This is a genomic window from Paraburkholderia sediminicola (assembly GCF_902859805.1).
Taxonomy (GTDB): Bacteria; Pseudomonadota; Gammaproteobacteria; order Burkholderiales; family Burkholderiaceae; genus Paraburkholderia; species Paraburkholderia sediminicola.
In genome coordinates this window covers 1-230,686 of sequence record NZ_CADIKC010000010.1, presented here as the reverse complement: position 1 = coordinate 230,686, position 230,686 = coordinate 1, and the positions used below count along the sequence as shown (strand labels likewise).

Genomic DNA, 230,686 nt, shown 5'->3' with positions numbered 1-230,686 from the left:
GACGCGCTTCGTCGAGCTTGCGCTGGAAGTCGCCCTGCTTCTGGTCGTATGCCTGGCTGTTGGCTGCGGCTTGCGACGGACTGATGCCGCGCTGCGCCTGATCCAGCGCATGCTGTTGCAGCTTCTGCTGATAGGCTTGCGCGTTGGCGTCGCGCTGGGGCGCCTCGGCCGCGCGCTGCGCCTGGTCGAGCTGGTGTTGGCGCTGCTTGTCTTCGTAGGCCTGGGCGTTACGCGCGTCGTCAGCGGCACGCTGCGGCGCGCTGGCTTCGTCCTGGGCGCGTTTGAGCGCTGCCTGCTCGTCACGCTGGCGGGCGCGCTGGACACGCTGCTCGCCGTCGAGCGCGAGCTGTTCCTTGCGAATGTCAGCCTGCACGAGGCGCATGCTGTCGCGCGCCTTGTTCAGACAGTGGTTGACAAAGAACTTACTGTAGCAATCGTGCTCGGCGACCGCGTAACGGTAGTTGTTTTCCTCCGTGCGCTGATCAAGGACTTTCTGCCGCGCGTCGAATGCGCTGTCTGACGATGCCGCGTTGTCGGCGTTGTCCGCGCCCGTGGCGTTCAAGGTGCTCGTTGTGCCCGCCGCACTCGCCGCCCGCGCGCCCGAAGCGGCTGCCGGCGCCAGACTGCTGGCGGCCACGAGCGGCGCTGCGGATTGCGCTACGGCCGGCGCGGACACAGCCAGCGAAGCTGCCATGACGCACGACGCGCACGAAGCGAACAACATCCCATTGGACGGAAGCGCTGACCTGAACAGGGACCGCAACGCCGACGTGAGCGATATAAGCGGCGAGCGCGACAAAGGCGACAGACGCGGCGTCAGAAAAAGCGGTAATTGTGACAAGCGAGAGACCAAGCGGGAGTCCAGACGGTTGAGGGACAAGGAGGTTGGCAACGTCGTAATTGGTCAACGGAACATGCCCGAAATTCTATCACCCTGCGGTTGAGCCCTTTTGCATTTATGGCAAAATGCCCCGCTCCAGCAACCTGGTCGCAGCGCGCACGCCCAGCGTGCACCGGCGTGCCCGACGTGGGCCCGGCGCGCGTCTGGCATGTACCAGGCATGTGCCGCTACCGCGCGACCTTTGATTGAGCAGCAGGAACACCAAGACCTTATGACGGAAACCGTAGCACTCAAGATCGTACAGCGCATCGCCGCCGAACTGTCCGTCCAGCCGCGCCAGGTCGCGGCCGCGGTGCAACTTCTCGACGAAGGAGCGACTGTTCCGTTCATCGCCCGCTACCGGAAGGAAGTGACCGACAATCTCGACGACACGCAACTGCGTAATCTCGAGGAGCGCCTGCTGTACCTGCGCGAGCTGGAAGACCGGCGCGCCACGATCATCGCGAGCATCGACGAACAGGGCAAGCTCACCGACGAGCTGCGCGCCGCGATCGAAGGCGCCGACAGCAAGCAGGTGCTGGAAGACCTGTATCTCCCCTATAAACCGAAGCGCCGCACGCGCGCGCAGATCGCCCGCGAAGCCGGTCTGCAGCCGCTCGCCGATGCGCTGCTGGCTAATCCCCTGCTCGACCCGCAAACCGAAGCCGCCGCCTACGTGGACGCCGAGAAAGGCGTCGCCGACATCAAGGCCGCGCTCGACGGCGCGCGCGACATCTTGTCCGAACAGTTCGGCGAAACCGCGGATCTGCTCGGCAAGCTGCGCGATTACCTGTTCAACCAGGGCGTGGTGTCGTCGAAAGTGGTCGAGGGCAAGGAAAACGCGGAAGAAGAAAAATTCCGCGATTACTACGATTACGCGGAAACCATCCGCACCGTGCCGTCGCATCGCGCGCTGGCCCTGTTCCGCGGCCGCAATGCGGGCGTGCTGATGGTCAAGCTGGGCCTCGGCGAAGAACTCGACGCGCAGGTGCCGCATCCGGGCGAAGCGTTGATCGCCCGTCACTTCGGCATCGCCAATCAGAACCGCCCGGGCGACAAGTGGCTCGCCGACGTGTGCCGCTGGTGCTGGCGCGTGAAGGTGCAACCGCATATCGAAAACGAATTGCTGACCAATCTGCGCGACGAAGCCGAACATGAAGCGATTCGCGTGTTCGCGCGCAACCTGAAGGACCTGCTGCTCGCCGCGCCCGCCGGACCGAAGGCCGTGATCGGCCTCGATCCGGGCATGCGCACCGGCGTGAAAGTCGCTGTGGTCGATCGGACCGGCAAGGTGCTCGCCACCGACGTGATCTATCCCCACGAGCCGCGTCGCGACTGGGACGGCTCGATTGCGAAACTGGCGCGTATCTGCGCGCAAACGCAGGCTGAGCTGATCAGTATCGGCAACGGCACGGCCTCGCGGGAAACGGACAAGCTCGCGAGCGAACTGATCGCGCGTCATCCGGAATTCAAGCTGCAGAAGATCGTTGTCTCCGAAGCCGGCGCGTCGGTGTACTCGGCCTCCGAACTCGCGGCGAAGGAGTTCCCGGACATGGACGTGTCGCTGCGCGGCGCGGTGTCGATTGCGCGCCGTCTGCAGGATCCGCTCGCGGAACTGGTGAAGATCGAACCGAAGGCAATCGGCGTCGGCCAATACCAGCATGACGTGAATCAACGCGAACTGGCCCGCTCGCTCGACGCAGTGGTCGAGGATTGCGTGAACGCGGTCGGCGTGGACGCCAATACGGCGTCGGTCGCATTGCTCGCGCGCGTGTCGGGTTTGAACGCGACGCTGGCTCGCAACATCGTCGACTATCGCGATGCTAACGGCCCGTTCCCGTCGCGCGAACATCTGCGCAAGGTGCCGCGCCTAGGCGACAAGACCTTCGAACAGGCCGCTGGTTTCCTGCGCATCAACAACGGCGAGAACCCGCTCGACCGTTCGTCGGTTCACCCGGAAGCCTATCCGGTCGTGGAACGCATGCTCGCGAAGATCAGCAAGCATGTCGGCGAAGTGCTCGGCAATCGCGACGCGCTGCGCGGCCTCTCGCCGGCAGAATTCGTCGACGAACGTTTCGGTCTGCCGACCGTGCGCGACATTCTGCTGGAACTCGAAAAGCCGGGCCGCGACCCGCGCCCCGAGTTCAAAACCGCGACCTTCCGTGAAGGCGTCGAGAAGGTCAGCGACCTGACGCCGGGCATGGTGCTCGAAGGCGTCGTGACGAACGTGGCAGCCTTCGGGGCGTTCGTCGACATCGGCGTGCATCAGGACGGTCTCGTGCACGTGTCGGCCATGTCGACGAAGTTCATCAAGGACCCGCACGAAGTGGTCAAGGCCGGTCAGATCGTCAAGGTGAAGGTGCTGGAAGTCGACGTGAAGCGCCAGCGTATCGCGCTGACCATGCGTCTGGACGACGAGTTTGGCGCAGCAGCCGCACCGCGCAGCGGTGGCGGCGCCCAGCAGGATCGTGGCGGTTCGAGCCGCTCAGGTGGCGCTGGCCGCGGCGCGCAGCAACAGCGCTCGCGTGAGCCGGAAGCAGGCGGCGCAATGGCCGCGGCATTCGCCAAGCTCAAGCAGAAGTAAGTGGGTTCGTCAGTGCGTGATTCGCTCACGCACTGGCATCCACGATGACTGGGCAGAAAAAAAGCCCACGCAATTGCGTGGGCTTTTTTTATCTCTTGTCGCTTACCGCGCCTTCACATGCAAGGCGCGTCAGATCTCGATCTTCGTCCCCAACTCCACCACCCGGTTGGCGGGAATGCTAAAGAAGTCGGTCGGCTTCGCGGCGTTCTGATGCATCCATGCGAACACACGTTCGCGCCACACCGACATGCCAGGCAACTGCGTCGGCACGACCGTTTCACGGGCGAGGAAGAACGACGTGTCCATCAACTCGAAGGTCATGTCGTGCGTGCGGCCGACTTCGAGCAACACAGCCTTCACGTCGGGCGTTTCGTTGAAACCGTACGCTGCCTTGACGAGGAACAAGCCGCCGTTCAGATCCTTCACCGTCACGCGCTCCGCATCATTCACATACGGGATATCCAGCGTCATGAAAGTCAGGAAAATCGTGCGCTCGTGAAGCACCTTGTTGTGCTTCAGGTTGTGCAGCAAGCTCACCGGCACGAGGGAATCGCTGCCCGTCAGATAGATCGCGGTACCCGACACACGATGCGGAGGATGGGCGAGCAGACCCTGCAGGAACGGCATAAGCGGAATGCCGTCAGCCGCCGTACGCTCCTTGACGATCATCCTGCCCTTGAACCAGGTCATCAGCAGGAAGAACAGGAGCGCGCCGATGCCGAGCGGCAGCCAGCCACCTTCCGCGACCTTGAGCAGATTGGCGCCGAAAAAGCCTAAGTCGACCGCCATGAACACGCCGATGATCAACGCCACGAGGAACTTGTTCCAGTTCCACACGTTCACCATGACGACACAGGCCAGAACCGTGGTGATGACCATGGTGGCCGTCACCGCAATACCGTACGCGGCGGCGAGATTGTCCGAGCTCTTGAACGCAATCACGATGCACAGAATGATGAACAGCAGCATCCAGTTCACCACCGGCACATAGATCTGGCCGATCGCCAGTTCCGACGTGTGCAGGATTTTCATACGCGGCACGTAGCCGAGCTGGATCGCCTGGCTCGTCAACGAATACGCGCCGGAAATCACCGCCTGCGACGCGATCACGGTCGCAACCGTGGACAGCACCACGAGCGGCAGCAGCGCCCAGTCCGGTGCGAGCAGGAAGAACGGGTTTTCGATCGCCTTCGGGTCGTGCATCAGCAGCGCGCCCTGACCGAAATAGTTCAGCACAAGCGAAGGCATCACGAGGAAGTACCAGGCCATGCGGATCGGCTTCGCACCGAAGTGGCCCATGTCGGCGTATAGCGCTTCGGCGCCCGTCAGCACCAGCACGACCGAGCCGAGCACCACGTAAGCCTGCAACACGTGCGCCGCCATAAAGGTGTAGGCGTAGTACGGGTTCAGTGCGCGGATCACGTTCGGCGACTGCAGGATGTGCCACAGGCCGAGCGCGGCGAGCACCACGAACCACAGCACCATGATCGGGCCGAACAGGCGCCCGACGGTGGCCGTTCCGTGCCGCTGAATCCAGAACAGCAGCACGAGGATCACCATCGTGAGCGGCAGCACCAGATGAGACAGATTGGGCGCCGCGATCTCAAGACCTTCGACCGCCGAGATCACTGAAATGGCGGGCGTAATCACCGCGTCGCCATAGAACATGCAGGCGCCGAAAATGCCGAGCATCATCAACAGGCCGGCCATTTTCGACTTCTGGTCAAGAGAGCGCAGCGCCAGCGCCATCAGCGCGAGGACGCCGCCTTCGCCGTTGTTGTCGGCGCGCATCACGAACAGGACGTACTTGATGCCGACCACGATCACGATCGCCCAGAACAGCAGCGAGATCACACCCAGAATTGATTGATCAGTCAGCGGAATGCCATGTGACGGGCTGAAAGCTTCTTTCAGCGAGTACAGCGGGCTCGTGCCGATATCGCCGAACACCACTCCGATCGCAGCAATCGCGAGGGAAGGCAGAGGCTGTTTGTGCACGTGATTGTTATCTGTCATAGACGCGAGGAAATCCGTTCCCTGAGCGGAAAAAACGACCGCTATTCTAAACTGCCCGCCTAGCGCCGCCCGGCTTGTTGTGGATACACCACGTGGATGGTCCGCGCAGTGTAGCACTGCGATTTAGGCGCGTCTGCTGCGTCAGGCGTTTCGTCGGCGCGGCATGCGCGTTTTGCGAGGCACCCTTTGCGGGACATACGGCGGACACATAATGCACATAAAAAAACGGAGCCCAATCGGGCTCCGTCTTGCAGGCACTGCACGGGATACGACGCGATACACACGACGTCGTAGCGCGCATCACGTGCCCGACGACTCCTGGTCCTGCTGCATACCGCGTTTGATCCACGCGCCGAGGTTATGCGGACGAACCGTGTCCCATTCCTCGAACGGCTGGTGAATCCACGGATTGGTAGGCAGATACTGCACATGATAGTCAGGCTTCACTTTCGAGCAGCCCTTGTACCAGAGCACAGCCGAGCGCACCGCGGTGATCGCCGGATAGCGTTCTTTCAGATGCGCCTGCACGCGTGCCAACGTCACACCCGAATCGACCAGATCGTCGACCAGCAGCACGTTGCCGTGCAACTCGCCGCGCGTCATCGTGATGTATTGCGCGATGTCGAGCTCGCCCTGCTCCGTGCCAGCCGCCTCACGATACGAACTGGTGGCGAGAATCGCCAGCGGCAGATCGTAAATACGCGAGAGCTGATCGCCGACGCGCAAACCGCCGCGCGCAAGACACAGAATCTTGTCGAACTTCCAGCCCGATTCATGCACCTGCAACGCCAGCAGTTCGATCAGCCGGTGATATTCGTCCCAGCCGACCCACAGGTTCTTGTCGTCGTTGCGCGGATCTTTCATCGCAATCATGGGTACACCTTGCACCATGGCTTAAACCTTGAACGGATGACGAAGCAGAATCGTTTCGTCGCGATCCGGACCGGTCGACACCATGTCGATCGGAATGCCCGCGACTTCCTGCACACGCGTGAGGTACGCACGCGCGGTGGCCGGCAGCTTGTCCCATTCCGTGATGCCGACGGTGCTTTCCTTCCAGCCCGCGAAGGTTTCGTACACCGGTACGCAGCGCGCGACTTCCGATGCGCCACGCGGCAGCAGATCGACATTCTTGCCGTCGACCGTGTAGCCAACGCACAGCTTCACTTCGTCGAGGCCGTCGAGCACGTCGAGCTTGGTCATGCACAGGCCCGACACGCCGTTGATCTGGATCGAGCGGCGCAGCGCGGCGACGTCGAGCCAGCCGGTGCGGCGCGGACGGCCGGTAACGGAGCCGAATTCCTTGCCTACCTTGGCGAGTTCCAGGCCAATCGGTTCCTGACGCGCGGCGTTATCCGCGTCATACAGTTCGCTCGGGAACGGGCCCGAACCGACACGCGTGCAATACGCCTTGGTGATGCCGAGAATGTAGTTCAGCTTTTGCGGACCGACGCCTGCGCCCGCGGTAGCCGCACCGGCCACGCAGTTGCTCGACGTGACGTACGGATAGGTGCCGTGGTCGATGTCGAGCAGCGTGCCTTGCGCGCCTTCGAACAGCAGGTTGTTGCCGGCGGCGTTTTCGTCGTACAGACGGCGCGACACGTCGGTCACCATCGGCTTCAGACGGTCGGCATAGCTCAGCATCGTGTCGAGCGTTTGCTGGAAGTCGACTGCTGCGACGCCCAGGTATTGCGTCAGCACGAAGTTGTGATAATCGAGATTTTCACGCAGACGTTCGGCGAAGCTTTCCGGCTCGAACAGGTCTTGCACGCGCAAACCGCGGCGCGCCACCTTGTCTTCGTAGGCCGGGCCGATGCCGCGGCCGGTGGTGCCGATCTTGCTCGCGCCACGGCGCGCTTCGCGGCCCTGGTCGATAGCAATGTGATACGGCAGGATCAGGGTGGTGGCTTCGGAAATGAAGAGGCGATTCTGAACATCGACCCCGGCGGCTTCGAGCTCGCCAATTTCCTTGAACAGCGCTTCCGGCGACAACACGACGCCATTGCCGATGTAGCACGCGACGCCGGGATGCATGATGCCCGACGGAATCAGACGCAAGATGGTTTTCTTGCCGCCGATGATAAGCGTGTGACCGGCATTGTGACCGCCCTGGAAGCGAACGACGCCTTGAGCGTGGTCCGTCAGCCAGTCGACGATCTTGCCCTTGCCTTCATCACCCCACTGGGTCCCCACGACGACGACGTTGCGCCCGGGGTTCACATTCACTGCGCTGGCAGACATGTTGTTTCGTAAGCTGGTTAAAAACGTATTCTACCTATGTTCGCGGAACCTTCCGAATTTTTCCGTTTCCGCTCAACGGTATGCACGTTATGGTGGGTATAGGGAAAATAGCGCGGCGAGGGGCCGCGCCGGGTCCGGCGACGCTTTGGACGCCTTCTGAAATGCCCTTGGGATACCCCTCAGGCGGTCCATCGATTCGCGCTCAGGAACGGGGTTCGACGACCCACGCGCCGTTGCGCTCGACCAACACGCGGTCACACGCGAATTCGTCGAGATCGTGTTCATGACCGGGCAACGCCTGGATCACGACTTCGCCAGCGTTACGTAGCGCGGCGACGCTGGCGCGCAACGCTTCGTCGTGCTGCCACGGCGCGAGAATCGCGCTGCTACGGGCTTCAACGGGCGAAATGCGAGCAACCTCACGCAGATCGAGCGAGAAGCCGGTTGCCGCGCGTGCGCGGCCGTAGGCCTGGCCGACGTGGTCATAACGGCCGCCGCGCGCAACCGCGTTCGGCACGCCGTCCACATAGGCCGAGAACATCACGCCGCTGTGGTACGCGTAGCCGCGCAAATCGGCCAGGTCGATCATCACTTCGGCGCCGTTCACCTGGCTCGCGAGGAATGCGAGATCGTCGAGCGCGCGGGCGATAGCCGGTGCGTTCGGCAAGCGTGCACGGGCTTCGTCGAGTACCGACGCGTCACCGTAGAGCGTCGGCAGCGAGCGCAACGCATCGCGCGTGACCGGCGTGAGATTGGCGGTCAGCTCGACGAGGCGCGGCACATCCTTGCCGGCCAGCGCGTCGTAGAGTGACTGGCCGAGCTCGGCAGCAGCAGGCTCCCCTTCGATCAACGCGGCAAGCACGCCTGCATGACACAGATCGAGCCGCACTTTCGCGAGGCCGGCCAGATGCAGCGCGTCGAGCATCAACTGCTGGATTTCCAGATCCGCTTCAAGACCGGCGTGACCGTAGATTTCCGCGCCGATCTGGATTTGCTCACGCGTGGCGTGCAGGCCGCGCGGACGCGTATGCGCCACATTGCCGGCATAGCAAAGGCGCGTCACGCCCTGACGATTCAGCAGGTGCGCGTCGATACGCGCGACCTGCGGCGTAATGTCGGCGCGCAAACCGAGCGTGCGCCCGGACATCTGATCGACGAGCTTGAACGTGCGCAGATTCAGATCGTGTCCACCGCCGGTCAGCAGCGACTCGATGTACTCGAGCAGCGGCGGCATGACCATCTCATAGCCGTACGAGCGGAAACGGTCCAGCAAATGGCGCCGCAACTCTTCGATCTTGCGTGCTTCCGACGGCAGCACGTCGGCGATATTCTCGGGAAGTAACCAGGTCGACATCGATACAGTCCTACGACGTTGAACACGGCGGCTGGGTGCGCCGGTAAATGTGTGTGAATGGCGGGCGACGGCTCTATTCTGGCGGCTGTCGCGGGTATCGGGCGGGCCTTCGCGGCCGTTCGTAACCTTCGTGGTCCTTCGGCCAGCTTCCTGGCCTGCGCCGCGCTGAAAGCTCGCTGTTGCCGCGCCACTAATGCCGCACATGGGGCGCCAACAACTTAACGGCGCGTGGCAGCAGCGCCTTCAGGTCACGATAAACAGCAGGATCAACCCGAGCACCATCACGACCAGCCCGCCGACGCGAATCTGATGCGGGGGCCGTTCCGCTATTTTACGGAACGTGTCGCGCCAGGCGCTCGGAAAAACGAAGGGAAACATCCCTTCGATAATCAGCATCAATGCGATCGCGAGCAGTAACGAGCCGGCTATGTCCATGCGAATGAAGGGGCCGCGATGCGGATGCCGCGGCCTTCCGGTTATCAGTGTTTGCGCGGTGCCGCGGGAGCGTCCGGGGCGGCGCCACCGGTCGGGCTACGCATGAAGCGGAAGAACTCGCTGCTCGGGTCGACCACGATCACGTCGCCCGGTTTGAAGGTGTTCTTGTACGCCTGCATGCTTTGATAAAACTGGTAGAACTGCGGGTCGCTGCCATATGCCTCAGCCGCGATTTCCGCTGCCTTGGCATCGCCCTCGCCCTTGATGGTCTGCGCCTGACGATAGCCGTCCGCGAGAATCGCCTGCTGCTGGCTGACGGCATCCGCCTTGATCTGGTCGGCTTCGGCTGTGCCCTTCGCACGTTCGTCTGCAGCAGCCTGCTCGCGTGCGGCGATCATCCGCTTGTAGACCGAGTCGGCCATCGCCGCGGGAAAATCGACGCGCGTCAGTTGCACGTCGAGCACCGACACGCCCAGCGATGCAGCGGCTTTGCTCATCGTGCCGCGGGCTTCATCCGCGACGGCTTGTTGCTTCGCCAGCGCATCGGTCAGCGTGACCTTGGCGAACGCGTCGCCGAGTGCGCTGCGCGACAGCAGCGCCAGGCGATCAGCCAGACTTTGCACATCGCCGCGGGTTTCGGCGAGCAGCTTCAGCGGATCGGTTACGCGGTATTTGATGACCGGGTTGGCCAGCAGGTCGGTTTTGTCCGACGTGACATAACGGTCTTCATCCGGCGCGTCGAGCGACTGAATGCGGTTATCGACAAGCGTGACGGTTTGCAACGGCGGCGGCAGTTTCACGTGCAGACCCGGGCCGAGCAATTCGGGCGCGGTGTCGCCATGCGAGGACAGCACAGCCATATGCCGCTGGTCGACCACGAATACCATCGACGATGCGGCAAACAGCACGATGACGACGGCAACGACGAGCGCAATGATCTTGTTCATGATGTGCGCTCCTTATTGAACGTCGTCTTCGCGCATACGGCTGCGGAAGGAGTCGCGTGAACGCAGTGCGTCGCTGCTGGCGGCGGCCTGGCTGGCAGGCGTCGCAACAGCGGCGGGAGCGGAAGCGGCTGCAGTAGCCGCGGCCGGTGCGGCAGCGCTGCTCGCGGCTTGCGGCGCTGCGGCGCCCGACGTAACGGCAGCGCCGGAAGCGGCTGCAGCAGCGTCGGCTACGCGCTGGCGAGTCTGCTCGACCAGCTTGTCGAGCGGCAGATACAACACGTTGTTGCCGCTCTTGCTGTCCACAAACACCTTGGTCGTATTCGAATAGATCTGCTGCATGGTTTCCAGGTACATGCGCTCGCGAATCACAGCGGGCGCTTTCGAGTACTGCGCGTAGACCTGCTTGAAGCGCTCGGCATCGCCTTGCGCCTGGGTCACCGTCTTGTCGCTATACGTTTTCGCTTCGTCGACCTGATGCGCCACATCCGCTTGCGCGCGCGGCAGCAGCTCAGCGGCATAGGCCTGCGCGTCGCGTTTGGCGCGTTCGTTGTCCTGGCGCACTTTGGCGGCATCGTCGAAAGCGGCCTGCACCTGATCGGGCACCTGCACACCCTGGATCGTCACGCCGGTCACGGCGAGGCCGGACTGGTATTCATCCAGGGATTGCTGAATCGACGCCATCAGTTGCTGGCGAATTGTTTCGCGATCCTGATAGAGGATGTCACTGGTGCTGCGCGCACCGACGATGCTGCGCACCGCCGCCTGCGCGGCCTGCATCACGCTCTGATCGGGATCGACGCTGCGGAAGAGATAATCGGTCGGCTTGCTCACCTGGTACTGCACGGCAAAGCGCACGTCGACGATATCGGCGTCGTGCGTGAGCATCGACGCGTCCTTCACGTTGGCGAGACGCACCACGTTGTTACGGCCGATCTCCACCTGGCGGATCTGGCCGACGTTGACGAGCTCGTGCGCTTCGAACGGATACGGCAGGCGCCAATGCACGCCCTGCCCCGCGGTGTAGCGATACTTGCCGAACTGCATCACGACGCCGGCCTGGCCATCCTGCACGACGAACACGCCGCTGCCGAGGTAGATCGCGATCAACACGCCGATCACGATGCCCACGCCAATGCGCGCGCCGCGACCGTTGTCCGGACGGCCACCGCCCGCACCACCGCCCTTGCGACCGAACACCCGGCTCAAACGGCGGTTGAAATCGCGCCACATCTCGTCGAGATCGGGCGGGCCTTCAGCGTCCTTGGCCGGCGGCCGCTTGGGTTCGTTGGGTCGTTGGCGTTCGCCATTGCCGTCGCCCCGGCCCCAGCGCGGATCGTTCAGTGAAAGCATGGCGCGCATGCGCAGCCAGATACTCCGCTCGTTGTAATCGTTCACCTGTGTTCGTTCACCAGAGTAGACAGCGGGTCAGTGCAATTGGAGCGGGTCAGTGCCCGAGTTCTGAGACCTTACGGTCCTCGCGTGGTGCTGCCGACCGGTCTTCTTCCGACAGATCGACCAGCGTTTCGGAGAGAGGTTCGGCAGTAGCGATTTCAGCGATGGCAGCGCGCAATGTATCCAGCCCTTGCCCCGTGCGCGCGCTCAAAAAGACGCGCGAAATATTACCATACTCATCCCGCTCGACCGCGTCGCCACGGGCCGCCAACTCCGGCACGGCGTCGATCTTGTTGAACACCAGCACCTGACGGATCGTATCCGCACCAATTGCGTGCAACACCTCGTTCACCTGATCGATCTGATCGAGACGCACAGCGCTCGACGCGTCGACCACATGCAGCAGCAGGTCGGCGTGAATCGTTTCCTCAAGCGTGGCGCGAAAAGCCGCCACCAGTTGGTGAGGCAATTCGCGGATGAAACCGACCGTGTCGGATACCACCACCTGGCCGGCTTCGTCGCCCAGATAGACGCGGCGGGACGTGGTGTCCAGCGTGGCGAACAGCTGATCGGCGGCGTACGCCTGAGCCTTCGTCAGCGCATTGAAGAGCGTGGATTTGCCCGCGTTCGTGTAGCCGACGAGCGACACCGACATCGTCTGATTGCGGCTGCGCGCGCGGCGCTGCGTGCCGTGCTGACGGCGCAGTTTTTCGAGGCGGGTCTTGAGCGCCTTGATGCGCTCGCCGATCAAACGGCGGTCGGTTTCGAGCTGCGTTTCGCCAGGGCCGCGCAAACCGATACCGCCTTTCTGGCGTTCAAGGTGGGTCCATGCGCGGATTAGCCGCGTGGATAGATACTGCAATTGCGCGAGCTCCACCTGCAGCTTGCCTTCATGGCTGCGGGCGCGTTGCGCAAAAATATCGAGGATGAGGCTGGTGCGATCAATCACGCGGCGGTTAAGCGCCTGCTCCAGATTGCGCTGCTGCGCAGGCGCCAGAGCGTGATTGAAAATGACGAGTTCGATGTCGTTCGCCTCACAGGCAAGACGCAATTCTTCGGCCTTGCCGCTGCCGACGAACATCTTGGCATCGGGACTGGACCGGCGCCCCGTGAGGGTGACTAAGGGATTCGCGCCCGCGCTTTGCGCGAGCAGGCTGAGTTCTTCCAGACTGGCTTCGAAATCGATCTTACCGAAGTCGATGCCGACAAGCGCTGCATTGATCAAATTGGAGGGTATCAAAATAAGGCGGCCGGGAGTAATCGCCAACGGGCGACGCTACGCCGGCCGCGGACGGGGATTAGGACTGTTCGGAATCCGGGTGGAAATTCACCGGACGGGCAGGCACGACCGTAGAAATTGCGTGCTTGTAGACCATCTGGGTGACCGTATTCCGGAGCAACACGACGTACTGGTCGAACGATTCGATGTTCCCTTGAAGCTTGATGCCGTTGACCAAATAGATCGACACCGGCACGTGCTCTTTACGCAGTGCGTTCAAAAACGGGTCTTGTAACAATTGCCCTTTGTTGCTCATAGCAAACTCCGTATTTTTTTGCAGGTTGACTGAATTGACGACGAAGAAAAAGAGATCCGCCGTCAACCGCTACACTATAGCCGATTTTCATTTTTGCGCGAGCGGGCCGGCCTTGCGGCCAAACCCAACACACACGCGGGTTTCAGCCTGGATTTAGCCTTTATCCGCGTAAGGGTTCGTCGACGATCTGAACTCTATGCGCAATGGAGTCCCAGTCAGCTTGAAAGTTTCCCGGAAGCGGTTTTCGAGGTAGCGTTTGTACGTTTCGGTGATCGCATCGAGCGCATTGCCGTGAATCACGATGATCGGCGGATTCTGTCCGCCCTGGTGCGCGTAACGCAGTTTCGGGCGCACCGGACCGCGTCGGCGCGGCTGCTGGAATTCCACTGCCTCGATCAGCGCGCGCGTCAACTTCGGCGTCGGCAGCTTGGCCATGGCGGCGGCGTAGGCGTCGTCGACCGAGCGCATCAGCGGGCCGATTCCGGTTTTTTCCGCGGCGGAAATGAAGTGGAATTTGGCGAAGTCGAGAAATTTTAGTTTGCGCTCGATGTCGGCCTTAGTGCGCTCGCGCACATGCGAATCGAGCCCGTCCCATTTGTTCACGCCCACCACCAGCGCGCGGCCCTGCTCCACCACGAAACCGGCAATGTGCGCGTCCTGTTCGGAAATATCCTGTTGCGCGTCAAGCAGCAGGATCACGACGTTCGCGTCCGAAATCGACTGCAGCGTCTTCACCACCGAGAACTTCTCGATCGCTTCGAACACCTTGCCGCGGCGGCGCAAACCAGCCGTGTCGATCAGCGTGTACGGCTTGCCTTGACGCTCGAAATCGACGTAAATCGAATCGCGCGTGGTGCCCGGCATGTCGAACGCGATCACGCGCTCTTCGCCCACCAGCGCATTGATCAAGGTCGACTTGCCGACGTTCGGCCGGCCGACGATCGCGATCTTCACGCCGTGCGCCTGTTTTTCCTCGTCGCTTTCTTCCGGCTGCCCGGCGTACGCGACACCCAGCGCCTCGTTGATCATTTCGGTGACGCCGTCACCGTGCGCGGCGGAAATGGCGCGCGGGTCGCCGAGACCGAGTTCGTAGAAGTCGGCGGCCACCGTGGTGTACTTCATCCCCTCCGCCTTGTTGACGACGAGGAAGATCGGCCGGCCGGTCTTGCGCAGGTAGTCGGCAATCGTCTTGTCCTGCGGCGCGAGACCGTTGCGGCCGTCGACGATGAACACGACGACGTCCGATTCCTCGACCGCCTGGCGGGTTTGACGCGCCATCTCGTGCAGAATGCCGTCTTTCGCGACCGGCTCGAAGCCGCCAGTATCGACGACCAGATAAGGCCGGTCGCCGGCGCGCCCCTCGCCATAATGGCGATCGCGGGTGAGACCGGGCAGGTCGGCAACCAGCGCATCACGCGTGCGCGTGAGACGGTTGAATAGCGTGGATTTCCCCACATTGGGGCGCCCAACCAGGGCAATAACGGGTTTCATCAGATGTTGTTCACGGTGAAACGCGGGATCGAAATCGACGGTCCGCGTAGCGACGCCATGTGGCCGCTACACGGCAGCCTTTGACGAAAATTATCACGAATTCGGCCAGCCCCGGATGTGCTGTCAATATGCGCACCCGGGCGGACGGGGGTTTGGCTGTATGGGGCGGCGCCAATGGGCCGCCGGCTTCAGTCTTTCTTGCTCAACGGCTCAGACCGGTTCGATACGATTTTCTGCTGTATCGACCAGGATGCCGTCGAAGGTGGCGCCGCAAGCAGCCACCGATGGCCACATGGGCCGTTTCTGATCCGACTTGCCGGACCAGCCAGTCCGGCGGAATATTTCTAGTTGCCCAGCTATACAACAAAAACGCGTGCGGCCGGCGAAGCCGGCCTGCACGCTTGACGACCCTGCGCGATCAGCGCGGGCGGTAGCCGTACAGATCGCCGTCGTGCGTCAGCACGACCAACGTTTCGCCGGCCAGCACCGGCGCTGCGGTAATCGGGCTGCCGTCGGTCTTCACACGGGCCACGAGCGTGCCGTCGTCGCGCGACAGGAAGTGCACGTAGCCTTGATAGTCGCCCAGCACGGCGGCATGACCCAGAATGAACGGGACGCTGAGTTCGCGATTCTTGAGCTTGTCGTTCTTCCAGAGCGTGGCGCCGTTGCTGACGTCGAATGCCGACACCACCGACCAGTCGTCGGCCGCCACCACAGCGCGGTCATCCTGCGCGAGACCGCTCGTGCTCGAAAACGCCTTTTCCCACACCGCGCGGCCCGAGTTCGCATCGAAGCAGCCAATCTGGCCCTGGAACGTCACTGCGCAGGTTTCCGAACCGAGCAGCGTGGGCGGCCCTGTCACGTCATTGATGCGCTCCACTTCCGTCACGCCCTTCGGATACGACACCGGGGTCTGCCAGTAGTTGTCGCCGGTCTGCAGGTTGATCGCGGCGAACGCGCCGCCCGGGAAGCCGGCCAGCACCGCCGCGTCGCCCGCGAACGTCATGCCCGAGGAAACGCGCAGGTTGAGCGGCACCGCGCGGTTGCGATAATTCCACTTCTGCTCGCCAGTTTGCGCGTTGAACGCGACGATCTGACCGTCGACCGTGCGCACCACCACGAGACCGTTGCCAACCAGCGGCGGCGAGATGATTTCGCCAGGCGCTTTGGCGGTCCACAATTGTTTGCCGTCCGCGCCGAGGACGTAGACATCGCCCTTCAGGCCGCCGACCGCCGTGAGCGTGCCGTCGCTGCCGACACCGGCCGACAGATCGTCACGCAGCTTGACGCGCCAGATGTCCTTGCCGGTTTGCGCGTCGATCTTCGCGACAGAGCCGTTCGCGCCCGCCGCGTACACCGCGTTGCCGACCGCGACCGGCGAGAACAGGTAACGACCCGCCTTGCCGACGCTCGTCTTCCACGCCTGCTGCACGTCGAGCACGGGTTTGAACTCGGTGAGCGGCGTGGGCTCGCGGCGCTCGTCTTTCGTGGATGAGCAAGCCGCCATGGTGAGGACGGTCATCGCACAGGCAACGGGCACAGCGTAACGTTTCAGCAGATTCATCGGTGGACGAAGCATTCAGGAAATGAGTTAAAGGAGACCGGTTGGTCGTGTCATGCGGCGCGCTGCATGCGGCGATTAGCCGCCCAGCGCGTCCAGCTTGAACTGAATCAACTGGCGAGCCGAGCTATCGTTTTTCGACAGCGAGTCGAGGGCAAGCTTGTAGGCCGCGCGCGCATCGTCACGCTTGCCTTGGGCGGCGAGCAGATCACCGCGGCCGTCCGCCACAATGCCCTTGAACGCGTCGGACTGCGGTTCGGCGAGCAGTGCGAGACCCTGGTCGTAAGCCTTGTCGTCGAGCAGCAGCGAAGCCAGCCGGAGCTTGGCAATCTGCTTGAACTCGTCGTCTTTTGCGTGATCGATGGTCCATTGCAACTGGGCCTTCGCGGCAGCTTCGTCACCCGCGGCGTAGAGCGCCTTGGCAGCGCCCAGCGCGGTCATTTGCGCATACGCGGTGCGGCTGAACTTGTCTTCCATATCGGTGGCAACGCGCGTGATCTTCGCCTTGTCGCCCGACGCAACGGCTTGCTGCACCTGGTCATACAGCACTGCGGCTTCCGCGGCCTGGCGCCGTTGCCAGAAATTCCAGCCGTTCCAGCTGGCGGCAGCAACCAGGGCCACCAGCACGATCCATGTGGTTGCATTGCCCCACTGCGTCCACCATGCCTTCAGACTTTCAATCGATTCTTGTTCGTCGTGGTAACTCATCGCCCGGCGATTTCCTCTTTCTTGATACGTGTGCGTGTCGAGCCTGATTGGCACCCAACCGGCTCGACGACATCGCGATCAGTCGTCGCCGTCTTCGGCGGTTGCAACCATCGCATTGATTAGAAATTCGGTCAAGTCTTCGGCGGGCACGTTATGTTGCTCGTTTTTACCGCCGTTGGAACTTGTATCACGAAGCGGTTTGACGCCGACCGTGCCGTTCGCAATCTCGTCTTCGCCGAGGACCACGGCGAATGCCGCACCACTCGCGTCAGCACGCTTCATTTGCGACTTGAAGCTCGCCGTCTGACCGTCCGCGCTGCAATGCAGGATCACGTTCAGACCTGTGTCGCGCAAACGCTCGGCGATGATAAAGGCCTGTTCGCGCGCCGCGTCGCCCTGATGGACCACGTATACGTCGCAGCCCTCGTCTTCCGGCACGAGCTGCTCTTCTTTCAGCAACTCGAGGATACGCTCGACGCCCATGGCCCAGCCGCACGCGCCCGTCGGCTTGCCGCCAAGCTGTTCGATCAGCGGATCATAACGACCGCCGGCCGCGACCGTGCCTTGCGCACCAAGCTTGTCGGTCACCCATTCGAACACGGTCAGATTGTAATAATCGAGACCGCGCACAAGACGCGGATTGATCGTGAACGGAATGTTGTTCGCCTTCAGAATGCGCTGCAGGCCTTCGAAGTGCGCGCGTGATTCTTCGCCGAGAAAATCGATCAGCTTGGGCGCGTTCTGCGCGACTTCCTGCATGGCCGGATTCTTCGTGTCGAGCACGCGCAGCGGGTTCGTGTACAGACGGCGCTTCGCCTCTTCGTCGAGCACGTCCATGTGCTTTTCGAGGTACGCGATCAACTCGACGCGATGTGCCGCGCGCTCTTCGACGAGACCCAGCGAATTGAGCTCGAGCTTGATGCCCATCAAGCCGAGGTCGTCCCACAGACGCTGGCACATCATGATGATTTCAGCGTCGGCATCCGGACCGGCAAAGCCCAGCGCTTCGACACCGACCTGATGGAACTGGCGATAACGGCCGCGCTGCGGACGCTCGTGACGGAACATCGGGCCGATGTACCACAGGCGCTTCGGACCGTCGTACAGCATGTTGTGCTCGATCGTCGCGCGCACCACAGCCGCCGTATTTTCCGGGCGCATCGTCAGATTTTCGCCGTTCAATGCGTCGGTAAAGCTGTACATCTCTTTCTCGACGATATCGGTCACCTCACCGATACCGCGCTTGAACAACTGCGTGTGCTCGATGATCGGCGTACGGATATTCTGGTATCCGTACGAGCGCAACATCGACTTGACGGTCGCTTCAAAAAATTCCCACAGCCCGGCGTCCTGCGGAAGGATGTCATTCATGCCCTTCACACCGGACAACTTTTCGAGCTTTTTCTTCTGTTCAGTCATCTGTCTTCGATCGGCGGTATTTAGTTGAGTGCTTCGGCGCGGCCATAGCGGCGCTCGACGTAGTCACTCACGATTTGCTGGAATTCTTGCGCGATGTTCTCGCCGCGCAGCGTCTTGACCTTCTCGCCGTCGATGAACACCGGCGCGGCCGGATTTTCGCCCGAACCCGGCAAGCTGATGCCGATATTCGCCTGTTTCGATTCGCCCGGACCGTTGACGATGCAGCCCATCACCGCGACGTGCATCTTCTCGACGCCAGGATATTGATCGCGCCATACCGGCATCTGCGTACGCAGGTAGGTCTGGATTTGCGACGCCAGTTCCTGGAACAGCGTGCTGGTGGTACGGCCGCAACCCGGGCACGCGATCACCATTGGCGTGAACGAACGCAGGCCCATGGTCTGCAGAATTTCCTGACCGACGATCACTTCACCCGTGCGCGGGCCACCCGGCTCCGGCGTCAGCGAGATACGGATCGTGTCGCCGATACCTTGTTGCAGCAACACCGACAACGCAGCGGTCGACGCCACAATGCCCTTCGACCCCATGCCCGCTTCGGTCAGACCCAGATGCAGCGCGAAGTCGCAACGGCGCGCGAGTTCACGATAAACCGCGATCAGGTCCTGCACGCCGCTGACCTTGCACGACAGAATGATCTTGTTACGCGGCAGGCCGATTTCGACCGCGCGCTCCGCCGAGCCGATCGCCGACTGGATCAGCGCTTCGTACATCACGCTCTGCGCTTCCCACGGCGTGGAACGCGCGGCGTTTTCGTCCATCATCTTCGCGAGCAGGTCCTGGTCGAGGCTGCCCCAGTTGACACCGATTCGCACCGGCTTGTCGTACTTCACCGCCGCTTCGATCATCTGCGCGAACTGCGTGTCGCGCTTCGCGCCGTGGCCGACATTGCCCGGGTTGATCCGGTACTTCGACAACGACTCCGCGCACGCGGGGTAATCGCGCAGCAGCAAATGGCCGTTGTAATGAAAATCGCCGACCAGCGGCACCGACACGCCCATGCGGTCGAGCTGCTCGCGAACCGCCGGCACGGCCGCCGCCGCCTCCGGCGTGTTGACCGTGATACGCACCAGCTCCGAACCGGCTTGCGCCAGTTCCTTGATCTGGATCGCGGTGCCGATCGCGTCCGCGGTGTCGGTGTTGGTCATCGACTGGACGCGCACGGGCGCATCGCCGCCGATGGTGACGAGCTGGCCGCCCCAACGGACATCGACCGCATGCGACTTGCGCCGCGCTGCGTGGCCGCCGAACACCGGCTCGTTAGAAACGATCTTGCTACTGGATTGGGATTGATCTTCGGATTGCATCGAAAAACCCATTTACGCCGCATGCGCCACACAAAAGACGTAGCGCCTGAATTGAAAAAGCGCCGCGAACCGGTTGGCCGCGACGCATACCGTATCTATCAAGGCAACGCGAAGCGCGCAACGTTACCCTTGGCTGCCGAATACTTCGACGGATCGACTGGCTGACCATCGAGCGTAAGCGACTCGAGACCCGCCTTGTTGCCGACCGTGACCTTGAAAGGGGCCGCGCCCGTCACTTCCTTCGTATCGCCTGCGTGCACAAGGCCGGAGAACACTTCCTTGCCGTCCTTGCCACGCACGCTGAACCAGCTGTCTTGCGTCACGCGCAACGCGATGATCGCCTCACCCGCGGCAGGCGCCGCCGTGTCCGCTGCAGCCGATGCGCCTATCGCGGCGACAACCGGCGCGCTCGCGCCCTGTGCCGCCGCCTGGACCTGCGAACCGGCCTTCGGCGCGACTGCTGCTGCCGTGACCGCCGGAGCGGAAGACGGCGCCTCACCGGTCGCCAGCGGCGCGGGCATCGGCGTAGCCGACGCTGCGTTATCCGCCGCGGCCTGCGTTTCCGGAGCAGAAGCCGCGTCTTCCGCGGTTGCCTCGGAACCTGCCGGCTGACCCTGCGCCACCGCGCCCGATGCACCGGTCGCACCACCCGCGGCGCCGTTAGCGCTCGCCTTCAATCGTGCGAGCCACGCCGACGAATCACCGCCATTGGTATGCCACATGCCGAGCGCGATCACTGCGACGATCACCGCTGCGACGCCCCACAGCCACGAGCGGCTCTTTTGCCCACTGCCGCCGAGCGACAGCGATACGCGGCCGCGCGGCAAATCCTTGCCCGACGACGCCGGCATCGACAGATCCGGCGCGGGCACACCCTTCTCGCGGCGCAAAGCCTGCGTGAACGGCGTGGGATCGGCGCCGAGCATCTTCGCGTAGCTGCGCACCACGCCGAGCGCGAAAGTCGTGTCCGGCAAATGGCTGATGTCGCCCGATTCGAGCGCACGCAGCTTGGTGACGGAAACCTTGAGGCGCGCCGACACGTCTTCGATCGTCCAGCCCTTCAATTCACGCAATTGGGTCAAGCGCGCGCCAACGGCCGCCAGGGAATCAAAACTCGCCGGGCCCGGCTGCACAACAGGCTGCACCACCGCCCGGGCGACTGACGCCGGATGGCCTTCGTTTGTGTCTGTGTCCTGCGGCTGCGGCTGCGGGTGCTGCGGCTCACTCATCCCAAATCCTTTCGCGTCGATTCTTTTTCACTTGTGCAACCCGGACGGGCCAAAGCCTCGCGCCCGAATCGCAGACCGTTTATAACAAAATGCGCGGCCTTGTGTGCCGCTTCCGATCGCTTCTGCAAACTTTCTTTTCAATCGCGGATCGAGTGGAGGGTTTCCGTGCGCCCAGATCGCTTTCCTCCGACCGCTCGCGCCCCACTATCTCGCGCGATTACACGGCGCGCACCTCGATAATCTTCGCTGCCTTCCCGGTGCGCTCAGCGAGGCGCGTGCGGTCTTTCACCGCACCGGCCAACTGACCGCAGGCAGCGTCGATATCATCGCCGCGTGTCTTACGCACTGTTGTGACGACGCCCGCGTCCATCAACACTTGTGCAAACCGCTTGATCTGTTCCGGCTTCGAGCGGATGAGGCCCGATTCAGGGAACGGATTGAACGGAATCAGGTTGAACTTGCACGGCACGTCACTCGTAACCGCCAGCAATTCGCGCGCTTGCGCTTCGCTGTCGTTCACGCCGTCGAGCATGCAATATTCGAACGTAATGAAATCGCGCGGCGCGACTTTCAGATAGCGCTGGCAAGCCGCCATCAATTCGCGCAGCGGATACTTCTTGTTCAGCGGCACCAGCATGTCGCGCAGCGGGTCGCTCGGCGCATGCAGCGATACCGCGAGCGCCACCGGCAGATCGGCGCCAAGCCGGTCCATCATGGGCACGACGCCCGAGGTGGACAGCGTGACACGACGGCGCGACAGGCCGTATGCGTTATCGTCCAGCATCAGGCGCATGGCGGGCACCACCGCGTCGTAATTGAGCAGCGGCTCGCCCATACCCATCATCACCACGTTCGTGACGACGCGCTCGCCTTTACCGTCACCGCCCGTGGCGCGCCCGCCATCCGTGCCGCGCGTCGCGCGCAGCGCGAACTCGGCCATGCGCAGCTGGCCGATGATTTCGCCGGTAGTGAGATTGCGGGAGAAACCCTGTTTGCCGGTCGAACAGAAACGGCAGTTGACCGCGCACCCGGCCTGCGACGACACGCACAGCGTGCCGCGCGTTTCTTCGGGAATGTAGACGGTTTCAACCGCGTTGCTGTTGCCGACGTCGATCAGCCACTTGCGTGTGCCGTCGGTCGAAATATTGTCGCTGACGATGCCGGGCATCGTGATCGTTGCGCGCCCTTTGAGCTTTTCGCGCAAGGACTTCGCCAGATCGGTCATGCCGTCGAAGTCGGCGGCGTTGTACTGGTGGATCCAGCGCTGCAATTGCTTGGCGCGAAACGGCTTCTCGCCCAGGCTGTCGCAGTAAGCGACAAGCCCTTGGGCGTCGAGGTCGAGAAGGTTGACGGTGGGACTGCTCGTCATATCGAATCCTGCCATTTCAGTGCGAGACTACGTTCATGCAACAAGCTGCATGAACGCAATGCCGTTCGCGCCCATTCCTGCTGCTTTACCTTACTACTTTGCCGGGCTGTTCGTGCGGATTCGTGCGACAAATCCAACGGCAGCGCACGAATCGCGCGGATAGCGCCTTGCAGGTCAAGCGCGTTCAGACGCGCTCAAACCTGCCCAAACCCGCTTAACGCGAGTAGACGTTCACTTCCGGGAAGAAGAACGCGATTTCAACTGCAGCCGTTTCAGCGGCGTCCGAACCGTGCACTGCGTTAGCGTCGATGCTGTCAGCGAAGTCAGCGCGGATCGTGCCCTTTTCTGCCTTCTTCGGGTCCGTTGCGCCCATCAGGTCGCGGTGCTTCAGGATCGCGTTTTCGCCTTCCAGCGCTTGCACGACCACCGGGCCCGAGATCATGAAATCGACCAGGTCCTTGAAGAACGGGCGTGCGGCGTGCACAGCGTAGAACTTCTCTGCGTCAGCGCGCGACAGGTGAACCATGCGCGAAGCCACGATCTTCAGGCCAGCGTTTTCGAAACGGCTGTAGATCTGACCGATCACGTTCTTGGCCACTGCGTCCGGCTTGATAATCGACAGGGTGCGTTCGATCGCCATAAAAACTCCAAAAAATTAAGAGGTTACAGATTCAAATGAATCCGCTATTGTAGCATGTTCCCGTGTATGATTGCGATTGAACCCTTACAGCATTGAAAGACTCCAAGCAGGAGTTTCTGAATACTGGTAGCGTAGTTCGTGTGGACATTTTCCGGGTATTGAAACTCCCTGCCACCGCGCCAATCTTAGGGATGAACACCCTGCGACTGGCGGCAAGCATTCCGGCCGGCGCCGCACTACCTGACGCACCACCCGCTGCGCAACCCGCGGCACAACCATTACGCAACACGCTTCTGAGGTAAGGAGAGACCATGAACGATCATCCGTATAGCTTTGGCCGCAATGGCGCAGTCAGCACGGTCGAAACACGCAACCGCGTACTACGGAACACCTACTGGCTGCTAGCGCTGTCCATGATTCCGACCGTGCTCGGCGCATGGGTGGGCGTGGCAACCGGCTTTTCGCTGTTCGCCGCCACCAGCCCCGGCATGAGCATGCTGGCGTTCTTCGCGATCGCCTTCGGTTTCATGTTCGCCATCCAGAAAACCAAAGACAGCGCCATCGGCGTGTTCGTGCTGCTCGGCTTCACGTTCTTCATGGGCCTGATGCTGTCGCGCATCCTGAGCTTCGTGCTCGGTTTTTCGAACGGCCCGTCGCTGATCATGCTCGCCTTTGGTGGCACTGGTGTGATCTTCGCCTCCATGGCAACGATCGCCACGGTCAGCAAGCGTGACTTCTCGGGTCTCGGCAAGTGGCTGTTCATGGGCGTCATCGTGCTGCTGCTGGCTTCGGTCGCGAACGTGTTCCTGCACCTGCCGGCGTTGATGCTGACGGTGTCGGTGCTGGCCATCGTGATCTTCTCGGCCTACATGCTGTTCGACGTCCAGCGCGTCGTGAACGGCGGTGAAACGAACTACATCGCCGCTACCCTCGCGATCTATCTGGATCTGTACAACGTGTTCGTCAACCTGCTCGCGCTGCTCGGCATCTTCGGCGGCAACCGCAACTAAGACTGACGCAAGGCCCGGCGCCTGAAACGCCGGCCTTGAAAAAAAGCCCATGACGAGCAATCGTCATGGGCTTTTTTCATTGCACTGCCGGCATGTCGGCGGCAAAGCGCCAAGCATGGCGATGTCAGACGCCAGGCAATCAGAGACGGATCACAAGCTCAGCCAGGCGAAACCTTCATCCTGAGAAGCAACGACCACTTCGGTCGGCGCGGCGCCCAGCACACCTGCCATGGCGGCCTGCGCCAGTTCCGGCGTGTTGTTCTGCTGGCTCAGATGGGCAGCTACCAGGTGGCGCAAGCGCGAGCGGTCGAGCGAGGCCAGGATTTCAGCCGCGGCTTCGTTGTTCAAATGCCCGTGATTGCCGCCGATACGCGCCTTCAGCGATTGGGGATACCGGCTACCCGCCAGCATCCGCACATCGTGATTGCATTCGAGCACCAGCGCGTCGCATCCGCTCAGCACCGCGCTGATGTGCGGCGTGGAAGTGCCGACGTCGGTCAGCACGCCAAGCCGGCTCGCGCCGTTGGAGAGCACGTACTGCAGCGGCTCGCGGGCGTCGTGAGGAACGGTGTAAGGGAGGATGCTGAGGTCGCCGATCGCCACCGCTTCGTCGCCCCACAGCACCTGCAGGTCGACGTCGGCTTCGTCGGCGCCCACCGCGCGGGCGGTGCCCCAGCTCATGTACAACGGAATCGACCATTTGCGCGCCAGCGTCAGCGCGCTGCCAATGTGGTCGCTGTGTTCATGTGTAATCAGAATGGCGTCGAGACCTTCGACGCCCGCGCCGAGCCGCGTCAGACGCCGCTCGACTTCCTTGGCCGAAAAGCCGCAATCGAGCAGAACGCGCGTGGTGGTCGCGCCGCATTGCGCTTCCACCAGCAAGGCATTGCCTTCACTGCCGCTGCCGAGACTGGCGAAGCGCACAGCCTGCTTAGTTCAGTTGCGCGTGCAGCAACGTCACGATGCGCTGCGCGTCGGACGAGTTATCCACTTGCCCGTTCGCGTCCAGCACCGCCACCTGCGTCACGGTGTCGCCCTTCGAACGCACATTGACGAGGAATTCCTGACCCGGCTTCTTCGACGAATTGCCGCTGTAGAACAGCTTGCCGAAGAGCCCTTCCTTCTTCAGTTCCTGCATCGAATCCGCGTAACGCACGTAGTAAATGCCTTTCGCGCGATCGCGGTTGTCGACGGTGAAGTTGGTGCGGTCGAGCGCGAGACCCACGCGCAGCCATGCGCGGTCGAACGATTCCTGCAGATCGAGCGTCGATGCGCCCGCGCTCTGGTCGATCGTGGCCGGCGCGGTGGCCGAACGGGCATCGGTCAGGAGTTGCTTCGATTGCGCCTCAGTCAGGCCAAACTTCTGCATCAGCTTGGTCAGGAACAGCGCTTCCAGTGCCGGATCGCGCGGACGCTCTTCCCAGCGCGACGACGTCTTGTCCTGACCCGTCAGCATTTCTTCCATCGCGCTATGCGTGATCGAGATGTCCGTCGTCTCAGCCGGCCCGCGCGACACGAGCGTGCGGAAGCTGTCGCGGGTGCCCGACGAATAAGCGAAGTCGATCACCTTGCCGACCGTTCGACGGAACCAGTCGTCCGGAATATTGGCGCGGTTTTCGGCCCAGTCGGTAGTCATGATGCCCGTAGCCGGGGCATCGGTTTTCAGCGCGAAGCCGTTTTCCTGCCAGAACTCCTGCAGCTGCGGCCACAGTTGTTCAGGCGTGCGGCCGTCGACTACCAGCCAGCGACGATCGCCGTCACGCTCAATGTGCATGCCCAGCGGGTCTTGCGCACTCGGCTGGCCTTCGGTGGAATTACCCGCTGCCGTGACCGCGCGTTGCTGCGCGCCGCCCAGCGCCAGGTTGGCCGGCGGCGCGACATAGCGCCCGTCGGTCGGCGCGGTGCTCAGGTCGCCCGGAACGGCGAGCGGCGGTGCGCTGCCCGCGCCCTTGTAGTTGACGCGGTCGGAGGCGAACCAGTCGTTCAGCGTGTCACAGCCGGCGAGCGTTACCAGGGCAAGCGCCAGCGCCGCCATGCGGGTTGCGTGGAGGGAAAGTGCGGAACGTTTCATGAGGTCCTTCGTGATGCTGGAACGCGGTGCCTGGTTCTGTGTGCCGGGAACGTGGGCTGGATCGACGTCGGTTAAGGGAATGCCGGTGGCAGGCTTTCTTGAGCGCTGGGGTGCGGGTTTGAGCCCGCTTAGCCCAGCAGACCCGCTTCGCGCAGCGCGCAGCGCACCACTTCGTGGTATTGCGCGTCGAGCGGCGTGAGCGGCAGGCGGATTCCGCCCTGCACACGACCCAATTGCTGCAACGCCCATTTCGCCGGAATCGGATTCGACTCGATGAACAGGTTCTTATGCAGCGACAGGAGTTTCAGATGAATCTCGCGGGCGGTCTTCGCGTCCGCCGCAAGCGCAGCTTTGCACAGCTCGCTCATGGCGCGCGGCGCGACGTTCGCGGTGACCGAAATATTGCCGTGGCCGCCAAGCAGCATCAGCGCGATCGCCGTGGGATCGTCACCGCTGTAGATGCCGAAATGGGCGGGCGCCGACTTGATCAGGTGCGCGGCGCGATCGATATTGCCGGTCGCTTCCTTCACACCGATGATGCCCGGCACCTGCGCGCAACGCAGAATCGTTTCGTTGCTCATGTCCGCGACCGTACGGCCCGGCACGTTGTACAGGATCACCGGCAGATCGACGGTTTCGGCGATCTTCGCGAAGTGGCGATAGATGCCTTCCTGGGTCGGCTTGTTGTAGTACGGCACGACCTGCAGCGTGGCGTCCGCGCCGACGTCTTTCGCCTGCTGCGTGAGCTCGATGGCTTCAGTGGTGGAATTGCCGCCCGAGCCCGCGATCACCGGAATCCGGCCCGCTGTGTGCTCGACTGCGGTTTTGACCATCAGCACGTGTTCTTCCACCGACAGCGTGGCCGACTCGCCGCTCGTGCCGACCACAACCAGCGCGTTCGTGCCCTCTGCGATATGCCAGTCGATCAGTTTGCGAAACGCCGGCAGATCGAGGCCGCCGTCTTCGAGCATCGGAGTAATGATGGCAGGGATGCTGCCGCGAATCTGAACGCCGCCAGTGCTGCTTTGATTGCCGTTAGTCATGAAACGCCATGAATTTGATCAGGTAAACCGCGATTGTAGCGGATTAGCCAGCCAGCTCGTAACAACGCGGGGGTGCCGCATCTGCACGCTCGGCTGAGCGATCCGCCTCCATAATTGCGCATATCCGCTGGACGTAAGCCGGGCGCGGCTGCGCGAGAAATCCGTCTTGAAATGCGACCACGCGGAGATGGCCTCGCACCACCTCGAGCAGCTCGCCAGGTGCAAGCAAAAACGCCGGGTTAGACGGTTTGCCGACCCTTTCGTTGCCTTGCGCGAAGGTCTCGTAAACCAGTACGCCGCCGGGCGCGAGCGCACGCAAAAGCTGCGGAAACAGCGGCCGGTGCAGGTAGTTCGTGACCACGATCGCGGCGAATTTCGCGTCTGCGGGCAAGGGCCATGCAGCGCCTTCGATATCGGCCGCGAGCGTGGCAATGCGCGGATCGTCACGCATCAGGCCCAGCGCAGCCGCATCGCGGTCGAGCGCGGTCACCGGATGGCCCAGCGATGCAAAGAAGCGCGCATGCCGCCCGGCCCCCGACGCCACGTCGAGCACCGCGCCGCCCGGCGCGACCAGATGCGCCCAGTGGCGCACCCAGCGCGACGGTTCGCCGTTTCCGTGCGAGGGACCGTCCGACGTGGCAACCGAAGTGCTCATCGCTTCAGCGCCGCGCTCAGTTGTACGACAGGCCCATCGCCTCGCGCACGTCGCGCATCGTTTCCGTGGCGAACTTGCGGGCCTTGTCGCAGCCGTCGGCGACGATCGCGCGCAACAGCGACGGATCGTCCATGTACTTCTGCGCGCGCTCGAGCATCGGCTGCTGCTCGCGCAGAATGCCTTCGATCACCGGCTGCTTGCATTCGAGGCAACCGATACCCGCGCTTCGGCAGCCCTTCTGCACCCATTCGTGGGTGGCTTCGTCCGTATAGACCTGATGCAGTTGCCACACCGGGCACTTGTCCGGATCACCCGGATCGGTGCGGCGCACGCGGGCCGGATCGGTCGGCATGGTGCGGACCTTCTTCGTGATCGTTTCCGCGTCTTCGCGCAGGCCGATCGTATTGCCGTAGGACTTCGACATCTTCTGGCCGTCGAGACCCGGCATGCGCGACGCTTCGGTCAGCATGGCCTGCGGTTCGACCAGGATGATCTTGCGCGAGCCTTCGAGGTAACCGAACAGACGCTCGCGATCGCTCATCGACAGGCTCTGCGATTCCTGCAACATCGCCCGCGCCTGCTCGAGCGCTTCGTCGTCGCCTTCCTGCTGATAGGCGTTGCGCAGCTCGTGATAAAGCTTGGCGCGCTTACCGCCCAGCTTCTTGGCCGCGTCATTCGCTTTCTCTTCGAAACCCGGTTCGCGGCCGTACAGATAGTTGAAGCGGCGCGCGATTTCACGCGTCATTTCGACGTGCGGCACCTGATCTTCGCCAACCGGCACGAGCGAGCCGCGATACAGCAGAATGTCCGCCGCCATCAGCACCGGATAACCGAGGAAGCCGTAGGTGGACAGGTCCTTGTCCTTCAGCTTTTCCTGCTGCTCCTTGTAGGTCGGCACACGTTCCAGCCAGCCGAGCGGCGTGCTCATGCCGAGCAGCAACGCCAGTTCCGCATGTTCGGGCACCTTGCTCTGGATGAACAGCGTAGCCTGCGCCGGATCGATGCCTGACGCGAGCCAGTCGATCAGCACGTCCCACACGTTCTTTTCGATCACTTCGGGCGTTTCGTAGTGCGTCGTGAGCGCGTGCCAGTCGACCACACAGAAGAAACACGGGTACTCGGACTGCAGCCGCACCCAGTTTTTCAGCACGCCGTGATAGTGGCCGAGGTGCAGCGACCCGGTGGGCCGCATGCCGGAGAAGATACGGTCTGGGAACATGGTTATTTAGAAAAGCGAAACAAGTGGAGTCAGAATTGCGGTAATCGCACCGTAGCCGAGCGTCACGAGCGGGCTCAGCCAATAGCGCGTGAGCGTGCCCGTCATGACGAGCGCCATCACGATGAAAAAGCCGTATGGTTCGAGGCGCGACAACGCGATCGATTGCCGCGGCGGCAACAGCGCCATCAGCACGCGGCCGCCGTCGAGCGGGGGCAGCGGAAACAGGTTGAGCACGCCGAGCACGAGATTCACGCCGACGCCCGCTGCCGCCATGCGCGTGAAGAAAGGCTCGTCAATCCCACCCACGGCAAGTGCGACGCCGATCAGGCCCCACACCAGCGCCTGCACGAAATTGCAGGCCGGCCCGGCGGCCGCGACCCACAGGCTGCCCCAACGCGGATTGCGCAGATTGCCGAAGGCGACCGGCACGGGTTTCGCGTAGCCGAACATGAACGCACCGCTGGTCGCGAAGTACAACAGCAAGGGAATCGCGATCGTGCCGAGCGGATCGATGTGCCGCATCGGATTGACGGAGACGCGGCCGAGCACGTACGCGGTGTTGTCGCCGAGCCAGCGCGCGACGTAGCCATGCGCGGCTTCATGCAGCGTGATCGCGAAAATCACCGGCAACGCGTAAACCGCAATGGTTTGTATCAGGGAAGAATCCATAACTCGCTATTGTAACAACGCGATTGCGTGCGTCTGTCCGCTTTCACTCATGCCGTCTCTTCGAGCCCGAAGGGCGCGAGAGAACCGCGCCCTGGCCGCACCAGCACCGGTTCGGCGCCGGTCAGATCGATCACGGTAGACGGTTCGCACACACACGGGCCGCCGTCGATCACCAGGTCCAGCTGTTTCTCGAGCCGTTCGCGGATTTCTTCCGGGTCGTTCAACGGCTGGGTTTCACCCGGCATGATCAGTGTGGAGCCGAGCAGCGGCTGGCCGAGTTCTTCGAGAATGGCCAGCGTAATCGCATGCTCCGGCACCCGCAGGCCGATCGTCTTGCGCGACGGGTGCGACAGGCGGCGCGGCACCTCTTTGGTGGCCTGCAATACAAAGACGTAAGGGCCCGGCGTGACCGACTTGATCAGGCGGTACTGCCGGTTGTCGACCATTGCGAAGTTCGATAGCTCCGAGAGGTCGCGCACCAGCAACGACAACAAGGCCTTCTCGTCGAGCCCGCGAATGCGCCGCAGGCGCTCGACCGCGTCCTTGTCGTCGAGGTGACAGGCGAGCGCGTAGCTCGAATCCGTCGGCAACGCGACGACGCCGCCGTCGTTGATGATCTGCACGGCCTGTTTGACGAGGCGCGGCTGCGGGTTATCCGGATGAAGCCGAAAGTATTGGGACATTTTGACTAACGATGGCTACGAGTGACAGCGGACAAAACAGCGGACGGAATTCGGATGGAAAGCCAGGCGGAAGATCGGGCGAAAGCACGCCCCTCGGACGGAGACAGTCGCGCATATCGTGCCGCCGAGGCACGGCGCGCGATCACAGCCAGCGTTCCCAGACGGGCTTGAGATCGGAAGGCAGCGGCGGCAGCGTGCCGAGATCGACACGGCCTTCGCCGGGTGCATGGAAGTCAGAGCCGCGCGAAGCTTCGAAGCCGAAGCGGCGCGCGACGTCCGCGTATTCGCGGTACTGATCCGGCGTGTGGCTGCCCGTCACCACTTCGATAGCTTTACCGCCGAGGTCGATGAATTCGGCGAAGAACGCGTCGAATTCGACCGGCGAGTACGCATAGCGCCCCGGGTGCGCGATGATCGCCTCGCCGCCGGCCGCCTGAATCCAGCCAACCGCGTCCGCCAGTTTCGCCCAGCGATGCGACACGTAGCCGGGCTTGCCGTCGCCGAGATAACGGGTGAACACGTCCTGCGTCGAGCTGGCGTAGCCGTTTTCAACCATGAAGCGCGCGAAGTGCGTGCGCGAAATCATGTCCGGGTTCGAAACGTATTTGAGCGCGCCTTGATAGGCGTCGGGGATGCCGAGCGTGGCCAACTGCTCGCCAATCGCTTCGGCGCGCGCGGCGCGGCCGTTGCGGGTTCGCGCGAGGCCGTCGATCAGGATCGAGCTGGTCGGGTCGACGCCGAGCCCGACGATGTGCACGGTGCGCGACGCCCACGTAACCGAAATCTCCACGCCGCTCAGGTAACCCATGCCGAGCGCTTCAGCCGTGCTGCGCGCTTCGTGCTGGCCACCCAGTTCGTCGTGGTCGGTCAGCGCCCACAGTGTCACGCCGCCCGCGTGCGCACGGCGCGCGACATCGGCCGGCGCGAATTGGCCGTCGGAAACGGTGGAGTGACAATGTAGGTCGGCGTTCATCTTTGTCTTGAGAAGGTTCTGCACTCATTTTACTGCAACGCAGTAAATGGCCGCAGCGCTATCTCGCGATGGTGGTCTGCGTGCCGAAACCCTTTTGCAAGGTTCAGGCGCAGAAGCCCTCGATCAGCGCGGCGACCTGCTCGGGCTGATCGTGATGCACCATATGTCCCGCTTCGTCGATGATCTTCTCGCGCCAGTTCGGAAAAGCCTGGAAGCGCTCCTTGAACTCGTCGAGCGGAATCTCGCCAGCAATCTGTGCCAGCGTCGGTGAGTTGGCGGCCTCGACGTGCAGCACCTTCGCGGTAACCTTGCGCCAGACGGCCATTACTTCGTCGAGGCGATACAACGTCGGCCCGCGCAGTTTGTGCGCCGGATCGGCGAGCAGCATGAAGCGCCCTTCTCCGTCCGGTTTGGACCAGTGCTGCGCAAGGAACTCCGCGCGCTGGGGAGCGAGGCGCGGGTTGGTCTTGATCAGACGGCCGGCGACATCGTCCAGCGACGCGTAACGCTTCAACTGGGGCGGATCGCGCAATTCATCGAGCCAGTTGCGCAGGCGCTTGGGCGCTTGCGCCGAGTGCGACGGCGCGAGACCGAAACCTTCCAGATCGACCACGCGCCGCACCCGCTCCGGCCGCACGCCCGCATACAGGCAAACGATGTTCGCGCCCATGCTGTGGCCCACAAGATTGACTTCGCCGGTCGGCGCATAGTGGTCGAGCAACGCGTCCAGGTCGCCGAGGTAATCCTGGATCCAGTAGTTGCCGCCGCCGCGCTCGGCGACCGGCCAGTCCGACAGGCCGAAGCCGCGCATATCGGGCGCAATCACCTGCCAGTCGCCGCCCAATGCGTCGACGACGAACTGGAACGATGCCGCCACGTCCATCCAGCCGTGGAGCATGAAGAGCATCGGCGCATCCGGATTGCCCCAACGCCGCACGTGCAGACGGATGCCGCGCACGGCGACGAATTCAGACCTGGATGTATTCATGAACGGCGCGCCCAAAAAAAGAATGGTCGTTCGATTATAACGAGATAGCTGGACGATGCGTGGCGTCCCGCTATGGAAAAAGGCTTCAGTTACCCGCGGCCTGAATGGCCTAAGTGACCTGGGTGGCCGGCGGAACCGGCTGCTCAGCGTCGAGGCCAGCAAGGGCGACCAGCGCGGCCAGTTCGGCCTCGTCGAAACCGGCGTCGCGACGCGCCTCGAAATTGAACGGACCGCGCAATTTCGGTGCGTGATACTGGTCGGCGAGGCGCGTGTAGGTGGCGTGCGGATCGAGGCCGCCCGCATCGCACAGATGACGGAACCAGCGGTTGCCGATCAGCACATGGCCGATTTCGTCGCGCAGGATTACGTCGAGAATCGCTGCGGACGCCGGATCCCCCGCCTGCTGCAGGCGGGCGCGGATCGGCGGCGAGGCGTCGAGGCCGCGCGCTTCGAGGGTGCGCGGCACCAGCGCCATGCGCGCCAGGACGTCAGCACGGGTACGCTCGCACATGTCCCAGAGACCGTCGTGCGCGGGAAAATCGCCATAGGCATGGCCGAATTCCGCGAGCCGCGCGACCAGCAATGAGAAGTGATGGGCCTCTTCGGCAGCGACTTTGAGCCAGTCGGTGTAGAACGCGGCGGGCATGCCGGCAAAGCGCCAGACGGCGTCGAGCGCGAGGTTGATGGCGTTGAATTCGATATGCGCCAGCGCGTGCAGCAAGACGGCTCGCCCTTCGGGCGATTGCATGCTGCGGCGCTTCAGTTTGCGCGGATCGACCAGTTCGGGACGGGCGGGACGGCCCGGCAGGCCGGGCGGCTCGGAGAGTTCGAGGTCCGCGAGGCAAGCGAGGCTGCCGTCGAGCACCGCTGCGTATAACGCGCGGGCCGCAGCTGCCTTGGTTGCCGGATCGATTTCGCGCAATGCGGCCAGCGCCGCGGTGCGCGCGCAGTTCGCGCGATTTGGGCAAGGCTCAGGATTCGTCGACATCGGCTGGAATAGGCAGAATAGGCGGAACAGACGGAGCAGCGGAAATCATGGCGGCCAGGTTGGCAAAGAGAACGGCAACAGGCAGGACGGAAGGCGCAAGGCTTGCCGAAGCTGGGCGCCGGACGGCTCACAGCACCGCCGAGCGGCATAAGCACACAACCGTTTACAATACTCGATTCGACCATCTCGCGCGCCTAGGGCGCGGGGCCGGCACGACAACCCGGTTCATCAGGGCGTTTCCGGGCACTTCTTTGGCGTTTGGCCTTAGCTGCCCCATTTAACTGCCCCATTTCGTAACCGGTTTCGCAGCCCTGGCCCGCTCGAACCGCGTGTAGCGACCGATCAAGAGGAGACAGCGTGACCATTTACAAGCTTGGCGAAGCAGCCCCGACCATCCATGAAAGCGTGTTCGTTGCGGATTCGGCGAACATTATCGGCAACGTGACACTCGAGGAAAATTCGAGCGTCTGGTTCGGCGCGACGCTTCGCGGCGACAACGAGCCGATCACCCTTGGCGCCGGCAGCAATGTCCAGGAAAACGCGGTGCTGCACACCGATCCGGGCTTCCCGCTCACGATCGAGCCGAATGTGACGATCGGCCATCAGGTCATGCTGCACGGCTGCACGATCAAGGAAGGTTCGTTGATCGGAATTCAGGCGGTGGTCTTGAATGGAGCGGTAATCGGCCGCAACTGTCTGGTCGGAGCGGGCGCCATCGTCACTGAAGGCAAAGTGTTTCCCGACAATTCGCTGATTCTCGGCGCGCCCGCCAAAGTGGTGCGCGAACTGACCGAGACGGATATCGCCAATATGCAGCGCGGCACGGCAAGCTATGCCGAACGCCGCGAATATTTCAAGGCGCAGCTCGTGCGCATCGGCTAGTCAGCCGGGCGCGCGGCGCGCACGGCGCAGCATCAGGCTGCGTCATTCGACCGAGGAAAAGTTGTGAGCGACCAGTTGCAAAAATTCATGTTCAGCGCGGCGCCGGTGCGCGGCGAGATCGTTTCGCTGCGCAATACGTGGCAGGAAGTGCTGACGCGCCGGGACTATCCGGCGCCCGTTCGGACGATTCTGGGCGAGATGATGGCCGCGTGCGCGCTGCTTTCGGCGAACCTCAAGTTCGACGGCACGCTCGTCATGCAGATCTTCGGCGACGGCCCGGCCAAGATGCTGGTCGTGCAGTGCAGCTCCGACCTGTCGATGCGCGCCACCGCCAAGCTCTCCGGCGAAGCGGGCAATACGATCGACGACACCACTTCCATGATCGACCTGGTCAACGCAAGCGGCCATGGCCGTTGCGTGATCACGCTCGACCCGCGCGACAAGCAGCCTGGCCAGCAGCCGTATCAAAGTATCGTGCCGCTCTCGGGTGTGGACGGCCCGCTCAAGTCGATGTCCGAAGTGCTCGAGCACTACATGCATCACTCGGAGCAGCTCGACACGCGCCTGTGGCTCGCGGCGAACACCGAGCGCGCAGTTGGCATGCTGCTGCAAAAGCTGCCGGGCGACGGCGGCATCGTCCCGCATCCGGGCGATCTGGATGCGGACACGTGGGAGCGCGTCTGCACACTCGGCGGCACCATGTCGCAAGACGAACTGCTGAAAGAAGAACCGGCAACGATTTTCCGGCGTCTGTTCTGGCAGGAGAACGTGCAGCATTTCGAACCGGCCACAACACGCTTCGAATGCAGCTGTTCGCGCGAAAAAGTCGGCGCCATGCTGAAGATGCTGGGCCGCGAAGAAGTGGACGGCGTGATCGAAGAGCGCGGTCACGTCGAGATTCATTGCGAATTCTGTAATCAACGGTACGAATTCGATCCGGTCGATGTGGCGCAACTTTTCGTCGCGAATGCGCTCTCACAAGGCGTGACACCGGCGGCCGACCAGCGGCACTGAAGCGGCCAGGCGGCGGCGCGTTACACGGGCTTTACGGCAGTAAAATGACGCGTCGCCTGCTGTTTTTTGGGGCTTGGGCGGCGCGTTATCGTCGATCGTTGAGTGGGATCACGGGCGGTGCGCGTTGCGCATGTTTTGCTTAGGCATCCGACCGATGGAGATCAAAAATGAACATTCCTACTTCGCTCAGGCATTGCATGCGCTCGTTGACCGTGCTGGCAGTCGTCGCCGGCAGTGCTGCGCTTACGGGCTGTGTGATGGACCCACCGGGGCCATCACCGATTTATAGCCGCCTTCCGGCCGACCAGTCAGGCATGGCCAGCACCGCCCGGCCGCTCACGCCGGAAGAACGCGAGCGCTATGATGCGATCGACCGTCAGGTGCTCTCCGATCAGAATCAGGCCATTGCCGCCGAGAACGCGGCTCAAGCGTACTCGCGTTATTACTCGCCGCCTGTCAGCGTCTACGGCAGTTATTACGGCGGAGGTTGGGGGCACGGCTGGGGTACGGGTGTCGGCGTAGGCTACTCACCGTATTGGGGCTGGTAAGCCGAAACGGGCACGTCCCAAGGCGAGGCTCAGCGATACGGCAATTGAGAGGGATGCCGTTCTTATTGCAGCGCCGATAAAAAAGCCGCCCCATGGGCGGCTTTTTTTGTCTTTCTACGCGCTTTTGCGCTCGCGTTTTCGTTCGCTTTTTCGTTCGCTTTTTCGTTCGTTCCTGCGTTCAGCTCCGCGTCGGCCTGCGACCCAACCAGCCCGAATAAACTCAGTGCGCCGGCTTCTTCTCTGCCACCGCCTTGCCGCCATGCTTGCGATCCGGCTTCGCACGCGACTCCGGATTCGGCACCATATGCAGCGGCGCCGCCGACACCACACCACGCGTAGACGTGGTAACCGAGGGCGTGTTCGCGGCCGGCAAAGGTGCGTTCGGCGCAACGAACTGCACGAACACTTCGCTGTCCTTCACCATGCCCATTTCATAACGCGCCCGCTCTTCCACCGCCGCGGTGCCGTTCTGCAAATCCTGGACTTCGCCTTCGATACGCTCGTTACGCAGCTTCGAGTCGGCGTTCTTCTGCAGTTGCTGCGCCAGTTGCTGCTGCAACTCGTGCACGCGCAACCAGCCACCATGCCCCCACCAGAGCGGATACTGGATGAGCGCCAGCAGAACGATCAGGACAGCAGTGACAAGCCGCATGAAGTAAGCACAATAAATACACGCCGCCCTGCGCTATACGCAGGGCGGCGGGGTCAATCAGAAACGAAAGGTAACCGGTTCATCGGTCAGCGCTAGCGAACAATCCATTTAGCGCAGATTGTAAAACGCCGACTTGCCCGGGTAGCTGGCGATATCACCGAGGTCTTCCTCGATGCGCAGCAACTGGTTGTACTTCGAGATGCGGTCCGAACGCGACAGCGAACCCGTCTTGATCTGACCGGCGTTCAGGCCGACTGCGATATCCGCAATCGTCGAATCTTCGGTTTCGCCCGAGCGGTGCGAGATCACAGCCGTATAGCCGGCGCGCTTCGCCATTTCGATAGCCGCGAAGGTTTCCGTCAGCGTACCGATCTGGTTGATCTTGATCAGGATCGAGTTGGCGATGCCCTTCTCGATGCCTTCCTTCAGGATGCGCGTGTTGGTGACGAACAGGTCGTCGCCCACGAGTTGAACCTTCTTGCCGAGCTTGTCGGTCAGCGTCTTCCAGCCGGCCCAATCGCTTTCGTGCATGCCGTCTTCGATCGAAACGATCGGGAACTTGTCGGCCAGGTTCGCGAGGTAGTCAGCAAATTCCGTCGACGACAGTTGCAGGCCTTCGCCAGCCAACTGGTACTTGCCGTCGTGGTAGAACTCGCTGGCTGCGCAGTCGAGCGCGAGCAGCACGTCTTCACCGGCGCGGTAGCCGGCTTTTTCGATAGCTTGCAGGATGGTCGACAGGCATTCGTCGTTGCTGCCGAAGTTCGGCGCGAAACCGCCTTCGTCGCCCACGGCCGTGCTCATGCCGCGGTCGCTCAGGATCTTCTTCAGCGCGTGGAACACTTCGGCGCCGCAGCGCAGTGCTTCGCGGAAAGTCGGCTGGCTGACCGGCACGATCATGAATTCCTGGATGTCCAGGCTGTTGTTCGCGTGCGCGCCGCCGTTGACGATGTTCATCATCGGCACCGGCAGTTGCATCGCGCCCGAGCCGCCGAAGTAGCGGTACAGCGGCAGACCGGCTTCTTCAGCAGCGGCCTTCGCGACGGCCATCGACACAGCCAGCATCGCGTTCGCGCCGAGGCGCGACTTGTTGTCCGTGCCGTCGAGTTCCAGCAGGGTCTTGTCGAGGAAGGCCTGCTCGGAAGCGTCGAGGCCCATGATCGCTTCGGAGATTTCGGTGTTGATGTGCTCGACAGCCTTCAGCACGCCCTTGCCGCCGTAACGGCCGGTTTCGCCGTCGCGCAGTTCGATCGCTTCGCGCGAGCCTGTCGATGCACCCGACGGCACCGCAGCGCGGCCCATCGTGCCCGACTCGAGCAGCACGTCGCATTCGACGGTGGGGTTGCCTCGCGAATCGAGAATCTCTCGACCGATGATATCTACGATAGCACTCATGGTTTCCTCAAGAAATGACGTTGAATTCTTTACTTTGACACCGCAGTTGGCACCAGCCGGTCTCCCCGGCAGACAACTTTCGCACCACTGCGTTCGACGACCATTGCGTGCATTCGCCGCGTGCCGACTGCACCGACCGGGCCGATTATGCGCGCCAATCGTGACACCCCGCGAACGCCTGAATCAGTTGAAATCGCTTTCGAGGAACGGCGCGCGCTTGACGGCCTGATCGAGCGTAACCAGCGTTTCGAGCAGGTCGGCCATGCGATGCAACGGCACCGCGTTCGGGCCGTCCGACTTGGCTTCCGAAGGCTTCGGATGGGTTTCCATGAAGAGACCCGCCACGCCCGTCGCCACGGCGGCGCGCGCCAGCACCGGCACGAATTCGCGCTGACCGCCCGAACTCGTGCCCTGCCCGCCCGGCAGCTGCACCGAATGGGTGGCGTCGAACACGACCGGCGCGTTGGTTTCGCGCATGATCGCAAGCGATCGCATGTCCGACACGAGGTTGTTATAGCCGAACGACACGCCGCGTTCGCACGCCATGAAGCGGTCTTCCGAAAGACCGGCTTCACGCGCCGCATCACGCGCCTTGTCGATCACGTTCTTCATGTCATGCGGTGCGAGAAACTGGCCTTTCTTGATGTTGACCGGTTTGCCCGAACGCGCGCAAGCGTGAATGAAGTCCGTTTGACGGCACAGGAAAGCAGGCGTTTGCAGGACGTCGACTACCGACGCAACCTGCTCGATCTCGTGCTCGGCGTGCACGTCGGTCAGCACCGGCAAACCAAGCTGACGCTTCACTTCCGACAGAATGCGCAAACCTTCGTCCATGCCCAGACCGCGAAACGACTTGCCGCTGCTGCGGTTGGCCTTGTCGTACGACGATTTGTAGATGAACGGAATGTTCAGCTTCGCGCAGATTTCCTTCAGCCGGCCGGCCGTGTCGATCGTCATCTGTTCGGATTCGACGACACAGGTGCCCGCGATCAGGAAAAACGGCTTGTCGAGCCCGATTTCGAAATCGCCCAGTTTCATGCTTTCTCCCCAACTTCCGTCGCCACGCGCGGCTGCTGATGCGCAAGCGCCGCTTCGACAAACGACTTGAACAGCGGATGGCCGTCACGCGGCGTGGACGTGAATTCCGGGTGGAACTGCACGCCGACGAACCACGGGTGCATGCTGCGCGGCAATTCCATCATTTCCGGCAGATCTTCACTCGGGGTACGGGCGCTGATGATAAGGCCACCGGCTTCGAGCTGGGGCACGAAGCGGTTATTGACTTCATAACGGTGACGATGGCGTTCGTTCACATCCTTGCCATAGATCTCTTCGGCCATCGTGCCGGGTTTGATCGGGCAACGTTGCGAACCGAGGCGCATCGTGCCACCCAGATCCGACTCTTCGGTGCGCTTCTCGACCTTACCTTCACGGTCGTACCACTCGGTGATCAGTGCGACCACGCGGTTTTCGGTTTCCTGATCGAACTCGGTGCTGTTCGCATCCTTCAGGCCGACCACGTCGCGGGCGAATTCGATCACAGCCAGTTGCATACCGAGGCAGATGCCGAGATACGGCACCTTCGCTTCGCGTGCATAGCGAATTGCGGCGATCTTGCCTTCGGTGCCGCGGCGGCCGAAGCCACCCGGCACGAGCACCGCATCCAGATGCTTGAGGCTCTCGACGCCTTGCGTCTCGATCTCTTCCGAATCGATGTATTCGATGTTGACCTTGGTCGACGTATGCATCGACGCATGGCGCAGCGCTTCGATCAGCGACTTGTACGACTCGGTCAGATCGACATACTTGCCGACCATGCCGATCGTGACTTCGTGCTTCGGGTTCTCGAGCTTTTCGACGAGATCGGACCACATTGCGAGATCGGCCGGCTTCGGCGTGAGCTTGAGCTCTTCGCAGATGATCGCGTCCAGACCCTGGTCGTGCAGCATCTGCGGAATCTTGTAGATGCTGTCGGCGTCCCACACGGAAATCACCGCGTCTTCCGGCACGTTCGAGAACATCGAGATCTTCGCGCGCTCGTCGTCCGGAATGCGGCGGTCGGCGCGGCACAGCAGCACGTGCGGCGAAATACCGATTTCACGCAGCTTCTGCACGCTGTGCTGGGTAGGCTTGGTTTTCAGCTCGCCTGCGGTGGCGACCCAAGGCACCAGCGTGAGGTGCACGAAGCACGCGCTGTTGCGGCCCATGCGCAGGCTCATCTGACGTGCGGCCTCGAGGAACGGCAGCGATTCGATATCGCCCACGGTGCCGCCCACTTCGACGATGGCGACGTCCGGCTCACCGCACGTCGCGGAAGCCGCGCCGCGTTCAATAAACGCCTGGATTTCGTTCGTGATATGCGGGATGACCTGCACCGTCTTGCCCAGATAATCGCCGCGGCGTTCCTTGCGGATCACCGATTCGTAAATCTGGCCTGTGGTGAAGTTGTTGGCCTTGCGCATCTTCGTGCTGATGAAGCGCTCATAGTGGCCGAGGTCGAGGTCAGTCTCCGCTCCGTCTTCCGTCACGAACACTTCGCCGTGTTGAAACGGACTCATCGTGCCGGGGTCGACATTGATGTAGGGATCGAGCTTGAGGAGGGTGACTTTAAGACCGCGCGATTCGAGGATCGCGGCGAGGGAAGCGGCGGCAATACCCTTGCCGAGGGAAGATACTACGCCGCCGGTGACGAAAACATATTTGGTCATCGCTGGATGCTCGCGGGAAAAACGGATTATACCGTAAAGCAGGGTCTCAACCCAGCAAAATCCGAGCGACATCTATACGCGCCGATGCTACGGCGGCGGCAATTGCCACGCGCCGATCATGCACCGTTTTTTGCCCCGGCGAGGCGTGCGGTCAGGCGCCCCGCTCCAGTTCGCGCAGCATCCGCTGCACCGCACGCGCGGTTTCGAGCGGTTTTTCCATCGGATACAGATGGCTGCCTTCGATCCATTCCACATGACCGCCGGTCGCGCGGCGCGTGGCGTCTAACCCGGCCTGGCGCACCTCCTTCGAACGCGTGCCGGCGATGAATCCCACCGGCACCGGGGCGCCGCGCGCAAGACGGGGCCCTAGCGTATGCGGCAAAGTCTTGTAGATCTGATATTCAGTGCGCCGGTCGAAAGCGAGCGAACGGCCGCCGTCGAGCGAGCTCTGCGGAATGCCGAAGTCGATATAGTCGGACAGCATGCGCTCGTCCCAGCGGGCGAACGCCGGCTTTGAGTGGAAATGCCGCCATGCTTCGTCACGGCTCGCCCACTGCGTGCGGCGCGTACGGGTGGCGGCCGCGGGCGACAGACGCTCGTCGAGTCCGGTCCATTGCGACACGCGCAGCATGCTGCTTCGCCAGCCCGCGATGACCGGCGAATCGAGCATCACCACGCCCCTCACCCACTGCGGTTTTTTCAGTGCGGCCATCAGCGACAGATAGCCGCCCAGCGAATGGCCGACCAGCCACACCGGCTGCTCGTACGACCGGCCTATGTCGTCGAGCAGTTGCTCGACCAGATGCGGCCAGTCCTGCGTGACGGGATAGCGCGCGTCGTGACCGATGCGCTCGATGGAGCGCAGTTCATAGTCGTCGGCGAGTTCGGCGAAGATCGTCCGGTAGGTCGACGCCGGAAAACCGTTCGCGTGCGAGAAGTGGATGATGTTTTTCAACTGCGACTATCTCCGTTCTGTTTTGGCACGCCGGATTGGCTCCTGGTTTTTCAGCCAGATGCCAGGCCCAGCGGCGCGTTTGTTCTGTTTGTTCTATCTGTACGGTCAGTGATCCATCAGCGATCCATCCAGTAGCGGCGCTGCGTGTCGCGATAGCGTTCGAGCGTCAGTACGGCGCTGTTCAGGTCTGGGGCGGCTCCCGTGCTGACTCCCGGACTTCCCTCGGGCGCGGCGCTCAGATTGAGACCTAGGCCGACATCCGTTCTGGAGTCCGGGCTGACATCAACCCGCACCGCTCCGTCCGCATCGCTGCGCGCAAGCTCGATGTGCCGTGCCTTGTAACGCTCGAACACACCCGTATTCGGATGATGAAATCGGTTGCGATAGCCTACCTGAAATAGCGCGACGAGCGGGTCGATAGAGTCGAGGAACGGCTCGGTCGACGAGGTCTTGCTCCCGTGATGCGGCACAACCAGCACCTGGGCGCGCAACGCGTCGCGATCGCGCGCGAGCAGGATGCGTTCGACCGGCGCTTCGATGTCGGCCGTCAGCAACGCTGTCATGCGTAATGGCGTCGGTTTGACATTTTCGGCCGGCGGCGTCTCCTCAGCGGACACCGTACTCACCCGCAACACACAGCAATGCGCATTCGGCTTGCCTTGCAGCGGCCCGGCATCGGGCCAGAGCATTGCGAACTCGACGCCATCCCACAGCCAACGCTGCCCCGCCGCACAAGGCAACGTATCCGCGCCGCGCTGCTTCGCGTTCGACCACAACGGATTCCCCGGTGCCAACGCGGCCACCATTTGACGCACTTCGATCGCGTCCAGTACAGCCGGCGCGCCGCCCGAGTGGTCGGAGTCGGCGTGGCTGATGATCAGCGTATCGAGCGCCGTGACGCCATGTGCCTGCAAAAACGGCACGACAACCCGTTCTCCCGCATGCGTCGATTCCGGCCCCGGCCCGGCATCGAACAGCAGCGCGTGGTGCGCCGTTTCGACCAGCACCGAGGTGCCTTGTCCGACGTCGAGCGCTGTCAGACGGAAGCTGCCATGCGGCGGCCCGGGCGGTGCAGGCATCAAGAGCGGCAGCCAGGTGAGCGGCGCGGCCCAGCGCAGCGGCCAACCGCGCGGCGCCAGACACCAGAGAACCCCGACCGCCGCCGCGGCAAGCGTCCATGCGTCCGGTTGCGGCAATCGCCAGAGCGTCCATGCCGGGCCGGACAGCAACTGCAAGCCCGCGGCGAGCAGATCGAGCAAGGTGTGCGCCGCGCGAAAGGCGTAGGCGTCGAATGGCGCGGGTAACGCGACGCCCGCCAAAACTGCCGGCGTCACCAGCAGACTTACCCACGGAATCGCGAAGGCATTCGCGAGCGGGCCGATCAGCGGAATCTGAGCGAACCAGTAAACAGTGAGCGGCGCAAGCGCGACCGTCACCGCGAACTGCACATGCGCGGCGCTGCGCAAGCGCTCAACGAAAGCGCGAACGCGACGACACGAGCCGGACCACAGGCGCGAGAGTCTTGTCGGCGTCACAGCGCCTTCACCCTCCTCATCACGGCGCTGCTCATGATCCTGCACACGAGGCCGTCCCGACATTGCGAACAGAATCGCCGCCACCGCGCAGAACGACAGCCAGAATCCCGCCGACACAACCGCCCACGGATCGATCAGCAGCACCAATCCCAACGCCCACGCCAGCACCACCGATCGCGCGACGTTGCGTCCGCTGATAAACGCGAGCGCAACGACACCGGCCATCCAAAGCGCACGCTGCGCCGGCACGTTGAAACCGGCCAACGCCGCATGCAGCCCCGCGAACGACGCGCCGCCTGCCACCGCGACAACCTGCGCGGGCAGCAGCAACGGCCAGTTGCGACCGATAAACCCCGAGCGCCGCCACACCGCACCGGCAAGCCACGCCGCCAGACCCGCGACAAAGCCAATATGCAGGCCCGAAATCGCCACAAGGTGACTGGTGCCGGTGCCACGCATTAACAGCCAGTCGGCCGCGCTGACTTCGTCCTGTGCGCCGATGGCGAGCGCCACCACGATCCCACGATGTGGCGCATCGGCGAGCACCGTGCCGATGCGCGCCCGCAGTGCTGCGCGCCAGCGATCGACCGTCACGCCTACGCCAGGTGCGCTGCCCGGCAAACGCACGGCGTGAGCCGGTGCGCTCACATAGCCGGTGGCGCGCACATTGCGCGCCAGCAAGCTGGCTTCGGCATCGCGCACGCCGAAGTTTGAATTGCCGTGCGGGCGTTTGAGCCGCACGGTCAACCGCCAGCGTTCGCCTGGTTCGAGCAACGGCGCAGGCGCATCTTCCGCAATCCACGACAGCTGAATCACACGTGGAAATGCGGTGATCTGCGCATCCGCCGACTCGACTGCGAAGAGAAAACGTGTGCCCTTTTCATCGCGTGACGGCAGACCCTTGATACTGCCGACGACATCGATATCGCGGCCTTCCCAGGCGCTCGGCAAGCTCACTGCGAGCCGGGACTCGGCGCGCCAGGCGGCGTAGCCGAAGCCCACACATAAGGCCGCGACCCACACCGCGCCCCAGCCGACGCTCGAACGCAAGCGTGCGCAGAACAAGACATGGCTCACGCGCGAATTTGCAACCGCCGCACGCGGGTCCGCGATCACAGAAGCACTGCAGCGCAACCCGCTCGAAGAGCCACCGTCCCCTTCGCTCGAAGAACCACGGCGCAATCCCCATACCGCAACGGGAATCGCAATGCACCCAAGCAGCACGAGCACGCACCACCCACCCCAATCCGGCAACGCCGCCTGCCGCTGCAACCAGACCACACCCAACGCAAACCCGCACCACCATGCCCGCATCCACCCTCCGCCCCTTCCGCCGAGCCATCGCCGGACGGCGCAACGCACAGCGAGCAGGCGTCAGCAAGCCCGCCAGGCATGTGTTCCGCCCGGCGCGAATCACTCAAACCATCGCGTTCAATTATGCAGAGGAAAGTGCGAGCCGCGGCAGCGCGGCGAGCGCGTTAGCCGTTGTGCCTAGGGCGGCTTCGTCGGCGGTCATGCCGCGCAGTTGTGCGAGACCCGCGCCGATGGCCGGAATCTGATCCGGCGAGTTGCGCTGCTTGTACATCCAGGAAGGAGCGATGTCCGGCGCGTCGGTCTCGACGACCAGCGCGTCGAACGGCAATTGCTCCGCAAGGCGGCGGATTTGCCGCGCCCGCTCGAAGGTCAGATTGCCGCCGAAACCGAGATGCATGCCCTGGTCGATATACGCCTGAGCCTGCTGGAAGCTACCGTTGAAAGCGTGTGCGATGCCGCGATGAATCTGATGCCGCCGCAGCCCTTTGATCACCTGGTCCTGCGATTTGCGGACGTGGCAAATCACCGGCAGATCGAATTCGCGCGCCAGTTGAAGTTGACCGTTGTAGAAAAACTGCTGGCGCGCATCGTCGAGACCTTCGACAAAATAATCGAGGCCGATCTCGCCAATACCAACGAACAGCGGATCGTCGAGACTCGCCTCGATTTCCATGCGCAGCAAGTCGAGATCGCGCTCCTCAGCACCCGGCGTGAAGAGCGGATGGATGCCCAGCGCATACGCGCCACCATCGACGCGATGCGCGAGTTCACGCACTGTCGTGAAGTTCTCGCGACCGATCGCAGGAATCACGATACGCCCTACGCCCGCTCGATGCGCCGCCTCGGCGACTTCGTCGCGATCGGCGTTGAATTCCGAAGCGTCGAGATGGCAGTGCGTATCGATCCACATGGCGCGCCTCGTTAGTGACGGAGGTGGCGGAGCATCGCTCACGTTCCGCGCGGTGCTTAAACCGGCACCGGCGGCTCTTCGTGCAATACGCCGTCGCGCAAGCGCATGATCCGGTCGCAACGTCCGGCGAGTTCCGGATCGTGCGTGACGATCACGAAGCTGGTGTCGAGCGTTTGCGACAGTTCGAGCATCAGGTTGAACACGGTGTCGGCGGTGCCGCCGTCCAGATTGCCGGTAGGTTCGTCGGCGAGTACACAAGCGGGCTTCGTCACCAGCGCCCGCGCAATCGCGACACGTTGACGCTCGCCGCCCGACAGCTCACCCGGACGATGCTTCGCCCGATGCCCCATGCCGACGCGCTCCAGCACCGCGAGCGCTTCGCGCCGTGCGGCTTCGGTCGTCATGCGTCGAATCCGCAACGGCATGGCGACGTTGTCGAGCGCGGTGAATTCGGGCAGCAGATGGTGGAACTGATACACGAAACCCAGTGCGCGATTGCGCAGGTCGTTGCGCTCGCGCTCGGAGAGCTTCGTAAAAGGCTTGCCCATCACCGAAACATGGCCCGCGCTCGGATCGTCGAGACCGCCGAGCACGTGCAACAGCGTGCTCTTGCCGGATCCCGACGCGCCGACGATCGCCAGCTTTTCGCCGCGCCGCACGCTCAGTTGCGCGTTGTTGAGCACCTGCACATTGAGGCCGCCCTGCACGAACGACTTCGAAATGCCGGTCGCTTCCAGCACATAGGGATGCAGCGCGGTATTTTGATCGGCCATGGACAGGCTAGTGGAACGGTCATTCATAGCGCAGTGCCTCCGCAGGACGGACTTTCGCACCACGCCAGCTCGGATAAAGGGTCGCCAGCGCTGACATCAGGAACGCGATGATGCCGATCCGCGCCACGTCGGCGGGAATCAGTTCAGACGGCAGTTCGCTGATGAAATACACGGACGGCGGCAGGAACTGCACGCCGAGCAGATGTTCGATCATCGGCACGAGCCATGGAATGCTCCACGCAATCAGACAGCCGAGCGCGACCCCGGTCGCCGTGCCGATAAAGCCGATCGTCACGCCCTGCACCACGAAAATCTTCATGATCGAGCCGGGCTGCGCGCCGAGCGTGCGAAGAATCGCGATGTCGGCCTGCTTGTTGGTCACCGTCATCACCAGCGACGACACCAGATTGAACGCCGCCACCGCGATGATCAGCGTGAGGATGATGAACATCATGCGTTTTTCGATCTGCACCGCCGAGAACCAGGTCTTGTTCTGCTGGGTCCAGTCGCGAATATACAAATCGCCGGAGAGGCTGCGCGCCAGTTGATGCGCGACCTCCGGCGCCCGCTGCATGTCGGTCAGGCGCAGCCGCACGCCGGTTGGCGCTGCTAACCGGAACAGCGCCTGCGCGTCCTTGATGTTGATCAGCGCGAGCGTGCTGTCATATTCGTAATGCCCCGACTCGAAGATGCCCACCACCGTGAACTGTTTCAGCCGTGGCAGCATGCCGGCGGGCGTGATGGTGCCTTCGGGCGCGACCAGCGTGATCTTGTCGTTGACCGTCACGCCAAGATTGGTGGCGAGGTCCGCGCCCAGCACGATGCCGAAGTCGCCCGGCACGAGGTCGGTCAGCTTGCCGCCCTTCATCTCCTTGCCGATGTCGGATACTTCGGGCTCGAGCGAGGGTTCGACACCGCGCAGCGCCACGCCGCTCACGGCGTCCTGGCGCGTGAGCAGCGCCTGCGCTTCGACATACGGCGCCGCGCCGATCACTTCCTTGTTCTGGCGCGCTTCCTGGGCGGTCAATTGCCAGTTGGGCATCGAACCGGTCGGCGAAAAAATTTCGACGTGCGCGAGCACCGACAGCATCCGGTCGCGCACCTCTTTCTGGAAGCCGTTCATCACGGACAACACGACGATCAGCGCCGCGACGCCGAGCGCGATGCCCGACATCGACACGAGCGCGATGAAGGAAATGAAGCCGTTGCCGGTCGTGCGTTTGCCGGCGCGGGTGTAGCGCCAGCCAATCTGCCATTCGTAGGGAAATTTCAAGCGAATCCTTTTCTGCGTTCTTCGTCTGCTCACGGGCCTTTTGCCGCGCATGGCGGCGGCAGCTTGTGGCTGTCACACCTGTCATGCGGCCCCGAGCGTCGTGATCATTGGTGTCGCGGCAACCCGGATGGTTCCGGTATGACGTTCCGGTGCGCTCCTGTAGCCCAGGCAACCCCCGCGCCACCGGAGCCATTGCCCCGTCCCTGCCGCCACTACCGTCAATCAAGCGCGAAGTTTGCCATACAATGCCGCGAACACGCGCAAAGGCCTTGCACGCGGGGCTCACGGCGAACGCAACGGCCTGCCGGCGGCATCGAGCACCACGCATCGAGCATCACGTTCGCGGCGACAGCGGGCCCGCCCGCCGCCTCGAGCGGCCCGCGCCCTAGCGCAAGTTGTAGCGACTCCTCAGACCATTGATGATCCCGGCCGCTTCGCTGGCCGCAACGTCGCGCACTTCCGCATCCTTACGATCGCGATGCAGATGGGTGATATCCCAGTTGCAGCCGTCCTCGTCCTCGACGGTCTCGTGGAAACCGGTCGGGATCCAGCCGGCCGTGGCCGGATTGGCGTCGAGCGCCTGCACGACCAATCCAAGCAGTTCCTGCTCGGTTTTCAGTTCACGCGACATGTCGGTCTCCCTCGTCATGGGCGCGGTGCCGCCGCGCGCGGCTGCTGCCATCGGCGGGGCCCGGATGGGGTGCCCGAATCCGCCGATATGGTCTGAATACTCGCACTCTTTGCCCTACAATGCGCAGCATCATGCACGCCAACCGTCTTCATCTTCTCCTGCCCTTCGCGCTGCCCGCCGCAGCGGACGCCTCCACCGCCCTGCACGACATCCAGAGTCCGGCCCTCGACCGGCTGATCGCCCGCGCGACGCTGGTCGAGCGGGTGGTCGGCGAGGATTTTCAGCGCACGCTGCCGCACGAGCGCTGGGTGGCGCGCCAGTTCGGCGCGCTGCCGAGCGGCGCGGCGGCCGCGGACGAAGCGCCGCTTGCCCCTTACATGCTGCGCGCCGATGGCGGCGAGCCCGGCAACGCCACGTGGGCCTGCGTGCAGCCGGTGCACGTGCGTATCGCGCACGACCATCTGGTGCTGATCGATCCGGCCTCGCTCGAACTGTCCGACGATGAAGCCAGCGTGCTGCTGGCAATCGCCCGGCCGTTGATCGAGGAACTCGGCGTGCGCATCGAAGCGCCGAAGCCCGCACGCTGGTACCTGTCGGGCGACGGCTTCGGCACGCTGGCCGGAGCGTCGCCATTGCGCGCAAGCGGTCGCAACATCGAAATCTGGCTGCCGCATGAAGCCCACTCCGGCGACCGTTCGCGCGCCTGGATGAAGCTGCAGAACGAAGTGCAGATGGCGTGGTTCGAGCACCCCGTCAATGAAGCGCGCGAGGCGCGTGGCCTGCCGGCTGTCAACTCGATCTGGTTTCACGCACAAGGCGCGGCGCAACCGGTCAGCAGCCCGTTCGCGCGAGTGTTCTCCGACGCGGCGGCGACGCGCGGCCTCGCCATGACGTCTGGCATCCAGACCGCGGCGCCGCCGGCGTCGTTTGCGGCGTTCCAGGCCGCTACTTCGGCGAACGGCGCCTCTGGCAACACGTCGGGTGGCGCGTCCGCCGACACACAGGCCAACGGCGCCACGCTGGTCGAACTCGATCCTTTCTCCGCGCCCTATATCGAGCAGGACTGGGCGCGCTGGAACGACGCCTTCGCCGCATTGCAAATTGACTGGTTCGAGCCTGCATTGCAAGCGCTGCAGTCCGGCCAGTTAAACGAACTCGCCCTGACGCTGTGTGGCGACACCGGCTCGGTGACGCTCACGATCACGCGCGGCGATCTGCGTAAATTCTGGCGGCGGCGCGTGCTCGCCTCGCTCTTCATCGAATGACCCTTCGAATGACCTATCGAACGATCCACGGCCTTTCCGAATGACTAGAATCGTTACGCGCGCCGCTTCACCTGTCGACGCCGAAATCCTCACCCGCCACGGCCTGCATCCGGTGCTCGCGCGTCTGTACGCCGCGCGCGGCGTGTGCATGCCCGATGAAATCGAAACCGGTCTCGCGCGGCTCGTGCCGCCCGCCGGGCTCAAAGGCTGCGAAAACGCCGCCGCGCTGCTCGCCGACGCGATCCAGAACAAGCGCCGCATGCTGGTGGTCGCCGACTACGACTGTGACGGCGCCACCGCCTGCGCAGTCGCGGTGCGCGGCTTGCGCATGTTCGGCGGCCAGATCGAGTATCTGGTGCCAAACCGCTTTGAATACGGCTATGGCCTGACGCCTGAGATCGTCGCGCTGGCCGCCCGCAGTGCGTCGGGCAAGCCGGAACTGCTGATTACGGTCGACAACGGAATCGCCAGCGTCGACGGCGTGGAAGCAGCCAATGCGCTCGGCATCGACGTGCTGGTCACCGATCACCACCTGCCCGGGGACGAACTGCCCGCGGCCCGCGCGATCGTCAATCCGAACCAGCCGGGCTGCACGTTCCCGAGCAAGTGCATCGCGGGTGTCGGCGTGATGTTTTATGTGCTGCTGGCGTTGCGCGCGGAATTGCGCCGCCGCGGCGCCTTCAACGACGATTTCCCCGAACCGCGTCTGGACGGCCTGCTCGATCTGGTCGCGCTCGGCACCGTCGCCGACGTGGTCAAGCTCGACGGCAATAACCGCGTGCTGGTCGCGCAAGGTCTGCAGCGGATCCGCAAGGGCAAGATGCAGCCGGGCATTGCCGCCCTCTTTCGCGCCGCCGCGCGCGACGCCCGCAGCGCGTCGGGTTTCGACCTCGGTTTCGCGCTCGGGCCGCGCCTGAACGCGGCCGGCCGTCTGTCGGACATGTCGCTCGGCATCGAATGCCTGACCACCGACGACATCGGCCGCGCATGGGATCTCGCGCAGCAGCTCGACACCATGAACCGCGAGCGTCGCGAAATCGAAGCCGGCATGCAGCAGCAGGCGCTCGAAGACCTCTCGGCGATCGATCCTGAGGGCGCGACCACCATCACGCTGTTCAATCCGAGTTGGCACCAGGGCGTGATCGGCATCGTCGCCGGACGGTTGAAAGAGAAATTCCACCGGCCGTCGTTCACGTTCGCGCTCGCCGACGACAGCGGCCAGCTCGTCAAAGGCTCGGGCCGCTCGATCTCGGGTTTCCATCTGCGTGACGCGCTCGATCTGATTTCGAAGCGCGAGCCGGGCCTGATCGTCAAATTCGGCGGCCACGCAATGGCCGCGGGCCTGACGATGGCTGCTGCCGACGTGCCGCGCTTCACCGCCGCGTTCGAGGCAGTGGGCCGCGAATGGCTCTCCGAAGAAGCGCTCTCGCGCACGGTGGAAACCGACGGCGAACTCGAAGACGCCTATTTCACGCCGCAATTCGTCGAAATGCTCGACGCTGCCGTATGGGGCCAGGGCTTCCCGGCGCCGGTGTTTTCCGGCGAGTTCGACATTGCCTCGCAGGCGCTGGTGAAGGACAAGCATCTGAAATTGCAACTGGTGCGTGGCCGCCAGCGTTTCAACGCGATCTGGTTCAATCACACCGACACGCTGCCCGCGCGCACCACCGTTGCTTACCGGTTGGCCAGCGACACGTGGAATGGCGTGTCGCGCGTGCAATTGATCGTCGAGCACGCGGCGAGCTGACACGCGCACAGGCCATCGGCCTGGGTTCGCGCCGCGAGATTTGCGCGTAACGCGTGCGCCGGCGACACACGGCCATCTGCACCGCGGCTTGCCCGGCATCGCTCGAAAGCGTCGAAAAACACCGCAAAATCAACCCCAAACCCGCGCCGGATCGCTCAACAGCCTCCGGCGCGGGGCGCCGATCGGCTATAATTTCTCCTTTTTACGAAGCTATAAAAGATCGACATGGAAGCGGAACGTCTCAACGCGATCGAAGCCTCACTGGCGGACCTGCGCACGCGCGCGGACTCGCTACGGGGGTATCTTTGACTACGACGACAAGGCATTACGTCTGATCGAAGTCAACCGGGAACTCGAAGACCCGGACGTCTGGAACGACTCGAAGCACGCCCAGGCCCTCGGCCGGGAAAAGAAACTGCTCGACGATACCGTCGGCAAACTCACGTCGCTCGATAACGACCTGCGCGATGCGCAGGACCTGTTCGACATGGCCCGCGAAGAAGACGACGAGGAAACCCTCCTCGCCTGCGAATCCGACGCACAAGGCATCGAACAGCGCGTCGCCGACATGGAATTCCGCCGGATGTTCGCGAATCCGGCCGACCCGAACAACGCCTTCCTCGACATTCAAGCCGGCGCCGGCGGCACCGAAGCGTGCGACTGGGCGTCCATGCTGCTGCGCCAGTACCTGCGCTACTGCGAGCGCAAGGGCTTCAAGACCGAAGTGCTGGAACAGACCGAAGGCGACGTCGCGGGCATCAAGAACGCCACGATCAAGATCGAAGGCGAATACGCGTACGGCTTTTTGCGCACCGAGACCGGTGTGCACCGCCTCGTGCGCAAGTCGCCGTTCGATTCGTCGGGTGGCCGCCATACGTCGTTCTCGTCGGTGTTCGTGTATCCGGAAATCGACGATTCGATCGAAGTCGACATCAATCCGGCCGATCTGCGCATCGACACGTACCGCGCGTCCGGCGCGGGCGGTCAGCACATCAACAAGACCGATTCGGCCGTGCGGATTACGCACATGCCGTCGGGCATCGTCGTGCAGTGCCAGAACGACCGGTCGCAGCACCGCAACCGCGCCGAAGCCATGGCCATGCTGAAATCGCGCCTGTACGAAGCGGAAATCCGCAAGCGCCAGGAAGAGCAGGACAAGCTCGAAGCCGGCAAGACCGATGTGGGCTGGGGACATCAGATCCGCTCGTACGTGCTGGACAACAGCCGTATCAAGGATCTGCGCACCAACGTCGAAATCAGCAATACGAAGAGCGTGCTCGACGGCGACCTCGATCCGTTCATCAGCGCCAGCCTGAAACAGGGCGTCTAGGCGCACCCGGCGCGGCCTGCCTGACATCGCCGCGCCGTATCTTTGCATCTTTGTGCATCTTTGTTATAGCGCCTGAGGTTTTTACTGACTGGCCACCCGCATGCGGACCATCCTGGTGCGGGCCACCGAATACCAAACCATCATGACCGAACCGACCCAGCCTAATGCCGCGCCCGAGGGGGACGACAACAAGATCATGGCCGAGCGCCGCGAAAAGCTGCGCGAACTGCGTGAGCAAGGCGTCGCCTATCCGAACGATTTCCGCCCCACGCATCACGCCGAAGATCTGCAATCGAAATATGCCGAGGCCGACAAGGAAGCGCTCGAAGCGAATCCGCTCGAAGTCGCGATCGCCGGCCGCATGATGCTCAAGCGCGTGATGGGCAAGGCAAGCTTTGCGACCGTGCGCGACGGTTCGGGTCAGATCCAGTTCTTCATCACGCCCGCTGACATCGGTCAGGAAACGTACGACGCCTTCAAGAAGTGGGACATGGGCGACATCGTCGCGGCGCGTGGCGTGCTGTTCCGCACCAACAAGGGCGAACTCTCGGTGCGTTGTACCGAACTGCGTTTGCTGTCGAAGTCGCTGCGTCCGCTGCCGGACAAGTTCCATGGTCTCGCCGACCAGGAAATGAAGTACCGCCAGCGCTATGTCGACCTGATCGTCACGCCGGAAACGCGCAAGACGTTCGTCGCCCGCACCAAGGCGATTTCGTCGATCCGCAAGTTCATGTCGGATGCCGACTTCATGGAAGTCGAAACGCCGATGCTGCACCCGATTCCGGGCGGTGCGGCGGCCAAGCCGTTCACCACGCACCACAACGCGCTCGATATGCAAATGTTCCTGCGCATCGCGCCGGAACTGTATCTGAAGCGCCTCGTGGTCGGCGGCTTCGAGCGTGTGTTCGAGATCAACCGTAACTTCCGCAATGAGGGCGTGTCGATACGCCACAATCCGGAATTCACGATGATCGAGTTCTACGCGGCCTACACCGATTACAAGTGGATCATGGACTTCACCGAGCAGCTGATCCGCCAGGCGGCGGTCGATTCGCTCGGCAGCGCGACGATCACCTATCAGGGCCGTGAACTGGACCTGGCCAAGCCGTTCCATCGTCTGACGATCAGCCAGGCGATCCAGAAGTACGCGCCGCAATACACGGACGCACAACTCGGCGACGACGCTTTCCTGCGCACCGAACTGAAGAAGTTCGGCGTGGACGCGTCGCAGCCGCAGTTCCTGAACGCGGGCGTGGGCGCGCTGCAATTGGCGCTGTTCGAAGAGACCGCCGAGTCGCAATTGTGGGAGCCGACTTTCATCATCGACTACCCGATCGAAGTGTCGCCGCTGGCGCGCGCGTCGGACAAGTTCGCCGGCATCACCGAGCGTTTCGAGCTGTTCATCACGGGCCGTGAAATCGCCAACGGTTTCTCGGAGCTGAACGATCCGGAAGACCAGGCTGCCCGCTTCAAGAAGCAGGTCGACCAGAAAGACGCCGGCGACGAAGAAGCCATGTTCTACGACGCCGACTACATCCGCGCGCTGGAGTACGGCATGCCGCCGGCCGGCGGCTGCGGCATCGGCATCGACCGTCTGGTCATGATGCTGACCGACAGCCCGAGTATTCGCGACGTGATTCTGTTCCCGCATCTGCGCCGCGAAGACTGATCGTTGCGCGGTTTGCAAAAGAAAAACGCCCGGCTTGATGTCGGGCGTTTTTTCTTGCGATGCGTGAAAAACACCGACAGCCAAATCCTGACAGTTTGTAACCATCGGTAAAAAGCGCGTATTCGCCGCTGGGCCGCGGTTTTCTTAAGTTGCTGCGGACCCGCAAGAAATCAGGCACCCCGCCGCGCTGCGCGCACTTTGACGCGAAAGCGCCGCGATGATTGCCCGGAAATGGTTACAAATTGAAACCCTTCCGGGATCGATTTGCCCGACACTCAGTCTCAATAACAGTCGACTCTGCTCCAGACGGAGGCCAATATGGATAATCCAGATACCAAACCCACGCAACAACGTCGTCTTCATCCGCTTGTCGCTACTGCGGCGGGCGCAGTGATCATCGCAAGCCTTGCCGCGACAGCAGCCGTCACGGGCCTGTTCCCGAAGGCGTCGAGTAGCGGCTCGCAAACCGATCAGACCCAGGCTGCGCAAGTGAGCACCCAACCGGGCGTGGTCGATTCGGCGGCGCCGGCAAACCCGACCACTCAACAGGCAGCCGCGCAGGCCGAAGCGCAACAGCAGGCAGCGCAGCAACAAGCGCCTCAACGCGTCCCGGCGCCGACGCAGCAACAACAGCAACAGTACGCTCAACAGCAGCAGGCTCAACCGGCGCCGCAGTACGCCCAGCAACAGCCGTCGCAACCGGCCTACTGCTCGACCTGCGGCACGGTCGAAGGCATCTCGGCGGTCCGTCAGGAAGGTCATGGCACGGGTATCGGTGCGGTCGGCGGCGCAGTGGCCGGCGGCGTAGTCGGCAACCAGTTCGGCAGCGGCAACGGCCGTACCGCAATGACTGTGCTGGGCGCGCTCGGTGGCGGCCTGGCCGGTAACTCGGTTGAAAAACACATCCGCAGCACGACGTCTTATTCCGTGCGGGTGCGGATGGAAAGCGGCAAGACGCGCTACTTCACGTATCACGAAGCGCCGCCGTTCCAGCAAGGCCAGCGCGTGCGGGTCGAAAACGGCACGCTCGTGGCAAGCTGACCACCTGAAGATTCTCCAGGCGTTAAAAAAGGCGATTCCAATGGAATCGCCTTTTTCTTTGCCGCAGCCGGAGCGGAATCAATCGCGCCCCGCCGCCAGCGGGAAACGCAGCAATGCACGCATTAATTCACGCATTACTGCACGCAACCACGCGTTCAGTAATCCGCGTCTTCGATCCATGCAGCCTGAATCGCTTCGAGGATCTTTTCGTTCGACCGGTTAGGATCGTCGTCGAAACCTTCCAGCTCGGTGACCCAGCGGTGCAAATCAGTGAAGCGCACCTGCTGCGGATCGATGTCCTGGTGCTTGTCAGTCAGGGCCATCGCGATGTCTTGCGTATCGGTCCACTTCATGGCTGCATCCTCCAGTTAGTGATTTTCCTTCGCGTGATTGATCGAGTAGCGCGGGATCTCGACGACCAGATCCTGCTCGGCCGGCACCATCGCCTGGCACGACAGACGCGAGGCCGGCTCGAGCCCCCACGCCTTGTCCAGCAGATCGTCCTCGTCTTCCTCGGACGGCGTCAAGGCGGCGAAACCCTCACGCACGATCACGTGGCAGGTTGTGCACGCGCAGGACTTCTCGCACGCGTGCTCGATTTCGATGCCGTGTTCGAGCAGGCTGTCGCAGATGCTCTTGCCGGGCACGGCGTCGATCACCGCGCCTTCCGGGCACAGTTCGACGTGAGGCAGCACAACGATTTGAGGCATACATTTTCCGTTTGGGTCTGCGGCACGGCGGCCGCAAACAGGCTCCGTACCATTTTACTGGCGCCACGCGGACTTTTTAAGTCCGCGCGACGCGGTTCATTGCCGGCTGGCGCACAAGGTGCGAGCCACGGCCGCGAGGCTCAGATCTCGTCGAGCTTGCGGCCGGCCAGCGCGCGGCGAATGCCCTTGTTCATGCGGCGGGCAGCGAATTCGTCGGTGCCTTCGGCGAGCGTTTTTGTCGCGGCTTCGATCGCGTCGGCGTCGTCGCTTTCGGCGATGTTGCGCAATGCCGTGAGCAGCGTGTCGAGTTCGGCGCGTTCGCTGTCGTCGAGCAATTCGGCGTCGGCGGCGAGCGCCGCGTCAGTGGCTTCCACCAGACGGCGCGCTTCGACTTGCGCTTCACGCAGTGCGCGAGCACGCATGTCGACTTCGGCGGTCGAGAAACTCTCTTCGAGCATCCGGGCGATATCGTCATCGGCGAGGCCGTAGGACGGCTTGACCACCACCGACGCTTCCACGCCCGAGCCCTGTTCACGCGCGAACACGGACAGCAGGCCGTCCGCGTCGACCTGATACGTGACGCGAATCCGCGCCGCACCGGCGGCCATCGGCGGAATGCCGCGCAGCTCGAACCGCGCGAGCGAGCGGCAATCGCTGACGAGCTCGCGCTCGCCTTGCACGACGTGGATCGCCATGGCCGTCTGGCCGTCCTTGAAAGTCGTGAAATCCTGCGCGCGAGCGACCGGAATCGTCGAATTGCGCGGGATGATCTTCTCGGTCAAACCGCCCATGGTTTCGACGCCGAGCGACAGCGGAATCACGTCGAGCAGCAGCCAGTCGTCGCCGTCTGCGCCACGGTTGCCCGCGAGCAGATCGGCCTGGATCGCCGCGCCGAGCGCGACGACCTGATCCGGGTCGAGGTTGATCAAAGGCGGCTGGCCGAAGAACGACTCGACCGCGCGGCGGATCACCGGCATGCGCGTCGCGCCGCCGACCAGCACCACGCCCTTGATGTCTTTGGTGGCGACCTTGGCGTCGCGCAGCGCTTTCTTCGTCGGTCCGAGCGTGCGCTGAACCAGTGCCTGGGTGATTGCCTCGAAAGCGGCCTCGTCGACCGTCAGATCGATCTGCGTGCCGTTCGAAAGCGTTGCCTGTACCTTTGCACTCGGCGCGTCGGACAACGCCTCCTTGGTCACGCGTACGCTGTCGAGCAGCAGGCGGACGTCTTCCGGTACGAGCGTTTGCGGCGCGATGCCTGCCTGCTCGAGCACATGGCGATACAGGGCATGGTCGAAATCATCGCCGCCGAGCGCGGAATCTCCGCCTGCCGCGAGCACTTCGAACACACCTTTGGTGAGCTTCAGAATCGACAGGTCGAAGGTGCCGCCGCCGAGGTCGTAGACCGCGTAGAGACCTTCCGAACCGTTATCGAGGCCGTAGGCGATCGCAGCCGCAGTCGGCTCGTTCAGCAGACGCAACACGTTCAGGCCGGCCAGACGCGCGGCATCTTTGGTTGCCTGGCGCTGCGCTTCGTCGAAATACGCGGGCACGGTAATGACCGCGCCGACCAGTTCGTCGCCAAGCGTATCTTCGGCGCGCTGGCGCAGCGTCGCAAGAATTTCCGCGGATACTTCGACCGGGCTCTTCACGCCGTCGACGGTACGGATCTGCACCATCCCGGGCGCGTCGATGAAATCGTACGGCGCGTTCTCGGCCCCTTCCACTTCCGCCTTGCCGCGGCCCATGAAACGCTTGACCGACACGATCGTGTTGCGCGGATCGGTCGCGGCTTCAGCCTTGGCCGTGCGGCCGATACGGCGGCCGCCCTTTTCCAGGTAACGCACCACCGACGGCAACAGCGCATAGCCGTCTTCGTCGGGCAGCACATCGGGCACGCCGCTGCGCACCGCGGCGACGAGGGAATTGGTGGTGCCAAGATCGATACCGACCGCCAGACGCCGCTGATGGGGCGCCGGCGCCATGCCGGGTTCGGAGATTTGCAGTAAGGCCATCTGGATCTTCTCGGGGTCGCTGGACCCCGTCCTGAATTTTTGCGTTGCTGGATGAATTGCTTCGGCTGTTATCGCTGCGTATTCATGCGCGGCGGCACCGTGCATCGGGCCGCCGGACCGCTAGTTCTCGAGTCGCTCGATCTGCGTGCCGATTTCCGACGCCACCCGCTCGATGAACATCAACTGCCGCACTGCCTCGCCCGCCGCCTGATTCGCGCCGCTGTCGAGCAGCGCGCCGAGCTTGTCGAAACGCATGCGCTCTTCGTCGCGCAGTTCGGTCAGCAAGGCGTCGAGCGCATCGACGTTCTTCGCCGCGGCCGCGTCTTCAATACCTTCGCGCCACTCCATCTGCTGCATCAGGAACGCCGGCTCCATCGCCGTGTTGTTATGCGCGCCGACGTCGATGCCGCGCAGATGCAACAGATAGGTCGCACGCTTCAACGGATCGCGCAACGTCTGATACGCCTCGTTGGTGCGCGTCGCCCATTGCATCGCGATGCGCTTTTGCGCGTCGCCGGCCGCCGCGAAGCGGTCCGGATGCACCTGTGCCTGCACCGTGCGGTAGGCGTGATCGAGTGCCGCTGCGTCGAGCGCGAATTGCGCCGGCAGATCGAACAGGTCGAAGTGGCTGTCGTTCAGCGAGGCCATCGGATAAAAGGAGTCCGTTCAGGAAAGCGCACCGGAGTGCAGGCTAAAAACGCGGATCGAAAGCGCTGTGGCGACTCACCGGAGGATTCAGCGGCAAGGCAGCCGAAAAGTGCCGACCCGGATGCGCGGATGAAACTAAAAAGGCGGCACGCGCCGCCTTTGATCCGCTGCACGCGGAGTGAGCCGATTTACACGCGGAACGATTCGCCGCAACCGCACTCATCCTTCACGTTCGGGTTGTTGAACTTGAAGCCTTCGTTCAACCCTTCGCGTGCGAAGTCGAGTTCGGTGCCGTCGATATAGGCGAGGCTCTTCGGGTCGACAATGATCTTCACGCCGTTGCAGTCGAACACTTCGTCTTCGGGCGCGAGTTCATCCACGTACTCGAGCTTGTAGGCCAAACCCGAGCAACCGGTCGTGCGCACGCCTACGCGCAGCCCGACACCCTTGCCGCGGCGAGTCAGATACTTCTGGACGTGCTGTGCTGCCTTTTCGGTCAACGTAATTGCCATAGCGTTTCTCATTGCGCCGCGCGTGTTCGTCACTCCTGTGCCTACTGACGCGCTGCTACCCTGCCTGCTTCAAATATCGCTCATGCTGGACGGCGTTTTTTCTCACACCGCCCGCTTCGACTCACCCAGATGCGCACCTGAACGCGCACCCAGCCGCGCGCCCGACTGCCGCTTACGCGTGTTGCTTGTCGCCTTCGACGACCGCTTCACCGTGGCGTTGCTTGTAGTCGGCGACCGCTGCCTTGATCGCGTCTTCCGCGAGGATCGAGCAGTGGATCTTCACCGGCGGCAGCGCCAGTTCTTCGGCGATCTGCGTGTTCTTGATCGACATTGCCTGATCGAGCGTCTTGCCCTTCACCCATTCGGTGACGAGCGAGCTCGACGCGATTGCCGAACCGCAGCCGTACGTCTTGAACTTTGCGTCTTCAATGATGCCGTCCGCGCCCACGCGAATCTGCAGCTTCATCACGTCGCCGCATGCCGGCGCACCGACCATGCCGGTGCCGACTGCATCGTCGTCCTTCGCGAAGGAACCAACGTTGCGCGGGTTTTCGTAGTGGTCCAGAACCTTGTCGCTATAAGCCATGATGACACTCCTTGATCCGTTTCAACCTGCAATTTGCAATTCGATAAATTCGACGTCGTCCAAACTGGCGCGTCAGTGCGCTGCCCACTGGATGGTCGAAATATCGATCCCGTCCTTGTGCATTTCCCACAGCGGCGACAAGTCGCGCAACTTCGAAATCTTGGTCTTCAGCAGGTTGATCACGTAGTCAACATCCTGCTCGGTCGTGAAACGGCCCACCGTGAAGCGGATCGAGCTATGCGCCAGCTCGTCGTTACGACCCAGTGCGCGCAGCACATACGACGGTTCCAGCGAAGCCGACGTGCATGCCGAACCCGACGACACCGCCACGTCCTTCACCGCCATGATCAGCGATTCGCCTTCGACGAAATTGAAGCTGATGTTCAGGTTGTGCGGCACACGCTTTTCCATGTCGCCGTTCACATACGTTTCTTCCATCTCCGACAGGCCGGCCAGCAGACGGTCGCGCAGCATGCGGATGCGCTCGTTTTCGGTCGCCATTTCTTCACGCGCGATACGGAACGCTTCGCCCATACCGACGATCTGGTGCGTAGCCAGCGTGCCCGAGCGCATGCCGCGCTCGTGACCGCCGCCGTGCATCTGCGCTTCGATACGGATACGCGGCTTGCGACGCACGTACAGCGCGCCGATGCCCTTCGGACCATACGTCTTGTGGGCCGAGAACGACATCAGATCGACCTTCAGCTTCTGCAGATCGATCGCGATCTTGCCGGTGGCTTGCGCCGCGTCGACGTGGAAAATGATGCCTTTTTCACGGGTGATCTCGCCGATCGCCTCGATGTCCTGGACCACGCCGATCTCGTTGTTCACCGACATGACCGACACCAGAATCGTGTCCGGGCGCAGCGCGGCCTTGAACTTTTCGAGGTCGATCAGGCCGTCGTCCTTCACGTCCAGATACGTCACTTCGAAGCCTTCGCGCTCGAGTTCGCGGCAGGTGTCGAGCACAGCCTTGTGCTCGGTCTTCACCGTGATGATGTGCTTGCCCTTGCTCTTGTAGAAGTGCGCCGCACCCTTGATCGCGAGGTTGTCCGATTCCGTTGCGCCCGAGGTCCAGATGATCTCGCGCGGATCGGCATTCACCAGCGCAGCGACGTTCTCGCGCGCTTCTTCGACCGCACGCTCCGCGTCCCAGCCATACGAGTGGCTACGCGATGCGGGGTTGCCGAACTGCTCGCGCAGGTACGGAATCATCTTGTCCACCACGCGCGGGTCGATCGGCGTCGTCGCGCTGTAGTCCATGTAAATGGGCAGGTGGAGAGTGTCGTTGTTCATCAATTGCTCCGGGGACGTCATTGCTCTGGCTTCTGGGTTCCTGATCAGGCTGCGGTGCGTTCAGATTGCCGCGCCTAGGAACCGGCCATGTTGAAAACTGAATTAGGCCCTTTCGGCACGACGCGCGCGGGTTCGACCGCCGGCGCCTCGTTGCGCCGGTCGCGCAACACCGCCGGCGCACCTTCGCGCGAACGCTGCTGATCGACCAGATCTTTCAGGGACACCGAATCGAGGTACTCGACCATTTTCTGGTTCAGCGTGGACCACAATTCGTGCGTCATGCAGTGGCCATCGTGCTGTTTGGTGCCCTCGCACGAGCCCTTGCCGCCGCATTGGGTGGCGTCGAGCGGTTCGTCGACCGCGATAATGATGTCGGCGACGGTCACGTCTTCAGCGCGGCGGGCCAGATTGTAGCCGCCGCCCGGTCCGCGCACGGACTCGACGATTTCGTGACGACGCAGCTTGCCAAAAAGCTGCTCGAGATATGACAGGGAGATATGTTGGCGCTGGCTGATACCCGCAAGCGTCACCGGGCCCTGCTCCTGGCGCAGTGCCAGGTCAATCATCGCCGTGACGGCGAAACGGCCTTTCGTGGTGAGTCTCATATGGTGTGGGAACCGCAATTCTCGACAAGTTTGATCAAGTATAAATACATGACTGAATTAGTCAAGTATCCCTATCGTGATTTGGGTCATTTGCTTAATTGCTGGATAAGCCGGCCCAGACTTCGCCGATGACCCGCCGGTCTTACGCGATCAATTGGGGGCGCAACGCTGCAATCAGTCCGCGGCAGGCTGCTTCGCATTGATCCAGCACCTGTTCAAACCCTTCGGCGCCGCCGAAATAAGGGTCGACGACTTCGCGGGAGCCGCCCCAGCGGCCGTCCGTCTCAGGCACGAATTCCATCAGCAGACGGATTTTGTCGCGCTGCTCCGCCGGACAGATCTGGCGCAGCGCGGCGACGTTTTTGTCGTCCATTGCGATCAGCAGATCGAAACGCTCGAAGTCGGCGACCGCAACCTGGCGTCCGCGCAAAGCGGCCAACTCATAACCCCGCTGTTCGGCCGCATGCTGCGCACGGTCGTCAGGCGGTTGACCGATGTGCCAGTCGCCCGTGCCGGCGGAATCGATCAGAATGCGCTCCGCCAGTTTCGCCTCGTCGACCAGACGGCGCATCACGCCTTCCGCGGTCGGCGAACGGCAGATGTTCCCCAGGCAGACAAAGCAGACGGACACGGTTTTCATCAGAGGCTTTCGGACGCTAAACGCCCGCGGATCGGCAGTTAGGAAACGGTGGCGCGATTATACAAAGGTCAGCCGGATCGCGCCGGAGGCTGCGCGCGCCTAGGGGCGCCGCTTAAGACGCTTAAGACGCTTCGGCCACCGGCATTGCCGTGACGGCGTGCATAGGTTTGGCCGGCAACGTCGTCGTGTTGTCGACCATGCCGTACGAAACCGCACGCGCCAGTTCCGCGGTCAGTTGATCAGCGGCGAGCGGGGTCTGCGAGGAGCGCGAAGCCGCGTCGCCGCAAATGTGCAGATAGGCTGCCGCAGCAAGCGGCACAACGATGGCGAGGGGCCAGTACACCGATATTGTCTTTTTCATGATGTGGTTTCTTCCGATTAGGGGCTCGTGAGTTTGTGACCCACTATGCCCAGTCGAAATGCTATAGGAATTTACAATCGGGAAAAACCTGCTGGCGCGAGATACAGCGTTGCGCTGGATGGAACAGTCCATTAACTGGCCTGGCTCTGCCGCATACGACGCTGACCTGCGTCGTGGCATGAAAAAGAAATCCTTACAAACGCATACAAAGCTGGTGCGACGCTTAGCGATAATAGCTGTCTTACAGAGATGAAATCTTCGCACTGGTCCTTCCAATGAAACGTATTGCTCCACTCGCCGGCCTGATGGTCGCTACTGCATTGCTAGGCGGCTGCGCGGTCTATCCGGACGGCTCGCCGGTGGCCGGCTACGGCGGCGGTTACAGCGGCTATGACGGTTACGACGGCTATGCGACCGGCGTGCCGGTTGTGCCGCAGACCAACGTCTACATGGGCTACAGCAATTACGGGGGCCCCGGTTACTACGACGGGCCGGGCCGCTATTACGGGCCGGGACCTGGTTATCGGGGCTACCCGGGTTATCCGGACCGGGGGCGGCCGAATAATGGCAACGATGGAAACAACGGCAACCGGGGAGATAACGGCTGGCATGGTCAGCCGAACGGCGGTGGGCAGCATGGGGGGCCGCCGCCTCAAGGGGCTGTTGGCGGGCCGAGAGGACCGAGTGGATCGAATGCGCCACGGCCGGGTGCAGGCAGCCCGCCGCCCCCTCCGCCGCAACAGGCAGGCAACAGCGGTGGCCGCGGGAATGGCGGCAATGGCGGGAATTCGCAGGCCAGAAGCAATAACGGCCGCCAGCCAGGCGGGATGACGGACCATTGATCCGGCGGGGAGCGACGCAGGTATAAGCGTAGTCTCACGTCACTTCTCCTGCATCAGCCGTTAAAGCCACAATGACTGCGGCCACAACGACTGCGCCGCTCGTTCAACCAATATGGCTGCGTTGCGCGGCGTACAACTCTCTGAACGTGCGGCCGACCGGCGCCGGCATATCGCGCGTATTAGTCCAGCCCGCTCCACCCAGCGGCAACCTGGCAATCGAACGATTTCGCCCACCCATTCTTTCCAGCACGCGAACCGCCAGCTTGGTGAAGAGCGCGTAAGCGTCGGGGTGCAGCGCCAGGAAACCCCAGACGGCAAGCCCTGCCCGCTCGCGCCACGGCCGCAGATGCCGCTCGACCTGCTTCTCGCGCAGCTTGCGCAGCAGATCGGACAACGGAATGCCCACCGGACACACGCTGTTGCACTCGCCGCACAACGTCGCCGCCTGAGGCAGATCCAGTGCCTTGTCGATCCCGACGTAACTCGGCGTCAGCACTGACCCCATCGGCCCCGGATAAACCCAGCCGTAGGCGTGACCGCCCACCTTCTGATACACCGGGCAGTGATTCATGCACGCGCCGCAACGGATACAGCGCAACATCTCCTGGAAGTCGCCGCCGATCAGCCCCGTGCGCCCGCCGTCGACCAGCACCACGTACATATGCTCGGGGCCGTCCTGATCGCCCTCGCCGCGCGGCCCGGTCAGCACCGAAAAATAGTTGGACGTCGCCTGACCAGTTGCCGAGCGCGGCAGCAGACGCATTGCGGTCGCGAGATCTTCCAGCGTGGGCAACACCTTTTCGATGCCGGTCACCGCCACATGCACGCGTGGCATCACCGTGCACATGCCCTCGTTGCCCTCGTTCGTGACCAGCACGACCGAGCCCGTCTCCGCCACCACGAAGTTGCCGCCGGTCACGCCCATGTCCGCCGTCATGAAGTGCGGACGCAGCATCTCGCGTGCTTCGCGGGTCATGTCGGTGATCTCGGTCAGACGCGGCCGGCCGTGCGTTTTCGCGAACAGGTCGGCGACCTCGTCCTTATCCTTATGGACGACCGGCGCGATGATGTGGCTGGGCGGCTCGTTTTCGTTGATCTGGAGAATGTATTCGCCCAGATCGGTTTCGATCGATTGCACGCCCATCTGCCCCAGCACCTCGTTCAGGCGCATTTCCTCGGTGACCATCGACTTGGTCTTGATCACCTTCTTCACCTCGTGCCGGCGCGCAATATCGCCGACAAGGCGCGCGGCCTCCTGCGTCGTCTCGGCGAACAGGACCGTGACGCCGCGCCGGGTCGCTTCACGTTCGAAGGTTTCGAGCCAGACGTCGAGATTTTCCAGCGCGCGATTGCGGCGCTCCTTCAGCGCGGCGCGGGTGGCGGGGAAATCGATCACGGTCATGGCCGCGGCGCGGGCAGACACAAACTTGGTAGACAGCTTGGTCAGGTTCTGCTGCAGACGCTGATCGGCGAGTTTCTGGCCCGCGCGAGCCTTGAAATGCATCGATTGGACTTGCATGGCGGCCTTAGGCGTACTCGAGAGAAAAGCGCGAATAAGATGCGCTGCTGAAAAGCGCTGTTGAAACGCGCGAGCGAACAGCGGGTGAAATCAACGCGTGACGCGAACGAGTGAAGCGAACGAATGAAGCGCGCGAAATGGCATGCACTGAATCAACCGCGAGCTTTGGGCGCTGCGACGATCGTTAAGCGTCGCCGGCCAGCACCTGGGCGATGTGCAGCACGCGTGTCGCGGTGTCGCCCGTGCGCCGCAGGCGACCTTCAATATTGAGCATGCAGCCGAGGTCGCCGAGCACCACCGTGCCGGCGCCGCTCGCGCCGATATTCGCGCATTTCTCGTCGACGATTGCCGTGGAGATGTCGCCGTACTTGATCGCGAAGGTGCCGCCGAAGCCGCAGCAGTGCTCGCAATCTTTCATTTCAGTCACCGCCACGCCAACCTGCGCCAGCAGTGCACGCGGCTGCGTTTTGACACCCAGTTCGCGCAGCCCCGAACAGGAATCGTGGTACGTCACCTGGCCGGCGAACTCACCGGGCTGCAATTGCACCTTGGCCACGTTGAGCAGGAAATCAGTCAACTCGAACACTTTGGCGCGCAACCGGCCGAAGCGGTTCATCAGTTCCGGATCGTCGGCAAAAAGGTCGCCATAATGCGCGCGGATCATGCCGCCGCACGAACCGGACGGCACCACGACATAGTCGAACTGTTCGAATTCGCGCAGGGTTTTCTCGGCCAGATCGCGTGCGATGCGCCGCTCGCCCGAGTTGTACGCGGGCTGCCCGCAGCAGGTTTGCGCGGGGGGCACCACCACCTCGAAACCGGCGCCTTCGATCAGCTTGATGACCGAAAAACCGATCTCCGGACGCATCAGGTCGATCAGGCAGGTGACGAACAATCCGACTCGCATGAGCCCTCCTTCGGGAAAACGTCCCTGATTATCCGCTGTTTGCCGCACAATACCAACGGCCGGAAGGCATAGGACGAATGCCACGTTAAATTGGAATAGGCGTTCCAACTGCTTTCCATCTTTTCACAATACGGGATACAATCAATTTCCGCTGTTTGACGCGTCAACCGATTCCTCCCCATGAGCGATACGAACCCGGATCCCAAAACTTCGATCCAGGTGATCGAACGCATGATGCGCCTGCTCGATGCACTCGCTGCGCATAGCGACCCGGTCAGCCTGAAGGAACTCGCCATCCGCACGGAGCTGCACCCGTCCACCGCGCACCGCATCCTGAACGACATGGTGATGTGCCGGCTGGTCGACCGGTCGGATCCCGGCACTTACCGTCTCGGTATGCGCCTGCTCGAACTGGGCAATCTGGTGAAAGCGCGGCTGTCGGTACGCGACGCGGCGCTCACGCCGATGCGCGAACTGCACCGTCAAACCGGCCAGACCGTGAACCTGTCGGTGCGCCAGGGCGACGAGATCGTCTATATAGAACGCGCCTACTCCGAGCGCTCCGGCATGCAGGTGGTGCGGGCGATTGGCGGGCGGGCGCCGCTGCATCTAACCTCGGTGGGCAAACTCTTCCTCGCCGCGGACGAATCGACCCGCGTGCGCGCCTACGCCACGCGCACCGGACTGTCCGGCCACACGCAGAACAGCATCACCGATCTGACCAAGCTCGAACGTGAGCTGTCGCACGTGCGCCAACAGGCCTGCGCGCGCGATAACGAAGAACTGGAACTGGGTGTGCGCTGCATCGCAGCGGGGATTTACGACGACACCGGCAAACTGGTTGCGGGCCTGTCGCTGTCGGCCCCGGCGGATCGCCTGCAGGACTCGTGGCTGGGGCAGCTCAGCCAAACGGCTCTACTGATTTCCGAGTCGCTTGGTTATCGCCCACAGACGCCGCACGAGCATACGCATCCCCAGCACGCATAAGCGGATGGCCGCCCGTCATCCGACGAAATAAAAAAGCCTCGCATCTGCGAGGCTTTTTTTCTGGCCGGTTCGAAAACTGGCCACAAGGTGATGCCGAGGTGGCTTCAGGTGCCCGCGCCGCCGGCATCCGCGCTGGTAATGCGCGGCTGATCGCCACCGTTATCGAGCCACGTGCGCAGACGCGTCGCGTCCGCAAAGCGCGAGTACTTACCCGACGAGTCGAGCAGCACCATGATCATCGGACGACCGTGAATGGTCGCCTGCATCACAAGGCACTCGCCTGCTTCGTTAATGAAACCAGTCTTTTGCAGACCGATGTCCCACGTCGGGTTACGCACCAATGCATTCGTGCTGTTGTACGCCAGCGAACGCTTGCCGGTGTACACCTCGTAGCTGTGGTCGGTCGAGAACTTGCGGATCATCGGATACTGATACGCCGCATTGACCATCTTCACGAGGTCGCGCGCGCTCGAAACATTCTGGCTCGTCAAACCCGTGGGGTTTTCAAAATGCGTATCGGTCATGCCGAGTTGCTTGGCCTTCGCGTTCATTGCCGCGAGGAACGCCGGACGGCCGCCCGGGAAGTAACGCGACAGCGCCGCGGCCGCGCGGTTTTCCGAGGCCATCAGCGCGATGTGCAGCATGTCTTCACGCGAAAGCACCGAGCCCACCGACAGACGCGAGCCGGTGTTCTTCTCGTAATCGCGGTCTTCGTCGGTGACTTCGATCTGGTCGGTCATCGGCTCTTTCGAGTCGAGCACCACCATCGAGGTCATCAGCTTGGTGATCGACGCGATCGGCACCACGGCGCGCGAATTCTTGTCGAACAGCGATTCGCCGGTGTTCTGATCGATCACATAGGCAACGCTCGAGCGCAGCATCAGCGCGTCCGGCGTGTCGTGCAGACCGAAAGCCTGGCCGACGGTAGGCGGACGCGGTTCGTACGCGACGCGGCGCATCACCGAGTGGTGACGACCGTTCGACGAGTACGTCACGCGCTTGCGCTTGACGCTCGCGCGCGGCGCGTCGTCATCCGCAGCGGCCACGGTCTTTGCAGCGGCGCCTTTAGCGGCCTTCTTGCTCGACACTTTGTCGGCAGGGGCCGCGGCGGGCTTTTTGGCCGCTTTCGCGTGTTTGGAGGTTTTTGCCGTAGTGGCGGGCGTGGCGGCAAAAGTGCTGACAGGCGTGGCGAACGCCGCTGCGATGACCATGGAGGCGGCCACCGACAGAGCGGTGCTGCGAGCCGCGCCGTGGATCACTTTTAGCGACGAAAACATGTCGGTTTTCATGGGTGTTCAGTAGGGAGCGGCAAGAGGTTTCCGCAAGTGTAGTAAAACAACGAAAAATTAGCAATTTGAAGCACTTATACGCGCTCCTTAAACCGGCTTGTAAGCTCCGATCGCAAAAACACAAATAAGTGCCGCGTTCCGATCGAAAAAAACGATCGTCAACGCGCTTCGCCTCGCCCTTGCCGCCAGATGCCGGAATCGCACCGATTCTTTCAGCATAACGGCAATTTCGAGACAACCTTGATCAGGGGAAATACGGTCAGAGCGCAGGCATGTAAAGCCTTGCCGGCGCACCGGGACGTCGAGCGGGTACTACTGCGGGCTGTTAAACACCTGCTGGAGACCGCCAACGCGCATTCGACCGGCATAGAGCATTAACGTTCCGTGACACTTTCTGGTTTACATCGAGATGGCCAATCGACGGGTTTTTTGTCTGCATCGATTTGCCCTGCCACTCGCGCCGAGCGTGATCAGGTGGTCAAAATCTCTCCTGAAATCGGTAACAAATGCAGATTTATCCTGCACCAGTGCGGTGCGACGGACAAATCAACTTGCGTCAAACGAATGTCATGCCTGCCGCATAACGTGTTGTTTTATCAGTAATTTCTTAACATTGTGCGACGCACAAAAAACACTTGACATTCGTTAACACCATCCTAAAATGGGAACCATTGCTGCGATGCACAAAACATCGCGGTCCGGGGAGACGATCTGAGAGCGTCTCGCCACCAACCCAATGCGGTCCGCACAGACAGACCGCGATCCAGGAGCGTAAACCATGACTCTGCTGACCCCTGAGCAATTCGCTGCAGCCCAGAAAGCCAACTTTGAAACGCTGTTCGGCCTGACGACCAAAGCATTTGAAGGCGTCGAAAAGCTGGTTGAACTGAACCTGCAAGTCGTGAAATCGACGCTCGCGGAAAGCCAGGAAAATGCCCAACGCGCACTGTCGGTGAAAGACGCGCAGGAACTGCTGGCACTGCAAGCTAGCCTCGCACAGCCGGTGGCTGAAAAGGCGCTGTCGTACGGCCGTCACGTGTATGAGATCGTTTCGGCAACGCAAGGTGAGTTCACCCGCGTCGCAGAAGCCCAATTCGAAGAGCAAAACCGCAAGGTCCAGTCGCTCGTCGAAAACGTTGCGAAGAATGCCCCGGCCGGTTCGGAAACCGCTGTCGCCGTGCTGAAGTCGGCAATCACCGCCGCCAACACCACGTACGAAACGGTCCACAAGGCAACCAAGCAAGCTGTCGAAATCGCTGAAAGCAACTTCAATGCAGCCGCAACGGCCGCATCGAAGGCAGCATCGCAAGCCGCTGCACAAGCATCGCGCTCGGCAAAGAAGGCAGTCTAAGTTTCAAGCCGCCGAAGTTTCAGGCTGCACGCCGGCTCCGCCTCACGGCAGGGCCGGCGCGATTGCAGCACAGCGTGCAAGCAACAGCGTCGTGCCGTTGCCGCTCACACGGTTTCATCTGGCCGAACGAACGCTCCGATACGTTGAATAACGTATCGTTTGCCCGGCGAAAGGCCGGGATTTTTTTTCCCGCTGCCTGAGGCGCGCGGCGCATGTTACATGCGTCGCTTCGCGACAAACGCTCTACGCTGCTTGCTGCACAAAAAAACGGCGCGCCCTTTGCGGGGCGCGCCGTTTTTTTTGTGCGTCTGATTCTTCGAACCCGCCTGCACGCAGACGGGTTCAGCAGCATTACTTCTTTTTCTGCGGCGGCAAGTCGGTGCAGACGCCTTCGTACAACTCGGCGGCCATACCGATCGATTCGCCGAGCGTCGGGTGCGGGTGAATCGTCTTACCGATATCCGTTGCATCCGCACCCATCTCGACCGCGAGACACACTTCGCTGATCAGGTCGCCCGCGTTCAGACCGACGATCCCGCCGCCGATCACGCGATGCGTTTCTTCGTCGAACAGCAGCTTCGTGAAGCCTTCGTCGCGGCCGTTGGCGATAGCGCGGCCCGAGGCTGCCCACGGGAACACCGCCTTGCCGTACTTGACGCCCTCGGCCTTCAACTGGTCTTCCGTCTTGCCGGCCCACGCCACTTCCGGATCGGTGTAGGCCACCGACGGAATCTGCAGCGCATCGAAGTACGCTTTCTCGCCATGAGCCACTTCAGCGGCGACGTGAGCTTCATGCACAGCTTTGTGCGCGAGCATCGGCTGACCGACGATATCGCCGATCGCGAAGATATGCGGCACGTTGGTGCGCATCTGCTTGTCGACGTCGATAAAGCCGCGATCCGTTACAGCCACGCCAGCCTTGTCCGCGCCGATCTTCTTGCCATTCGGCGTACGGCCGACGGCGACCAGCACGAGGTCATAGCGTTGCGCTTCGGCCGGGGCCTTTTCGCCTTCGAACGACACATAGATGCCGTCGTCTTTCGCTTCTGCCGCGGTGGTTTTGGTCTTCAGCATGACGTTGGCAAAACGCTTGCTGTTGTACTTCTCCCAGACCTTGACCAGATCGCGATCCGCGCCGGCCATCAGACCGTCGAGCATTTCGACCACGTCGATCTTGGCGCCGAGCGTCGCGTAGACCGTCGCCATTTCGAGACCGATGATGCCGCCGCCGATCACCAGCATGCGTTGCGGAATCTGGCGCAGTTCGAGCGCGCCGGTCGAATCGACCACACGCGGATCTTCCGGAATGAACGGCAGCTTCACCGCTTCCGAGCCGGCGGCGATGATCGCCTGCTTGAACTTGACGACCTTCTTACCGCCTTCGGTCTGAACTTCCATGTGATACGGATCGACGAACGAACCGGTACCCGTCACGACTTCGACCTTGCGCATCTTGGCCATACCGGCGAGACCGCCGGTGAGCTTCTTGACGACGCTCGACTTGAAGTCGCGCAGCTTGTCGAGATCGATCTGCGGCTTGCCGAACGTGATGCCATGCGAGCCGAGCGCTTCCGCTTCGTCGATAACAAGGGCGGTGTGCAACAACGCCTTCGACGGAATACAGCCGACGTTCAGACAGACACCGCCGAGCGTGGAATAACGTTCGACGAGCACGGTCTTCATGCCGAGATCGGCCGAACGGAACGCAGCCGAATAACCGCCGGGGCCCGAACCGAGCACGAGCATGTCGCACTCGATATCGGCGCTGCCGGAGAAGCTACCAGCCTGCGGCGCGGGCGCTGCCGCTTTGGACGCAGGCGCAGGCGCCGGAGCAGGCGCTGCTGCCGGAGCGGGCGCTTTCTCAGGCGCCTTGGCCGGTGCTGCGTCTGCGGACGTCTCGACTAGCGCGATGAGCGTACCTTGCGAGACTTTGTCGCCGGCTTTGACGCGCACTTCCTTGACGGTGCCGGCGGTATCGCTCGGCACTTCGATGGAGGCCTTATCGGACTCGAGCGTCATCAGCGCCTGCTCGTTCTCGATGACATCGCCCGGTTTGATGTTGACTTCGATGACATCGACGTCCTTGAAGTCACCGATATCCGGCACTTTTACTTCGACGAGACTCATAGTGTCCCCTTCTCTTATTGATCGGTTGTGAGGCACGCGCAAACACGCTTAACCACTGCCTAAAAGCCGGCAACGCCCTGGACAGCAACTTCCTTTGCTGTCCGCCCAAGGACGCGCCTTTCTTTTGCTTACTTTTCTTTGGAAGACAAAGAAAAGTAAGTGCCGCCCCGCACAGGGGCAACGCTAATAGACCGCTAAGAAAGCAAGTTCAGCGAGAAACGCGGATAACTGATAAACACAGCGCCCCGCGCAACACCCGATCAAAGAATCACACGCCGAAAATCGGCAAGAATCGCACCCAGATACGCATTGAACCGCGCCGCCGCAGCACCATCGATCACACGATGGTCATACGACAACGACAGCGGCAGAATCAGACGCGGCACAAACTGCTTGCCATCCCAAACCGGCTTCATCGCGCCACGCGACAAGCCGAGAATGGCGACTTCCGGCGCATTGATAATCGGCGTGAAGTTCGTCCCGCCAATCCCACCCAGCGAAGAAATCGAGAAGCAGCCGCCTTGCATCTGATCCGGCTTCAGCTTGCCGTCACGCGCAGCCTTCGACAGCTCGGTCATTTCCTTCGCGATATCGATCAAACCCTTCTTGTCGGCATCGCGAATCACCGGAACGACCAGACCGTTCGGCGTATCGGCAGCAAACCCAATGTGGTAGTACTGCTTGAACACCAGATTGTCGCCGTCGAGACTCGCATTGAACGTCGGGAACTGCTTCAAGGCAGCAACCACCGCCTTGATCACGAATGCCAGCATCGTGAACTTCACGCCGGCCTTTTCGTTTTCCTTGTTCAACTGCACGCGCAGCGCTTCGAGATCGGTGATGTCGGCTTCATCGTTGTTCGTGACGTGCGGAATCATGACCCAGTTGCGATGCAGATTCGCGCCCGAGATCTTCTTGATGCGCGACAACGGCTTCGGATCGACCGGGCCGAACTTGGTGAAGTCCACCTTCGGCCACGGCAGCAGATTCAATTCGCCGCCACCCGCGGCAGCCGGCGCAGCAGCACCTGCCGGCGCAGCGCGTTGACCCGTCATCACACCCTTGATGAAGCCGGTCACGTCCGCTTGCGTAATACGGCCCTTCGGACCCGTGCCCTGCACCTGCGTCACGTCGACGCCGAGCTCGCGCGCGAACTTGCGCACGGACGGCGAAGCATGGCTCGCGCGGCGAGCGCCACCCTCACCCGCCTGAATCAGCGGCGCTTGGGCAAGCGCAGACGGCGAAGCCGGAGCAGGCGAAGGAGCAACCGGCGCATCCGACGGCTTCTCGAGCGCTTCCTGCTTCGCCACAGGTGCGGCAGCCGCAGCGGTCGCCGCCGCGCCATCCGCTTCCAGCACGACGATTACCGAGCCTTCCGACACGGTATCGCCGACCTTGACCTTCAGTTCCTTGACGACGCCGGCGGCCGAGCTCGGCACGTCCATGGTCGCCTTGTCGGATTCGAGCGTCACCAGCGACTGCTCTTTCTCGACGCGATCGCCGACCTTCACCGAGACTTCGATCACGGGAATGTCTTTGTAGTCGCCGATATCCGGCACTTTGACTTCCTGCAGACCACCGCCGCCGGCAGCGGGCGCCGGGGCAGGCGCAGCAGCCGGGGCCGCGGCGGGAGCCGGTGCAGCAGCAGGCGCCGGAGCCGGTGCGGCAGCAGCCGCGCCCGCGCCTTCCAGCACGACGATCAGCGAGCCTTCCGACACGTTGTCGCCAACCTTGACCTTCACTTCCTTGACGACGCCGGCGGCCGAGCTCGGCACGTCCATGGTCGCCTTGTCGGATTCCAGCGTAACGAGCGATTGCTCTTTCTCGACGGTGTCACCCGCCTTCACCAGCACCTCGATCACAGGAATGTCCTTGTAATCGCCGATGTCCGGCACCTTGACTTCGATCGCTTGACTCATTGTTAGTGTCTCCTGGGCCGCGCACGCCGCCCGCTCCTGTCGATCAGGAGCAGGCGCGCACGCCGTGGCACACGGGGAATGATGCCTTAGACGGTCATCGGGTTGGGTTTGGCGGGATCAAGGTTGTACTTCTTGAGCGCCTCGGCGACGACCTTGCGTTCGATCGTGCCTTCATCTGCCAGTGCATTCAACGCGGCAACCGTGACCCAGTAGCGGTCGACTTCAAAGAAGTGACGCAGCTTTTCGCGCGTGTCCGAACGGCCGTAGCCATCCGTGCCCAGCACGACGAACTTCTGCGGCACGAACGCGCGGATCTGTTCGGTCAGCGCGCGCACATAGTCGGTCGAAGCGATGACCGGACCTTGTGCGTCCTTCAGCAACTTCTCGACGTGCGAGAGCTTCTTCTCTTCCGTCGGGTGCAGCAGGTTCCAGCGCTGCACTTCGTGACCTTCGCGAGCCAGTTCGGTGAAGCTCGGCACGCTCCACAGGTCGGCAGCGACGCCCCAGTCGTTCTTCAGCAGATCAGCAGCGGCGATCACTTCGTTGAAGATCGTGCCCGCACCCATCAGTTGAACGCGCGGCGCCTTCTTATCAGCATCGGCCTTTTTGAACGCGTACATACCCTTGATGATGTCGGCCGCTACAGCATCGCCCTGCGGAATCGCCGGGTGCTCGTAGTTCTCGTTCATCACCGTGATGTAGTAATACACGTCTTCCTGGTCGGCAACCATGCGACGCAGACCGTCCTGCATGATGACCGCGAGTTCATAACCGAACGTCGGGTCATAGCTGATGCAGTTCGGCACCGATGCCGCCCACAGCAGCGAGTGGCCGTCTTCGTGTTGCAGACCTTCGCCGTTCAGCGTCGTGCGGCCAGCCGTGCCGCCCAGCAGGAAGCCGCGCGAACGCATGTCGCCCGCCGCCCATGCCAGATCGCCGATACGCTGGAAGCCGAACATCGAATAGAAGATGTAGAACGGGATCATGATCTCGCCGTGCGTCGAGTACGACGTCGCGGCTGCGATCCAGTCACACATACCACCGGCTTCGTTGATCCCTTCCTGCAGGATCTGGCCGGATTCCGATTCGCGGTAGAACATCAGCTGGTCGGAATCTTCCGGCACATACTTCTGGCCTTCCTGATTCCAGATACCGATCTGACGGAACAGGCCTTCCATACCGAAGGTACGCGACTCGTCCGGAACGATCGGCACGATGCGCTTACCGAGCGCCTTGTCTTTCAGCAGGATGTTCAGGATCCGCACGAACGCCATCGTCGTGGAGATCTCACGGCCTTCGCCCGTGCCCTTCAGGAGCGGCTCGAACGCGTCGAGCGCCGGCACCGGCAGCGACTCGGCCTTCTGACGACGCGCCGGCAGATAGCCGCCGAGGTCCTGACGGCGAGCGCGCATGTACTCGAGTTCCTTCGAACCTTCTTCGAACTTGAGGTACGGCACGTTGACGAGGTCTTCGTCGGGAATCGGCAGACGGAACTGATCGCGGAATTTCTTCAGCTGATCGACGTGCAGCTTCTTCTGCTGGTGGGTGATGTTCATCGCCTGGCCGGCTTCGCCCATGCCGTAGCCCTTGATCGTCTTCGCGAGGATGACGGTCGGCTGGCCCTGCGAGTTCGACGCTTCCGAGAACGCTGCGTAGATCTTGTGCGGATCGTGGCCGCCGCGGTTCAGGTTCCAGATGTCTTCATCGGACCACTCGGCAACCAGCGCCTTCAGTTCAGGCGTATTGAAGAAGTGTTCGCGAACATACGCGCCCGACTCCGACTTGTACGTCTGATATTCGCCGTCGACGACTTCCATCATCCGGCGCATCAGGGCGCCTGATTTGTCGCGTTGGAACAGCGCATCCCAGCGGCTGCCCCAGACGACCTTGATGACATTCCAGCCGGCGCCGCGGAATTCGCTTTCGAGTTCCTGAATGATCTTGCCGTTACCGCGCACCGGACCGTCGAGGCGCTGCAGGTTGCAGTTGATCACGAATACGAGGTTGTCGAGGCGTTCGCGACCGGCCATGCCGATTGCGCCGAGCGATTCCGGTTCATCCGTTTCGCCGTCGCCGAGGAAGGCCCAGACCTTGCGGCCTTGGGTCTTCGCAATGCCGCGCGCCTGCAGGTACTTCATGAAGCGCGCCTGATAGATCGCCATGATCGGGCCGAGGCCCATCGAGACGGTCGGGAATTGCCAGAAGTCAGGCATCAGCCACGGGTGCGGGTACGACGAGATGCCCTCGCCGCCCACTTCCTGACGGAAGTTGTCGAGCTGGTTCTCGGTCAGACGGCCAAGCAGGAACGCGCGCGAGTAGACACCCGGCGACGAGTGGCCCTGCACGAACACGAGGTCGCCGCCATGTTCAGCCGACGGTGCATGCCAGAAGTGGTTGTAGCCGACGTCGTACAGCGTGGCAGCCGACGCGAACGAGGCGATGTGGCCGCCGACGTTCGTGTCCTTGCCCGCGCGCAGCACCATGGCGATGGCGTTCCAGCGCGTGTACGAGCGAATCCGGTGTTCGAGGTCCTGGTCGCCGGGAATCGGCGCCTGACGCGACACGGGAATCGTATTGATGTAGGGGGTGTTTGCAGAGAACGGGAGATGTTCGCCGTGTACACGAGCGAATTCGATCTGTTTCTCGATCAGATAGTGAGCGCGATCGGGGCCCACAGCAGAAATCACGCCATCCAGCGCTTCCAGCCATTCGCCGGTTTCCTGGGGATCGTCGTCTTTTTCGGCAGCGACATATTTCATGACTTCGTCGGGTACAGCGGACATGCTCGTCTCCTGGATATAGAGGAACGCTCTTTGAACAGACGACGCGGACGAAGCACGGCCGCGGCAGCTTCGGCCGATTGTAAAAGGGGTCCCGACGTCTGCGCAACAAAAATTTCGAATCACGAGATCGATTCTCATAATGCGGAAAATTGTTGCGGCGCAACCTGATTTGACTGCCGATCGACCGATACGTCGGCTAGTTTGCGCCGAATAACAGTTCTTTCAGCGCTTTTTTGCGCCATTTGCTAGTGACCCGCTGCGCTACAATGCCACGCATGTTGACCGAACGGCTTTTCGCTCGCTCGGCGCGCACCGCTGGTTCGCCGGCGGATTCGACGCCGTCCTCCCGCTGGCACCACGGACCGTGGTGGTCGAACTCCTATTTGCTCACGCCGCTGCTGTCGATCCTGGTTTTCCTGGTCGTCATGAGCCTGATTCTGTGGAGCCTGAACCGGCGCGAACAGCAGCAACAGGAAGACACGCTCTACCGCAACGTCGCGTGGGCGCAGCAGCAGATCCGCCTGTCCATGACGGGCGCGCAGGAACAGATTCAGGCCCTCGCCCGCGATCTCGTCGCCGGCCACGCCGATCCGCATTCATTCCAGGTGTCCACCACTGACATCATGCAGGGGCATCCCGAGATCCTCTACATGAACTGGTACACGAGCCTGCAGCAGCCGCGCTGGCCTAATACCGCACTTCCCGTGTTCGGCCAGCGTCTCGCCAAGCCGAACGACGCGCAGATGGACGAGGCCGTCAAAGCCGCCTTCAACGAGGCGCGCAATACGCGCCGCCAGGTGTACTCGCCGCTGATTTACGACGACCTCGGCAACGGCTACATCACGCTGCAGACGCCGGTCTACCGCGACCGCGATTTCCTCGGCACGATTGCCGCCGTGTTCTCGGTGGAAGGCATCCTGAAGCACGACATTCCGCCCGAGTTGTCGGCGAAATACAAAATCTCGATCATCGACGTGAACAACCGCGAGTTGACCACCACGTCGACCCGCCCGCGCCTGCCGCGTGACATGTTTTACGATCTGCCGCTCGACCCGCCGGGCCAGGGCGTCTCGGTACGCGTCTACGCGTTCCCGCAGATGACCAACTTCACCAACAACACGCTGGTGTGGCTGGTAGCCGGCCTGTCGTGCTTCGTGTTGTGGAGTCTGTGGAGCTTGTGGAAACACACACGGCAACGTTTCGAGGCGCAGCAGGCGCTCTACGCCGAAGCGTTCTTCCGGCGCGCGATGGAAAACTCGGTGCTGATCGGTATGCGCGTGCTCGACATGCACGGTCGCATCACACACGTTAATCCGGCCTTCTGCCGCATGACCGGTTGGGATGAAAGCGATCTGGTCGGCAAGAATGCGCCGTTCGCTTACTGGCCGCGCGACGCCTACCCTGAGATGCAACGCCAGCTCGACATGACGCTGCGCGGCAAGGCGCCCTCTTCGGGCTTCGAATTGCGCGTGCGCCGCAAGGACGGATCGCTCTTCCATGCACGCCTCTATGTGTCGCCGCTGATCGACAGCTCGGGCCGCCAGACCGGCTGGATGTCGTCGATGACCGACATCACCGAACCGAAACGCGCACGCGAAGAGCTCGCCGCCGCACACGAACGCTTCACAACCGTCCTCGAAAGCCTCGACGCCGCCGTCTCCGTGCTGGCCGCCGACGAAGCCGAGCTACTGTTCGCCAACCGCTACTACCGGCATCTCTTCGGCATTCGCCCGGACGGTCATCTGGAATTGGCGGGCGGCGGGTTCGATAGCGCACAGGCGTCGTCCGATTCGATCGATATGGTGGATGCATACGCGGGTCTGCCAGCCGCCGCGTTGACCGAAAGCACTGCCGACGCGCAGGAAGTCTACGTGCAAAGCATCCAGAAATGGTTCGAAGTGCGCCGCCAGTACATCCAGTGGGTGGACGGCCACCTCGCGCAGATGCAGATCGCAACTGACATCACCACCCGCAAGCAGGCGCAGGAACTCTCGCGTCAGCAGGACGAAAAGCTGCAGTTCACCAGCCGCCTGATGACGATGGGCGAAATGGCCTCGTCGCTCGCGCACGAACTGAATCAGCCGCTCGCCGCGATCAATAACTATTGCTCTGGAACCGTAGCGCTGGTTAAATCCGGTCGGACGACGCCTGACAATCTCTTGCCTGTGCTCGAGAAAACCGCCCAACAGGCAGTGCGGGCTGGCATGATCATCAAGCGCATTCGCGAGTTCGTTAAACGCAGCGAGCCGAAACGCCAGGCTACGCGCGTGGCCGATATCGTCGCCGATGCCGTGGGTCTCGCCGAACTCGAAGCGCGCAAGCGCAAGATTCGCATCGTGACCGATTTGCGCTCGCGCCTGCCGGTGATTTACGTCGACCCGGTGCTGATCGAGCAGGTGTTGGTTAACCTGCTGAAGAACGGCGTCGAGGCCATGCACGACGCGCGCCCGAATGCGGTTGACCCCGTGATTCGCGTCGTCGTGCGGCTGGAAAGCGGGTTTGTCTGCATCAGCGTCGTCGACCAGGGACCGGGAGTCGACGAAGCGACAGCCGAGCGTCTGTTTGAACCGTTTTACAGCACCAAGTCCGATGGTATGGGCATGGGGTTGAATATTTGCCGTTCGATTATCGAATCGCACCGCGGCCGTCTGTGGGTGGTCAACAACGTCGAATCTGACGGCCACATCACAGGCGCCACGTTCCATTGCAGTCTGCCTATTGGAGAGCCTGACGGCCCGAGCAACGGCGGGTCAGAGGCGCCGACACCACAAACCGTTACGGGAGAGCTATGAACAGCCCAGTCACCACACAGGAAACTGTCTTTGTCGTCGACGACGACGAGGCCGTGCGAGATTCGCTGCGCTGGCTGCTGGAGGCGAACGGCTACCGCGTGCAATGCTTCTCCAGCGCCGAGCAATTCATCGACGCATGGCAGCCGCATACGCATCCGGGCCAGATCGCTTGTCTGATTCTCGATGTGCGGATGTCCGGCATGAGCGGGCTCGAGTTGCAGGAACGCCTGATCGCCGACAACGCGTCGTTGCCGATCATCTTCGTGACGGGCCACGGCGACGTGCCGATGGCTGTGTCGACGATGAAAAAAGGCGCCATGGACTTCATCGAAAAACCGTTCGACGAAGCCGAATTGCGCAAGCTGGTCGAGCGCATGCTCGACAAGGCGCGTAGCGAAAGCACCAGTGTGCAGCAGCAACGCGCTGCGGCAGAACGTCTCGGCAAGCTGACCGCGCGTGAACATCAGGTGCTTGAGCGCATCATCGCCGGCCGCCTGAACAAGCAGATCGCCGACGACCTCGGCATCAGCATCAAGACGGTTGAAGCGCACCGCGCGAACATCATGGAAAAGCTCAACGTCAACACGGTCGCCGATCTGCTGCGACTGGCGCTGTCGAACAAGCCGCAACCGGCGCAATAAATATAACGACCGCGGCGCAGCCCGCGGTTCGCTATTGCATTCAACGGCCGGACTGTCGAAAAGTCCGGTCTGCTCCATTCTCATCTCTTCCCTTCTCCCGCTTCGCAACAGCGACGCGCGGCATAGCTCGACGCGTGCGCATCGTCTTCAATTAATCATTACGCATTACTCAGCAAACGCTTACGCTGCGCAGCAATAACTTCTTTCCTCCGACAAGATTGACAAGCTTGACTGCGCCCCTTAATTTATAAAGAACTCCTTAGCAGGAATCTTTGATGCCCGATGAACGCAGGACAAGTGTGCTGTCGTTGTCGTATGCGGCGTCGCCATGCGATGCAAATCAGTTAAATCTCGGCCGCATTGCCGAGGCATCAGTCATATCGAACGGTTCAAGCGAAGCTGAGCCGCCCCTTACCCGCTTTATTCACCTCGTTCGCTTCCTTCTCCATTCCAACGCGTGAAAGCAACGCAGCATGCGCTGCGCATCGATCACGCGCGTCTAACGCAGCCGGGAGGATTTCATCGTGAAACGATCCGGAACACACCGTTCGCGTGTGTTGCTTGTTTGCGCCGCTCTTGCGGGCGCACCACTCTTCGTCGGTCTGGCCATGCCGAGCGCGGTCTATGCGCAAAGCGCCGCGAAGCTGTCGAACCAGCAACTCGATTCGCTGACTGCGCCCATCGCGCTCTATCCCGATGCACTGCTTGCGCAGGTGCTGATGGCCGCCACCTTCCCACAAGACGTACAGGCTGCGGCCGCATGGTCGAAGGCAAACTCGAAATTGCAAGGCGATGACGCCGTCAAAGCAGTCGCGTCCGAGCCCTGGGACCCGAGCGTGCAGTCACTCGTCGCCTTCCCGCAGGTCCTCGCGACGATGGCGTCGAAACCCGATTGGGTCTCGCAACTCGGCACGGCCTTTCTGGGCCAGTCGAATGACGTGATGGACTCCGTGCAACGCCTGCGTAAAGAGGCGCAGGCCGCCGGCAATCTGAAAACGAGTTCGCAGCAGAAAGTCGTGGTCGAGCAGAGCACGATTCAGATCGTGCCGGCCAATCCGCAAGTGGTCTACGTGCCTACCTATAACCCGACTGTGGTGTACGGCACGTGGCCCTATCCCGCCTACCCGCCCGTGTATGTGCCACCGCCACCCGGCTACGCAATCGCGAGCGGTTTGGCGGCCGGCCTTGCGTTCGGCGCCGGTGTCGCAGTTGCCAATTCGCTGTGGGGTGGCTTCAACTGGAACACGCACGACGTCAACATCAACGTGAACCGCTACAACAACATCAATGTGAACAACCGGCTCAACGTGAACAGCAGCACGACGAACTGGAACCGCAACACCAACGTCAATCGCAACGTCAACAACGCGAACATCAACCGCAACGTCAATAACAACCTCAGCGGCGCACAGCGCGATGCCTATCGCGGCCGTGACGACGCCGCACGTGCAGAGGCGCAGCAGACCTTGCAGAACCGTACCGGACAGAACCTGGGCGGCAATGCAAGCCAGCGCGTACAAGGGATTCACCAGGGCGGCACACAGAACGCCGATTTGCAGAACCGCGCGCAGAACGCCAATCGCGATAACGCGTTACGCGGCGCCGGTGACGGCAATGCCGCGCGGCAGGATACGCAACGCGGCGAGGCGAGCCGCAACGCGGCCGCGAACCGTTCCGGCGGCGGCCTCGGCGCCAATGGCGGCGGTCAGCAACGCACGGGCGGCGGTCTCGGTGCAAACGGCGGCGGCGTCCAGCGCGGCGGTGGTGGCGGTGGCAACTTCGGCGGCGGTGGTGGCGGCAGACTGGGCGGTGGCGGTGGCGGCGGCGGTGAGCGCCACCTCGGCCGCAACCGTTGAACGATCAAGAGGAGTCTCTGATGATTCGCTTATTCCCACGCGGCGCCTTGCGCGCCCACGTTCTGACACTCGCCGTCGCCCTCGGCACGACTGGCACCCTGCTGGTGGCGCCGGTACTTCTGCTTGGCACGACCGCCGCGCACGCGCAGGCGGTCTATCCCACTGCCGACGAGGCGGCCAACGCGTTCACCGACGCCCTGGCCCGCAACGACGAAGGCGCGCTCAAACACGTGCTCGGCAACGATTTTCATCGCTACATTCCTTCCGAAGGAATCGGCGAGGACGACATCTACCAGTTCCTCGGCGCATGGTCGAAGGGGCATCAGATCATCGAGGACCCAGCGAAGAACAAGGGTCGCGCGACCGCGCATCTGGCGGTCGGCGACAGTGGCTGGACCTTGCCGATTCCGCTCGTGCAGACTGGCAAGGGTTGGCGTTTCGATCCGCCCGCCGCGCAGGACGAGATGCTGACACGCCGCATCGGACGCAACGAACACGCGGCGATCCTGACCTCGCTCGCCTATCTCGACGCGCAAAACGATTATCACAACCTGACCCAGCACTACGCACAGCGCTTCGTCAGTACGCCGGGCCAGCATGACGGCCTGTACTGGGCGACGGCGCCCGGTGAAACGGAAAGCCCGCTCGGACCGCTCGCCGCCACCATGCCCAATGGCACCCTGCCGAAGGAGGCCTACCACGGCTATCACTACCGGATCCTGACGGCGCAAGGTGCGCACGCGAAAGGGGGCGCGCAGAACTACGTCGAAAACGGCGTGCTGACCAAAGGCTTCGGTCTGGTCGCCTCACCGGCCGAGTACGGCAAGACCGGCGTGATGAGCTTTATCGTCAATCAGGACGGTCAGGTCTATCAGAAGAACCTTGGCCCGCAAACCGCGCGGGCCGCAGCCGCCATTAAATCGTTCGACCCGGACGATAGCTGGCAGGCCGTGCAGGAGTAGCGGGAGAAGCCGCTCGACGGTTGGAGGCATCACGGATTCCGGCGCGCCCGCTGCCCCGGAATCCGTACATGGCACGGCCAGCCGGGCCGGTATAATGACGGACTTTGCAGCGCTGCTTATCCCTGATTCGCGCCGCGCGCTTTTCATGTGCCGACCCGTTTTCGGTGAAAAGCGCCATCGCACGTGCCGCGCACGCGCGCCTGTGCCCTGCTCCGCTTTCCAAACCGCCCTTCTCGACCGACCATGACAGCCAAACTGATCGACGGCCTAGCCCTTTCCAAGACCCTGCGCGCCGACGTCGCCACGCGCGCCGCCGCCCTCACCGCCCGCGGGCATCAGCCGGGCCTCGCCGTGGTGCTGGTCGGCGACAATCCAGCCAGCGAAGTCTATGTGCGCAACAAGGTCAAGGCGTGCCATGACAACGGCCTCGGCTCGTCATTCGACCGCTATCCGGCCGATCTGCCGGAAGCCGAACTGCTGGCGCGCATCGACGAGCTGAACCACGATCCGCGCATCCACGGCATTCTGGTGCAACTGCCGCTGCCGCCGCATATCGACAGCCACAAGGTGATCGAGGCGATCGCCCCGGAAAAGGACGTCGACGGTTTCCACGTCGCCAATGCCGGTGCGCTGATGACCGGCCGGCCGCTGTTCCGTCCGTGCACGCCATACGGCGTGATGAAAATGCTGGCGGCCTACGAGATTCCGCTGCAAGGCGCGAACGCCGTGGTGATCGGCCGCTCGAACATCGTCGGCAAGCCGATGGCGCTGCTGCTGCTCGAAGCGGGCGCCACCGTGACGATCTGCCATAGCAAGACGCGCGATCTGGCTGCGCATACGCGCAACGCCGACGTGGTGGTCGCCGCCACGGGCCTGCGCAACATTCTCACTGCAGACATGGTGAAACCGGGTGCGGCCGTCATCGACGTCGGCATGAATCGCGACGAAGCCGGCAAGCTGTGCGGCGACGTCGATTTCGCGGGTGTCAAGGAAGTGGCCGGCTACATCACACCGGTGCCGGGCGGCGTCGGTCCGATGACCATCACGATGCTACTCGTCAACACGATCGAAGCCGCCGAGCGCGAAGCTGCAGCGAAGGCGTAAAGCTGAGGGTTCATGCCGGTGAAGCGATTTCGCCGGCATGCAAAGCGTCAAACTTTGGCGTCAAACCGGGGGCGTCAGCGCCGGTTTCAGACACCGGTGCCGAACATTACACTCACCGCGTAGCGACCCCAGCGCCAAGCGTCGTTGACTGGCGCGCAAGACGCCCGCGACACCACCTCAGCACCGGCCGCTCCACGAAGTGCCACGACAGCGCCGCGCACAACAGAATGAACGGCGCGGCGATCAGCACAGCCGTTACATGGCTCAACTGCGGTGCGATACTCGCGACGCATTGCTGCACCATAAAACCGTACAGATAAATCCCATACGAGTAATCGTGGCGCGGCACGAAGCGTCGCAGGAGCGGCGTCGCGCCAACCCACAGCACGCCGTAAACAAAAGCCAGATAGAAAAGCGCTTGAGCGCCGGCCGTGTCGCGGAACACCAGAAACACCATCACCAGCGCGAGCGCGGTCAAACCGCTGATTTCGATCCTTTCGCGCCACCCATACAGCAGCATCCCCAGCATGAAAAACGGTTCCGGCCAGAACGAATAGCCGCCGGGCGTTTCGCCGAAATCCCGCAGGCCGATCTGCAGATGCGGCAGATGCACGCGCATAACGAACGCGACGCACCCGAGCGCCGCCGCCAGCGCCGCGCCGCGCGCGCTGGACAGCAGCCCCAGCATGCCGGTCACCATCACGATCAGATAGCAGCGCACTTCGATCGGCAGTGTCCAAAGCGGCGCGCAGACGTCGACGGGAAAGCGGTTGTGCTCGAATACACCGGGCACAACCCAGCCGGTTTTCAGCACGATGATGGAAAAGTTGTCGAGATTGGCCCACGTCACGCCGGAGGCGAAATAGTCGCGCAACGGCAGTGTCGTAAACAGCGGCCCGACAATGAAGATCGTCACCAGCGTGCCGCCCGCCACCGCCGGCCACAGGCGCGCAATGCGCAACGCGACGAAACGCGGCACGGAGCGTTGCCGGTCGAAACTGGCGGTCACCAGCATGCCGCTCAGCAGAAAAAACGCATAGACACCGAGTGCGCCGAAACCGTCGAAGCCGAGCGCGTTCTGGACCCAATCCGTGGTGCCGTCGGGCGCCTGTATCAGATACGAATGGCCATACACCACGGCGATGGCGGCAAGGAGCCGCACGAGATCGAAGTTGTTGCCGTTGCGCGATAGAGCGTGCGAAAGCGGGTTCATCGATACCTCTTACAGAAAGCGTCACTAACGGGTGCCGACACGCCAGAATGCGGCATGGCAGCAATTTGCACCGTTCGCTTTCGCACAGAGCGCCGCGGCATGGCGGGAGCGGTTCAGGCAGCGGGAACCCGCCGGCGCATTGCCACCGCCTGAACCGCCTGAACCTCATGGGGCACCGGCTCCTCCGGGCACAGTCACGCGACATCTGATAATTTGTCTACCGACGGATTGGAATCGGCGCGCCCTGCCCCAATAATGTCTCTATGGAGTGTCATTGGGGCGCCATCGCGCGCCCGTCGATGCACCGATTACCCGTTCACCCGCGTCAGACAGGAAGCCTTATGTCCACTACCCCCTCGAATCAAGACAATCCGCTCCTCGATTTCTCCGACCTGCCGCGCTTTGGCGAAATCCGCCCCGAACACGTCACCCCCGCTCTCGATATCCTGCTCGCCGATGCAGCCGCCGCCGTCGAGCGCGCCGCCCAGCCCATTACGCCCGCTTCGTGGGCCGATGTGGTCGAGCCGGTCGAACGCGCGACCGAACCGCTGTCGCGCGCCTGGGGCGTGGTCGGCCATCTGAACGCCGTGGCGGATACGCCGGAACTGCGCGCCGCGTACGGCGAGAATCTGCCGCGTGTCACTGAATTCTGGTCGAGCGTCGGCCAGAATCTCGCGCTCTATGAGAAGTACAAGGCGCTTCACGCCAGCAGCGATTTTTCCTCGCTGACGGGCGAGCGCAAGAAGATCCTCGGCAATGCGCTGCGCGATTTCCGCCTGTCAGGCGCGGAACTGCCGGAAGACCAGAAACCGCATTTCGCCGAATTGCAGGAAAAGCAGGCGGGGTTGTCGAAAGCATTTTCGGATCACGTGCTCGACGCGACGAACGCGTATGCCTATCTCGTCGAAGCCGGCGATGAAGCGCAACTGGCCGGCCTGCCCGAAGACGTGATCGAAGCCGCGAAGGAAGCGGCCGAACGCGAAGGCAAGACCGGCTACAAGTTTACGCTGCACTTCCCGTCGTATTTCCCGATCATGCAGTACTCGGAAAATCGCGCGATGCGCGAAACGATATACCGCGCGTATGTGACGCGCGCGTCGGAACTCGGTCCGCAATATGGCAACGGCAAGCCGGAATGGGACAACACGGCCGTGCTCGCCGATCAGTTGAAGCTGCGCGCCGAAGAAGCGCACATGCTCGGCTACAACAACTTTGCCGAAGTCTCGCTCGCACCGAAGATGGCCGAGTCGCCGGCGCAAGTCATGGCCTTCCTCGAAGACCTCGCCACACGCGCGCGCCCGCACGCTGAACAGGACTGGAAGGAACTGCGCGAATTTGCGGCAAACGAGCTCGGCATGGCCGAACTGCAGCCGTGGGACATGACGTTTGCCGCTGAACGCCTGCGTCAGAAGCGCTATTCGTTCTCCGAGAACGAAGTCAAACAGTACTTCCCGGAAGACGTCGTCTTCAAGGGCCTCTTCAAAGTCACCGAAACGCTGTTCGGCGTGCGCATCCGTCGCGACGAAGCAGCCGTGTGGCATCCGGACGTGCGCTTTTTCCGCGTCGAGAATCAGGACGGCGGCCTCGTCGCGCAGTTCTATCTCGATCTGTATGCACGCGAAGGCAAACGCGGCGGTGCATGGATGGACGACGCACGCGGCCGTCACAAGCACACGCAGGGCAGTGTGCAAACGCCGGTGGCATATCTCACCTGCAACTTCTCGGCGCCGGTCGGCGGCAAGCCCGCCTGCTTCACGCATGATGAAGTAATCACGCTGTTCCACGAGTTCGGCCACGGTCTGCACCACATGCTCACGCGTGTCGATGAACTGGGCGTCTCAGGTATCAACGGCGTCGAGTGGGACGCGGTTGAATTGCCGTCGCAATTCATGGAGAACTTCTGCTGGGAGTGGGACGTGTTGAGCGACATGACCTCGCACGTCGACACGGCCAAGCCGTTGCCGCGCGATCTCTTCGACAAGATGCTCGCCGCGAAGAATTTCCAGAGCGGTCTCGGCACGCTGCGCCAGATCGTGTTCTCGATGTTCGACATGCAACTGCATACCGGTTTCGATGCGTCCGGCACGAAGAACGCCACCGAACTGGCTAGCGAGATCAACGAGCGTTTCCACGTGGTGCCGCAAGCTTCGTTCTCGCGTTGGCCGAATACGTTCAGCCATATTTTCGCGGGCGGTTATGCGGCGGGCTACTACAGCTACAAGTGGGCTGAAGTGCTGTCCGCCGATGCCTATGCCGCGTTCGAAGAGGCCGCACAGGCCGCGAGCGGCAGCGTGCTCGATCAGGCAACCGGCATGCGCTATCGCAAGGAGATTCTGGAAGTGGGCGGCAGCCGTCCCGCGATGGAATCGTTCAAGGCGTTCCGCGGCCGCGAACCGAGTATCGATGCGCTACTGCGCCACAATGGCATGACGCCTGCTGCAACGCATTGAGTCTTGCGTTAAAGCATTCGCCGGCGTTGTAGATAGCGCCGATGCGAATAAAAAGCCGGTGACTTGCGTGAGCAAGCACCGGCTTTTCCGTTTACACGTCAGCGCGCTCCGCGCGGCCACTAACCGCGATGCAGTTTGAAATCCACCTCTGCAGGACGCCCTTCCAGCGACAACGCCGCACGCGCAGCTGGCGCACGGCTCACCACCTTGCCGCGACTCACCACCGCGAGCCGCGCGGCGCGCAAGCGAATCGCTTCGACCGGATCGCGCGCATCGAGCAGCACGAGATTGGCCACACAACCCGGCGCGATGCCGTAGCCTTCCAGTCCGAGAATACGCGCGGCATTCACCGTGACCGCGTCGAAACACGCATGCATAGCGTCGACGCCCGTCATCTGCGCAACATGCAAACCCATGTGCGCGACTTCGAGCATGTCGCCCGAGCCGAGGCTGTACCACGGGTCCATCACGCAGTCGTGGCCGAACGCGACGTTGATGCCCGCCGCCATCATCTCCGGCACGCGTGTCATGCCGCGCCGTTTCGGATACGTATCGCTGCGGCCTTGCAGCGTGATGTTGATCAGCGGATTTGCGATCGCCGCGACACCCGACTCACGCATCAGCGGCAAGAGCTTGCTGACGTAGTAGTTGTCCATCGAATGCATCGAGGTCAGATGCGAACCGGTGACGCGCCCGTGCAAGCCGAGCCGGTGTGTTTCGGCCGCGAGCGTTTCGATGTGGCGCGACATCGGATCGTCCGATTCATCGCAATGCATGTCGACGCGTAAGCCCTGCTCCGCCGCAAACTCGCACAACATGCGCACGGACTGTGCGCCGTCGGCCATCGTACGTTCGAAATGTGGAATCCCACCGACCACGTCCACGCCCATCGCAATCGCCCGCTTGAGATTCTCGAATGCGCCGGCGCTGCGCAAGACGCCGTCCTGCGGAAACGCGACCAGTTGCAGGTCGAGATAAGGCGCGACACGGCGCTTCACTTCGAGCAGCGCCTCGACCGCGAGCAAGCGCGGATCGCATACGTCCACGTGACTGCGAATCGCCAGCAGACCGCGCGCGACAGCCCAATCGCAGTACTGCAGCGCGCGCTCGATCAGCGCCTCCTGCGTGAGGTCCGGCTTCAGTTCGCCCCACAGCGCGATGCCTTCCAGCAAAGTGCCCGACGCGTTCACGCGCGGCAGACCGTACGACAGCGTCGCGTCCATATGGAAATGCGGATCGACGAATGGCGGCGTGACGAGCGAACCGGCTGCGTCGATTTCTTCATGCGCGCTCGCGGCCAGATTCGGTTCGACGGAGACGATGCGGCCCGCTTCGATGCCGATGTCGACCGGCTCTTTGTGCTGCTTGTGCTGCTCGTGCTGTGATGTGGCGCTCGGCGGCAGCATCGCGCGGCGGATAATCAGATCCATGATTCGCTCCTGTTGACCGCTCTTTGACTGATTGCGATTCTATCGGCGTCAGAAAGTGTGTGCCGGCGTTTTAGCGAGACGCCGTACCGGCAAGTGGAAGGCAATCCGTACCGGCCAGGGATGACAACGCCCGCCTATACTCGACTTTCCACACGTTCGATGCCCGGCATTTGACACGCACCCGCCTGCATCATCCACCAACGGAGCAAGACCATGAAAACCATCGGCGTGATCGGCGGAATGAGTTGGGAGTCGTCCACCGAGTACTACAGGCTCCTGAACCGGCACGCCAAGGCGCGACTCGGCGGCCACCACAACGCGCGCAGCCTGATGCTGACGGTCGACTTCGCGCCGATCGAGGCCAACCAGCGCGCAGGCAACTGGACCGCGCTCGGCGATCAACTGGCCGACGCTGCGCGCCAACTCGAACGCGGCGGCGCCGATCTGGTGATACTGGCGACCAACACCATGCATCGCGTGTATGAATCGATCGAACAGGCGATTGACGTGCCCTTCCTGCACATCGCCGATCCGACCGGCAACGCGCTGCGCGCCGCAGGAATCACGCGGGTGGGCTTGCTGGGTACACGCTACACGATGGAGCAGACGTTTTACACAGGACGCTTGAGCGAACGCTACGACCTCGAGACGCTGATTCCCAACGAAGCCGAACGCGCGGATGTGCACCGCATCATCTACGACGAGCTGTGCCACGGCAACGTGAATGACGCCTCGCGTGCGGTGTATCAACGTGTGATCGACGAACTGGCCGCGCGGGGTGCGCAGGCGGTGATTCTCGGTTGCACGGAAATCACGTTGCTGATCAAGCCGGAAGACTCGGCGTTACCCGTGTTCGACACAACCGCATTGCATGCGCAAGCGGCGGTGGATTGGGCAATCGAGCCGGTGTGAATGCAAGTGCTCGCGGTGCGTGCACGTATGAGAGCGAACGCCAGAAGTTAAAAAGCCCGCGTAGCTTGCGCTAGCGGGCTTTCAACAATACTTGGTTGCGGGGGTAGGATTTGAACCTACGACCTTCGGGTTATGAGCCCGACGAGCTGCCAGACTGCTCCACCCCGCGTCAGAGAAAAAGAGTATATAGGGTGGTACGCGAGACGTCAAACAATCGGGCGAAATAATTTCAAATGAGGGGGCTGTCGCGGGTCGCACACGTGCAGCAAGTGAATGCAGCACACGAGCAGACCACTCAGAGATCCTCGACCGTTGCGCCTTCCACTTTGCCGTCGATGATGTCCGCGCCGTACTGGCTCGCGCTGCGTTTCGCGACACCGAAATCGGAGAACGTGGACGCCAGCACGAGACGGAATACGCGGCTTGCCTTCGAGCCGCTGATCGCACCCGGCCGGCACACGCGTACTGCGACGTCGTAACCTTCGGCATGACGCTTGTGACCGTCGAATTTGTCGAACTGCCGCGAAAACACCAGCGGATGCACTTCGAAGTCCTTATAAAGGGCTGGATATAGCTGGGCCATGATGCGTTCCCGATGCGCGTAAATGTGATCCCACTATACGCCGTGGCATGACGGCATCGGGCTTTTATTTTTGACGGCCGCCGGGGCAATTTTCACCGACGCTCGTCTCGCGCGATAAGATGCGGAACTATCGGAATCGCCCCGATCCTGCCAATCCGAATCCGGATCGCCAGACGGGTCGTCGCTGAAGCAAAAATAAAGCGGAACGCGGGGCCAGCGCCATACAAAGCCTTGCCCAGCAAGAATGTGAGAACTTCATGAAAATCGCCACCTGGAACGTCAACTCTCTCAAAGTGCGCCTGCAGCACGTCATCGACTGGCTCGAAACCAGCCACGCAGATGTGCTTTGCCTGCAGGAATTGAAGCTGACCGACGACAAATTCCCCCGCGCCGAACTCGAAGCGAAAGGCTACCGGAGCTGGTTCGCGGGCCAGAAGACCTATAACGGCGTCGGCATCCTGGTGCGCGAAGGCCTGAACGTCGACGAAAGCAGCATCGTGCGCAATATCCCCGGCTTCGAAGATCCGCAGCAACGCGTGATTGCCGCGACCGTCGAAGGCGTGCGCATCATTTCCGCATACTTCCCGAACGGCCAGGCGCCGGGCACCGACAAGTTCGCCTACAAGCTGAACTGGCTCGCCGCCCTGCACGACTGGGTCGCGAGCGAAATGGCGCTGTATCCGAAACTCGCGCTGCTCGGCGACTACAACATCGCGCCGGAAGATCGCGACGTGCACGATCCGAAAGCGTGGGAAGGCCAGAATCTGGTGTCGCCCGAAGAGCGCGCCGAGTTCGTGCGGCTGGTCGCACTCGGTCTCGTCGATGCGTTCCGTCAGTTCGACCAGCCGGAGAAGATCTATTCGTGGTGGGATTACCGGATGATGGCGTTCCGCCGCAACGCGGGGCTGCGAATCGACCACATTCTGCTGTCGAAAGCGCTTGCCGAGACGTGCGCGTCCTGCGATGTCGACAAGGTGCCGCGCAAGTGGGAGCAGCCGTCGGACCACGCACCGGTCGTCGCCCAGATCGGCTGAACGCCGGCGAACGGGGCCTACGTCGCCCCGCTCAAGCAGCGCCACAAGAACTCGAACACCATCGCATCGTGCCCGGCCTGCTCCAGCTCATCGGAGCCGCCGTGGCCCCCTTCCGTGTTCTCGCGATACCAGACCTTTTCTGCGCCCAGCGCCTGCATACGCGCGGCCATCTTGCGCGCGTGACCGGGGTGCACGCGGTCGTCAGCAGTCGACGTGGTGAACAGCACGGGCGGATACGCGACGTCCGCGCTCACGCGGTGATAGGGTGAATAAGCGGCCAGCACGCGCGCTTCGTCGGGCTCGTCCGGATCGCCGTATTCATCGATCCATGACGCGCCCGCGTGCAACAGGTGATAGCGGCTCATGTCGAGCAGCGGCACCTCGCACACCACCGCGCCGAACAACTCGGGACGCTGCACCATGCACGCCGCGACCAGCAGGCCGCCATTGCTGCCGCCCTGAATGCCGAGCTGCGCGGCGCTGGTCACGCCTGTGCTGATGAGCGCCTCGGCCACCGCGATGAAATCGTCGAACGAGCGCTGCCGATGCTCGCCCTGCGCCGCCGTATGCCACTGCGTGCCGAACTCGCCGCCACCGCGAATATGCGCCACCACGTACACGCCGCCGCGCTCCAGCCAGCCGATACCCGGCCCGGTCAGATAACCCGGCAGCAACGGAATCGCGAAACCGCCGTAACCGTTGAGCAGGCATGGGCGTGGTTGCTCGTCTGTCTGCTGCTCCATCTGCCCTTGCACCGCGTGTTGCGCTACCCGCGGTCCAATCACGGTGTACGGCACCCGCGTGCCGTCTGCGGACACCGCGTGCCCACGCGTCACCGCGAACGGCGTCGCATCGAACTGAGTCGGCCAGCGGTCGAGCAACGTCCAATCGGTCAGGTCGTTCTGGGCAAGATCGGTGAGCCAGTACGCAGGCGGCTGCAAATAGTCGTCAGTGTCGACGAACACTTCGTCGTTCAGCGTCGGCTCAATCGGTGAGACATCGGCCTGCACATCGTGGCGCGACGGAAAGAGGCGTTGATGCCAGTGCCAGGCCTGATCGGCTGTTTGCGACGGAATCCACAGCGAGGTCCTGCTCTGCACATCTTCCAGGTAGGACACAATCAGGTGATTGCGCGTGTGTGTCCACTCGCAGGCCGAGGTTTGCGATGTCGGTGTGAAGAGCGGCACCACGTCACGCTCGCCACGCAGGAACGCGGCTTCGCGGATCGCCAGCAGCGAGCCGCCCGGATAGCGCACGCCATTGCAGTCCCAATCGAGGCGCGGTTCGAGCAGCAGCCAGCCTTGCCAGCCGCCGACCGCGACGTGCGAGGGCACGTCGTATTGGTGCCACGCATCCGCACCGTCTGCGGCGCCATTGTTGCTATCGAGGTAGTACGTCTGCGAGTCGAAGAAATCGACGCTGCTCACCACCGTGTGGCGCTGCTCGATCGGATCGTAGTGAGCCTCCACGCCGATGTCGCCAAACGCCCCCTTGAAGACCACCGGCGCATCGGCCAGTGCACTTCCCCGCGTCCAACGCCGCACTTCGCGCGGATAGCCGGAGCGCGTCAGCGTCTTGCGGCCGTTGTCCCAGCCGACGTAGAGCGTGTCCCGATCGATCCACGACGCCGTGTGCTTGCCGGCCTTCGCAATCACGAAGCCGTCGTCGACAAACCGTTGTGCGTTAATGTCGAACTCCCGCACAACGAGCGCATCCGAGCCGCCCGGCGACAGCGTGATCAGCGCGCGATCGCCATCCGGGTAGAGAATGTCAAGTTCGGCGCAGACCCATGGCGTGCCTTCGGCCGCACCGAGCGCGTCGAAGTCGAGCAGGTTCTGCCAGACGGGTGCGCCACTGCGCCAGGCCGCCCACGTCGTGCGCCGCCAGATGCCCTTTGGATTGTGCTCGTCCTGCCACAGATCGTAGGCCCACTCCTTCCAGCGATCGGGGATGACCGGGCGTTCGCGCGGCAAATAAGCGTCGGCAAGCCGCTGTTTGAGCGACTCGAATTCCGCGCTGCTGCCCCACGCGGCACGCGTGCGGGCGTTCTGCGCTTCGACCCACGCGAGCGCGTCAGGGTCGTCGAGCGCTTCGAGCGACAGAAAGGGATCGGGAGAAAGCGGCCAGGAGAAAAAAGCGGGGGAAGCGGGCATCGTCAGCTGTCGAATGAAAACAGCGTTGATTATGCCTTGCGCGAGTCGGAGGGCCTTCGATGCTGCGCGCCTGAGCGGCTGGCAGCACAGCGGACGAGGCTGTCTACGTGGTGACGCCTGCTGCGGGACTGCCCAAGGGCCGCCCTATCGAGACAGCCTGAACGACAACTGCCGGAGCGGCTGGCAATCCGCCCCGGCTAACCGCGCAAACCGCGCAAACCTCAAGGTTCGAGATTGAGTTCCTGAATCTTGCGCGTAATCGTATTGCGGCCAATGCCAAGCCGCTCCGCCGCTTCAACCTTGCGGCCACGCGTGAAATCCAGCGCCTCGCGAATCACCGCCGCTTCGAAACGGCGCGCGAGTTCGTCCATCACATCGGCCGCATTCTCGCGCAACATCCGCGCGACTTCGGTGCGCAAGCCGCCTTCCCAGGCGGCGACGGCGGTCGCGACCGGCATGCCGGCCGCGCTGGCCGGATGCGTGGCCGCGCTGATGCCGTTGATCGGCGCGCCGCCGGCAAGCCCTGCTTCACCCGTACCGATGACGCCGTTGCCACCACCCGCGAGATCGGCCGCGCCGACTTGCGTGGGACCCAGATCGGGCGGCAAGTCCTTGATCTCGATGGTCTGCGCCGGCGCCATCACTGTGAGCCAGTTGGCGAGATTCTCCAGTTGACGCACGTTGCCCGGAAACGGCAGCGATGCCAGATAAGCGAGCGCTTCCTCCGACACGCGCTTCGGTTCCACGCCCAGATCGCGCGCACTCTTTTGCAGAAAGTGGCGAGTAAGCAGCGGAATGTCTTCACTGCGCTCGCGCAAGGCCGGCAAACGCAAGCGGATCACATTGAGCCGGTGATACAAGTCCTCACGGAACAGACCCTGACGCACGCGCGATTCGAGGTTCTGGTGCGTCGCCGCGATCACGCGCACATTGGCGCGCAACGGATTGTGGCCACCGACGCGATAAAACTGCCCGTCCGACAGCACGCGCAACAGGCGCGTCTGCAGATCGAACGGCATGTCGCCGATTTCATCGAGAAACAGCGTGCCGTTCTCGGCCTGCTCGAAGCGCCCCTGGCGCATGGCCTGCGCGCCGGTGAACGCGCCGCGCTCATGACCGAACAGTTCGGATTCCAACAGATCTTTCGGAATTGCCGCCGTATTCAACGCGATGAAGGGACCGTTCGCGCGTGGGCTATGTCGGTGCAATGCACGCGCAACCAGTTCCTTCCCGGTGCCTGATTCGCCGGTAATGAGCACGGTGGCCGCGGAATGTGACAGCCGGCCGATCGCGCGAAACATGTCCTGCATCGCCGGCGCCTGGCCGAGCATTTCCGGTGCATCGGCAACGCGGTCGTCCCACGTCTGTTCGCCGCGCATGCTTTCATCGACCGCGCGACGGATCAGCTCGACCGCCTTGTCGACGTCGAACGGTTTGGCGAGGTATTCGAACGCGCCGCCCTGGAATGCGGCAACCGCGCTGTCCAGGTCCGAGAATGCCGTCATGATGATAACGGGCAGGCCCGGCACCTTGTCACGAACGGTCTGCAGCAATTCGAGGCCGGAGCCGCCAGGCATCCTGATGTCGGACACCAGCACCTGAGGGCTGTCGTGATCGAGCGCGGCCGATGCCTCGCGCACGTTCGCGAAGCTGCGCGTCGCGAAGTTTTCGCGGGCGAGCGCTTTTTCGAGCACCCAGCGAATCGATTGATCGTCGTCTACTATCCAGATCGGCTTCATATAGGTCGGTCAGAAGTCTTGAGATACATATGTTTAGCAGTCGAGCGGCAGCAGAATCTGAAACTCGGTGTGGCCCGGCCGGCTTTCCACTTCGATCAGCCCGTCGTGCTGTTGCACGAAAGTCTGCGCGAGCGTCAGGCCGAGACCGCTGCCGTCCTCGCGCCCCGACACGAGCGGATAGAAAATGCGGTCACGGATTTCCTCGGGAATGCCTGGCCCGTTGTCAGTGATATGCAAGTCCAGTGCCAGCTTACATAAACGTTTCGACACAGTGATCTTGCGCGCAATGCGAGTGCGCAATTCGATGCGCGCGTCGCCTTGCGAGATGCGTTCGCGCAATGCTTCGGCGGCGTTGCGCACGATGTTCAAGAGCGCCTGGATCAGTTGTTCCTTGTCGCCGCGCAGGTCCGGCACGCTCACGTCGTAATCGCGCTCGATCGTGAGGCCACGCGGAAACTCCGCGAGAATCACCTGGCGTACGCGCTCGCACACTTCATGAATATTCACGTCACCGACGATATGCGGATGACGGTGTGGCTCCAGCAGGCGATCGACCAGCGTTTGCAGCCGGTCCGATTCCTTGATGATGACCTGCGTGTACTCGCGCAACTCGTCGCGCTGACGTTCGCCGAGTTCGAATTCGAGCAGTTGCGCCGCGCCGCGAATCCCGCCGAGCGGATTCTTGATCTCGTGCGCGAGGTTGCGGATCAGTTGTTTGTTGACCGCCGTGAGGTCGTTGATGCGCTCCTCGCGGTCGGTGCGGATATGCCGCTCGTTCTCGAACAGTTCGAGCAGCACATAGTCTTGCGCGCTTTCCAGATGACCGACGACCGCATGCACATGCAGCGGCTCGTGGCCCGGACGCTCGAGGACGGCGTCCAGATGCGTCGCGTGAAAACGGTGGGCGGCGATCGCCGAAATCGTGGCGAGCAGTTCGTCCGCGTTCGAAAAGATGTCCGGCCACGCCATCTGCGTCAATTGCTTGCGCGAGAGCTCCAGCATCGACTCCGCCGACGGGTTCGCAAACACCACGCGTAACGTGCGTTTTTCCAGCACCAGCGCGACCGTCGGCAATGCCTCGAAGCCCGGCAGCAAACCGGAACTCACGAGCTGAGCGTCGTCCGACAAGGTCTGCTCGTGCCCTTTCCTTGCCTTCATCAGATTCTTCAGAACCATCTTGCAGTCTGGCCGATAGGAGATGGTGATCAATCAGGTGTACCGCTTATTGTCCTGCCTGATGCGCTACTTCATTGCCCCTAAGCCGCGAACGCTGCTAACGCTGCGAATGGACTCACTCGCACCTAACAAAAAAGGGACGGCGCCGCCGTCCCTTCGTGACCGATCGCGAGCGTCGGGCAAAGCGCTTCGCCGTTTGAAGGGCGAAGCGCCATTGCCGCTTACAGCGAGTAGTACATTTCGAATTCGATCGGGTGCACCGACTGACGATAGCGTTGCAGCTCGCCCGTCTTCAGTTCGATGTACGCGTCGAGCATCGAGTCCGTGAACACGCCACCGCGCGTCAGGAATTCGCGGTCCGCGTCGAGTGCGTCCAGCGCCTGGTCGAGGCCGGCACACACGGTCGGGATCTTTGCATCCTCTTCCGGCGGCAGGTCGTACAGGTTCTTGTCGGCTGCTTCGCCCGGGTGAATCTTGTTCTGCACGCCGTCCAGACCCGCCATCATCAGCGCGGAGAAGCACAGGTACGGATTCGCCATCGGATCCGGGAAGCGCGTTTCGATGCGGCGGCCCTTCGGGTTCGACACGTGCGGAATGCGGATCGATGCCGAACGGTTGCGAGCCGAGTAAGCCAGCTTCACCGGTGCTTCGAAGTGCGGCACGAGGCGCTTGTACGAGTTCGTCGACGGGTTCGTGATTGCGTTCAGCGCGCGAGCATGCTTGATGATGCCGCCGATGTAGAACAGCGCGAATTCCGACAGACCTGCGTAACCGTTGCCTGCGAACAGGTTCGTGCCGTCTTTCCAGATCGACTGGTGAACGTGCATGCCCGAACCGTTATCGCCGACCACCGGCTTCGGCATGAACGTTGCCGTCTTGCCGTACGTGTGAGCGACGTTCTGGATGATGTACTTCATTTGCTGCAGCCAGTCGGCGCGTTGCACCAGCGTCGAGAACTTCGTGCCGATTTCGTTCTGGCCCTGGCCCGCGACTTCGTGGTGATGCACTTCGACCGGGATGCCGATCTGTTCGAGCAACAGGCACATTTCCGAACGGATGTCCTGGAACGTGTCGACCGGAGCGACCGGGAAGTAGCCGCCCTTCGTGCCCGGACGGTGGCCGGTGTTGCCACCTTCGAAGTCCATGGCCGACGACCACGGTGCTTCTTCCGAACCGATCTTGACGAACGTGCCCGACTGGTCCGTGCCCCACTTGACCGAATCGAAAATGAAGAATTCAGGTTCCGGACCGAAGAAGGCCGTGTCGCCGAGGCCCGTGCTCTTCAGGTACGCTTCAGCGCGCTTTGCGAGCGAACGCGGGTCGCGTTCATAGCCCTTGCCGTCAGCCGGTTCGACGACGTCGCAGGTCAGGACGAGGGTCGACTCTTCATAGAACGGGTCGATGAAGGCAGTGTTCGCGTCCGGGACCAGCAGCATGTCCGATGCTTCGATGCCCTTCCAGCCGGCAATCGACGAACCGTCAAACGCATGGCCGCTTTCGAACTTGTCTTCATCGAATGCCGACACCGGCACCGAAACGTGTTGCTCTTTGCCGCGCGTGTCGGTGAAACGGAAGTCGACAAACTTGACGTCCTCGTCTTTGACGAGTTGAACGACGTCGGCCACGGATTTACTCATAACCTATCTCCTGATTAACGAATTCGGCGGATTCAGCCGCCGCCCAATCTAGCTGACCCGTCCCGGCGCGTCCACCCCTCTATCGTTGAGGACGAACATAAAAGCCTGCTGGAACAAATCGATCGGCACCAATAAAGCAGCTTCTGTGCCATGTATGCGCCAACCCGGCGCAGAACCACACTGCGCGCGCGTTTGCGGGGAATGGGCGCACCGAACCGCATGCAGCCCCCAAATCTTTGCTCCGCATTCCGCACCGAATTAGTGCGCTCGCAAAATCAGCAACGGGTGACATCTCTATTTTGGTGCATTTCCTGGAATATGCACCACTATTGAGCGCGCGCCTCCCTGCTTCGTGCGGACAGGACGACGTCTCTGAACCGCATGCGCGTTGTACGCTGCGCGCTAGAATGTTCATTTGGTCCGACGGAGATTTGCGCTCATGAGCACGCTCGAACAGTTGTACGCCCAGGCGGACAAGCGCCGCACCGAGAACCAGTTGCCCTATGCGGGCGCGGTATCGCCCGCCGAGGCGTTCGAACTGCTGCAACTCGATCCGCGCACGCGTCTCGTCGACGTGCGCACCCGTGCCGAACTCGATTGGGTCGGCCGGCCGGTTATCGGCGACGGGCAATACGCCCACGTGGAATGGACGCGCTATCCAGGCGCCGTGCCGAACCAGGAATTCCTTCAGCAACTGAGCCACGTCGCTTCGCCCGATACGCCGGTGCTGTTCCTGTGCCGCAGCGCCGCGCGCTCGAAGCTTGCCGCGATTGCCGCCACCCAGGCCGGCTTTACCAAGGCGTATGACCTGCTGGAAGGCTTCGAAGGCGACAAGGACGGCCAGGGGCATCGGAAGACGGTGTCAGGCTGGTGCTTTCGCGGGTTGCCGTGGATCGGCGCCTGATTGTTGATTCGCAGGGGCCTTCGGGCGATAGGCGGGACAATTAGACGCATCGTCGGCGCTGCATGTGACAGGCCGATGATGCGTTGAGTCTTAAGTCAGACACGGGCGCAAGCGCGCCCGCAGGAAGGATGGTGTGCGCAGCGATTGACCGTGGCGCGACCAACGCTCAACCGCGCGGTTTAGCCGCAGCCGCCTCCGGCTCGACGATATCGCCGCCCAGCAGGTGCACACCTTCACGCAGCTTCACAAAAGCCGCCGCCACCGCTTCCGGTTCGCCCTTCACACCGAGATCGATGTGATGCCGCGCATACACGCCGCCGCGCTCCGCATCGCCCACGCTCGGCAGGCTGAACACCCGCACACCCGGAAAATCATGTTCGATTTTTTCCATCAACGGCGTCACGCGTGACTCCGGCAGTTCGAACACCAGCAATGATTTTTCCGCATGCGGCATCGCGTGATGCAGATGTGCGTATTGCGTATCCAGCACCCACTCGATCATCGGCCATGCCATCACCGGAAAGCCCGGCACGAAGTAGTGCTGCTCGATCGAGAAGCCAGGAATCTTGTTGTAGCCGTTGGGAATGATCGACGCGCCCTGCGGATACGTGCCCATATTCAGCCGATGCCGGTTCTCCGCCGAATTCAGGTCGAGCGGCGTTGCGGCGTTCGCCGGATACATATCGCGAATGCGCTCCTGAATCAGCTTCGCGGCTTCCGGATGCAGTTCGAGCGGCACACCGAGCGCGGCCGCCGCGCACTGACGCGTGTGGTCGTCCGGCGTGGCGCCAATGCCGCCCGTGGAAAACACGATATCGCCCGACGCAAACGTACGTCGCAACGTCGCCGTGATGCGCTCCGGCTCGTCGCCGATATATTCCGCCCAGCCGAGCGACAGCCCGCGCGCGCCCAGCAATTCGATGACCTTCGGCAGATGCTTGTCGATACGTCTGCCCGACAGGATTTCGTCGCCGATGATGATGACGCCAAATGCCATTGCCGCCTCTTTCGCTTTGTCAGTAATTCATCAGTAGGGAACCGGCGCCGCGTGCCGCGGGCCGTGCTCTTCCGCGCGCATGCGTTGCAGCGCGCGCAGACAGTAGTAGCCGAACCACAGCGCCGAAAACACGAGGATGAACGCGTAGATCCAGATCGTCACCGCGGTGATCACCGGGAACAGCACGATCAGCCAGACCGACGACGCCCACAGCAACGTCGGCAGCGACCCCAGCAGTCCGCTCGCGATGCCGATCAACAGCAGCGGCAAACGGAAGCGCCTCACCAGCGCACGCCGTTCGTCACGCGTGGCATGCAACGCGAGCGCGTCATAGCTCATCACACGATACGTCAGCCAGCCCCACAGGAGCGGCGGGATCAGCGCGAAAAACGGCGGCACCAGCCAGAGCGGCAACGTGACGATCAGCAGCACCAGACAAACCAGCGTGGTCCACAATGCCTGGCCCAGGCTACCGTACCACGTTCCGCCGCGGCGCATTTCAAGGCCGGGGAATTGCCGCGCCGACAGAAAGCGGATCACGGCCGGCATCGACAGGGTGGCAATCAATAGCAGCACCGTGACGACGATCAGCGGAATCGCCATCGCAATCACGATAAACGGCGCGATTGCCGTGTGCAGTGCCGAGAAGCCGAGCCAGTCGAACAGATGATAGAGCGTGACCGTGAACGACCAGCTTTCAAGCCACGTGCGGGTGGCGCCGATCAGCGTCTGCCAGGAAAACCACAGAATCACGCCCCACCCAACCGTTGCCGCCAGAAACGGCAGGAAGGTCAGCCAGAGCATGCGCGGGTGGAGCGCGCTTGCGAGCGCGCGCCCGAACGAGCGCAACAGATCATTCATGCGAGCCAGTGCCGGTGAACGAAACGATGGAAGAAGGAGAATGCGCCAACATACCGGCCACGAGGCCAAGGCTGCGCGCACAAACGTGAACAGGATAAACCACGTGACGCGCCGCCGGGAAAACCGGCGCCGCGAGAGGAAGAATGCTCAAACCGAGGCGGCGTCGCTGCCTTCGGTGCGACGCTTCGGCGCAAGCCGCCCGGCGATGCGCACGAAGGCAAGCCAGTGCTGCGCCCAGAAACCGTCGCCATAGCGCCGGCCTTCGAGTTGGTCGGCGATGCCGGTCGGCTCCATCTCCCGGCTCCAGGACACGCTGCGAAACAGCATGTCCCACCACGGAAACAGCACGCCGAAGTTACAACCGTAGTTCAGCCCTTCATGGCCGTAGCCGATCGCATGGTGCCGGCGATGGAAAGTCGGGCTGACCAGCAGTCGTTCGCCGAGCCAGCCGAAGTACAGACGGATGTTCGCGTGCTGCACGCTCTGCGCCAGATTCGTGATGGCCACCAGCACGACGAATTGCGACGGCGGCACGCCGATCACCAGCGCGATCACCGCGAAGAACGACGCTTGCAACAGATCGTCGAGCAGATGGTTGCGGTCGTCGGACCACAGCGACATTTGTTGCTGGCTGTGATGCACCGCATGCAATTCCCACCACACGCCGATCCGGTGTTCCCAGCGGTGGTACCAGTAACCGGCGAAATCGAGCACGAGCAGATACATCACGAACGTGACGAGCGGCTGCGTGGTGACACCCGGCCACAGATTGTCGAATTCGATATTCGCGATGTTGTGCAGCCGCAGCCAGGCCTGCACGTTGTCGAACAAGGGCTGCAGCGCAAAAAAGAAGAACAGGTTGAGAATGCCGAGCTTGGCGATCCACGTGTAAATCACGTCGACGCGCACGGCCTTGCGGTTTTCCCACTGCTCTACCGGCCGGAGCATCTCGAGCGGGCGCAGGATCGCGTACATCGCCAGCACCTCGAAGACGCCGACGATCACCCAGTACAGGCTGTCGTAAGTGTCTTCGTCATAGTCCATCAGATTGAAGTGGAACAGCAGCGGCTGCACCACGTCGACGTACAGCAGCGTCTGCACGGCCGAGACGAAGCTGTCGAGAGAAGAAAAAATCAGATGGAACATGGTGCTGGCCTGTTACTTCATTCCTGGCAGTGTGCCTGTTACAGCGTCACGCGCCGTTCGGCGCCGTAATCGGCGCGCGATTGAAGAAATAGATACCGTGCGGCGAACGGCCGACAGCTATCGTCTGGATTAGCTTACGCGTGTTCAGGTCGATGATGCCGACATGTTTCGCGAAGCGGAAAGTCACCCACAGATAGCGTTTGTCCGCTGAAAGTTCCATGTCGTCCGGACCCGGCATCAAACCGGTGATATCGCCGACGTTGGTAAGCGTGTCTTCGTCGATGATGCTGATCGTGCTCGCGACGCGGTTCGACACCGCTACGTGCTTGCCGTCGACCAGCGAGCGGAAGTTGTGCGCGCCCTTGCCGGTCTGGATCGTCTTGACGATTTTCTGGTTGCGCCAGTCGACCACCGCGACGTAATCCGCCCCGGTCATGCCAATCAGCAGATATTTCTCGCCCGGGGTCATCCACAGGCCGGCCGGCACCTTGCCGACCTTCATCTTCCACTTGACGGTTTGCGTGGCCAGATCGATAGCGGCGAGCTCGCCCGAAACCTGCAGCGTGACGAACACCGTCTTGCTGTCATTGGTGAACGCCATGTGGCTCGGCATCACCGCGAGCGGCAGACGCGAGGCCAGCGTCATCTGGTTCTTCTGGCTGTCGTAATGATAGACGTCGAGGCGGTCCAGACGCAGCCCGGTGGTGACGAGCCATTTGCGGTCGGGCGAAAAACCAATCTGATACGGATCCTCAATATTCTCGACCCAGCGCTGGACCTGGCCCGACTTCGGGTCGACGAACATCAGATTGTTCGACACCGAGTTGGCGACGATCAGCGACGAGTTGTCCGGCGTGGCCATCAGATGGTGCGGCTCCTTGCCCGTCGGCACCGTGCCGATGACCTGGCGGGTGGTCTCGTCGATCAGGCTCAGCGTGGCTTCGCCGGAATTGAGCACGATCACGTTGTTAGCGAAGGCCGCCGGAGAAAAAAAGCCTGCGGCGGCAACCAGCGCCGCGCCTGCGGCGAACGTGGCAGTCACGCCGGGAAGAAAAAATTTACGCATGAAAACTCACTTCGGAGAACAACCGTCATTGTAGAACGTTTGCTGTGACCAGCGGTTGACGTGGATGCGGGTGCGACGCGTGGAAAAACGCAGGGAAGCGGCGCATCCGAGGGCGAATCTGTCAGCGAATTCCGAGTCATTGACAACCGGCGCCGGTTTTGCGTGGAAAAACCAGAGGCAATCCGCATCAACCCATTTTGACCCACACGATAACAGCCCATTAAATTCCTATGCCATTGTGTTTTTCATAAGATAAAACAAGATTATTCCTTATTTTATACAATCAAAAAGCACTTATCCAAAATCAATTACATTCCGCCATTTATTTCCAACAATTTAAGAATTGGCTTATTTCAGCTTCACCCCGCCAGAACTGACAATCTCGCCGCTCATCGCCCATGCACTTAATCCCGTGGACTTGAAAGCATGATGCAGTTAGTTCGGACGCGCAAGAAATTCAACAGAACACACGAAAACGGCCGTAATCAATAACCGTCGCCGACGTGTTCTGCCTATGCGCGACACATTAAGGGCGATGACGCCTTTTCCGACTCAAAATGCTTTCGTGTGCCGTCCACGATCTAATTCCGGCGGAGTTTTCTGAAGAATGAATAAAATCTACAAATCGGTTTGGTGTGAGACAACGGGCTCGTGGGTCGCCGCGTCGGAGACGGCTCGCTCGAAAACGAAACGCGCGGCATCGCGGAAATTGGTCATGGCGCAGGCTGTACTGGCTGGGGCAACGTTGCTGGGCGGTATGCAAGTGGCGCAGGCGGATACGATTTACTTCGCTGCCGGCTCGGTCGTTCCGGGCGTGGATCCCAATGCCACAGCCTCGGGACCGGGCTCGGTGGCGGCAGGCGTGGGGGCAAGCGCATCGGGTTCGGGATCCATCGCGATCGGCAACTGGGCAACGGCAACGAACACCGCCGCGATCGCGTTCGGGTTCAAGGCGCAAAGCTACGGCGAAGGTGCTTTCGCGGCCGGGATGACGGCTCTGGCCGACGCTGATTTCAGCACCGGTGTCGGCAACTTCGCCGTCGCGAAGGGCGTGGGCGCAACGGCCCTCGGCGCGTTCGTGCAGGCCAATGGCACGCATTCAGTTGCGCTCGGCTATACAGCGGAGGCGCAAAGCGCGGATTCGGTCGCCATCGGCACCTATTCCCGCGCAAACGGCCCGCAAGCGAGCGCGTTTGGCGTCAACTCTTATGCATTCGACGTTGGCAGCACGGCGCTCGGCGCCAATGCGCTCGCGAATAAAAGCGGCGCGGTCGCCATTGGGCTTGACGCTAGCGCCTTCGCGGACGGCAGCGTTGCACTCGGGCAAGGCTCAGTGGCGACTCTGGCGAATACGGTGTCGGTCGGTTCCGCCACTCAGCGGCGCCAGATCACCAACGTTGCCGCCGGCACCGAAGCTACGGACGCCGTCAACTTGAGCCAACTGAATGCCGTTGCCGCTGACGCCTCACGCTATTTCAAGGCACGCGGCGCCAATGACGGCTCCGATGATGCCACCGCAAACGGCGACCGCTCGGTTGCGATCGGCGCCTCCGCCAACGCTTCCGGCGCTGATTCATTGGCGGTCGGCACCTCCTCGTGGGCACAGGGAGAGAGCAGCACCGCCGTCGGCACTCTGGCTACGGCGGCAGGCGACGGCTCGACGGCGCTTGGCTTTAACGCTAGCGCCGTCGCGGCCAACTCGGTCGCGCTGGGTCAGGGCTCGATCGCCGATCGTGCCAACACCTTCTCTGTCGGGGCAAGCGGTGCAGAACGCCAGATCACCAATGTCGCTGCCGGCACCGAAGCTACGGACGCCGTCAACCTGAGCCAACTGAATGCTGCTGCCGCTGACGCCTCACGCTATTTCAAGGCAGGCGGCGCCAACGATGGCACCGATGATGCCACCGCAAACGGCGACCACTCGGTTGCGATCGGCGCCTCCGCCAACGCTTCTGGCGCTGAGTCATTGGCGGTCGGCACCTCCTCGTGGGCACAGGGAGAAAGCAGCACCGCCGTCGGCACTCTATCTGCGGCAGCAGGCGACGGTTCGACGGCGCTCGGCTATAACGCTAGCGCCGTCGCGGCCAACTCGGTCGCACTGGGTCAGGGCTCGATTGCCGATCGTGCCAACGCCGTCTCTGTCGGTGTAAGCGGTGCAGAACGTCAGATCACCAACGTCGCAGCCGGCACCGAAGCTACGGACGCCGTCAACCTGAGCCAACTGAATGCTGCTGCCGCTGACGCCTCACGCTATTTCAAGGCAGTCGGCGCCAACGATGGCTCCGATGATGCCACCGCAAATGGTGACCACTCGGTTGCGATCGGCGCCTACGCCAACGCTTCCGGCGCTGGGTCATTGGCGGTCGGCACCTCCTCGTGGGCACAGGGAGAAGGCGGCACCGCCGTCGGCACTCTGGCTACGGCGGCAGGCGACGGCTCGACGGCGCTTGGCTTTAACGCTAGCGCCTTGGCGGCCAACTCGGTCGCGCTGGGCCAAGGCTCGATCGCCGATCGTGCTAACACCGTCTCTGTCGGTGCAAGCGGTGCAGAACGTCAGATCACCAACGTCGCAGCCGGCACCGAAGCTACGGACGCCGTCAACGTTGCCCAGCTGAAGGAAGTTACGTCGCGGACCGACGCCAGGCTCGACGGCGCCGTGATGTACGACAAGAACGCCGACGGCAGCGTCAACAAGAACAGCGTCACACTCGGCGATGCAACGAGCGGTAGCACGGTGCTCCATAACGTCGCCGACGGCGTGAACGCAAGCGACGCCGTCAACCTCGGCCAGTTGAACACGGCCATCGGCAACGCTGTGCAAAACATCAGCGTGAACCCGAACGTGCCGTTCGTCAGCGCCGACGGCAACACCAACACGGAGGCTGCGCGGGCCTCGGGTGCGCATTCGGTCGCGGTGGGCGCCAACGCCAACGCGACTGGCACGAACGCAATCTCCGTCGGCGCGAACTCGGTCGCAAGCGGCAACAACGCCACCGCACTCGGCGCAGCGGCGAACGCCAGCGCGAACAACTCAGTGGCGTTGGGTCAGGGCTCGGTCGCGAACCGCGCAAACACGGTGTCGGTCGGCGCAGCGGGCCAGGAACGTCAGATCACGAATGTCGCAGCCGGCGTGCAAGGCACGGACGCCGTCAACGTCAATCAGTTGCAGCAGAGCGTAAGCGGTGCGGTCGGCAAGGCAAACAGCTACACCGACGATCAGATCCGCTCGGCCCGGCGCGATTCGTACGGTGGCACGGCGTCGGCGCTGGCGGCTGCAGGTTTGCCGCAGGCGGTCTTGCCGGGTCACGGGATGATGGCAATTGCGGGCGGCACATATGGCGGCCAGTCGGCGATGGCCATCGGCGTGTCGCAACTGTCGGAAACCGGCAAGTGGGTCTACAAGGTGCAAGGGACGACCGACTCGCGTGGTCAGTTCGGCGCATCGGTCGGTGCGGGCATGCACTGGTAAAGCTTCGGCAAGATGTGTGACTGGTTCGATCGGAACCTGTCACATCGATCCCACTAGCGTTGCCGTATCAACGGCGAGCAGGCACGGGCCCGCAAGAGCCCGTGCCCTTTGCGCGCGACGTCATTCTCGAAAGGAGTGGCGTCGCGCGCTTTTTTGCTCGACACCACGCGTAGAACCGCATCGGCCAACGCCAGACGAACGAAGCGGACACTTGCGCCGCCCCACTCCGTGCGCGCGCTCCGTGCCGCATCCGCCCCTCCTCATCCACCACTCAACGCTGCATCGATTCCCACACCTTGTAGACACGCTTCACCGACACCGGCATCGGCGTACGCAGCTCCTGTGCGAACAGCGAAATCCGCAGTTCCTCCAACAGCCAACGGAATTCCGACAAGCGCGGATCCAGCACGCCGCCGCGTTGCGCAAGCGCGCGCTGGTAGTTCTGCAACAGCGGATGGAATTCGGCGAACTGCCTTGCGTCGCGCGCGGAGTCTGCCTTCAGCTTGTCGATGCGCAGTGCAATGCCCTTCAGGTAGCGCGGAAAGTGCGCCAACTGCGGATACGGTGTGTCGACCACAAAGCGCTTGCCAATCAGGCCATCCAGCTGATTTTGCATATCCGCGTGCGCGGCCGTGAACGACTTCGCCTGCACCAGCTTCTTCGTCACGGTCGCGTATTCGGTCAGTATCTGGCCAACGAGCCGGGCGATTTCCTGTGCCAACAGCGTCAGACGGCTGCGGCCTTCGTCGCGGCGCGTGTGGAAACTGATGTCATCGGCTGGCAGCGGGTCTTGCAGACAGGCGCGGTCGAGCGCGGTGTCGATCAGTTGATCGCGCAGCTCCTCCTGGGTGCCGCGCGGCATGAACTGCATCGCCATCTCACGCAAACCGGGGAGATTCTTCTCCAGATACTTGATCGGCTCTTTCAGTTGCAGCGCGAACAAACGCCGCAGCCCTGCGCGATGAATCCGCGCCGCTTCGTCGGGTGAATCGAACACTTCGACGTCGCAATGCGTGCCGCGATCCACTAGCGCCGGATAACCGAACAAGGTCTGCCCGCCACGACGAATTTCGAGCAACTCGGGAAGCTTGCCGAAATTCCACGTCGTCAGTTTTTCGTACAGCGCGGTGCCCGCTGCGCCGTCTTGCGACGCAGTTTGCGGCCCTGAAACTGCAGCGCCCTTGCCTCGCGAAGCCGCACCGTTTGCCCCGCCGGCTGATCCGGAAGCTTGCGCGCCAACAGCCACACCGCCACCGCCGCCCGCATCCGCCAACGCCACCCCAGCCGCCCCCGACGCAATCTTCTGGAAGTGCTGCTGCGCCTGGCCGCCAAGTTCAGCACGCAGTTGCGACATGTTCCGGCCCATCGCAAGCTGCCGCCCGTGCTCGTCGATGACCTTGAAGTTCATGAACAGATGCGGCGTCAGCGTCTCGAGCTTGAAGTCCGATTGCTTCATCGCGACCTGAGTCTGCTCGCGAACATCGGCGATCAGCGTCTCGAGCAAACCGCCCGCGCCGAAGCGCGGACCACTATGCCGTTCGACGAAACCCGCCGCGAACTCAGGCAGTGGCACGCAATGGCGCCGCAGCTTCTGCGGTAGCGATTTCAACAACAGTTGCGTCTTCTCTTTCAGCATGCCGGGCACGAGCCATTCGCAACGCCGCGCATCGACCTGATTGAGCGCATACAGCGGCACCGCGAGCGTCACGCCGTCGCGCGGTGAACCGGGCTCGAAGTGATACGTGAGCGCCATCTCGACGCCCGCCATCGTCATCCGCTTCGGGAACAGGTCGGTCGTCACGCCGGCGGCTTCGTGCCGCATCAGATCGTCGCGCGACAGATACAGCAAACGCAGTTTGTCTTCCGGCTGGCCGCTCTTCTTCACCTCGTCGCGATACCAGCGCTCGAACGAAGCACCCGTGTAAATGCCTTTCGGCAGCGCCTGATCGTAGAAGCCGAAAATCAGTTCGTCGTCGACCAGCACGTCCTGGCGGCGAGACTTGTGTTCGAGCTGCTCGATATCGGCAAGCAGCTTGCGGTTGTGCGCGAAGAACGCGAGCTTCGTATCGAACTCGCCTTCCACCAGCGCGCCGCGAATGAACAATTCGCGCGCACGCGCCGGGTCCTGCTTGCCAAAGCTCACGCGCCGCCGGTGGTAAATCGGCAAACCGTATAGCACCGCGCGCTCGAACGCCGACACCTGCGCCGCCCGCTTTTCCCAGTGCGGCTCGGACAACGATTTCTTCAGCAGATGCTCGCCGATCTTTTCGATCCATTCCGGCTCGATCTTCGCGATGCAGCGTGCGTACAGCCGGCTCGTCTCAACCAGTTCCGCGGCCATCACCCACTTGCCGGCCTTCTTCACCAGCGCCGAGCCCGGCCAAAGGTAGAACTTGATGCTGCGCGCGCCGAGGAAATACGGTTCGTCGTCGGCTTTCAGGCCGATGTTGCCGAGCAGGCCGGTCAGCAACGCGAGGTGAATCTGCTCGAAAGTCGCTTCGGCTTCGTTCAGCCGCCAGCCGTGCTCGCGCACCACGGTCAGCAGTTGCGAATGCACGTCGCGCCATTCGCGCAAACGCAGTTGCGACAGGAAGTTCTTGCGGCACTCGTCCTGCAACTGCCGGTTCGACTTCTTGTGCGCGATCGCTTCTTCGAACCAGTTCCAGATCTTCAGCCATTGCAGGAACTCGGAACGCTCGTCGGCAAACCGGCGGTGCGCCTGGTCGGCCTGCTCCTGCGCCTCGATCGGCCGGTCACGCGGGTCCTGCACCGACAAGGCGCTCGCGATGATCAACACTTCCGTCAACGCCTGCTGATCGCGCGCGGCGAGAATCATCCGGCCGACGCGCGGATCGAGCGGCAAGCGCGCGAGTTCGCGGCCAAGCGGCGTGAGCTGGTTGTCGTCGTCGACGGCGCCCAGTTCGTTCAACAGTTGATAGCCGTCGGCGATCGCGCGACCCGGCGGCGGCTCGATGAACGGAAAGGTTTCGATCGCCGTCAGATGCAGCGACTTCATCCGCAGAATCACCGACGCCAGCGACGAACGCAAAATTTCCGGGTCGGTGAAACGCACGCGGCCCTGATAGTCGCTTTCCTCGTACAGACGAATACAGATGCCATCCGCGACGCGGCCGCAACGCCCTGCCCGCTGATTCGCGGCGGCCTGCGAGATCGACTCGACCTGCAACTGCTCGACCTTGTTGCGATACGAGTAGCGCTTCACGCGCGCGAGACCCGTATCGACCACATAGCGAATGCCGGGCACCGTCAGCGAGGTTTCAGCGACGTTAGTGGCCAGAACGATGCGGCGCGCGTTCGACGTGCGGAACACGCGTTCCTGCTCGGCGGCGGACAAGCGCGCGAACAGCGGCAGAATTTCCGTGTGCGGCGGGTGGTGCTTGCGCAGCGCTTCGGCGGCATCGCGGATTTCACGCTCGCCGGGCAGGAACACCAGTACGTCACCGGGGCCTTCCCGGCACAGTTCGTCGACCGCATCGACGATCGCTTCCATCAGATCGCGATCTGTTTCGCGCTGGGTCTTCGGCCTGTCGCGCGATTCACGCGACGAAGAAGAGGAGCCCTCCGCCGCCTTTACCGCCGGGCTGTCCTCCGCGACTGGCCGATAGCGCACCTCGACCGGATAGAGACGCCCGCTCACTTCGATCACCGGCGCAGGCTTGCCGTCGCGGCCGAAATGACGCGCGAAGCGGTCCGCGTCGATCGTCGCCGAGGTCACGATCAGCTTCAGATCGGGCCGCTTGACGAGGATTTCCTTCAGATAACCCAGCAGAAAATCGATGTTCAGGCTGCGCTCGTGCGCTTCGTCGATGATCAGCGTGTCGTAGGCTTTGAGCAGCGGATCGGTCTGCGTTTCGGCGAGCAGAATACCGTCGGTCATCAGCTTGACCGATGCGCCCGGCGACAGATTGTCGGTAAAACGCACCTTGTAGCCGACCACTTCGCCGAACGGTGTGCCGAGTTCTTCGGCGATCCGGCGGCCCGTCGCCGATGCCGCGATCCGGCGCGGCTGGGTGTGGCCGATCAAACCGGAGCCACCCGCGCCGAGGCCGCGCCCGAGTTCAAGGCAGATTTTCGGCAATTGGGTCGTCTTGCCGGAGCCGGTCTCACCGCAGACGATCACGACCTGATTCTGTGCAATGGCGCGCGCGATCTCCTCGCGGCGGCCGGAAACCGGCAGCGCTTCGGGGAACGTGATCGGCGGAATCGGATTCGGTTCGACGACGCGCTGAACGCGCGGCGGACGTGGTTCACGACGCGGCTGAGCACCTTGCGCATCGCCTGCTTGCGGCGAATTTTGCGCGCGCCCTTCGTCACGACGCGCCGGCTGGGCAGCGCTTCCGGTATTGGGCTGCCTGCGCGAAACATCGCCTCGCGGCGACTGTTTGCGCCCTTCATGCGCAGCTTTCGGCGCCGGCGCGCCCGCTTCGCGGCGCGCCTCACGCGGCGGATTATTTTTCTGCGCGGACACGCGCGCGTCATCCGCGGAGCGCAGCGACTCACGCGCGGCTGGTGGCGTATTGCGGTTAGCGTCCTGCGCATCGCGGCGCTCTGCGTCACCGGGCTTCACCTGATCGGCGGCCGGCGTCACATTCTCGTTCGCCGTAGCGGGACTTTTGGGTACATTCGACATGGGGGCGCATTATAATCCCCGGCATGAATTCCCAAACCGACCTCGTCCCCGCGCCCGCGAGCGTTCCGGCCCCCGCCGGAGCAACGGAAGACCTCGCACAGCACGCGCAATTCGTCGACTGGATGCGCTCAGTCGCCCCTTATATCCATGCGTTCCGGAACAAGACGTTCGTCGTCGGTTTCGGCGGCGAGGTGGTGCATCAGGGGCTCCTGAATGCGCTCGTGTCCGATATCGCGCTGCTGCAGGCCATGGGCATCCAGATCGTGCTGGTGCATGGCTCCCGGCCGCAGGTCGAAGAGCAGATGAGCCTGCACGGCGTGGAATCCGAGTTTTCGCACGGCATGCGCATTACCGATGCACGCGCTTTGGAGTCCGCGAAAGAAGCGGCCGGCGAAGTGCGTCTGGATATCGAGGCGGCGATCAGCCAGGGCTTGCCGAACACGCCGATGGCGCACGCGCACATCAGCGTGGTGTCCGGCAACTTCGTGACGGCGCGCCCGGTCGGCATTCTGGACGGCGTCGATTTCGCCCACACCGGCGTGGTGCGCAAGATCGACGCGGACTCGATCCGCCATTCGCTCGCGAGCCGCAAGCTCGTGCTGCTCTCGCCGCTCGGTTTTTCGCCCACCGGCGAGGCCTTCAATCTGTCGATGGAAGACGTCGCGTCCGCTGCCGCCATCGCGCTGCGCGCCGACAAGATCGTGTTCCTGACCGAAACGCCGGGCCTGATGGAAACTGGCGAAGAAGGACCTGAGCTGATCCGCGAACTGTCGCTCGACGACGCCTACAAGCTGCATGAAAGCGGCGAGGTCACCGGCGACGCGGGCTTCTATCTGAAACATTCGATCCGCGCTTGCCGCGGGGGCGTGGCGCGGGCGCACATCATCCCCTACGCGCTCGACGGCAGCCTGCTGCTCGAACTGTTCCTGCACGATGGCGTGGGCACGATGATCTCGTACGAGAACCTCGAAAGCCTGCGCGAAGCCACGCCGGACGACGTCGGCGGTATTCTCTCGCTGATCGAGCCGCTCGAATCCGACGGCACGCTGGTACGACGCGGCCGCCACCAGATCGAACGCGACATCGACCATTTTTCGGTGATCGAGCACGATGGCGTGCTGTTCGGCTGCGCGGCGCTGTATCCGTACCCGCAGGAGCGCATCGGCGAAATGGCCTGCCTGACGGTCGCGCCTGAAGCGCAAGGCACCGGCGACGGCGAGCGCCTGCTCAAGCGCATCGAGCAACGCGCGCGCGCACGCGGCCTCACGCGGATTTTCGTGCTCACCACGCGCACCGAACACTGGTTTCTGAAGCGCGGCTTCGTCAAGGTCACGGTCGATGACCTGCCGGAAGACCGCCGCCGACTCTATAACTGGCAGCGCAAGTCGCTCGTGCTGATGAAACAGCTCTGAGCGGCCCCATATAAAACGACTGCCCGCCCCACACCGATATAGGAGAAGCACAGCATGACTCGTATGGTTCAATGCGCGAAGCTCGGCAAGGAAGCCGAAGGCCTCGATTTCCCGCCGCTGCCCGGCGAACTCGGCAAGCGGATCTACGAAGGTATTTCCAAGGAAGCCTGGCAGGCCTGGTTGAAGCAGCAAACCATGCTGATCAACGAAAATCGCCTGAACATGGCCGATCCGCGCGCTCGCCAATATCTGATGAAGCAGACCGAAAAGTTCTTCTTCGGCGAAGGCGCGGATACGGCGCAAGGTTACGTGCCGCCGGCAGCAGAGTAAGCGAGCCGAATAAGCGCTTTCTTGCGCAACAAGCCAGGATTGGCAACCAGCCTGACGAAAAATCCGCGCCGCGAGCGCGGATTTTTTTCGCCTGTCTGGCCACGCTTTTTGCTGCCAGATACAGCAGATTTTCGTCGCCTCGTTCGCCGCCCGACGCAGCAGATTTTCGTCGCTCCGTTCGCCATCCGATACGCCACATTTTCGTCGAGCTTCGAGCCGCCGGATCGCCGGCTTCCAGTTGCGCCTTTCGCTGTCTTCGAGTCTCGGCAAAAATTTACTAACCGGACCATTTCCGGCCACTTTTAAGCCTCTTTTCCATACCGCCGCAATCCGCCGAATCCCCCGCCACGCAAGGGATTGAGCGCCCTTCCCGGGCTGCCGGCCGAACCTCGGGTTTGCACGATCATCCGTCATCGTGCTAACATGTGCATCGTTCCAACAGTAATTCACCAGCATTTCACTCCGCGTCGCGTTCCCTTCAAGCTGACTCATCGCGCCTTTTCCGGCACGCTGCCACGCTGAACTGAACAGTTTTTATACAAGAAGGCTTGTCGGTCGTTTCCCCGCTTGAGCTCGCACTATGAGCGGCGATCCAGCACCGGCCTTTTTCGTTTCGAGCCTTCCAGCGGCGCATGGGCCAGCTTTCAGCCACCCCAGCGTCCTCATGCATCTGCCCCCCTTCCACGGCCACGCAGATGCAACAGTCAGCACAATCTAGACGAGTGTTTTTTCGCGAATCGTTCGCGAGGCACGGGCGTTTTATTTTCTTTTTCGCGCCCCTCTTCCATCGCCTTCGGGCGAGAGAGACGCCATCGCCCCGCTCGCGAAACTGCACTTCCCCAGCACCCGTGGCGGAACATTCATGCGCGTTTTCATGAGTTTCGTCGCAGTCATTGGAGTTTTCACCTTGACCGCTTCCAGCAACGGCTTCTGGCGACATCACAAAGAAGAACAACGCCTCTCACTCGACGACATAACCGTCGTCGACCAATCTCTCCTCAAGCGGGCCGTCGGCGCCATGGCGCTCGGCAACGCGATGGAATGGTTCGATTTCGGCGTGTACAGCTACATCGCTGTCACGCTCGGCAAAGTGTTCTTCCCGTCGTCGAACCCGTCCGCCCAGTTGCTCGCCACCTTCGGCACGTTTGCGGCGGCGTTCCTGGTGCGGCCGATCGGCGGCATGGTGTTCGGGCCGCTGGGCGACCGCATCGGCCGTCAGCGGGTGCTGGCCATGACCATGATCATGATGGCGGCCGGCACGCTCGCGATCGGCCTGATTCCGAGCTACGCGACAATCGGCATTTTCGCGCCGGTGTTGCTGCTGGTCGCGCGCCTGGTGCAAGGTTTCTCGACGGGCGGCGAGTACGGCGGCGCCGCCACCTTCATCGCCGAATTCTCGACGGACAAGCGCCGCGGTTTCATGGGCAGCTTTCTCGAGTTCGGCACACTGATCGGCTACGTGCTCGGCGCAGGGACCGTCACGGTCCTGACGGCGACGCTCTCGAACGAGGCGCTGCTCTCGTGGGGCTGGCGTGTGCCGTTCCTGATCGCGGGTCCGCTTGGTTTGATCGGCCTGTACATCCGGATGAAGCTCGAAGAAACGCCCGCGTTCAAGAAGCAGGCCGAGCAACGCGAAGCTGAAGACAAGGCGATTCCGAAGCAATCGTTCCGCGAATTGCTGATCCAGCAATGGAAGCCACTTCTGCTGTGCGTCGGCCTCGTGCTGATCTTCAACGTCACCGATTACATGGCGCTCTCGTATCTGCCGAGCTATCTGTCGGCCACGCTGCACTTCAACGAAACGCACGGTCTCTTCCTCGTGCTGCTCGTGATGGTGCTGATGATGCCGATGACATTGGCCGCCGGCCGCCTGTCCGACACGATTGGCCGCAAGCCGGTGATGCTGTTCGGTTGCGTGGGTCTGTTCGTGCTGTCGATTCCCGCGCTGCTGCTGATTCGCATGGGTACGGTGCTGCCGGTGTTCGGCGGGTTGATGATTCTCGGCGTGCTGCTGTCGTGCTTTACCGGCGTGATGCCGTCGGCGTTGCCGGCGCTTTTCCCGACCAAGATTCGCTACGGTGCGCTCGCGATCGGCTTCAACATTTCGGTGTCGCTGTTTGGCGGAACGACGCCGCTCGTGACGGCATGGCTGGTCGATAGCACCGGCAATCTGATGATGCCCGCGTACTACCTGATGGGTGCGTCGTTGATCGGTATCGTGTCGGTGCTTGCGTTGCGTGAAACGGCCCGCAAGCCGTTGCTCGGCTCCGGTCCGTGTGTCGCAACGCGTGCCGAAGCGCATGCGGTGTTGCGCGGCGAGCGTGAGGCGGCGGAGATGGATGAAGGCTACGCTGCCGCGGCTACGGCGCGTGCCTGATGTTGGATTGCGCGGTAGCTAGTTAGCCGCCGACGTTATGCGCACGTCATTCTCGTTAGCGGTTAGCGGTTAGCGGTTAGCGGTTAGCGGTTAGCGGTTAGCGGTTAGCGGTTAGCGGTTAGCGGTTAGCCGCAGGCAACCATAACAACAAACGTTAGCGTGTCCGAAAACGGGCCGGCAGATATTTGCCGGCCCATTTTTTATGTCACCAGAGAATCGAACGTTGCGCTGGCGTGCGCTCCTTCAACGATCAGCATACCGGCGGAAATCGGCAACTTGAATCGCCTTGGCCCTGCGCTGCCTGGATTGACGAACAGCACCCCATCGCGCTCGCTGATCGCGGGCTTGTGCGAGTGCCCCGTCACGACCACGTCGATGCCTTCGCTGCGCGGGTCGTCGCCCACGTCGGCAATGTCATGCACGACGAGGATCGTCACTTGTTGCACGGTCAGCTTGACGTGTGTCGGCAGCGAGGCAACCGGTTCGTCGATATCGTTATTGCCGCGCACGGCGGTGACTGGCGCGATCTGCGCGAGGGCATCGAGGACCGCCTGATTGCAGATGTCGCCCGCGTGGATAATCGCATCGCACCCTGCGAGGTACTGCAGGGCCTCAGGACGCACGAGGTTATGCGTGTCGGAGATCAAACCGATCCGAGTGGCTGGAGAGCTTGGCGCGCGCGAAGTCATGATGTCAGTATCGGCCAATCGGCCTCAATCCGCTGCCTGCTGTTCAGCAAGCTCACGCGTCAAAACCGGCGCCGGCCGCTTTGCGCGAAGCAACCGCCTCGTCGTCCCCTGCACCAGTACCGACACCACCGCCGCGCACGCAAAACTGAACCACACACTGTAGTGCGGCAACATCGTCGCGGTTACGGCGAAGAACGCTGCGAACGAGCCGCGGCCGATCACCATGCCGCGCGTCAACAACGCGACGAAGTCCGAGCCATGCGCGCGCTGGGCCGACACCGCGAGGACGATGCCGAGCAAAGGAAACACTGACAGCAGCCCGCTCCATGTCGCGCCCATCGACGCGGACAGCGTCGTCACCGCCAACGTCAGCAACGCGCCCGCGAGCATGCGCAGCGCAAGATCGCCGAGCCCGAGGCGCCCCGCCGGCACATGGCCCGTGACGCGCGGCAAGCCGCTTTGCGAAATGGCGACCGCCACGCAACTCGCGGCCACCGCCCACATCAGTCCACCCGGCAAATGCGTGAGCAGCATCGCCACGCCAACCCATCCCAGCATGCCGGCCACAAGCGCAAGCGGCCAAGCTGAACGCCGGCAAGTCCACGCATACGCGAAATTGAACGCCTCTGAGGCAGCGATCGCCGCAATCGACGCCGCCGACGCCAGCGCCGCGAACGCCGGCCCACGCTCCAGCGCGAGCAGCAACACGATCGGGCCGGACACCACCGGCAGCCCCGCCAGCCATCCCGCCACTGACGGCCCCCACACGCGCCCCGCCACAGTCAGCGCGGCCAGAAACGCGGGCACCAACGTGAGCTTGAGCGCAAGCAACATGCTTACGCTTCCATCAGATGTTCGATACGCCGGTCAGGGATCAGCCACCAGGCCGCCGCCAGCGTGTAGAGCGCAGCCGAGAGCCACGGCTGAACAAATGCCAGCGCCATGCCGGTCAGATAGATGACGACCGACACCTTGCCCTTGAAGTCGTTGCCGACTGCCTTCGCGATCGTCGAGTCGGTGCCGTGCTCGCGGATCAGCACGCGGGTCAGAATGAAATACGCAATCGCCGACATGAACAGCACGGCGCCGTACATCGCGGTCGGCCAGGCGGCGAGATGGTTTTCGCCGACCCAATGCGTGACGGCCGGCAACAGCGAGAGCCAGAACAACAGATGGAGATTGGCCCAGAGCACCGCGCCGTTGACCTTCTGCACGGTATGGAACAGGTGGTGGTGATTGTTCCAGTAGATGCCGACGTAGATAAAACTCAGCACGTAGGCACAGAACACGGGGATCACGGGGCGCAGCGCGGCGAGATCGAAGCCGTCCGGCACCTTCAATTCGAGCACCATGATCGTGATGATGATGGCGATCACGCCATCGCTGAAGGCTTCGACGCGTCCCTTGCCCATCGGTCGGTTTCCTGATTGTGTAGTCGCTACGCCGCCGATTATCGGCGATGACAACGGGACTTGTCGAATGCCGGCCGGCGGCGCATGCACGCCTCACCTTATCAGCGCACCCCGCTCGTCCAACAACTGACGAAGAATGCTGCGATGGCAGCGGCTTTCGTCGTCGCAATAGCAACCGACGGAAAAGTTAGTCGTTTTCGATAAGGCGGCAAGCAGGTCCAGCACCTTGCTGGCATCGCCGCCATTCATCTCTGCGCGGAATTTTTTCGCAAACGCGGCCCAATCGCGGTCGCTCGTCACCGCCTTTGCTTCCTTGACCAGCTCCGCGTCAGGCGACAGATTGGGCAGCCACACATCGTAGTAGTCGCGGGTGGCGAATTCGGCCCGGGGTACGCCGCGTGGCGGCCGCCGAACGGTGCCGATACGCAGTCCTTCGTCGGCCGCTCTCGGAGACCCAAGCTGGACGATGCTGATGCTCATGTTGTTTTCCTGATCCGTGGTGGACTCGCGACCTTCTCCCGTCGGGTCGATCAACGCCGCTCGTCAGTGGTTCTGCATGCGATGCGATGCAATGCAGGCTCAGCGTCTTAAGCCCTTCATGGCCTCGATCTCCATCGCGGCGTTGCGCTCTTCGCTCGCCTCGATCGGATCCATCGCCTCGTCGATCGAGGCCGCCGCACGTTCCGCGGCGGCTTTCGTTTCGTCGAAATCGGGATCGAATTCTCCGTCGTCGTCGCCCGGCGGTTCCAGCATGTCGCGAAGCATGGACGCCAGTTCCGGCGTGTCCCACGCCGCGCCCTGCTGCTTCTGCTTTTTTATGTAGTGTCTGACTTCCGCGTCCTGTTCCGGGGTCAACGGAAGACCGCGAAAAGTGCTTTTGGGGTCAGCATCATTCATGATCTCGCTCCAGGATACGTGCCAGTTCGAGTTTAATCCCGTTATGGCGACGTGATCTCAGCTATCGGTTACTGGCAAACGCCAGGGTAGTACACCGCCAGCCACACGCTAGGCTCGGCGTCGCTGGTCCATGCCACCCGATGCCGGCGATGTGCGTCGATCAGCACGTGGTCGCCCGGTTTCATCGGATGCAGCTCAGGCTTGCCTTCGAATTCGAGCGCCGCCGCGCCGCTCAGCAGCACGACCCACTCGGCGCGCGGACTGTCATACCAGAAGTCCGGCGGGCTTGCGTGCCCCCGCGAGACGATCCGTTCGATGCTCACGCCGGCCTCTTCCACGAGCGCGTCGATCTGTTCGTCAGGGCCCGCTGGCGCGCCGGGATCGAAGAGGTTGCCGCTGCTGATCGTGCGTTTCATCGCTTGTGCTCCGGCTATGCTCGCTGCCCGAGTTCGCTGCGCGTTTTCGCCCAGAGCGCCCGGCCCCGGTTTGCGATCGGGCGCACTGCTCATTTCATCGGCTTGAGGCCATCGAGCAAGGTCGGCACCAGTTCGCTGATGGTCGGATGAATGTGCATGGCGTACTCCAGGGTCGGATACGGCGCGCCGGCCGTCATGATGTCGATGAACGTGTGCAGCGCTTCGTCGCCTTCGATGCCGTGGATCGCCGCGCCAAGAATCTGCCTGCTTTGCGGGTCGACCAGCACCTTCATGAAACCGTCGGTCTCGCCGCGTTCGCGCGCGCGGCCCACCCGCGTCATCGGCATGGTGGCGATCAGCGCTTCACGGCCGGCTTTGCGCACGTCGGCCTCCGAGAGCCCGACGCGCGCGAGCGGCGGGTCGACGAACACCGCATACGTCATGATCCGCGTATCGACACTGCGCGCGCCGCCGTCGAGCAGATTGGCGGCGACGATCTGAAAATCATCGTAGGACGTGTGGGTAAAGGCGCCGCGTCCGTTGATGTCACCGATCGCCCAGACGCCAGGCACGTTGGTGCGCAGCTGGCCGTCGACGGGAATCATGCCGTGCTTGTCCGTCGCGATGCCGGCCACGTCGAGGCCGAGGTCGTCGGTGTTCGGTTCACGGCCAGTGGCGAACAACAGGTGCGACGCTTCGAGCGCGGGAACGTTCTGCTCGAAGCCGATGCACACCTCGTTCTCGTGATGCGGATGCGGTTCGACCCGCGAAGGCTGCACGCCGAAGACAAACTCGATCCCTTCACGCGCCAACACCTTCTGCACGGAGTTGGCGAAGTCGGCATCTTCGCGCGTCAGCACGCGCTCGCCGCGCACCAGCACCGTCACCCGGCTGCCGAAGCGGCGAAAAATCTGCGCGAATTCGAGCGCGATATAGCTGCCGCCGACAATCGCCAGATGGTCCGGCAATTCCGTCAGTTCGAGCAGGTTGGAGTTGGTGTAGTAGCGAACGCGCTCAAGCCCTTTGAGCGGCGGCACGACGGCGCGCGTACCGGTATTGATGAAGATTTCGTCGGCGCTGAGTTCGTCGCGCACCGAGCCGTCCGGGCCGCTGATGGCGAGCGTATGCGCGCCCGTAAAGCGCGCGTGGCCGGTGAAGACGGTGACGTTATCCGCGCCGCGCAGCCATTTCTCGACGCCGTCGCGCGATTGGCCAATGATTTTGTCCTTGCGCGCCTTGACCGCTGCCAGATCGACGCTGACCGCGCCGCCCAGCTGTACGCCCAGGTCCGCGGCGTGCCGCGCCACGTGGGCTGCGCGGGCGCTGGCCACATACGACTTGGTGGGTGTGCAACCGACATTCACGCAGGTTCCGCCGAAGGCCCCGCGTTCGATCACCGCGGTTTTGCGGCCGCTTTGACCGAGACGGACAGCGAGCGGCGTCCCACCTTGTCCCGTACCGATCACGACTGCGTCGAAGTGCTGTGGCATGGCAGATCTCCCGAGGCTGGGGTGCTGGTCGTAGCATCTTACCCTCAGCGCCTCGCGTTGCCGCTATCGCTCCTTCTGGTTGCTTCTCGTTGCTTCTCGTTGTTTCCCGCTGTTTCCATCAAGCGCGGTGACGTTCGCGCGCCGGCTGCCGATCTGTTTTCGCGCCGTCGATGAACCGGCGCGGCCAATTGGTGGGAATTGCGCCCCGGCTGACTGTTTTCAGGCGTGGCAATGCACGGCGCAGATCAACTCGCGCGAGCGTTGCAGCGCGGCCTGCGCGCCGCGTGCTGCGACGACCCAACCAACCTGGCCGAGGTTGAAATCCTGCGACACCATCACCTGCATGAGGGCGACCATCGGCAGGATCACCGCGGGTCGATAAAGCTGATTCTGAATTAAGGCTGGCATAACGGCTCCCATCGCGCTGGGCCGTTCTGGCACGACGCGGAATGTATATTCGATGGGAGGATTTTAGGGAGACGAGAGCCGCGGATAAATACCGGGAACGCGAAGGCACTTGTTTGCGAATCTGAACAATCGAATCTGGACCCCCGCGGCCGCAGGATTCGTTGGCTGAATTAGCCCCTCGGCCAAAGTGGAATTGGGGAGCCAGCGACGGTGGCCCGAGACGTCAGGATCGCTATGAAGCGCTGGCCAGCCCCACCTGCGCGTCATGCAAGCTTCGCGCATAAGCGCTCGCCCCCACAGGCCGGCTATAAAAATACCCCTGCTGCTTGTCGCAAGCGATCCCGCGCAAAAACGCCGCCTGCTCGGCGGTTTCCACGCCTTCGGCCGTGACATTCATGCCGAGCGAATGGGCCATCGCCACCACCGCCTGCGTGATCGCGATCGAATCGCGATGATCCGGCAAGCCCGCGACGAAGGAACGGTCGATCTTCAGGTTATGCAGCGGAAACCGCTTCAGATACGACAGCGACGAATAACCGGTGCCGAAATCGTCGACGGAAATCCGCACGCCCATCGCGCTCAACGCCGTGAGCATCGGCAGAACGGCGTCGCTGTCGCTCATCAACAGCCGCTCGGTAATCTCCAGTTCCAGCGCCGCCGGCTCGAGCCCGGACTGTTCGAGACAGCGCTCGATCCGCTCCACCAGCCCGCCTTTGAACTGCCGCGGCGACAGATTCACCGCGACGATCAGATCCGGCGCCAGCGTGCGCCGCCATTGCGCGACCTGCTCGCAGGCCCGCGCCAGCACCCAGGAACCGATCTCGACGATCAGGCCAGCGTCTTCGGCCACGGGGATGAATTCCACCGGCGAGACATTGCCCAGCTCGGCGTTGTACCAGCGCAGCAGCGCCTCGGCGCCGATCGTGCGCCCGTCCTGGCTATCGACGATCGGCTGATACACGAGGCTCAGTTCATCCGTGGCGAGGGCGCGCCGCAACGCCTGCTCGATCATGAAGCGGCGTTGCAGATGCCGATTCAGCTCAGCGGTGAAGAACTGAAAATTGTTGCGGCCGCATTGTTTCGCGTGATACATCGCCGAGTCGGCGTTGCGCATCAACGTGGGCACGTCCTGGCCGTCCTCGGGAAACAGACTGATGCCGATCGACGCACCCATGTAGTACTCGTTGTCCGCCACCGCGAACGGTACTGCGATCGTGTCGAGAATGCGCTGGGCGAGCGCGATCAGCCGGCCCGTGTTTTCGTAAGCGCTGACCACGATCACGAATTCGTCGCCGCCCACGCGCGCAAGCGTATCGTCGCGCGCGACGCACCCCGACAGCCGCTCCGCCACGCTACACAGAAGCGCATCGCCGGCCTCGTGACCGGCGGTGTCGTTGACCTTCTTGAAACCGTCCAGATCGACGAACAGCACGGCGACCCGCGCCAGCTCGCCCATGCCCGCCACCTCACCCGGCGTGAACAGATCGCGCATCCGCTCGGCCAGATAGGCGCGGTTGTAAAGGCCGGTGAGCGGATCGCGGGTGGCCAGAAACTTGAGCTGCCGTTGTGCTTCGCGCACCGGGCCGATGTCGGTGAACGAGATCAGCACCGAGCTGGGTTCGGCGTCGCCCGGCTTGATGATCGGCACGACATTCTCAGTAATCCAGACGACATCGCCGTCCGTCAGCTCCAGGCCGATCGTGACGCCGAGCTTCGATTTGCCGGTCTCCAGCACCTGACTGGTCGGACGATCGGCGTCGGTCACAATCGAACCGTCCTCGTGATACGCGCGCACCATCACCGTCAAAATATCGCGGCCGACCAGGTCGGCGCTCGCCCGCAGTATGCGTTGCGCACTCGGATTGCAGGCCAGCACCACGCCCTCGCGCGACTGCACGATGATGCCTTCGTTGAGATGGTTGACGACCAGCCGGTGATGCTCCTCGCTGTGCGCGAGGCGTTGCGCCATCGCGTCCTGATGAACGGCGAGACCGACACTGTGGCTGATGTCGTGAAGCATCGCCGCTTCTTCGGGACTTGGCCGGCGCGACGTGCGGTGATAGACCGCGAACGCACCCAGCACCGCGCCGGCATCGTTTTCAAACGGCACCGACCAGCACGCGCGGAAACCGAGCGGCAACGCTAGGTGCCGAAAATCGGTCCACAGCGGATCGGTTTCGATATCTTCGACGGCGACCATGCGCCGCTCGTACATCGCGGTACCGCACGACCCGGCTCGCGGGCCGATCGGCACGCCGTCGATCGCGGCACTGAAGTGCGCCGGCAGCGAAGGCGCGCCGCCCACGCGTGCGCGTATGCCGTCCGCATCCAGTAAGAGGATCGAACAGGTCGCGCCATCGCCCAGCAGCGCTTCCGCGCGGCGGCATACTTCGTCAAGCAATTCCGGCAGCGGTGTGTTGCGGGTAATCAGCCGTAACACCGTACGCTCCGACGCCAACACCCCCTCGGCCTGATCCGGCCCGTAGCGGGTGCCTTCAGGCGTTGCTCCCATCGTGAAATCTGATGTCGCTTCGCGTGTCATATGTGCGCCCCCTAACCCCACATCGGCAAGTTAGTGTAAGCGGCACACCGGGGTTTACGCGAGGCTAGCGCACTTTAGTCTCGATGCATAGCGCGCAAAGCGTGTGACCGACTAGCCGGTCAGCCAATGAAGCGACTGCCCCATTAGGACGATGAGCATGGTGCAGCCGACGATCGCGGCCATCGTCAGCGCCAGCCCTGCCAGATGCGCGGCCAGCGCCACACGGATATCGAGCGGCGCTAGCCGCACAGGCTGTGCAGGGGCCATCGGCGCGGCTGTCGAACCGATCTCAGCCGCCCTGCCGTTGCACGCCCCGCTAGCGCTCACTTCAGGCTCGCGACGCCCGGCCGCGCGAGGTGCAGCACCTCGTAGACCGTGCGCCCCGCCGCGGCGACCGGCGCCGACGACGACAGCGTGAAACGGATCAGCTTCCAGTTGGCGACATCGAGTGCGGAGACCACGGCGACCGTATCGTCCTGCTCCGCGATGCGGCGGTTCTGTTCGATCAATGTGGCGCGCAACTCGGCGCGGTTGTCCTGGTCGCCGATCGGCTGTTCCTCGCGATACAACGCGAGCGCCCGTTGCGCCGGCCCCTTGCGTGCATCGAGCGGCAGCCAGGTTTCGACGTCGGGACGGCCGAAGTCGTCGATTACGTTCTGAAAACGCGAGCCCATGAAGAAGTCGGCGGTCTGCCCGGCGTCGAGCCACAGGTACACCGCGGAATACACGTTCGCGGTGGCGCCGTAGCGGCCCCGTTCACGGACGACGAAAGCCTTGAATCCCAGACCTTCGGTCGCGTCCCACAGCGGGCCGCGCCGCGTCGCGCGCTCGCGGATAATCCCCATGTCATAGGTAGACGGCAGGCGGTGCGAATACTGTTTGGCAAGCATGGCGAACTCCTCGTGGTTTCGACTGAGTGTGAGCTTGCGCCGGCGCAATCATTACATCAAGATATGGTGGTTTATATCTGCGATAAAGTTTCGATATGAGCACCCTTGCCCGTCCTCTCGATCTGGATGCGATCCAGGCCTTCGTGCTGGTCGCGGATCTCGGCAGCTTCACGCGCGCCGCCGAAGTCATGGACACGTCGCAAGCCGCGATGAGCCTCAAGCTCAAACGGCTCGAAGCGCGTCTGGGTTACCGCTTGCTGGAACGCACACCGCGCGCAGTGAGGCTCTCGCCGCGCGGTGACGCTTTCATCGGCGCCGCCCGGCAATTGCTGCTCGCTCATGAACGAGCGCTCGCGGGGACCGCCGAAGCGCCGGAACGCCGGCTCAAGCTCGGCATCAGCGACCACGTGGCAGGGCCGAATCTGCCGGCGCTGCTGGGGCGGCTCGCGGCTTACGATCCGCTGCTCGTCATCGAGGTGCGCATTGCCGCTTCACGCGATGTGCTTGCGTGGTTTGAGCGGGGTGAAGTCGACGCGGCGATCGGCCGCCGCGAAGGTGATCGCAGCGACGGGCAACTGCTGGCTGAGGAGCGGCTCGGCTGGTTCGCGGCGCCGGGCTGGCAGCATCGTGAGGGGCAGCCGCTGAAGCTGGCGACGCTCGCCGCGCCATGCGGGATTCGCGCGATTGCCACGGACGCGCTCGATGCGGCCGGAATTGCGTGGACCGAGGTGTTTGTTGGCGGAGGCGTGATGGCTGTCGGCGCTGCCGTCAGCGCAGGGCTCGCGGTGGCCGCGCTGGCTCAGCGCGTGGCACCGGCGGGAGCGGTGGAGGTCGGTGAGCAACTCGGCCTGCCGCCGCTGCCGGTATCGAAAGTGGTACTGCATACGCGGCTAAGCGACCCGCGCTCGCAGGAAACCTTGCGAGCAGTCAGTTCGGCGTTTCTGAACGCGGCTTACTGAAGGGAATGGGTGGATCGGATGGACCGGTCCACGTTGCCTCAGTTGTTTCCACTTCCTGGCGGCCGACCGCCGCCCTGTTGAGACCCACCTTGAGGACGGTTATTCCCGCCGCCTTGCTGACCTCCCTGTGGGCGGCCGCCTGCATTGCCCTGCTGCTGTTGGCCGCCTGACGGGCGTCCACCTCCATTGCCCTGCTGCCCGCCCGGTGGACGTCCACCTCCATTGCCCTGTTGCCCGCCCGGAGGACGTCCACCTCCATTGCCCTGCTGTCCGCCCGGTGGGCGTCCACCTCCATTGCCCTGCTGTCCGCCCGGTGGGCGTCCACCTCCATTGCCCTGCTGTCCGCCCGGAGGACGTCCACCTCCGTTGCCCTGCTGCCCGCCCGTTGGACGTCCGCCGGCATTATCCGGTGGTCGACCGCCCGGCGGCCGACCACCCGCATTCCCGGACGGCGGACGCCCTCCTGGTGGGCGTCCGGCCCCGGGTCTCGGAGGTGGCGGCGGTGGATGATGTGCCCAGCGGGACTGCTGGCCGTACCATGGCCGGCCGCGATAATAATTGCCCCAGTAGGTGCCGATCGAGAACGTCACGATCGGCAAGCCGATCACGGTGCCGTAACTCATCACCGGCACATTGCTGCCTTGATAGGGATAGCTGAGTCGCGCCGCATAGACCCAACCACGCAGATTCGGAGCGGCGACGTCACACCATTGATAGTTGCTGATGCACCCCATCACGCTAACCGGGACACCGCCCGGCAACTGCGTCACGACCGGATAATCCGAAGCCGGCCCGGCGCGCACATTGACCGTGCCGTTCGTATAGGCCTGCGACTGCGCGGACGCCACTGCTGGCAGCGCGAGCAAACTGGCCGCCGCGTACATGCATCGAACGAGGTGTTGTTTCATTTTTTCTCCCGTTTTTACGTCCCGCGTTTGCATGCGTGCCGCTACGGCCCGCATGTGTGCCTGTGCCCGCACACGCACATGCACGTGTGAAAGCGTCGGGCCTGGCCGTCGCTTGAAGCGTTGTGTCGACCACGGCGCTTATTCATCCGCATTTGTCATTCGCACGTGCAATGCGCATGCCTGAAACCGCCCAGCAAATGCTGATGGACTCGCCCTGGCCATTCCAGCGCGCGCCATGCAAAGCAAGATTTGGTAATCACCCACCCGAACCCACGCTGTTTTCGGGCATCTGTATTCACGCGACTCGGCCGATCATCCATTGCATGAAAAAACCATGCACTGCCGGGAGCACCATGAAAATTTTCCGCCCAATCCTTGTCGCCGCGTTAATGCTCACGCATCTGCCCGCTCACGCCACCAGCTTCGACTGCACCAGGGGGCGCTCGCTCACCGAACGGATGATCTGCAACGACCCTGCGCTCTCAAAGCTCGATGACACGCTTGGGCAACTGTACTGGAAAGCGCGTCGACGAGTCGTCAACCGTCGCGCGTTCCTCACGGACAGTGACAGCAAGTGGGCGTGGCGGGAAGCGAATTGCCGCGATGCGACGTGTCTGGGGACGTGGTATGCGACGCGGATCGACGAACTGCAGCGGCTAATCGAAAGCATGCAGACGGGAACCCCGGATGTTCCGACTGAACCGAACACTCAGCGTAAGGCGGTAATGCCCGCGCTACAGCAAACCGAAACCGCGATGCTTCGATGCACCGCGGCGGATCCGGGAATCGTCGTGAATGACCAGTGCTCCACCGTGATCAAGGAGAACAACGGCAAGTGGAAATATCAGCCGCACGGCGGCGACTGGTTCTGCGGACTGGCGATGCTCGCGCCGGCGGAAGTGCGATAGCACTACCTGCCGCTCCAGAACCGGCGCTGGACCTCCATCACCTCAGCCTCCACCTCGGCCACCGGACCGATGACCTCGACGCGCTTCTGGCAGTGATCGAACACGTACCGGCAATCCACGCTCATGGTGGGATTCTCGGCATGATCGCCGGTTGCCTCCAGCAGGCGCTTCTCGGTCATGCCGAACACGACGCGGCCGATATTGGCCCAATACATCGTGCCGGCACACATGCAGCAAGGCTCGACCGACGTGTACAGCGTACAACTCCACAAGTACTCCGGCGTGAAGTTCAACGCCGCCACGCGAGCCAGCACCGATTCGGCGTGATTCACGGTATCGACATTGCCCTGCTCCATCAACACGGTTTCCTGATCCGGGCCGACCAGCACCGCGCCGAACGGATGGTGTCCTAGCAGTGTCGCCCGCTCGGCTACCCGGCTCGAATGCCGCAGATGCCGCACGACCTGCTCGTGCGTCGGCGTTAAACCCTGCGGCGGAAAGGCCGGCGCCACTCTTGCGGCGCCGGTATCGGTCGGGACGGTAAGACTCACGGGCGATCTCCTTTAGTTTTTAATAATAGTTAGGCAAACCAATCAATGCATTACTTCGGCAGCGAACCGTCGACGCCTTGCACGAACCAGTTCAAACGCAGCAGCTCCGCATCGCTCAACGACTTGCCCGCGGCGACCTTGACCACACCGGACTGATCCGCGATCGGACCGGCAAACGGATTGAACTTGCCGGAGATGATGTCGTCACGCTTCTGGCTCAACGCCTTTTGCGCCGTCGGCGACACTGCATCCGTGTTGATGTTGGCCAGATCGATCGCCTTCTCTTTCAGCCCCCACCACACGGGCGAGTTGTTCCACGAACCCGCCATTACCTGCTGCACCAGATGCGTGTAGTACACGCCCCAGTTGCTCACGCAAGCGCCCAACTGCGCATTCGGCCCGAACTTCTTCATGTCGGAGTCCCAGCCGAATGCATGCACTTTCTTCTGCTCGGCCGTCTGCATCGTCGCCGTCGAATCGGTGTTCTGGATCAGCACGTCGGCGCCCTGGCCGATCAGCGTTTCGGCGGCCTGCTTTTCGAGGCCCGGGTCGAACCAGCTATTGATCCACACGACCTTCACGCGTGCGTTCGGATTGACCGAGCGCGCACCCATCGTGAACGCGTTGATGTTGCGCACCACTTCCGGCACCGGCACCGAGCCGACAAAGCCGAGCGTGTTGGACTTCGTCGTATAACCGGCGACCAGTCCGGCCAGGTAGGCGCTCTGGTAGGTCCGCACGTCATAGGTGGCGAAGTTGGCGGCCTTCTTGTAGCCGGTCGCATGTTCGAACACGGCGTCCGGGAAGTCTTTGGCGACCTTCAGTTCGAAATCCTGGAAGCCGAAGCTCGAGCCGACCACGATCTTGTTGCCCTTCGCCGCCAGATCGCGAAACACGCGCTCCGAATCCGCCGACTCCGGTACGTTCTCAACGCGCGTCACCTTGATCTTGTCGCCGAATTTTGCCTCGACCTCTTTCACGCCCTGCTCGTGCGCGTAGGTCCAGCCGGCGTCGCCCGGATTGCCGAGGTAGACGAACGCGATGCCGAGCGGTTGCGCAGTCGCGGCGGCTGCCGCCCCGGCGCCGAGCGCGAGGGACACGCCAAACGCTGCAGCGAGAACAGTGCGAACGGTTTTGATGCGCAATGAGTGATGCAGCACTCGCGCCAGCTTTGCTTTCATGAATTCTCCGAGGATGGTTTCCAGGTACCTGCCACAGTGCCCGGGATTGTCCCGGGCAAGGCTCCAGCATAGGGGGCCATATTCGAAGGTCAATTTCCGCGGAAAAATTATTTCCCGTTATCCCGCCCATAACGGAATCCGTATCTTTGTGACGGGAAAACTCAGTGAACGCGTGGCGGCGGGTCAGTCTCGTCATCGTCGGGCGAATCGCCCTCACCGAACAGATCCGCGCACAAGCCCTGGCCGATCTCGCTCAGGCGCGCCGTTCCCGTGCCTTCCTCGTTGAACGTGGTATCCACCAGGCCGCCGTCGACCAAGGCCGTCAGTTGCCGTCGCAGGCCGCTCATCGGCACGTCCGCCTGCTTGGACAGCTTGGCGAGCGACCACGCGCCGCCAGGCGTTTCCTGATGCGCACGCCACAACTGCGCCAGCACGGCGACCAGTACCGGATCGAGTTCATCGTCTTCCATCGTGAATGTCTCCTCGCTTTTCTGAAGGCCGATCAGGCCATCTGCGCCACCAGTTCTCCCAGCGTCTTCAATGCCGCCTCGGTCTGCGCCGTCCACGGATAGCTGTAATTGAGCCGCATGAAGTGGCGAAAATCGTCGCGCATCGAAAACATCATGCCTGGCCCGATCGTGATGCTGCGCGCGAGCGCCGCCTGATAGAGCCGCATCGAATCGACCCGTTCGGGCAACTCCACCCACAGCACGTACCCGCCTTGCGGCGTCGACACGCGCGTGCCGGCCGGAAAAAACCGCTGCACCATCGCCATCATGATGCTCGCCTGTTGCCGGTAGACCTTGCGCACGTGGCGCAGATGCCGGTCGTAGCCGTCCTGCCTCAGGTAATCGGCGACGGCGACTTGCGGCACCGAAGGCGTGGTCAGCGTGTTGAGAAACTTCAGCTTCTCGACCTGTGCGCGGTAGCGCCCCGGCATCGCCCAGCCAATCCGGTACGACGCGGTCAGGCTCTTCGAAAACGACGCGCAATGCAGCACCAGCCCTTTGGTGTCGTAATTCTTCAACGTCGACGGCCGCGCCTCGCCGAAGTACAGCTCCTGATAGACATCGTTCTCGATGGCGGGAATGTCGTGCGCGGCGAGCAGTTCGACCAGTTGCCGCTTGCGCTCATCCGGCATCTGGAAACCGAGCGGATTCTGGAAGTTCGGCATCACCATGCACGCGGCGATCTTTTGCCGTGCGATGACCTGGGCCAACGCCTCGATATCGATGCCGTGGACCGGATGCGTCGCCACTTCGATGGCGCGCATGCCGAGACGCTCGATGGCGTGCAGCATCGCGTAGTAGGTCGGCGACTCGACGGCGACCGTGTCGCCCGGCTTGGCGACCGCCTGCAAGCTGAGGTTGATCGCCTCCGTCGCGCCGAGCGTGATGATGATTTCGTCGGGGTCGACCGGCACGCCGTTCTCGGCATAGCGCCGCGCGATCTGCCTGATCAGCTCGGGATTGCCGGGCGGCAAATCGTCGATCAGATTCCAGCTCGCGTGACGCCGGGCGATCGCATTCGCGTACTGATTGATGCGCCGCCACGGGAACAACGACGGATCGGGATACGGCGAGCCGAGCGGAACGGCGTCATGCGCGCGGATGCTGCGCAGGGTCGACAGCACGAGACGGCTCACGTCGACCGCAGCGGCCACCGGCGGCGCCTGGGCTGCCGGCTGGCGGTTCAGGCGCGGCTCGTCGAGCGCGGCCGCCGTCGCTACCGCGTCGCGCACGAAATAGCCCGACTGCGGCCGGGTTTCGACGATTCCCCGGCTCTCCAGCAACGCGTACGCATGCAGCACGGTCTTGATGCTGACGCCGTGCTGCTGGCTCGCCTGCCGCACCGACGGAATCCGCTCGCCCGCCGCGAAGACGCCGCGGCGCACGGCTTCGGTCATCTCGTCGGCGAGTTTTTCGTACAGTTTCAAGGACCTGGCTCGAACAAAAACATGGGCGGAACGCCAGTCTATGACAAATTCCGCGCAACTGTACCCCTCTCCTTTCCGATTTTCTGTATGCTGCGCCGTTTTTGGAACACAGTAGGCTTTCATGCATCGGCATAAAAGCCTCGTCCAAGCCACATCCGGCGGCAAGATCATGAAGAAACCCGAAGCTCGCATCGAACCGTATACCCACCCCGCCGCAGGCTGGGGCGCGCTCAAATACGTCGCCATCAACCTCCTCAAGGAAAAGGTTACGGGCGGCGACTACCGCATGCTGTTCAAACAGAACCAGCCGGACGGCTTCGACTGCCCGGGTTGCGCGTGGCCGGACCGCGAGCATGCGTCAACCTTCGAGTTCTGCGAAAACGGCGTTAAAGCGGTGGCGGCAGAAGCGACCAGCAAGCGCGTGACACCGGCGTTCTTCGAGGAGCATACGGTTGAAGAACTGATGGCGCAGTCGGATTACGAGCTCGAACAACATGGCCGTCTGACCGACCCGCTCGTCTACGACGCCATGCGCGACCGTTACGTGCCGATCGGCTGGGACGAAGCCTTCGACCTCATTGCCGATCACCTGAAACGTCTCAACGATCCCGACAGCGCCGCCTTCTACACATCAGGCCGCGCCAGCAACGAAGCCGCGTTTCTGTACCAGTTGTTCGTGCGCATGTACGGCACCAACAACTTCCCCGATTGCTCGAACATGTGCCACGAAGCGACCAGCCGCGGCTTGCCGTACACGGTCGGCATCGGCAAGGGCACAGTCACGCTCGACGACTTCGAACACGCCGATACGCTGCTGATCTTCGGCCAGAATCCGGCGACCAACCATCCGCGCATGCTCGGCGAGCTGCGTGAATGCGCGAAGCGCGGCGCGACCATTGTGTCGATCAATCCGCTAAAAGAACGTGGCCTCGAACGCTTTGCGAGCCCGCAGCATCCGGTGGAAATGATCACGATGGGCAGCACGAAGATCAGCTCCGTGTTCATCCGGCCGAAAGTCGGCGGCGATTTCGCGCTGATCAAGGGCGTCGCCAAACGCGTGATCGAACTCGACGACGAAGCGCTGGCCTCAGGTCTGGAACGCGTGCTCGACGTCGCGTTTATCGCTGAACACACAGTCGGGTTCGACGCATTCGCCGACGATTTGCGCGCCGAAAGCTGGGACACGATCGTCGCCGAATCGGGTGTGCCGTTCGAAGACGTGCTGAAGCTCGCCGACATCTACGTGAAGGGCCGCGCGGTGATTTCGACGTGGGGCATGGGCCTCACGCAGCACAAGAACTCCGTGCCGACGGTGCAGATCCTGTCGAACCTGATGATGATGCGCGGCAATATCGGCCGCCGCGGCGCGGGCCTGTGCCCGGTGCGCGGACACTCGAATGTGCAGGGCGACCGAACGGTCGGCATCGAAGAAAGACCGACTCAGGCGTTTCTCGATCGGCTCGGCGAAGTCTACGATTTCGAACCGCCGCGCGAGCATGGTCTCGACGTCGTCAACACAATCCAGGCGATGCTCGACGGCAAGGTGAAGGTGTTCATCGGCCTCGGCGGCAACTTCTCGATCGCGACGCCGGACACGCCGCGCACATGGGAAGCGATGCGCTCGTGCGAGCTCACCGTGCATATCACGACCAAACTGAATCGCAGCCATCTCATACATGGCCGCGACGCACTGATTCTGCCGACACTCGGTCGCACCGAAATCGATCTGCAGAATGGTGTGGCCCAAGGCGTCAGTGTCGAGGATTCGATGAGCATGGTGCACATCTCGTACGGCATGAACAAGCCGGCCTCGGAGAATCTGCTGTCGGAGATTGCAATCGTCGCGCGCATGGCGCACGCCACGCTCGGCAGCGCCAAGGTCGACTGGCTCGCTCAGGCCGCCGACTATGCATTGATTCGCGACGGCATCGCGCAGGTGATCGACGGCTTCCAGAACTACAACGAGCGTCTCAAGACCCCGGGCGGCTTTCACCTGGGTGTGGCGTCGCGCGAGCGGATCTGGAAAACGCCGAGCGGCAAGGCGCAATTCCTCGTGCATGCGATTGACGTCGACACGCCGATTCATCAAGCGCGCGCCGAGCATGGCGAGCGTCTGATGACCTTGATGACGACGCGTTCACACGACCAGTACAACACGACGATCTACGGCCTCGACGACCGTTATCGCGGCGTGTATGGGCAGCGGCGCGTGCTGTTCGCCAACAAGGACGATCTCGCGATGCTGGGTTTCGTTGCGGGCCAGCGCGTGGATATCAAGAGCGTGTGGGCCGATGGAATCGAGCGCCACGCTGCTGGGTTCCTGCTGGTGGAATACGACATTCCGCGTGGGTGTCTTGGCGCTTACTATCCGGAGACGAATCCGCTGGTGCCGCTCTCTTCGGTGGCCGACGGCGCGGGGACGCCGACTTCGAAGTCGATTCCAGTGCTATTGACGGCGTCGGCGGTTGCTGAAGCGGTTGCCGCCTGATGCGGTGCTGAGTTCCGGGTGGCGGCTAGTAGGCGCCACCCGAAACTCGGCACCTGAAGATTGACGCTCACGTCTGGTTTTTCTTCAGATCGCGATGCGTGAGATACAAGCGCAGATCGAATTCAATCTGGTGGTAGCCCGGTTGCATGAACTCGCAAAGGCGGTAGAACGCCTTGTTGTGGTCGCTTTCTTTCAGGTGAGCGAGTTCGTGCACGACGATCATTTTGAGGAATTCCGGCGCAGCGTCCCTGAACAGCGAGGCGATGCGGATTTCTTTTTTCGCCTTCAGTTTGCCGCCCTGCACGCGCGAGATGCTCGTGTGCAGGCCGAGTGCGTGGCGCACGACATCAAGCTTACTGTCGTAAGTGACTTTGTCGATTTGCGCGCCGTTGCGAAGGTGTTCGCGCTTGAGCTCCGCGCAGTACTCGTACAGGGCCCGGTCTGTTTGCACCTGGTGCGTGCCGGGGTACCGCTTCACGAGGTAAGGGCCGAGTTGTTCGTCGGCGATCAGCTTTTTGACTTTTTCCTGTAGCCCGGCCGGGTAGCCTGTCAGGTATTTCAGGTGTTGCATGGCAATGGTGTTTGCTTTTGACAATGGCCTCGCGGCGACGGACTTTCGTTGAGGCGAATTCAACCGCGATTGCCTTCGCAATCCGTCCACAACCGCAGCGGATCGCGGTGAAGCGGATACTGCTTGTCGAGCCATGCCGACAGTCGCGTCCAGTCAGGGTGGTTGGTCCCCGTCTTCGCGGACCATGTCGACGACCTCTCGAGAATCTGTCCGTTCTCGCGATCGCGGACAAGCAGACTGCCGAGACCACTCGAACTGTTCTCCTGCGTTTCGACCCGATATCGCGGCAGCAGCCTCACTTCAGCATCCCCTCCCCAGCCGTACACGGCCCGGACCACACCCGTTGCGTCCTTTAACTCGATTGGGCCGCTGGCCGGCCGAGCGGCGGCCCAACCTTCAGGAAATTCCGCGACGACCTCATTGCCGCTTTCCCGGACCCATTTCATACGCCAGGCACGCTCCATCGCATCGCGCACGTGCGATACCGACTCGTACCCCGGAGGCAACTCGATCGCGGCGGGCAAAGTAACGAGGTTATCTTTCCAAAGCTTGGCCTCATCACGATCGCGTCGATCGGTTGTTCTGGATACTTCTTCTCCGAACGGGTTATCAGGCCGGCTTGCGAGATGAGCGCCGCTTTGCTGCAGGTCGGGGAAAAGACCGTCTGCATCACGACGCGTTAGTTTTGGCTTTCCGTTTTTCATGGTGTCTCGCTGAAAGGCGCTCTCAAGAACGACCAATTTACATTAAACATGGCGACGCTCTGTGCAACGGCGCAATTATGCAGGCCACGGCGACCGCCAGTTCAATATGTTCCGCCTCGAAGGCAAGCAGGAAGGCGCGCCGCCTTGCACGTCGATTTACGGTCTATGCAAATGATTTTTCGAGGACACCGCAACCGTGCGCAACGACGGCATCGCTACGCCAAGGTCCACCTGACCGAATGTGGGCGGTCAAACGTGCGGCAGGTCGTCAATACATTTTTCGACGTGCTCGCCAGGGACATCGGTGTCAATCCCGTCATGGCCGTCGGCGTGGGCAACCGACACGATTTTAGGCCCCAGAAACCGTATGCCGCCGAGCGTAAAAAGGGACCAAACAGCATTCCGCCGCCGGATCGCGGCCGTGACTTCGGCCACCTCGACTATCGACGTGGGGGACAACCAGTCGCGTGTGGCCGGGTCGACGGGGGCCCAACGCACATGAGTAATCCTGTCGTTCGCCGGATTGATGCGAATGGCGTCTATAGCAAACGTAGCCATATCTGCCTCCATCATTCTGCCAAAGGGATCAAACCATTATGCGCTGCTTCCCTTTCTGATTCACCGGCCAATTTCCCTGCCGGATTATCTACGACGGCGACGCGCCGTGCCTTGAGCGCGATGGTCTGCGGAATGTGTTCGCAGCGTTGGTCACGAGACCGCGTCGTCGCTCTGGACAAGCTTCGGGCGCCCCGTTGCGTCTGGACCTGAGTCCACCAGCTTGTTGCGGTAGTCGCAGGCAGGACAGAGGAAAAAGAATCCTTGTCCATCCAGTTCCGGCTCGACTCGATCGAAGTCGAACGACACATTGCAGTTTCGACAGGTCCACATAGCGGCCTCCGTCGGTATCTTCGAAGAATCCCCGTATGAAGGATACTAGCCGCTAGCCGACTCTCCGGCGCGAGAGAATCAGTGCTGCCCCGCGTTCAGGAGCATCCAGATCTGCCGCGTGGGTGCACCTGCGAGAATGCGTGCAAACACGGCGCCGCACCGCACGCAGGTGTAATGCTCTTCTGCACGCGTATCCTTCACTACGCCGACACCGTTGGGTGTCAGGTCGTCATGCGGAGCCGCGGGAGCCGGCTGCCCGTACAGATCAGCGCACCGTGCGCATGGTTGAATCCAGAGTTCCATTTTGAACAACGAGCGCAGTGATCAACCGTTACCGGCAACGGTGCCGCCGTCGACCATCATGTCGACGCGCCGCTTGCCTTCGACATACCCAGCCTCGCGGGCTGCTTCTTCGCTGCCGAACGTGGCGACAAGTTCCTGGAAGCGAAAGCTCTGCCCGGCGAGATGGGCATCGGAACCGTGGCGGCAGATATAGGCCGAGTAATGCCACAAGGTGGTTGGGGCCGGGGGACCGTATGCAAGAATCGGCAGGACCCAGACTTCGTATCCGTTATGTTCGATCTTGTCCCACATGGCTGTCTCCATCGTGATCGTCGAGGCATCGTAGCACGCTGCATGCTGCTCGATACGGATCTCGCTTCAAACATGACCACGCACCGGCTTCCCGGTCGCTAACGTTGCTTTAACAGGAACTGTTGCGCGTTCCGACGTCGCCCGCGCCCAGCAGATCTCCATAGCTTACGACAGCGTTGATCCATTTCCTGAGTTCCTCGCGCTCCAGATCGAGCAACCGGTCCGGCAAGCCCGAGTCATTGGCGGCGCCCAGCATGTTGTGAAGCGCGAGGAACGCCAGGGTCTGCGAATACATCACATGAGAAAGACGTAAGCGCATTTCCGGGTGCGCCTGACCGGCGGCATGGGTATCTTCAATTGCGTGCGCGAGCTTCTCGCTGATATAGGCCAGCGGGACACCGTCACGGGTTTCCCGAGTTGTATACGCTGCGCCGTTGGATGACAGTGGTGAATTCATAAGTAACTGGATGTTATTGATTCGATTCTGGAGCGCCACAGTGGTCAGGCGTGTTCAGCACACTCGCTCAATTACGACGCGCTTGAGGCCGTGCGCCCCCGCGCCACCCGTTGAGCAAGATCTTTTTCTGCTGCCAACGGCGAGACTCTTGATAGGCACTCGACGTAAACTGCCTCCGTACGGGCCGCGAACGTCTGCAATGAAAACTCCGCCTCGCTCTTGGCACGTGCAGCGGCGCCGGCACGCTCGACCTCGGACGGATTGCACAGCAAAAGCATAAGAAGCTGCGCGATATAGCCGTGTCCACCTGGCGGGACAAGCCACCCATCCTCGCCAGCGGTTACGTTCTCCGGAAGGCCGCCTGTGTCGGAGACAATCACCGGCTTACCCATCGCCATCATCTCCCGGCACGCGAATGAGAGCGTCTCGCGCTGGGAAAGCACAAAGCCCACATCCAGAAGCGCGACTGCCGGCCGAACGTCCCGAAGCATTCCGGTGTAGATCACCTGCCGCGTCATCCCCAGTGCCGCCACCCTTGAGCGCTGCGTTGCATCGGGCAACTGACCCGCGAGAACAATGCGGACGCGCTTGCGTAGTGGATCGGGCAACATGGCGACAGCAGTCACCATGTCCAGCCAGCCTTTGTTGTCATCCATGCCCGCAATGCTGCCGACTACCAGCGCATCCTCTGGAATCCCGGGCAAAAAGCGGCTTCGAATCCTGCTAACGGCAGCAGCACTCACAGGTGCGAAGCGGCCGAGATCGATACCGTGCCGCACAACCCAATTAACCTTGCGTCCATAGACCGTTTGCGCCAGCCGGCGGCGTGTGTACGCTGAAACACAAATGACCGAATCGGTCCCCAACGTGCCTTTGAGCCATGTGGTCACGCTCTTCGCAGGCAAATCATTGTGTTTCGTAAAGACGATACAGGGGCTGTCTCTGCCCAATCCCGTCGTCGCGAGCATCGCGATCCGATGATCCGCCGAGCCATTGACGTGCACGATATCGAAACCGTTCTTTTCGATCAGACGGCGCAGCGCCAGCCCGGTTCCGATCATCGATGTCAGCGTATTGCGAAAACCCATCGCAACGACTTCGACACCGGGAATCTGCCTCGCGTACAGATAGAGCCGGCTTGAGCGGGGTGCCGCAATCGTCACGCGATGGCGCCCTCCCAGTGCTGCAGCCAGGTTGAGAATATAGGTCGTATGACCGCCTCCATCACCCGTGTGAAAGTTGGTGTAGAGAATCTTCATAGCAACAGGTCGCCTCAAAATTTCCGATTTACTCGAGCCGGTAGTACGCGGGTCTCCAGACTGCAAGCGCTGACAACGCAGTACCTGTACGGCGATTTCATTCACTACATCAGGGCTGCAACCAGGCGCCCGACATGACGATCATCGACAATAGCTTTAGCGTATTGCCGTAGTAGTCGTTGTTGTCCAGGCTCTGGCCACGCAGGTTTTCCCAGATCGCGTTCAGCCATTCCTGGTTGTCCGCGTGGATCATTGCCGACACGCCCAATGCGGAAACAAAAGCCAGGCTGTTCCTACCCTCAGCTACCACAGGCACGCCATTCAGATGGTAGGTACTGGCGAACGACGCGGGGTCTCCAGCCGTGGTGGAGCGCGCCCAACGGTTGAACGTGCCGAGTGCACTGAACGCACGCGGCTCGCCGTACAGCAGATAGTCCATGCCGACCCGCCACGGATAGCGAGCCGCGTTCCACGAATACTCGCCGTCCCTCGGGTCTCCGACCAAATTTGGCTTCGCCGGCTTGGGCTCCCCATCGAGGTTGGCGATAAAGTCCGGCATCAACGCGGTTTTCGAACTGTAGTGCTGCTGGATCTCGCCGACGATCACATAGGTTCGGTCCCGCACCGCCAGCCATCTTGCATCGCCACTGTCGGTGAAGAAAGCCTTCAGGTGCGATTGCATGAAATCGGATGAACGTGTCGTGTACTCGATCGCCGGGTCGCCATCTGTTCCGGCCCAATCGCCGATCATCAGATGTTTGCCAGTGGGGTGCACTTCATACTGCAGAATGGCTTGCATCACCGCCCGCGCTTCCTGACGATAGTTGATTGCGCCGTCGCTACCCCATTGCCGGTCGGCCAGCAACAATGCATACGCAATGTCCAGATCACCGTCGGTTGCACTAACTTTCCCGCGGAATCTGCCTGCCGAGTTGGCGCAACCTTCTACCTGATTCCAGGCCATCAGATGCGGGCTCGACTCCGCCGGGTGGTCGCGGAAATACCGGACCATACCGTCGAAGATATCGCGAGCGTCGTTGTCATGTGCCGCCATCATGACGGTGATCAACATGCCGTAACCGTGGGCTTCCGATACGGTGATTGTCTTCGGCGCCGTATCCCCGCCAACAGGCCGGTGATCCGCATTGACCTTGACGAAATAGCGCCCGTCTCCGCATTCCTGCACCACGTACCTGGTTTTCCATGCTTTGTAGAATGCCTGCACCTGGCTGTCGCGCTCAGCCGCTGAAATGTGGTTGGGCAGGATCGAGCCCGTGACATAGGGCTGTGCCGTCAAGACTTTCTGCACGCTGCGCTTTCCCGCTTCGGATCTGGCAGTGGCATCTTCTCCGCCGCCGCAGGCGCCGAGGCACGCTGTTGCACAAAGAATCATGAACTTTGATTTGATGTCCCGCATGAGATTCCTGGTCGGTTCGTTGCAGATAAGTTGTGATCGAGCGCAGCGTCAACATCACAGTCAGCGCACAACGTCTGAAACGAGCATAAATGACAGGTACACGCAGTGTTGTCACCGCGAGTAACAGGGCAAACACCGCAGGGTCATGCGGGCAACGGCAGGGTCACGCGGAAGCACGCACCGCCCAACGCACTGGTTGAAATGCCGATGCTGCCGCCTTGCAAATAAACTGCCCGCCGTACCAGCGCGAGTCCGAGCCCGAATCCCGCTCTCTCCTCCCCGCCAGGCGCGAGCCGGACAAAAGGTTCGAACACGCGTTCGCGATCCTCCGCGGCAATGCCGGGGCCATCGTCCTCGACCGCCAGGATCATCTGTCGAGTCGAGGCGAGGCGAGCCCTCACAATGACGTGGGAACGACCATGCGCAACCGCGTTCTCAAACAGATTGCGTGCAATCAGATGCAGCAGGTCTCTGTCGCCCATGAATTGGAGATTTTCAGGTTGTGCAGTGACTTCGATCACAAGTCCTTTGTCCTCGACATCCATGCGCTCTTCTTGCAGCCATGTGAGAACCGCGATGGGTTCACGGGCGATGCGCGCCGGTGCATCGGTCAGTCTGGCGAAACGCAGACTCGCACGTACGAGCGATTCGAGCCGGTCAACATCCAGTTGCAGTCGTTCTTGCAAACGGCTCCGGGTCGCGACGTCCTCGCTCCTGCCAAGCAGCATCATGGCAAAGCGCATCCGCGCAAGAGGGGTACGCAACTCGTGCGAGACCGCTTGCGACACCTCCTTGTGACGCTCGTTCATGGCAGACAGATCTTCGACGTGCTTGCGCATGGCGAGCACCAGCGGCATCCATTCCCTGTCGACGGCGGGCAGCATAACGGCCGGCGATCGCACCATGCCGGCAAGGCAGGCCGTGATCTCCTGCAAGTCGCGGCACCATCGTCGTTTGCGACGCCAGGCAGCGATCGAAAAACCCACGATGGGAGCACTCGCGGCCACAGCGGTCAAAAGAAAAACTGGAGAACCTAGTACATCAACCAGCGCAGCGCTGCCCCACATCGGTCCGAACTGAATCAGCGTGTCGTTGTCGAGTGAGAAGTAGGCGATCTCCTCATCACTATTCTGTGCCGCCTGCTGGTGCAGGAGCATGGTGCGCGCTTGCGGCGGCAGTTCAACGCTGTCGGTCGCGACTAGCTCGATCGGATACTGGAAGCGCTGGCGAAGCGATATCAACCGCTGCTCGCGCTGCGCCGTCGACAGCGGTCGAAGTTGCTCTGCAAGCAGGTAGCCGGGACCGGTCATCAACTGGCGGAAACTGTACTCGCTGATGCCGACCGCAGCGGAGGCCGACAGCCACAACAGGCCAAGGATTGAGCCAGTCCATCCAATGCCGATAGCAATGATCGACCAACGCCTCAGTGAAAACCGCATGGACTACTCCTCGCCCGACATCTCGGCAAACAGGTAGCCGTGCGTAGTGATCGTGCGGATCGTCACCGGGCAATGCAGGTTCGCCAATTTTTTCCGCAGGCGCGACACACGCATGTCGATCGATCGATTGAGGCCGTCGTACTCCACGCCGCGGAGGTTCTGGAGCAATTGGTCCCGATTGAGCGGCGTGCCGGCATGGCGAGCGAATATCGACAGGAGGTCGAACTCCGCCACCGAAAACGCGACGGCCTTATCGTCCAGCCAGGCCCTTCGGGCATGGAGGTCAAGCCGGAAACGCCCAAACGCGTGGTCGAACACCCGGCCAGGCTTGGGGCGGCGAATGTCCCTTCGCAACAAGGCGCGAATACGGGCCACGAGCAATAGAGGATCGATCGGTTTGACGACAAAGTCGTCAGCGCCGACATGGAAACCCATCAACTGTTCTACGTCCTCGTCCAGTGCCGTCATCATGAGAATCCGCCCCGAATAAGAGGACCGAATCTCGCGGCACAAGGAAAATCCATCCATGCCCGGCAGCATGACGTCCATAACGAGCAGATCCGGGCGTACCGCATCGATCATCTTCACAGCCACGTCGCCGCGGTGAGCAATCGCAACCTCGAAATTCTCAGAGCGCAAGAACTCAGCCGTCAGTGCTGCGAGCGGAAGGTCGTCTTCGATCAACAGGAGTGTGTCTGGCATGGCGACGCAGTGTCCATCGTGTAGAGAATCCTCATGAACGCACGCGCTTTCCGAGTTCTCTAACTCGTTTGAACCAGTAATAAGCGGCGCCCCACTGTGGATGCTGATAGCGGCGTACCTTGCGCGCCAGCCACTCCCCGCTCTTGCCGTTGTCCGCCATGCGATGAATCTCGTATGGATCGCTACCCGGGCTGTTGCGGCGAGTGTTCCTCGTTGTGTACAGGTATTCGAAACCGGCGGCTCTTGCAGCCTCGACATAGTCGTCGTCGTAATAGCCTTCTGGCCAGCACAGATGCGTCGATACCGCACCGATGCGCTCGGTCAGAATACATCTGGATATTTCGATATCCTGTGCGATTCGATGCCGCTTGCTAACCGGATCACGGCACAATATGTCCCAGCGGCGATGACTGTGCGTGTGGCTATGGAACTCAAACGTTCCGGCCTTTCGCATGAGTTCGATCTCGCTCCAACGCACCGTGACATCGTCCGATCGGCCCGCCTGGACGCGTTGCTCGCACTCTGCGTGCGACATGCTCCTGGCCGCGCGAGCTGTCATGACTGGCCGAACTGGACCGTCATGAATGCGACCAGTCACGAGAAACATGACAGCATTGAAACCGTAACGCTCGAGACAAGGATGCGCGTGAATATAGTTGTCCAGGTATCCGTCGTCGAATGTCAAAAGAATCGATTTTTCGGGCATGGGCGCACCGCGCAGGAAGCGCGCGAATTCATCCGCGGTGAGCGTGACATATCCATTGCGTGCCAGCCAGTTCATCTGGGATTCGAAACACTGGGGTGAGATATTCAGCGCGCCATTCGACTCAGAAACATGGTGGTACATGAGTACCGGCAGCGAGAGAGCGAACGATTCCATCGACGATTTCATCTACTATGAAATTCCAGATTTTCAGAGCGATTGCCAGGCGGAAATCCAAGCCTCTCTGTTGATGAGATCAGGCAAATCGACTATTGATGTCGACCGTGTATTACCGTTTTTTACAAGAACGGGCGAATGTTAAGCGGAAGTATTTCTTCCGTCCACGACCCGTTTGTCTGGATTTGTGTACTTTTGTCGCGGGCTATGCGCTTGATGCGGCATGGACGGAAAGTCGTCCAGATTTTGACGCGGAGTGGTTACGACCATTGGTTGTAACCACCCGCATGAAGTACGTGTCGCTACGGCGTTGCATGGTCCGAACGGACGCTATTTTGCCGACACTCGCAGCTAGACCTCACTCATACAGAGCCAGATATTCATGAAGCGACTGGAGGACAGCGGCGCCCTCTCCCACAGCAGCTGCAACCCTCTTCACCGAACCACTGCGAACGTCGCCAACGGCAAAGATGCCTTGCCGGCTCGTCTCCAGAAATCGGGGTGGACGATCTGGCGGACACGCCTTAAGTGCGTCGGTGCCGGTGAGCACGAAGCCGTTCTTGTCCAGCGCGACACAATCGCCGAGCCAGCCGGTACTGGGCTGCGCACCGAGAAACAGGAAGACGTGCCGGATCGGCTTTTGTTCGACCTGCCCTTGCCGGTCCCATTTGACCGATTCAAGCCGCTCATCGCCGTACAGTTCCACGACCTGAGTCCGCTGATGAACGGTTATGTTGGACGCCGCATCGATCCGTCGGATCAGATAATTCGACATGCTCGTAGCGAGTCCGTCACCGCGAATCACGATGTGGACATGCCGCGCAAATCCAGCGAGAAAAACCGCTGCCTGACCGGCTGAGTTTCCGCCACCGACGATAATCAATTCTTCGTTGGCGCAAAACGCGGCTTCCATGAACGTGGCGCTGTAGTAAACGCCACGCCCCTCGAAATTCTCAAGGCGGTCCAGCGGCGGTTTCCGATAACGCGCGCCAGTCGCGACGACGACGGCGCGGGCATACACGTGCTCGTCGTAATTGAGCCGAATGTGAAACGGCGGTGCGTCCTGGCAATCGATGCCGAGCGCCTCAATGGGTACACCGACTTCGGCGCCAAATTTACGGCATTGCGACAGGCCACGGCCCGCAAGCGCCTGCCCCGAGATACCCGTTGGGAACCCGAAGTAATTTTCTATCTTTGAACTGGTGCCCGCCTGGCCACCCGGCGCCTTGGTGTCGAGGACCGCGACCTTCAAGCCTTCCGAGGCCGCGTATACCGCGGCCGCAAGACCTGCCGGTCCGGCGCCCACCACGACCACATCGAACCGCTCGCCATTCAGCTTGTCGGGACTGAGACCAACTGCATCGGCCACGGCGCGGTGGGTCGGGCTCTTCAGAACGTGACCTTGTAGCGTGATGACCACCGGTATATCTGCTTCTGTCGCGCCGTTGCGTTCGAGAAGCGCTCGCGCTTCCTCATGCTCGACGACATCGAAGTAGGCCGATGGCTGACCGTTGCGGCTCAGAAAATGCCGAAGACGGAACGTGGCCGCAGACGCTGCACTGCCAATGACCAGAATCCCCCCGCTCTGATCCCGAATGAAAGCGACTCGGCGCAGAATGAACGCACGCATGATCGTTTCGCTCAATTCGGCTTCCGCGATGACGAGCGCGCGCAGCGATTCCTCGTCGATCACGATGACTTCGCAATCACTGGTGGCGCGTGCCGACGCAACCGCGGCGCGGCCGGCAAGTGTTCCGACCTCACCAGTGAAGCAGCCTGGACCGTGCGAGCCCAGCACGTGGAGACCGTCTCCTGAGCCTCTCGTCGCCTCGATCGTTCCTGAGACGATGGCGAACATGGGAATGTGCCGTTCGCCTTCGGAGAACAGCACGTCGCCCGTGTTCAGCCTGCGCCGCTCACCGTACCTCTCCAATAGTGCAAACTGTCTTTCATTCAGCGTTGGAAAAATCTGGTGGTGGCGACTGCCGCCTGACACCAGTTCTTCATATTCGCCCGACGATTTATCGCTCATGGAGAGATTCCAGATGAGTGGGCACAGAGTGTGACCCGGGTGAGCACCTTGAGGGCAGGAATAATCAAAAGGATTCGAGACTGCGATCCACAATATCTGGACTGATTGTGTACCTGAATTTCGGTCGCAGTAAAGTGCGAGAAAGTGTGGGACACGACGGCTCGCCGGCACGCTGGATGGCAATGGCAGCGCGCCTACTCGATGCTTGCTGCGTCCTCTCAGCTTTAGCGACGCGATCGGGGTTTACGCGGACGGTCTTCCTGTTCTGGTTCAGAAGGGATCACGTACGGCTCGAGCTCCACCAGGATCTCGTCGAGCCTGATACGCAGTTCCTTTGGCACCCGCGCCATCATCTCGGCATAGGCCTCAGTTGTAACCTGGCGCATGGCCTCTATTTTTTTCAGGCCATCAGGCGTCAATTCAACACACTTCTGCCTGCGATCCTCGGCCGCCTCCCGACGATCCACTACGCCCTCCCGATACAGTCCGTCGACCATCCGGCTGGCCGCAGCATGACTCAGGCCAGTTGCCTCGGCCAGCTCAGCAATGGTCTGCGAATCGTGATGATGGAGGTGGAACAGAGAGATGACGCGCGCGAAGGTCACGTCGCCACTTAACATCGTCGACGCGTGGTGAAATACCCGCGAGGCAACCAACCCATACAGGAGTTCAAGTTTGCGCCCGATGCCGGTTGCACTACCTTTCATGCGCCTGTCCATTTCCGACGAATATTTGCATTGCGATACCCTGTGTTTACAGATTCCTCGCCACGGGCCGCCGTATGAAGGCAACGTGAAGGAGTGCGTGCCGGCACACCTTCGATGCGTGGCAGCTGTTCAGGTTGGATTTTCGCAGATATTCGCAGAAAGGACGTCAGTTGTATTCACGCACGCATCTAGTGCGGTCTGACTGTTCTGGCAGGTAGGAATTATGTCCAGCATGAGTTGAACTGGCGCCGCGGGCTCGACACCAGCTTCAACTCCAGGCGCTACACGCTCAGTCGTTGCGCAGCTTCCACCGCCCGTCAACGATTTCGACGATTACTCTCGCACGCCGATCAAGACCATTGTGATCCGTTTTAGTCGTGTTCATGACGCCATGGGACAAGGGCAAATCCTTCACGTTCTCAAGTGCCGCGCGCAAGGCTTCGCGGAACTCGGGTGTGCCAGGCTGGGCCTTTTTAAGGGCCTCCGGAATCGCCCGCTGCAACATCTGACCCGCATCCCACGCGTGCCCGCCGAATGTCGCCACCGAGCCCGCCCCGTATGCCTTCTCATAAGCGGCCTTATAGGCAAGCGATGACTGCTTGACCGGATTCGAATCGGACAACTGGTCCGCAACGAGGATCGGTCCCGCAGGCAACAACTCACCCTCACAATCCTTGCCGCATACGCGCAGGAAGTCGTTATTCGCTACCCCGTGCGTCTGGTAAATAGCGCCCTTGTAGCCCCGCTCTTTCAGAGTTTTGGCAGGCAAAGCCGCTGGCGTTCCGGCACCGGCCACCAGCACGGCGTCTGGTGACGCCGCCAAGGTCTTCAATACCTGACCGGTCACCGACGAATCCGTCCGGTTAAAACGCTCATTCGCGACGATCTTCAGATGATGAGCCGACGCCGCCGCGCTGAATACGCTATACCAGCCATCACCGTAGGCGTCCGCAAAGCCGATGTAGCCGACGGTATGCACACCGTGCGCCTCCATATATCCGGCAATGGCGTCTGCCATCAGACTGTCGTTCTGCGGCGTCTTGAACACCCAAGCGCGCTTCGCATCCATTGGCGCGATGATCGCCGCGGATGCCGCAAGCGAAATCATCGGCGTGTGCCCCTCGGACACGGTGTCGACCATGGCGAGGGAATTCGGCGTGACCGTCGAGCCGACAATCGCATCGACATGCTCTTCGTCGATCAGCTTGCGGGCGTTCTGCACAGCACGCCCCGTATCCGATGCGTCGTCGAGCACGATGTACTGGATGCTCTTGCCGCCGATCTCCTTCGGCAACAATGCGATCGTGTTCTTTTCCGGCACCCCGAGCGAAGCTGCCGGTCCCGTGGTCGACAGCGTCACGCCTATCTTGACCTGCGCCTGCGCCGCGACTGAAACGAATAACGTGGTCGCGAGCAGGCTCAGCATTGATGTAGCGAGTTTCATAAGTTTGCCCCGTTTTATTGGCAGGTTTCCACGCGTGTCTAGCTAGCGGCACAGGTGTAGCTGGCCGCGGCGCTCACGTTGCCAGAGCCCGAATAGTGCGGCACGGTCGGGTACGGGCAGTCCGGCAGAGACGACGTGGCATTGCCGTTGGAATCGAATTTCGTCAGTACCAGTTGCCCCGGGGCGGTACCCTGTTCGACCCACGCGATCATCGCGCCGAGATAGTCTGTCTGATCAGGACCGTTGCCACCGAGTACGTGGCCCACTCCTGGTTCGAGGTAGAAGCGTGCATTGCCTCCGGCGGACCCGGCAAGCTGTACGACGGTTTGCCAGTTACGCAGATGGTCGCGTGGTGAAATCAATGGGTCGGCTGCGCCGTTGAACGAAATCAGCTTTTTGCCCGCCATCAGATATTGCGCGATGGCCTGCAGGTTGTGATCCGCTCCCACGTTTTGCAGCCCTGCGGCAATGACCGGATACGAGGTGTCGACGTTGAAGTTCGCTTGCAGACTGCCTGATACCGTTGCGGGCAGCAGCCAATTCGCATTGCCCGTACCGATCGCCGCGAAGCCGCCACCCAGCCCGCCGTATGAGCCGACCCCGAACATGGAGCCGAAGTCCGCCCAGTTGTAGCCGGAAAACAGTAACTGGCCGCCGCTTGTCGACAATGGTGCGACTATCCGCTGCACGGTTTGCAACTGCGCCGCCGAAAGACAGGTTGCCGCGGGCGCACCGGATGCACCACACTGCAAGGTCGATGGATCAAAGGTACAGGCAGCAGGATTCAGGATCACCCCGTTGGCATTCCCGCATTGCGCGACTGCCGCGGAATACGCTGCTGTCCACTGTGCACTGGAGGGCATCGCAGCGGAACCGGCAAGCGTTGCTATATTGAGCATCGCCGTTACCTGAGTTCCCATGTTCATGCTCTCGTCGCCGGCGATGATGCCGTCGTAGTCCCCCGGCTGATTCTGGGCGGCCAGATAGGCCTCGCGGCCACCGTTCGACGCGCCGCTGAAGTACGTATATTTCGGCGCGGAGCCGTAAAAGGCGGTAATCACTGCCTTGGCGAAATGAACCGTGATACCCGTCGATGCATACGCGTAGTCCTTCTCCGCCGTTGCATTCGTCAGCAGATCCGCTGGATTGCCGGTACGGTTGCCGCCATTCGAAGCGGTATAGGCAATCCCCCGCGCCAATGGCTTGATGAGCGGGAACTGTGCGGATGTTGCTTCGACGGTTGGAATGCTCCCATCGAAACCACCGCCACCTTGCTGGAGCAGCCGCTTCGACCAGTTGTCGGGAAGATCGACCTCGATGTCGAGTGTGGTACTGGCGGCTCCAGTTGCACTGACCTTGCAATAACCGGGGTTGCCACCAGCGGCCGCGATGCGTGAAGTTGCCGTCACCGTAATGCCATTGAACTGCTGCCCATTTATCTTCGTGCACAGCGCCGCATAATCGACTGGCGCCGGCGACGCGACATTGTCTGAACTGCCACAGCCCGAAAGTGCGAGGACGCACCCTCCCACCGCCAATGCGACAACGAATCGCCTGGCATTGCATTCAATCCAGCTCTTCACGTTGGTATCTCCAGATATAGGTGTCTTATTTATTGCCGTCGCGGCCGGAGAGTCGGGTTCTTCGCTTTCGTCGGCACGAGCAGGATCGCTGCCCGGCAACGGGAAGTAGATGGGTAATCTGAAGGAACACATCCGCCTGATTGAGCGGGGCCGGATATTAATAAACCGTCCGGTCGTTCAATCAATGTGTGTAACGTTAGGATCGTTTTGACTTGACGCCAAGCGGGGTTAACCCGCTTGACTGGTGAGATAGGCGATTGCCCCGCGGGCGGAGCGTAGAAAAAAACTAGGCTTAGCTGAATAATGCTCATGCACATGTACCTACTGTGTGCAGTATATGCGCCTACGCATCTAATCGACGCAACATATACGGCGCCAGCGAAAATCTTTCAAGCACCGGCGTCTCGTCAGATTCGCGCATTCGCCGGCAGCGGCATACCCAGCAAAACGCGGCCATACAGTTCAGCGGATGGATTCACTTGCATCAGGAAGTGAGAGGCCATGCTGTGCAAGTCGCGGAAGTACCGCTCCACCGGGCCAGTCGGCATCAGACTTCCGCCGAGATTGCGCACCAGGTCGTCAGCAGCGGCGAGCGCCATATCGCAAATAATGGCCCCATCCGTTCGATATCGCGCGCGCTGCTCCACCGAGAACTCTTTTCCTTCTGCCGCCCAGTCCCACATCTCGTCCACGTCGTGCATGAGTAGATTGAACGCCCCTTCAATTTTCGCCGCTGCTTTACCGAGCTCCGCCAGTGTGAAGCGGTCTTCGGTTTGCGGCGAGTTCAAGCCAGCAGGAATCCGCTTGCGCACAGTGTCGGCATGGATGTCCAGCAGGCCGTGTGCCACGGATGCAATGGCGGCCGCGACAGACATAACAAACAGGCTGGTGTGCGGAATGCGATACATCGGGCTTTTGTTGCGCTCTCGCCCCGGATACGCAATGCACTGCACATCGGTCCACTTGATACTGCGGTAGACCGGGACCCGCTCGTTGTCGAGATAAACGTCCTTGCTGCCCGTCCCCTTCATTCCGAAGACGTTCCAGCTCTCGTGGTCAATGCGAAAGCTGCTCCGGGGGACAAGAAGCAACCTCAGTTCTCTGACACCTTCGGTGGTTGGCACATCGACCAACACGCTTGCCCAATCGGCGACATCGATACCCGATGCGTAAGTCCATTTGCCGTTCAGGACAAAATGCTCTCCGTCCAGGCTGGCGTCGACCCCACGCCCTACGTTTCCGGTAAGCGCGATAACAACAGCGTCCTGGCCGCCCGCAAATACGTCGTCCTGTGCTCGCTCGCCGAACATGCCGGCCATCCACGGATGCAACCCGGCAAGGCCCAGTATCCAGGCTGTCGCGCTATCGCCGCGGGCAACTTCGCGGCAGACACGCCACAAGACCGACGGACGCAATCCGTAGCCACCGTTTTCGACAGACTGGCAGATTCTGAAAAAACCGGCTGCACGGAGCTGGTTGGCGACATCATTTGAAATGCGCTTCGCATTGTCGTGCCCCGCTCCTTGTTCCTTCAACATCGGAATCATCAACCTTGCCCGCTCAATCAAGGTCTCGGCATTGGGAATATGGTCAATCATTTGAGTCTGCACCATGAAAAGTCGTGACTGAATTGGCTCAACGGCGACGCTTGCGTTCCAGACTAGCTGTCGAGCTCGATGCCGAGATACTTGCCCGCCGCGTAAATAAGCGCAGGCGCCGGCGGGTCAACTGAATACATGTCGACAACTTCACCGACGACAACATGATGGTCGCCAAGCTGCTGAAGATTGCTGACATGACAAACGAACGTAGCATTTGCGCCTTCCAGTACGGGGGCGGAAGCAGCATTCAAGTCCCACGTGCCTATCGCGCCGCGATGTGCCTGACCGCCGTAGTATCGCGAGACGTCATCCTGACCGGAGGAAAGGATATTCACCGAGAACGTTCTTGATTGCTTCAGATGCGGAAGAAACGAGCTCTCGTTCCGAACGCAGAATAAAAGCAGCAAGGGAGCCAGACTCACCGGGCAGACTGCGTTGGCAGTCATAGCTGCCACTCCGGACTGTCTATCCTCGGATGCGACGGCGATGACCGTAACACCAGTAACGAATCGACTCATTAAAGTTCGAAATCGCGCGTGAGTTGCGATGGTTGACATTCAGGTCTCCAAAAAAGCGGCCTGCAGGTAATGTATCTGGACGCTTTCGTCAGCCCACGTATCCGCTGATACGAGCCTCATAAAAAATAGTTCTGGAGGCGATCGGGCACTGCGGCGGTGCCGGCTCACGTAGTTGGTGCGGTTGTTCCCCAGTAAATGAAGGACTCGCACGTGCGTCTGCATGCACAGGCTCGGGAAAGACCCACTACCGTTGGAATGGAAGTTGCATAAAGTTGCAACTGACATGCGTGCGCTGAAGCGCCATACCGACTGGCTCGCGTGCTGCAGCGCATGAAGATTCAACCTGCCGTTAGTTATGACGGCGCGGCTAACGAAATGGTGGTACGCGATGGGCACTCATCAACTCTCCGGCGAGACGATCTCAACTGAGACCTGGCACATGGATAAGGTTGCGGCGAACGTCTTTATGAACGCGGAGCACCTTGGCAAGCGACAGGTCCTGCAGAAAGACACGACGTTGTACCGTCAGGGGGAAACTGGCACCTCGTTCTTCTTTCTTGTCAGCGGGCGAGTCCAGGTGGGCGTTTTTCAGGAGGACGGCACGGAATTCATCCTTGAATTAATGGGCCCCTGGTCGCTCATTGGGGAGGGCACCGCAATCGCCGGTCAGCGCCGGATGACCACAGCGATTGCGTTGGAACCCTGTGTTGTAGTCAAGTTTGACTACGCGACTATCAAGCCCGCGTTCACCGCAAACATCGAGTTTGCAACAACCCTGATGGAGGTCATCGCGATCAAGCAGTGGGTCCTGGGGATGCGGATTCAGTTCATGGCCATGCCGAAGCCGGAACTGCGAATTGTTGAACTACTGAGTCGCCTCGCGAACCTTTATGGCGAAGCGGATGAAGTCGGCGTGCGCATCCGGACGCCATTGACGCATGAGCAGGTCGCAAGTCTGACAGGAACAAGTCGGGTCACGGTGACGCGCACGATTACCCGACTCAAATCGGAAGGGGTAATACTGAACGAAGGGCAGCACTTCTGGGTGCTTGACCAGCGTCGGTTAAGCGCCTGAAAACGGCCGGCATTGCTTATGTGCCGGCCTGCATTTCAAAGATCAGGCTACCTGTCGCTTCGGAAGGTGCTGCTCGAGCCATGACGCGAGCCTCAGGAGCACGTCTTCCCGGCACTTCGCCGCGACGAGCTGTATCCCTACCGGCAGCGCCGAGCCCTCGGGCCAGAACGGCACCGTCATGGCCGGCGCCTGAGTCAGGTTGAATGCCGGCGTATACGGATTCCACGAAAGCCAGTCGTCGTCTGCGGCATCGGATGGCACATTCCTGCCGGCCTCGAAAGGCAGAATGGGCGTAGTGGGCAACATGAGCACGTCAATTTCATCGAACAACGCGCAGAATCTGCCACTCAGTGTGTCTCGTTGCAGCGCTGCCCGTTGGACGTCCGCAAACGTCGCATTGCGTACAGGCTCGACGAACTGGAGAAGCCCGGGATCCAGGTGCTCACGTTGTTCCGCCGGAACACTATTCACCGCAGTGAAACAGCCCAGCCGATACAGGAACGCTCCCGTTCGGGACGCATGGTGTACGTCGAAATCCACCGTGCGCATGTTGAAGCCACTACTCCAAAGAAGTCCATACGTCTGGTCCATGGCGTGCTTGATTACATCAACGCTACCCTCCCATTGGAGCGGATTGAGCAAACCGACACGGAGTTCGGTTGGTGATACCCGCGACCTGAAGTCAACGGGCGCGAGGCCAATCGAAGTCCAGTCTCGAGGGCTTGGACCGCTGATGACATCCATCACGGCAGCGAGGTCATCCACACCGGCGGCAATCGGACCGTAATGCGCAACGCTGAAGTACGAACTCGCCGGCGGCGTAATCGGCACGCGCCCGAACGTCGGCTTCAAACCAAAGGTCCCCGTAAACGCCGCAGGAATGCGAATCGACCCAGCCGCGTCGCTGCCAATCGAAACCCGTACAACACCTGCCGCAACGGCGGCGCTACATCCACCGCTGCTGCCACCGGGAGTCAACTCAGGGTTGAGCGGATTGCGCGTGATGCCGTAGCCCGGGCTATCGGTCACCCCCTTCCACGCGAACTCCGGCATCCGGGTCTTTCCGATGAGTATCGCGCCTGCTGCGACCAGGCGAGCCGTTACTTCTGCGTTCTCCGTCGCCGGCTCGGCCGATGTGACCACAGACCCCTTGCGCGATGGCCAGCCTTCCCGTAAGGCGCCATCCTTTAGCGCAATCGGCATCCCATCTATGTCGCTCAGCGGTGCACTCTCACGCCATCGCTTCTCGGACGCACGCGCCGCCGCGATTGCGCGCTCAGCATCGATAAGCGCGAACGCGTTCAACTTTCCATTCACCGCGTCCGCATGCTCAAGCGACGACTTAATTACATCGACAGGCGATATCTCGCCGCGCCTATACAGCGCTCTCAATGATTCGAAGGACTGTTCATGTAGCATAAGTGCTTCTCTAAAATAGCTTCGCGGCATCACACTATTGTGATCACCGTTCTTTTCCTGTGTGCTGAGTAAGCGCCTTATCAAGCGGCCATTCGTTTTACCCCAAGGTAAATGTCACTCAAGTGAGGATCAGCGGCAAGCTCTGCCCCAGTACCCGCTTTTATAATTCTGCCCAGCTCGATCAGGTATGCACGGTTGGCCGCATTCAAGGCAAGCCGCGCGTTCTGCTCGACCAGGATTACCGTCAGGCCCTCCTTGCGCTGCAGATCAACAATCACTTCCATAATCTGCTGGACAACAAGCGGAGCCAAACCGATTGAAGGCTCGTCAAGAAGGAGAAGCCTGGGTCGCGCGATAAGGGCTCGACCTATCGCGACCATCTGCTGCTGTCCACCCGACAGGGTGCCGGCGAGCTGCTCCTGGCGCTCCTCCAGAATCGGAAAAAGAGAATAGATACGCTTGACCTCGTCCGCGAAATTGATGCGGCCACGGTTCGCGTAGATCCCAAGCTGAAGGTTGTCCCGCACAGACATTGAATTGAAGAGAGAGCGCTTTTCCGGAACCAGATACATCCCGAGGCGAACGCGGTCCTCTACCGGTGTCCGCCCAAGCGACTTGCCGCAGAAGTGCACATCCCCCGAGGCAGCGGGTACTGCGCCCATCACGCAGCGCAACAAGCTCGACTTGCCGGCGCCGTTGGCACCAATGAGCGAGACGAGTTCTCCGGGGCAAACGTGGAAGGACATCTCACTGACCGCGCTCACCTGCCCGTACTTCACGCTCAGGCTTTCGACGTCGAGAATGTTCATGCTTCCGCTCCCAGATACGCATGGATAACATCGGAATTCTGCTGGACCTCGTGAGGCATACCTTCGGCCAGAACACTTCCGTAGTTGAGTACGAACAGATAGTCCGCACAGCCCATCACCAGTTCCATGTCATGTTCGACAATCAGAACGGTCATACCGTCGTCGTCGCGCAGCGATTGAAGTAGTTGGGAAAGCCGCTGCTTCTCGGGCGAACGCAGGCCCGCCGCCGGTTCATCGAGCAGCAGGATGGACGGACGCGCCATCAGAGCCCGCGCGATTTCGACGAGGCGCTGACTGCCCAACGGAAGATCAGAAATGCGTGTGTTGGCGATTTCAAGCAGCCCGACGCGCCGCAATGCAGCGAGCGCCTCGGCCACCATGCCGGCCTCCTCGTGCCGGTCCGCCCCGATGGCAGCAGCTAGAAGCCCGCTCTTCCCCCGGCTATATCCACCGATGAGCACGTTCTGCAGAACGTCTAGTTCCTGAACCAGCTGCACGTGCTGGAACGTCCTGGCGATACCGCATGAAATAACCTTGCGGAGTTTGTTTGGCAGAGGCTGTCCACTCACGGTGACGCCGCCGCTGCTGGCTGGAAACACGCCGGTCATGACATTGAAGAGCGTTGACTTCCCCGCCCCATTGGGACCAATCAAACCTGTAATCGTGTGCGCAGGCACGTTGACGTCCACCTCGCACAGAGCCGTCAAACCGCCAAAGCGTTTCGTCACGCCCTTGGCGCTGAGCGTAGCGGGCTCTCGCACGGTATCGCGCACGGTCGCAACGGGTACGTCATGCGCCACGTCGTAGCTACTCGTTATGCCTGCCCAGGTGAGCAGCCCGTCGGGCCACTTGAGCAGAGCGACGATGAGCACCGCTCCCAGAACCATCGACTCGACCTGGCCAGGCAGACCAAGAACATTCGCAATGACATGCTGGCCTGTCAGCTCAAGCAAGTTGAAGAACATGACGCCCAGCAGTGCGCCCAACGGATGCGCCACGCCGCCGAGCACAGTCATGATCAGCAGATTGACCGACGCACCGAGCGAAAATGACGACGGACTCAGAAATTGCATGTAGTACGCGTAGAGGGAACCGGCCAGACCTCCCAGCGCGGCAGAAAGGACGAACACCTGCGTCTTGACCCGCGCCACATCAGCGCCAAACGCACTGGCCATCGTGCTGTTGCTCTTGAGAGCGCGCGCCACCCGGCCGACGCGGCTGCGGTAAATCCGGCGATATGCGAAGAAAACCAGCACGACAACCGCCCAGATAAGCGTGGCCATCCCCCGCGCCTCCATCGAAACGCCCCAAAGACCAAGGGAAGGAATTCCTGTCAGCCCTGAAGCTCCCCCAGTAAGGTCAATTTCGGCGACGAAGCAGGCAGAAATCGCCATGCCGTACGCCAACGTGGCGAGTGGCAGATAATGCCCTCTCATGCCGAGTGTCAGCACGCCCAGGAACCAGCCAATAACAGCACATAAAGCGGTGGCGAGAGGAATGGCCACGAGGGGCGGCACACCCAACTTCAAGGTCATCAGCGAAGATGCATAGGCGCCCAACCCTAGAAACGCGGCATGGCCAAGAGAAAGTTGGCCAGTTGCAAGTAGAAAAGCGAGCCCGAGCACAACAATCGAATTGACCCCGGCGACTGCGACCAGACCGACGTAATACGTTGAAGAGAACATCAGCGACAGAAGCACCGCAGCGAAAATCACAACAACCACCACGTGTTCGCGCTTGAGGCGGGCGAAGGCGGTAGGCGACCTCGACGTTTCGTCAATGTTCATTGAGCTCGCCCCCAAGTCGCGTACTGCGCCACAAAAGAATTGGAATGACCAGCGAGAACACCCACGCGTCACGTAGCGAACTGCTGAAGAAAGATGAGAACGACTCGAACACACCGACCAGAAATACGCCTGCGAGCGAGAGCGGGTAATTGATGAGTCCGCCCATGGTTGCACCAACAAAGCCCTTCAACCCCACCACAAAACCCATCTCGTAGTTCGCCGTCACAAGCGGTGCGAGTAACATGCCGCTCAGCGCCGACATACCTGCCGCGATGAAGTAGCTCAGGCGACCGACCACCCCCACGGGTATGCCGCAGTACAACGCTCCGTCGCGGTTGATTGAAGCGGCTCGCAGCGCCTTTCCGACAAGCGAAAAGCGGAAGAAGAGGAACAGCGCCGCCGTCATGACAATCGCTGCCGACAGGATGATCACCGACTGCATCGCAATATCCACGTTGGCAACACTAAATCTAAGGTCGCTGAGCGGTGGCACGGTTCTGGGATCTGCGCCCCATAGCAGAAGTGCGAGCGGATGGAGAATGAGCGAAACACCTACCGAACAGATCAACAGCACGACCGGTGAATTGCCGGGATTAGGTTCTACGGTCAATCTGTAGATGAGCGGCCCCATCGTCGCAACAAGCGCAAGCGCGGCTCCCATCTGCAATACGGTGGAACTCGTATGGCAGGCGGCATACGCCAACGCAGTAAGAATCGTGCCGCACACCCCATACCTGATCACAAGCTTCAGCGGGCTACGGCGAAACCTCATGGCTTGCAGCGCATCGAGAAGCAGGCACACTGCGCCCGTGCCAAGAACAACATAGAGCAGCGATGTCAGCGAGCCTTCCATGAAACTCGCAAACGACAGTGCGCCGAATGTCAGAAACTCGCCTTGGGCAACGTTGACCACGCGCGTTGTGGTGTAAACGAGGACGAGGGATAGTCCAACCAGCGCATAGACGGCACCGTTCGTGATGCCGTCGACTCCAAGGAAGAGGGTTGAAAACCAATCCATTTTCTAGTCCTTCAACAGGACAAATTGCCCGTTCTTCACCTGGACGAGAAACAACGTGCGCACGTCGAGACCCACGTGGTCCGTAGACGAGTAGTTGAAAATGCCGACCGTGCCGACGTAATCGTGCGTGTTTTCAAGCACGTTGCGGATGTCCATTCGCCGCTGCGCAAGGTCGCCTTTCTTCCCCGACGCCGTATAACGTTTAAGCGCGTCGAGGGCGAGACCAACGGCGTCGTAGCCCTGCGTCGCGAAGATCTCGGCCTTGCCCTGCCCATACCTGGTGTCGTAGGCGTTCACGAACGAAGTGATGACGGGCACCAGCGGGTTATCCTTTGGCAGGTCCTTATAGACCGTAATCGGCGTAGCACCCACAATCGCGCCTTCGACCGACGACTTGCCGATTGCGAGAAAGCTGGACGTCGGCGCGCCCGCGCCATGGTAAATCGGCCCTTTATAGCCGACCCGCTTCAACGCTTCGTGCGCGAGAGCGGCAGAAGGCGGGATCGCATGGAAGTAGACCGCATCGGGATTGGCGCGAAGCACTCTGAGCGCCTGCGGGGCGAAATTCGTGTCGGCACGCGAGAAGCGCTCATCCGCCACAATCTTGATGCCCTTCTTTTCCGCGAGCTGTTTGAACTCGACCCAACCGCCCTCTCCATATGCGTCGTCGAGGCCCATAAACGCGATCGTCCTGATGCCCTTCCTCTTCATTTCGTCGAGCGTGTAGTTAATCATCAGCCGGTCCGTGATGGGCGTCTTGAACATATAGCGCTTTTCGGACACCGGCTCGACCACTGCTGCCCCCGCCGACATCGAAATAGACGTGACCTTCGCGTCTTCCACCACCTTGTCGATTGCAAGCGAGGAAGGCGTCGTCGTACAGCAAACGACGATATCGACCTTGTCGTCCTGGATGAGCTTGCGAACGGCATTGACCGACTTCGTCGGATCGGAGGCGTCGTCGTACTTGATGAACTGAACCGTGAAGGGAAGATTCTTCTGGGCCGCGAGCTGCTCTTCGTACAGTGCAATCGCGTTGTTTGCCGGCGCCGCGATAACTGACGCTGAACCCGTAGTCGCGGTAACGACACCGATTTTATAGTTGGGTTTCTCCTGGGCTTGACTGCTGGCGAAAGCAGTTAAGAGGGCCAGTCCGAAAAATACAGCCACGAATCGCATAGCTTCTCCACCTTGATTGGATTTGACTTACTTCGATGGCCCGAGTGGGTCCCCGCCTGCGAATTATTGAGTGGGCCCGGCAGTTCTCGTGGTATCTGCAGATACAAGAAAAAAAGCTTCGTCCCGGTGGCAAGGCGCTCAGCGAGCGTGGCAGACGTTGGACGAATCGGAAGATAGATGACGGTTGCCGTCGGTCATTCGTCAAGTTCCTGGCCGGTGCGATCCTTGATGAACGGCAACGCAAAACACGAAAGCAGCACGCAGACGATCAGGTACCACGCAGGCGCAAGCTTGCTCCCCGTCATGCGGATAAGCCAGATCGCCACTACCTGTGCAAAGCCACCAAAGACGGCGACGCCCACGCTGTAGACAATGGACATACCCGTCGCCCGAACGGGACGTGGAAACATTTCCGGCAGCATGGTGAGAGCTGGCGCCGCCTGTAGCGCCAGCAGCGCACTGAGACCCGCGACGGTGACCAGCAGACTTTCGACGCCTGGATCACGGGTCAGCCAGACAAACGCCGGATAAACCGCCATCACAATCAGTAGACGTGGCCAGAACACCAAGGTTTTACGGCTAGTCCGATCTGACAGTAGACCGGCAACAGGTGCGACCACGAAAGTCACTAATCCTGATACGAGTCCTGCCAGCAGCGCAGTCGACGTACTCAGTTTCAGTTCGCGGATCGCATAGGTCGGTATGTAGAAGCTCACAACGTAAGCTGCCACAGTCGACCCGACTGTCAACAGCGTCCCCAGCAATACGAAATTCCAGTGATCGCGCAGAACGATGACAGCTGGCGCACGCTTGTCGGTGGCCGGCACCGGCGCGTGCTCTTCGAGACGGCGACGGATTGTCATGCCGATCGGCGCGATGAGTATCCCGAGCAGGAACGGAATACGCCAACCCCAGGTTTCGAGCGCGCTGGAGGACAACACCACGGACAGCAGCCACGCGACGAATGCGCCTATCGAAACGCCCAAACCCTGGCTCGCAAACTGCCAGCTGCCGAGAAAAGCGCGGTTCGTGCTGGTTCCGGACTCAATCAGCAAGGTTGTCGATGCACCAACCTCACCGCCGGCCGAAAACCCTTGAATCAGACGAGCCGCGACGATCAGCATAGGCGCCACTAACCCTGCTTGTGCATAGGTCGGCGCGAGGCCAATCATCCCGCAGCCGAGCGCCATCATGAAAATGGTCAGCGTCATCGCTGCTTTGCGTCCCGCCCGGTCCGCGTAAGCGCCGATCATGACGCCCCCAAGGGGGCGCATGATGAAACCCACCCCGAACGTCGCCACCGCCGCGAGAAGCTGTCCGTAACCCGACATGGCCGGAAAGAAGACCTTTCCAATTGTGATCGCGAAGAAGCTATAGACAGTGAAATCGAAAAACTCCAGCGCATTGCCGATGGTCGCGGCGACAATCAACTGGGAACGATTAAGCCGGGCCTTGCGAACACCTGTCGCGCTGATGCTGCTCATTTAATCTCCGGGATTTGGGAGCAACGGATATTCACATCGCTCGTTAAAGGACGCTAACAGGCGATTCATCTACGCCGCTTTGCCGACGCGCCACGCCGTACAGCAGGCGGCTACCTGTTCGTTCCCGCCGACACCCGATACAGCCGGTGATTACACCAGGTGGTCTGTGTTATCGATATCGACAGCAGCGACCCAATCGCCACCCTCCTTCTTCCATATCACCACGTACTTCCCACGGATCTCCACTGGCTCACCGTCCCGCGTCAGGCTGACGACATAGCTGCCGACGTCATACGCAACGTCAAGACTCGTGGATACGGTCAGCGTTGGGGTGTAGAGCGCCTTGAAGTCAGGGCGTGTGAAATATGTGCGCCATACGGCAATAACCGCGTCCTTGCCGACATGTCGCGGCTGTCCCGGTTGCATATAGACCGCATCACTCGCGTAAATTGACGCTATCGCATCGATGTTCTTCTCCGCTATAGCGGCCATCCATACGTCATATCGGGCAAGGAGATGGTCTCGAACGTCCTGTTCTGTCATGGTTTCATTCCTTCAAGATTCCCGTTGACCAGGATAAGTGAACGGGTCAGCAGGGACCGTGGGTTCCTGCCACGCAGTGGTCAATTGAGCGAGCCGCGTTGTTGCTGATCCTTCTCCTGCGATTCGAACAGGGCCTTGAAATTGCCCTCGCCGAATCCGTCTTCTCCGCGGCGTTCAATTATTTCGAAGAAGACTGGCCCAATCTGGCGTTTCGTGAAACGCTGGAGCAGAATCTTCTGCGGACCCTTGCCGTCGACCAGGATGCCGCGTTCAGCCAGGTGTTCGATGTCAAGGCCGTGCCCCGGAAGACGCCCATCGATTCCGTCGTAATAGTTCTGCGATGGGGCTGCCATGAACTCAATGCCCGCAACACTGAGTTTTTGAATCGTGTCTTCGATGTCGGACGTCAGCAGCGCGATATGTTGAATCCCTTCGCCACCGTAGTCGCGGATAAATTCATCGTTCTGGTTGAGTACGCCGGGTTGGTCATGGGCGGCAGCGGCAACCGGGATCGATACGCGACCGCACGGGCTCACCATTGAGCGCGCCCGCATTCCAGACATGTGGCCCTTGACTTCGAGATACTGCTTCTCCGCGAACCCGAACGTATCGCGGTAGAAGTTGGCCCACAGATCAAGGTTCCTGGGGTGGACGATATTCGACGTGTGATCGACGGCAAGGATATTGGCGTCATCTTCTCGCGTGTTTCGGGCTTCGACCGGAAGCGAGAAGATTTCGCGGAAGTCGCGGTCGACGAAGTACACCAGACTATCGCCGATACCGAGGATCGTCGGCGTGTCGAGGACAAATTCTCCTACCTCTTCTGCGGAGGCGTTGGCGGCACCGCCTGCCAACGCCTGCTCGTGTGCTGCCTTCGCGTCGTTGACGCGAATTCCAATCGCACGCACCGAAGCACCATGCTGGGATTCGAACGCATTCGGATTTCCGTTAACGACGAAAGCGGCCGCTCCTTGTGTCATCAGGAGCATTTCGCTCTTCGACTTGCCGCGAAGGCGGAAACCAAAGTGCTCAAAGAGTTCAACGAGCTCCATTGGTCGTGATGAGACGAACTCGACGAACGCGAATCCATCAGTTTTCACTCGAGTATTCATGATACTAAGTAGCATTCCAAAATATATTTCATGGATTGATCTGGATCGAGCAAGCTCTCATTCGACAATCAGGCCGTGCCCGACCGACCTACGCTTCCAACTGCCTCCACATCTCGACGTCGCGCTCTGCCGTCCAGATTCTCGGGTCATCGAAACCCGTAGCCTCGTCATAAGCGCGTGACACGTCGAACGGCATGCAATGATCAAAGATGACCCAGTCGCTATAACGTGGTTTCATGAAGGCATAGACTTCGCGATAGATAGTCTTCAGGTCCTTGCCATCCGCGACGCCGCGGTTCACCTCGCCATACAAATCAGTGAGGAACGCACGCGTGCCCGCCAGACCCTGACGCACCTCAGCGGCGCTCTTGAGCGCCGGCCCGCGTCCTGGAACCATCTTTTCTGCCTTGAATTTCGATAATTCGTCGAGAGTGGCCGGCCACGCGCGGAAATAGGCGTCGCCGCAATAAGGCGTCGACTGGTATTCGACCAGGTCGCCAGCAAAGAGAATCTTCTGCTCCGGCAACCAGGCGATGGTGTCACCTTTGGTATGACCGCGACCAACCTGTTGAATCTTCACTTCCAGATTCCCAAGGTTGACAGTCATTTCGCCCTTGAATGTCATGGTCGGCCACACGAGGCCGGGTGGAATCGATTCGGCGTTACGGAACAGACGAGGAAAACGGCCGATCTCGCTGGCCTTGTCCTGCTCGCCGCGTTCGACAATCAGGTCGTACGTATCCCGGCTCGCGAGGATTTCCCGAGCCTGATATGCCGATGCGCCAAACACGCGAACAGCATGGTAATGCGACAACAAGACGTACTTGACAGGTTTGTCGGTGACTTCGCGAATGCGGCGAATCACGTCTTGTGCCATCACAGGCGTCGCCTGCGTGTCGATGACCATCACCGCATCATCGCCAATGATGACGCCGGTGTTCGGGTCGCCTTCAGCGGTGTACGCGTAGGCGTTGTTGGAGAGTTTCTCGAACGAGACGACCTTATCTTCGAGGTCGCCATGCGAAGCGAATGCTTTGCCCATTTGACGGGTTTCCGCTCATAAAGAACCACCACTCTCTCATCGTATTGAGCACAAACGCGCAACACGGTGGCCTGTCCACATGGCGGAGCGGCGGTCAATGAAGTATCGGTTCCGGCGTTCGACGCAGCCGGCGAAAATGAAACTTACTTCCGGCTCGCAGCGACGACCTTGATCTCGACGATAAGCTCAGGACGAGCCAACGCGGCAATACCGAGAATGGTCCATGCCGGGAAATCCGAGCGAATGTACCGCTCCTTTACTTCGCGGAACGTGGCGAGTTGTGCGCCAACATCGACGTGATAGGAAACGAGCTCGACGACATCCGTGAAATCGAGGTCCATATGGTTGAGCACGGCTTCGATACGCTTGAACGCGACATCGATCTGTTCCTTCGGATCCTCCGGAATCGACCCGTCGGCACGCAGACCGATTTGCCCAGCGATAAACACCAGCCCGTTAGCCGTCACGGCCGGCGAGTACTGGAACAGGTCGAAAATGCGATTGCTTCCGAAGGTTGCGTCATCGTCAGGAAGACGCAGGCGCTCGATTTTGCTCATGGCAGTCCTTCAATCAACTGGTGTAGTACGGGGAAATTGAATCCAACGTGACCACTTTAGGTGACCAGCTAACCTGCCGTCTGTATAGCGAGATACCAAATCAACCGAGAAGTTTGGACGAGTCGAGCACCCAGATACGACGCTGCCGCAATTCAATCGCGCCGAGCGTCGTCAACCGCTTCAATGCACGGGTGACGGTGACACGGGTCGCCCCCGTCATAGCGGCGATCTGCTCATGAGTCAGCGGGATAGATATCAGCGTGCCGTCCTCCCGCTTCTCGCCGTACAGTTCGGCCATCCGTCCCAGCAGCTCCCCAATTCGCATCTCCGGCTTTGGAAGCGCGAGGTATTGAATGCGGGAGGCCAGAATCCGCTGTTTGAGCGCAACGATACGCATCAGTGAGATCGCGAGTTCCGGACAGGACGGAATTGCTCCAGTGATAACCCTGATGTCAAACTCAATCAGCTCCGAGTCCTCGGCTGCGATAGCTGTGGCAATGCGCGGGAAGCCATCCATAGCGGGGCTCTCGCCAAACATCGACCACGGCCCCATCATTTCAAGCATGAACTCGGTGCCGTCGCTCTGAAAAATCGAAACCTGGATACGACCGGAAAGCAGAAAGTAAAAGGTGAAACCGAGCTCGCCTTGACGATAAATCATGTTGCCCTTCTTGACCTTGATCTTCCGGCCAAGATGGGCTGCACGAATCCACACGCCCGCCGTGGCGTCATCCATATGCCATGTCTCGGTGGTCGCTGCGGCGCTCTTGCTCAAACCTGTCTCCTTTCATGTGGGCGTGCTGGCGCGTGTATTGTGGCACGAACATAAGGGCTGTTTGGTCGCGTGCCAAGCAGCGTCGACGTGACGTTCCGCCCTCACCACGCGCCTGTGATAACTGTCAGCGTCTACTAACACCGTTAGTTTAAAATGTAGAGCATCAACGCATACTCAATAGCGTCGGCAAATCTCGATACCCTCAACATTCAAAAAAGACCCCCATGGCAATACAGAAAGAACAGGTCATCCAGGTTGCGATGGACCTCCTCGATGAACTTGGAATCGAGGGCGTAACGATGCGCAAACTCGCGCAGGCACTCGATATCAAGGCAGCCTCGCTGTACTGGCACTTTGCGAACAAGCAGGAACTGATGGACGGCATGGCCAACATTCTTATGGAGAACGTCGCCCGCAAAGCGCCACGTCATCACCAGTGGGAAGAGCGCTTGCGTCATATCGCGGTTGAAATCCGCCGGGCGATGTTGAAACATCGGGACGGCGCGCGCGTGTTCGCCGGCAGTTACGGCGTGGCCGAAAATGTCATGCGGGTCGGCAACGCGATGATGGCCACGCTAGCCGAAGCTGGCGCAAACACCCGGCTGTCCTCATGGGGCTCGTTCAGCGTGCTCTACTACGTGCTCGGATTCGTGATGGAAGAACAGGCGCTTGGCACAGACAACGACATCGACATGGATGCGCGCCGGGCCGCGTTCATGGCGCTCGCGAACACCGGCTATCCCCACGCATACGAGGCAGCCGACGACATCTTCAATCAAAATTTCGACCAGCGCTTCGCATTGGGTCTCGATCTGCTGATCCGGGGGTTAAAAAGCAAAATCGCCGACTCTTGATCGTCTAACAACGTTAGACTAAACTAACATCGTTAGATGATCGCAATCCCTGCGAGAGAGGCCAACGATGTTTCTGGATACAACGGATTTCCCGCTCGTGCGTCTGTGCACGGAGTACAACGAGCCAGACTGGGAATCGCAGTTCGATGCGCTGTTCGCCCGCGCCCAGCGCTTTGTTCTGTTCAGCGTCGGCGCGCCTGCCGATGAACAGGACGCACCACAAGGCGAACGAAAACAGCACGCACTCTGGCTCAAGAGAAATCGGCCCGCGCTCGCTCAATGGTGCGCCGGCGCGGTAATCGTCCACACGAGTCACACATTGGCCGTAGCATCGAGAGTGATGGCGCCAGCCATGGCCAAAGCCTTCGGCTTCCCGATCCGGATCATCGAAAACGAAGCTGACGTCAGCGCCGAAGTCGCGCGCCTGCTAGGCCAGAAGTAAAGCCCCTCCGCCGTTGGTCTACCGACTCTCCAGACCATGCGGCCCCATCCCGTTTCCCCCTACTTGCGTGCGCTGCCTGCCGGAACTGTCCGCGCGGGCGTCACCGCCATTCGGTATCGAGCCGGACACCCTTCACAATTTTCCCCTTGACGCCTAACATTGTTAGTCTAAAATTCAAACCTACCACCGTTAGATTAGCAACGACAGTGGTATCAGTTAAAACCAGGCTGGTGATCTGGCCTCTTTCGGAACTAATGCATATGAGTAAGAAAGTCTGGTTCATCACCGGTACTTCGCGCGGATTCGGCCGCGTCTGGGCCGAGGCCGCTCTCGTACGCGGTGACAGTGTCGCCGCCACGGTGCGGGACATTGCGAGCCTTAATGATCTCGTCGAATCGTACGGTGACGCGATTCTTCCACTCGCACTCGACGTCACGGATCGTGATGCCGTTTTCGCTGCGGTCGAACAGGCGCACCGGCATTTTGGCCGCCTCGACGTAGTGCTGAGCAACGCGGGTTACGGCCTGTTTGGCACGATCGAAGAAACAGACGAAGCTGCGGCACGCGCGCAGTTCGAGACGAATTTCTTCGGTTCCTTGTGGGTCGTTCAGGCCGCGTTGCCGTTACTACGTTTGCAGGGTGATGGTCACTTGCTCGCGGTATCCAGTCTCGCCGGCGTGATTACTTTCCCCACGGCGGGCGTCTACGTTGCCTCCAAATGGGCGCTCGAAGGTTTGTGCGATGCGCTTGCCAAGGAAGTCGCGGACTTCGGCATCAAGGTAACGCTCATCGAACCCGGCGGCTACGACACTGACTGGCGCGGCGCGTCCGCTCATCACGTAACGAAGCTGGACGCATACAGCGGCTTGCGCGAGAAACTGGCGGCAGCCCATGGCTCCCGCGCCCTCGGCAACGCCCAGTCCACAGCCGACGCGATTCTCGCTGTCGTCGATGCACCGACCCCGCCGTTGCGTCTGTTGCTTGGCGACACTGCGCTCCAGATCGCAGAACATAGCTACGCGGATCGGCTCGCCACGTGGCGGCAATGGGAAAGCGTTTCGAAAGCCGCTCAAGGCAATGCTGGCTAACGCCTGATCTGAACTGGCGTTCGCGCTCGAAGTCGTGGCGCGTCAATACGTCCTGCCGCTTTCGGCAACCCTCTCCTTCAGGTCCCATCCGCTTTGCCGGGACTCGCCACTGACAGACGGGTAACCGAGTGCGCTCCGGTCCCGTCATCGACTGGAAAGTCCTTGTAGGCTGAGAACGCGTAGTTCAGCAAGCTGCCGGCGCCCGCTATCCGGTCACCAGCCGTTGGTGCACCCAGTAGAACGGCAAAGACGCGTCGCGTCATCGGCGGCGCTACCTGTTTTCTCTTCGCGGTTGCGACGATGCAGTAACCGGCTGCCTGGGTATGGCCGGTCTTCATGCCGTCGACCGAAGGGTCCTTTCCAAGCAGCCAGTTCTTGTTTCGCTTCTCGAACCTGCCGAACGCGAAATGCTGCTCCGATGAAAATGTGTAGTACTCCGGGAAGTCTTTGGTGATACGCAAGGCCAACACGGAAAGGTCGCGGGCTGTTGAGTAATTTCCTGGCGTTGTAATCCCTGACGGCGTTGAGTAGTGGGTATGTTTCATTCCAAGTTGCCGCGCCGTTTCGTTCATCAATTGTTCGAAACCGGCAAGCGAGCCGCCGACGCGCTCTGCGAGCACAAGTGCGGCGTCGTTGGCAGAGGCGGCGATAAGACCGCGGACGAGCTCTCTAACCGGCACCCGCTGCCCCGGCGTCAGGTACATTTTCGCCTCGTCGCTGCCGACTTCACCGACGTCAGCCGCGCCGACCTGCACGTTCTCATCCCAGCGCAGGGTTCCACGCTTCAAGGCGCCGAGCACGATGTATGCCGTCATGAGTTTGGTGAGCGAAGCGGGTTGACGCTCTGCGTCCGCGTTATGTTCCACCAGTATCTGGCCGGATTCGCCGTCAACGACTATCCATGACACGGCCCGGATATCAGATGGTGGCCGCGCTGCGGCATTGCCGGCTGCTGCAGCCACGGATAAAGCGATTCCTGCTGACATCAGGATGCGTCGAAAAATAGAAAAGGGTAAGCGGAGCATCAAGTTTGAGACCTACACGGCAGTTTGCGCTGCTTGGAAGAAGGACGTCGATCATAAACGCGTCGCGCGCCCTGCTTCATGCTGATCTCGCATAACGCCATGCCGAATCCGCAAATGCACCCGTGCTGCAGCTCGCCCATTTGAGCTATACGTGGCCAGGCGTGCTGCTCGCTCAACTGGTCGGCACGCCGCCGCTGATGATCCGGATTCTCTCAGCCAGTTTCGCGAATGTACCGTCCGATGTGATTTCAGCAGCCCGCTCGCTTGGCGCACGCGCGCTCGCAACGGCGTGGCATATCGGCTTGCCGGCCGCCCGGCGAGAACTGCCGGGCGGCAGCCTGGTGATGTTGGCCAGCGGCCTCGAAGAGTTCGATAAGACCTTTATCGTCGGCGCACCAAAACATCCAGACATTACCAATTCTGTTGTACTTTCAGCTCGACGGCGCGGAGGTTATATTTCCCGCTGCCGCAGTTGCCAGTTTTATCCTTCTGCTGCCGACCTCACGCGCGCTGCGAGGCGAGTTGACTTCCGGCAGCACGCTGTAATCCAGTTGAAACCCTCATCGCTGCACACCGTGCGGCTTTCCGATCGATGACGATAGACACAAGGAGAATGACTTGAAAAAGCAGCCCCCCTCTTCCCCCTCCGTCCCTTCGAATCCGCCCAGCGATACTCAGGAGAAACTGGACAAGCCCAACACCAGCCGCCGCACATTTCTCACTGGGCTTGCCGCCGTCGCAGCGGGTGGCGGCCTGGGCGGCTGTGTCACGCCGGACCACTCCGCCGGCGGCCAGACCGACAACGTGCCGAATCCGAACCTCGATCAGGCGCTGCGCGACAACGTCAAAACCGTTGTCGTGATCTACTCCGAGAACCGCAGCTTCAACAATCTTTTCGGTAATTTCCCGGGCGTCGAAAGACCGCTGTCGTCGCTCAAGGCCGCCGACTATCTGCAACTCGACCGCGACGGCAAGACCGTACTCAATCAACTACCCGTTGTGCCGGGCGGCTGGCTGCTGAAGGACCAGGTGGCGGACGGCGTCACGTACAAGGCTGGGCTGCAATACCAGACCAATCTGCCGAATGCACCGTTTCCGTTGCGCGGCCCCAGCGGCGAGAATTTGCCGCTGTCGCTCGTCACACACGATCTGTGGCACGTGTTCTATCAGAACCAGATGCAGATCAACGGCGGCAAGAACAACATGTTCGTCGCGTGGGCCGACTCCGCTGGTTTTACGATGGGTCACTACGCGAACACCAGCTACGACTTGCGGCTATGGGATCTCGCGGCCGAATACGTGCTGTGCGACAACTTCTTCCAGGGCGCTTTCGGCGGCTCATTCCTGAACCATCAGTATCTGATCTCCGCCACCCCGCCGCGCTATTCCGACCCGGCTAACAGCATCGCGAAGTTCCAGATTGCCCAAACGGTCAGCGGCAAGCCGGACGACCCGAATCTGAAGCCGCTGGACACGTCCCCGCCGAGCGCGAAAGACGGCATTCCAAAGTTCGGGCCGAGCGCGCTGACGCCGCCCGAAACGCTGGCCGACGGCTCCGTGCTCAGCTACGCGGTCAATACGATGATGCCGCCGTACGCGCCAACGCCGATGACGCTGGACGCGAGCGGCACGGTTGTCGACTTCAAGCTCGATGCGAATGCGATGGCGGCGCCGCCGCAGACGCACGAGCACATCGGCGACAAGCTCGACAAGCGCGGCATCGATTGGGCCTGGTACGCGGGCGCCTTCCGCGAAACGCTGGATAAGCACGGCGCAAATCTGTCGAACGGCACGCCGGTGATTCCCAACTTCCAGTACCACCACCAGCCGTTCAACTACTTTAAAAACCTCGCGCCCGGCACCGCCGCGCGTGACAAGCGCCTGCGCGACGGCGGACTCGGCGACGACGAAAGCACCAACCGTTTTCTCGCCGACGCACGAGCAGGCAAGCTGCCGCCGGTCACGTTCTACAAGCCACAGGGCAATCTGAACATGCATGCCGGTTATGCCGACGTTGCATCTGGCGACCGGCACATCACACATGCGGTGAAGGCATTGCGCAGCAGCCCACAGTGGGAAAACATGGTTGTGATCGTCACGGTCGACGAGAACGGCGGCTGGTGGGATCACGTTGCGCCACCCAAAGGCGATCGCTGGGGGCCGGGCACGCGCGTGCCGGCGCTGGTGATCTCGCCGTTCGCGAAGAAAGGCTATGTCGATCATACCGTCTATGACACCGCGTCGATCCTGCGTTTCGTCACCCGTGTGTTCCGGCTCGAAACGCTCGACGGCATCAAGCAACGCGACAATGAAATGCGCGCGCGCGGCCAGACCCCGATGGGTGATCTCACGCGCGCTCTGACGTTCAAGGCCTGAGTTCAGACCGTATTCACAGAAATGCACGTGGCCCGTCACTGCGGAAGATGACGTTTCGTTCACACAGCGGGCTGTAAGGCTTTGCTGAAAATAACGTCAGGAAATCCCGGGCCACACTCGTTCCCGCACCGAAGCGCCTGTTTTATTGCGTGGTTGCCCGTTGAACTGAGGATACGGCGCCCGGATGACCACGATGCTTGAGCCATTCGCAGGTCGGCCATGGAATATTTGTCCCGTAGAATATCTCCGAACAATTTGTCCTCGGAGAGACCCTTGCAGACTGCCTTCAACAACGTTGTGCCCGACAACGAGACGCTTCTGGCAATCGTGCGGGCACAGACGGAGATTGCCAAGCTCGGACTGGATCTTGGCGGTGTCATGAGTTTTGTCACCGAGCGGGTACAGCAACTGACACGGGCCGATGGCGCGGTGGTCGAGCTTGCTGAAGGCGATGAAATGGTCTATCGCGCGAGTTCGGGCATTGCTTCTTCGCTGCTGGGTTTGCGGTTGAAGCGTACTGGCAGTCTGTCCGGTCTATGCGTGGAAACCGGCGATATCTTGCGATGTGAGGACTCGGAAACCGATCCGCGAGTCGACCGCGAGGCGTGTCGGCGGGTGGGTTTGCGCTCGATGATCGTGACGCCGCTCAGGCATGCGGATACGACGGTGGGCGTGCTGAAGGTCGTGGGCGCAGCGGCTAACGCGTTCACCGACGAAAATATTCGCGCGCTCGAACTGATGTCCGAACTGATCGCTGCCGCGATGTTTCACGCAGCGAGGCACGCAACCAGCGAGCTTTATTATCTGGCTACGCGCGATGCGCTGACGGGGTTGCCGAACCGCGCGTTGTTTTACGACCGGCTGCGGCAGGCGATTCAGCAGGCTCAACGAGCTTCAGCGACGCTCGGCATTCTCAATCTGGACCTCAACGATCTGAAACCCATCAACGACCGCTATGGCCACCGCGCGGGCGACGCGGCGATCAGGGAAGCGGCTCTGCGCATGAACAGGACGGCGCGGTGCTCGGACACGGTGGCGCGCGTGGGTGGCGACGAGTTCGCCGTCATCCTGCCCGGCATCCACTCCAAGGAAGATGCCGAGAGGCTGGGCATGCGTATGGTTGAGCAGGTCCGTGAGCCGTTCGAGTTCGAGGGGCGCGCGCTCGACCTCGATGTCAGTGTCGGCGCAGCCGTTCTCCCCGACGATGGCGTCGAGATGACTACGCTTATTGATCGGGCCGATCAGGCAATGTATGAGGCAAAGCGGATGCGGAAGATGGAGCGCACGTGAGTGGGTGCGGGGTCAGTCAGGCCGGAGCTGGTCTATCGGTAGCGAGTAGAGACACACGAGATAGCCCGGAACATGCCGGAGCATAAAGAGCCAGCGTACCTTGTGTAGCGGGGATCCCGGATTTGATCGGATTCAGCCGGATTCACCTGAATTCACCCGAAAGAATCCTGGTGCGAACAAGGATCAGCCACCTTCTATCTGCGTATTTGCGGCTGCCTGCGAGGCTTTCTTCCAGCTCGAAACCGTCATGCCAAACTGCTTTCTGAACCAGAAAGCGAAAGCACTGGGACTTGAGAAGCCGAGCAGATCCGCGAGTTCGGCAAGGGAGCGATCGCTGTCGAGAATCTGGCGGGAGGCGAGTTCAGCTCGAACCGACTGGTGCAGCGAAAAATAGCTCGTGCCTTCTGCGGCTAGATGGCGATGCAAAGTTCGGCGATCCATGCCGAGGTGCTTGGCTACCTGGTCTGACGTACATCTGCCCCCGGGCAACAGGGCAACCACGACCTGCCGAACGGTGTATGTCGCACTTTCATCGGACCCGGACAGGGCGTGATCGAGAAAACGGCGGACATGAGGCGCCATACGGTAGTCGTTGACCGAAATGGGTGCGGCGAGATCCTTTGCTGTACAGACGATGCCATTGAAGCTTGCATTGAACTCAACCACCGACCCGAACAGCGCTTTGTGACGCGTAGCACCGTACGGTTGACGATGTCTGAAACCGACGCTTCGGGGGCGCCAGGTCGGCCCCAACAATTCCTGGATCGCGCGATATAGCACGCCCACGGCCATCTCAACGGACTGTCGCACCGAGTGCGTGCCGGTCACCAGAACCTCTTCGCGAATCAGCACAGACTCGCCAAAGTCTTCGATGCTCGTTAAAAGCGCCGCGTTAATCAGGCGCATGTATCGACACAGGTTGTCCAGCGCCTGCCGAACATTCGGTGCTTCGCGCATCACAAAACTGATCGGGCCCAGGTTTGCCAGCCGCCGGTCCTCGGCCAGTTGCAAGCCGAAGTCTTCCACGCCCGCCATCGACGCGCTGTCTTCAAGCAGCTGGCTTACCGCCATAGGACTGACCGGCATGTCGGGGTCAAGCAGGCTCCGGGTATTCAACCCCACCTTGCGCAGCATTGCCTCAGGGTTGAGCCCATGGTGGCGCGCCAGTTCGGCGTAGCCGGTAAGACTGGCGCTTCGGATCAATGGGGTGTAACCCTGCATCACCATGTCCCACTTTAGACATCGAATGTCCCAAATAATACATCTCATTCGAACTTGTAGCGATAGTCTTCTCCTTGAGAGCTGAACCTCCTTTCCTATTCCAACCGACGGAGACACGCCATGAATTTTCTCGACGGACATCTATTCCCCGAAAACCAGCAACCGCTGATCATCACGGCCGCGCCCTACGCGCCCTCTTATATCCCCTCTGATTTTCCCGAAGACATCCCCGTCACGATGGAGGCGCAGATCCAGAAGGCGGTGGACTGCTACAACGCGGGTGCCACTGTGCTGCACCTGCACGTCCGCGAACTCGATGGGCGTGGCTCCAAGCGTCTGTCCAAATTCAACGAACTGGTCGCGGGCGTGCGCAAAGCCGTGCCCGATATGATCATTCAGGTGGGCGGTTCGATCTCGTTCGCGCCGGAGTCTGATGGCGCTGCCGCCAAGTGGCTTTCTGACGACACACGCCACATGCTGGCCGATCTCGATCCCAAGCCCGACCAGGTCACGGTGACCGTGAATACCTCGCAGATGAATGTGCTGGAACATTTCGACTACGAAGACCTGCGCGGCACTTCGATGGAAGACCCGGCGATTTTTCAGGCCTACAAGGAGATGACGGTGCCCGCTCAGCCAGGCTGGGTCGAGGAGCACATCCGTCGCCTGACAGCCGCGGGTATCCAGAGCGCTTTCCAGTGCTACAACATTAACAGCTTCGAGTCCGTCGAGCGTCTGATGCGCAGAGGGATCTACATGGGCCCGCTGGTCATGAACTGGGTGGCCATCAGCGGCGGCATGGACGCGCCCAACATCTACAACATGGCCAACATAGTGCGCGCCGTGCCCGATGGCGCGGTGCTGACGGTGGAAAGCTCCGTGCTCAACGTACTGCCGATCAACATGATGGGCATCGCCATGGGCCTGCATGTGCGCTGCGGCATCGAGGACAACCTCTGGAACCAGCAGCGCACCGCGAAGTTCAGCACGGTCCAGCAAATCGAGCAACTGGTACGCATTTCACGCGAGTTCGGCCGCCCGATCGCCACGGCGCAAGAGGCGCGCGAGATCTCCAGGATCGGCGTGTTCTACGACACGGTAGAGGAGTCCCTCGCAGCCAATGGCTTCGCGCCCAACCGCATGGGTCGCCAGCAGGGTCATCTGCGTAAGGCGGCATGAACGCTGCGACGCTGAAGCTTCTGCCATAAGGAGATTTAGGTCGAAGCGAGCGCACAACGCCTCCCGAGGTGGCCTGGCGGCCGTCAACGGCAGTACATACTGTCCGCGGCTTGACAGCTTGATGGAACCTGATGAGTGGCCAAGTCGACGCCAAGTTCGACGGTGCCGTGATTAAAAAAGCTGGACAGGAAGGAGACAACTCATGCTCACGCATGCCAGCCCCGGGACGGGCAACGATTCGACGACGCAAATTGACGTCAGCGCCTATGCCTGGGTGGTCTTCGCACTGACGGTCGGGTTGCTGCTCTCCGACTATATGTCGCGGCAGGTGTTAAACGCCGTGTTTCCGATGCTCAAGGTCACATGGAACCTGTCCGACACCCAGCTGGGATCGCTGAGCAGCGTGGTCGCGTTGATGGTGGGCGTGCTCACTTTTCCGCTGTCAGTGCTGGCCGATCGCACGGGCCGCGTCAAGAGCATTGCCTTGATGGCAGCGATGTGGAGTCTCGCGACGCTCGGCTGCGCGTTCTCGACGAACTATCACGAGATGCTGCTCGCGCGCGCCTTCGTCGGCATCGGCGAAGCTGCCTATGGAAGCGTCGGCATCGCGGTTGTCCTCAGCATTTTTCCGGCACGGCTGCGCTCTACGCTCACCGCCGCTTTCATGGCCGGGGGAGCATTCGGTTCGGTGCTGGGTATGGCACTAGGCGGCGCAGTCGCTGCTCACCTTGGCTGGCGCGCGGCATTCGGCGCAATGGCGGGTCTCGGGATCGTGCTTCTCGTTTGCTACCGGTGCGCCGTCACAGAAAAACAGCTTGCGCGCTTGCAGCCTGCCGATACGAACCCGCGTGCGCAGGTTCAGGGCATGCGCATGAGCTTCCGCACGCTGATGAAGGGACTCTTTTCGACAAAGTCGGTCGTGTGCGCCTACGTCGGCAGCGGCATCCATTTGCTGGTCCCGGCGGCCGTATGGGCGTGGATGCCCAGCTTCCTGAATCGCTATTACGGCATGTCCACGGGTAAGGCGGCCATGAGTGCGGCAATGTTCGTGCTGGCAACCGCTTTCGGCATGGTGGTGTGCGGGATTCTGGCCGACCGGCTCAGCAAGCATGAGCGGGAAAGGACGTGGAGTACGGCCGTTGCCTTCTGCCTGATCTGCTTCGTTTTGCTTACGATCGGTTTCCGAATGCCGGCAGGCCCGGCACAGCTCGTCGTGATTAGTGCCGGCATGTTCTTCAGCGCAGGCGCGACCGGCCCCTCGGGTGCGATGGTGGCGAACCTCACCCCGCCGTCGATCCATGCTTCGGCGTTTGCCACCCTGACGCTGGCGAACAACCTGCTGGGGCTGGCACCCGCTGCCGTCCTGACGGGCATCGTGGCCGACCGGATCGGGCTGCTCGGCGCGTTGCAACTCGTACCGTTTGCGCCCCTGGTCGCGGCTATCGCCTTCTTCATCGGCAGGCGTAACTATGGCGTCGACCTCGATCGTTTGAGTGCCCTTCGTGAACATGCCGGGGGTTGACCCGACGGTCACCCGCGAGCTTCAGACCTGGCAAGTGCGCCCGAGAGCAAAACGGGCCATCCGTCACAGGCCAAATAAATTTGCAGTTCGAGTAATGAATAGGAGATTTGATATGGCGAAAGCAGTGCGTTTCCATGAAACCGGCGGTCCTGAAGTTTTGCGCTACGAAACCGTTGAAGTGGGCGATCCCGGCCCCGGACACGTTCGCTTGCGCCATGAGGCAGTGGGCCTGAATTTCGCCGACACCTACTTCCGCAGCGGCCTGTACCCCGTGCCGCTGCCTGCGGGCATGGGCGTCGAGGCTGCAGGTGTGGTCGAGGCCATCGGCCCGGACGTGACTAACGTTGCGCTCGGCGACCGCGTGACCTACACCGGTTTTCTCAATACGCTCGGCGCTTACAGTACGGAACGCCTGATCCCGGCCGCGCCGCTTATCAAGCTGCCCGATGCGATCTCCTGCGAAACAGCTGCCGGCATGACAATGCGAGGCCTGACCGCCTCGTACCTGATGCGCCGCATTCATGACTTCAAGGCAGGCGACACCATCCTACTGCATGCCGCCGCCGGCGGAGTGGGTCTGATCGTGTCGCAATGGGCGAAACTGTTGGGTCTTACCGTGATCGGCACGGTATCGAACGAGGCCAAGGGCGAGGTGGCCCGCGCGCATGGCTGCGATCACATCATCTACTACAGCCGGGAGGATGTCGCGAAGCGCGTGCGCGAACTTACCAATGGCATGGGCGTGGACGTCGTGTTCGACAGCGTCGGCAAGGATACCTTCGGGGCGTCGCTCGATTCGCTCAGGCGCCGTGGCCTGATGGTATGCGTCGGCACGGCGTCCGGGCCCATCCCGCCGTTCAATCCGCAGATGCTGGCAATGAAGGGCTCGCTCTATCTGACCCGGCCCGCGCTGGCGGACTACATTGCCGACCCCGTCGAGAAGGACGAACTCGCCGGCGAACTCTTCGGGCATGTCGCGGCAGGCCGCATCAGGATCGAGCTCAACCAGCGTTACGCACTGGAGGACGCGGCGCAGGCCCACCGCGACCTCGAATCGCGCAAGACGACCGGCTCGTCGGTCTTCGTTATCTGAGGAACAGGTCATGCGAGTCGAGCAATTGACGTGTGCCATCGGTGCGGAACTGATCGGAGTGAATCTCGCTGACGCCATTCACGATGACAGCCTGTTTGCCAGGATCCGGGCGGCGCTGCTTGAGCACAGGGTGCTGTTCCTTCGAGATCAGGACATCTCGCGCGCCGAGCACGTCGCATTCGCGCGCCGTTTCGGCGCACTGGAAGACCATCCCGTCGCCGGCAGCGATCCTGAACATCCGGGCCTCGTGCGCATCTACAAGAACCCGGATCAGCCCAACGACCGGTATGAAAACGCGTGGCACGCGGATGCCACCTGGCGCGATGCGCCGCAGTTCGGTGCAGTCCTGCGCTGCGTGGAATGCCCGCCAGTCGGCGGCGACACGATGTGGGCGAACATGGTCCTCGCTTACGAGAACCTGCCGGATCACATCAAGACCCAGATCGCGGACCTGAGCGCCCGTCACAGCATCGAGGCTAGCTTCGGTGCCGCGATGCCGATCGAAAAACGTCTCGCTCTTAAAGCGCAATTCCCGGACGCTGAGCATCCGGTCGTGCGCACGCACCCGGAGACCGGTGAGAAGGTGTTGTTCGTGAGCGCCTTCACTACCCATTTCACCAACTACCACACGCCGGCGCGCGTGCGCTTCGGGCAGGACGCCAATCCGGGCGCGGGCGACCTGCTGCGCTATCTCATCAGCCAGGCCTACATCCCGGAGTATCAGGTCCGCTGGCGCTGGAAACCCAACAGCATTGCGATCTGGGACAACCGCAGCACGCAGCACTACGCCGTGATGGACTACCCGCCGTGTCACCGCAAGATGGAGCGCGCCGGAATTATCGGCGACAAACCGTACTGATCGGACCGCAACCATCTGCATGGGATCGGAGTCGCGCGCTATGGGGCTGGAGTAAGCGCTAAAGCGCGAACTCCAGCCGACACGTGAACTCCGACCGACAGGAGACCGCTTCATGACTCTCGATACGACGCCGACCATTCTGATGGTGCCCGGCTTGCGCGACCACGTCGCGGAGCACTGGCAAACACTGCTGGAGCGGAAGTTGACCAAGGCGGCATCGGTACCACCGCTCGAGCACGACAAACTCAGTTGCGCTGCGCGCGTTGCCGCGCTCGATGCTGCTCTCGAGAAAATCGATGGTCCGGTGATTCTGGTCGCGCATAGCGCTGGCGTCATGATCACAGTGCATTGGGCCCAGCGGCACAGCCGCAAGATTCGCGGCGCACTGCTCGCCGCTCCGGCCGACCTCGAGACGCCCCTGCCGGCAGGCTATCCGGCCTTCGATGCACTCGCTCAGAACGGTTGGCTGCCGATTCCACACGAGCCGCTGCCGTTTCCGAGCATCGTCTGTGCGAGCCGCAACGATCCGCTCGCGCAGTTCGAGCGTACCGCGGCGATGGCGAAAGCCTGGAGAAGCCGTCTTGTCGACCTCGGCGAAGTCGGGCACCTGAATCCCGCTGCAGGGTTTGGTGAATGGCCTATGGCGGAGACGCTGATCCATGCACTTGTCTGATCACAAATTGGTTAGCGCGGTCGATGAACTCGCGCCAGGCCAGCGGAAACCGGTCAGTCCGTGCCGTCGACGGAAAGCTGTTCGTGAGTTTCGAGAATTCAGTCGCCAGTCCCGCGCAGACACCGGCGTTCAATGCGGCATTGTGATCCGGGCCGCGCGGGAACATCCAGCCATTCAGAGGAACTGAGGATGCAAGGTTTGATGATGCAACAACCGTTACTGGTCGCTTCGCTGCTCATGCATGCCGAACGCCATCACGGTGAACAGGAAATCGTGTCGCGACGGGTCGAAGGTGACATTCACCGGTATCGGTACCGGGATCTTGCGCAACGCGCGCGTCGCATGGCAAACGCGCTGGCGGACCTTGGCATCAAGCCGGGCGAGCGGGTAGGAACGCTGGCGTGGAATGGCTACCGGCACATGGAGCTGTACTTCGCGGTGTCGGGGTCCGGCTCCGTGTTGCACACGCTCAACCCGCGGCTGCACGTCGACCAGCTCGCGTACATCATCGAACATGCGGAAGATCGTGTCGTGTTCTTTGACCTGACGTTTCTGCCGCTGATCGAGAGCGTCGCGCCACGCGTCAGCAGCACGAAGGTCTTCGTTGCAATGACCGGTCGCGCGCACATGCCACGCGACCATGGTCTTGCGGCGACGCTGTTGTGCTACGAGGATCTCGTCGAGGATCACGGCGATGTTTTCGATTGGCCGCTGCTGGACGAAAACAGCGCCTCGTCACTGTGCTACACGTCTGGTACGACAGGTAATCCGAAGGGAGTGCTATACAGCCATCGCTCGACGCTGCTACACACCTACGCGGCGGCGCTGCCAGACTCGCTCAACTGCTCGGCGCGCGATGTGATCCTCCCGGTTGTGCCGATGTTCCATGTAAACGCGTGGGGATTGCCTTATATCGCCTGCATGGTCGGTGCGAAGCTGGTGTTTCCGGGGCCGGCACTGGACGGCAAGTCGCTCCATGAGCTGATCGAGAATGAACAGGTCACGCTGTCGGCCGGCGTGCCGACAGTCTGGCAGGGGTTGCTCGCGCACGTCGACACGACTATGGGGTCGTTCTCGTCGATGAGGCGCACCATTATCGGCGGCGCGCCCTGTCCGACAGCGATGACGGCGACATTTCAGGCGCGCCATCGCGTCGACGTACTGCACGCATGGGGCATGACGGAATTGAGCCCGGTCGGAACGGTCTGCAGTTTCAAGGCGCATCAGGTGTCTCTGCCGATGGAAGAGCGCTATGCGCTTCAGGCGAAACAAGGGCGCTCCGTGTTCGGCATCGACATGAAAATTGTCGACATGGACGGCAAGGAGTTGCCATGGGACGGCATCGCAACTGGCGACCTTTTCGTGCGCGGTCATTGGGCCACGCGAGATTATTTCGGCAATGACGACACGCCGCCGCTGCGCAACGGATGGTTCCCGACCGGCGACGTGGCCAGGATCGATCCCGATGGCTTCATGCAGATTACAGATCGCAGCAAGGATGTCATCAAGTCCGGTGGCGAATGGATCAGTTCGACTGAAATCGAAAACATCGCGTACCTGCACCCCGAAGTCACAACGGCGGTATGCATCGCTGCGCGGCATCCGAAGTGGGACGAGCGCCCCCTGCTGTTGATCGTCAAGAAGCCTGGCGGCGCGCTCGTCCCGGACGAACTGCTCACATTTTTTGACGGCCGACTTGCGAGGTGGTGGAAGCCCGATGCCGTTGTGTTTGTCGACTCAGTTCCGCTCGGTGCAACGGGCAAGGTGCTCAAGAACCGGTTGCGGGATCAATTCGGCGATTACTACCTGTCGGCCTGAGGCACCGGCACCGGCAACAGCAACAGCAACAGCAACAGCAACACAGTTTCATTCGAGTAACAAACCATAAACTGCCGGGTCCACCCGGCACGCCTCAAATCCGGAGGAGACACAATGAAATTGAAATCAAGCATCCTGGCAGTGCTGATAGTTTTTTCCAGCGCGGCCCATGCCCAGTCTTCTGTCACGCTCTATGGCGTACTCGACAGCGGACTCCTGTATCAAAGCACCTCGGCGTCAACGTTCCTGCCGACCGCGCGAAACCAGGGGCATTCCTATCAACTTAAGGATGGTGGCATCTATTCCAGCTACTGGGGCATGAAGGGAATCGAGGACATCGGCGGTGGCTACAAGATCACCTTCAAGCTGCAAGGCACGTTCAACACCGCGAACGGCAAGTCCGGGCTGTCCGATACGCCGGGCGCGACCGCAATCTTCAACCAGTTCGCAACGATCGGGGCAACCGGGCCGTTTGGCACGTTCGACGCCGGCCGGCAGATCATCCCGATGATCTACGCCATGGCGGAAACCGACGTACGCGGCGCACAGTATTTCGGCAGCATCCTGACCGCGTGGCTCGGTATCAATCAGGCTGCCGGCTGGCCCGGCACCAGCACGAACGCTCCAATCGGCGCCCTCTATGACAGCAACGCGCTGGTCTACAATTCGCCGAAATTCTATGGCGCATCGCTTGCGCTTGAATATGCGCCGGGCGGCGTCGCGGGACAGTTCCAGGGCGGCACACGTGAGTCGGCTGTGCTCAAGTACTCGAACTACGGACTGAACCTGTCCGCTGTGTACTACAACGGACATGACACCAATCCGTTCCCGCTCACCTATCCGGCGGCGCCGGCCACGCCTGCGACAGGCCAGAGCAACAATCGTTTCTACTATTTCGGTGCGATGTATACGATCAGTGGATTCTCCGTGTCCGCCTCGTACGGCATCGGCAAAAACCCGGCGAAGAGCAACACTGCTGATTTCGAAATGGTGTCGGGCGGCCTCGGCTACCAGGTCAATCCGTACTTCAAGATCACGTCCGGCTACTACTACCTGAAGGACCGGAATCATTCAGCAAATCACTCGAGCGAAATCGCAGTGGGCGCCGAATACAACCTTTCCCCAAGGACGAAGATGTACGCGCAAGTCGGCTACGTCGACAACAAGGGGACCATGAACCAAACGATCATCTATGGGGCACCGGTTGCTCCCGGCATGTCCACCACCGCGGCTATGATCGGCCTGCGCCATAACTTCTGATTTCGTCATCCTCATCAAGCGGAGCAATCCATGAAAACAATCAAGACACTTGGGCTGGCCGTCGCCACACTATCCGTTGCCATGTCCGTGACCACCTGGTGCCAGGCTGGTGAAGCAGCCAGTACCCCTTCCAGTGCGCAGGGTGCGTCCACGACCGCGGGATCGGGCGCAGCGGCACTCACGGGCAGGAAAGCGGATCGTGCCCTGCGCCGGAAGGTTTATGCCGCCATCGGGAAATACAAGGAAATCAACGCCGGAGACATCAGTGTCATCGCGAAAGACGGCGCGGTGACACTGAATGGCACCGTCACGGAAGCGGCCCAGATCGGCAAGGCCGAGGCGATCGCTCAGGGCGTTCCCGGTGTGACGTCAGTGACCAACAAGCTCACGGTGAAAAAGCCATTCGGCGGCATGTAATCCTCCCTGGTCAGAAACGGAGTGGGCGGGGCTGAAGACAATGGGTCACGCCGACTTCGACCCATTAGTGGCGACGCCCAATCTGGCGGTCTCGCGCAGCCGCCGCCTCCTGGCGAGAGCGGCTGTGCGCATTCGCCCAGGAGTGGACATGGGGCGCACAAATCAAACACATTGAAAAAATAGCTCCAGATACTATTCTTCATGCTTGCATCGTAATTCCATACGTTCGACTCTGAGCATGCCGCACTGATGGCACGAAGCCTCCTTTGCGGTCATTCACGACGGGACTTGCGAGATGATCAAGCGGCTGTCGCTTATTTCTGCTTCTGTCGCACTGGGCTGCATCGTTACCGTTGCCCCCGTGCTGACCAGCATCTATATCGCCGACGAGGATGCAGAACGTCGCGAGCAGGAAGATTTGCAGCAGTTCGCCGCGAAAGCCGTGATGCGCACGGAGCTTGTCACCTACCAGGCATTCGCCGCTATTTCGGATATGGAGGCGCCCCCCGGCGGCCTCTGCTCGGCCACCCAGATCGCGCAGTTTGCCCGCGTGGTTTTCAATTACCGGTACGTGCGGGACGCCGGTGCTTACGGTGGCGGTCAATATCTGTGCTCACCGCTTTCAGGCGACGTTCGGGCGCAGCATCTGACAATGCCTCCGCCCGATTGGCGGAGCAAGGACGGTTATCTGCTCTGGTACAGGCAGAAAAACCCCCTCAGCAACGAGCGCCAGGACATTCAGATTGGCCGCAATGGCAATTATGTCTCGATCGACCCGCAGTCCTACGTCGATCTTATCGACCCCGCCCGAAGACCGATCGCAGCGATCAATGTCGAGACAAACACCATTCTTGCGTTGTCACCTGGTGCGGACGCCGACGACATGCTCAACGCATGGAAGCTGGCTGGGCAGGTGAACAATGAACAATGGCATTACGCGGTCGCCCGTTCGGCAAGCCGTCCCCTCGGGGTTGTAGTCAAGTCTCCTCGCAGCAGCCTCGTGGGTCACTGGCCTGGTTTGCTCGTGATGTGGCTTTCGATTGGTGTCGTCGTCGGAGGTGTGCTTGGTTGGATTGCGTTCAGGCGAATCTCCCGGCAACTCTCCTTCCCGGCGACGCTTGAATGGGCCATAGCACGCAAGAAACTCGACGTGGTTTTCCAGCCGATTGTCCGCCTCACGAGCGGCGAGTGCGTTGGCGTAGAAGCGCTCGTCAGGTGGAACCTGAACGGACGCAACATCTCGCCAGAAATCTTTGTCGCGGTCGCGGAGCAAAACGGTCTTATTCAGCAGTTGACGGACCTCGTACTGGACAAGACGCTTGACGAGCTGTCGAAGCTCCTGCGCTCGCGTCCATCGTTCTACGTCTCAATCAACGTGAGCAGCGAGGATTTGCGGACGCGCCGTTTCCTGGACGTTATTACGGCCCGGTTGCAGGGGACGGGTATTCGACCGGCGCAGGTCAGAATCGAAGCAACGGAGCGAAGCTTCATGGATGCCGACGCAACGCGGCAAACAATCGCGGCATTCAGAAATGCTGGCCACCCTGTCTATATCGATGATTTTGGAACCGGGTATTCCAGCCTGTCGTATCTGCAAACCTTTACGATCGACGTCCTGAAAATCGACAAGTCATTTATCGACACCATTGCCCAAGACGCAGCATCCAGCGTCGTTGCGCCTCATATCATCGAGATGGCACACGAACTGGGGGTGGAAATCGTGGCGGAAGGCGTCGAGCGCGATGTCCAGGTGGAGTATCTGGTGCAAAGAGACGTCCAGTATGGCCAGGGCTGGTTGTTCGCGAAGCCCATGGGTGTCAATGAACTTGTCGTCTGGCTTAGCGAAAGCAGTTCGACGCTTCAGCCGATCCATCAGTAAAGCGGGACCAGACTCGAATATTGCCGCGTCATCCTTTACCAACACGTATCTGCGCTCCTACTCGAAAAAATATACTTCCAGAAATACCATCAAGCGCGACACGCCACCGCTCCTGCGGTCCGACGCCCAGCGATCTTTGTCGGCGATCGATTTCTCAGCGCAACACCCACTCGATGGTCAATCGGTGACCGCGCCCCTTGTGAAGACTCCTTTTCCGCCTGGCCAGGTATCGACGATGCCGTCAGCCATACCGAAAATGCAGTCGGCAGTTATCCGCTTTGGAAAGACTGCATCGGAGAATCAACGCGCGATTTCGCTCAAACATCGCAAACACCGGGCATCCGAATACGACTTCTGCGGGGATACCGTCATCGATACCGTAAGCCACTTTCCAACGCGATCCTGTAAAGCTTGAAGAAGTCATGATCCTGACTGCGGTTGCACCTCCGTTCCGGTTGCTCACTTTGTTAGCCTACCGATTAATCCCGAAGCAGCCACGTCCACGGCCGTTACGCCATTGAAATGAGCGTCTCCTGGACATTCGCCTTCCACGCGCCAGGCGCCATGCTTGCCAGACTGCTCTTCCGTTGCGCCTGAAAGGCGAAGGACCGAAGGAACCTAAGGTTTGCGCCTGCAACGCTAACGGCCACCAATCCTGTTTGCACCAAAACCTGCCGACGGAAAGCGGACCGCGCCATCCTGTGGATTAATGGTCTGCACTGGACGACCGGGCGCTGCCGTAGCGGCATTGGTGGGCGTGCTGCGCAGCCCTGGCGCCAGGTAGATGAATTTCCACCCGCCATAAGTCTGCTCGGTCTCGAAGTCCGTATATCGCCGCGGGAACTCCGCGCGCTTGATCGTCGGCGCCTCCGAGCTGCTATACACACCATAAAAGCGATCTCCCTGCCGCAAGAAGAGCCAATCGGTCTTGCCGGTGACCGGATCCGGGTATGCCTGACGCAGATGGTGCATCGGAACCGGAAAACGTGCGTCGTCCAGCAGATCGTCGACCGACGCCGGGTAGACGCGGCCGACGCGGTAATACCGCACGATTGCCTGCCGGTACTGATCACCGACAAACAACAGTTGCTTCTCCTGCTCGCGTCGCCGTTCCAGCGACCAGACATCCAGCGCGCCCGCCAACGCGATCGACATCAACATCAGCGCGATCAATAGCGCCAGCATCACGAGCCCACGCTGGCGCGCGGCGCCGAGCTTGGTTCGGTGCTGCGCGCCCCGTTTCGATACTGACGAAATGCACGCGCCGCTTCGCGCTGAGAATACGCCGCGACTCACTTGCCTGCTCCTGCCGGATCGGCAGGCGTGCCCTGTGCACCACTCGCCGGCACGACGTCGTACACGCCCGTCTTGGTTTCATCGGGCGAGGCGATTACCGCCCACTTGTCGTCCCCGTTGACCGGGTCGACCGGAACCGCCCGCAGATAGTGTTTCGCTACCAGTTCATCGAGCGTGTCCGGGTACTGGCCATTGTCGCCGTAGTATTTATCGATCGCATCGCGCATCACCGCGACGTTCTGCTGCCGGACCTGTTCCTTACCGCGTTCGATGCTGTGCATATAACGCGGTAGCGCGATCGTCAGAAGCAGGCCAATGATCGCCATCACGACAACCAGTTCGATCAGCGTAAAACCGCGGGATCTGCGCGTATGAGCGGATTTCATGATGCACCGTCACCATTGTTTGTACGGAACGCCGTTGATGCCGGCGCGATCGGATTTCGACGACACATCGAACACGTCCTTACCGGCCTGATCATTCCCGGACGGTACATCGGCGCCGGCCTGATCCGGCGGCACGCCATAGGAGCGCACGTTCCAGGTGTCTTCCGCGGCCGTGTCCGGATCGCCGGAAAAAAACGGATCGCGCGGCACGTGGCGAAGGAACATCAACAGACTGCCTTTCGGATCCTTCGCATTGGGCACCCCCGTCACGAGCACGGTCAGCGACGGCGGATAACCCGACGCCTCCGCCTCCTTGTCGATCAGACCCACGTCGCTCGAATCCTTGTATGCGTCGAGTGCCGTGCGGATCTCGCGCAACGCGGCGCTCAACTGCTGTTCCTTCTGACGCTGCACGATCAGTTCGGAGAACGGCATGATCGCGAGCGACAGGATGGCCACGAGCGCGAGCGTGATTACCAGCTCGATCAACGTGAATCCACGCTGATCGGGCCGGCATGCTCCACGCGAGCGGATCGTGTTCGTCAGCATGGCCACGGCTCAATACCCGTTCTGAATCGATCGAAGCGGGTTATCGTTCCCCATGTCACCCGGCGGCATCTGCAGGATCGACGGAGGGGGCGTGGGCGCCGGTGCGGGTGCCGCCGGGGGAGGCGCGGGTGGCTGGGTGGCCGCTGGCGCCGCGGTTGCCCCAGCGCCCGGCTCCACCTCGCCTCCCGCCTGCTCCGCTGCCGGCGGCGCATTGGGAACCGGCACCGGCGCCGGCGCAGTCGATTGAGGTGCAAAGCGTCCGCCGTAGGGTACGGGCGGTGGCGTCGTGCGCTGCGGCGGCGGCAGTTGCCCGAACGACCCGGTCGCGGGCACCGCCGTCGAACTGTTCGCCGCTGCGCCCGTTTGAGCGGACCTGCCGCCTACCGTGCCACCGCCTACGCTGCCGGGCAACGGCTTCGCGGCGGGCGCTCCGGACACAGCCGCAGTGGCGATGACGGGATCGAGCCGAAGCTGGTCGGCATGCACATTGACGTCGGTGCCGGACCAGACCTCCTGCGTGTCCACATCCGCCGCGAGCTGTGGCCGGACAATGTGCGGCGTGATCTGCAACACGATCTCAGTCTTCACATGATCGCCGTTGTGGTCCGAGAACAGGCGCCCAAGCACGGGCAACTGCCCGAGACCAGGCACCTTGTCGGCCGACCTGCGGTCCTGATCCGAAATCAGGCCGCCGAGAATCTGGCTTTCACCGTCTCTGAGGCGCAGGCTTGTCGACGCGCTACGCGTTCCTATCTGATACGCGAGCGAGCTCAGGCCTGTTTGCGAATTGCCGCTCTGAATCGTATTGGTGATATTGCTGACTTCGAGATTCAGTTTGATACCGACATCGCCATCCCGATACACCTGCGGCTCCACTTCGAGCTTGATGCCGACGTCGATGTACTGAATCATTTGCGTGTATGACGGACCGCTCGTGCTCGGCGTGCTGGAACTCGAAATCACCGGCAGCTTGTCGCCGATCAAGATCCTGGCCTTCTCCTTGTTGCGTGTCCGGATACGTGGACTCGCCAGCAAATTCGCGTCGGTGTCGGTGAGTTTAAAGTTTGCCGTCGCGGACAGGCCACTGACATTCAGCGCATTGATAGGAAGATGGTGCAACGCCCCCCACGTGTCCACCGTGGAAGGCGTCGACATCGTGAACGAGTTCGGCCATTCGATCCCGAGATTGGACAGGCGTTCGTGCGACACCTCCAGCACCTCAACTTCCAGCATCACCTCGGGTTCCGGCAAATCCTGCGCGGCGATCATCTCTTCGGCGACCTTGATGGTGTCAGGCGTACCGCGGATCGTCACGGTGTTCGCGCGCTCATCGATCACGACTTCCTTGATCTTCAGCAGGCTCTTCAGCAACGACTGGACCTGTTTGGCTTCGACATTCGACAACTGGAACGTGCGTACCTTCAATTCCTGATATTCGAGCTGCTTGGCCGGTGTCGCCGGGTAGATGAAAAGCGTATTCGCGTTGAGTTGCTTCTTGTCGAGCTGATTCTGCATCAGGATCATGTCGACCGTATCCTGCAGCGACGCATTCGTCACGAAGATGGTCGTCTTCAGGTCTGCACGAACGTCGCGGTCAAAGATGACGTTCAATCCCGACGTGCGCGACAACGCTTCGAAGACCATGCGCACATTGGCATCGCGAAACTGCAGCGTAATCGGCGTGTGCATAATCGACGATGCGGCAAGCCCCTCTTCCTTGTCCGCGCGTTGCTGCCGGATCTTATCGTCGATTTCCTTTTTCATCTGCAACGCCAGCGCATTAGTCGGATTCCTCAACAACACGCGGTGCACGCGATCGGACGCCGGTGCAAGCGAGCCGCGCTGCATCATACGGTCCGCTTCCTGCAGGGTCGCAAGATCCCGGCGGTCCTGGTCGATCAGCGCGCCGATCTTGCGGCCACGTTCGCTGGTCGGATCGATCTGGCTTGCCGCATAAAGCTTCTGGATCGCCGCATCGAACTGGTAGCTCAGACGAAACTGGTCGGCCTGATCGAGCAGCGCGTTGACCTGACTATTCCTGTCGTTCAGATAGTCGACTTTCGCTTCGGCGCCGGTCGGACTGTCCTGCCGGGCCGGCATTTGCATGCAACCGCTGACGGCAAGCATGGCGATAGCGACCGCGAGCGCACGCTTTCTCGCAATCCCTCCGATTGGGGTGCACTGGGCACGCAACGGGACAGACGGCGAGAGATGGTTCGCTGGACCGCTGTCCCCATTGCGGCCCGCACCCCGTGTGCGTGAGGTTTTCATCTACTTTGCCTCTCTTGGAATGGATATGGCCTGCGTCTGGTTAAGCGGCAGATAGGTCAGCACCACATCGGATTCCGAAACCGACTCGACGCGGTACTGGTCATCAACGACTTCGCCCGGTGAAACGATCAGCAAGCGGTCGCCGTTGCTGAGAAATACCTGCGGTTTGGCCGCTTTCGCATCCAGCTCGCCGAGGTAAGTGAATGGCACTGGCGGCGCAGTCGGCGCCGGTGCGCGCACCTCGGGTACGACCGCCACCTCGACAGGAGGCGGCGGCGGAAGCCACGAAGAGGCGGCGAACGGATTGTTGGCCGATTCGATGGACAGAGGCGCGCGCAGAGCGATCAGCTTTGCGCGCGGTGTTGTCACTATCGTCGCTGTCGCCGGCCTGGCGCTGACGGCGCCGACGCGCGACGCAGGAACCGGGGCTGACGCCGCTCCCCGCGAGGTTGCCGGCACGGCAGAGGTGGAGGGCTGGAGATGAACGGAAGCAGGCCGCGTCCGCACGTCGTCATGCCCCTGACCGTGAAGCGCGGCAAGTACCACAGGCTTCTGGGTCGCCGTCACCTGCGCGCGATACCCGAGCCCCACGACTGCGATCCCGCAGAACGTCAGCAACACACGTCTGATCAGAGCTGGTTTCATGGCCGCGCTTTCTGGTAGATAAGCTCGAACGCGATTGACCAGAGCGAGGTTCATGACTGCGCTGTCCGGTAGATGAGCTCGAACGCGTTTAACCAGAGCGGATTTCATGGCTGTGCTGTCCGATAGATAAGCTCGAAGCGGACCCGCGCATCGAGAATGTTGCCGTCGACGGCGGGACGTTCGACGTGGATCGCCTGTAGCGCCGCATTAGGCACGTTGTTCAGGACTGCAGCAAGAAAATGCCGGATCGCACTGTACTGATCCTTGACCGGCAACAGCACCTGATACCGCGTAAAGGGCGCACCGGCTTCGGTCGTAACCTGATATTCGGCTGAGCCGAGCGTCAGATTGCTCTCGCGGGCCTGCGCGAATATCACTGCGATATCGTTCGCGCTTTGCGTGAAACCCGGGAACAGTCCCGGCAAGGTATCGAGTGCGACCGGATCCACCGCCGCGCTGCTCTCGCCGGCAAGGCGATGCGCGTTCGCAGTCCGCGCGACTCGCGCTGGGTCCTGCATCTCACGCATTCCGTGCGTCCCGGAGTCCACACTGGGCGTCGAGACGGCCACGATGGCGGCAGCGCCGATCGTCAGCGCGCCGAGCAGTCCCGGCAGGCCGAACGAGCGCTGCATCTCGAAGCGCAGCGTCAACAGCATGTCCTGTAGCTGGTCCGCTTTCATGACTTCCTCCAGACGGCAGTGATCTGGAAACGGACCGGTTTGCCCGGCACGTTCGTCTCGATCAGGTGATCGTTGAGCACGGCTTCCCGCAGCAGCACGCTGGTCTGCAGATACTTCAGGTACGCAATCATCGCGTCGAAGTTTTTTGCCTCGGCCGTGATACGAATCTGGCTTTGCGCGGGGTTCTGATCGATGCCGATCAGCGCGACATCGTGATCCGGATAGTCTTCGACGATCGAGAAGAGGTCCTGCCACGGCACGGTCAGTTCCCGCAGAACCGATTGGCTTTGCTTTTCCGCGAGTTTGGCAGCGGGCGTCAGCGGCGCCTTTGCCACGTGCCGGCTTGCCATTGTCTGCCGCTGGACGGCCTCCAGTTCTGCCTGCGCACGCTCGTTTTCCGTGTGCGCATGCCAGAGTCGCGCGCCGCTTGCGAGCAACAGCACGGCGGCGACGCACAGCAGGATGACCCCGCCCGCCGCGGGGGCGGCGCGGCGCCGGCTGAAGTCGAGGTCAAGGCGCGGGATCATTGGGCACACTCCATCAGCCGATGCGCGGGCGAGTGGTCCGCCGGCGGCGCCTGCCGGATTGCCGCGGCGAAACGCGCTTCGAACGGCGCCAGCTCGGTCTCGATCCCGAACAGATAGATCTTGCAGTCTGCGTGCTTCAGATTCGCCCGGGTTGCCGAGCGTTCGAACAACTGCTCGGCCAACTCTGCCAGCCGGGACGCGTCGCCCGCATCACCGGGAAACAGGCGTTGTGCGTCGTAGGCGACCCAGCGATTCTCTTCGATCATGACCGCCTGCATCTGCTCGTCCGCGACGAACAGCAGCAGCGCCTCACCGCCCCCGGCCGCGTCGCCGATGCGATTGAGCATCTCCGGAAGGCATAGCGACAAGCGGCTAATCCCGACATGTTCGGCCGCGCTTACGTCGTGGATACCGTCAAGCAGTTCGCGCGACACCGCGCTGGCAAACAGAGCCCGGCCGCCGCGCTGCACGCTGAAACGCACCACCAGCGACGCGCCGTCGATCCCATAGGTATCGGTGAAATGCGCTAACGCAATCTCTTCGAGTTCGCGCGCGCGCAGCGCCCGGAAATCGCCACGCAAGATCGCGTGATTGCCCCAGAAATCATCCAGCACCACGTGTGCGTTTCGCTTCGGCAGAAACGCCTGCGGCACTGTCGCGGCATCGGCGGCGGACGTCACGATGTGTGTGTCGGCAAGCGCTCTGCGCAGCGTATCGAGTGCACCCGGTTCAGTGCAGCACTGCTCTTCGGGAATCGCAACGCTGGCTGGCTCGGCGACAGATGCCGATTTGCGCAGGCGCAACGGCCAAGGCACGCGCGCACCGACGACAATCTCACGTGTGCCGACTCCAATTGCAACCGGACTATTCAACCATGGTGACACGGTTAATCTCCTCGAGAGTCGTTTCGCCGCGCTTCACGAGCTCGATTGCTGCGGTACGCAGCGACTGCATGCCGTAGCGCATCGCTGCCGCCTTGATTGCCCCAAGCGGTGCGCGTTCCGACAGCAGTTGCCGCAACTCGTCGTTCATGCGCAAAGCTTCCGCGATTGCGCGGCGTCCGCGGTACCCGCTGCCGCGGCACGCCGCGCAGCCCGTACCGCGATGAAACAGGTAGCTGCCGGCGGTATCCGGATCGATGCCCGAACGGACCAGCGTGTCCGCGTCGACCGCTTCATCGGTCGTGCAATCCGGACAGCACTGCCGCAAGAGACGCTGGGCAACGACGCCGTTGAGCGCGGATACGAAGCTGTACGGATCGACCTCCATGTTCGTGAAGCGGCCGATCACGTCGAACACGTTGTTCGCGTGCACGGTGGTGAACACCTGGTGACCGGTCAGCGCTGCCTGCACGGCGATTTGCGCGGTCTCCGGATCACGGATTTCGCCGACCATGATCTTGTCCGGGTCGTGCCGCAAAATCGACCGCAGTCCGCGCGCGAACGTCAGCCCCTTCGCTTCGTTGACCGGAATCTGCAGGATGTCGCCCAGCTGATATTCGACCGGGTCTTCGATCGTCACGATCTTCTCGAGACCGTTATTGATCTCCGTCAGAATCGCGTAGAGCGTCGTCGTCTTGCCGCTGCCGGTCGGCCCAGTCACGAGCAGCATTCCATACGGCATCGAAGCGACAGAGCGCATGAAGCGTGTATCAGCCTGCTGAAAACCCAGCGCCTCGAGCGTCAAACCGCCGGAGGCCTGCGAAAGCTGATAGCGGTCAAGAATCCGCAGCACCGCGTCCTCGCCGAACTGGTTCGGCATGATCGACACGCGGAAATCGATATCACGTCCCGCGTACTGCGCTTTGAAACGTCCGTCCTGCGGAACGCGGCGCTCGGAAATATCGAGTTCTGAAATCACTTTCACGCGGGACAAGACCTGGTCTGCGACATCGCGGCCTTCGACCCGGCCAACCACCGTCAGCACACCGTCCACGCGGCACTTGATCATCAATCCGTTGGCGCGGCATTCGAGGTGGATGTCGCTTGCCATCATCTTCAGCGCGTCATAGATCGTCGAGTTGAGCAGTCTCACCACCGGGCTGTCGTCACTGCTGATACCCTGCAGCGTCAACGCAAGCGAAGACGGATCGACCGCAGTCTGGATCGGGTCGTCGAACGCGAGCGAGTCCATCGCCCGCACGTCTTTTTCGCGCACGGCCAGGTACGCGCAGATGTCCCCTGCGCTCGCGAGCGCCCAGCTGTACGGTACGGTCGGCCGCGAGCGCATGCGATGTTCGACGCAGCCTCGCGTGCGCGCGTCGAGCGGATCGGCGATGACGAACAGCAGACTATTGCCACTGCTTGTACCGTTTGTGCCGCCTGTACCGTTTGTGCCGCTTGTTCCATCTGGCTCGCGAAAACACACGCACAGGCGGGTCGTCGCTTCGACAAACGACATCACGTCGAAATCGGGCTCGTACTGGTTCAACTCGCGCATGCTGATCGGCTTCATGCGAAATTGCACGGCCAACTGGGCACGCATCTCGTCCGCGCTCAGAGCCGTCTGCGTCATCAATTCCTCCAGCGCGCGAATACCGGACCCATGCCGCTCGCCGAGCGTTCGCAGTGCGTCGCGCAACTCGACACGCGGTTCAATCCGCGTTTCGACATTGGGGTTTGCCAGAGTCGTGCTGCCGGTATCCACGTCCATTCTCCAGGAAGATCTATTGAATGCTCGATGCGATTTCGAAAATCGGCATGTACATCAGCACGACAATTCCACCGATAACCACGCCGATAAAAATCATCATCGCGGGTTCGATCAAACGCGAGATCAGATCGATCGTGCGAGACACCTGCGCCTCCTGAAACGCGGCGATCCTGTCCAGAACAGGCCCGAGACCGCCGGTCTTTTCCGCCACCGTCAGGAGCCGATAGGAAATCGGGTTGGCAAGTCCGCCCTTCTGAAACGCATCGGAAATCTTCGTGCCGTTGCGCACCTGCTGCAGGGCGCTCGCGAGTGCGGCCTGGTCTGCGCGGCCGACCAGCCCATGCGCAAGATCGAACGCGCGAACGGCGGGAATACCGCCATCGACCAGCATGGCGGTCGTGCGATAAAACTGCGACTGGCGAAAAATGCGGAAGTGTTGCCCAATGCCCGGCAGGGCAAACATGCGATCAGCGATCCAGCTCCGGACCGCCGGCCTGCGCAGCGCAAAACCAGCCGCCACCGCCAGCACAGCGAGGCTAGCGCTCAACTCCGCCCCGTGGGCGTGGACCATGCTGCCCCATGCGATCAACAGGCGCGAGAGCAACGGGAGCTCACGCCCACTGTGCTCAAGCAAGGTCGCGAACCTCGGCACGACGAAACCCAGCAGGAACAGCACGACCGCCGCACCCACCAGCAGCAGAACGGATGGGTAGATCGCCGCCGACACCACCCGTCCACGCAGTTCGTGCAGCATCGCGCTATTGCGCGAATAGCGGGTCAAGCTATCCGCGAGGCCGCCGGTTTGCTCGCTGGCTTTCACGCAGGCGACAAGCACGGGCGGAAAAATATGGTTCGCGTGTTCGAGCGCCGCGGAGAGCGACTGCCCCTCTTCCAGTAGCCGCAACAGCTCGCGATAAACCTGCGCCGATGCCTCGCGGCGCTCGTTGCCGCCGAGCGTACGCAATGCGTCGACGACGCCGACGCCTGCATCAAGTAATGCCGCGAGTTCGCGCGCGAACAGTTCGACGTTGAACCTGCCGCCGGGCAGCGCCGCCCAGCTTTTCCTCTCGCGCCGTCGGCCCGCATCGGCACGAACCGATACGACGCGCAGGCCGCGGGCACGGGCAAGCGACGCCGCGGTCGACGAAGAATCGCTATCGATGCGAAGCGTCTGGACCGCACCACTGGTATCGAAGACACGCAGCACGTACTTCACGTCGGTTCTCCTTGCAAACAACCCACTACCTGCCAGCCGTCGCGGCAACCGCACGGCGCACCGTTACCACGAAGAGACGGTCGTGTTCTCACCGACGCCACCGCCTCGTCCATCCTTGCCGAGCGAAAACAGATCGTAGTCGCCGTGCTCGCCCGGCGACCGATACTGGTACGGCCGATCCCACGGATCCACCGGCACCGCCTTCGCCAGATACGGCCCGCTCCAATGCGCCGCATCCTGCGGTTTGGCGACGAGCGCCTGCAGCCCTTCTTCGGTCGAGGGATAGGAACCGACATCCAGCCGGTATTGATCGAGCGCCTGCCCCAGCGAGACGATCTGCGCGCGCGCGATCTTCGTATTCGACTTGCCGACCTGTTCGAAATATCGAGGAGCAACGAGACCCGCCAGCAAGCCGATGATGACCATCACCACCAGCAACTCGAGCAGCGTGAAACCGCGACTGCGTCGCGCGCCCCTTTCAGGGCGAACGCACTGCCACGGACGCCCGGGCATGCCGGGCTTGATAGAGGACAATTCGTTGTACACGGCTCCCCCTGTAACGACCCACCGCTTCGGCATTGCCGAAGCCGTTGAGTGCATTCTTGTTCAGGTCGATACGGGCAAGAAGTAGGGAGAGCCGTCCAAAGACATGGGTAAAGACCCTCCAGTTGCGCCACGCTTATACGGAGTCGTGATGCAAGTGCTCTTCACTGGGTAGCTTCAGCACGCCCATGTCGATTGCGATGCGCACCAGACCTGTCACGTTCGTAATGCCCAGCTTGCGCATCAGACTCGCGCGATGCTTTTCGATCGTTTTCGGGCTGAGCTTCAGGTGCTCGCCGACCTGCCGATTGGTGTGTCCCTCGACAACGAGTCGCAGCACCGACCGCTCACGGCCGGTCAGCGTATCCCATAGGTGCGTTTTTTGCGGACTACCTGAAGTGAGATCCAACGAACCGGCATAGCGACCGCGAACGTCGAGACTCGTGTTGCACTTGCCTCGCATGACAAGCCGCATCTCGCCGACCAGGTCTTCGAATGACGCGTCCTTGATCACATATCCGTCGGCACCCGCGGCGAACGACTCCCGCACATGTTCTTCGCTGCGGTGAACGGTGAGGACAATGATGCGGATCTGCGGCGCGCGGCGCTTGATTGCGGCGATCGCCTCGAAACCGCTGCCGCCCGGCATCGACAGGTCCATCAGGATCAGATCGGGCAAGGTCGCAACCGCAATACGGTATGCCTCAAGGCCGTCGCTCGCCTCGCCGACGATGCTGTAGTCGCATAGTTCGGACACCATGCGGCAGAGACCGCTGCGCAGGAGATGCTGATCCTCCGCAATCAGCACACGATGCTGGTTTGCCAATTTCGTCGCTCCTGGCTGCACCGTGCGCCGCTAGTTGGACGCGACAGCGTCGTGGTAGGCGCTCAGCAGTTCCGCCGGCGTCGCGAAGCCGTCAATACGCAGCCACGGCTTTCCGGGCGCCGCCCGCACGAATGCAACCGGCGTGTGATTCATCTTGTCGCCCCGATAAACGTTGAAGGCGCGCTGCGTCGCAATGCTGGCCTCGACGGTGCCGGTGTAGTGCTGCCACTCCGGCCCAGCGTCGAATCGTGCTCCATATGTTCTAAGACGTGCCGGCGTGTCCTGCTCAGGATCGATCGAGATCGACACGATGTGCACCTTGTCCCGGTCGCTGCCCAACTCGCTTTGCAACTTCTCGAGCGTCTGGCTGACCATCGGGCAAATCGTAGTGCACGTGGTGTAGATGAAAGTCAGGATCACCGGCCGGCCGTCATTCAATTCATCAATCAACGAGACCGTCTGGCCGTCGTCCCTGATTAGTTTCACCGGCGGCAGCGTGTAGTCGACAATGGAGCGCATCGTCCCCGACATCATGTGATGGTGCATATGCGCGTCGGCGCCGTCGGCAGCGTCTGCGGCAGACGCGCACCATGCCGCTGGACCTGCCAGTCCGGTGCCGGCTAGCAGGACTGCGCCGATCATCATTACGTGGGTCGCTCTCATCGCTATCTCCAGAAGTAGCATGCAAGGTTCAGCCGCGCGAGGCGCCGGTCACGTCGACTGCCCGCCCGCTTCGCGACTACACTGAGGGAGCGTTCCGGCACTACGACGAAAACGGGCCCGGACTCAACCTGCATTCCTCGGCGATCGATATCCAGAGTACGGCGTCGATAGCTGCGTGACCGTATCAAAGGCGCGCCACCGTGCATGTTCAGTCTCATGAATTTGCGTGCGAGCGTCATTGGATGAGAGCCCCCAAAGCGCGGTAGGGCATGTCCGCCTGCGGGAAAACCCGCCGCGTTCAAACGGGGAGTCCCCGCATCGCGACTCAGTACTTGTCCGGTTGCAGCGAGCATTACTCAAGGCCTACAATCAGTCATAAGCTTAAGGTTTCCTTAAGAAAACGCATCGGGAGCTCCAATGGATGCAAACGAGCCCACGGGATCGCAGGTGAAGCTGGCCGACCTGATCGAGGCTATGCGCAAGCTTTGTATTGCGGCGCGGCCTCACGAACCCGGCACCGGCAGCGTCACCGATGCGCGCGGCGCGGCACTCGCCGTTCTCACGCCGGATGGAACATTCCTGTCAGCGAACCGTACTGCGGCGGCCCTGTTGGGCTACTCGAACGCCGAGCTGGTCGGCAAGCAACTCGTCGAGATGGCGCCGGACGACTGTTGCGCAGCGCTCGCGCGCGAATTGTCCGTGAGCGCGCATCGCGAATTTCACTCCTTTCCTACGGTAATCAGCGACCGCACTGGCCACCCGACGCGGCTCATGCTGCACCAGCAGACGGTCTCCAGCGGCGAGACCGGGCGCAGTGCGTTGCTGACGCTCTTCGAGGAGCCGTTGATTTCCGTGCCCGAACTTGCGGATGCCACACGTTTGCTCGATGCGAGCGCGCGGGACCGTCTGACGTACCTGACTATGGGTCAACAGAAAGAACGTCAACGCCTTGCCGCGGAACTGCATGACGGCCTCGGGCAAGCATTGACGCTCGTCAAGCTGATGGCAGAGGACGCGTTGATGCGGATACGCCGCGGGCAGGTTGACGACGCAGCCCAGTTGCTGGATGCAACGGTGCTCAGAATCCGCGAGACGATCGGCGATGTGAGGCAGATATGCGGCGAACTGCGCCCGCTGATGCTCGAGCAGCTCGGCCTGCCTGCCGCGTTAAGTTCGCTATGCCGACGCATCGAGCGCAGCGCCGAAAATGTCTCAGTTATGTTCAACTGCGACGTCGACGATGAGGACGTGCCGGAGCATCTGAAGGCAGACATATTCAGGCTCGCTCAGGAAGCGCTGAACAACACCGTCAAGCATGCAGCTGCCACGGAAGTCACGCTCGGGTTCCGGCGTATTGCCGGCGGCCTCCTGATGACGATTCAGGACAACGGCATCGGCTACGAAAACCGTCCTCTGTCGACAGAAGACGCCTGTACAACCGGGCTTGGCCTCATCGGCATGCAACACCGGGTCGAGTCGCACGGCGGCACGTTTTCAATCCAGTCGTTCGGTACGAGCGGAACGCTGGTCTCGGCGGCATGGAACGCCTAGTGCAATTTCCGTTCGCGCTCAGCGCCCTGCTCCCAGCCCGTACCTGGGCAACCCCGTGTCTTCAGGCGATTCCGACGGTCGATCCAGGTCGGTCGACAATCGGACAGGCGTGTCGTCAACGTTCGGCTCGGAACACTTCTCGGCCAGAGAAGTCAACAGGCCCATGCTGATAGCGACCAGGACCAGTTCCGTCAGATTGGCGATATTGAGTTTGTGCATCATGCTGGCCCGATACTTCTCAATCGTCTTCGGGCTGAGGTTCAAGTACTGCCCTACCTGCCGGTTGGTGCGCCCTTCCGCGATCAGTTTCAGAACGCTGCGCTCCCGCGCAGTCAGAATGTCCCACGCCTTCTTTGGCGCGGGCGCTTCGCGGCCTGTGACGAACGAGTCGACCATGTACCCATACACGTCGGCGCTCAGATGCTTCTTCCCCTGCATAACCATACGCATCGCGACCAGGAGTTCATCGAACGAGACATCTTTCAGCACGTAGCCTTCGACACCGGCTCGCAGCGCCTCACGTACATACTCTTCGCTCTGGTGAACCGTGAGCACCACGATTCGTATGTTCGGCGATCGGCGTTTGATCGCCGCGCTGGCATCGATTCCGTTCATGCCTCGCATCGACAGGTCCATCAGCATCAGATCGGGATTCAGCGTCATCGCCATTTGACAGGCTTCCTTGCCGTCCTTCGCTTCGCCGATGACGTCATAGCCCCCCTGCGCCGAAAGCATCGAGCGCAGCCCGTTTCGTAGCAGATCGTGGTCTTCCGCGATCACTACACGGCAGTTGGTATTCATGTGTTTACCCCTGGCAACCATGAACCGGTCGCGACACTGCAGTGCAGCCGTCAAACTGCGCCCACCGCATGCCTCGTCTTTTCCTTGCAGCCCATCCTTTCGAATTACTAACTTTATATTTCACTTGCCAGGCAGCAACGCCGCACGCCCTCCCCCCGTTGCAAGGTTCGCGCCATACCTCTGCAAGCCAGCATTGATCAGCCTGCGAAATTCATACGACGTTTGAAATGGCTGAAGATAGCTACGTGTATGTTTCAAATCTGAACTGATTTTCCCGAGACTGGAGATTAGTAGCAATACCGATAGAGTAGACATTGCGCGTCGAATCGGTAAGCGTGACAGGACTCGCCAATTAACAGTCAACATCGGAAATATTTTCCCTCGACGGATGCGTCGAATCATGACGCATCCGATTACCGACGGTTACGACGCGTGACGAATGTAACGGTTTTGTACAGCCCTCCGATGCGTCCGTCCGGCGTCTCAAAGTGTAGGGAGGTGCCCCATTGCAGATGCGCAGTTCTCCACACCACAATTGAGATGCGGGAGAACACGACCATGCGCCATAGCCCTTCATCCAGACCGGAAAACGCGATCCTCATCGCATGCGCGGTGCTTGGCATGGCATCACCGGATGTGGCACGCGCAGAGATTTTTGGAGCGGTGGCGAGTAACGGTGCGATCGTTCTGACCAACGTACCTGGCAAAGCAGGGTTGGTCGTCATCGTTGCCGGCGATCCGCCTTCCGAACGCGATGCGAAGCGTGCGCAACCCTCATCGTCCGAGAGCATCGACGCGTCGCGGTTCGCGGATGTGATCGACGAAGCAAGCCGCACCTTTCGCGTTCAGCCCGAACTCTTGCGCGCAGTGATCGACGTCGAATCCCGATACAACCCGAAAGCGGTTTCAGACAAAGGTGCGCTAGGCCTGATGCAGGTCATGCCGGAGACGGCACGGCGCTTTGCCGGTGGAGACATGCTCAATCCGCGAGACAACGTGCTGACCGGAGCACGCTATCTGCGCTTCCTTCTCGATCTCTTCAAGGACGATGTCGAACTCACCGTGGCAGCGTACAACGCTGGGGAAAATGCCGTGATTCGGGCCGGCTATCGAGTGCCCTCTGTGCGGGAAACGCGTCTTTACGTGCCACGGGTTCTGGAGCGCTATCGACGCATGCTCGGAGCGGGTTAAGGTTGCATGCACCCGCGGCTAGCCGGCGCCGGTATAAATAACATCCTGGCATGACCGGCCGCCGGCTTTGTCGCACTGCTGATCAGTCCGCAAACGGATTACGGAAATGCGGGAATGGTCGGCTCCGTTCCCCGGATCTCGGCCTCCGCGTGGTGAAGCTTGATCGTCTTTTCAATTTCCGCGACGCGATCCTTTGGGACGTCGATCATCATCAGCAGTTCACCCCTCTCGATCGCCGCTTCGAAACATTTTAGCCGCGTATTCGGTACATCGACACCGATCATCGTCGCCGTCCATGCGCCAAACCCGGCGCCCGCGAGCGTGAGCGCAACGACAACGCCGCCCGCGATGGTCAGGCCCGCAGGCGGATAAGCCAATGCAACCAGGCCCGTCAACATGCCGGTCGCGCAACCCGCCGCCGTACCTCGCGTCAGTGCGTGGAGCAAGTCGCTGCTCTGTACAAGCGAGGCCTCCGGCAAATCGTCGAGCCGTACACTATGGTTGGCAATCACGTGGATATGCCGCCAGTCGACCCGCTTCAATAGAAGCTCGTCAACAATCATCCGTGCACATTGCGTGCTCGGCAGCAAAAAGTATATGCGTCTCATGGCGGCCTCTCTGACCGTAGATCGGGTCCACCCGGACCCGTGACTACATTCTTGCGTGGAGTGGCAACGAGAAAAAGTAGGAATGCTCGCCGAAAGGAATGGGTAGAGACCCGCAGTCTGTGTCACCCGTCGAACCATGCGCCGCCAAGCTGGAGCTTCGGGCGAAGGGTGCGGGCGCTCCGCCATTTCTTTACAGCTTGCCGTAGCTATGCAGCCCCGACAGGAACATGTTGACGCCGAGGAACGCGAAGGTCGTCACCAGCAGGCCGGTCAGCGCCCACCATGCCGCCACCGCGCCGCGCAGGCCCTTCATCAGACGCATATGCAGCCAGGCCGCGTAGTTCAGCCACACGATCAGCGCCCACGTTTCCTTCGGGTCCCAGCTCCAGTAACCGCCCCACGCTTCAGCGGCCCACAACGCCCCGAGAATCGTCGCGATCGTGAAGAAGGCGAAGCCAACGGCGATCGACTTGTACATCAGGTCGTCGAGCACATCGAGCGGCGGCAGGCGGTCTGCCAGCACACCGCGCTCTTTCGCCAGATACGCGACGCCGACCATGGCCGACAGCGCGAAGCTGCCATAGCCGATAAAGTTAGCCGGCACGTGGATCTTCATCCACCAGCTCTGCAGCGCCGGCACGAGCGGCTGGATCTGCTGGGCGTCACGCGCGACCGAGTACCACATCAGGAAGCCGACCGCCGCGCTGATCACCAGCAGCACGAATGCGCCGAGCGCACGCGTGTTGTAGTGCTGCTCGTAGTACAGATAGAACAGCGCGGTGATCAGGCTGAACAGCACGAACACTTCGTACAGGTTCGAGATTGGGATATGGCCGACGTCCGCGCCGATCAGGTACGACTCGTACCAGCGCACCATGAGACCGACGAAACCCATCACGACCGCAGCCCACGTCATTTTCGAACCGATCGCCGCGCCGGTCGGTGAGCGCGACAGCAGACCGATCCAGTAGAAGACGGTGGCGAAGACGAAGAGCGCGCTCATCCACAGAATCGCGGACTGGCTCGACAGGAAATACTTGAGGAAGAACGCGTTATCCGCGCGCGTCAGATCGCCGTGATAGATCTGGATCGCCAGCAGCGACAGCGCGGCGATGCCCACCATCAGCGGACGCACCGGCTTCCAGCGCCAGCCGAGTACCACGAACACCGGCACCGCCAGGCACAGCACCAGCTTGTCGTAGTAATTCATGAACGGGTGATAGCGCGACAGTGCAAACCCCGCGCCCGCGACCATCACGACGGCGAACAGCCAGTCGACGACGCCGAGCCGTTTCAGGAAGGGACGCTCGTCGAGCAGAACCAACGTTTGACCCGCAGTCGCTGAGACATCCCACTGAAACACAGGCGCTGGGTCCGGTGCACCGGCATCAAGAGACGATTGTGTCGGGTTCATGGCTCTCTCCGTTGCGCGGATCGCGTCGACAGATTGCCATCCGTATGCGATTGACTGACTTCCAGGCTCGCACTGATCATCGCATCATTCGACGCCTGCGTTCCGGCGCGCGGTTTTTTAGTGCTGGCTCCCCGTCCCACACATGCGCTACTGCCCGTGATCGGGAGAACCCTTGTCGACATGAGCGCCCGCTTCCCGATTCGCTCCGTAAGTTTCCACTGCAGGTTGAAAAAAAAGCGCCCGCCGGGGGGAGACGGAGCGCAAACTGTTCGCCACATCGCCGCTGATGCCGCCATCCGAGGCGATCTCAACAATGACGCGGGCGTTCTTGCAGGTGCCGCTGCCGTGCAACGGTGCATCCGCGTTGCACAGGCCAGCCGGACGGCCTGGACTCTGAATCGCCACGCCCAGGGGCGCAGCGACACGTAAGGCTGCTTGCTCATTGATCGGCCGGCGGGCTGGCCGCCGCCTCCGTCTCTGGCGGAAACGCTTCCACGAAGGCCGCTACGGCGCGCATATCCTGCTCCGACATATTGCCGCATACCGCCTTCATGACCTCGCCGCGAGGTCTCTGATCGACGTGGCTTTGGAAAATCAATAGCTGCTTGATGATGTAGTCTGCGTGTTGACCGGCGAGCCGCGGAAACTGATTCATTCCCTCGCCATGCTGGCCGTGACACGAAACGCACGCCGCGACGCCCTTGTCCGGCAACCCGGACGCATAAATCGCTTTCCCTTCGCCGATGAGCGATTGATCGCCGGGCTCACCCAGAACCGGCTTCTGATTGGAAAAATACGCTGCGAGTTCTTCGATTTGCGCCTCGCTCAGGTGCGTAAAGCCCCACATAAACCGCTGGGCGTTCGGGTCCGATCGGGCATGGACCTTGAAGTCCGTCAATTGATCGACAAGGTATTCCTTTCGCTGCCCCGCCAGCTTGGGAAAGACCGGCGATACCGAAACGCCGTTCACGCCGTGACAGTTCGAGCAGACCTGCAGGGCAATCGTCTTTCCGGCGACAGCCGGACTATCGACAGCCCTTGACCGATCCAGGTCGTGACAGCCCGACCCTGCGAGCAACATCCCAAGGGAGATGATTTGCGCCATCTTTTTCATGTCACGAACCTCCTTACCACCCAATGTCACCAATACGCGGCCCATAAATAGACGAACAGCGTGTCATTGTCCGATGCGTTTCGCCCGCTGCCGTCGTAGTTGGATCGGGACCCGAGGTATTTGGTGAAATGCGTGTACTGCAGGCCGACTCGAATGTTCTGCACCGGAATCCAGAATATCTCGGGTATCCATCCCTGCGTGGCAGGAGAAAAGTTCGCGCTGCTGGCGTAAGCCACACTATCGGTGCTGCCTGTCACATTGAAGAAAGCAAGGCTCACGCCATACTTGGCCTGATAGATGTACGACATTTTCAGCAGCATCGACTTGAGATTTGCTGATTGGCTGTCGCCTAAAACGAAATTATTCGGATCACTTATATTTTCATGAGTGTAGCGGGCCTGCGCGGTAATCGTATGCGGATCAAGCAGGTATTGATACTGCGCATCCATGCCAATATCGCGATAGCGGGTTACGCCCTGTGTGAATATCGGGAAAGCGTTTGGATCGTTGGGATAGACGTCGGCAAGCAACCCGAACGTCCCCAGCATGATGTTATGCGGGCCCCATTCGCGAGTCAGCGCAAGGCGCCAATACGGGTTGTAGCCTTTCAGATAAGTCTGCGGGTGGGCCAGGTCTCCGGCCTTGCTGCCATGGCTCAAAAACGACCAGATACCGTCGGCGGTGCTGTACGCAGTCACTTCCGCGTAGATCAACTTGTTCCAGTACAGGTAGCCGCCAATGCCGACGACCTGCTGCGCCAATGCCCCCTCGATGAGAGGCGTAAACTGCGGAGACCCGACCGCGCTCGTCGACGAAGAGAGGTAGGGGTAGCTCCATGCAGGCGCGGTGTTAAAGACGTCCTGCACAGTCGGATTGTTGTGCAACGTTACGCCCAGTATGAAGTCGCTCGCTTCGCCAATGATCCGTTCCACGTAACGGACATCGGTATTGTCCGATGCCCATTTACCGATCCACCTGCCGTCGCCATTCTGGTGATCGTAGTTCGTGTAGGTATATTGAGCGAACGCGCCGATCTTATCCGTGATCTTCCCGGCGAGGAAAATGCTGGCCGCATCCCACGTCAGATTTCCATCCTTGGGCGAAATGGGATTCCCGTTGGCGTCGTTGTTGTGCCGGGTTTTGGTCGCATCGACTGTTCCCATCACAGCGAGCGGGATGGTGCGTTCGCCGAGCGTATATCCGTTCAGCTTGAACATGCGCCCATACGGCGTGAGTTCGGGAAACTGACCGCCGGCGTGGCATGCCACGCAGCTTTGCCCCGTTTGGCGTGCGAATATAGGCAGAGCGTGTGCGGGCATAGCCTGGAACAGACAAAGCGCCACGAAGGCAGCCAGCAAACCACAGCGAATCAGCCCATTAAATACAGGAATACTGATAATAGTCTTTGCCATGGCTATCTCTCCCTGCGCCGTGTTTTACACCTCTACCAACGGCGGCTAAAATCAAAGACTGCATTCCTGTGTTGCGCCTGACGACAACGAGCGAAATGAGCAGAGAATCTTGCGACTACAGCGACCCATTCCGATGAGGCAATTGTTCCTTTCGCCACGTTTTCATTGTGCAAACGGGAGACGGGAAACGACATGGGTCAACGTCCTATTCTTGCGGTAGGGGAGACGCCCGGCCGCGCAGGCAATAGCGTCTCGTGAGTTCTCGCGCGCCGGTCCACGCCTCGTCTCACGACATCGTCACGGCACCATCCAGCCCCCGTCGGCAACAAGCCGGACTCGATCCGGCCCGGCAAAGCGGACGATGTAACCGCCTTTGGACGCGAAGCGCTGCCCCGGCGCCAGCGTCAGGCGCGGGTAGTAGCCAGTCAGGATGCGGCGTTCAAGCATGTCCTGGATGCGCTCGATCAGGTAATCCCTCTCGAACGCATCGACCATATGGCTAAGCGTCTCCGCCAGCAAACCGCACGCGAGATAGGTGTCCGCCTGGACCTGCGGCGCGACCATCGGGATTTTGCGAATCGAGAACCAGCCGAACGCATAGTCGACACGGACACGCCGTCCGTCGGGCAAGTCGAATGGATACGCGAGGCGCGTGACGCCGCGCCAGCTCGCCGACAACGGTGTGCTATCGAGCCCGCCCAACAGTCCCGACATGAACACCGTGTCCGACGGCGGTGGCAAATGCCCAAGCGCCTCGACGTCGGGCGGACGCAGCCATAGCACCAGCACATCCCCACGCGAAATTCCGCGCAGGGAATGCGCGACGCTGTCGCCCGGCGCAAGGGCGCGGCTCGACACCGCGATGCCATGGCCCTTCAATGCGGCGGCAAGCGCCTCTGCACCCCGCTCGCCGCTGTCGCCCGTGCGATAGACCTGCCAGACCTTTGGCTTCGCTTGCGTGAGCTTGCCACTGCCTTCGTCGAGAATCCGTCTGGCAAGCAGCGCCGCCTCGAGCAGAACCCCTTTCGAGAAATACACGGAATAGAAATCCTGGTCGGTTTCGACCGGCACTTCCACGTTGGGAAAAAGGCACGGCACGGCCTCCTGCTCGCAGAAGTCGTGGATCGGCGCCCAGTTCTTGCCGCCGAGTCCCGACAACACAGCAAACACCGGCTGCTCCGCCAGATAGCGCTTCAACTGTTCATGCCACGTCGACGGCGGTCCGCTCAGCTCCCATACATGCAACTCCCAGCGACGATTGACCATGAACATCATCTTGCGCGACGAGCGCAGCGGCGGCGTCGCGCCGAGAGGAAACACGTTCTTGTCATCGAAGTACTGTTTGAGCACATCGAGCATGCCGCGTCGCTTCACGGGGTCCGCATCCGGTGTGATGATCGTCGCGAAGTGCAGCACCGTGTCCGTGACACCCGTGGACGCACGTCGATCGAGACGCTTCAGATAGCCGATCAGCGCTGCCATGTCGGTGTCGTTCAGTGCGTACTGCGGCATCAGATTGCTGAGCGGCTTGCCTTCCGAGTCAAGCCCATCGCGTATTGCTCTTGCAATCGTCGCATCGGTGTAGGGCTCGCGATTGGTTCGCATGCCGGGGATATAGGGGATGTCAAGATCGTCGGGACTGTCCGCGCGAGGATGGACCAGATACCGGTCGGTGATCGGCGGAATGTTGTTGTTCCCCTCCCGGGATCCGAGGCCGCTGCGCCGATGGCAATTCATGCAGGCCGCGGCGGCGCCTCGCAGGTTCACGCCACCATCGTGCATCGCCTCGAGCTGCTCACCCGAACCCAGCACGCCTTTCTGGAAGATCGCTTCCCCCGCGTTCGCTGGCGTAACCGGCGGCGTTGACGGGGCAGCGTTCGTCTTGCCCACCGGCACCATCGACGCGGCGAGCAAGGCACATTGAACAAGCACGAGCGCCGCGAGCGATCGTGCTCGTGCGATGGCACGTCGGCTGGCCCGGGCGCGGTCCATGGCTAGGGGCTCGGGCGGCTCAGGGCGGGCGGCGTCGACGGTGACGGCTCGGCGTTGATCGAGACCGAACTGTGCCAGCCTTGCGAAGCTGGCCTCGTGAACATCCCATCGTCAAGCGGCGGATTGAGCGACACTTTGTCGATCGTCAGCTTGTCGCTCTTGCCGGCCGCCGCTACACCGCTTTCAATCGTGAACGGTATCTGCAAACCCTCGACGTCCTTGTAGTCGCTGTACTTCACTTCCACTGTGATCGGCCCGTGAGGGCCCCGCGCTACGCGGTCGTACTTCACGTCAAGAAAGCTCTGTGCGTCGACCCACACATGACGGGTCACACCGGAAGGCAACTTCACGCCGAGGCGATACGCCTCGTGTCCGTCGACCTTTTCGATACCTTCAAGCGCGACATCGACACCCTTCGCCTGATGGTCGATCAGCAAGCCGTCGATGACCTGCTCGTCGTGCGCCGACCTCAGTTCGTCCATGGTGTACGGCCGCGCTTCACCACTGCCCGTGGCGCTCGGACTCACCTTCCAGCCCTGTTTGCCGTTGAACATTCTGACAGCCCGCCGGTTGAGCACGGTGATCTCGAAGCGTGTCATGTTCGGACGTTTCAGCGCGAGGGCAAACGGCAATTCCTCCGCGGGTGTGTTCGCGCTGTCCACGTGCCCGACCCAGACCATCGTCTGGATCTTCCTCCATGCGTCGAGCCCGCCCCTCGCGGCGACGTTCTTCTCGACAATCTGATCCGCGCTCAGATCGTGCTCCGGTATCTGCTCGCTCGCGTACACCGCCGCCGTCAGGCAGCCGATGAGCACCCACAGTGCGATTCGTGTCATGGCAGTGGACCTCGCACGGATGTTGGCTAGTGGCTAGCCGCTTGGGGCTGTTGGCCCGGCACTTTGGCCATGGCCAGTTGCGGTTTCGCGAACAGCGTGTCGTCCGCCGGCGGATTCACCGTGACGTGCTCGATCGTCAGCTTGTGCGTCGGCTTGACACCGCTGACCGCGGTTTCCAGCGTGTGCGGAATGACGAGCCCATTTTCTTTCCTGTAATCGCGGTAGAAGATGGCGACGTTGTGCATCCGCCCGTCGAGCTTGCGTGGTTCGCCGTCGATCTTCAGTTCGAGAAAACTGCTTGCGTCGATCCAGATGCGGCGCGACGTATTGTCTTTTTCCGTCAGCTTCAGGACGTACGCGCGATGTCCTTCGACAGATTCCATGCCGAGCGCTTCGACCCGCGAGCCCTTGCTCGCATAGTCGATCAGCGGCCCTTCCAGATCGGCCGATGCCGCTGCCGATTTAGCCTCTGCAGGCGTATACGGTTCGACTTCGTTGCGTCCGAGGAAAGGCCTGACCTTCCAGCCCTGCGCGCCGTCGTAGACCTGAAACGCCGTCTGCTCCTTGAAGCGGATCTCGAAACGGCTCTTGTTCGGCCGCTTCATCGTCATCGTGAAAGGCAGCCTGGTGTTCTTCGTGCCGCCGGCTTCGATCTGCCCCGACATCGTCATCGTATTGACCGCGTGCCACGCCTGAAGCCCACCGCGTGCCGCGACGTTCCGCTCGACGATCTGTGCCGCACCCATGTGACTCGCCGCCGCGGCTTGTGCCGTCCCTGCGGTCGAGGCCGCGAATGCAACCGGGCCGGATGCCAGAACACCGGCCACCGAGACCGCCGAAATCGCCTTCAAAAGAAATCGACACATGACTCACCTCCCCCAATTGTGTTGCAAATCGCCGTGCCGCGATCATTCGACGATCAGTCCGTCGACATGAAGCGAACCGATGAATACGTCGACGCGCTCGCCGGCCTTGATCGGACCGCCCTTGTTGGAAAACACCATCCAGTATTCCTGCCCGGCTTCGAGTGGACCGGTCTGGCGCAACTGCCCAATCTTGTCCATGACCGGAATCTCGAGCAGCGCATGACTCGTTTCGCCGTACAGATAGGCGGTGGCGGTCTTCTCGCCGAGCAGATGGGCCGCCACCGGATCCGTCACGCGATAGCTGAAGCGAATCAGATTGCCCGATGCCGTGCTGCGCACGCTCAGGTTGTCGATGCCCTTCATCATCCCGTAGTAGTTCTTCGCATGCTGCGACATGTTCACCGGCAAATACGGCGAGTGCCTGAGCGTGGGCGCTCCCGGTGGGCTCTGCTGGGCGGCGGCCCCTTGAACGAGTGCCGCGGCCAGACAGACGCTGCTCGCGAACCGCAGCGCCGGCTTCATCATGGGGAAGCAAAGTTTCATTGCCGCGCCCCTCTCACTTTACGACCGGCGGCTGCGTCTGCGCCGGGATCAGCGGTGCCGCCGCCGGCGGTGTCACGGCCGGCTTCGGCGTCAGCGCCTGGACGAGGCCGAGCAGACTGAGCAGGCCGTCCGTCGAGCCGCCCAGCGCAAGCGGATCGATCGGGGTGCCGCCGCCGAGCAGGCCCGGCTGCACAAACTCGACTGCGCCGATGTCGTATCCGAGCCCCTGCGGCCGCGACGTGCCGAAGATGTCGTGATTCGGCGCACCGGTCGCCGTGCCGGCATTGATTGCCGGCGAACCGGTATTGATCGAGTAGTTGCCCAGTACTACGTTGTAGCCGGTCATGCCCGACGTGAGCGCTTCGTTGAACAGCGACAACGGACCGTACGACATGTTGATCCACTGATTGCCTTCATCCGGCGTCGCCGACGGCATCAGGGTGAACAGCGGATTCGGCAGAACCGTATCGGCGATGCCCGGCGGCACCGTGATGCCGATTCCGCCGGCTTCCGGCGGCACACGCGAACCGTTGCAGTACTGGTGCACCACCGCCGGGTTCAGATTGCTGTTGTGCGCCCCTGGGTAGTCACCGGCGTCAGTCAGAATCGAGTACTGCGGGTGCATCGTCAAAGCCGCTTGACGACTGCTGGCCGAGGTGTCGCCGAACGCGCCAATGTCCCAATAGACTGCGTTCGGATCGCAGAAGCCTGTCGTCTTCCCTGCCTGATTCAACGACGGGTTCAACGTGACCGCGTTCTGCAGGCCCGCGATATTCGGATTCTTTCCTCCCACGGTGATATAGAACGTGCGGTTCTGCCAGAACACATCGTTGGTCAGCACCGGGTTCGAGAACGTCGTGCAGTTGGGCAGCCCGGCCGGACACGCCACACCTGGATTGGTGAACGCGACGATGAAATTCTGCGTGTGCCGCGCGGTCTCCAGCCCCGCCGGCTCGAAAGTCGACGTCGTGATCGGCGAGCACGTCGTTTCCGATCCCACCGTGGTGCAGTTTGGCGGCCCGACGTTGGCCTGGGTGGCAGCGGGCGTGTTGAACAGCACGCCTGCGGACGCCGTCGAGTCGTTGGCGACGACCGTGTTGTTGACGAAGTTCACGGCCACCGCATCCTGCAGCGAGACACCGCCTCCCGCCCACCCTGCCACGTTGTTCGCGATGATGTTGTTGGTCACCTGAACCGAATACCACGCGTTCGGGTTACTCGGGCTGCGCTGCACGTCGGTACCGTTCACGTTCTGAAGTCGCAGGCCACCGCCCTTACCGCTTTCCGCCGTGTTGCCGACAATCAGATTGCCGTCGATCACAAGCTTCGGACCAATGCCGTCTGAAAGCTCAGGCGCGCAATCGGTGTCCACCGCAGCGTTCTCGCAGAACGTGCCGTCAGGCGGTACGCCCTGGGCGATGATGCCGCCGCCGTAGGTGGGCAGCGTCGGGTTGTTGCTCTGGTTAAACAACACCCAGTTGTGCGAGATGTCGCCGTTATAGCTGAACCCGAAGTGCGCGACACCACCACCGTCGCCGGCACTCATGTTGCCGCAGACCCAGTTGTAGTTGAAGTGATAGTAGTCGGCACCGTTGCAGAAGGTCACGCCGCCCGCTGACGAAGGCGTATTCGAGTTGATTTCGTCGCCGTACGAAGCATTCGACGTCACCGAGTTGTGGTGAATGTTCACATGCTGGTTGAGCAGGAACGGCAACTGCGTGACGCCGTCCGCGGCGATGGTCGCTTCGGCGGTTTCCACCTGACCGACCGTGATACCGCCTGTGAGCGTCCCCGCGTTGGCGAAGACACGATTGTTCGAAACCTCCGTGTAATGGTTCCAGCCATGCAGGAATATCCCGCCACCGCCCTGCGAACTATTGGTGAAGGTCATGCCGTCGATACGCGACGGATTGCACAGGAAGTTGCCCGGGTTGTTCGTGCAATCCGGCGGGTTCGGCTGAAGCAAGGTCGGGCCCGTGAGCGGCGTGCAAATACCGTTCGCGACGCAGTTCGGGTCGGGTTGGGTCACGCCGCCCACCGTCACGTCCTTCACGCCCTTGGCGAGCACGGTAATGGCCGCGCCTTCATACGCGCCCATCAGCGTCGGCTCGATCAGCAGTTCAGCCAGGTTGCCGTTGAGATTGAAATCCCATCCCGAGGCGGGTTCAAACGGTATGGCATCCACCTTGCGCTGCATCGCGGTCGGACAGGAATACGTGCCGGTCGGGTCGTACGGATTGCTCGACGAGATCAGGCCGCCGTTCAATGCATCGCCGAAGAGACAACCAACCTGCCTGCGCCACGGGTCCATCTTGCCCGACGGGTGCGTGTTCGCGTTGACGGTCACCGCCGTCGCACCGACACCTTGCAAGCGGACCGGCTTCCACATCAACAGCATTTCGTTATAGACGCCCGGACCGACGACGATCATGTCGCCCGGGGTCGCCTTGTCGATCGCGGTCTGAATCGCGTTGCTGGTGGCGTTCTCGCCATTCACATAGGTGGGCGTCTTGCCGCCGATCGTAACCGTAACCGTGTCGATCGAGCGCTTGCCGTTGCCCGCCGTGATGACGAGTTCACCGCAGAACGTGGGGTTCAGCACATTGCGCTGCTGGATCGTGCAGCTCGACTGGGTCGGCAGCAGGATCGGCACCAGCACCTTGATCTGCGTATCGCTCCATGACTGCACGATTGCATTCACGCCGCCGATCGTCACCGATCCCGTTCCCTTTTGTGCCCCGAAGCCATAGTGCCGCGTGAGGAACTTCTGGTTGAACGGCGCGTTGGTCGCGGCCGGACCCGTGTAGGCATGGTTCGGCACCTGCGCATTGCCCTGCGCGTTGATGGTCAGCGTGTGCAGCGGAGCGCTGACCCACGGTCCGGAGCCGCCGCTGATCGGGTCGCCCGTTACGCTGGAGATCGCCGGCGTGGCATCCGGGTACGCGCAGTCAGGCTGGTTGTAGCCATCCGCGAAGGCCGAGACCGGCACCACTGGCGTATCCATGTACTGGGTCTGTCCAGGCATGAACGGAATCTCGTAACAGAACTGGCTGTAAGCCGGGTTGAACAGAGGATCGCGAACCGTCTGGCCGGGATGCGCCGGATCGGGCATATCAGGATCATTCATGCAGGCGACCATCATCGTCGGTGCATAGCCAGTCGGGTTCGGCGGATTGACCTGCCAGGTCGAGTAGTTCAAGCCGTTGAAGATGCCCCATTGGTCCGTATAGGTGCGAGCGACTTCGTTGCCGGCAAAATCCTTCATCGAGATCGGCACGTTCGGCACCGCGAACTTTTCGCCGAATTGCGGCGAATACGGATCGAACTCCGAAGAGAAGTCATCCAGCATGAAGCCGGTGTAGTGCGCGGCGACATGCGTCGAACTGAAGATCCAGAACTTCGCCAGCGCCGTCATCTGGTTGGACACCGTCACTTCCTTGCGGTCGCACAGGTTCCGCGAGGCGCCCGCGAACGGCGCGACTTCCTGCGAGCCCGGGAACAGGCTGATGAAGTCGGGCACGATGCGCAATTCACCGACACAAGGCCAGAACTCTTCAATGCTGCCCGTGTCGCCCTCATTCCGGGGATAGGTGTTGGAACCGAGATTCTGGGTCGGATTCTGCGGGTTGTTTCGGTTATAGGTGGAGTTCACCGCAGCCTGGTCGGGCAGGATGAAGATGGCGCCGATGCCGGCGAATTGCTGCGTGACCGGGGCAATGTAGTTGTCACCGATCAGGATGTTCTTGTCTTCCTCCTTCACCAGTTCGTAGCCCGGCGGCACGATCACTTCGACCACGTACTTGCCGGCAGGCAGCATCTGCGTACCGTCGCCCGAAGGATTGGGAACACAGACCGTGCAGTTCGTCGCGGTCGGCTTACCAGTCGTCGTATTCCGGCCAGTCACGCTCGGGAATTTGTACATCCCGTCGTACGGCGCAGGCTGCAACTGGTTGAACGCGTGCATGCCGTCGTAGCACTTGAACTGCGAGTGCGCCGGCAAAGCACGCTTCTGCGCATCGAGCCACTGTGGGGTGTCCTTCAACGTGAAGAAGAACGGGTCGGTTGTCTCCTGTCCCGGACAGTTCATGTTAGGCACGCCGTCGGAGCGGAAGCCCTGCGCCCAGTCATCCCAACTGGCGGTCTTCGTCGTGTCCACCAGCGCCAGGCTGGTGGTGCCGTCCGCCGCAATACCCTCCTCATACAGGTTCACCGTGACGTTCGGCACGTCCGGTGTCCATTTCGTGTGGATCAAGAGCGATGGATCGTCGAACGGCCGCGTCGATGCATAGATGACTTCGCCCCGGATGCCGCCGTTTTCAGTCGCACCAAACTGTGCCTTGCCAAACTCGATGAAGGAGCTCTGCCCAGAGAAGCCCTGCCAACCCATCGTGGTTACCCACGGCGGATCGACTCTGCCAGTCGAAGGAGTCGTACCCGAGCGGTCCTTGCAGTCCGCATCGTTGCAATACACCGCCCCCGGCACCCGCAGATTCGTCGGCAGGTGCGCGGTCGAGGATTCCAGCGTGTTGGCGTAATTGGCAGCGATAGTCGAGGTGCCGCCGCCGGGTGTGCCGTCGGGCGGGCCGCCCGCGTCATAGACCACATGCACGCCAGTCTGCTTGAAGCGCGTTTCGTCGGTGTCGACGACATACCAGTTGAACAGCGGGAACACTTCGTTAAACGACGCATAGCCGTTCAGGTCCGTGTTGTTGAAGTTCGAATAGCTGCCGTCACGGAAGCGGACATTGGTCGGAACCAGCGCGAGCCCCGGGTCGCTCGCCTGCGAGACACCCGAGCCGTTCAGGTCCATGAAGGTCCGGGTGTAGAGATTCGTGTGCCACTGGAGCACCGAAATATCTCCGACATCCACGGTCTGGCCACCCGCCAGTTGTACCGCCGTCGCGAGCCCATCGACGATCTGATCGTTCCATTGATCGAAGATCGTGATTCTGAACGTGCCTGCGGGCAAGCCGCTAAAGCTGAACGTTCCGTCCGCGTTGCACTTGGTGAACGCCATATCCTCGCCGTCCGGGTCGCCGACGCTGATATAGCATTGCGTGAAACTCAGTGAGGTGCGCGAGCCGGCGCCATACAGATTCTCGTTTGGCGGACGGGCGTAGTGCAGGTTCGTTACCCTACCCTTGAGTCCGTTGTTGCACGTCGCACCCGCGCACAGGAGCGGCAGGCGAGCATTGATGATTTTCGGATTGGCAAACCCGATCGCCACGTGAAAGCCTGCCGGCCCGAACTCCTGGAAGTATGCCGGCCCACCCACCTTGATGAACGCGTCGTGTGCCTTCTGTCCGTCCAGCGTGTTCGTCTGCAGCCATTCCTCTCCCCTGCCGATCCGGTCGGCTGCCGGGGTCGCGACGATGCCGTAGCGGCCGGGCATCAGGTTCGCAATGATGGCCTGACCGACGAGCGGCGAAATCGTCTTGCCGTCCGACTCGAATTTCGGACACGTCGGGACCATGCCGACAAGACCGTCGGTCGACGTCGAAATCGGGCAGGCATTGAGCCCCGAGATCGGGTCGATGGTCCCCTGCAAGGAATTGGACAGCGGCATGTTGAACATGTCGTAAGTCATCTGTCCGGTCGCGTCACCGGTGCCGCCCGCATCGTCCCAAAGCTTGATTTCGAAACCACCGAGTCCCGGCTCGCGGGCGGTGCCAAACGTATCGGTGCCGCCACTGACGTCCACCTCGCCATTCAGCGGGGCGTCGTCTTCGAAGACGAACACCGAGACCTTCGCGGTCGCCATCGGCGTCTCCTGCAACAGCACGTTGACGCTGGTCTGTCCGGGTGCGATCGGAGCGCCGCCCATGGTGTGGCCGCACTTACCCGTGCCCGGCGCAAAATCCGCGCCGCCGGGCCCCGACGGGCAGTCCTTGGAAATGTCGAACTGTCTCTGCGGCCCGGTCGGGTTCGCCGGATTGACCGGTTGCGGCAAGCCCGCACCATTCCCAAAGCTGTTACCGGCGTCCCCCGGCAAGATCGAGATGTAATAGTGCTTCGTCGGATCGAGCGCCACCTGGCTCGGATTGACGGGCACCTGTTGCGCCGCCGTCGTGCGGCACACGCCGTTGCCGATATCGCACACGGCCGGCAAGTGCGAGTTGCTCGCCGGGTCATATACCGTTTGCCCCGACTCGCAGGCGACCTTGCCGACACAGCCTGCTGCCACCACCGGCATGTAGCTGGTGTGGAAGTTTGCGCCCAGGCTCGGAACTGGCAACGGCGGGCAGGTAGCCGGACGCGTCGTCGCGGTTGTCTGGCATGCGGGATCGATCTGGAACGTACGGTCTTCCTCGATGATCCAGCGGTAATCCGCAAGCTGAACCGGCGTCTTGCCCGGCGCCGTGCTCGGCGCGTCCAGCGGCTTGACGACAAGTCCGCTGCCGCCCTTGAACGTCACCGTCACGGTCGCGGCAGTGCTCGACGAGTTCTGCGAATTCTTTGCCGTGTATTTGAACGTCATGGTGGCCATCGCACTGCTGCCCACCGGCGGCGTCGTCGGAATCGCGGTGAACGATCCGTCCGGATTCAGCGTGACGGTCCCGCCTGTCACTGCGCCCGAGATCGCTGCGGTAAGCGGCAGCCCCTTCGGATCCGAGGCATTGGCCAGCACGCCGGGCGCGCCGATCTGCAGCCGCGACGCAATGTTGCTGACGTAAGCGCCATTGCCGGCCACTGGCGGGCCAGACAGACAGCCGTTGCCAGCGCTGCAGGCGGATAGCGTGACCGTCGCCGATACCGCGGGATTGCCGTTGGCCTGATACACAAAGCTGTCCGCTGTCGTACCGGTATTCGGCACGTAGACGAACGTGCCGTCCGGGTTCAGCGTCAGCGCGCCGCCGGTGGTCGTTGTCTTGACCTCCACGCCGTAAACATTCACGTCCTTGGCTTTCACGCCCTTGGCCGGGTCCGACACGGTCAATGTGGTGCCAGGGACAAAGAAGTAGGTGGAGGAATTGGCGATCGCATTCTGATTCGCGGCGCCCGCCGTAGGCAGCGCGCCGCCATTGACGGCAACGTAGCCCTGCATCCCGCCGTCACGCTGATTGTTGGTGGACAAGCTCAGTTCGCGATCAAACACCGGAAGCGCCGTAGCGCCTGTAGCCGGTGCGTTCATCATCACGTCGTAGGTCTTGCCGGCCGCCAGAAACACTTCAGACTGGACTCGCGGATTGCCGGGCAACACATTGCCGTCCTCGGCAATCAGCGAGAAACCGGAAGCAACAGGATTGCCGGTTTGTGCGCCGACTACCGACGGAACGTGCATCCGCAAACCTGCATTCACGAAACGCATGAGCACCTGGCCTGTAGCGACAGGCGCGGTAGCGGCAAACGAAGACCCGCCGGGATTGGTCCGGTCGAAGGCGACGCCGTTGATCAGGTAGTAGCGCGGATCGTAGTTCACGGTCGGCGGATAGCAGGTGCCGAACGCCGTCGATTTCGAATCGCCGCAGCCGCCGGGCTGACCCGACCACGCCAGGGTTTCGCTGAAGCCCGTCGTCGTCACCGCCGCTGCGACGGCCGTGTTTTGCACGGGATCGATTTCGCTCAGCACGAGCGGTACGTCAGCGTCATAGCAGATAGCCGGATTCGTATAAGCCTGATACCGCTGCGAGGCCACCGGGCAGCTCACGGTTCCGCCAACGGGTGCTTTCACCACCAGCACGCCGTAAAGCCCCATCGGTCCCTGGATCGACGGATGTGTTCCCGACTCGATCAGATAGGTGCCAGGGCTGAGGTTGCTCCAGGTAAGCGAGGTTGTCTTGCCGGTCGCCACCTCGGTTGCAAACGACTGGACACGAGGCTCCTGCGCGGGCGGCGTGAATGTCGCGCCGCTCGCGGTGCTGGCAATCGGCCAGGTTGTCGCGGTTTGCGTCGGATGCGGGGGGCTCGGCATGCTCGTCGCCGTTGTCCCCAGGCCGCCACCCAACTGCCCCACGACGACGAGCGAGGTCGGCACGGCACCGGGCAAGCTATTGGTGAGATTGACCGTCAACGGTCCTGGCGGCACGGTGATGACCACAGGCGACCAGTTCGCTCCGGCGCCCGGATTGGTGGCCGCACAGGTCGCCGGCGCAACCGCAGCCGGCGTACAGGTGTACCCCCACATCGGCACCGCCTGCCCGTCGGGCAGCGTGGCCGTCGTCGCCTTCGCTGTCAGATTGACGACTTGAGCAAACGATATGCTGCTGGCAGTCAGCAGAATCGACGCTGTGACCCCTGCCTTGAACACGTCGAAGAGGGTCGCCTTAAACTGAGTGGATCTCATCGCGCTTCTCCCCGCCTCTAATTGGATTCGTCAATCAGGAAAACCTGTGGATCGACGAGCATCATCATCATCATTCCGCCTGGGAAGATGTTGTTCGTGGTGATCTCGCGCTCGTTATGCGAGTGCCACATGAAGGCAAAGCCTGCTTCTGTTGCTGGTGGATTCACGACCGTCCCGCTCGGCGGCGTGGTCCCGGTGGGCGCAGTGGCGCGTATGGTCGCGTCAGGTCCGAGATAAGGACTGCCGCCATACCAGAAGCCGTTGGTCAGCACGTGCGAGTCCGGCAGGGTGACCGGCCCGCCGCTACCCACGTTGCCGAACGGGTGCGCTTCGAGCGCCTTGCCGTGATCGGCACACCACTCGTAGTAGTTCGGCGCGTGCGGGTCGGCCGTGTAATAGCCATTCGCGTCCGGGATGCAGACGACTGGCTTGCCGACGTAAGCCGCGTATTTCGGGTCGGTATCGGTGTAAAGGTCCCCTGGCTTATGCCCATAGACGTCCCAGTTCAGACCCTTGCCTGTCCAGTAGAAAATTCCGTCCATCGTGAGACCAGGCGTCGTGGTCGTCGTGAATAGCAGCGGTCCGGCCACCTTGGTCGGGTCCGTCTTGCTGAGCAGCATGTTTCCATCGCGCGCAAGTACCCGCACGTGGTTACCGTGCTCGTGGAACGGATGCTGCCAGCGGCCGGTGCCTATGATCCGCAACAGCACCAGTTCACCCGGATGCATGTGCGGATTGCCGTTGTAGGGCTGATGCGGATACTGCACTGCGTAGTTCGGGTCCATGTCGTCCGGCATCGAGCGCCCGTTGACCATGAAATAGGCCGGGTGGTAGGGCTCCGTCTCCACGGTCATGCAGCCGTTCGGCGCCGTGCACGCGTTCGCCGCCTGCTGTTCAGCCTGCGCATGGATACGCGGATCAATTTCGGAGAACTGAAAAAGATACTCACGGTCGTAGCAGGCGGCGCTGTGGTTATAAGCCGCGCCGGCATTGCGGAAGTCGGGTTGCCCATCCGGCAGCGTCGCCGCGACCGCGCGGCAACCAGTAGGCACCGCAACCGTGCCGGGTGAAGAGGTCGGCAAAACGATGATCGCGCCATACAGACCCATCTCGATCTGCAGATCGCCCTGCGTACCGCTGTAGTAGGCATGCGTGCCAGGCGTTGCCGCGACGAAGCTATACGTTACCGTGCTGCCGTGGGCGGCCTCGCGGGTCAGCAATCCCGGCGAGCCGGTGAGCGTGCCAGGACAGGACCCGTCGGGGTTCAGTGCCGCGGCGCAGACCTGGAATCCCGGAAAGAGGATCGACGTGTTGCCCGCAGCCGCCGGCAGGTTATTGGTGAGCGTCACCGTGACGACATCGCCCTGCTTCACGATCAGCGTCGGACCGGGAATCTGCATGCTCGGACAGTTCGCGCCCGCGATCGTGGACGGAGAAAAGCCGGCCGGCGCCGTGCGGCATCCGTAACCCCACGAATAAACGCTCGCGCCGTCGGGCTGCGTGATGCGGTTCGCCTCCGCACTCAGGTCGAAATGCGTCCCCGTGATGCCAGGCGCGGCGGCTTGCGCGTGCATGCAGACGAGCGTGGCGAGCATCGCCGCGCCGAACCGTGCAAGCCGCCCAAGGCGCGCGAGCGTGGCGATCCATGTGTTGTGATTGATGTGTCCCACGGCTCTTCTCCTAGGTGCAGGACTTCTTGGCCGGGTCCACTGCGTTGCAGATGTGGACCTCAGTCATCAAGCCGCCGAAGTTTTCCTGGTCGTTGGCCAGGTGGTCGAGATTCGGGGTGTACAGGTAAAAGATCGCACCCGGCTTATATTTCGTCGTGTCGCTGGCGTCGAGGATCACGTCGATCGATTCGCCACCACCCAGCGTGATCGAGTTCGTGTTGTAGGTCATATCGTTGCCGGACATGTCGCGCAGCAAGCGGGCATTAATACCGACCACGTGCATCGGAATGCCAAGCGACGCCAGCGTCTGATACTCGGTGACGTCCAGGTCCGAGATCCGCAGCAGCGCCCTGCCACCAGCCGGAATGTTGATCAGCGTCGGCAGCGGTTGCGAAAAATGCGGCGTACCGTCAGCTACCTGAGTCGACAACGGGTTCGGATTCACGGTGTCCGGATAGCTGCGTCCATTTAACATGAAGAGCTTGTCCTTCATGTCGGTGAACGGCTCCGGATTGAACGTCATGCCAATGAAGTGGAAGTTCGGATCGAAGCCGTGTATCTGCACCGGATACTCGACGTCGTAGGCGGTCGAACCGTCGCCGTCGTTGTACGCATACAGCGTCGGCGTGTTGCTCTTGTTGTTTACGTGGAGCACGCCGTTCGCAGGCGGCAACGGTGTCGTGCACAGAATGTCGTTGCCGCACGCCGTACGCAGATCCTTTTGCTGCAGCAGCAGCGAGCTATACAACGATGCACCGCCGGGGACGCGGTTCTGGCGTGGCCGCACGAAGATCTGGCCGACCATGCCCATCTGCAGGTGTTCTGGCGGCGTGATGTGGCAGTGCCAGAAGTAAGTGCCGGCATCCGGCGCGAGATAGTAGTACGTGAAGCTCGCGCCAATGTTGATCGCCACCGACGCGTCCGGTACGCCGTCATAGAACGACGACGCGTTCGGATAGCCGTGGAAGTGCACCGTGTGCCGCTCGAACAGATCGGGGCGCATGATCATCCCGACGTTCGTCAGCGTGAGGAAGAACTCGTCGTCCTCGTCGATCGCCATCGTCGGCGCCGGCTCGTTGCCGTTCATCACACCGATATCCATGATCGGTCGTGGATCGACGTGGCCGGTCAGCTGGCCCGGAGGCACCGATTCCGGATCAGGCACGAGGCCGACCGCGCCGTTGTAGGTCGGGTCCGACCTTGGGTCGCCGACGGTGTTGAACACCGAGGCAAACTCGGTGCCCGGAAGGCCCGCCTTGATGTCGGCCAGCCCGGACAACGGGCCGAAAGCGAACAGGTACGTCTGCACGCCGTTCGCCATCGTCGCGTAACCATCACCGCCAGAGATCTGCTGGCACTTGATCGCGCCGTTGACGACACCGGTCGACGTGGAGGTCTGTCCAGTGTAGGACGGCCCGGTGTAGGCGGGCTCTCCTGTACCGGGCGGCAGCGCCGTCGGATGCGCCGGCGTGGTTGGCGGGCATTGCACCCGGAACGACTGGCCGAACGAGGGCACTGCAAATAGCAGGAACAGCAGCGCGGCAACACTGCTGCGATAAGCGCGGGTACTGAACATATGACCTCCGTCCCAGGGGTCAGCCGGCGCGATACACGCCGGGCGTCATGCTCTACTGCGAATGCGGACTGGTTACGTCGTTACATCAGTCCGTATCTGGATTCTGAACAAGAGCGACGTAGCCTGGGATGGGTCACCCCCCTACACTTGCAGTAGGGCAAACCCAGCGACGTTCTTCAGATCTGGCTGGCTAGAGTGGGCCCAGAAACAAATTGCAATTTATGTGTGCTATTCCTAATATCCACCAAACGTTCGGATGGGTAGAATTCCTACCATCGGCATGCTGCATTGCAATATGCGACCGTCGGCGCTTTGACCATGCGCTCAGGCGGGCAATACCCACACCCTTGTCCTTGATCGCCCAAGGGTTTGACGCAATCACGAGTGGGGAGCGCCATGGAGTTTTTGGAGAAAAACGTCGCGACGCAATTAATTGAGCGGAAGAATCACACGCTCGAACATGTTGGGTTGGATGGCGAGAAACAGACGTATTTTCCGGCCAGGTCAATGTGGTTGAGGTTGGAACAGCTTCATGTGACGCAGCAGCTCGCAGAACCTCTGGACGCAGACAAACAGCCCACACTTTCCACGTCGCTGCACGGAGTGGCGCGTCTCGATGGCCAGGAGCTGTCGATCATTGGCGACGCTGGACACGCGATGCGCACCGTCGAGGTGTCCTTCGAGGCACGCGACGTCAGCAGGGCTGACCGGTTAGGTCTGCGCGAGTTGGAAGACGAACTCGGCATTTCGTTTGCCGACGTGCCGCTCGGTACTGCCCGTCTCGGCGCCAATCGGGCCGACGCCGAGACCGGCGAACCCGATCAGTGGTGGCTCGCCTGCCACATTCCCGAGGCCTGTATACATGCGCTTTCGAAGGCGATGTCCGATGGCCAGTTTGGCGCAGTCGAGTTGGGACTGGCGCTGCGGCACCTCTACACAGCTGAAAGTGCAATAGCTGACCTTCAGCGCGAGCCGAACCTTTTTCTTAGGCCCAACAAGAGCGACGGCGCAATTGAATGTCCGGAAATCGCAATGGGCTACGTCACCCACCTTCGTATCGACCTCGCAGCCGCTCAATTGCGTACCGCGACGGTGAATGGCGGCCGCGGTGATGAATTAACGGCGAACCCTGTCGCGGACGCGGTGAACTCACTGGCCCTCAAGCTCTCCGCCCTCATGACCACGGTAAGATGGATTGGCTTCTTCATCGGCATATTGCTTTTTCTTGAAGTTCTCGAGAGGCTCTGACAGACACGCTCGAAAACGTCGAACCATACACCGCGGCGTGCAGAGTCATGGCAACAACGCTCGCCACCGGGAACGTCCGGGCGGTGCTTCCTCTTCGCATTCGTCACTCACGCATCCATTACCTCAAAAGTGGCGTGATAACGCGTTGCAGACGCTCAGATGTCCAGACGGGATATGTGTCGTCCCACCCGTTGTCCACCAGGAGACCCGTACGTCCAATCGTGAAGCTCACTGGAATGCGCCACATGCGCCCATAATCGCCAGCCCAGGCGCTGCCCAGCAGACCCACTGGAAAGCTCAAGCTCGCTGCAACCTCGCGAACCGCAGACAGATCGCCGGCTCCATCCAGACTGAACCCGAGCACTTGCAGCCCTCGATCTGCATTGCGTGCGGCGTAGGCGGACAAAAGAGGCAGTTCGTCACGGCACGGCTCACACCAGGTAGCCCAGAACGTCAGAACGATCACCTTGCCGAGCAGATCGGCGGTGCTGATGTTCCGGCCATCCAGCGTATGAAGGACGAGCGGCGGTGCGGGTTGACCGACGGCCAGCGTGGCAGCGCAGGTCGTCGAGAACCGGCCCAACCCGCTCACACCCAGAGACAATGCAAGCACCGCACGCAACCACGCCCGCCGCGCGGTCGATGTCGCGAATGCGGAGTCTGTGTGCGCCAGCGGCGCTCGCGATACGTCAGAACGCATAGCTCATCCCCACGTTAGCGCTCCAGCGTGGAAACAACTGATAGCCGTCGAGCTTGCTGTAAATCGCGCGCTGCACGAAGCCATACACCTCGAGGTTTTTCCATACGTTCACGGTAATGCCGGGGCTGACATAAACGACCGTTCCCGCTGTATTCGCGGTATCCGCGAGCGTGCCCTGGTCGTGGCTCTTGCGGGTCACGTTGATCTGCAACTGCGGAACCCACTTCGGGTTCGCCTCATAGCGCAGTCCCACACTCAAACTGGCCAGATTCCCAGGGCGGTATGTCGCGCCGACGTGATCGAGATTTTCCACGATTGCGGACTGGAATTGCCCGTTGATAAACGCGTCGAAGTTCTGGCTGATCGCCTGGTAATAGTAGGCGCCGACAATCAGGTCCGTACTGCCGGTGCCGGGCTGCAAGCTGGTGTCGAGCGCCTGGCCTGCGGCTGCATTGGGGCCGTTCGAGAAGAACACTGGATTGTGCCCAACGGTTGCACCCGTATTGACGTTCTGACCACCGTACCGGCCAGTCGGTAACTTGACACCAAGCTGCAAGCCAAGATTGTGCGTTGGCAGAAAACCCTGATAGCTGGCGATGAGCTTGATATCGCCCAGGCCTTTGCTGGTTGCGCCGCTCACATTGTCGGGTGTGAGCTGGTCCATCGTCGCGTTGCCGAACGTCGTGTGGCTACGGTAAATATAAGGAATGAGCGCACTGAAGTTCCAGCTCGCGCCGGGGCTATAGCTGATGCTGAGATTGACGTATCGATTGATCGTCTGGCGCTCCACCTCCTGGCTGCCACCGGCGTCATTGATACCGGCGGGCTGGGTGTTCGACACTGAACCGGTACCGCTGCGCAGTTGGTTCTGGTTGATGAAATCGTATTCGATGTTGATTCGCCAACCCGGCGCGGCGGAATAGCCCATCGCGGCATCGGTGCTCAACGAGCAGCCGCAAGTGGCGCAGGCGTAAGCAGCAGTGGGAAAGATCGCGGCCATGGTGAAAGGCAGCGTGCAGCGCAATAGCGCGTTCTGGTTGGTAGACATGGTTCCTCTCCGCTGGATGCGGACGCTCGTCAACCACCCTCCCCGGGTGGAAGAATGTGCGTGTTTTCCTGGGGCGACGGACTGCCGCGACGGCCGGGCTACGAAGCAGGCTGACGCTGCGGTCGGCAAGGGTGACGATCAGGAAAGGACAGGAGGATCGCGAGGCCGGCCAGATGGGAACGCGGCGGCGTGAGGGACAAACAGGGGCGGCGCCGATACTTGCACAACCGCTAACAGCACCGTTGCAAAGAAACCGGCGGGAGGAACGCTCAGCGCTGCTACATGATGAGCGACAAGATCGCAGTATCCACACGCCGCAAGCTTATCCTGGGAAGTATGGTGTGCAGTGGGAACATCACTTTCGACTGCCGAACAAATGGCACTGACCGGCACATCTGCACGGGACGCAACGAGCAACTGACTCACAAGCGGCGCAAAAACCACAAGCCACATGGCGATGAGGCCAAGCCATGCGACAGAGTGTTTGTGGGCGCCGAGCTTCATGGTAGTCAGAAAATTTTCCGGATTCTATACAGCGGATAGTGGGCCCGTATAGCACGTTCTTTATGCATACCATCAGCCGGAAGAGGCCGGATCGACTGGACAGATACTTCGTTGGGTAAGTGAAAACCGGCGTCATTTCGCGCCGAACAGAAAGCGCCCGCGGTCAGATCGACACGTTGATCGTTCGAAAGGCTTTGCGAGACCGGCGGTGCGAGGATTGCCATCGGGATTGCAAGCAATCTGAGAATGCCGCCAATTTTCGAATGGAAAAAGTGACGCATGATTTTGACGGACCGACCGGCTAGTGTGTTGTTGACGATTGTCGCGCAAGCTTTTGATAGCGCCGATGGGTAGATATCCTACAAAAGGGTAGGGAAAGAACGGTGCAAATCGCAGAAATTGACGAAATCGATCCCGCTGCTCACGTCGTCCAGATCACAGGACCCACATTCGATTTCATCGTGTACAGCGTTCATGACATCGGGGTTGGACGTGTCCGTCTCAACCAGCACGACCTTGACATCCGTCCGTCGCAGGTACCTGCACCGTCCGGTCTGAATCGTGCATTTCTGACTTGTTTGTCGGTAGACGCCATGGTGGTATTTCCCGATCGAGACGTCAAAGATTCGGACAGATAGTTACCACCAAAAAAAACCACCATTTACGGCCAGCTGCACTTCGACAACCCCGGAACACGCAGGCGCAAAAAAAGCCGCAGAGCCTTATGGCACGGCGACTTCGCGGATTTTAGCGGAACTTGTCGGAATACTTCCTGGTGCCGGGGACCGGACTCGAACCGGCAAGCCGTGAGGCGGCGGATTTTAAGTCCGCTATGTTTACCAATTTCATCACCCCGGCAGGGGTCAGAACCACGCTGGACGCGAATTCTACCATTGCCCGGCGGGCGCACCAAACCGGCGCAATCCCGGCGCGGTCCAGCCCCACCCTCGCCCGCCAGGCATAAAAATTGGAGTCATCCGCAAGTCACAAACGTTCCTGATAATCCGCTGACGAAAACGTTTACATAACGCGCGGAAATCATGATCCCAACGATCAAAGACGTCGCTGCCCACGCGGGCTTCTCCATCGCCACGGTCTCGCGCGCGATCAACGCGCCGCATACCGTGAATCCGATCACGCTCGACAAGGTGCGTCAATCCATCGACGCCCTCAACTTCCGCCCGAGCCCGCTCGGCCGGCAACTTCGCGGTGAGCGCACGCGTCTCATCGGCGTCATCCTGCCCACGCTCGCCAACCCTGTGTTCGCCGAATGCCTGCAAGGCATCGACGAACTCGCCGCGGCGCAAGGCTACCGGCTCATGCTGATGACCACCCAGTACGATGCCGACCGCGAACGCCACGCCATCGAAACGTTGCGCGAACATCGCGTGGAAGGCCTGATCCTGACCGTCGCCGATGCCGACACGCATCCGCTGCTCGACGATCTCGACCGCTCCGGTCTGCTCTACGTGCTGATGCATAACGACACCGTGCGGCGTCCGTCGGTCTCGGTCGACAACCGCCTTGCCGCGTTCGATGGCGTACGCATGCTGATCGCGCACGGCCATCGCCGCATCCTGATGCTGGCGGGCACGCTGGCCGCATCGGATCGCGCCCGCCAGCGGCATCTCGGCTACGCGCAGGCGATGCAGCAGGCAGGCCTCATCCCTGCGCCCGCACTCGAAGTCGATTTCAACGCCGACGAACTGGCGCCGTCCGTGCTCGCTCATCTGACCAGCGGCCCGAACCGCCCGACCGCCCTCTTCTGCAGTAACGATCTGCTCGCGATGGTCGTGATGCGCGGCCTGCGCCGCGCGCGTTTGCAGATTCCGCACGACATGTCGATTCTCGGCTTCGACGGACTCGCCATGGGCGAATTGCTGTCGCCGCCGCTGGCAAGCATCTGTGCGCCGAATCGCGAGATCGGCTGCGCCGCCTGGCGGCGTCTGCTTGCTCGCGTAACCGGCACCTACGAAACGTTAGGCGAAACGTCGCCCACGCTGACCTTGCCGCACAGCTTGCGCGAAGGCGCCACCATCGCGGCGATTTCGAACCGCACAGAAGCTTCGGCGACGACCTAGAGGCCGTTTGCCTGGTCGCTTGCCTTGTCGTTTGTATCAGCATTCAATTCGAACCCCGAACCACCCGCTCTCTTCCGCTCCAGGAGACCCGCAGTGATCCGCTCTTCAATACGTTTCGCTTCTTCGATCAAACCGCTCTGGCACCGCGTCGCCCGCACCGCGACTAGCGCGCTCTCGGCCGGCATGATCGTCACCGCCGCGCTCGCCGCCCTTGCGCCGCAAGCGGCCCATGCCGATGAAACCGCGATCTGCTACAACTGCCCGCCCGAATGGGCCGACTGGGCGAGCCAGATCAAGGCGATCCAGCAAAAGACCGGCATCCGCGTGCCGTTCGACAACAAGAACTCCGGCCAGTCGATTGCGCAACTGATGGCCGAGCAGAAGAGCCCGGTTGCGGACGTGGTGTATCTCGGCGTGTCGTCGGCGTTCCAGGCGAAGGACAAAGGCGTTATTCAGCCGTACAAGCCGGCGCACTGGGACGACATCCCTGCAAACATGAAGGACCCGCAAGGCTACTGGTTCACAATCCACTCGGGCACGCTGGGCTTTTTCGTCAACAAGGACGCGCTGGAAGGCAAACCGGTCCCGCGTTCGTGGGCCGATCTTCTGAAGCCTGAGTACAAAGGCATGATCGGCTATCTCGATCCATCGAGCGCGTTTGTCGGCTATGCCGGTGCGGTCGCGGTGAATCAGGCGCTCGGCGGCACGCTCGATAACTTCGAACCGGGCCTCGACTGGTTCCGCAAGCTGAAGGCCAATGCGCCGATCGTGCCGAAGCAGACCGCCTATGCGCGCGTGATGTCCGGTGAAATCCCGATTCTGCTCGACTACGACTTTGACGCCTACCGCGCGAAGTACAAGGATCACGCCAACGTAGAATTCGTGATTCCGAAGGAAGGCACGATCTCGGTGCCGTACGTGATGAGTCTCGTGAAGGGCGCGCCGCATGAAGCGAACGGCAAGAAGGTGCTCGATTTCGTGCTGTCGGACGAAGGCCAGAAACTGTGGGCCGACGCCTATCTGCGTCCGGTGCGCGCAAACGCGATGAGCGCGGAAACCGCCGCCAAATTCCTGCCCGCAAGCGACTATGCCCGCGCCAAACCGGTCGACTTCGGCAAAATGGCCGAGAAGCAATCGAGCTTCGGCGAGCGTTATCTACAGGTGATGCATTGAACGACGTCACGTTCCCGCTGCGCTGGCGCATCGCTTTGATCGCGCCGGCGCTGGCGGTTTTCATCGCGTTCTGGCTGTTGCCGATGGGCGCGCTCGCGCAGATCAGCGGCGACGGCCACGCATTCGCGACCTATCGCGCGATGCTGACGAATCCGCGCTACATGTCGAGCCTCGGCGCGACGGTGATGTTATCCGCCGCGGTCACGGCAACGACGCTGGTGCTTTCGGTCATCGCCGGATTGCTGCTGGCGCGCCGCGAGTTTCCGCTCAAGCGCACGCTGCTCGCGCTGCTGACGTTTCCGTTGGCATTCCCTGGCGTCGTGGTCGGCTTCATGGTGATCATGCTGGCCGGACGCCAGGGTTTGATCGGTGCGCTTTCGCTGAAACTCACCGGCGATCGCTGGGTGTTCGCTTACTCGATGAGCGGCCTTTTTCTCGGCTACCTGTACTTCTCGATCCCGCGCGTGATCGTCACGGTGATGGCGTCGGCGACCAAGCTCGATGCCTCGCTCGAAGAAGCTGCGCGTTCGCTCGGTGCATCGCCGTGGCGCATTACGCGTGACATCGTGTTGCCTGCGTTGTCGCCGGGCTTGATCGCGGCCGGCGCGGTATGTTTCGCGACCGCAATGGGCGCCTTCGGCACCGCCTTCACCCTGGCCACCGACATCGACGTATTGCCGATGACCATCTACACCGAGTTCACGCTCAACGCGAACATGGTGACGGCCGCGGGTCTCTCGATCGTGCTCGGCATCGTCACGTGGGCCGTACTGGCGTTCGCTCGCAGCGTAAGCGGGTCGGCCGTCGCGGCAAGCGCATGAGCGGCGTGTCCAAACCCGATGACAAGACTTCGATGAATTCCATCACTGCTCCAGTCAAGCAGCCCGCAAAAACGCACACGCGGCGCCGCGGGTTGCCCACATCACGCACGTGGCTCGCAGCCGGACAGTGGTTCGTCACACTGCTGCTATGCGCATTTCTGATCGTGCCGGTCGTGATGTCGATCATGGCCGGACTCACGGTCAACTATTTCAAAGGCGTATCGAGCGGACTCACGCTGCGCTGGCTCGGCGAAGTGTGGACGCAATATCACAGCTCGGTATTTCTCTCGCTTGAAGTGGCGGCGATGACCTTGCTGATCACGCTGCTGACCGGCGTGCCCGCCGGGTACGTTCTCGCGCGCAGCAAGACGCGGCTCTCGCGCATCATCGAAGAATTTCTGGTGCTGCCGATCGCCCTGCCCGGCCTCGCTTCCGCGCTCGCGCTGCTGGTGGTCTACGGCGGCTTCACGATGTTTCGCATGAGCGTCGCGTTTATCGTCGTCGGGCACGTGGTGTTCACGCTGCCGTTCATGGTGCGCGCGGTTGCGGCCGTCTGTGCAAGTAGCGACCTGCGCACACTCGAAGAAGGCGCGGCGAGCCTCGGCGCGAGCTTCTTTCAACGCTTCGTCACGATTGTGCTGCCGAATGCGCGGCCAGGGATCGTCGCCGGTGCGTTGGCGGTGCTGACGCTCTCGATCGGCGAATTCAACCTCACGTGGATGTTGCACACGCCCGATACCAAGACGCTGCCGGTCGGTCTCGCCGACACCTATGCGTCGTTACGCATCGAAATCGGCAGCGCCTACACGATTCTGTTTTTCATCATGACGATGCCGCTGCTCGTCGCGATGCAATGGCTCGGCGTCGATGCGACCGGCCAGCGCAGCGCGGGCAAACAACGCAGCGCTGCCTCCCGTTCGAAGCCTACACCGACGTCCACGCCATGAAACTCGACTCCGTTCCCATCACGCTCACACAGTGCGCGAAAACGTTTCGCGGCACACGTGTGCTCGAACCGCTCGATCTGCACATCGGCGCCGGCGAGACGCTAGTGCTGCTCGGCCCGTCCGGTTGCGGCAAGACCACCACGTTGCGCATGATCGCGGGCCTCGAGACACCTGACGCCGGTGGCAGCATCGCGTTCGGCGACGAAGACGTCACTGCCCTGCCGATCGAAAAGCGCCAGGTCGGCATGGTGTTCCAGAGCTACGCGCTGTTTCCTAACCTGACCGTGCGCGGCAACATCGGCTACGGCCTCAAGATCAAACGCGTGCCTGCTGACACCGCACGGCAACGCGTCGACGAATTGCTCGCGATGATGCGTCTCACCGCGCACGCGGACAAACCCATCGATCAGCTTTCGGGCGGCCAGCGTCAGCGTGTTGCATTGGCGCGAGCACTCGCCGTGCAACCTCGTGTGTTGCTGCTCGACGAACCGCTGACCGCCCTCGACGCGCGTTTGCGCGACACCTTGCGCAGCGAGATGAATACGTTGCTGCGCGACCTGGGCATCACGACTGTCTATGTGACCCACGATCAGGCCGAAGCGATGGAACTCGGCGACCGCATCGTCGTGATGAGCGCCGGGAGAATCGAGCAGATCGGCTCGCCGCGCGATATTTACTACCGTCCGGCGAATCGCACAGTCGCGCAATTCGTCGGCACAATCAACCGGCTGGCGGGCGAGCGGCGCGACGGCGTGCTGACGACAACCGGCGGCACCGTACCGCTGCCCTCAGGTCCCGCACACGCAAGCGCGGCACATGAAATTTTCTTCCGCCCTGAAGACGCGTATCTGGCCGACCCGGCCAGCGCACAACTGCGCGGCAATATCGAAAGCACGGCGTTTCTCGGCGAACGCACCCGTTTGACGATCGGTGGCGCCGCGCCGGACGCTTTGCTGATCGACGTCGCGGGCCGCGTCGAACTCGCGCGCGGCACACCGGTCGGGATTTCGATCGCGCAGGACGCGCTGATTGCGCTATCGTAATGACACAGCGCTGCGTTTCTAGCGCGCCATAAAGAAGGACATCCCCATGCTGCTGGCTCAAATTAGCGACCTGCATATCAAACGACCCGGCGCGCTGGCTTACCGCCGCGTCGATACCGGTGCCTATCTCGCGCGCACTGTCGCCGCGCTTAATGCACTGGAGCCGCGTCCCGACGCCGTAATCATGACCGGCGACCTCGTCGATCAGGGTGATCCGGAACAGTACGAGCACCTCAAGACGCTGCTCGCACCGCTCGAAATCCCCTACTTCCTGATGGTGGGTAATCACGACGAACGGGCCGCGTTGCGCGCGGCGTTTCCCGATCGCAACGAATTGCGTGGTGGTGGCGAGTTCGTGCACTACGCAGTCGATGTCGGACCGCTGCGCGTGATCGCGCTCGATTCGATGGTGCCGGGCCAAAGCGCCGGCAATCTGTGCGACGCGCGCCTCGCCTGGCTCGAGACGCAACTCGATGCCGCACAAGGCAAGCCGACTGTGGTCGCGTTGCATCATCCGCCGTTCGTCTGCGGAATCGGGCATATGGATGAATTGCGGCTCGACCCCGCAGCCGCCGACAAACTCGCCGCGTTAATCGCACGTTATCCGAACGTGGAACGCGTGATCTGCGGCCACGTGCATCGACCGATGTTCGTACGGTTTGGCGGCACGATTGCGTCCGCGGTGCCGGCGCCCGCGCATCAGGTCGGACTCGACCTGCGCGAGGATGCGCCCTCTGCTTTCGTGATGGAGCCGCCCGCGTATGCGCTGCATCGCTACGATGCCGCAACGGGCATCGTCACGCATCATGCGTATGTCGATAAAGCCGATGGTCCGTATCCTTTTTACGAACCTGAAGGCGATTTGATCGACTAACGGTGTCGTTTCGCCGGTTCAAACCACGACGAAAGTTTGCCGTACGCGCCGGGACAGCCTGAAATACGGTATCCCGAGCGCGGCAGCAACCACGGCCTGAATGAAGCCATCAAACGGAATGGCAATGGCGACGCCAATGGCTTGGGTCATGTGATCGCCGAGCAGGTAGGCGATGGTTCGCATGACGACGATGGCCAACAGCCACGCCTGCACCTGTACCGGGAAACGCGCCGAGTTTCGCCGCACGAGCAGCGCAAGCCAGCCTGCGCCGGCCACGATAAATGCACCGATGATCACGTCGCAGCCGACCATCGCAATCACGGTGCGATACCAGCCGTGCGTTTCAGGGCGCACGAATACCGCCAGCAGCTCCCATTCGAGCATCAGCCTGAGCGGATCACGCAATGCGAATGCGGTTGAAAGCGCCCATGCAGCGAGGCAGATCAACGCGATGAGCAGCCAGCCGCTGATGCGTCGAGGTTCGGGTTTCGAGGGTATGTTCATGAGATCGGTCACGTAATAGGTCCTGTTGCGCGCGCCGATTCTACGAACGAAAACCGAACGACCATCTCATTTTGTCTGCGAGCGAGCGCATGTTGGGCCGTCAGCAGGATCCGTCCTGCTCCGGTATGATCGGCACGCTTGAGGACCGTGCATGGGCCGGTCCATCGACAGCCCCCTCTCATGTCCACATCCGACGCTTCCACTTCCGCTTCCGCCGACCGGTCGTTGCGCGGCTTGCTGCTTCTGCTCGCGACGATTGCCGGTGTGGCAGTCGCAAACATCTATTACAACCAGCCGCTGCTCGACAATTTCCGCCAGTCGTTTCCGAATAGCGCGTCGTGGGTCGGCGTTGTGCCTGCCGTGACGCAACTCGGCTACGCGGCCGGGATGCTCCTGTTGGCGCCGCTTGGCGATCGCTTCGATCGGCGCCGCCTGATCCTGCTGCAGATCGTAGGCATGTGTGTCGCACTTGTGCTTGCGTCTACGGCGCCGACGCTGTCGGTGCTCATCGGCGCAAGCCTCGTGATTGGCGTGCTCGCCACCATCGCGCAGCAGGCGGTGCCGTTCGCTGCCGAACTCGCGCCGGCTTCCGAGCGCGGCCATGCCGTTGGCACGGTGATGAGTGGATTGTTGCTGGGGATTTTGCTGGCACGGACTGCCGCGGGCATTATTGCCGAGTATTTCGGCTGGCGTGCCGTGTTCGGCGCTTCGGTGGTCGCGCTGCTGGTGCTGGCGGTGGTGATCATCATGCGTTTGCCGAAGAGCAAGCCGACGTCGACGCTGCCCTACGGCAAGTTGCTGATCTCGATGTGGCATCTGGTTGTCGAGCATCGCGATCTGCGTGAAGCCTCGTTGACTGGGGCCGCGATGTTCGCGGCGTTCAGTATCTTCTGGTCGGTGCTGGCGTTGTTGCTGGCGGGTGCGCCGTTTCATCTCGGGCCGCAGGCGGCTGGATTATTCGGGATCGTCGGTGCTGCAGGGGCGATGGCCGCGCCATTCGCCGGCAAATTTTCTGACCGACGCGGGCCGCGGGCCATTATCACGATGTCGATCGTGCTGGTGGCTGTGTCGTTTGTTGTTTTTGCCTTATCGGCGAAGAGTATTGCTGGGTTGGTGATTGGTGTGATCATCCTCGATATTGGTGTGCAGGCTGCACAGATTTCCAACCAATCGCGGATTTATGCGTTGAAGCCTGAGGCGCGGAGTCGCGTGAATACGGTTTATATGGTGGCTTATTTTATTGGCGGTGCTGTCGGGTCGGGGGTCGGCGCTGTTGTGTGGCCGACTTTTGGATGGGTGGGGGTTAGCGTTGCTGGGGTTGTTTTTGCCGGGCTGGCGGCTTGGAATCATTTGAGGCTTCCAGCCGGGGTTAAAGGTTAGTGGTTTTTTTGCCTTTTGCGGCGGCATTGTCCGTGTCCTTGGGGCTTTGGCCTTTCCTTGTTCTGGCTTTCGTGCCTTTCCTTGCTTTGTTAGTGGTCTATTAGCGTTCCCCCTGTGCGGGGGGGCACCTACTTTTCTTTGCTTGCCGCAAAGAAAAGTAGGCAAAAGAAAGCGGCTCAAACCGCTAATGCTAAGTGGGCACCGAGGTTTTCTGCAGGTAGTGGTGCGACTGGAATCCGCGCTCTCACACATTCCGCGCTAGTGACAAAGGATTCATCAGCTCCCACTCCGCACTGCGTGCGTCGCGGACGGGTATGCATGGGAAACCACGGGCTTCGGTTGAGGTCCGTGGGGGCCGTCGGCTTCGCCTCGGCGACCCGCCTCTGCACTCCCCCGCGAATCCCCACCTTAAATGATATGTCGGTGTGCTGAATCACCGTCCCCGTCCCCGTCCCCGTTCCCGTTCCCGTTCCCGTTCCCGTTCCCGTTCCAGTCACGATCGCAGTCCCAGCCGCGGGTACGGTTGCGGTTATCGTTCCAATCGCGATGACGATGATGGTGAGCGGATGCGATGACGAGCCACGACCCGTTGGCGAGGCATGGGGAGTCAAAACGTAGCGGGGGGTTTTATGAGCGGCTCTTCGGCGCGCGCAGCGCCGCCGGAAGTATGACGCCCTTGTCACTGGCGTATGCAGGTGCACGAACCCAGATTCCAGTCGCACCACTACCCGCAGCAGACCACGGGCCCCGCTTAGCATGAGCGGTTTGAGCCGCTTTCTTTTGCCTACTTTTCTTTGCGGCAGGCAAAGAAAAGTAGGTGCTGTGGTGGTCAAGTAATCCTGGACACTTTTTCCGCTTTCCACTTTTTCTGCATGGTGATTTCGTATTCGGCGGGCGGCATATTGCCGGCCGCCGAATGCAGCCGCTGCTG

At 61.6% G+C, this 230,686-nt stretch carries 197 protein-coding genes, 2 tRNA genes and 1 pseudogene (1 of these 200 cut by a window edge); 56 read left to right on the top strand and 144 right to left on the bottom strand.

Annotation, left to right across the window (positions count from 1 at the left end):
• Positions 1-724 carry the 5' portion of a hypothetical protein gene (locus R8871_RS29985; RefSeq protein WP_175053703.1) on the bottom strand. The gene continues 203 nt to the left of window position 1, outside the view, so only the first 724 of its 927 coding nucleotides appear in the window; its start codon is at positions 722-724; the stop codon falls past the left edge of the window.
• Positions 725-1,112: 388 nt separating this feature from the next.
• Here R8871_RS29985 and R8871_RS29980 point away from each other — a divergent pair, with 388 nt between their 5' ends.
• Positions 1,113-3,464 carry a Tex family protein gene (locus R8871_RS29980; RefSeq protein ID WP_175053702.1) on the top strand — a complete coding sequence of 784 codons (2,352 nt, stop codon included), beginning with the start codon at positions 1,113-1,115 and terminating at the stop codon, positions 3,462-3,464.
• Between the two features lie 129 nt (positions 3,465-3,593).
• On the opposite strand, the gene R8871_RS29975 is transcribed toward R8871_RS29980, so the two are convergent.
• From R8871_RS29975 to ndk, 17 genes are all read right to left on the bottom strand, one after another.
• Positions 3,594-5,480 (bottom strand): potassium transporter Kup, encoded by a 1,887-nt coding sequence (locus tag R8871_RS29975; RefSeq protein ID WP_175053701.1) that lies wholly within the window; start codon positions 5,478-5,480, stop codon positions 3,594-3,596.
• A gap of 300 nt (positions 5,481-5,780) precedes the next feature.
• Complete coding sequence (locus R8871_RS29970; protein WP_175053700.1) at positions 5,781-6,371, bottom strand: phosphoribosyltransferase; 591 nt, start codon at positions 6,369-6,371, stop codon at positions 5,781-5,783.
• Positions 6,372-6,374: 3 nt separating this feature from the next.
• On the bottom strand, positions 6,375-7,721 hold the full coding sequence (locus R8871_RS29965; RefSeq protein WP_175053699.1) for an adenylosuccinate synthase: 1,347 nt from the start codon (positions 7,719-7,721) through the stop codon (positions 6,375-6,377).
• A gap of 202 nt (positions 7,722-7,923) precedes the next feature.
• On the bottom strand, positions 7,924-9,075 hold the full coding sequence (locus R8871_RS29960; RefSeq protein WP_175053698.1) for an ATP phosphoribosyltransferase regulatory subunit: 1,152 nt from the start codon (positions 9,073-9,075) through the stop codon (positions 7,924-7,926).
• A gap of 243 nt (positions 9,076-9,318) precedes the next feature.
• Entirely contained in the window at positions 9,319-9,510 is a 192-nt protein-coding gene (locus tag R8871_RS29955) for a DUF2065 domain-containing protein (RefSeq protein WP_054041860.1), read from the bottom strand.
• Positions 9,511-9,554: 44 nt separating this feature from the next.
• Positions 9,555-10,457: a protease modulator HflC gene (gene hflC, locus R8871_RS29950; protein WP_175053697.1), complete on the bottom strand. Its 903-nt coding sequence runs from the start codon at positions 10,455-10,457 to the stop codon at positions 9,555-9,557.
• Between the two features lie 12 nt (positions 10,458-10,469).
• Positions 10,470-11,852, bottom strand: coding sequence for an FtsH protease activity modulator HflK (hflK, locus tag R8871_RS29945; protein WP_175053696.1), 1,383 nt, complete (start codon positions 11,850-11,852; stop codon positions 10,470-10,472).
• A 49-nt stretch (positions 11,853-11,901) separates the two neighbouring features.
• Positions 11,902-13,089: a GTPase HflX gene (hflX, locus tag R8871_RS29940; RefSeq protein ID WP_128576780.1), complete on the bottom strand. Its 1,188-nt coding sequence runs from the start codon at positions 13,087-13,089 to the stop codon at positions 11,902-11,904.
• 58 nt (positions 13,090-13,147) lie between these two features.
• Positions 13,148-13,384, bottom strand: a complete 237-nt coding sequence (hfq, locus tag R8871_RS29935; RefSeq protein WP_006051315.1) for an RNA chaperone Hfq — start codon at positions 13,382-13,384, stop codon at positions 13,148-13,150.
• 153 nt (positions 13,385-13,537) lie between these two features.
• The gene (der, locus tag R8871_RS29930; protein ID WP_175053695.1) at positions 13,538-14,875 is read right to left on the bottom strand and encodes a ribosome biogenesis GTPase Der; all 1,338 of its coding nucleotides are present in this window, start codon (positions 14,873-14,875) and stop codon (positions 13,538-13,540) included.
• 418 nt (positions 14,876-15,293) lie between these two features.
• On the bottom strand, positions 15,294-16,439 hold the full coding sequence (gene bamB, locus R8871_RS29925) for an outer membrane protein assembly factor BamB (protein ID WP_175053694.1): 1,146 nt from the start codon (positions 16,437-16,439) through the stop codon (positions 15,294-15,296).
• Positions 16,440-16,514: 75 nt separating this feature from the next.
• Entirely contained in the window at positions 16,515-17,144 is a 630-nt protein-coding gene (locus tag R8871_RS29920; protein ID WP_154565141.1) for a YfgM family protein, read from the bottom strand.
• A 78-nt stretch (positions 17,145-17,222) separates the two neighbouring features.
• A complete protein-coding gene (gene hisS, locus R8871_RS29915; RefSeq protein ID WP_175053693.1) occupies positions 17,223-18,563 on the bottom strand; it encodes a histidine--tRNA ligase in 1,341 nt (446 codons plus the stop codon).
• 20 nt (positions 18,564-18,583) lie between these two features.
• Positions 18,584-19,900: a flavodoxin-dependent (E)-4-hydroxy-3-methylbut-2-enyl-diphosphate synthase gene (gene ispG, locus R8871_RS29910; protein ID WP_175053692.1), complete on the bottom strand. Its 1,317-nt coding sequence runs from the start codon at positions 19,898-19,900 to the stop codon at positions 18,584-18,586.
• An 86-nt stretch (positions 19,901-19,986) separates the two neighbouring features.
• The gene (locus R8871_RS29905; protein ID WP_175053691.1) at positions 19,987-21,117 is read right to left on the bottom strand and encodes a helix-turn-helix domain-containing protein; all 1,131 of its coding nucleotides are present in this window, start codon (positions 21,115-21,117) and stop codon (positions 19,987-19,989) included.
• 217 nt (positions 21,118-21,334) lie between these two features.
• A complete protein-coding gene (gene rlmN, locus R8871_RS29900) occupies positions 21,335-22,486 on the bottom strand; it encodes a 23S rRNA (adenine(2503)-C(2))-methyltransferase RlmN (protein ID WP_175053690.1) in 1,152 nt (383 codons plus the stop codon).
• A 214-nt stretch (positions 22,487-22,700) separates the two neighbouring features.
• Entirely contained in the window at positions 22,701-23,126 is a 426-nt protein-coding gene (gene ndk, locus R8871_RS29895; protein ID WP_172315650.1) for a nucleoside-diphosphate kinase, read from the bottom strand.
• 311 nt (positions 23,127-23,437) lie between these two features.
• On the opposite strand from ndk, the gene R8871_RS29890 reads away from it, so the two are divergent.
• Positions 23,438-24,136, top strand: coding sequence for a Bax inhibitor-1/YccA family protein (locus R8871_RS29890; protein ID WP_175053689.1), 699 nt, complete (start codon positions 23,438-23,440; stop codon positions 24,134-24,136).
• 150 nt (positions 24,137-24,286) lie between these two features.
• On the opposite strand, the gene R8871_RS29885 is transcribed toward R8871_RS29890, so the two are convergent.
• From R8871_RS29885 to R8871_RS29840, 10 genes are all read right to left on the bottom strand, one after another.
• Positions 24,287-25,060: an MBL fold metallo-hydrolase gene (locus R8871_RS29885; RefSeq protein WP_175053688.1), complete on the bottom strand. Its 774-nt coding sequence runs from the start codon at positions 25,058-25,060 to the stop codon at positions 24,287-24,289.
• A gap of 7 nt (positions 25,061-25,067) precedes the next feature.
• Positions 25,068-26,207 (bottom strand): outer membrane protein assembly factor BamC, encoded by a 1,140-nt coding sequence (gene bamC, locus R8871_RS29880; protein WP_175053687.1) that lies wholly within the window; start codon positions 26,205-26,207, stop codon positions 25,068-25,070.
• A gap of 128 nt (positions 26,208-26,335) precedes the next feature.
• The gene (gene dapA, locus R8871_RS29875; RefSeq protein ID WP_175053686.1) at positions 26,336-27,250 is read right to left on the bottom strand and encodes a 4-hydroxy-tetrahydrodipicolinate synthase; all 915 of its coding nucleotides are present in this window, start codon (positions 27,248-27,250) and stop codon (positions 26,336-26,338) included.
• Positions 27,251-27,293: 43 nt separating this feature from the next.
• Positions 27,294-27,905, bottom strand: a complete 612-nt coding sequence (locus R8871_RS29870; RefSeq protein ID WP_175053685.1) for a class I SAM-dependent methyltransferase — start codon at positions 27,903-27,905, stop codon at positions 27,294-27,296.
• A 16-nt stretch (positions 27,906-27,921) separates the two neighbouring features.
• Complete coding sequence (locus tag R8871_RS29865; RefSeq protein ID WP_175053684.1) at positions 27,922-29,124, bottom strand: tryptophan--tRNA ligase; 1,203 nt, start codon at positions 29,122-29,124, stop codon at positions 27,922-27,924.
• A gap of 6 nt (positions 29,125-29,130) precedes the next feature.
• Positions 29,131-29,793: a site-2 protease family protein gene (locus tag R8871_RS29860; protein ID WP_175053683.1), complete on the bottom strand. Its 663-nt coding sequence runs from the start codon at positions 29,791-29,793 to the stop codon at positions 29,131-29,133.
• A 47-nt stretch (positions 29,794-29,840) separates the two neighbouring features.
• The gene (locus tag R8871_RS29855; protein ID WP_097389684.1) at positions 29,841-30,476 is read right to left on the bottom strand and encodes an L-threonylcarbamoyladenylate synthase; all 636 of its coding nucleotides are present in this window, start codon (positions 30,474-30,476) and stop codon (positions 29,841-29,843) included.
• Positions 30,477-30,618: 142 nt separating this feature from the next.
• Complete coding sequence (locus tag R8871_RS29850; RefSeq protein WP_054038246.1) at positions 30,619-31,449, bottom strand: 3',5'-nucleoside bisphosphate phosphatase; 831 nt, start codon at positions 31,447-31,449, stop codon at positions 30,619-30,621.
• 103 nt (positions 31,450-31,552) lie between these two features.
• On the bottom strand, positions 31,553-32,437 hold the full coding sequence (locus tag R8871_RS29845; protein ID WP_175053682.1) for an alpha/beta fold hydrolase: 885 nt from the start codon (positions 32,435-32,437) through the stop codon (positions 31,553-31,555).
• 109 nt (positions 32,438-32,546) lie between these two features.
• Entirely contained in the window at positions 32,547-33,425 is an 879-nt protein-coding gene (locus R8871_RS29840; protein WP_175053681.1) for a ferritin-like domain-containing protein, read from the bottom strand.
• 357 nt (positions 33,426-33,782) lie between these two features.
• Between R8871_RS29840 and R8871_RS29835 the strand changes: the two genes are divergently transcribed.
• The 3 genes from R8871_RS29835 (at position 33,783) to R8871_RS29825 (ending at position 35,869) form a co-directional block, all read left to right on the top strand.
• Positions 33,783-34,307 (top strand): gamma carbonic anhydrase family protein, encoded by a 525-nt coding sequence (locus tag R8871_RS29835; RefSeq protein ID WP_172173977.1) that lies wholly within the window; start codon positions 33,783-33,785, stop codon positions 34,305-34,307.
• 63 nt (positions 34,308-34,370) lie between these two features.
• On the top strand, positions 34,371-35,321 hold the full coding sequence (gene hslO / locus R8871_RS29830) for an Hsp33 family molecular chaperone HslO (RefSeq protein WP_093633539.1): 951 nt from the start codon (positions 34,371-34,373) through the stop codon (positions 35,319-35,321).
• Between the two features lie 167 nt (positions 35,322-35,488).
• Complete coding sequence (locus R8871_RS29825) at positions 35,489-35,869, top strand: hypothetical protein (protein WP_175053680.1); 381 nt, start codon at positions 35,489-35,491, stop codon at positions 35,867-35,869.
• 220 nt (positions 35,870-36,089) lie between these two features.
• Here R8871_RS29825 and ftsB read toward each other — a convergent pair whose 3' ends face one another.
• The 10 genes from ftsB to R8871_RS29775 form a co-directional block, all read right to left on the bottom strand.
• The gene (gene ftsB / locus R8871_RS29820) at positions 36,090-36,521 is read right to left on the bottom strand and encodes a cell division protein FtsB (RefSeq protein WP_175053679.1); all 432 of its coding nucleotides are present in this window, start codon (positions 36,519-36,521) and stop codon (positions 36,090-36,092) included.
• A gap of 108 nt (positions 36,522-36,629) precedes the next feature.
• On the bottom strand, positions 36,630-37,913 hold the full coding sequence (gene eno, locus R8871_RS29815) for a phosphopyruvate hydratase (protein WP_012433549.1): 1,284 nt from the start codon (positions 37,911-37,913) through the stop codon (positions 36,630-36,632).
• A 183-nt stretch (positions 37,914-38,096) separates the two neighbouring features.
• Complete coding sequence (gene kdsA / locus R8871_RS29810; protein ID WP_097389693.1) at positions 38,097-38,951, bottom strand: 3-deoxy-8-phosphooctulonate synthase; 855 nt, start codon at positions 38,949-38,951, stop codon at positions 38,097-38,099.
• Positions 38,948-40,621, bottom strand: a complete 1,674-nt coding sequence (locus R8871_RS29805) for a CTP synthase (RefSeq protein WP_093633543.1) — start codon at positions 40,619-40,621, stop codon at positions 38,948-38,950. The genes kdsA and R8871_RS29805 overlap by 4 nt, the downstream gene beginning before the upstream one ends.
• A gap of 151 nt (positions 40,622-40,772) precedes the next feature.
• Positions 40,773-41,576: an alpha/beta fold hydrolase gene (locus R8871_RS29800; RefSeq protein ID WP_093633544.1), complete on the bottom strand. Its 804-nt coding sequence runs from the start codon at positions 41,574-41,576 to the stop codon at positions 40,773-40,775.
• A gap of 116 nt (positions 41,577-41,692) precedes the next feature.
• On the bottom strand, positions 41,693-44,425 hold the full coding sequence (locus R8871_RS29795; RefSeq protein ID WP_175053678.1) for a DNA internalization-related competence protein ComEC/Rec2: 2,733 nt from the start codon (positions 44,423-44,425) through the stop codon (positions 41,693-41,695).
• A gap of 121 nt (positions 44,426-44,546) precedes the next feature.
• Entirely contained in the window at positions 44,547-45,335 is a 789-nt protein-coding gene (locus R8871_RS29790; RefSeq protein WP_175053677.1) for a TatD family hydrolase, read from the bottom strand.
• Positions 45,336-45,391: 56 nt separating this feature from the next.
• Positions 45,392-46,135: a lipoprotein-releasing ABC transporter ATP-binding protein LolD gene (gene lolD, locus R8871_RS29785; protein ID WP_097389698.1), complete on the bottom strand. Its 744-nt coding sequence runs from the start codon at positions 46,133-46,135 to the stop codon at positions 45,392-45,394.
• Positions 46,128-47,381: a lipoprotein-releasing ABC transporter permease subunit gene (locus R8871_RS29780; RefSeq protein WP_175053676.1), complete on the bottom strand. Its 1,254-nt coding sequence runs from the start codon at positions 47,379-47,381 to the stop codon at positions 46,128-46,130. The genes lolD and R8871_RS29780 overlap by 8 nt, the downstream gene beginning before the upstream one ends.
• A gap of 385 nt (positions 47,382-47,766) precedes the next feature.
• Entirely contained in the window at positions 47,767-48,012 is a 246-nt protein-coding gene (locus R8871_RS29775; RefSeq protein ID WP_093633549.1) for a hypothetical protein, read from the bottom strand.
• A 119-nt stretch (positions 48,013-48,131) separates the two neighbouring features.
• Here R8871_RS29775 and R8871_RS29770 point away from each other — a divergent pair, with 119 nt between their 5' ends.
• The 5 genes from R8871_RS29770 to R8871_RS29750 all read left to right on the top strand — a co-directional run bounded on the left by R8871_RS29770 (position 48,132) and on the right by R8871_RS29750 (position 55,064).
• The gene (locus tag R8871_RS29770) at positions 48,132-49,277 is read left to right on the top strand and encodes a regulator (RefSeq protein ID WP_175053675.1); all 1,146 of its coding nucleotides are present in this window, start codon (positions 48,132-48,134) and stop codon (positions 49,275-49,277) included.
• A 40-nt stretch (positions 49,278-49,317) separates the two neighbouring features.
• Positions 49,318-51,024 (top strand): single-stranded-DNA-specific exonuclease RecJ, encoded by a 1,707-nt coding sequence (recJ, locus tag R8871_RS29765; RefSeq protein ID WP_175053674.1) that lies wholly within the window; start codon positions 49,318-49,320, stop codon positions 51,022-51,024.
• A gap of 225 nt (positions 51,025-51,249) precedes the next feature.
• Positions 51,250-52,354, top strand: a protein-coding gene (gene prfB / locus R8871_RS29760) for a peptide chain release factor 2 (protein WP_175053673.1) whose coding sequence is annotated in 2 segments (ribosomal slippage) — positions 51,250-51,330 and positions 51,332-52,354 — 1,104 coding nt in all. Because the reading frame shifts where the segments join, the coding sequence is not laid out codon by codon here.
• A gap of 142 nt (positions 52,355-52,496) precedes the next feature.
• Complete coding sequence (lysS, locus tag R8871_RS29755; RefSeq protein WP_175053739.1) at positions 52,497-54,023, top strand: lysine--tRNA ligase; 1,527 nt, start codon at positions 52,497-52,499, stop codon at positions 54,021-54,023.
• A 318-nt stretch (positions 54,024-54,341) separates the two neighbouring features.
• The gene (locus R8871_RS29750; protein ID WP_175053672.1) at positions 54,342-55,064 is read left to right on the top strand and encodes a glycine zipper 2TM domain-containing protein; all 723 of its coding nucleotides are present in this window, start codon (positions 54,342-54,344) and stop codon (positions 55,062-55,064) included.
• A gap of 155 nt (positions 55,065-55,219) precedes the next feature.
• Here R8871_RS29750 and iscX read toward each other — a convergent pair whose 3' ends face one another.
• From iscX to R8871_RS29700, 10 genes are all read right to left on the bottom strand, one after another.
• Positions 55,220-55,417, bottom strand: coding sequence for a Fe-S cluster assembly protein IscX (iscX, locus tag R8871_RS29745; RefSeq protein ID WP_007181290.1), 198 nt, complete (start codon positions 55,415-55,417; stop codon positions 55,220-55,222).
• 15 nt (positions 55,418-55,432) lie between these two features.
• A complete protein-coding gene (gene fdx / locus R8871_RS29740; protein ID WP_097389705.1) occupies positions 55,433-55,774 on the bottom strand; it encodes an ISC system 2Fe-2S type ferredoxin in 342 nt (113 codons plus the stop codon).
• 140 nt (positions 55,775-55,914) lie between these two features.
• Entirely contained in the window at positions 55,915-57,786 is a 1,872-nt protein-coding gene (gene hscA / locus R8871_RS29735; RefSeq protein ID WP_175053671.1) for a Fe-S protein assembly chaperone HscA, read from the bottom strand.
• A 120-nt stretch (positions 57,787-57,906) separates the two neighbouring features.
• Positions 57,907-58,434 (bottom strand): Fe-S protein assembly co-chaperone HscB, encoded by a 528-nt coding sequence (gene hscB, locus R8871_RS29730; protein ID WP_175053670.1) that lies wholly within the window; start codon positions 58,432-58,434, stop codon positions 57,907-57,909.
• A gap of 188 nt (positions 58,435-58,622) precedes the next feature.
• Positions 58,623-58,946, bottom strand: coding sequence for an iron-sulfur cluster assembly protein IscA (gene iscA / locus R8871_RS29725; RefSeq protein ID WP_028199494.1), 324 nt, complete (start codon positions 58,944-58,946; stop codon positions 58,623-58,625).
• Between the two features lie 172 nt (positions 58,947-59,118).
• Entirely contained in the window at positions 59,119-59,532 is a 414-nt protein-coding gene (gene iscU / locus R8871_RS29720; protein WP_028199493.1) for a Fe-S cluster assembly scaffold IscU, read from the bottom strand.
• A gap of 72 nt (positions 59,533-59,604) precedes the next feature.
• Positions 59,605-60,828 (bottom strand): IscS subfamily cysteine desulfurase, encoded by a 1,224-nt coding sequence (locus tag R8871_RS29715; RefSeq protein ID WP_054038230.1) that lies wholly within the window; start codon positions 60,826-60,828, stop codon positions 59,605-59,607.
• Between the two features lie 74 nt (positions 60,829-60,902).
• Positions 60,903-61,433: a Fe-S cluster assembly transcriptional regulator IscR gene (gene iscR / locus R8871_RS29710; protein ID WP_028199491.1), complete on the bottom strand. Its 531-nt coding sequence runs from the start codon at positions 61,431-61,433 to the stop codon at positions 60,903-60,905.
• Between the two features lie 142 nt (positions 61,434-61,575).
• A complete protein-coding gene (locus R8871_RS29705; protein WP_175053669.1) occupies positions 61,576-62,073 on the bottom strand; it encodes a low molecular weight protein-tyrosine-phosphatase in 498 nt (165 codons plus the stop codon).
• Positions 62,074-62,194: 121 nt separating this feature from the next.
• Positions 62,195-62,434 carry a hypothetical protein gene (locus R8871_RS29700; protein ID WP_175053668.1) on the bottom strand — a complete coding sequence of 80 codons (240 nt, stop codon included), beginning with the start codon at positions 62,432-62,434 and terminating at the stop codon, positions 62,195-62,197.
• A 275-nt stretch (positions 62,435-62,709) separates the two neighbouring features.
• On the opposite strand from R8871_RS29700, the gene R8871_RS29695 reads away from it, so the two are divergent.
• Entirely contained in the window at positions 62,710-63,276 is a 567-nt protein-coding gene (locus R8871_RS29695) for a hypothetical protein (protein WP_175053667.1), read from the top strand.
• 103 nt (positions 63,277-63,379) lie between these two features.
• On the opposite strand, the gene R8871_RS29690 is transcribed toward R8871_RS29695, so the two are convergent.
• Both R8871_RS29690 and R8871_RS29685 read right to left on the bottom strand, forming a co-directional pair.
• Entirely contained in the window at positions 63,380-64,795 is a 1,416-nt protein-coding gene (locus R8871_RS29690; RefSeq protein WP_175053666.1) for a lactate utilization protein B, read from the bottom strand.
• A gap of 184 nt (positions 64,796-64,979) precedes the next feature.
• Complete coding sequence (locus R8871_RS29685) at positions 64,980-65,702, bottom strand: (Fe-S)-binding protein (RefSeq protein WP_175053665.1); 723 nt, start codon at positions 65,700-65,702, stop codon at positions 64,980-64,982.
• Positions 65,703-65,882: 180 nt separating this feature from the next.
• On the opposite strand from R8871_RS29685, the gene R8871_RS29680 reads away from it, so the two are divergent.
• The gene (locus tag R8871_RS29680) at positions 65,883-66,689 is read left to right on the top strand and encodes an IclR family transcriptional regulator (protein WP_175053664.1); all 807 of its coding nucleotides are present in this window, start codon (positions 65,883-65,885) and stop codon (positions 66,687-66,689) included.
• Between the two features lie 104 nt (positions 66,690-66,793).
• Here R8871_RS29680 and pbpG read toward each other — a convergent pair whose 3' ends face one another.
• Positions 66,794-67,978 (bottom strand): D-alanyl-D-alanine endopeptidase, encoded by a 1,185-nt coding sequence (pbpG, locus tag R8871_RS29675; protein WP_175053663.1) that lies wholly within the window; start codon positions 67,976-67,978, stop codon positions 66,794-66,796.
• 778 nt (positions 67,979-68,756) lie between these two features.
• Here pbpG and R8871_RS29670 point away from each other — a divergent pair.
• On the top strand, positions 68,757-69,329 hold the full coding sequence (locus R8871_RS29670) for a phasin family protein (protein ID WP_054038013.1): 573 nt from the start codon (positions 68,757-68,759) through the stop codon (positions 69,327-69,329).
• A gap of 351 nt (positions 69,330-69,680) precedes the next feature.
• Here R8871_RS29670 and lpdA read toward each other — a convergent pair whose 3' ends face one another.
• From lpdA to aceE, 3 genes are all read right to left on the bottom strand, one after another.
• The gene (gene lpdA / locus R8871_RS29665) at positions 69,681-71,456 is read right to left on the bottom strand and encodes a dihydrolipoyl dehydrogenase (RefSeq protein ID WP_175053662.1); all 1,776 of its coding nucleotides are present in this window, start codon (positions 71,454-71,456) and stop codon (positions 69,681-69,683) included.
• Between the two features lie 260 nt (positions 71,457-71,716).
• Positions 71,717-73,375 (bottom strand): dihydrolipoyllysine-residue acetyltransferase, encoded by a 1,659-nt coding sequence (gene aceF / locus R8871_RS29660; RefSeq protein ID WP_175053661.1) that lies wholly within the window; start codon positions 73,373-73,375, stop codon positions 71,717-71,719.
• 86 nt (positions 73,376-73,461) lie between these two features.
• On the bottom strand, positions 73,462-76,158 hold the full coding sequence (aceE, locus tag R8871_RS29655) for a pyruvate dehydrogenase (acetyl-transferring), homodimeric type (RefSeq protein WP_175053660.1): 2,697 nt from the start codon (positions 76,156-76,158) through the stop codon (positions 73,462-73,464).
• Positions 76,159-76,433: 275 nt separating this feature from the next.
• Here aceE and fixL point away from each other — a divergent pair, with 275 nt between their 5' ends.
• The 5 genes from fixL (at position 76,434) to folD (ending at position 83,513) form a co-directional block, all read left to right on the top strand.
• Positions 76,434-78,950 (top strand): oxygen sensor histidine kinase FixL, encoded by a 2,517-nt coding sequence (gene fixL, locus R8871_RS29650; protein ID WP_154566152.1) that lies wholly within the window; start codon positions 76,434-76,436, stop codon positions 78,948-78,950.
• Positions 78,947-79,591, top strand: a complete 645-nt coding sequence (fixJ, locus tag R8871_RS29645) for an oxygen response regulator transcription factor FixJ (RefSeq protein WP_011488992.1) — start codon at positions 78,947-78,949, stop codon at positions 79,589-79,591. Before fixL ends, fixJ begins: the two co-directional genes overlap by 4 nt.
• A gap of 524 nt (positions 79,592-80,115) precedes the next feature.
• Positions 80,116-81,447: a DUF3300 domain-containing protein gene (locus R8871_RS29640; protein ID WP_175053659.1), complete on the top strand. Its 1,332-nt coding sequence runs from the start codon at positions 80,116-80,118 to the stop codon at positions 81,445-81,447.
• Positions 81,448-81,467: 20 nt separating this feature from the next.
• A complete protein-coding gene (locus R8871_RS29635; RefSeq protein ID WP_175053658.1) occupies positions 81,468-82,409 on the top strand; it encodes a DUF2950 domain-containing protein in 942 nt (313 codons plus the stop codon).
• A gap of 243 nt (positions 82,410-82,652) precedes the next feature.
• On the top strand, positions 82,653-83,513 hold the full coding sequence (gene folD / locus R8871_RS29630; RefSeq protein WP_175053657.1) for a bifunctional methylenetetrahydrofolate dehydrogenase/methenyltetrahydrofolate cyclohydrolase FolD: 861 nt from the start codon (positions 82,653-82,655) through the stop codon (positions 83,511-83,513).
• Between the two features lie 112 nt (positions 83,514-83,625).
• On the opposite strand, the gene R8871_RS29625 is transcribed toward folD, so the two are convergent.
• Positions 83,626-84,726 (bottom strand): acyltransferase family protein, encoded by a 1,101-nt coding sequence (locus R8871_RS29625; protein ID WP_175053656.1) that lies wholly within the window; start codon positions 84,724-84,726, stop codon positions 83,626-83,628.
• Positions 84,727-85,067: 341 nt separating this feature from the next.
• On the opposite strand from R8871_RS29625, the gene R8871_RS29620 reads away from it, so the two are divergent.
• On the top strand, positions 85,068-87,176 hold the full coding sequence (locus tag R8871_RS29620; RefSeq protein WP_175053655.1) for a M3 family metallopeptidase: 2,109 nt from the start codon (positions 85,068-85,070) through the stop codon (positions 87,174-87,176).
• 119 nt (positions 87,177-87,295) lie between these two features.
• Here the strand turns inward: R8871_RS29620 and R8871_RS29615 are convergent, their stop codons facing one another.
• Positions 87,296-88,606 (bottom strand): amidohydrolase family protein, encoded by a 1,311-nt coding sequence (locus R8871_RS29615; RefSeq protein WP_175053654.1) that lies wholly within the window; start codon positions 88,604-88,606, stop codon positions 87,296-87,298.
• 213 nt (positions 88,607-88,819) lie between these two features.
• On the opposite strand from R8871_RS29615, the gene R8871_RS29610 reads away from it, so the two are divergent.
• Positions 88,820-89,518: an aspartate/glutamate racemase family protein gene (locus R8871_RS29610; protein ID WP_175053653.1), complete on the top strand. Its 699-nt coding sequence runs from the start codon at positions 88,820-88,822 to the stop codon at positions 89,516-89,518.
• 92 nt (positions 89,519-89,610) lie between these two features.
• Here R8871_RS29610 and R8871_RS29605 read toward each other — a convergent pair.
• Together R8871_RS29605 and R8871_RS29600 are read right to left on the bottom strand one after the other, a co-directional pair.
• Positions 89,611-89,687, bottom strand: a tRNA-Met gene (locus R8871_RS29605).
• A 126-nt stretch (positions 89,688-89,813) separates the two neighbouring features.
• On the bottom strand, positions 89,814-90,101 hold the full coding sequence (locus tag R8871_RS29600; protein WP_054038000.1) for a hypothetical protein: 288 nt from the start codon (positions 90,099-90,101) through the stop codon (positions 89,814-89,816).
• 257 nt (positions 90,102-90,358) lie between these two features.
• Here R8871_RS29600 and xth point away from each other — a divergent pair, with 257 nt between their 5' ends.
• Positions 90,359-91,135 carry an exodeoxyribonuclease III gene (gene xth / locus R8871_RS29595; RefSeq protein WP_175053652.1) on the top strand — a complete coding sequence of 259 codons (777 nt, stop codon included), beginning with the start codon at positions 90,359-90,361 and terminating at the stop codon, positions 91,133-91,135.
• A 17-nt stretch (positions 91,136-91,152) separates the two neighbouring features.
• Here the strand turns inward: xth and R8871_RS29590 are convergent, their stop codons facing one another.
• From R8871_RS29590 to glnA, 4 genes are all read right to left on the bottom strand, one after another.
• Positions 91,153-93,288, bottom strand: coding sequence for a prolyl oligopeptidase family serine peptidase (locus tag R8871_RS29590; protein ID WP_175053651.1), 2,136 nt, complete (start codon positions 93,286-93,288; stop codon positions 91,153-91,155).
• 221 nt (positions 93,289-93,509) lie between these two features.
• The gene (gene ntrC / locus R8871_RS29585; protein ID WP_175053650.1) at positions 93,510-95,027 is read right to left on the bottom strand and encodes a nitrogen regulation protein NR(I); all 1,518 of its coding nucleotides are present in this window, start codon (positions 95,025-95,027) and stop codon (positions 93,510-93,512) included.
• 33 nt (positions 95,028-95,060) lie between these two features.
• A complete protein-coding gene (glnL, locus tag R8871_RS29580; RefSeq protein ID WP_054037991.1) occupies positions 95,061-96,203 on the bottom strand; it encodes a nitrogen regulation protein NR(II) in 1,143 nt (380 codons plus the stop codon).
• Between the two features lie 221 nt (positions 96,204-96,424).
• A complete protein-coding gene (glnA, locus tag R8871_RS29575; RefSeq protein ID WP_063496656.1) occupies positions 96,425-97,840 on the bottom strand; it encodes a type I glutamate--ammonia ligase in 1,416 nt (471 codons plus the stop codon).
• Positions 97,841-98,279: 439 nt separating this feature from the next.
• Between glnA and R8871_RS29570 the strand changes: the two genes are divergently transcribed.
• Positions 98,280-98,744, top strand: a complete 465-nt coding sequence (locus R8871_RS29570) for a rhodanese-like domain-containing protein (protein WP_175053649.1) — start codon at positions 98,280-98,282, stop codon at positions 98,742-98,744.
• Positions 98,745-98,910: 166 nt separating this feature from the next.
• On the opposite strand, the gene R8871_RS29565 is transcribed toward R8871_RS29570, so the two are convergent.
• The 4 genes from R8871_RS29565 to R8871_RS29550 all read right to left on the bottom strand — a co-directional run bounded on the left by R8871_RS29565 (position 98,911) and on the right by R8871_RS29550 (position 102,814).
• Positions 98,911-99,741 carry a competence/damage-inducible protein A gene (locus R8871_RS29565; RefSeq protein WP_175053648.1) on the bottom strand — a complete coding sequence of 277 codons (831 nt, stop codon included), beginning with the start codon at positions 99,739-99,741 and terminating at the stop codon, positions 98,911-98,913.
• A gap of 30 nt (positions 99,742-99,771) precedes the next feature.
• Positions 99,772-100,602, bottom strand: coding sequence for an EI24 domain-containing protein (locus R8871_RS29560; RefSeq protein ID WP_054037984.1), 831 nt, complete (start codon positions 100,600-100,602; stop codon positions 99,772-99,774).
• A gap of 147 nt (positions 100,603-100,749) precedes the next feature.
• Entirely contained in the window at positions 100,750-101,748 is a 999-nt protein-coding gene (locus R8871_RS29555; RefSeq protein ID WP_175053647.1) for a sterol desaturase family protein, read from the bottom strand.
• A 46-nt stretch (positions 101,749-101,794) separates the two neighbouring features.
• Complete coding sequence (locus R8871_RS29550; protein WP_175053646.1) at positions 101,795-102,814, bottom strand: YVTN family beta-propeller repeat protein; 1,020 nt, start codon at positions 102,812-102,814, stop codon at positions 101,795-101,797.
• Positions 102,815-103,421: 607 nt separating this feature from the next.
• On the opposite strand from R8871_RS29550, the gene R8871_RS29545 reads away from it, so the two are divergent.
• On the top strand, positions 103,422-106,283 hold the full coding sequence (locus tag R8871_RS29545) for a YadA-like family protein (RefSeq protein WP_175053645.1): 2,862 nt from the start codon (positions 103,422-103,424) through the stop codon (positions 106,281-106,283).
• 271 nt (positions 106,284-106,554) lie between these two features.
• Here the strand turns inward: R8871_RS29545 and hrpA are convergent, their stop codons facing one another.
• Positions 106,555-110,934, bottom strand: a complete 4,380-nt coding sequence (gene hrpA / locus R8871_RS29540) for an ATP-dependent RNA helicase HrpA (RefSeq protein WP_175053644.1) — start codon at positions 110,932-110,934, stop codon at positions 106,555-106,557.
• A gap of 23 nt (positions 110,935-110,957) precedes the next feature.
• Between hrpA and argA the strand changes: the two genes are divergently transcribed.
• From argA to proP, 4 genes are all read left to right on the top strand, one after another.
• Positions 110,958-112,346 carry an amino-acid N-acetyltransferase gene (gene argA, locus R8871_RS29535; protein ID WP_175053643.1) on the top strand — a complete coding sequence of 463 codons (1,389 nt, stop codon included), beginning with the start codon at positions 110,958-110,960 and terminating at the stop codon, positions 112,344-112,346.
• A gap of 54 nt (positions 112,347-112,400) precedes the next feature.
• Entirely contained in the window at positions 112,401-112,676 is a 276-nt protein-coding gene (locus R8871_RS29530) for an oxidative damage protection protein (RefSeq protein ID WP_074282891.1), read from the top strand.
• A gap of 39 nt (positions 112,677-112,715) precedes the next feature.
• Entirely contained in the window at positions 112,716-112,982 is a 267-nt protein-coding gene (locus R8871_RS29525; protein WP_175053642.1) for a hypothetical protein, read from the top strand.
• 568 nt (positions 112,983-113,550) lie between these two features.
• Complete coding sequence (gene proP, locus R8871_RS29520) at positions 113,551-115,053, top strand: glycine betaine/L-proline transporter ProP (protein WP_246287847.1); 1,503 nt, start codon at positions 113,551-113,553, stop codon at positions 115,051-115,053.
• Between the two features lie 200 nt (positions 115,054-115,253).
• Here the strand turns inward: proP and R8871_RS29515 are convergent, their stop codons facing one another.
• The 11 genes from R8871_RS29515 to R8871_RS29465 all read right to left on the bottom strand — a co-directional run bounded on the left by R8871_RS29515 (position 115,254) and on the right by R8871_RS29465 (position 123,797).
• Positions 115,254-115,742, bottom strand: a complete 489-nt coding sequence (locus R8871_RS29515) for a metallophosphoesterase family protein (protein ID WP_175053640.1) — start codon at positions 115,740-115,742, stop codon at positions 115,254-115,256.
• 24 nt (positions 115,743-115,766) lie between these two features.
• Positions 115,767-116,576, bottom strand: a complete 810-nt coding sequence (locus R8871_RS29510; RefSeq protein ID WP_175053639.1) for a hypothetical protein — start codon at positions 116,574-116,576, stop codon at positions 115,767-115,769.
• 2 nt (positions 116,577-116,578) lie between these two features.
• A complete protein-coding gene (locus tag R8871_RS29505) occupies positions 116,579-117,154 on the bottom strand; it encodes a TMEM175 family protein (RefSeq protein WP_175053638.1) in 576 nt (191 codons plus the stop codon).
• A 93-nt stretch (positions 117,155-117,247) separates the two neighbouring features.
• Positions 117,248-117,634 (bottom strand): DUF488 domain-containing protein, encoded by a 387-nt coding sequence (locus R8871_RS29500; RefSeq protein ID WP_175053637.1) that lies wholly within the window; start codon positions 117,632-117,634, stop codon positions 117,248-117,250.
• 99 nt (positions 117,635-117,733) lie between these two features.
• Positions 117,734-118,051 (bottom strand): hypothetical protein, encoded by a 318-nt coding sequence (locus R8871_RS29495; protein ID WP_093633587.1) that lies wholly within the window; start codon positions 118,049-118,051, stop codon positions 117,734-117,736.
• Positions 118,052-118,119: 68 nt separating this feature from the next.
• On the bottom strand, positions 118,120-118,467 hold the full coding sequence (locus R8871_RS29490; protein ID WP_175053636.1) for a cupin domain-containing protein: 348 nt from the start codon (positions 118,465-118,467) through the stop codon (positions 118,120-118,122).
• Positions 118,468-118,556: 89 nt separating this feature from the next.
• Positions 118,557-119,957 (bottom strand): FAD-containing oxidoreductase, encoded by a 1,401-nt coding sequence (locus R8871_RS29485; protein ID WP_175053635.1) that lies wholly within the window; start codon positions 119,955-119,957, stop codon positions 118,557-118,559.
• A 219-nt stretch (positions 119,958-120,176) separates the two neighbouring features.
• Positions 120,177-120,365, bottom strand: coding sequence for a hypothetical protein (locus tag R8871_RS29480; protein WP_054043350.1), 189 nt, complete (start codon positions 120,363-120,365; stop codon positions 120,177-120,179).
• A 232-nt stretch (positions 120,366-120,597) separates the two neighbouring features.
• Positions 120,598-122,907 carry a putative bifunctional diguanylate cyclase/phosphodiesterase gene (locus R8871_RS29475; RefSeq protein WP_175053634.1) on the bottom strand — a complete coding sequence of 770 codons (2,310 nt, stop codon included), beginning with the start codon at positions 122,905-122,907 and terminating at the stop codon, positions 120,598-120,600.
• Between the two features lie 111 nt (positions 122,908-123,018).
• Positions 123,019-123,234, bottom strand: a complete 216-nt coding sequence (locus tag R8871_RS29470) for a hypothetical protein (RefSeq protein ID WP_175053633.1) — start codon at positions 123,232-123,234, stop codon at positions 123,019-123,021.
• A complete protein-coding gene (locus R8871_RS29465; RefSeq protein WP_175053632.1) occupies positions 123,231-123,797 on the bottom strand; it encodes a DUF4865 family protein in 567 nt (188 codons plus the stop codon). The genes R8871_RS29470 and R8871_RS29465 overlap by 4 nt, the downstream gene beginning before the upstream one ends.
• 95 nt (positions 123,798-123,892) lie before the next feature.
• Between R8871_RS29465 and R8871_RS29460 the strand changes: the two genes are divergently transcribed.
• On the top strand, positions 123,893-124,756 hold the full coding sequence (locus tag R8871_RS29460; protein ID WP_175053631.1) for a LysR substrate-binding domain-containing protein: 864 nt from the start codon (positions 123,893-123,895) through the stop codon (positions 124,754-124,756).
• Positions 124,757-124,794: 38 nt separating this feature from the next.
• Here R8871_RS29460 and R8871_RS29455 read toward each other — a convergent pair whose 3' ends face one another.
• A complete protein-coding gene (locus R8871_RS29455) occupies positions 124,795-125,664 on the bottom strand; it encodes an SH3 domain-containing protein (protein ID WP_175053630.1) in 870 nt (289 codons plus the stop codon).
• 353 nt (positions 125,665-126,017) lie between these two features.
• Between R8871_RS29455 and R8871_RS29450 the strand changes: the two genes are divergently transcribed.
• On the top strand, positions 126,018-126,572 hold the full coding sequence (locus R8871_RS29450) for a lysozyme inhibitor LprI family protein (RefSeq protein WP_175053629.1): 555 nt from the start codon (positions 126,018-126,020) through the stop codon (positions 126,570-126,572).
• Between the two features lie 2 nt (positions 126,573-126,574).
• On the opposite strand, the gene R8871_RS29445 is transcribed toward R8871_RS29450, so the two are convergent.
• The 4 genes from R8871_RS29445 to R8871_RS29430 form a co-directional block, all read right to left on the bottom strand.
• Positions 126,575-127,123 (bottom strand): nucleoside deaminase, encoded by a 549-nt coding sequence (locus R8871_RS29445; protein WP_175053628.1) that lies wholly within the window; start codon positions 127,121-127,123, stop codon positions 126,575-126,577.
• 50 nt (positions 127,124-127,173) lie between these two features.
• Positions 127,174-128,304: a BMP family ABC transporter substrate-binding protein gene (locus R8871_RS29440; protein WP_175053627.1), complete on the bottom strand. Its 1,131-nt coding sequence runs from the start codon at positions 128,302-128,304 to the stop codon at positions 127,174-127,176.
• Positions 128,305-128,465: 161 nt separating this feature from the next.
• Positions 128,466-128,774: a helix-turn-helix transcriptional regulator gene (locus tag R8871_RS29435; RefSeq protein ID WP_175053626.1), complete on the bottom strand. Its 309-nt coding sequence runs from the start codon at positions 128,772-128,774 to the stop codon at positions 128,466-128,468.
• Between the two features lie 32 nt (positions 128,775-128,806).
• Positions 128,807-130,240: an aminotransferase-like domain-containing protein gene (locus R8871_RS29430; RefSeq protein ID WP_175053625.1), complete on the bottom strand. Its 1,434-nt coding sequence runs from the start codon at positions 130,238-130,240 to the stop codon at positions 128,807-128,809.
• A 169-nt stretch (positions 130,241-130,409) separates the two neighbouring features.
• Between R8871_RS29430 and R8871_RS29425 the strand changes: the two genes are divergently transcribed.
• Positions 130,410-132,728 carry an FdhF/YdeP family oxidoreductase gene (locus R8871_RS29425; protein ID WP_175053624.1) on the top strand — a complete coding sequence of 773 codons (2,319 nt, stop codon included), beginning with the start codon at positions 130,410-130,412 and terminating at the stop codon, positions 132,726-132,728.
• A 67-nt stretch (positions 132,729-132,795) separates the two neighbouring features.
• Here R8871_RS29425 and R8871_RS29420 read toward each other — a convergent pair whose 3' ends face one another.
• From R8871_RS29420 to R8871_RS29340, 17 genes are all read right to left on the bottom strand, one after another.
• Positions 132,796-133,299, bottom strand: a complete 504-nt coding sequence (locus R8871_RS29420; protein WP_175053623.1) for a M48 metallopeptidase family protein — start codon at positions 133,297-133,299, stop codon at positions 132,796-132,798.
• A 59-nt stretch (positions 133,300-133,358) separates the two neighbouring features.
• Positions 133,359-134,003, bottom strand: a complete 645-nt coding sequence (locus R8871_RS29415) for a hypothetical protein (RefSeq protein ID WP_175053622.1) — start codon at positions 134,001-134,003, stop codon at positions 133,359-133,361.
• Positions 134,004-134,252: 249 nt separating this feature from the next.
• A complete protein-coding gene (locus R8871_RS29410; RefSeq protein WP_175053621.1) occupies positions 134,253-134,561 on the bottom strand; it encodes a hypothetical protein in 309 nt (102 codons plus the stop codon).
• 150 nt (positions 134,562-134,711) lie between these two features.
• A complete protein-coding gene (locus tag R8871_RS29405; RefSeq protein WP_175053620.1) occupies positions 134,712-134,891 on the bottom strand; it encodes a hypothetical protein in 180 nt (59 codons plus the stop codon).
• Between the two features lie 324 nt (positions 134,892-135,215).
• Positions 135,216-135,485 carry a hypothetical protein gene (locus R8871_RS29400; RefSeq protein ID WP_175053619.1) on the bottom strand — a complete coding sequence of 90 codons (270 nt, stop codon included), beginning with the start codon at positions 135,483-135,485 and terminating at the stop codon, positions 135,216-135,218.
• A 109-nt stretch (positions 135,486-135,594) separates the two neighbouring features.
• Positions 135,595-135,942: a hypothetical protein gene (locus tag R8871_RS29395; RefSeq protein ID WP_175053618.1), complete on the bottom strand. Its 348-nt coding sequence runs from the start codon at positions 135,940-135,942 to the stop codon at positions 135,595-135,597.
• Positions 135,943-136,013: 71 nt separating this feature from the next.
• Entirely contained in the window at positions 136,014-137,201 is a 1,188-nt protein-coding gene (locus R8871_RS29390) for a glycosyltransferase (RefSeq protein ID WP_175053617.1), read from the bottom strand.
• A 109-nt stretch (positions 137,202-137,310) separates the two neighbouring features.
• A complete protein-coding gene (locus tag R8871_RS29385) occupies positions 137,311-138,510 on the bottom strand; it encodes a glycosyl hydrolase family 8 (RefSeq protein ID WP_217468924.1) in 1,200 nt (399 codons plus the stop codon).
• 251 nt (positions 138,511-138,761) lie between these two features.
• Positions 138,762-140,057: a sensor histidine kinase gene (locus R8871_RS29380; protein ID WP_175053616.1), complete on the bottom strand. Its 1,296-nt coding sequence runs from the start codon at positions 140,055-140,057 to the stop codon at positions 138,762-138,764.
• Positions 140,058-140,060: 3 nt separating this feature from the next.
• Entirely contained in the window at positions 140,061-140,759 is a 699-nt protein-coding gene (locus tag R8871_RS29375; RefSeq protein WP_175053615.1) for a response regulator, read from the bottom strand.
• A 31-nt stretch (positions 140,760-140,790) separates the two neighbouring features.
• Positions 140,791-141,651 (bottom strand): polysaccharide deacetylase family protein, encoded by an 861-nt coding sequence (locus R8871_RS29370; protein ID WP_217468923.1) that lies wholly within the window; start codon positions 141,649-141,651, stop codon positions 140,791-140,793.
• A 346-nt stretch (positions 141,652-141,997) separates the two neighbouring features.
• Positions 141,998-143,671 carry an FAD-dependent oxidoreductase gene (locus R8871_RS29365; RefSeq protein ID WP_175053736.1) on the bottom strand — a complete coding sequence of 558 codons (1,674 nt, stop codon included), beginning with the start codon at positions 143,669-143,671 and terminating at the stop codon, positions 141,998-142,000.
• 224 nt (positions 143,672-143,895) lie between these two features.
• Positions 143,896-144,378 (bottom strand): MarR family winged helix-turn-helix transcriptional regulator, encoded by a 483-nt coding sequence (locus R8871_RS29360; protein ID WP_175053614.1) that lies wholly within the window; start codon positions 144,376-144,378, stop codon positions 143,896-143,898.
• Positions 144,379-144,667: 289 nt separating this feature from the next.
• Positions 144,668-145,822, bottom strand: coding sequence for an ABC transporter substrate-binding protein (locus R8871_RS29355; protein ID WP_175053613.1), 1,155 nt, complete (start codon positions 145,820-145,822; stop codon positions 144,668-144,670).
• A gap of 38 nt (positions 145,823-145,860) precedes the next feature.
• Positions 145,861-147,405, bottom strand: a complete 1,545-nt coding sequence (locus tag R8871_RS29350; RefSeq protein ID WP_175053612.1) for a DUF6351 family protein — start codon at positions 147,403-147,405, stop codon at positions 145,861-145,863.
• 407 nt (positions 147,406-147,812) lie between these two features.
• Positions 147,813-149,018, bottom strand: coding sequence for an acyl-CoA dehydrogenase family protein (locus R8871_RS29345; protein WP_175053611.1), 1,206 nt, complete (start codon positions 149,016-149,018; stop codon positions 147,813-147,815).
• A gap of 47 nt (positions 149,019-149,065) precedes the next feature.
• Positions 149,066-149,524 (bottom strand): flavin reductase family protein, encoded by a 459-nt coding sequence (locus tag R8871_RS29340; protein WP_246287859.1) that lies wholly within the window; start codon positions 149,522-149,524, stop codon positions 149,066-149,068.
• A gap of 388 nt (positions 149,525-149,912) precedes the next feature.
• Between R8871_RS29340 and R8871_RS29335 the strand changes: the two genes are divergently transcribed.
• A complete protein-coding gene (locus R8871_RS29335; protein ID WP_175053609.1) occupies positions 149,913-150,599 on the top strand; it encodes a Crp/Fnr family transcriptional regulator in 687 nt (228 codons plus the stop codon).
• 42 nt (positions 150,600-150,641) lie between these two features.
• Here the strand turns inward: R8871_RS29335 and R8871_RS29330 are convergent, their stop codons facing one another.
• The 11 genes from R8871_RS29330 to R8871_RS29280 all read right to left on the bottom strand — a co-directional run bounded on the left by R8871_RS29330 (position 150,642) and on the right by R8871_RS29280 (position 162,324).
• On the bottom strand, positions 150,642-152,018 hold the full coding sequence (locus R8871_RS29330) for an amidase family protein (protein WP_175053608.1): 1,377 nt from the start codon (positions 152,016-152,018) through the stop codon (positions 150,642-150,644).
• An 80-nt stretch (positions 152,019-152,098) separates the two neighbouring features.
• A complete protein-coding gene (locus R8871_RS29325; protein ID WP_175053607.1) occupies positions 152,099-152,827 on the bottom strand; it encodes an ABC transporter ATP-binding protein in 729 nt (242 codons plus the stop codon).
• Positions 152,824-154,614, bottom strand: coding sequence for a branched-chain amino acid ABC transporter ATP-binding protein/permease (locus tag R8871_RS29320; RefSeq protein ID WP_175053606.1), 1,791 nt, complete (start codon positions 154,612-154,614; stop codon positions 152,824-152,826). Before R8871_RS29320 ends, R8871_RS29325 begins: the two co-directional genes overlap by 4 nt.
• The gene (locus R8871_RS29315) at positions 154,604-155,632 is read right to left on the bottom strand and encodes a branched-chain amino acid ABC transporter permease (protein ID WP_175053605.1); all 1,029 of its coding nucleotides are present in this window, start codon (positions 155,630-155,632) and stop codon (positions 154,604-154,606) included. The genes R8871_RS29320 and R8871_RS29315 overlap by 11 nt, the downstream gene beginning before the upstream one ends.
• 3 nt (positions 155,633-155,635) lie before the next feature.
• On the bottom strand, positions 155,636-156,811 hold the full coding sequence (locus tag R8871_RS29310) for an ABC transporter substrate-binding protein (protein WP_175053604.1): 1,176 nt from the start codon (positions 156,809-156,811) through the stop codon (positions 155,636-155,638).
• A gap of 194 nt (positions 156,812-157,005) precedes the next feature.
• Entirely contained in the window at positions 157,006-158,295 is a 1,290-nt protein-coding gene (locus tag R8871_RS29305; RefSeq protein ID WP_175053603.1) for an MFS transporter, read from the bottom strand.
• A gap of 150 nt (positions 158,296-158,445) precedes the next feature.
• Positions 158,446-158,838: a YybH family protein gene (locus tag R8871_RS29300; RefSeq protein WP_175053602.1), complete on the bottom strand. Its 393-nt coding sequence runs from the start codon at positions 158,836-158,838 to the stop codon at positions 158,446-158,448.
• Positions 158,839-158,918: 80 nt separating this feature from the next.
• Positions 158,919-159,938, bottom strand: a complete 1,020-nt coding sequence (gene hppD, locus R8871_RS29295; protein ID WP_246287843.1) for a 4-hydroxyphenylpyruvate dioxygenase — start codon at positions 159,936-159,938, stop codon at positions 158,919-158,921.
• 100 nt (positions 159,939-160,038) lie between these two features.
• Entirely contained in the window at positions 160,039-160,992 is a 954-nt protein-coding gene (locus R8871_RS29290; protein ID WP_175053600.1) for an MBL fold metallo-hydrolase, read from the bottom strand.
• Between the two features lie 143 nt (positions 160,993-161,135).
• Positions 161,136-161,549, bottom strand: a complete 414-nt coding sequence (locus R8871_RS29285) for a RidA family protein (RefSeq protein ID WP_175053599.1) — start codon at positions 161,547-161,549, stop codon at positions 161,136-161,138.
• 100 nt (positions 161,550-161,649) lie between these two features.
• A complete protein-coding gene (locus tag R8871_RS29280) occupies positions 161,650-162,324 on the bottom strand; it encodes a Crp/Fnr family transcriptional regulator (protein WP_175053598.1) in 675 nt (224 codons plus the stop codon).
• A gap of 224 nt (positions 162,325-162,548) precedes the next feature.
• Here R8871_RS29280 and R8871_RS29275 point away from each other — a divergent pair, with 224 nt between their 5' ends.
• From R8871_RS29275 to R8871_RS29265, 3 genes are all read left to right on the top strand, one after another.
• A complete protein-coding gene (locus R8871_RS29275; RefSeq protein WP_175053597.1) occupies positions 162,549-163,178 on the top strand; it encodes a TetR/AcrR family transcriptional regulator C-terminal domain-containing protein in 630 nt (209 codons plus the stop codon).
• A gap of 67 nt (positions 163,179-163,245) precedes the next feature.
• Entirely contained in the window at positions 163,246-163,620 is a 375-nt protein-coding gene (locus R8871_RS29270) for a hypothetical protein (RefSeq protein WP_175053596.1), read from the top strand.
• A 260-nt stretch (positions 163,621-163,880) separates the two neighbouring features.
• Entirely contained in the window at positions 163,881-164,708 is an 828-nt protein-coding gene (locus tag R8871_RS29265; RefSeq protein WP_175053595.1) for an SDR family oxidoreductase, read from the top strand.
• A 77-nt stretch (positions 164,709-164,785) separates the two neighbouring features.
• Here R8871_RS29265 and R8871_RS29260 read toward each other — a convergent pair whose 3' ends face one another.
• Entirely contained in the window at positions 164,786-165,733 is a 948-nt protein-coding gene (locus R8871_RS29260; RefSeq protein ID WP_175053594.1) for a D-alanyl-D-alanine carboxypeptidase family protein, read from the bottom strand.
• A gap of 122 nt (positions 165,734-165,855) precedes the next feature.
• On the opposite strand from R8871_RS29260, the gene R8871_RS29255 reads away from it, so the two are divergent.
• The 3 genes from R8871_RS29255 to R8871_RS29245 all read left to right on the top strand — a co-directional run bounded on the left by R8871_RS29255 (position 165,856) and on the right by R8871_RS29245 (position 169,399).
• Positions 165,856-166,329: an ABC transporter permease subunit gene (locus R8871_RS29255; protein WP_281370258.1), complete on the top strand. Its 474-nt coding sequence runs from the start codon at positions 165,856-165,858 to the stop codon at positions 166,327-166,329.
• 22 nt (positions 166,330-166,351) lie between these two features.
• Positions 166,352-168,109: an acid phosphatase gene (acpA, locus tag R8871_RS29250; protein WP_407673231.1), complete on the top strand. Its 1,758-nt coding sequence runs from the start codon at positions 166,352-166,354 to the stop codon at positions 168,107-168,109.
• Between the two features lie 219 nt (positions 168,110-168,328).
• A complete protein-coding gene (locus R8871_RS29245) occupies positions 168,329-169,399 on the top strand; it encodes a diguanylate cyclase domain-containing protein (RefSeq protein ID WP_175053592.1) in 1,071 nt (356 codons plus the stop codon).
• 183 nt (positions 169,400-169,582) lie between these two features.
• Here R8871_RS29245 and R8871_RS29240 read toward each other — a convergent pair whose 3' ends face one another.
• Positions 169,583-170,620, bottom strand: a complete 1,038-nt coding sequence (locus tag R8871_RS29240; RefSeq protein ID WP_175053591.1) for an AraC family transcriptional regulator — start codon at positions 170,618-170,620, stop codon at positions 169,583-169,585.
• A gap of 120 nt (positions 170,621-170,740) precedes the next feature.
• Here R8871_RS29240 and R8871_RS29235 point away from each other — a divergent pair, with 120 nt between their 5' ends.
• From R8871_RS29235 to R8871_RS29195, 9 genes are all read left to right on the top strand, one after another.
• Positions 170,741-171,799, top strand: coding sequence for a BKACE family enzyme (locus R8871_RS29235; protein WP_175053590.1), 1,059 nt, complete (start codon positions 170,741-170,743; stop codon positions 171,797-171,799).
• A 202-nt stretch (positions 171,800-172,001) separates the two neighbouring features.
• The gene (locus tag R8871_RS29230) at positions 172,002-173,321 is read left to right on the top strand and encodes an MFS transporter (protein ID WP_175053589.1); all 1,320 of its coding nucleotides are present in this window, start codon (positions 172,002-172,004) and stop codon (positions 173,319-173,321) included.
• A gap of 112 nt (positions 173,322-173,433) precedes the next feature.
• Positions 173,434-174,414 (top strand): quinone oxidoreductase family protein, encoded by a 981-nt coding sequence (locus tag R8871_RS29225; RefSeq protein ID WP_175053588.1) that lies wholly within the window; start codon positions 173,434-173,436, stop codon positions 174,412-174,414.
• 10 nt (positions 174,415-174,424) lie between these two features.
• Complete coding sequence (locus R8871_RS29220) at positions 174,425-175,273, top strand: TauD/TfdA dioxygenase family protein (RefSeq protein ID WP_175053587.1); 849 nt, start codon at positions 174,425-174,427, stop codon at positions 175,271-175,273.
• Positions 175,274-175,385: 112 nt separating this feature from the next.
• On the top strand, positions 175,386-175,946 hold the full coding sequence (locus tag R8871_RS29215; RefSeq protein ID WP_175053586.1) for an RBBP9/YdeN family alpha/beta hydrolase: 561 nt from the start codon (positions 175,386-175,388) through the stop codon (positions 175,944-175,946).
• A gap of 189 nt (positions 175,947-176,135) precedes the next feature.
• Positions 176,136-177,764, top strand: coding sequence for a 3-(methylthio)propionyl-CoA ligase (locus R8871_RS29210; protein WP_175053585.1), 1,629 nt, complete (start codon positions 176,136-176,138; stop codon positions 177,762-177,764).
• Positions 177,765-177,878: 114 nt separating this feature from the next.
• Positions 177,879-179,024 (top strand): porin, encoded by a 1,146-nt coding sequence (locus R8871_RS29205; protein WP_175053584.1) that lies wholly within the window; start codon positions 177,879-177,881, stop codon positions 179,022-179,024.
• A gap of 30 nt (positions 179,025-179,054) precedes the next feature.
• Positions 179,055-179,441 (top strand): BON domain-containing protein, encoded by a 387-nt coding sequence (locus R8871_RS29200; protein WP_175053583.1) that lies wholly within the window; start codon positions 179,055-179,057, stop codon positions 179,439-179,441.
• Between the two features lie 295 nt (positions 179,442-179,736).
• Positions 179,737-181,320, top strand: coding sequence for an EAL domain-containing protein (locus R8871_RS29195; protein WP_175053582.1), 1,584 nt, complete (start codon positions 179,737-179,739; stop codon positions 181,318-181,320).
• A 639-nt stretch (positions 181,321-181,959) separates the two neighbouring features.
• On the opposite strand, the gene R8871_RS29190 is transcribed toward R8871_RS29195, so the two are convergent.
• From R8871_RS29190 to R8871_RS29130, 13 genes are all read right to left on the bottom strand, one after another.
• Entirely contained in the window at positions 181,960-182,616 is a 657-nt protein-coding gene (locus R8871_RS29190) for a type II secretion system protein (protein WP_407673230.1), read from the bottom strand.
• A complete protein-coding gene (locus R8871_RS29185) occupies positions 182,613-183,002 on the bottom strand; it encodes a type IV pilin protein (protein WP_175053581.1) in 390 nt (129 codons plus the stop codon). The genes R8871_RS29190 and R8871_RS29185 overlap by 4 nt, the downstream gene beginning before the upstream one ends.
• 9 nt (positions 183,003-183,011) lie before the next feature.
• Complete coding sequence (locus R8871_RS29180) at positions 183,012-183,551, bottom strand: type II secretion system protein (RefSeq protein WP_175053580.1); 540 nt, start codon at positions 183,549-183,551, stop codon at positions 183,012-183,014.
• A 9-nt stretch (positions 183,552-183,560) separates the two neighbouring features.
• Positions 183,561-185,678: a secretin N-terminal domain-containing protein gene (locus R8871_RS29175; protein WP_246287839.1), complete on the bottom strand. Its 2,118-nt coding sequence runs from the start codon at positions 185,676-185,678 to the stop codon at positions 183,561-183,563.
• 144 nt (positions 185,679-185,822) lie between these two features.
• Positions 185,823-186,575: a hypothetical protein gene (locus tag R8871_RS29170; protein WP_322789530.1), complete on the bottom strand. Its 753-nt coding sequence runs from the start codon at positions 186,573-186,575 to the stop codon at positions 185,823-185,825.
• Positions 186,572-187,147, bottom strand: coding sequence for a hypothetical protein (locus R8871_RS29165; RefSeq protein ID WP_175053578.1), 576 nt, complete (start codon positions 187,145-187,147; stop codon positions 186,572-186,574). The genes R8871_RS29170 and R8871_RS29165 overlap by 4 nt, the downstream gene beginning before the upstream one ends.
• A complete protein-coding gene (locus R8871_RS29160; protein WP_175053577.1) occupies positions 187,144-187,674 on the bottom strand; it encodes a hypothetical protein in 531 nt (176 codons plus the stop codon). The genes R8871_RS29165 and R8871_RS29160 overlap by 4 nt, the downstream gene beginning before the upstream one ends.
• Positions 187,671-188,558 (bottom strand): hypothetical protein, encoded by an 888-nt coding sequence (locus tag R8871_RS29155; protein WP_175053576.1) that lies wholly within the window; start codon positions 188,556-188,558, stop codon positions 187,671-187,673. The genes R8871_RS29160 and R8871_RS29155 overlap by 4 nt, the downstream gene beginning before the upstream one ends.
• Positions 188,539-190,326, bottom strand: a complete 1,788-nt coding sequence (locus R8871_RS29150; RefSeq protein WP_175053575.1) for a GspE/PulE family protein — start codon at positions 190,324-190,326, stop codon at positions 188,539-188,541. Before R8871_RS29150 ends, R8871_RS29155 begins: the two co-directional genes overlap by 20 nt.
• A 13-nt stretch (positions 190,327-190,339) precedes the next feature.
• Positions 190,340-191,542, bottom strand: a complete 1,203-nt coding sequence (locus R8871_RS29145; RefSeq protein WP_175053574.1) for a type II secretion system F family protein — start codon at positions 191,540-191,542, stop codon at positions 190,340-190,342.
• Between the two features lie 63 nt (positions 191,543-191,605).
• Positions 191,606-192,055 (bottom strand): type II secretion system major pseudopilin GspG, encoded by a 450-nt coding sequence (gene gspG, locus R8871_RS29140; RefSeq protein ID WP_175053732.1) that lies wholly within the window; start codon positions 192,053-192,055, stop codon positions 191,606-191,608.
• A 166-nt stretch (positions 192,056-192,221) separates the two neighbouring features.
• Positions 192,222-192,911 (bottom strand): response regulator, encoded by a 690-nt coding sequence (locus tag R8871_RS29135; protein WP_175053573.1) that lies wholly within the window; start codon positions 192,909-192,911, stop codon positions 192,222-192,224.
• Between the two features lie 30 nt (positions 192,912-192,941).
• Positions 192,942-193,574 carry an SCO family protein gene (locus R8871_RS29130; protein WP_246287834.1) on the bottom strand — a complete coding sequence of 211 codons (633 nt, stop codon included), beginning with the start codon at positions 193,572-193,574 and terminating at the stop codon, positions 192,942-192,944.
• 417 nt (positions 193,575-193,991) lie between these two features.
• Between R8871_RS29130 and R8871_RS29125 the strand changes: the two genes are divergently transcribed.
• Positions 193,992-195,125 (top strand): sensor histidine kinase, encoded by a 1,134-nt coding sequence (locus R8871_RS29125; RefSeq protein WP_175053572.1) that lies wholly within the window; start codon positions 193,992-193,994, stop codon positions 195,123-195,125.
• Between the two features lie 18 nt (positions 195,126-195,143).
• Here the strand turns inward: R8871_RS29125 and R8871_RS29120 are convergent, their stop codons facing one another.
• Complete coding sequence (locus R8871_RS29120; protein ID WP_175053730.1) at positions 195,144-195,926, bottom strand: response regulator; 783 nt, start codon at positions 195,924-195,926, stop codon at positions 195,144-195,146.
• Between the two features lie 621 nt (positions 195,927-196,547).
• Between R8871_RS29120 and R8871_RS29115 the strand changes: the two genes are divergently transcribed.
• Positions 196,548-197,117 carry a lytic transglycosylase domain-containing protein gene (locus R8871_RS29115; protein WP_407673228.1) on the top strand — a complete coding sequence of 190 codons (570 nt, stop codon included), beginning with the start codon at positions 196,548-196,550 and terminating at the stop codon, positions 197,115-197,117.
• Positions 197,118-197,215: 98 nt separating this feature from the next.
• Here R8871_RS29115 and R8871_RS29110 read toward each other — a convergent pair whose 3' ends face one another.
• From R8871_RS29110 to R8871_RS29060, 11 genes are all read right to left on the bottom strand, one after another.
• Positions 197,216-197,725, bottom strand: a complete 510-nt coding sequence (locus R8871_RS29110; RefSeq protein WP_175053571.1) for a DUF1269 domain-containing protein — start codon at positions 197,723-197,725, stop codon at positions 197,216-197,218.
• A gap of 190 nt (positions 197,726-197,915) precedes the next feature.
• Positions 197,916-199,139 carry a c-type cytochrome biogenesis protein CcsB gene (gene ccsB, locus R8871_RS29105; protein ID WP_407673227.1) on the bottom strand — a complete coding sequence of 408 codons (1,224 nt, stop codon included), beginning with the start codon at positions 199,137-199,139 and terminating at the stop codon, positions 197,916-197,918.
• A 439-nt stretch (positions 199,140-199,578) separates the two neighbouring features.
• Entirely contained in the window at positions 199,579-200,298 is a 720-nt protein-coding gene (locus tag R8871_RS29100) for a c-type cytochrome (protein ID WP_246287830.1), read from the bottom strand.
• Positions 200,280-201,665, bottom strand: coding sequence for a cytochrome C (locus tag R8871_RS29095; protein ID WP_175053570.1), 1,386 nt, complete (start codon positions 201,663-201,665; stop codon positions 200,280-200,282). Before R8871_RS29095 ends, R8871_RS29100 begins: the two co-directional genes overlap by 19 nt.
• A gap of 297 nt (positions 201,666-201,962) precedes the next feature.
• Positions 201,963-203,657 carry a c-type cytochrome gene (locus R8871_RS29090; RefSeq protein WP_175053569.1) on the bottom strand — a complete coding sequence of 565 codons (1,695 nt, stop codon included), beginning with the start codon at positions 203,655-203,657 and terminating at the stop codon, positions 201,963-201,965.
• 2 nt (positions 203,658-203,659) lie between these two features.
• On the bottom strand, positions 203,660-204,493 hold the full coding sequence (locus R8871_RS29085) for a LolA-like protein (RefSeq protein WP_175053568.1): 834 nt from the start codon (positions 204,491-204,493) through the stop codon (positions 203,660-203,662).
• A gap of 26 nt (positions 204,494-204,519) precedes the next feature.
• A complete protein-coding gene (locus R8871_RS29080; protein ID WP_246287828.1) occupies positions 204,520-205,359 on the bottom strand; it encodes a LolA-like protein in 840 nt (279 codons plus the stop codon).
• 42 nt (positions 205,360-205,401) lie between these two features.
• Entirely contained in the window at positions 205,402-205,902 is a 501-nt protein-coding gene (locus tag R8871_RS29075; protein WP_246287826.1) for a hypothetical protein, read from the bottom strand.
• A gap of 13 nt (positions 205,903-205,915) precedes the next feature.
• Complete coding sequence (locus R8871_RS29070) at positions 205,916-214,186, bottom strand: choice-of-anchor Q domain-containing protein (RefSeq protein ID WP_175053567.1); 8,271 nt, start codon at positions 214,184-214,186, stop codon at positions 205,916-205,918.
• Between the two features lie 17 nt (positions 214,187-214,203).
• Positions 214,204-215,856, bottom strand: coding sequence for a multicopper oxidase family protein (locus tag R8871_RS29065; RefSeq protein WP_175053566.1), 1,653 nt, complete (start codon positions 215,854-215,856; stop codon positions 214,204-214,206).
• Between the two features lie 10 nt (positions 215,857-215,866).
• Positions 215,867-217,432 (bottom strand): multicopper oxidase domain-containing protein, encoded by a 1,566-nt coding sequence (locus tag R8871_RS29060; RefSeq protein ID WP_175053565.1) that lies wholly within the window; start codon positions 217,430-217,432, stop codon positions 215,867-215,869.
• Positions 217,433-217,828: 396 nt separating this feature from the next.
• On the opposite strand from R8871_RS29060, the gene R8871_RS29055 reads away from it, so the two are divergent.
• Entirely contained in the window at positions 217,829-218,680 is an 852-nt protein-coding gene (locus R8871_RS29055) for a hypothetical protein (RefSeq protein WP_175053564.1), read from the top strand.
• A gap of 118 nt (positions 218,681-218,798) precedes the next feature.
• Here the strand turns inward: R8871_RS29055 and R8871_RS29050 are convergent, their stop codons facing one another.
• The 5 genes and pseudogenes from R8871_RS29050 to R8871_RS29035 all read right to left on the bottom strand — a co-directional run bounded on the left by R8871_RS29050 (position 218,799) and on the right by R8871_RS29035 (position 221,790).
• The gene (locus tag R8871_RS29050) at positions 218,799-219,380 is read right to left on the bottom strand and encodes a TlpA disulfide reductase family protein (RefSeq protein ID WP_175053563.1); all 582 of its coding nucleotides are present in this window, start codon (positions 219,378-219,380) and stop codon (positions 218,799-218,801) included.
• Complete coding sequence (locus tag R8871_RS29045; protein WP_175053724.1) at positions 219,370-220,380, bottom strand: transporter family protein; 1,011 nt, start codon at positions 220,378-220,380, stop codon at positions 219,370-219,372. Before R8871_RS29045 ends, R8871_RS29050 begins: the two co-directional genes overlap by 11 nt.
• Before the next feature lie 186 nt (positions 220,381-220,566).
• Entirely contained in the window at positions 220,567-220,881 is a 315-nt protein-coding gene (locus R8871_RS29040) for a DUF2946 domain-containing protein (protein ID WP_407673234.1), read from the bottom strand.
• A gap of 431 nt (positions 220,882-221,312) precedes the next feature.
• Positions 221,313-221,492 (bottom strand): annotated as a pseudogene (locus tag R8871_RS38540) (hypothetical protein); the annotation flags it as partial.
• A gap of 213 nt (positions 221,493-221,705) precedes the next feature.
• Positions 221,706-221,790 (bottom strand) — tRNA-Leu (locus R8871_RS29035).
• A 182-nt stretch (positions 221,791-221,972) separates the two neighbouring features.
• Here R8871_RS29035 and R8871_RS29030 point away from each other — a divergent pair.
• The 6 genes from R8871_RS29030 (at position 221,973) to R8871_RS29005 (ending at position 227,871) form a co-directional block, all read left to right on the top strand.
• Positions 221,973-223,013, top strand: coding sequence for a LacI family DNA-binding transcriptional regulator (locus R8871_RS29030; protein WP_175053561.1), 1,041 nt, complete (start codon positions 221,973-221,975; stop codon positions 223,011-223,013).
• 93 nt (positions 223,014-223,106) lie between these two features.
• Positions 223,107-224,186 (top strand): ABC transporter substrate-binding protein, encoded by a 1,080-nt coding sequence (locus R8871_RS29025; RefSeq protein ID WP_175053560.1) that lies wholly within the window; start codon positions 223,107-223,109, stop codon positions 224,184-224,186.
• Positions 224,183-225,007: an ABC transporter permease gene (locus tag R8871_RS29020; protein WP_093647257.1), complete on the top strand. Its 825-nt coding sequence runs from the start codon at positions 224,183-224,185 to the stop codon at positions 225,005-225,007. The genes R8871_RS29025 and R8871_RS29020 overlap by 4 nt, the downstream gene beginning before the upstream one ends.
• A gap of 32 nt (positions 225,008-225,039) precedes the next feature.
• Positions 225,040-225,954, top strand: a complete 915-nt coding sequence (locus tag R8871_RS29015; RefSeq protein WP_175053559.1) for an ABC transporter permease — start codon at positions 225,040-225,042, stop codon at positions 225,952-225,954.
• A complete protein-coding gene (locus R8871_RS29010) occupies positions 225,951-226,997 on the top strand; it encodes an ABC transporter ATP-binding protein (RefSeq protein ID WP_175053558.1) in 1,047 nt (348 codons plus the stop codon). The genes R8871_RS29015 and R8871_RS29010 overlap by 4 nt, the downstream gene beginning before the upstream one ends.
• A gap of 46 nt (positions 226,998-227,043) precedes the next feature.
• Positions 227,044-227,871 carry a phosphodiesterase gene (locus tag R8871_RS29005; RefSeq protein ID WP_175053557.1) on the top strand — a complete coding sequence of 276 codons (828 nt, stop codon included), beginning with the start codon at positions 227,044-227,046 and terminating at the stop codon, positions 227,869-227,871.
• Between the two features lie 18 nt (positions 227,872-227,889).
• Here R8871_RS29005 and R8871_RS29000 read toward each other — a convergent pair whose 3' ends face one another.
• Positions 227,890-228,375 (bottom strand): DUF2569 domain-containing protein, encoded by a 486-nt coding sequence (locus tag R8871_RS29000; protein WP_175053556.1) that lies wholly within the window; start codon positions 228,373-228,375, stop codon positions 227,890-227,892.
• A 180-nt stretch (positions 228,376-228,555) separates the two neighbouring features.
• Here R8871_RS29000 and R8871_RS28995 point away from each other — a divergent pair, with 180 nt between their 5' ends.
• Positions 228,556-229,755, top strand: a complete 1,200-nt coding sequence (locus tag R8871_RS28995; RefSeq protein WP_175053555.1) for an MFS transporter — start codon at positions 228,556-228,558, stop codon at positions 229,753-229,755.
• The last annotated feature ends 931 nt before the right edge of the window (positions 229,756-230,686 follow it).

Bases quoted from the DNA above. Each gene is read 5' to 3' on its own strand.
- R8871_RS29980 (WP_175053702.1), top strand. From the start codon at position 1,113: ATGACGGAAACCGTAGCACTCAAGATCGTACAGCGCATCGCCGCCGAA.
- R8871_RS29975 (WP_175053701.1), bottom strand. From the start codon at position 5,480: ATGACAGATAACAATCACGTGCACAAACAGCCTCTGCCTTCCCTCGCG.
- R8871_RS29970 (WP_175053700.1), bottom strand. From the start codon at position 6,371: ATGGTGCAAGGTGTACCCATGATTGCGATGAAAGATCCGCGCAACGAC.
- R8871_RS29965 (WP_175053699.1), bottom strand. From the start codon at position 7,721: ATGTCTGCCAGCGCAGTGAATGTGAACCCCGGGCGCAACGTCGTCGTC.
- R8871_RS29960 (WP_175053698.1), bottom strand. From the start codon at position 9,075: ATGTCGACCTGGTTACTTCCCGAGAATATCGCCGACGTGCTGCCGTCG.
- R8871_RS29955 (WP_054041860.1), bottom strand. From the start codon at position 9,510: ATGGACATAGCCGGCTCGTTACTGCTCGCGATCGCATTGATGCTGATT.
- hflC (WP_175053697.1), bottom strand. From the start codon at position 10,457: ATGAACAAGATCATTGCGCTCGTCGTTGCCGTCGTCATCGTGCTGTTT.
- hfq (WP_006051315.1), bottom strand. From the start codon at position 13,384: ATGAGCAACAAAGGGCAATTGTTACAAGACCCGTTTTTGAACGCACTG.
- der (WP_175053695.1), bottom strand. From the start codon at position 14,875: ATGAAACCCGTTATTGCCCTGGTTGGGCGCCCCAATGTGGGGAAATCC.
- bamB (WP_175053694.1), bottom strand. From the start codon at position 16,439: ATGAATCTGCTGAAACGTTACGCTGTGCCCGTTGCCTGTGCGATGACC.
- R8871_RS29920 (WP_154565141.1), bottom strand. From the start codon at position 17,144: ATGAGTTACCACGACGAACAAGAATCGATTGAAAGTCTGAAGGCATGG.
- hisS (WP_175053693.1), bottom strand. From the start codon at position 18,563: ATGACTGAACAGAAGAAAAAGCTCGAAAAGTTGTCCGGTGTGAAGGGC.
- ispG (WP_175053692.1), bottom strand. From the start codon at position 19,900: ATGGGTTTTTCGATGCAATCCGAAGATCAATCCCAATCCAGTAGCAAG.
- R8871_RS29905 (WP_175053691.1), bottom strand. From the start codon at position 21,117: ATGAGTGAGCCGCAGCACCCGCAGCCGCAGCCGCAGGACACAGACACA.
- rlmN (WP_175053690.1), bottom strand. From the start codon at position 22,486: ATGACGAGCAGTCCCACCGTCAACCTTCTCGACCTCGACGCCCAAGGG.
- ndk (WP_172315650.1), bottom strand. From the start codon at position 23,126: ATGGCGATCGAACGCACCCTGTCGATTATCAAGCCGGACGCAGTGGCC.
- R8871_RS29890 (WP_175053689.1), top strand. From the start codon at position 23,438: ATGAACGATCATCCGTATAGCTTTGGCCGCAATGGCGCAGTCAGCACG.
- bamC (WP_175053687.1), bottom strand. From the start codon at position 26,207: ATGAAACGTTCCGCACTTTCCCTCCACGCAACCCGCATGGCGGCGCTG.
- dapA (WP_175053686.1), bottom strand. From the start codon at position 27,250: ATGACTAACGGCAATCAAAGCAGCACTGGCGGCGTTCAGATTCGCGGC.
- R8871_RS29870 (WP_175053685.1), bottom strand. From the start codon at position 27,905: ATGAGCACTTCGGTTGCCACGTCGGACGGTCCCTCGCACGGAAACGGC.
- R8871_RS29865 (WP_175053684.1), bottom strand. From the start codon at position 29,124: ATGTTCCCAGACCGTATCTTCTCCGGCATGCGGCCCACCGGGTCGCTG.
- R8871_RS29860 (WP_175053683.1), bottom strand. From the start codon at position 29,793: ATGGATTCTTCCCTGATACAAACCATTGCGGTTTACGCGTTGCCGGTG.
- R8871_RS29855 (WP_097389684.1), bottom strand. From the start codon at position 30,476: ATGTCCCAATACTTTCGGCTTCATCCGGATAACCCGCAGCCGCGCCTC.
- R8871_RS29850 (WP_054038246.1), bottom strand. From the start codon at position 31,449: ATGAACGCCGACCTACATTGTCACTCCACCGTTTCCGACGGCCAATTC.
- R8871_RS29845 (WP_175053682.1), bottom strand. From the start codon at position 32,437: ATGAATACATCCAGGTCTGAATTCGTCGCCGTGCGCGGCATCCGTCTG.
- R8871_RS29840 (WP_175053681.1), bottom strand. From the start codon at position 33,425: ATGTCGACGAATCCTGAGCCTTGCCCAAATCGCGCGAACTGCGCGCGC.
- R8871_RS29825 (WP_175053680.1), top strand. From the start codon at position 35,489: ATGAACATTCCTACTTCGCTCAGGCATTGCATGCGCTCGTTGACCGTG.
- ftsB (WP_175053679.1), bottom strand. From the start codon at position 36,521: ATGCGGCTTGTCACTGCTGTCCTGATCGTTCTGCTGGCGCTCATCCAG.
- eno (WP_012433549.1), bottom strand. From the start codon at position 37,913: ATGAGTGCTATCGTAGATATCATCGGTCGAGAGATTCTCGATTCGCGA.
- kdsA (WP_097389693.1), bottom strand. From the start codon at position 38,951: ATGAAACTGGGCGATTTCGAAATCGGGCTCGACAAGCCGTTTTTCCTG.
- R8871_RS29805 (WP_093633543.1), bottom strand. From the start codon at position 40,621: ATGACCAAATATGTTTTCGTCACCGGCGGCGTAGTATCTTCCCTCGGC.
- R8871_RS29795 (WP_175053678.1), bottom strand. From the start codon at position 44,425: ATGCGGGCATGGTGGTGCGGGTTTGCGTTGGGTGTGGTCTGGTTGCAG.
- R8871_RS29790 (WP_175053677.1), bottom strand. From the start codon at position 45,335: ATGTGGATCGATACGCACTGCCATCTCGACGCTTCGGAATTCAACGCC.
- lolD (WP_097389698.1), bottom strand. From the start codon at position 46,135: ATGAATGACCGTTCCACTAGCCTGTCCATGGCCGATCAAAATACCGCG.
- R8871_RS29775 (WP_093633549.1), bottom strand. From the start codon at position 48,012: ATGTCGCGTGAACTGAAAACCGAGCAGGAACTGCTTGGATTGGTCGTG.
- R8871_RS29770 (WP_175053675.1), top strand. From the start codon at position 48,132: ATGCGCAGCATCATGCACGCCAACCGTCTTCATCTTCTCCTGCCCTTC.
- recJ (WP_175053674.1), top strand. From the start codon at position 49,318: ATGACTAGAATCGTTACGCGCGCCGCTTCACCTGTCGACGCCGAAATC.
- lysS (WP_175053739.1), top strand. From the start codon at position 52,497: ATGACCGAACCGACCCAGCCTAATGCCGCGCCCGAGGGGGACGACAAC.
- R8871_RS29750 (WP_175053672.1), top strand. From the start codon at position 54,342: ATGGATAATCCAGATACCAAACCCACGCAACAACGTCGTCTTCATCCG.
- iscX (WP_007181290.1), bottom strand. From the start codon at position 55,417: ATGAAGTGGACCGATACGCAAGACATCGCGATGGCCCTGACTGACAAG.
- fdx (WP_097389705.1), bottom strand. From the start codon at position 55,774: ATGCCTCAAATCGTTGTGCTGCCTCACGTCGAACTGTGCCCGGAAGGC.
- hscA (WP_175053671.1), bottom strand. From the start codon at position 57,786: ATGGCCTTACTGCAAATCTCCGAACCCGGCATGGCGCCGGCGCCCCAT.
- hscB (WP_175053670.1), bottom strand. From the start codon at position 58,434: ATGGCCTCGCTGAACGACAGCCACTTCGACCTGTTCGATCTGCCGGCG.
- iscA (WP_028199494.1), bottom strand. From the start codon at position 58,946: ATGGCAATTACGTTGACCGAAAAGGCAGCACAGCACGTCCAGAAGTAT.
- iscU (WP_028199493.1), bottom strand. From the start codon at position 59,532: ATGGCTTATAGCGACAAGGTTCTGGACCACTACGAAAACCCGCGCAAC.
- R8871_RS29715 (WP_054038230.1), bottom strand. From the start codon at position 60,828: ATGAACAACGACACTCTCCACCTGCCCATTTACATGGACTACAGCGCG.
- iscR (WP_028199491.1), bottom strand. From the start codon at position 61,433: ATGAGACTCACCACGAAAGGCCGTTTCGCCGTCACGGCGATGATTGAC.
- R8871_RS29705 (WP_175053669.1), bottom strand. From the start codon at position 62,073: ATGAAAACCGTGTCCGTCTGCTTTGTCTGCCTGGGGAACATCTGCCGT.
- R8871_RS29700 (WP_175053668.1), bottom strand. From the start codon at position 62,434: ATGAAAAAGACAATATCGGTGTACTGGCCCCTCGCCATCGTTGTGCCG.
- R8871_RS29695 (WP_175053667.1), top strand. From the start codon at position 62,710: ATGAAACGTATTGCTCCACTCGCCGGCCTGATGGTCGCTACTGCATTG.
- R8871_RS29690 (WP_175053666.1), bottom strand. From the start codon at position 64,795: ATGCAAGTCCAATCGATGCATTTCAAGGCTCGCGCGGGCCAGAAACTC.
- R8871_RS29685 (WP_175053665.1), bottom strand. From the start codon at position 65,702: ATGCGAGTCGGATTGTTCGTCACCTGCCTGATCGACCTGATGCGTCCG.
- R8871_RS29680 (WP_175053664.1), top strand. From the start codon at position 65,883: ATGAGCGATACGAACCCGGATCCCAAAACTTCGATCCAGGTGATCGAA.
- pbpG (WP_175053663.1), bottom strand. From the start codon at position 67,978: ATGAAAACCGACATGTTTTCGTCGCTAAAAGTGATCCACGGCGCGGCT.
- R8871_RS29670 (WP_054038013.1), top strand. From the start codon at position 68,757: ATGACTCTGCTGACCCCTGAGCAATTCGCTGCAGCCCAGAAAGCCAAC.
- lpdA (WP_175053662.1), bottom strand. From the start codon at position 71,456: ATGAGTCTCGTCGAAGTAAAAGTGCCGGATATCGGTGACTTCAAGGAC.
- aceF (WP_175053661.1), bottom strand. From the start codon at position 73,375: ATGAGTCAAGCGATCGAAGTCAAGGTGCCGGACATCGGCGATTACAAG.
- aceE (WP_175053660.1), bottom strand. From the start codon at position 76,158: ATGTCCGCTGTACCCGACGAAGTCATGAAATATGTCGCTGCCGAAAAA.
- fixL (WP_154566152.1), top strand. From the start codon at position 76,434: ATGTTGACCGAACGGCTTTTCGCTCGCTCGGCGCGCACCGCTGGTTCG.
- fixJ (WP_011488992.1), top strand. From the start codon at position 78,947: ATGAACAGCCCAGTCACCACACAGGAAACTGTCTTTGTCGTCGACGAC.
- R8871_RS29635 (WP_175053658.1), top strand. From the start codon at position 81,468: ATGATTCGCTTATTCCCACGCGGCGCCTTGCGCGCCCACGTTCTGACA.
- folD (WP_175053657.1), top strand. From the start codon at position 82,653: ATGACAGCCAAACTGATCGACGGCCTAGCCCTTTCCAAGACCCTGCGC.
- R8871_RS29625 (WP_175053656.1), bottom strand. From the start codon at position 84,726: ATGAACCCGCTTTCGCACGCTCTATCGCGCAACGGCAACAACTTCGAT.
- R8871_RS29620 (WP_175053655.1), top strand. From the start codon at position 85,068: ATGTCCACTACCCCCTCGAATCAAGACAATCCGCTCCTCGATTTCTCC.
- R8871_RS29615 (WP_175053654.1), bottom strand. From the start codon at position 88,606: ATGGATCTGATTATCCGCCGCGCGATGCTGCCGCCGAGCGCCACATCA.
- R8871_RS29610 (WP_175053653.1), top strand. From the start codon at position 88,820: ATGAAAACCATCGGCGTGATCGGCGGAATGAGTTGGGAGTCGTCCACC.
- R8871_RS29600 (WP_054038000.1), bottom strand. From the start codon at position 90,101: ATGGCCCAGCTATATCCAGCCCTTTATAAGGACTTCGAAGTGCATCCG.
- xth (WP_175053652.1), top strand. From the start codon at position 90,359: ATGAAAATCGCCACCTGGAACGTCAACTCTCTCAAAGTGCGCCTGCAG.
- R8871_RS29590 (WP_175053651.1), bottom strand. From the start codon at position 93,288: ATGCCCGCTTCCCCCGCTTTTTTCTCCTGGCCGCTTTCTCCCGATCCC.
- ntrC (WP_175053650.1), bottom strand. From the start codon at position 95,027: ATGAAGCCGATCTGGATAGTAGACGACGATCAATCGATTCGCTGGGTG.
- glnL (WP_054037991.1), bottom strand. From the start codon at position 96,203: ATGGTTCTGAAGAATCTGATGAAGGCAAGGAAAGGGCACGAGCAGACC.
- glnA (WP_063496656.1), bottom strand. From the start codon at position 97,840: ATGAGTAAATCCGTGGCCGACGTCGTTCAACTCGTCAAAGACGAGGAC.
- R8871_RS29570 (WP_175053649.1), top strand. From the start codon at position 98,280: ATGAGCACGCTCGAACAGTTGTACGCCCAGGCGGACAAGCGCCGCACC.
- R8871_RS29565 (WP_175053648.1), bottom strand. From the start codon at position 99,741: ATGGCATTTGGCGTCATCATCATCGGCGACGAAATCCTGTCGGGCAGA.
- R8871_RS29560 (WP_054037984.1), bottom strand. From the start codon at position 100,602: ATGAATGATCTGTTGCGCTCGTTCGGGCGCGCGCTCGCAAGCGCGCTC.
- R8871_RS29555 (WP_175053647.1), bottom strand. From the start codon at position 101,748: ATGTTCCATCTGATTTTTTCTTCTCTCGACAGCTTCGTCTCGGCCGTG.
- R8871_RS29550 (WP_175053646.1), bottom strand. From the start codon at position 102,814: ATGCGTAAATTTTTTCTTCCCGGCGTGACTGCCACGTTCGCCGCAGGC.
- R8871_RS29545 (WP_175053645.1), top strand. From the start codon at position 103,422: ATGAATAAAATCTACAAATCGGTTTGGTGTGAGACAACGGGCTCGTGG.
- hrpA (WP_175053644.1), bottom strand. From the start codon at position 110,934: ATGTCGAATGTACCCAAAAGTCCCGCTACGGCGAACGAGAATGTGACG.
- argA (WP_175053643.1), top strand. From the start codon at position 110,958: ATGAATTCCCAAACCGACCTCGTCCCCGCGCCCGCGAGCGTTCCGGCC.
- R8871_RS29530 (WP_074282891.1), top strand. From the start codon at position 112,401: ATGACTCGTATGGTTCAATGCGCGAAGCTCGGCAAGGAAGCCGAAGGC.
- proP (WP_246287847.1), top strand. From the start codon at position 113,551: ATGAGTTTCGTCGCAGTCATTGGAGTTTTCACCTTGACCGCTTCCAGC.
- R8871_RS29515 (WP_175053640.1), bottom strand. From the start codon at position 115,742: ATGACTTCGCGCGCGCCAAGCTCTCCAGCCACTCGGATCGGTTTGATC.
- R8871_RS29510 (WP_175053639.1), bottom strand. From the start codon at position 116,576: ATGTTGCTTGCGCTCAAGCTCACGTTGGTGCCCGCGTTTCTGGCCGCG.
- R8871_RS29505 (WP_175053638.1), bottom strand. From the start codon at position 117,154: ATGGGCAAGGGACGCGTCGAAGCCTTCAGCGATGGCGTGATCGCCATC.
- R8871_RS29500 (WP_175053637.1), bottom strand. From the start codon at position 117,634: ATGAGCATCAGCATCGTCCAGCTTGGGTCTCCGAGAGCGGCCGACGAA.
- R8871_RS29495 (WP_093633587.1), bottom strand. From the start codon at position 118,051: ATGAATGATGCTGACCCCAAAAGCACTTTTCGCGGTCTTCCGTTGACC.
- R8871_RS29490 (WP_175053636.1), bottom strand. From the start codon at position 118,467: ATGAAACGCACGATCAGCAGCGGCAACCTCTTCGATCCCGGCGCGCCA.
- R8871_RS29485 (WP_175053635.1), bottom strand. From the start codon at position 119,957: ATGCCACAGCACTTCGACGCAGTCGTGATCGGTACGGGACAAGGTGGG.
- R8871_RS29480 (WP_054043350.1), bottom strand. From the start codon at position 120,365: ATGCCAGCCTTAATTCAGAATCAGCTTTATCGACCCGCGGTGATCCTG.
- R8871_RS29475 (WP_175053634.1), bottom strand. From the start codon at position 122,907: ATGACACGCGAAGCGACATCAGATTTCACGATGGGAGCAACGCCTGAA.
- R8871_RS29465 (WP_175053632.1), bottom strand. From the start codon at position 123,797: ATGCTTGCCAAACAGTATTCGCACCGCCTGCCGTCTACCTATGACATG.
- R8871_RS29460 (WP_175053631.1), top strand. From the start codon at position 123,893: ATGAGCACCCTTGCCCGTCCTCTCGATCTGGATGCGATCCAGGCCTTC.
- R8871_RS29455 (WP_175053630.1), bottom strand. From the start codon at position 125,664: ATGAAACAACACCTCGTTCGATGCATGTACGCGGCGGCCAGTTTGCTC.
- R8871_RS29450 (WP_175053629.1), top strand. From the start codon at position 126,018: ATGAAAATTTTCCGCCCAATCCTTGTCGCCGCGTTAATGCTCACGCAT.
- R8871_RS29440 (WP_175053627.1), bottom strand. From the start codon at position 128,304: ATGAAAGCAAAGCTGGCGCGAGTGCTGCATCACTCATTGCGCATCAAA.
- R8871_RS29435 (WP_175053626.1), bottom strand. From the start codon at position 128,774: ATGGAAGACGATGAACTCGATCCGGTACTGGTCGCCGTGCTGGCGCAG.
- R8871_RS29425 (WP_175053624.1), top strand. From the start codon at position 130,410: ATGAAGAAACCCGAAGCTCGCATCGAACCGTATACCCACCCCGCCGCA.
- R8871_RS29420 (WP_175053623.1), bottom strand. From the start codon at position 133,299: ATGCAACACCTGAAATACCTGACAGGCTACCCGGCCGGGCTACAGGAA.
- R8871_RS29415 (WP_175053622.1), bottom strand. From the start codon at position 134,003: ATGAAAAACGGAAAGCCAAAACTAACGCGTCGTGATGCAGACGGTCTT.
- R8871_RS29410 (WP_175053621.1), bottom strand. From the start codon at position 134,561: ATGGCTACGTTTGCTATAGACGCCATTCGCATCAATCCGGCGAACGAC.
- R8871_RS29405 (WP_175053620.1), bottom strand. From the start codon at position 134,891: ATGTGGACCTGTCGAAACTGCAATGTGTCGTTCGACTTCGATCGAGTC.
- R8871_RS29400 (WP_175053619.1), bottom strand. From the start codon at position 135,485: ATGTGGGACAAGATCGAACATAACGGATACGAAGTCTGGGTCCTGCCG.
- R8871_RS29395 (WP_175053618.1), bottom strand. From the start codon at position 135,942: ATGAATTCACCACTGTCATCCAACGGCGCAGCGTATACAACTCGGGAA.
- R8871_RS29390 (WP_175053617.1), bottom strand. From the start codon at position 137,201: ATGAAGATTCTCTACACCAACTTTCACACGGGTGATGGAGGCGGTCAT.
- R8871_RS29380 (WP_175053616.1), bottom strand. From the start codon at position 140,057: ATGCGGTTTTCACTGAGGCGTTGGTCGATCATTGCTATCGGCATTGGA.
- R8871_RS29375 (WP_175053615.1), bottom strand. From the start codon at position 140,759: ATGCCAGACACACTCCTGTTGATCGAAGACGACCTTCCGCTCGCAGCA.
- R8871_RS29370 (WP_217468923.1), bottom strand. From the start codon at position 141,651: ATGAAATCGTCGATGGAATCGTTCGCTCTCTCGCTGCCGGTACTCATG.
- R8871_RS29365 (WP_175053736.1), bottom strand. From the start codon at position 143,671: ATGAGCGATAAATCGTCGGGCGAATATGAAGAACTGGTGTCAGGCGGC.
- R8871_RS29360 (WP_175053614.1), bottom strand. From the start codon at position 144,378: ATGAAAGGTAGTGCAACCGGCATCGGGCGCAAACTTGAACTCCTGTAT.
- R8871_RS29355 (WP_175053613.1), bottom strand. From the start codon at position 145,822: ATGAAACTCGCTACATCAATGCTGAGCCTGCTCGCGACCACGTTATTC.
- R8871_RS29345 (WP_175053611.1), bottom strand. From the start codon at position 149,018: ATGGTGCAGACTCAAATGATTGACCATATTCCCAATGCCGAGACCTTG.
- R8871_RS29340 (WP_246287859.1), bottom strand. From the start codon at position 149,524: ATGAGTCGATTCGTTACTGGTGTTACGGTCATCGCCGTCGCATCCGAG.
- R8871_RS29335 (WP_175053609.1), top strand. From the start codon at position 149,913: ATGGGCACTCATCAACTCTCCGGCGAGACGATCTCAACTGAGACCTGG.
- R8871_RS29330 (WP_175053608.1), bottom strand. From the start codon at position 152,018: ATGCTACATGAACAGTCCTTCGAATCATTGAGAGCGCTGTATAGGCGC.
- R8871_RS29325 (WP_175053607.1), bottom strand. From the start codon at position 152,827: ATGAACATTCTCGACGTCGAAAGCCTGAGCGTGAAGTACGGGCAGGTG.
- R8871_RS29320 (WP_175053606.1), bottom strand. From the start codon at position 154,614: ATGAACATTGACGAAACGTCGAGGTCGCCTACCGCCTTCGCCCGCCTC.
- R8871_RS29315 (WP_175053605.1), bottom strand. From the start codon at position 155,632: ATGGATTGGTTTTCAACCCTCTTCCTTGGAGTCGACGGCATCACGAAC.
- R8871_RS29310 (WP_175053604.1), bottom strand. From the start codon at position 156,811: ATGCGATTCGTGGCTGTATTTTTCGGACTGGCCCTCTTAACTGCTTTC.
- R8871_RS29305 (WP_175053603.1), bottom strand. From the start codon at position 158,295: ATGAGCAGCATCAGCGCGACAGGTGTTCGCAAGGCCCGGCTTAATCGT.
- R8871_RS29300 (WP_175053602.1), bottom strand. From the start codon at position 158,838: ATGACAGAACAGGACGTTCGAGACCATCTCCTTGCCCGATATGACGTA.
- R8871_RS29290 (WP_175053600.1), bottom strand. From the start codon at position 160,992: ATGGGCAAAGCATTCGCTTCGCATGGCGACCTCGAAGATAAGGTCGTC.
- R8871_RS29285 (WP_175053599.1), bottom strand. From the start codon at position 161,549: ATGAGCAAAATCGAGCGCCTGCGTCTTCCTGACGATGACGCAACCTTC.
- R8871_RS29275 (WP_175053597.1), top strand. From the start codon at position 162,549: ATGGCAATACAGAAAGAACAGGTCATCCAGGTTGCGATGGACCTCCTC.
- R8871_RS29270 (WP_175053596.1), top strand. From the start codon at position 163,246: ATGTTTCTGGATACAACGGATTTCCCGCTCGTGCGTCTGTGCACGGAG.
- R8871_RS29265 (WP_175053595.1), top strand. From the start codon at position 163,881: ATGAGTAAGAAAGTCTGGTTCATCACCGGTACTTCGCGCGGATTCGGC.
- R8871_RS29260 (WP_175053594.1), bottom strand. From the start codon at position 165,733: ATGCTCCGCTTACCCTTTTCTATTTTTCGACGCATCCTGATGTCAGCA.
- R8871_RS29245 (WP_175053592.1), top strand. From the start codon at position 168,329: ATGGAATATTTGTCCCGTAGAATATCTCCGAACAATTTGTCCTCGGAG.
- R8871_RS29240 (WP_175053591.1), bottom strand. From the start codon at position 170,620: ATGCAGGGTTACACCCCATTGATCCGAAGCGCCAGTCTTACCGGCTAC.
- R8871_RS29235 (WP_175053590.1), top strand. From the start codon at position 170,741: ATGAATTTTCTCGACGGACATCTATTCCCCGAAAACCAGCAACCGCTG.
- R8871_RS29230 (WP_175053589.1), top strand. From the start codon at position 172,002: ATGCTCACGCATGCCAGCCCCGGGACGGGCAACGATTCGACGACGCAA.
- R8871_RS29225 (WP_175053588.1), top strand. From the start codon at position 173,434: ATGGCGAAAGCAGTGCGTTTCCATGAAACCGGCGGTCCTGAAGTTTTG.
- R8871_RS29220 (WP_175053587.1), top strand. From the start codon at position 174,425: ATGCGAGTCGAGCAATTGACGTGTGCCATCGGTGCGGAACTGATCGGA.
- R8871_RS29215 (WP_175053586.1), top strand. From the start codon at position 175,386: ATGACTCTCGATACGACGCCGACCATTCTGATGGTGCCCGGCTTGCGC.
- R8871_RS29210 (WP_175053585.1), top strand. From the start codon at position 176,136: ATGCAAGGTTTGATGATGCAACAACCGTTACTGGTCGCTTCGCTGCTC.
- R8871_RS29205 (WP_175053584.1), top strand. From the start codon at position 177,879: ATGAAATTGAAATCAAGCATCCTGGCAGTGCTGATAGTTTTTTCCAGC.
- R8871_RS29200 (WP_175053583.1), top strand. From the start codon at position 179,055: ATGAAAACAATCAAGACACTTGGGCTGGCCGTCGCCACACTATCCGTT.
- R8871_RS29195 (WP_175053582.1), top strand. From the start codon at position 179,737: ATGATCAAGCGGCTGTCGCTTATTTCTGCTTCTGTCGCACTGGGCTGC.
- R8871_RS29185 (WP_175053581.1), bottom strand. From the start codon at position 183,002: ATGAAATCCGCTCATACGCGCAGATCCCGCGGTTTTACGCTGATCGAA.
- R8871_RS29180 (WP_175053580.1), bottom strand. From the start codon at position 183,551: ATGCTGACGAACACGATCCGCTCGCGTGGAGCATGCCGGCCCGATCAG.
- R8871_RS29175 (WP_246287839.1), bottom strand. From the start codon at position 185,678: ATGCTTGCCGTCAGCGGTTGCATGCAAATGCCGGCCCGGCAGGACAGT.
- R8871_RS29170 (WP_322789530.1), bottom strand. From the start codon at position 186,575: ATGAAATCCGCTCTGGTTAAACGCGTTCGAGCTCATCTACCGGACAGC.
- R8871_RS29165 (WP_175053578.1), bottom strand. From the start codon at position 187,147: ATGAAAGCGGACCAGCTACAGGACATGCTGTTGACGCTGCGCTTCGAG.
- R8871_RS29160 (WP_175053577.1), bottom strand. From the start codon at position 187,674: ATGATCCCGCGCCTTGACCTCGACTTCAGCCGGCGCCGCGCCGCCCCC.
- R8871_RS29150 (WP_175053575.1), bottom strand. From the start codon at position 190,326: ATGGACGTGGATACCGGCAGCACGACTCTGGCAAACCCCAATGTCGAA.
- gspG (WP_175053732.1), bottom strand. From the start codon at position 192,055: ATGCCCGGGCGTCCGTGGCAGTGCGTTCGCCCTGAAAGGGGCGCGCGA.
- R8871_RS29130 (WP_246287834.1), bottom strand. From the start codon at position 193,574: ATGAGAGCGACCCACGTAATGATGATCGGCGCAGTCCTGCTAGCCGGC.
- R8871_RS29125 (WP_175053572.1), top strand. From the start codon at position 193,992: ATGGATGCAAACGAGCCCACGGGATCGCAGGTGAAGCTGGCCGACCTG.
- R8871_RS29120 (WP_175053730.1), bottom strand. From the start codon at position 195,926: ATGAATACCAACTGCCGTGTAGTGATCGCGGAAGACCACGATCTGCTA.
- R8871_RS29115 (WP_407673228.1), top strand. From the start codon at position 196,548: ATGGCATCACCGGATGTGGCACGCGCAGAGATTTTTGGAGCGGTGGCG.
- R8871_RS29110 (WP_175053571.1), bottom strand. From the start codon at position 197,725: ATGAGACGCATATACTTTTTGCTGCCGAGCACGCAATGTGCACGGATG.
- ccsB (WP_407673227.1), bottom strand. From the start codon at position 199,139: ATGAACCCGACACAATCGTCTCTTGATGCCGGTGCACCGGACCCAGCG.
- R8871_RS29100 (WP_246287830.1), bottom strand. From the start codon at position 200,298: ATGGGCCGCGTATTGGTGACATTGGGTGGTAAGGAGGTTCGTGACATG.
- R8871_RS29095 (WP_175053570.1), bottom strand. From the start codon at position 201,665: ATGGCAAAGACTATTATCAGTATTCCTGTATTTAATGGGCTGATTCGC.
- R8871_RS29090 (WP_175053569.1), bottom strand. From the start codon at position 203,657: ATGGACCGCGCCCGGGCCAGCCGACGTGCCATCGCACGAGCACGATCG.
- R8871_RS29085 (WP_175053568.1), bottom strand. From the start codon at position 204,493: ATGACACGAATCGCACTGTGGGTGCTCATCGGCTGCCTGACGGCGGCG.
- R8871_RS29080 (WP_246287828.1), bottom strand. From the start codon at position 205,359: ATGTGTCGATTTCTTTTGAAGGCGATTTCGGCGGTCTCGGTGGCCGGT.
- R8871_RS29075 (WP_246287826.1), bottom strand. From the start codon at position 205,902: ATGAAACTTTGCTTCCCCATGATGAAGCCGGCGCTGCGGTTCGCGAGC.
- R8871_RS29070 (WP_175053567.1), bottom strand. From the start codon at position 214,186: ATGAGATCCACTCAGTTTAAGGCGACCCTCTTCGACGTGTTCAAGGCA.
- R8871_RS29060 (WP_175053565.1), bottom strand. From the start codon at position 217,432: ATGTTCAGTACCCGCGCTTATCGCAGCAGTGTTGCCGCGCTGCTGTTC.
- R8871_RS29055 (WP_175053564.1), top strand. From the start codon at position 217,829: ATGGAGTTTTTGGAGAAAAACGTCGCGACGCAATTAATTGAGCGGAAG.
- R8871_RS29050 (WP_175053563.1), bottom strand. From the start codon at position 219,380: ATGCGTTCTGACGTATCGCGAGCGCCGCTGGCGCACACAGACTCCGCA.
- R8871_RS29045 (WP_175053724.1), bottom strand. From the start codon at position 220,380: ATGGCCGCGATCTTTCCCACTGCTGCTTACGCCTGCGCCACTTGCGGC.
- R8871_RS29040 (WP_407673234.1), bottom strand. From the start codon at position 220,881: ATGTGGCTTGTGGTTTTTGCGCCGCTTGTGAGTCAGTTGCTCGTTGCG.
- R8871_RS29030 (WP_175053561.1), top strand. From the start codon at position 221,973: ATGATCCCAACGATCAAAGACGTCGCTGCCCACGCGGGCTTCTCCATC.
- R8871_RS29015 (WP_175053559.1), top strand. From the start codon at position 225,040: ATGAATTCCATCACTGCTCCAGTCAAGCAGCCCGCAAAAACGCACACG.
- R8871_RS29010 (WP_175053558.1), top strand. From the start codon at position 225,951: ATGAAACTCGACTCCGTTCCCATCACGCTCACACAGTGCGCGAAAACG.
- R8871_RS29005 (WP_175053557.1), top strand. From the start codon at position 227,044: ATGCTGCTGGCTCAAATTAGCGACCTGCATATCAAACGACCCGGCGCG.
- R8871_RS29000 (WP_175053556.1), bottom strand. From the start codon at position 228,375: ATGAACATACCCTCGAAACCCGAACCTCGACGCATCAGCGGCTGGCTG.
- R8871_RS28995 (WP_175053555.1), top strand. From the start codon at position 228,556: ATGTCCACATCCGACGCTTCCACTTCCGCTTCCGCCGACCGGTCGTTG.